At 48.5% G+C, this 230686-nt stretch carries 214 protein-coding genes, 6 pseudogenes, 3 CRISPR repeat arrays and 1 riboswitch (1 of these 224 running past the window's edge); of the genes and pseudogenes, 183 read left to right on the top strand and 37 right to left on the bottom strand.

Translation table 11 applies throughout. From position 1 onward, the window contains the following. From carB to DHAF_RS19985, 12 genes are all read left to right on the top strand, one after another. Positions 1 to 1885, top strand: the 3' portion of a protein-coding gene (gene carB, locus DHAF_RS20035; protein WP_015944958.1) for a carbamoyl-phosphate synthase large subunit. It extends 1313 nt beyond the left edge of the window; 1885 of the gene's 3198 nt are visible here — the last part of the coding sequence; its start codon lies beyond the left edge, outside the window; its stop codon occupies positions 1883 to 1885. A gap of 46 nt (positions 1886 to 1931) precedes the next feature. Further along, entirely contained in the window at positions 1932 to 2759 is an 828-nt protein-coding gene (locus tag DHAF_RS20030; protein ID WP_193345572.1) for a dihydroorotate dehydrogenase electron transfer subunit, read from the top strand. Next, positions 2749 to 3693, top strand: a complete 945-nt coding sequence (locus DHAF_RS20025) for a dihydroorotate dehydrogenase (protein ID WP_015944956.1) — start codon at positions 2749 to 2751, stop codon at positions 3691 to 3693. The genes DHAF_RS20030 and DHAF_RS20025 overlap by 11 nt, the downstream gene beginning before the upstream one ends. Positions 3694 to 3853: 160 nt before the next feature. Further along, positions 3854 to 4582: an orotidine-5'-phosphate decarboxylase gene (pyrF, locus tag DHAF_RS20020; protein ID WP_015944955.1), complete on the top strand. Its 729-nt coding sequence runs from the start codon at positions 3854 to 3856 to the stop codon at positions 4580 to 4582. A 43-nt stretch (positions 4583 to 4625) separates the two neighbouring features. Next, positions 4626 to 5231: an orotate phosphoribosyltransferase gene (pyrE, locus tag DHAF_RS20015; protein WP_015944954.1), complete on the top strand. Its 606-nt coding sequence runs from the start codon at positions 4626 to 4628 to the stop codon at positions 5229 to 5231. 438 nt (positions 5232 to 5669) lie between these two features. Further along, entirely contained in the window at positions 5670 to 6713 is a 1044-nt protein-coding gene (locus DHAF_RS20010; protein WP_015944953.1) for a hypothetical protein, read from the top strand. 277 nt (positions 6714 to 6990) lie between these two features. Continuing rightward, the gene (locus DHAF_RS20005; protein WP_015944952.1) at positions 6991 to 7449 is read left to right on the top strand and encodes a hypothetical protein; all 459 of its coding nucleotides are present in this window, start codon (positions 6991 to 6993) and stop codon (positions 7447 to 7449) included. A gap of 297 nt (positions 7450 to 7746) precedes the next feature. Further along, a complete protein-coding gene (locus tag DHAF_RS20000; protein ID WP_015944951.1) occupies positions 7747 to 9780 on the top strand; it encodes an STM2767 family DEAD/DEAH box helicase in 2034 nt (677 codons plus the stop codon). Continuing rightward, a complete protein-coding gene (locus DHAF_RS24790) occupies positions 9764 to 10441 on the top strand; it encodes an STM2766 family helicase-associated protein (protein ID WP_015944950.1) in 678 nt (225 codons plus the stop codon). The genes DHAF_RS20000 and DHAF_RS24790 overlap by 17 nt, the downstream gene beginning before the upstream one ends. A 123-nt stretch (positions 10442 to 10564) precedes the next feature. Then, positions 10565 to 11392 carry a TrmH family RNA methyltransferase gene (locus DHAF_RS19990; RefSeq protein ID WP_015944949.1) on the top strand — a complete coding sequence of 276 codons (828 nt, stop codon included), beginning with the start codon at positions 10565 to 10567 and terminating at the stop codon, positions 11390 to 11392. Between the two features lie 689 nt (positions 11393 to 12081). Next, positions 12082 to 12249, top strand: a complete 168-nt coding sequence (locus DHAF_RS26190; protein ID WP_015944948.1) for a hypothetical protein — start codon at positions 12082 to 12084, stop codon at positions 12247 to 12249. 248 nt (positions 12250 to 12497) lie between these two features. Continuing rightward, on the top strand, positions 12498 to 12869 hold the full coding sequence (locus DHAF_RS19985) for a hypothetical protein (RefSeq protein ID WP_041272131.1): 372 nt from the start codon (positions 12498 to 12500) through the stop codon (positions 12867 to 12869). 190 nt (positions 12870 to 13059) lie between these two features. On the opposite strand, the gene DHAF_RS26470 is transcribed toward DHAF_RS19985, so the two are convergent. The 3 genes from DHAF_RS26470 to DHAF_RS26185 form a co-directional block, all read right to left on the bottom strand. After that, positions 13060 to 13530, bottom strand: a complete 471-nt coding sequence (locus DHAF_RS26470; RefSeq protein WP_242659904.1) for a hypothetical protein — start codon at positions 13528 to 13530, stop codon at positions 13060 to 13062. 101 nt (positions 13531 to 13631) lie between these two features. Continuing rightward, positions 13632 to 13862 (bottom strand): Fic family protein, encoded by a 231-nt coding sequence (locus tag DHAF_RS26465; protein WP_242660010.1) that lies wholly within the window; start codon positions 13860 to 13862, stop codon positions 13632 to 13634. Between the two features lie 184 nt (positions 13863 to 14046). Then, entirely contained in the window at positions 14047 to 14217 is a 171-nt protein-coding gene (locus DHAF_RS26185) for a hypothetical protein (RefSeq protein ID WP_005811419.1), read from the bottom strand. Between the two features lie 161 nt (positions 14218 to 14378). On the opposite strand from DHAF_RS26185, the gene DHAF_RS19970 reads away from it, so the two are divergent. Then, complete coding sequence (locus tag DHAF_RS19970) at positions 14379 to 14924, top strand: dihydrofolate reductase family protein (protein WP_015944943.1); 546 nt, start codon at positions 14379 to 14381, stop codon at positions 14922 to 14924. A gap of 199 nt (positions 14925 to 15123) precedes the next feature. Continuing rightward, complete coding sequence (locus DHAF_RS19965; RefSeq protein ID WP_015944942.1) at positions 15124 to 16080, top strand: 3-hydroxyacyl-CoA dehydrogenase family protein; 957 nt, start codon at positions 15124 to 15126, stop codon at positions 16078 to 16080. A gap of 812 nt (positions 16081 to 16892) precedes the next feature. On the opposite strand, the gene DHAF_RS25935 is transcribed toward DHAF_RS19965, so the two are convergent. Beyond that, positions 16893 to 17252 carry a PBECR3 domain-containing polyvalent protein gene (locus DHAF_RS25935; RefSeq protein ID WP_158304538.1) on the bottom strand — a complete coding sequence of 120 codons (360 nt, stop codon included), beginning with the start codon at positions 17250 to 17252 and terminating at the stop codon, positions 16893 to 16895. A gap of 176 nt (positions 17253 to 17428) precedes the next feature. Continuing rightward, positions 17429 to 18673: an IS4-like element ISDha4 family transposase gene (locus DHAF_RS19955; protein ID WP_015944941.1), complete on the bottom strand. Its 1245-nt coding sequence runs from the start codon at positions 18671 to 18673 to the stop codon at positions 17429 to 17431. A 484-nt stretch (positions 18674 to 19157) separates the two neighbouring features. Here DHAF_RS19955 and DHAF_RS26620 point away from each other — a divergent pair, with 484 nt between their 5' ends. From DHAF_RS26620 to DHAF_RS19905, 10 genes are all read left to right on the top strand, one after another. After that, complete coding sequence (locus DHAF_RS26620) at positions 19158 to 19412, top strand: GNAT family N-acetyltransferase (protein ID WP_041272005.1); 255 nt, start codon at positions 19158 to 19160, stop codon at positions 19410 to 19412. A 34-nt stretch (positions 19413 to 19446) separates the two neighbouring features. After that, positions 19447 to 19644, top strand: coding sequence for a GNAT family N-acetyltransferase (locus DHAF_RS26615; protein WP_049769583.1), 198 nt, complete (start codon positions 19447 to 19449; stop codon positions 19642 to 19644). A 401-nt stretch (positions 19645 to 20045) separates the two neighbouring features. Further along, positions 20046 to 21395, top strand: a complete 1350-nt coding sequence (locus DHAF_RS19940; protein ID WP_015944939.1) for a B12-binding domain-containing radical SAM protein — start codon at positions 20046 to 20048, stop codon at positions 21393 to 21395. 230 nt (positions 21396 to 21625) lie between these two features. Continuing rightward, positions 21626 to 21943 (top strand): hypothetical protein, encoded by a 318-nt coding sequence (locus DHAF_RS19935; protein ID WP_015944938.1) that lies wholly within the window; start codon positions 21626 to 21628, stop codon positions 21941 to 21943. Positions 21944 to 22277: 334 nt separating this feature from the next. Further along, a complete protein-coding gene (locus DHAF_RS19930) occupies positions 22278 to 22736 on the top strand; it encodes a GNAT family N-acetyltransferase (protein ID WP_015944937.1) in 459 nt (152 codons plus the stop codon). A 96-nt stretch (positions 22737 to 22832) separates the two neighbouring features. Then, entirely contained in the window at positions 22833 to 23042 is a 210-nt protein-coding gene (locus tag DHAF_RS19925; RefSeq protein ID WP_015944936.1) for a DUF6366 family protein, read from the top strand. Positions 23043 to 23199: 157 nt separating this feature from the next. Next, on the top strand, positions 23200 to 23817 hold the full coding sequence (gene yqeK / locus DHAF_RS19920; protein ID WP_015944935.1) for a bis(5'-nucleosyl)-tetraphosphatase (symmetrical) YqeK: 618 nt from the start codon (positions 23200 to 23202) through the stop codon (positions 23815 to 23817). 203 nt (positions 23818 to 24020) lie between these two features. Continuing rightward, complete coding sequence (locus DHAF_RS19915; RefSeq protein WP_015944934.1) at positions 24021 to 24617, top strand: VanZ family protein; 597 nt, start codon at positions 24021 to 24023, stop codon at positions 24615 to 24617. A gap of 108 nt (positions 24618 to 24725) precedes the next feature. Further along, positions 24726 to 24890 (top strand): hypothetical protein, encoded by a 165-nt coding sequence (locus tag DHAF_RS26180; protein ID WP_015944933.1) that lies wholly within the window; start codon positions 24726 to 24728, stop codon positions 24888 to 24890. A 42-nt stretch (positions 24891 to 24932) separates the two neighbouring features. Next, positions 24933 to 25421 carry a GNAT family N-acetyltransferase gene (locus DHAF_RS19905; RefSeq protein WP_015944932.1) on the top strand — a complete coding sequence of 163 codons (489 nt, stop codon included), beginning with the start codon at positions 24933 to 24935 and terminating at the stop codon, positions 25419 to 25421. A gap of 249 nt (positions 25422 to 25670) precedes the next feature. On the opposite strand, the pseudogene DHAF_RS26825 reads toward DHAF_RS19905, so the two are convergent. Then, positions 25671 to 25810 (bottom strand): annotated as a pseudogene (locus DHAF_RS26825) (transposase); the annotation flags it as partial. A gap of 38 nt (positions 25811 to 25848) precedes the next feature. Between DHAF_RS26825 and DHAF_RS19900 the strand changes: the two are divergent. The 3 genes from DHAF_RS19900 to DHAF_RS19890 all read left to right on the top strand — a co-directional run bounded on the left by DHAF_RS19900 (position 25849) and on the right by DHAF_RS19890 (position 28571). Then, positions 25849 to 26142, top strand: coding sequence for a hypothetical protein (locus DHAF_RS19900; protein ID WP_015944931.1), 294 nt, complete (start codon positions 25849 to 25851; stop codon positions 26140 to 26142). A gap of 416 nt (positions 26143 to 26558) precedes the next feature. Beyond that, entirely contained in the window at positions 26559 to 27677 is a 1119-nt protein-coding gene (locus tag DHAF_RS19895; protein ID WP_015944930.1) for a C45 family autoproteolytic acyltransferase/hydrolase, read from the top strand. An 18-nt stretch (positions 27678 to 27695) separates the two neighbouring features. Continuing rightward, positions 27696 to 28571 (top strand): AraC family transcriptional regulator, encoded by an 876-nt coding sequence (locus tag DHAF_RS19890; protein WP_015944929.1) that lies wholly within the window; start codon positions 27696 to 27698, stop codon positions 28569 to 28571. Between the two features lie 658 nt (positions 28572 to 29229). Here DHAF_RS19890 and DHAF_RS19885 read toward each other — a convergent pair. The 4 genes from DHAF_RS19885 to DHAF_RS19870 all read right to left on the bottom strand — a co-directional run bounded on the left by DHAF_RS19885 (position 29230) and on the right by DHAF_RS19870 (position 34829). Continuing rightward, a complete protein-coding gene (locus DHAF_RS19885) occupies positions 29230 to 30471 on the bottom strand; it encodes an MFS transporter (RefSeq protein WP_015944928.1) in 1242 nt (413 codons plus the stop codon). Positions 30472 to 30526: 55 nt separating this feature from the next. Further along, positions 30527 to 31462, bottom strand: coding sequence for an acetamidase/formamidase family protein (locus tag DHAF_RS19880; protein WP_015944927.1), 936 nt, complete (start codon positions 31460 to 31462; stop codon positions 30527 to 30529). A gap of 320 nt (positions 31463 to 31782) precedes the next feature. Continuing rightward, positions 31783 to 33786, bottom strand: coding sequence for an ABC transporter substrate-binding protein (locus DHAF_RS19875; RefSeq protein ID WP_242659903.1), 2004 nt, complete (start codon positions 33784 to 33786; stop codon positions 31783 to 31785). Next, the gene (locus tag DHAF_RS19870) at positions 33783 to 34829 is read right to left on the bottom strand and encodes a response regulator transcription factor (RefSeq protein ID WP_015944925.1); all 1047 of its coding nucleotides are present in this window, start codon (positions 34827 to 34829) and stop codon (positions 33783 to 33785) included. The genes DHAF_RS19875 and DHAF_RS19870 overlap by 4 nt, the downstream gene beginning before the upstream one ends. Positions 34830 to 35426: 597 nt before the next feature. Here DHAF_RS19870 and DHAF_RS19865 point away from each other — a divergent pair. The 17 genes from DHAF_RS19865 to DHAF_RS19785 all read left to right on the top strand — a co-directional run bounded on the left by DHAF_RS19865 (position 35427) and on the right by DHAF_RS19785 (position 61207). Beyond that, positions 35427 to 36383, top strand: a complete 957-nt coding sequence (locus tag DHAF_RS19865; RefSeq protein WP_015944924.1) for a helix-turn-helix domain-containing protein — start codon at positions 35427 to 35429, stop codon at positions 36381 to 36383. A gap of 202 nt (positions 36384 to 36585) precedes the next feature. After that, the gene (locus DHAF_RS19860) at positions 36586 to 37539 is read left to right on the top strand and encodes an ABC transporter permease (protein ID WP_015944923.1); all 954 of its coding nucleotides are present in this window, start codon (positions 36586 to 36588) and stop codon (positions 37537 to 37539) included. Next, a complete protein-coding gene (locus tag DHAF_RS19855) occupies positions 37536 to 38354 on the top strand; it encodes an ABC transporter permease (RefSeq protein WP_015944922.1) in 819 nt (272 codons plus the stop codon). Before DHAF_RS19860 ends, DHAF_RS19855 begins: the two co-directional genes overlap by 4 nt. Then, entirely contained in the window at positions 38344 to 39114 is a 771-nt protein-coding gene (locus DHAF_RS19850) for an ATP-binding cassette domain-containing protein (protein WP_015944921.1), read from the top strand. Before DHAF_RS19855 ends, DHAF_RS19850 begins: the two co-directional genes overlap by 11 nt. A gap of 5 nt (positions 39115 to 39119) precedes the next feature. Further along, the gene (locus DHAF_RS19845) at positions 39120 to 39944 is read left to right on the top strand and encodes an ABC transporter ATP-binding protein (protein ID WP_015944920.1); all 825 of its coding nucleotides are present in this window, start codon (positions 39120 to 39122) and stop codon (positions 39942 to 39944) included. Between the two features lie 3 nt (positions 39945 to 39947). Then, positions 39948 to 41597 (top strand): nickel ABC transporter substrate-binding protein, encoded by a 1650-nt coding sequence (locus DHAF_RS19840; RefSeq protein WP_015944919.1) that lies wholly within the window; start codon positions 39948 to 39950, stop codon positions 41595 to 41597. Next, a complete protein-coding gene (locus DHAF_RS19835) occupies positions 41594 to 41812 on the top strand; it encodes a hypothetical protein (protein WP_015944918.1) in 219 nt (72 codons plus the stop codon). The genes DHAF_RS19840 and DHAF_RS19835 overlap by 4 nt, the downstream gene beginning before the upstream one ends. Next, the gene (locus tag DHAF_RS19830; protein ID WP_015944917.1) at positions 41775 to 43565 is read left to right on the top strand and encodes an ABC transporter ATP-binding protein; all 1791 of its coding nucleotides are present in this window, start codon (positions 41775 to 41777) and stop codon (positions 43563 to 43565) included. Before DHAF_RS19835 ends, DHAF_RS19830 begins: the two co-directional genes overlap by 38 nt. After that, the gene (locus DHAF_RS19825; protein ID WP_015944916.1) at positions 43559 to 45283 is read left to right on the top strand and encodes an ABC transporter ATP-binding protein; all 1725 of its coding nucleotides are present in this window, start codon (positions 43559 to 43561) and stop codon (positions 45281 to 45283) included. The genes DHAF_RS19830 and DHAF_RS19825 overlap by 7 nt, the downstream gene beginning before the upstream one ends. Positions 45284 to 45410: 127 nt before the next feature. Continuing rightward, on the top strand, positions 45411 to 46151 hold the full coding sequence (locus DHAF_RS19820) for a thioesterase II family protein (RefSeq protein ID WP_015944915.1): 741 nt from the start codon (positions 45411 to 45413) through the stop codon (positions 46149 to 46151). Beyond that, positions 46148 to 46846 carry a 4'-phosphopantetheinyl transferase family protein gene (locus tag DHAF_RS19815; protein ID WP_015944914.1) on the top strand — a complete coding sequence of 233 codons (699 nt, stop codon included), beginning with the start codon at positions 46148 to 46150 and terminating at the stop codon, positions 46844 to 46846. The genes DHAF_RS19820 and DHAF_RS19815 overlap by 4 nt, the downstream gene beginning before the upstream one ends. 82 nt (positions 46847 to 46928) lie before the next feature. Further along, positions 46929 to 48548, top strand: a complete 1620-nt coding sequence (locus DHAF_RS19810; protein WP_015944913.1) for a (2,3-dihydroxybenzoyl)adenylate synthase — start codon at positions 46929 to 46931, stop codon at positions 48546 to 48548. Next, entirely contained in the window at positions 48538 to 52119 is a 3582-nt protein-coding gene (locus DHAF_RS19805; RefSeq protein ID WP_015944912.1) for a non-ribosomal peptide synthetase, read from the top strand. Before DHAF_RS19810 ends, DHAF_RS19805 begins: the two co-directional genes overlap by 11 nt. 35 nt (positions 52120 to 52154) lie before the next feature. After that, positions 52155 to 57824 (top strand): non-ribosomal peptide synthetase, encoded by a 5670-nt coding sequence (locus DHAF_RS19800; protein ID WP_015944911.1) that lies wholly within the window; start codon positions 52155 to 52157, stop codon positions 57822 to 57824. Between the two features lie 18 nt (positions 57825 to 57842). Beyond that, entirely contained in the window at positions 57843 to 58925 is a 1083-nt protein-coding gene (locus DHAF_RS19795) for an NAD-dependent epimerase/dehydratase family protein (protein WP_015944910.1), read from the top strand. Then, positions 58906 to 59682 (top strand): alpha/beta hydrolase, encoded by a 777-nt coding sequence (locus DHAF_RS19790; RefSeq protein ID WP_041272129.1) that lies wholly within the window; start codon positions 58906 to 58908, stop codon positions 59680 to 59682. The genes DHAF_RS19795 and DHAF_RS19790 overlap by 20 nt, the downstream gene beginning before the upstream one ends. Before the next feature lie 196 nt (positions 59683 to 59878). After that, the gene (locus DHAF_RS19785; protein WP_041272128.1) at positions 59879 to 61207 is read left to right on the top strand and encodes a salicylate synthase; all 1329 of its coding nucleotides are present in this window, start codon (positions 59879 to 59881) and stop codon (positions 61205 to 61207) included. On the opposite strand, the gene DHAF_RS19780 is transcribed toward DHAF_RS19785, so the two are convergent. After that, positions 61204 to 62001, bottom strand: coding sequence for a MerR family transcriptional regulator (locus DHAF_RS19780; RefSeq protein ID WP_015944907.1), 798 nt, complete (start codon positions 61999 to 62001; stop codon positions 61204 to 61206). The two genes, DHAF_RS19785 and DHAF_RS19780, sit on opposite strands and share 4 nt — an antisense overlap. 147 nt (positions 62002 to 62148) lie before the next feature. On the opposite strand from DHAF_RS19780, the gene DHAF_RS19775 reads away from it, so the two are divergent. The 7 genes from DHAF_RS19775 (at position 62149) to DHAF_RS25405 (ending at position 72128) form a co-directional block, all read left to right on the top strand. Further along, the gene (locus DHAF_RS19775; RefSeq protein WP_242659902.1) at positions 62149 to 63837 is read left to right on the top strand and encodes an FAD-binding protein; all 1689 of its coding nucleotides are present in this window, start codon (positions 62149 to 62151) and stop codon (positions 63835 to 63837) included. A 216-nt stretch (positions 63838 to 64053) separates the two neighbouring features. Beyond that, positions 64054 to 64668 (top strand): TetR/AcrR family transcriptional regulator, encoded by a 615-nt coding sequence (locus tag DHAF_RS19770; protein ID WP_015944905.1) that lies wholly within the window; start codon positions 64054 to 64056, stop codon positions 64666 to 64668. Then, on the top strand, positions 64665 to 64835 hold the full coding sequence (locus DHAF_RS19765) for a hypothetical protein (RefSeq protein ID WP_015944904.1): 171 nt from the start codon (positions 64665 to 64667) through the stop codon (positions 64833 to 64835). Before DHAF_RS19770 ends, DHAF_RS19765 begins: the two co-directional genes overlap by 4 nt. A 141-nt stretch (positions 64836 to 64976) precedes the next feature. Further along, positions 64977 to 65219 (top strand): zinc ribbon domain-containing protein, encoded by a 243-nt coding sequence (locus DHAF_RS19760; protein WP_015944903.1) that lies wholly within the window; start codon positions 64977 to 64979, stop codon positions 65217 to 65219. A 922-nt stretch (positions 65220 to 66141) separates the two neighbouring features. After that, positions 66142 to 69270 (top strand): HsdR family type I site-specific deoxyribonuclease, encoded by a 3129-nt coding sequence (locus tag DHAF_RS19745; protein WP_015944901.1) that lies wholly within the window; start codon positions 66142 to 66144, stop codon positions 69268 to 69270. Next, on the top strand, positions 69263 to 70840 hold the full coding sequence (locus tag DHAF_RS19740; RefSeq protein WP_015944900.1) for a type I restriction-modification system subunit M: 1578 nt from the start codon (positions 69263 to 69265) through the stop codon (positions 70838 to 70840). The genes DHAF_RS19745 and DHAF_RS19740 overlap by 8 nt, the downstream gene beginning before the upstream one ends. Before the next feature lie 46 nt (positions 70841 to 70886). Next, complete coding sequence (locus DHAF_RS25405) at positions 70887 to 72128, top strand: restriction endonuclease subunit S (RefSeq protein ID WP_015944899.1); 1242 nt, start codon at positions 70887 to 70889, stop codon at positions 72126 to 72128. 22 nt (positions 72129 to 72150) lie between these two features. Here DHAF_RS25405 and DHAF_RS19730 read toward each other — a convergent pair whose 3' ends face one another. The 3 genes and pseudogenes from DHAF_RS19730 to DHAF_RS26605 all read right to left on the bottom strand — a co-directional run. Then, positions 72151 to 73083, bottom strand: a complete 933-nt coding sequence (locus tag DHAF_RS19730) for a site-specific integrase (RefSeq protein WP_015944898.1) — start codon at positions 73081 to 73083, stop codon at positions 72151 to 72153. A gap of 75 nt (positions 73084 to 73158) precedes the next feature. Beyond that, the gene (locus DHAF_RS26700; RefSeq protein WP_338009700.1) at positions 73159 to 74058 is read right to left on the bottom strand and encodes a restriction endonuclease subunit S; all 900 of its coding nucleotides are present in this window, start codon (positions 74056 to 74058) and stop codon (positions 73159 to 73161) included. Between the two features lie 174 nt (positions 74059 to 74232). After that, a pseudogene (locus DHAF_RS26605) lies at positions 74233 to 74382 on the bottom strand (hypothetical protein); the annotation flags it as partial. 121 nt (positions 74383 to 74503) lie between these two features. Between DHAF_RS26605 and DHAF_RS25810 the strand changes: the two are divergent. The 23 genes and pseudogenes from DHAF_RS25810 to cas2 form a co-directional block, all read left to right on the top strand. Beyond that, positions 74504 to 74798 (top strand): annotated as a pseudogene (locus DHAF_RS25810) (DDE-type integrase/transposase/recombinase); the annotation flags it as partial. Positions 74799 to 75042: 244 nt separating this feature from the next. Next, complete coding sequence (locus DHAF_RS19720; RefSeq protein ID WP_015944896.1) at positions 75043 to 75702, top strand: response regulator transcription factor; 660 nt, start codon at positions 75043 to 75045, stop codon at positions 75700 to 75702. A gap of 138 nt (positions 75703 to 75840) precedes the next feature. After that, a pseudogene (locus DHAF_RS19715) lies at positions 75841 to 76754 on the top strand (ABC transporter ATP-binding protein). Beyond that, positions 76747 to 77580, top strand: coding sequence for an ABC transporter permease (locus DHAF_RS19710; RefSeq protein ID WP_015944894.1), 834 nt, complete (start codon positions 76747 to 76749; stop codon positions 77578 to 77580). Before DHAF_RS19715 ends, DHAF_RS19710 begins: the two are co-directional and overlap by 8 nt. 15 nt (positions 77581 to 77595) lie before the next feature. Beyond that, positions 77596 to 78492, top strand: coding sequence for a sensor histidine kinase (locus tag DHAF_RS19705; RefSeq protein ID WP_015944893.1), 897 nt, complete (start codon positions 77596 to 77598; stop codon positions 78490 to 78492). Further along, positions 78493 to 78741, top strand: coding sequence for a hypothetical protein (locus DHAF_RS19700; protein WP_041272000.1), 249 nt, complete (start codon positions 78493 to 78495; stop codon positions 78739 to 78741). After that, positions 78725 to 79225 (top strand): sensor histidine kinase, encoded by a 501-nt coding sequence (locus DHAF_RS19695; protein WP_015944892.1) that lies wholly within the window; start codon positions 78725 to 78727, stop codon positions 79223 to 79225. The genes DHAF_RS19700 and DHAF_RS19695 overlap by 17 nt, the downstream gene beginning before the upstream one ends. 156 nt (positions 79226 to 79381) lie before the next feature. Continuing rightward, positions 79382 to 79555: a hypothetical protein gene (locus DHAF_RS25925; protein WP_158304534.1), complete on the top strand. Its 174-nt coding sequence runs from the start codon at positions 79382 to 79384 to the stop codon at positions 79553 to 79555. 604 nt (positions 79556 to 80159) lie between these two features. Beyond that, a complete protein-coding gene (locus tag DHAF_RS26175) occupies positions 80160 to 80327 on the top strand; it encodes a hypothetical protein (RefSeq protein WP_015944891.1) in 168 nt (55 codons plus the stop codon). After that, positions 80320 to 80460, top strand: coding sequence for a hypothetical protein (locus tag DHAF_RS25920; RefSeq protein ID WP_158304533.1), 141 nt, complete (start codon positions 80320 to 80322; stop codon positions 80458 to 80460). The genes DHAF_RS26175 and DHAF_RS25920 overlap by 8 nt, the downstream gene beginning before the upstream one ends. 112 nt (positions 80461 to 80572) lie before the next feature. Beyond that, positions 80573 to 81118 (top strand): GNAT family N-acetyltransferase, encoded by a 546-nt coding sequence (locus tag DHAF_RS19690; RefSeq protein ID WP_015944890.1) that lies wholly within the window; start codon positions 80573 to 80575, stop codon positions 81116 to 81118. Positions 81119 to 81401: 283 nt separating this feature from the next. Beyond that, on the top strand, positions 81402 to 82142 hold the full coding sequence (cas6, locus tag DHAF_RS19685; RefSeq protein WP_015944889.1) for a CRISPR-associated endoribonuclease Cas6: 741 nt from the start codon (positions 81402 to 81404) through the stop codon (positions 82140 to 82142). Between the two features lie 407 nt (positions 82143 to 82549). Continuing rightward, positions 82550 to 86502: a CRISPR direct-repeat array (repeat unit 30 nt; unit sequence GTTGTTAGCTTACCTATGAGGAATTGAAAC). A 492-nt stretch (positions 86503 to 86994) separates the two neighbouring features. Continuing rightward, positions 86995 to 87294 carry a nucleotidyltransferase family protein gene (locus DHAF_RS19680; protein ID WP_015944888.1) on the top strand — a complete coding sequence of 100 codons (300 nt, stop codon included), beginning with the start codon at positions 86995 to 86997 and terminating at the stop codon, positions 87292 to 87294. Continuing rightward, positions 87284 to 87628, top strand: coding sequence for a HepT-like ribonuclease domain-containing protein (locus tag DHAF_RS19675; RefSeq protein ID WP_011460590.1), 345 nt, complete (start codon positions 87284 to 87286; stop codon positions 87626 to 87628). Before DHAF_RS19680 ends, DHAF_RS19675 begins: the two co-directional genes overlap by 11 nt. Positions 87629 to 87785: 157 nt before the next feature. Next, positions 87786 to 89843 (top strand): hypothetical protein, encoded by a 2058-nt coding sequence (locus tag DHAF_RS19670; protein ID WP_015944887.1) that lies wholly within the window; start codon positions 87786 to 87788, stop codon positions 89841 to 89843. Further along, positions 89836 to 90786, top strand: coding sequence for a CRISPR-associated protein (locus tag DHAF_RS19665; RefSeq protein WP_015944886.1), 951 nt, complete (start codon positions 89836 to 89838; stop codon positions 90784 to 90786). The genes DHAF_RS19670 and DHAF_RS19665 overlap by 8 nt, the downstream gene beginning before the upstream one ends. Positions 90787 to 90829: 43 nt before the next feature. Beyond that, complete coding sequence (gene cas5, locus DHAF_RS19660) at positions 90830 to 91525, top strand: CRISPR-associated protein Cas5 (protein WP_015944885.1); 696 nt, start codon at positions 90830 to 90832, stop codon at positions 91523 to 91525. A gap of 185 nt (positions 91526 to 91710) precedes the next feature. Next, a CRISPR array of direct repeats spans positions 91711 to 92864; the repeat unit is 30 nt; unit sequence GTTGTTAGCTTACCTATGAGGGATTGAAAC. A gap of 184 nt (positions 92865 to 93048) precedes the next feature. Continuing rightward, positions 93049 to 93279, top strand: coding sequence for a hypothetical protein (locus tag DHAF_RS19650; RefSeq protein WP_015944884.1), 231 nt, complete (start codon positions 93049 to 93051; stop codon positions 93277 to 93279). Positions 93280 to 93291: 12 nt separating this feature from the next. After that, positions 93292 to 94472 (top strand): IS3-like element ISDha7 family transposase gene (locus tag DHAF_RS19640; protein WP_085930657.1). Its coding sequence is split into 2 segments (ribosomal slippage): positions 93292 to 93544 and positions 93544 to 94472, totalling 1182 coding nucleotides; the frame shifts between segments, so codons are not numbered across the junction. An 839-nt stretch (positions 94473 to 95311) separates the two neighbouring features. Then, complete coding sequence (locus DHAF_RS19635; RefSeq protein ID WP_015944883.1) at positions 95312 to 97729, top strand: CRISPR-associated helicase/endonuclease Cas3; 2418 nt, start codon at positions 95312 to 95314, stop codon at positions 97727 to 97729. A 22-nt stretch (positions 97730 to 97751) separates the two neighbouring features. After that, the gene (gene cas4, locus DHAF_RS19630) at positions 97752 to 98261 is read left to right on the top strand and encodes a CRISPR-associated protein Cas4 (protein WP_005817556.1); all 510 of its coding nucleotides are present in this window, start codon (positions 97752 to 97754) and stop codon (positions 98259 to 98261) included. A gap of 68 nt (positions 98262 to 98329) precedes the next feature. Continuing rightward, positions 98330 to 99325: a type I-B CRISPR-associated endonuclease Cas1b gene (gene cas1b / locus DHAF_RS19625; RefSeq protein WP_005817555.1), complete on the top strand. Its 996-nt coding sequence runs from the start codon at positions 98330 to 98332 to the stop codon at positions 99323 to 99325. A gap of 100 nt (positions 99326 to 99425) precedes the next feature. Beyond that, positions 99426 to 99689, top strand: coding sequence for a CRISPR-associated endonuclease Cas2 (cas2, locus tag DHAF_RS19620; protein ID WP_005817554.1), 264 nt, complete (start codon positions 99426 to 99428; stop codon positions 99687 to 99689). A gap of 143 nt (positions 99690 to 99832) precedes the next feature. Further along, positions 99833 to 100325: direct repeats of the CRISPR family, unit length 30 nt; unit sequence GTTGTTAGCTTACCTATAAGGGATTGAAAC. A gap of 519 nt (positions 100326 to 100844) precedes the next feature. Here the strand turns inward: cas2 and DHAF_RS19615 are convergent. Next, positions 100845 to 101687 carry a DUF3102 domain-containing protein gene (locus DHAF_RS19615; RefSeq protein ID WP_015944882.1) on the bottom strand — a complete coding sequence of 281 codons (843 nt, stop codon included), beginning with the start codon at positions 101685 to 101687 and terminating at the stop codon, positions 100845 to 100847. A gap of 437 nt (positions 101688 to 102124) precedes the next feature. Between DHAF_RS19615 and DHAF_RS19610 the strand changes: the two genes are divergently transcribed. From DHAF_RS19610 to DHAF_RS19595, 4 genes are all read left to right on the top strand, one after another. Continuing rightward, positions 102125 to 102349, top strand: a complete 225-nt coding sequence (locus DHAF_RS19610) for a DUF1659 domain-containing protein (protein ID WP_005811933.1) — start codon at positions 102125 to 102127, stop codon at positions 102347 to 102349. 50 nt (positions 102350 to 102399) lie between these two features. Continuing rightward, positions 102400 to 102639: a DUF2922 domain-containing protein gene (locus DHAF_RS19605; RefSeq protein ID WP_015944881.1), complete on the top strand. Its 240-nt coding sequence runs from the start codon at positions 102400 to 102402 to the stop codon at positions 102637 to 102639. A gap of 372 nt (positions 102640 to 103011) precedes the next feature. After that, on the top strand, positions 103012 to 103647 hold the full coding sequence (locus DHAF_RS19600) for a cytochrome c3 family protein (protein WP_015944880.1): 636 nt from the start codon (positions 103012 to 103014) through the stop codon (positions 103645 to 103647). A gap of 5 nt (positions 103648 to 103652) precedes the next feature. Further along, positions 103653 to 104363 carry a formate dehydrogenase subunit gamma gene (locus DHAF_RS19595; RefSeq protein ID WP_005811924.1) on the top strand — a complete coding sequence of 237 codons (711 nt, stop codon included), beginning with the start codon at positions 103653 to 103655 and terminating at the stop codon, positions 104361 to 104363. A 316-nt stretch (positions 104364 to 104679) separates the two neighbouring features. Here DHAF_RS19595 and DHAF_RS19590 read toward each other — a convergent pair whose 3' ends face one another. Continuing rightward, the gene (locus DHAF_RS19590; protein ID WP_011460578.1) at positions 104680 to 105150 is read right to left on the bottom strand and encodes a MerR family transcriptional regulator; all 471 of its coding nucleotides are present in this window, start codon (positions 105148 to 105150) and stop codon (positions 104680 to 104682) included. Positions 105151 to 105278: 128 nt separating this feature from the next. Here DHAF_RS19590 and DHAF_RS19585 point away from each other — a divergent pair, with 128 nt between their 5' ends. The 3 genes from DHAF_RS19585 (at position 105279) to DHAF_RS19575 (ending at position 107677) form a co-directional block, all read left to right on the top strand. Then, a complete protein-coding gene (locus tag DHAF_RS19585; RefSeq protein ID WP_015944878.1) occupies positions 105279 to 105695 on the top strand; it encodes a cupin domain-containing protein in 417 nt (138 codons plus the stop codon). Next, positions 105688 to 106857 (top strand): iron-containing alcohol dehydrogenase, encoded by a 1170-nt coding sequence (locus tag DHAF_RS19580; RefSeq protein WP_015944877.1) that lies wholly within the window; start codon positions 105688 to 105690, stop codon positions 106855 to 106857. Before DHAF_RS19585 ends, DHAF_RS19580 begins: the two co-directional genes overlap by 8 nt. A gap of 97 nt (positions 106858 to 106954) precedes the next feature. Then, positions 106955 to 107677: a RibD family protein gene (locus DHAF_RS19575; protein WP_011460575.1), complete on the top strand. Its 723-nt coding sequence runs from the start codon at positions 106955 to 106957 to the stop codon at positions 107675 to 107677. Between the two features lie 151 nt (positions 107678 to 107828). Here DHAF_RS19575 and DHAF_RS19570 read toward each other — a convergent pair whose 3' ends face one another. Further along, a complete protein-coding gene (locus DHAF_RS19570) occupies positions 107829 to 109316 on the bottom strand; it encodes a tetratricopeptide repeat protein (protein WP_011460574.1) in 1488 nt (495 codons plus the stop codon). Between the two features lie 135 nt (positions 109317 to 109451). Between DHAF_RS19570 and DHAF_RS19565 the strand changes: the two genes are divergently transcribed. Further along, positions 109452 to 110039, top strand: coding sequence for an RQC domain-containing protein (locus DHAF_RS19565; RefSeq protein WP_005811916.1), 588 nt, complete (start codon positions 109452 to 109454; stop codon positions 110037 to 110039). A 116-nt stretch (positions 110040 to 110155) separates the two neighbouring features. Here DHAF_RS19565 and DHAF_RS19560 read toward each other — a convergent pair whose 3' ends face one another. Both DHAF_RS19560 and DHAF_RS19555 read right to left on the bottom strand, forming a co-directional pair. Continuing rightward, a complete protein-coding gene (locus DHAF_RS19560; protein WP_015944876.1) occupies positions 110156 to 110470 on the bottom strand; it encodes a helix-turn-helix domain-containing protein in 315 nt (104 codons plus the stop codon). 90 nt (positions 110471 to 110560) lie between these two features. Then, the gene (locus DHAF_RS19555) at positions 110561 to 112519 is read right to left on the bottom strand and encodes an Rqc2 family fibronectin-binding protein (RefSeq protein ID WP_015944875.1); all 1959 of its coding nucleotides are present in this window, start codon (positions 112517 to 112519) and stop codon (positions 110561 to 110563) included. 194 nt (positions 112520 to 112713) lie between these two features. Between DHAF_RS19555 and DHAF_RS19550 the strand changes: the two genes are divergently transcribed. Beyond that, positions 112714 to 115455 carry a calcium-transporting P-type ATPase, PMR1-type gene (locus tag DHAF_RS19550; RefSeq protein WP_015944874.1) on the top strand — a complete coding sequence of 914 codons (2742 nt, stop codon included), beginning with the start codon at positions 112714 to 112716 and terminating at the stop codon, positions 115453 to 115455. A 247-nt stretch (positions 115456 to 115702) separates the two neighbouring features. On the opposite strand, the gene DHAF_RS19545 is transcribed toward DHAF_RS19550, so the two are convergent. Then, positions 115703 to 115948 (bottom strand): helix-turn-helix domain-containing protein, encoded by a 246-nt coding sequence (locus DHAF_RS19545; protein ID WP_005811908.1) that lies wholly within the window; start codon positions 115946 to 115948, stop codon positions 115703 to 115705. Between the two features lie 322 nt (positions 115949 to 116270). Between DHAF_RS19545 and DHAF_RS19540 the strand changes: the two genes are divergently transcribed. The 7 genes from DHAF_RS19540 to dapF all read left to right on the top strand — a co-directional run bounded on the left by DHAF_RS19540 (position 116271) and on the right by dapF (position 121847). Next, entirely contained in the window at positions 116271 to 116843 is a 573-nt protein-coding gene (locus tag DHAF_RS19540; RefSeq protein ID WP_005811907.1) for a Uma2 family endonuclease, read from the top strand. 364 nt (positions 116844 to 117207) lie between these two features. Continuing rightward, entirely contained in the window at positions 117208 to 118362 is a 1155-nt protein-coding gene (locus DHAF_RS19535; protein WP_011460569.1) for a double-cubane-cluster-containing anaerobic reductase, read from the top strand. Then, positions 118359 to 119153 (top strand): acyl-CoA dehydratase activase, encoded by a 795-nt coding sequence (locus tag DHAF_RS19530; RefSeq protein ID WP_011460568.1) that lies wholly within the window; start codon positions 118359 to 118361, stop codon positions 119151 to 119153. The genes DHAF_RS19535 and DHAF_RS19530 overlap by 4 nt, the downstream gene beginning before the upstream one ends. A 6-nt stretch (positions 119154 to 119159) precedes the next feature. Next, positions 119160 to 120290, top strand: a complete 1131-nt coding sequence (locus DHAF_RS19525; RefSeq protein WP_005811901.1) for an aminotransferase class V-fold PLP-dependent enzyme — start codon at positions 119160 to 119162, stop codon at positions 120288 to 120290. Between the two features lie 2 nt (positions 120291 to 120292). Then, entirely contained in the window at positions 120293 to 120553 is a 261-nt protein-coding gene (locus tag DHAF_RS19520) for a putative Se/S carrier protein (RefSeq protein WP_005811899.1), read from the top strand. Positions 120554 to 120754: 201 nt separating this feature from the next. Further along, complete coding sequence (locus tag DHAF_RS19515) at positions 120755 to 120952, top strand: hypothetical protein (protein ID WP_005811896.1); 198 nt, start codon at positions 120755 to 120757, stop codon at positions 120950 to 120952. A 43-nt stretch (positions 120953 to 120995) separates the two neighbouring features. Further along, positions 120996 to 121847 (top strand): diaminopimelate epimerase, encoded by an 852-nt coding sequence (gene dapF, locus DHAF_RS19510; RefSeq protein ID WP_015944873.1) that lies wholly within the window; start codon positions 120996 to 120998, stop codon positions 121845 to 121847. A 195-nt stretch (positions 121848 to 122042) separates the two neighbouring features. Here the strand turns inward: dapF and DHAF_RS19505 are convergent, their stop codons facing one another. Continuing rightward, positions 122043 to 122621, bottom strand: a complete 579-nt coding sequence (locus DHAF_RS19505; protein WP_005811894.1) for a 4Fe-4S dicluster domain-containing protein — start codon at positions 122619 to 122621, stop codon at positions 122043 to 122045. Positions 122622 to 122638: 17 nt separating this feature from the next. Further along, positions 122639 to 125218, bottom strand: coding sequence for a molybdopterin-dependent oxidoreductase (locus tag DHAF_RS19500; protein WP_011460566.1), 2580 nt, complete (start codon positions 125216 to 125218; stop codon positions 122639 to 122641). Positions 125219 to 125827: 609 nt separating this feature from the next. Between DHAF_RS19500 and DHAF_RS26170 the strand changes: the two genes are divergently transcribed. Both DHAF_RS26170 and DHAF_RS26165 read left to right on the top strand, forming a co-directional pair. Beyond that, positions 125828 to 126472: a helicase domain-containing protein gene (locus DHAF_RS26170; protein ID WP_011460564.1), complete on the top strand. Its 645-nt coding sequence runs from the start codon at positions 125828 to 125830 to the stop codon at positions 126470 to 126472. Next, on the top strand, positions 126469 to 127353 hold the full coding sequence (locus tag DHAF_RS26165) for a 3'-5' exonuclease (RefSeq protein WP_011460563.1): 885 nt from the start codon (positions 126469 to 126471) through the stop codon (positions 127351 to 127353). Before DHAF_RS26170 ends, DHAF_RS26165 begins: the two co-directional genes overlap by 4 nt. Before the next feature lie 15 nt (positions 127354 to 127368). On the opposite strand, the gene DHAF_RS19490 is transcribed toward DHAF_RS26165, so the two are convergent. Next, positions 127369 to 128046: a Crp/Fnr family transcriptional regulator gene (locus tag DHAF_RS19490; protein ID WP_005811882.1), complete on the bottom strand. Its 678-nt coding sequence runs from the start codon at positions 128044 to 128046 to the stop codon at positions 127369 to 127371. Positions 128047 to 128197: 151 nt separating this feature from the next. On the opposite strand from DHAF_RS19490, the gene DHAF_RS19485 reads away from it, so the two are divergent. From DHAF_RS19485 to DHAF_RS19370, 25 genes are all read left to right on the top strand, one after another. Beyond that, a complete protein-coding gene (locus tag DHAF_RS19485; RefSeq protein ID WP_015944872.1) occupies positions 128198 to 129232 on the top strand; it encodes an ABC transporter substrate-binding protein in 1035 nt (344 codons plus the stop codon). A gap of 11 nt (positions 129233 to 129243) precedes the next feature. Next, positions 129244 to 130011, top strand: coding sequence for an ABC transporter permease (locus tag DHAF_RS19480; protein WP_015944871.1), 768 nt, complete (start codon positions 129244 to 129246; stop codon positions 130009 to 130011). Next, positions 129995 to 130681: an ABC transporter ATP-binding protein gene (locus DHAF_RS19475; RefSeq protein WP_015944870.1), complete on the top strand. Its 687-nt coding sequence runs from the start codon at positions 129995 to 129997 to the stop codon at positions 130679 to 130681. Before DHAF_RS19480 ends, DHAF_RS19475 begins: the two co-directional genes overlap by 17 nt. 21 nt (positions 130682 to 130702) lie before the next feature. Next, positions 130703 to 131044, top strand: a complete 342-nt coding sequence (locus DHAF_RS19470) for a cupin domain-containing protein (protein ID WP_011460559.1) — start codon at positions 130703 to 130705, stop codon at positions 131042 to 131044. 2 nt (positions 131045 to 131046) lie between these two features. Next, on the top strand, positions 131047 to 131388 hold the full coding sequence (locus DHAF_RS19465; protein ID WP_015944869.1) for a cupin domain-containing protein: 342 nt from the start codon (positions 131047 to 131049) through the stop codon (positions 131386 to 131388). A gap of 34 nt (positions 131389 to 131422) precedes the next feature. Next, positions 131423 to 135454 carry an acyl-CoA dehydratase activase gene (locus DHAF_RS19460; RefSeq protein WP_011460558.1) on the top strand — a complete coding sequence of 1344 codons (4032 nt, stop codon included), beginning with the start codon at positions 131423 to 131425 and terminating at the stop codon, positions 135452 to 135454. Positions 135455 to 135875: 421 nt separating this feature from the next. Next, positions 135876 to 136757 carry a YicC/YloC family endoribonuclease gene (locus DHAF_RS19455; RefSeq protein ID WP_005811868.1) on the top strand — a complete coding sequence of 294 codons (882 nt, stop codon included), beginning with the start codon at positions 135876 to 135878 and terminating at the stop codon, positions 136755 to 136757. Positions 136758 to 136772: 15 nt separating this feature from the next. Next, positions 136773 to 137048, top strand: coding sequence for an extracellular matrix/biofilm regulator RemA (remA, locus tag DHAF_RS19450; RefSeq protein ID WP_005811866.1), 276 nt, complete (start codon positions 136773 to 136775; stop codon positions 137046 to 137048). 13 nt (positions 137049 to 137061) lie between these two features. Further along, positions 137062 to 137664, top strand: a complete 603-nt coding sequence (gmk, locus tag DHAF_RS19445) for a guanylate kinase (RefSeq protein WP_015944867.1) — start codon at positions 137062 to 137064, stop codon at positions 137662 to 137664. 2 nt (positions 137665 to 137666) lie between these two features. After that, on the top strand, positions 137667 to 137873 hold the full coding sequence (rpoZ, locus tag DHAF_RS19440; RefSeq protein WP_005811864.1) for a DNA-directed RNA polymerase subunit omega: 207 nt from the start codon (positions 137667 to 137669) through the stop codon (positions 137871 to 137873). Further along, a complete protein-coding gene (gene coaBC / locus DHAF_RS19435; RefSeq protein WP_011460556.1) occupies positions 137873 to 139075 on the top strand; it encodes a bifunctional phosphopantothenoylcysteine decarboxylase/phosphopantothenate--cysteine ligase CoaBC in 1203 nt (400 codons plus the stop codon). The genes rpoZ and coaBC overlap by 1 nt, the downstream gene beginning before the upstream one ends. 5 nt (positions 139076 to 139080) lie before the next feature. After that, positions 139081 to 140271, top strand: coding sequence for a methionine adenosyltransferase (metK, locus tag DHAF_RS19430; protein ID WP_015944866.1), 1191 nt, complete (start codon positions 139081 to 139083; stop codon positions 140269 to 140271). A gap of 167 nt (positions 140272 to 140438) precedes the next feature. Further along, positions 140439 to 140620, top strand: a riboswitch (cobalamin riboswitch). A gap of 107 nt (positions 140621 to 140727) precedes the next feature. Beyond that, on the top strand, positions 140728 to 141501 hold the full coding sequence (locus DHAF_RS19425; protein ID WP_011460554.1) for an AIR synthase related protein: 774 nt from the start codon (positions 140728 to 140730) through the stop codon (positions 141499 to 141501). Between the two features lie 86 nt (positions 141502 to 141587). Further along, a complete protein-coding gene (locus DHAF_RS19420) occupies positions 141588 to 142100 on the top strand; it encodes an ECF transporter S component (protein ID WP_011460553.1) in 513 nt (170 codons plus the stop codon). A gap of 12 nt (positions 142101 to 142112) precedes the next feature. Next, positions 142113 to 143894: an ABC transporter ATP-binding protein gene (locus DHAF_RS19415; RefSeq protein WP_011460552.1), complete on the top strand. Its 1782-nt coding sequence runs from the start codon at positions 142113 to 142115 to the stop codon at positions 143892 to 143894. Then, entirely contained in the window at positions 143885 to 144697 is an 813-nt protein-coding gene (locus tag DHAF_RS19410) for an energy-coupling factor transporter transmembrane component T family protein (RefSeq protein ID WP_011460551.1), read from the top strand. Before DHAF_RS19415 ends, DHAF_RS19410 begins: the two co-directional genes overlap by 10 nt. A 228-nt stretch (positions 144698 to 144925) precedes the next feature. Continuing rightward, complete coding sequence (locus DHAF_RS19405; protein WP_015944865.1) at positions 144926 to 145573, top strand: cobalamin B12-binding domain-containing protein; 648 nt, start codon at positions 144926 to 144928, stop codon at positions 145571 to 145573. Continuing rightward, positions 145566 to 146711 (top strand): uroporphyrinogen decarboxylase family protein, encoded by a 1146-nt coding sequence (locus DHAF_RS19400; RefSeq protein ID WP_015944864.1) that lies wholly within the window; start codon positions 145566 to 145568, stop codon positions 146709 to 146711. The genes DHAF_RS19405 and DHAF_RS19400 overlap by 8 nt, the downstream gene beginning before the upstream one ends. A gap of 13 nt (positions 146712 to 146724) precedes the next feature. After that, entirely contained in the window at positions 146725 to 146868 is a 144-nt protein-coding gene (locus DHAF_RS26160) for a hypothetical protein (protein ID WP_015944863.1), read from the top strand. Positions 146869 to 146942: 74 nt separating this feature from the next. Continuing rightward, complete coding sequence (locus DHAF_RS19395) at positions 146943 to 147749, top strand: methyltetrahydrofolate cobalamin methyltransferase (protein WP_005811853.1); 807 nt, start codon at positions 146943 to 146945, stop codon at positions 147747 to 147749. Positions 147750 to 147762: 13 nt separating this feature from the next. Beyond that, on the top strand, positions 147763 to 148461 hold the full coding sequence (locus DHAF_RS19390; RefSeq protein ID WP_015944862.1) for a DUF1638 domain-containing protein: 699 nt from the start codon (positions 147763 to 147765) through the stop codon (positions 148459 to 148461). A gap of 125 nt (positions 148462 to 148586) precedes the next feature. After that, entirely contained in the window at positions 148587 to 149237 is a 651-nt protein-coding gene (locus tag DHAF_RS19385) for a cobalamin B12-binding domain-containing protein (protein ID WP_005811851.1), read from the top strand. Beyond that, positions 149213 to 149932, top strand: coding sequence for a GntR family transcriptional regulator (locus DHAF_RS19380; protein ID WP_015944861.1), 720 nt, complete (start codon positions 149213 to 149215; stop codon positions 149930 to 149932). Before DHAF_RS19385 ends, DHAF_RS19380 begins: the two co-directional genes overlap by 25 nt. A gap of 81 nt (positions 149933 to 150013) precedes the next feature. Further along, on the top strand, positions 150014 to 151864 hold the full coding sequence (locus tag DHAF_RS19375) for an ASKHA domain-containing protein (protein ID WP_015944860.1): 1851 nt from the start codon (positions 150014 to 150016) through the stop codon (positions 151862 to 151864). A 14-nt stretch (positions 151865 to 151878) separates the two neighbouring features. Then, a complete protein-coding gene (locus DHAF_RS19370; protein WP_015944859.1) occupies positions 151879 to 152589 on the top strand; it encodes a vitamin B12 dependent-methionine synthase activation domain-containing protein in 711 nt (236 codons plus the stop codon). Positions 152590 to 152686: 97 nt separating this feature from the next. Here DHAF_RS19370 and DHAF_RS19365 read toward each other — a convergent pair whose 3' ends face one another. Both DHAF_RS19365 and DHAF_RS19360 read right to left on the bottom strand, forming a co-directional pair. Next, positions 152687 to 152995 carry a type II toxin-antitoxin system RelE/ParE family toxin gene (locus DHAF_RS19365; protein WP_015944857.1) on the bottom strand — a complete coding sequence of 103 codons (309 nt, stop codon included), beginning with the start codon at positions 152993 to 152995 and terminating at the stop codon, positions 152687 to 152689. Beyond that, a complete protein-coding gene (locus DHAF_RS19360) occupies positions 152982 to 153251 on the bottom strand; it encodes a type II toxin-antitoxin system Phd/YefM family antitoxin (protein ID WP_015944856.1) in 270 nt (89 codons plus the stop codon). The genes DHAF_RS19365 and DHAF_RS19360 overlap by 14 nt, the downstream gene beginning before the upstream one ends. A 300-nt stretch (positions 153252 to 153551) precedes the next feature. On the opposite strand from DHAF_RS19360, the gene DHAF_RS19355 reads away from it, so the two are divergent. Together DHAF_RS19355 and DHAF_RS19350 are read left to right on the top strand one after the other, a co-directional pair. Further along, a complete protein-coding gene (locus DHAF_RS19355) occupies positions 153552 to 153812 on the top strand; it encodes a type II toxin-antitoxin system RelE family toxin (protein ID WP_015944855.1) in 261 nt (86 codons plus the stop codon). A gap of 14 nt (positions 153813 to 153826) precedes the next feature. Further along, entirely contained in the window at positions 153827 to 154039 is a 213-nt protein-coding gene (locus DHAF_RS19350) for a hypothetical protein (protein WP_015944854.1), read from the top strand. A 138-nt stretch (positions 154040 to 154177) separates the two neighbouring features. Here DHAF_RS19350 and DHAF_RS19345 read toward each other — a convergent pair whose 3' ends face one another. Genes DHAF_RS19345 through DHAF_RS19335 form a run of 3 tightly spaced genes read right to left on the bottom strand, consistent with a single transcriptional unit; the run spans position 154178 to position 156578 of the window. Continuing rightward, a complete protein-coding gene (locus DHAF_RS19345; protein WP_015944853.1) occupies positions 154178 to 154912 on the bottom strand; it encodes an ABC transporter permease in 735 nt (244 codons plus the stop codon). 2 nt (positions 154913 to 154914) lie between these two features. Beyond that, complete coding sequence (locus DHAF_RS19340) at positions 154915 to 155667, bottom strand: ABC transporter permease (RefSeq protein WP_015944852.1); 753 nt, start codon at positions 155665 to 155667, stop codon at positions 154915 to 154917. Then, positions 155664 to 156578, bottom strand: coding sequence for an ABC transporter ATP-binding protein (locus tag DHAF_RS19335; protein ID WP_015944851.1), 915 nt, complete (start codon positions 156576 to 156578; stop codon positions 155664 to 155666). The genes DHAF_RS19340 and DHAF_RS19335 overlap by 4 nt, the downstream gene beginning before the upstream one ends. A 146-nt stretch (positions 156579 to 156724) precedes the next feature. Here DHAF_RS19335 and DHAF_RS19330 point away from each other — a divergent pair, with 146 nt between their 5' ends. Further along, the gene (locus DHAF_RS19330) at positions 156725 to 157444 is read left to right on the top strand and encodes a response regulator transcription factor (RefSeq protein ID WP_015944850.1); all 720 of its coding nucleotides are present in this window, start codon (positions 156725 to 156727) and stop codon (positions 157442 to 157444) included. Continuing rightward, on the top strand, positions 157441 to 158805 hold the full coding sequence (locus DHAF_RS19325; RefSeq protein ID WP_015944849.1) for a sensor histidine kinase: 1365 nt from the start codon (positions 157441 to 157443) through the stop codon (positions 158803 to 158805). The genes DHAF_RS19330 and DHAF_RS19325 overlap by 4 nt, the downstream gene beginning before the upstream one ends. A 109-nt stretch (positions 158806 to 158914) precedes the next feature. On the opposite strand, the gene DHAF_RS19320 is transcribed toward DHAF_RS19325, so the two are convergent. Next, complete coding sequence (locus DHAF_RS19320) at positions 158915 to 160522, bottom strand: gamma-glutamyltransferase family protein (RefSeq protein ID WP_015944848.1); 1608 nt, start codon at positions 160520 to 160522, stop codon at positions 158915 to 158917. Positions 160523 to 160806: 284 nt separating this feature from the next. Between DHAF_RS19320 and DHAF_RS19315 the strand changes: the two genes are divergently transcribed. From DHAF_RS19315 to DHAF_RS19280, 8 genes are all read left to right on the top strand, one after another. Further along, entirely contained in the window at positions 160807 to 161307 is a 501-nt protein-coding gene (locus DHAF_RS19315; RefSeq protein WP_015944847.1) for a rhodanese-like domain-containing protein, read from the top strand. 199 nt (positions 161308 to 161506) lie between these two features. After that, the gene (locus tag DHAF_RS19310; RefSeq protein WP_041271997.1) at positions 161507 to 162226 is read left to right on the top strand and encodes a TVP38/TMEM64 family protein; all 720 of its coding nucleotides are present in this window, start codon (positions 161507 to 161509) and stop codon (positions 162224 to 162226) included. Beyond that, the gene (locus DHAF_RS19305) at positions 162216 to 162878 is read left to right on the top strand and encodes a TVP38/TMEM64 family protein (RefSeq protein WP_015944845.1); all 663 of its coding nucleotides are present in this window, start codon (positions 162216 to 162218) and stop codon (positions 162876 to 162878) included. The genes DHAF_RS19310 and DHAF_RS19305 overlap by 11 nt, the downstream gene beginning before the upstream one ends. Then, on the top strand, positions 162875 to 163624 hold the full coding sequence (locus DHAF_RS19300) for a heterodisulfide reductase-related iron-sulfur binding cluster (RefSeq protein ID WP_015944844.1): 750 nt from the start codon (positions 162875 to 162877) through the stop codon (positions 163622 to 163624). Before DHAF_RS19305 ends, DHAF_RS19300 begins: the two co-directional genes overlap by 4 nt. A gap of 14 nt (positions 163625 to 163638) precedes the next feature. Continuing rightward, on the top strand, positions 163639 to 163971 hold the full coding sequence (locus DHAF_RS19295; protein WP_005811834.1) for an arsenosugar biosynthesis-associated peroxidase-like protein: 333 nt from the start codon (positions 163639 to 163641) through the stop codon (positions 163969 to 163971). 3 nt (positions 163972 to 163974) lie between these two features. Further along, positions 163975 to 164958, top strand: a complete 984-nt coding sequence (gene arsS / locus DHAF_RS19290) for an arsenosugar biosynthesis radical SAM (seleno)protein ArsS (RefSeq protein WP_015944843.1) — start codon at positions 163975 to 163977, stop codon at positions 164956 to 164958. Beyond that, the gene (locus DHAF_RS19285; RefSeq protein WP_011460533.1) at positions 164955 to 165638 is read left to right on the top strand and encodes a TIGR04283 family arsenosugar biosynthesis glycosyltransferase; all 684 of its coding nucleotides are present in this window, start codon (positions 164955 to 164957) and stop codon (positions 165636 to 165638) included. The genes arsS and DHAF_RS19285 overlap by 4 nt, the downstream gene beginning before the upstream one ends. Then, a complete protein-coding gene (locus tag DHAF_RS19280; RefSeq protein ID WP_011460532.1) occupies positions 165631 to 166296 on the top strand; it encodes a TIGR04282 family arsenosugar biosynthesis glycosyltransferase in 666 nt (221 codons plus the stop codon). The genes DHAF_RS19285 and DHAF_RS19280 overlap by 8 nt, the downstream gene beginning before the upstream one ends. A 288-nt stretch (positions 166297 to 166584) precedes the next feature. On the opposite strand, the gene DHAF_RS19270 is transcribed toward DHAF_RS19280, so the two are convergent. The 3 genes from DHAF_RS19270 to DHAF_RS19260 form a co-directional block, all read right to left on the bottom strand. Next, a complete protein-coding gene (locus tag DHAF_RS19270) occupies positions 166585 to 166896 on the bottom strand; it encodes a nucleotidyltransferase domain-containing protein (protein ID WP_005811823.1) in 312 nt (103 codons plus the stop codon). Further along, a complete protein-coding gene (locus DHAF_RS19265) occupies positions 166872 to 167264 on the bottom strand; it encodes a HEPN domain-containing protein (protein WP_011460531.1) in 393 nt (130 codons plus the stop codon). The genes DHAF_RS19270 and DHAF_RS19265 overlap by 25 nt, the downstream gene beginning before the upstream one ends. A gap of 181 nt (positions 167265 to 167445) precedes the next feature. Next, complete coding sequence (locus tag DHAF_RS19260; protein WP_015944842.1) at positions 167446 to 168690, bottom strand: solute carrier family 23 protein; 1245 nt, start codon at positions 168688 to 168690, stop codon at positions 167446 to 167448. Between the two features lie 374 nt (positions 168691 to 169064). On the opposite strand from DHAF_RS19260, the gene DHAF_RS19255 reads away from it, so the two are divergent. From DHAF_RS19255 to DHAF_RS25375, 18 genes and pseudogenes are all read left to right on the top strand, one after another. Next, positions 169065 to 169385: a heavy metal-binding domain-containing protein gene (locus DHAF_RS19255; protein WP_005811819.1), complete on the top strand. Its 321-nt coding sequence runs from the start codon at positions 169065 to 169067 to the stop codon at positions 169383 to 169385. 224 nt (positions 169386 to 169609) lie between these two features. Further along, the gene (gene priA, locus DHAF_RS19250; protein ID WP_015944841.1) at positions 169610 to 171937 is read left to right on the top strand and encodes a primosomal protein N'; all 2328 of its coding nucleotides are present in this window, start codon (positions 169610 to 169612) and stop codon (positions 171935 to 171937) included. 166 nt (positions 171938 to 172103) lie between these two features. Further along, positions 172104 to 172556 carry a peptide deformylase gene (def, locus tag DHAF_RS19245; RefSeq protein WP_005811815.1) on the top strand — a complete coding sequence of 151 codons (453 nt, stop codon included), beginning with the start codon at positions 172104 to 172106 and terminating at the stop codon, positions 172554 to 172556. Positions 172557 to 172975: 419 nt separating this feature from the next. Next, positions 172976 to 173119, top strand: a pseudogene (locus tag DHAF_RS26695) (ribosome maturation factor RimM); the annotation flags it as partial. Between the two features lie 19 nt (positions 173120 to 173138). Further along, positions 173139 to 174101 (top strand): methionyl-tRNA formyltransferase, encoded by a 963-nt coding sequence (gene fmt, locus DHAF_RS19240; protein ID WP_005811814.1) that lies wholly within the window; start codon positions 173139 to 173141, stop codon positions 174099 to 174101. Between the two features lie 36 nt (positions 174102 to 174137). Then, positions 174138 to 175499 (top strand): 16S rRNA (cytosine(967)-C(5))-methyltransferase RsmB, encoded by a 1362-nt coding sequence (gene rsmB, locus DHAF_RS19235; protein WP_005811812.1) that lies wholly within the window; start codon positions 174138 to 174140, stop codon positions 175497 to 175499. 14 nt (positions 175500 to 175513) lie between these two features. Further along, positions 175514 to 176587: a dual-specificity RNA methyltransferase RlmN gene (gene rlmN / locus DHAF_RS19230; RefSeq protein WP_015944840.1), complete on the top strand. Its 1074-nt coding sequence runs from the start codon at positions 175514 to 175516 to the stop codon at positions 176585 to 176587. After that, positions 176584 to 177387 (top strand): FhaA domain-containing protein, encoded by an 804-nt coding sequence (locus DHAF_RS19225; RefSeq protein ID WP_005811808.1) that lies wholly within the window; start codon positions 176584 to 176586, stop codon positions 177385 to 177387. The genes rlmN and DHAF_RS19225 overlap by 4 nt, the downstream gene beginning before the upstream one ends. 48 nt (positions 177388 to 177435) lie before the next feature. Next, positions 177436 to 177885 (top strand): FHA domain-containing protein, encoded by a 450-nt coding sequence (locus DHAF_RS19220; RefSeq protein ID WP_005811806.1) that lies wholly within the window; start codon positions 177436 to 177438, stop codon positions 177883 to 177885. Then, positions 177866 to 178585 (top strand): Stp1/IreP family PP2C-type Ser/Thr phosphatase, encoded by a 720-nt coding sequence (locus DHAF_RS19215; RefSeq protein ID WP_005811803.1) that lies wholly within the window; start codon positions 177866 to 177868, stop codon positions 178583 to 178585. The genes DHAF_RS19220 and DHAF_RS19215 overlap by 20 nt, the downstream gene beginning before the upstream one ends. A gap of 4 nt (positions 178586 to 178589) precedes the next feature. Continuing rightward, the gene (locus DHAF_RS19210) at positions 178590 to 179876 is read left to right on the top strand and encodes an FtsW/RodA/SpoVE family cell cycle protein (protein WP_015944839.1); all 1287 of its coding nucleotides are present in this window, start codon (positions 178590 to 178592) and stop codon (positions 179874 to 179876) included. Next, the gene (locus DHAF_RS19205; RefSeq protein ID WP_005811799.1) at positions 179873 to 181291 is read left to right on the top strand and encodes a peptidoglycan D,D-transpeptidase FtsI family protein; all 1419 of its coding nucleotides are present in this window, start codon (positions 179873 to 179875) and stop codon (positions 181289 to 181291) included. The genes DHAF_RS19210 and DHAF_RS19205 overlap by 4 nt, the downstream gene beginning before the upstream one ends. Next, a complete protein-coding gene (pknB, locus tag DHAF_RS19200) occupies positions 181288 to 183027 on the top strand; it encodes a Stk1 family PASTA domain-containing Ser/Thr kinase (protein ID WP_015944838.1) in 1740 nt (579 codons plus the stop codon). The genes DHAF_RS19205 and pknB overlap by 4 nt, the downstream gene beginning before the upstream one ends. 36 nt (positions 183028 to 183063) lie before the next feature. Continuing rightward, on the top strand, positions 183064 to 183954 hold the full coding sequence (rsgA, locus tag DHAF_RS19195) for a ribosome small subunit-dependent GTPase A (protein WP_015944837.1): 891 nt from the start codon (positions 183064 to 183066) through the stop codon (positions 183952 to 183954). A gap of 1 nt (position 183955) precedes the next feature. Continuing rightward, a complete protein-coding gene (gene rpe / locus DHAF_RS19190) occupies positions 183956 to 184630 on the top strand; it encodes a ribulose-phosphate 3-epimerase (RefSeq protein ID WP_005811794.1) in 675 nt (224 codons plus the stop codon). Further along, on the top strand, positions 184627 to 185322 hold the full coding sequence (locus DHAF_RS19185; RefSeq protein ID WP_015944836.1) for a thiamine diphosphokinase: 696 nt from the start codon (positions 184627 to 184629) through the stop codon (positions 185320 to 185322). Before rpe ends, DHAF_RS19185 begins: the two co-directional genes overlap by 4 nt. Before the next feature lie 43 nt (positions 185323 to 185365). Beyond that, positions 185366 to 186250, top strand: a complete 885-nt coding sequence (hslO, locus tag DHAF_RS19180) for an Hsp33 family molecular chaperone HslO (RefSeq protein WP_015944835.1) — start codon at positions 185366 to 185368, stop codon at positions 186248 to 186250. Between the two features lie 557 nt (positions 186251 to 186807). Further along, entirely contained in the window at positions 186808 to 187032 is a 225-nt protein-coding gene (locus DHAF_RS25375) for a hypothetical protein (protein ID WP_080518289.1), read from the top strand. Between the two features lie 42 nt (positions 187033 to 187074). On the opposite strand, the gene rpmB is transcribed toward DHAF_RS25375, so the two are convergent. Further along, the gene (gene rpmB, locus DHAF_RS25370; protein ID WP_005813371.1) at positions 187075 to 187266 is read right to left on the bottom strand and encodes a 50S ribosomal protein L28; all 192 of its coding nucleotides are present in this window, start codon (positions 187264 to 187266) and stop codon (positions 187075 to 187077) included. A 279-nt stretch (positions 187267 to 187545) separates the two neighbouring features. On the opposite strand from rpmB, the gene DHAF_RS19170 reads away from it, so the two are divergent. From DHAF_RS19170 to tnpA, 7 genes and pseudogenes are all read left to right on the top strand, one after another. Next, positions 187546 to 187902 (top strand): Asp23/Gls24 family envelope stress response protein, encoded by a 357-nt coding sequence (locus tag DHAF_RS19170; protein ID WP_015944834.1) that lies wholly within the window; start codon positions 187546 to 187548, stop codon positions 187900 to 187902. Positions 187903 to 188044: 142 nt separating this feature from the next. Beyond that, positions 188045 to 189727, top strand: coding sequence for a DAK2 domain-containing protein (locus DHAF_RS19165; protein ID WP_015944833.1), 1683 nt, complete (start codon positions 188045 to 188047; stop codon positions 189725 to 189727). A gap of 82 nt (positions 189728 to 189809) precedes the next feature. Beyond that, a complete protein-coding gene (sdaAB, locus tag DHAF_RS19160; protein ID WP_015944832.1) occupies positions 189810 to 190481 on the top strand; it encodes an L-serine ammonia-lyase, iron-sulfur-dependent subunit beta in 672 nt (223 codons plus the stop codon). 40 nt (positions 190482 to 190521) lie between these two features. Further along, complete coding sequence (sdaAA, locus tag DHAF_RS19155; protein ID WP_015944831.1) at positions 190522 to 191385, top strand: L-serine ammonia-lyase, iron-sulfur-dependent, subunit alpha; 864 nt, start codon at positions 190522 to 190524, stop codon at positions 191383 to 191385. After that, positions 191382 to 193799 carry an ATP-dependent DNA helicase RecG gene (gene recG / locus DHAF_RS19150; RefSeq protein WP_015944830.1) on the top strand — a complete coding sequence of 806 codons (2418 nt, stop codon included), beginning with the start codon at positions 191382 to 191384 and terminating at the stop codon, positions 193797 to 193799. The genes sdaAA and recG overlap by 4 nt, the downstream gene beginning before the upstream one ends. A gap of 139 nt (positions 193800 to 193938) precedes the next feature. Next, positions 193939 to 194061, top strand: a complete 123-nt coding sequence (locus tag DHAF_RS19145) for a small, acid-soluble spore protein, alpha/beta type (RefSeq protein WP_005813383.1) — start codon at positions 193939 to 193941, stop codon at positions 194059 to 194061. A gap of 181 nt (positions 194062 to 194242) precedes the next feature. Beyond that, positions 194243 to 194707, top strand: a pseudogene (gene tnpA / locus DHAF_RS19140) (IS200/IS605 family transposase); the annotation flags it as partial. A 138-nt stretch (positions 194708 to 194845) separates the two neighbouring features. On the opposite strand, the gene gpr reads toward tnpA, so the two are convergent. Next, a complete protein-coding gene (gene gpr / locus DHAF_RS19135; protein ID WP_015944828.1) occupies positions 194846 to 195832 on the bottom strand; it encodes a GPR endopeptidase in 987 nt (328 codons plus the stop codon). 294 nt (positions 195833 to 196126) lie between these two features. On the opposite strand from gpr, the gene rsmD reads away from it, so the two are divergent. Next, positions 196127 to 196669 (top strand): 16S rRNA (guanine(966)-N(2))-methyltransferase RsmD, encoded by a 543-nt coding sequence (gene rsmD, locus DHAF_RS19130; RefSeq protein WP_015944827.1) that lies wholly within the window; start codon positions 196127 to 196129, stop codon positions 196667 to 196669. 20 nt (positions 196670 to 196689) lie between these two features. After that, positions 196690 to 197199: an ATPase gene (locus DHAF_RS19125; RefSeq protein ID WP_420794922.1), complete on the top strand. Its 510-nt coding sequence runs from the start codon at positions 196690 to 196692 to the stop codon at positions 197197 to 197199. A 207-nt stretch (positions 197200 to 197406) separates the two neighbouring features. On the opposite strand, the gene DHAF_RS19120 is transcribed toward DHAF_RS19125, so the two are convergent. Further along, positions 197407 to 198561 (bottom strand): nucleoside recognition domain-containing protein, encoded by a 1155-nt coding sequence (locus DHAF_RS19120; RefSeq protein WP_015944825.1) that lies wholly within the window; start codon positions 198559 to 198561, stop codon positions 197407 to 197409. An 81-nt stretch (positions 198562 to 198642) separates the two neighbouring features. Here DHAF_RS19120 and DHAF_RS19115 point away from each other — a divergent pair, with 81 nt between their 5' ends. The 18 genes from DHAF_RS19115 (at position 198643) to DHAF_RS19035 (ending at position 218078) form a co-directional block, all read left to right on the top strand. Beyond that, positions 198643 to 199401: a patatin family protein gene (locus DHAF_RS19115; protein WP_041271995.1), complete on the top strand. Its 759-nt coding sequence runs from the start codon at positions 198643 to 198645 to the stop codon at positions 199399 to 199401. Between the two features lie 211 nt (positions 199402 to 199612). After that, positions 199613 to 200812, top strand: coding sequence for an acetate kinase (locus tag DHAF_RS19110; protein WP_015944823.1), 1200 nt, complete (start codon positions 199613 to 199615; stop codon positions 200810 to 200812). A gap of 65 nt (positions 200813 to 200877) precedes the next feature. Further along, positions 200878 to 201387, top strand: a complete 510-nt coding sequence (locus DHAF_RS19105) for a YceD family protein (protein ID WP_015944822.1) — start codon at positions 200878 to 200880, stop codon at positions 201385 to 201387. 30 nt (positions 201388 to 201417) lie between these two features. Beyond that, positions 201418 to 201597 carry a 50S ribosomal protein L32 gene (rpmF, locus tag DHAF_RS25365; protein WP_015944821.1) on the top strand — a complete coding sequence of 60 codons (180 nt, stop codon included), beginning with the start codon at positions 201418 to 201420 and terminating at the stop codon, positions 201595 to 201597. 339 nt (positions 201598 to 201936) lie between these two features. Further along, positions 201937 to 203376, top strand: coding sequence for a hypothetical protein (locus DHAF_RS19100; RefSeq protein ID WP_015944820.1), 1440 nt, complete (start codon positions 201937 to 201939; stop codon positions 203374 to 203376). A 291-nt stretch (positions 203377 to 203667) separates the two neighbouring features. Further along, positions 203668 to 204237: a transcription factor FapR gene (fapR, locus tag DHAF_RS19095; RefSeq protein ID WP_015944819.1), complete on the top strand. Its 570-nt coding sequence runs from the start codon at positions 203668 to 203670 to the stop codon at positions 204235 to 204237. 18 nt (positions 204238 to 204255) lie between these two features. Then, complete coding sequence (gene plsX, locus DHAF_RS19090) at positions 204256 to 205260, top strand: phosphate acyltransferase PlsX (protein ID WP_015944818.1); 1005 nt, start codon at positions 204256 to 204258, stop codon at positions 205258 to 205260. Between the two features lie 40 nt (positions 205261 to 205300). Then, positions 205301 to 206296 carry a beta-ketoacyl-ACP synthase III gene (locus tag DHAF_RS19085; RefSeq protein ID WP_015944817.1) on the top strand — a complete coding sequence of 332 codons (996 nt, stop codon included), beginning with the start codon at positions 205301 to 205303 and terminating at the stop codon, positions 206294 to 206296. A 3-nt stretch (positions 206297 to 206299) separates the two neighbouring features. Then, positions 206300 to 207247, top strand: a complete 948-nt coding sequence (gene fabK / locus DHAF_RS19080) for an enoyl-[acyl-carrier-protein] reductase FabK (RefSeq protein WP_015944816.1) — start codon at positions 206300 to 206302, stop codon at positions 207245 to 207247. A gap of 18 nt (positions 207248 to 207265) precedes the next feature. Beyond that, the gene (fabD, locus tag DHAF_RS19075; RefSeq protein ID WP_015944815.1) at positions 207266 to 208207 is read left to right on the top strand and encodes an ACP S-malonyltransferase; all 942 of its coding nucleotides are present in this window, start codon (positions 207266 to 207268) and stop codon (positions 208205 to 208207) included. Positions 208208 to 208212: 5 nt separating this feature from the next. Beyond that, positions 208213 to 208956 (top strand): 3-oxoacyl-[acyl-carrier-protein] reductase, encoded by a 744-nt coding sequence (gene fabG, locus DHAF_RS19070; protein ID WP_015944814.1) that lies wholly within the window; start codon positions 208213 to 208215, stop codon positions 208954 to 208956. Positions 208957 to 208994: 38 nt separating this feature from the next. Beyond that, a complete protein-coding gene (gene acpP, locus DHAF_RS19065; protein ID WP_005813415.1) occupies positions 208995 to 209222 on the top strand; it encodes an acyl carrier protein in 228 nt (75 codons plus the stop codon). 242 nt (positions 209223 to 209464) lie between these two features. Continuing rightward, on the top strand, positions 209465 to 210409 hold the full coding sequence (locus DHAF_RS19060; protein WP_005813418.1) for an NAD(P)H-dependent flavin oxidoreductase: 945 nt from the start codon (positions 209465 to 209467) through the stop codon (positions 210407 to 210409). A gap of 48 nt (positions 210410 to 210457) precedes the next feature. After that, positions 210458 to 211696 (top strand): beta-ketoacyl-ACP synthase II, encoded by a 1239-nt coding sequence (fabF, locus tag DHAF_RS19055; RefSeq protein WP_015944813.1) that lies wholly within the window; start codon positions 210458 to 210460, stop codon positions 211694 to 211696. A 20-nt stretch (positions 211697 to 211716) separates the two neighbouring features. Then, positions 211717 to 212505, top strand: a complete 789-nt coding sequence (rnc, locus tag DHAF_RS19050; RefSeq protein ID WP_015944812.1) for a ribonuclease III — start codon at positions 211717 to 211719, stop codon at positions 212503 to 212505. After that, a complete protein-coding gene (smc, locus tag DHAF_RS19045; RefSeq protein ID WP_015944811.1) occupies positions 212498 to 216094 on the top strand; it encodes a chromosome segregation protein SMC in 3597 nt (1198 codons plus the stop codon). The genes rnc and smc overlap by 8 nt, the downstream gene beginning before the upstream one ends. A 476-nt stretch (positions 216095 to 216570) precedes the next feature. Then, a complete protein-coding gene (locus DHAF_RS19040; protein WP_015944810.1) occupies positions 216571 to 217125 on the top strand; it encodes an RNA polymerase sigma factor in 555 nt (184 codons plus the stop codon). A gap of 83 nt (positions 217126 to 217208) precedes the next feature. Beyond that, positions 217209 to 218078: a DUF4367 domain-containing protein gene (locus DHAF_RS19035; protein WP_015944809.1), complete on the top strand. Its 870-nt coding sequence runs from the start codon at positions 217209 to 217211 to the stop codon at positions 218076 to 218078. 77 nt (positions 218079 to 218155) lie between these two features. Here the strand turns inward: DHAF_RS19035 and DHAF_RS19030 are convergent, their stop codons facing one another. After that, positions 218156 to 218593, bottom strand: a complete 438-nt coding sequence (locus DHAF_RS19030) for a hypothetical protein (RefSeq protein WP_015944808.1) — start codon at positions 218591 to 218593, stop codon at positions 218156 to 218158. 719 nt (positions 218594 to 219312) lie between these two features. On the opposite strand from DHAF_RS19030, the gene DHAF_RS25360 reads away from it, so the two are divergent. The 8 genes from DHAF_RS25360 (at position 219313) to DHAF_RS18995 (ending at position 227886) form a co-directional block, all read left to right on the top strand. Beyond that, the gene (locus tag DHAF_RS25360) at positions 219313 to 220137 is read left to right on the top strand and encodes a M23 family metallopeptidase (protein ID WP_015944807.1); all 825 of its coding nucleotides are present in this window, start codon (positions 219313 to 219315) and stop codon (positions 220135 to 220137) included. Positions 220138 to 220156: 19 nt separating this feature from the next. Then, entirely contained in the window at positions 220157 to 221185 is a 1029-nt protein-coding gene (locus DHAF_RS19025; RefSeq protein ID WP_015944806.1) for a TolB-like translocation protein, read from the top strand. 387 nt (positions 221186 to 221572) lie between these two features. Further along, a complete protein-coding gene (locus DHAF_RS26820; RefSeq protein WP_015944805.1) occupies positions 221573 to 222091 on the top strand; it encodes a VanZ family protein in 519 nt (172 codons plus the stop codon). A gap of 700 nt (positions 222092 to 222791) precedes the next feature. Next, entirely contained in the window at positions 222792 to 223829 is a 1038-nt protein-coding gene (locus DHAF_RS19015; RefSeq protein ID WP_015944804.1) for a hypothetical protein, read from the top strand. Between the two features lie 197 nt (positions 223830 to 224026). After that, the gene (locus DHAF_RS19010) at positions 224027 to 225163 is read left to right on the top strand and encodes an FtsX-like permease family protein (protein WP_015944803.1); all 1137 of its coding nucleotides are present in this window, start codon (positions 224027 to 224029) and stop codon (positions 225161 to 225163) included. A gap of 19 nt (positions 225164 to 225182) precedes the next feature. Continuing rightward, the gene (locus tag DHAF_RS19005) at positions 225183 to 226448 is read left to right on the top strand and encodes an ABC transporter permease (RefSeq protein ID WP_015944802.1); all 1266 of its coding nucleotides are present in this window, start codon (positions 225183 to 225185) and stop codon (positions 226446 to 226448) included. Next, a complete protein-coding gene (locus DHAF_RS19000) occupies positions 226445 to 227110 on the top strand; it encodes an ABC transporter ATP-binding protein (RefSeq protein ID WP_015944801.1) in 666 nt (221 codons plus the stop codon). Before DHAF_RS19005 ends, DHAF_RS19000 begins: the two co-directional genes overlap by 4 nt. 125 nt (positions 227111 to 227235) lie before the next feature. Beyond that, positions 227236 to 227886 (top strand): hypothetical protein, encoded by a 651-nt coding sequence (locus DHAF_RS18995; RefSeq protein WP_015944800.1) that lies wholly within the window; start codon positions 227236 to 227238, stop codon positions 227884 to 227886. A gap of 19 nt (positions 227887 to 227905) precedes the next feature. Here DHAF_RS18995 and DHAF_RS18990 read toward each other — a convergent pair whose 3' ends face one another. After that, entirely contained in the window at positions 227906 to 228592 is a 687-nt protein-coding gene (locus DHAF_RS18990) for a vitamin B12 dependent-methionine synthase activation domain-containing protein (RefSeq protein ID WP_015944799.1), read from the bottom strand. Between the two features lie 638 nt (positions 228593 to 229230). On the opposite strand from DHAF_RS18990, the gene DHAF_RS18980 reads away from it, so the two are divergent. Further along, the gene (locus tag DHAF_RS18980) at positions 229231 to 230478 is read left to right on the top strand and encodes an IS110-like element ISDha12 family transposase (RefSeq protein WP_005808714.1); all 1248 of its coding nucleotides are present in this window, start codon (positions 229231 to 229233) and stop codon (positions 230476 to 230478) included. Positions 230479 to 230686 lie beyond the last annotated feature (208 nt).

The raw sequence follows: 230686 nt of genomic DNA, 5'->3' as shown, positions 1-230686 counted from the left end.
GTTTATTCTCGCCGAGGGGTTGCGAAGAGGGTTGAGCCTTGAACAGATTCAGAAGGCCAGCAGCTGGAACCCTTATTTCCTTACAGCCATTGAACGGATTGTCAGGATGAGTGAAACCCTGCAATTCTCTCCCTGGAATGGGGAGCTTTTGTTAAAAGCCAAAAGAATGGGCTTTGCAGATCGGGAGCTGGCCCGCCTCTGGCAGACCACGGAAAAAGAAATATATGCTTACCGGCAGGAAAAAGGTTTGCAGCCGGTTTTCAAGATGGTGGATACTTGTGCCGGCGAGTTTGAGGCCTTGACCCCTTATTTCTACTCCAGCTATGACCAGGAGGATGAAGGAATACCCACCCAGAGGCGCAAGGTGGTAGTCCTGGGCTCCGGTCCTATCCGGATTGGCCAAGGGATTGAATTCGACTATTGCTCCGTTCACTCCGTTCTGGCTTTGAAAAAAGCCGGTGTGGAAACCATCATTATCAATAATAATCCGGAGACCGTCTCCACGGATTTTGACACCGCAGACCGTCTCTATTTTGAGCCTTTAACCTTGGAGGATGTCTCAGCTGTCCTGGAGCGGGAGCAGCCGGAGGGTGTGATTGTCCAGTTCGGCGGTCAAACGGCCATCGGTCTGGCCAAGCCCTTAGCTGAAAGAGGATATAACATCCTGGGCACCGGCATTGAGGATATCGACCGGGCTGAGGAACGGGGGCAATTTGATGAAGTGCTCCATACCATCGGCGCCAAGCGGCCTAAGGGAGGCCAGGCCTCTTCCCTGGCGGAAGCGGTTGAAGTGGCAGCCCGCATCGGCTATCCTCTGATGATCCGTCCTTCCTTTGTCTTGGGAGGCCGGGCCATGGAGATTGTTTACTCAGCCTCAGAACTGGAAAACGTGGTGAACCGGGCCATGGCCGATTTCCCGGGCCAGGAGCTATGGATGGATCAGTACCTGGTGGGCAAGGAGGTGGAGGTGGATGCCATCTCCGACGGCAAGAATGTCAGCCTGCCCGGAATTATGGAGCATCTGGAGCGGGCCGGAGTTCACTCTGGAGACTCCATCGCCGTCTACCCTCCCCAGACTTTGTCCGAACCTTTAATCCAGCGGATTACCCTGCTGACTACGGAAATCGCCCGGGCTTTAAATGTGATTGGCCTGCTTAACATTCAATACGTCATCTTTCAGGATGAAGTGTATGTGATTGAGGTTAACCCCCGCTCCAGCCGTACGGTTCCCTTTATCAGCAAAGTGACCGGACTGTCTATCGTGGATTATGCCACCGAGGTCATTCTCGGGAAGACTTTGACGGAATTGGAACTGCCCTTAGGCTTGTGGCCTCTCCCGGAACGGGTGGCTGTAAAGGTCCCTGTGTTTTCCTTTTCCAAACTCCATCGGGTGGAACCCTCCCTGGGTCCGGAGATGAAGTCCACCGGAGAAGTGATGGGAGTGGACCGGACTTATGAAAAAGCTCTCTACAAAGCCCTCCTGGCGGGAGGATTCAATATGTCCGCCCACGGCAGCCTCTTGGTGACCTTAGCGGATCGGGATAAGGCAGAGGGGATACCCTTGGTCAAGAAATTTGCCGACCTGGGCTTCCGCATCTTAGCCACGGAAGGAACGGCTAAAACCCTCCGGGAAGAAGGAATTCAGGTTGCGCCGGTGGCCAAGCTCCATCAGGGGTCCACGGAAATTACCGATGCTATCCGGCAGGGTGTGATTCAATGTGTCCTCAACACTACCACTCACAACAAAAAGCAGGAAAGCGACGGCTTCGCCATTCGCCGCACAGCGGTAGAGCAAGGGATTCCCTGCTTCACCAGCCTGGACACCGCTTCCGCCTGGGTTCATGTGCTGATGTCGTTTTTGCCCAGCCTGATGTCTCTTAAGTAAGAAAGAGAAGATTAGATCGGATAAATAAAACGCCGGAAAGGACGGGATGGAAATGCTGGATAAGGCTGAAGTCGTTTCTCACCAAATCATGGGTGATCCCCGCTATAAAATCATGAAGTTGGTTCTCCGGACCGAGATTGCCCGGGAAGGGCAGCCGGGGCAATTCGTTCATGTGCAGGTCTCCACGGGAATAGATCCTCTTTTGCGCCGCCCCATCAGCATTGCGGATATTGACCGGGAAGGCGGGGAACTCACCCTGCTTTATCGGATTAAAGGCAAAGGCACGGAAGTGTTAGCCAAGGTCAAGGCGGGGGAAAGCTTAAGTCTGATGGGCCCCCTGGGCCATGGCTTTACCCTGCCTGAGCAGGGAGAACTTATCCTCGTTGCGGGGGGAATCGGTGCTTTTCCCCTCCTTCCTTTAGCCAAGGCGGCCCGTGCGAAAGATATTCCTGTACGTTTGTATTGGGGCGGGGAAGATGAAGACTTCTTTGCTGCTGCCGGGCTGGGGCTTTGGCAGGATGCCGGTATCCCGGTTTTCCTGAGTTCCATGGACGGAAGTATCGGGGCCAAAGGCAATGTTTTGGACCTTATTCGCGAAAATTCCCCTGATTCAATGGCTGCCCAAGGGCCGGGATGTTCAGTGGCGGTCTGTGGCCCTCAGGTGATGATGAAGGCTGTCAGCGAGCACTTTCTGCAAACCGGGGCCTCTGTGGAGGTTTCTCTGGAAGAACGGATGGGCTGCGCGGTGGGAGCCTGCTTAGGTTGCGTGTGCACCTTAAAGGATGAAAACAGCGGTAGGATTTACAGGGGAAAAGTATGTCAGGACGGACCGGTCTTCCAAGGGAAGGAGGTGCTCTGGGATTATGAACAGTGAAAAGAGCGGAGATAACGCCATGAAGAAGGTTAATCTGGAAGTGAATCTAGGACCATTAACTTTGAGAAATCCTGTGCTCACCTGCTCAGGCACTTATGGCTTCGGAGAAGAGTATGCTCCCTATTGCCCGGTTGAGAAATTGGGCGGAATTACTCTCAAAGGGCTTACCCCGGAGCCACGCCTAGGGAATCCTTTGCCGCGTCTGGCCGAGACTCCGGCAGGAATGCTCAATTCGGTTGGTCTGGAAAACCCCGGTCTTGAGGAGTTTCTTCATTCCTATCTCCCCAGGGTGCGGGAGCTGCCGACTACGGTCATTGCCAATATCTCCGGATTTTCCTTACAGGATTATGAGACTATGGCCAGTGCTCTTCAATCCGGCTCGGGAATTCATGCCCTGGAAGTCAATATCTCCTGCCCTAATGTCAAGCATGGGGGAATGCATTTCGGCACCCATCCGGACAGTGCGGAAGAAGTAATTGCCTTGGTCAGGGGAAAGACGGACCTCCCCGTGATTGCCAAGCTGTCCCCCAATGTCACGGATATTGTGGCGATGGCCAAAGCAGTGGAGCGGGGAGGCGCAGATATCATATCCATGATCAATACTTTGCTGGGGATGAGCATCGATATTGAAAAACGTCAACCCCTTTTAGCCAATAAGATGGGTGGTCTGTCAGGACCGGCCATTCGTCCGGTGGCGGTACGGATGGTGTGGCAGGTGGCCCAGGCTGTAAAAGTCCCCATCATCGGTATGGGGGGAATTCTCACTTGGCAGGATGCCGTGGAATTCATGCTGGCCGGAGCCAAAGCAGTCAGCATCGGCACCGGGAATTTTGTCAACCCTCTCGCTCCCCTGGAGGTCATAGAGGGGATCGAGGAGTATTGCCGCCGTCAGGGCTTTGCCTCTGTGGAGGAGATAGTGGGACTGGCTTTGTAGGTTGTGGGTCCGGATATAACCTTTGCCTGCTGTAGTGCAGTTGGTGCTGGCGGAGGATGAAAGCGGCTGTCAGCGGTGTGGCGGACGAGCATTTTCGGAGAATATCGCCTTTTGGGAGTAGCGAAAAGGGTAGACTTGGCGGAAAGAAAGGAAGATGGCGATGGAGCTGGAAAGAACAGTGTCGGAGAACAATAAAAAGGTCATGGTGGCTATGGATGTGAATAGCCGGGAGAAGGCTTTAGCCCTGGCTGACCAACTTCAGGGGAGCGGCTGCTGGCTTAAAGTGGGGATGGAGCTCTATAATGCTGCAGGTGCCGGCATTATCCGAGAACTGAAGGACAAAGGGTTCCCCATCTTCCTGGACCTGAAGCTTCATGATATCCCCAATACGGTGGAAAGTGCGGTACGGGTTCTGGCCGGATATGGCGCCGATGTGCTCACTATTCACTGCAGCGGCGGTCATGATATGATGGCCCGGGCGGTCCAGGCTACCCATGAAGTGAAAAAGCAAAAGAATGCTGAGGAGCGGATGAAGATTATCGGCATCACGGTACTGACCAGCCTTGATGAAGAGAGGCTGCAGCAGGATCTGGGAGTGGGCAGAACCCTGCCGGAGCAGGTGGTTGCCCTGGCCGAACTGGGTCAAAAGGCAGGTATTGACGGGGTGGTGGCCTCGGCTCAAGAAAGCGCCATCCTCCGCCGGCATGTAGGACCGGATTTTGTGGTCATTACGCCGGGGATTCGCCCCAAAGGCAGTGAAACCCATGATCAAGCCCGTACACTTACTCCCAAAGAAGCCCTGGAAGCGGGGAGCTCTTATCTGGTGGTAGGCAGACCCATTACCCAGGCGGCCAATCCAAGGCAGGCTTTGGAGCAGCTTTGGGATTAAGAACGAGCATAAAGTGCATCGATTGGAAAGGAGTCTGGAATTTATGACAGTATCTAATAAATCCTTATCCCCTGAAGAGGTTTTAAACATATTCAAAGAAAGTGAAGCTTTATTGGAAGGGCATTTCCGGCTGACCTCAGGGAGACATAGCCGCCAATATATGCAATGCGCCAAAGTTTTGCAATATCCCCATCATGCAGCCCGCTTGGGAGAAGCTTTAGCGGAATCCTTCCGGGGCCAGGGGATTGACCTGGTGATCGGGCCGGCCATGGGGGGAATCTTAGTCGCTCATGAAGTCGGCAAGGCTTTAGGAACCAAAGCCATTTTCACCGAGCGGGAGAATGGAGAAATGAAGCTGCGACGGGGCTTTGAACTCCAACCTGGCCAAAAGGTCCTGGTGGTGGAAGATGTGATCACTACCGGGGGTTCGGTCCGGGAGGTTATAGAGGTGGTCAAAGCCTATGGGGCGGAACCTGTGGGAGTAGGGGTGCTGGTGAACCGGAGCGGCGGGAAAGCTGATTTTGGTGTGCCTCTGGCTTCGTTGTTGGAGATAGAGATTGAATCATTTGACCCTGAAAGCTGCCCTCTTTGTGCTGAAGGGATTCCGGCTGTTAAGCCGGGAAGCCGGGCTGTGCCGACGGGGGAGTAAGGGCTTTTCTTATGCCGCAGTAGTTCTTGTGTGGAGTATGCTTGATGCTGAGCGATTGGAATTGGCTGAGGTATGTAGATAGAGAATAGATGCTCCCGTTAGGGTGACAGGTTTTTTATGGCCTGTCTGCCTTAACGGGAGCATGTTTTTTAGTACGTCCGATGGAAGGAGTTCTTAAAATGCTATCTTTCAGGAAAGAGGAGTGAAGGCTCCGGTGTCTAATAGTTATATAAAGGGATTTGGAGAGATACATTTGAAGTTGTTTATAGAGGCAGTATTATTGCAATATCATGCGGTAATTCTTTTGGGGTGGCAGAAAAGGCGTATTGATGTTGCGGTAAAATGACGTTATACGACATATCGTGTAAGGGTCGCGCCGTCCTTGGCGCGATGAAAATGGAGTTTTAAAGTTATATATAAAAGGAAGAGGATGAGCTATTGGAACTGTATAAGCTGTATTTTAAACGAGTCCCAATGAAGGGATTTTACCTAGCTTGTGAAATAGCTAAAAGGGCGTTCAAATATACGATTTTGGAAAATCTGTTCCCTGATGACGATAGTGAAAACCATGAGGTTATTTTTACGGAAGAACAAATTCATGAGATGGAGCTACTTCTTGGATGTTATAGTAACTTCCCAAATCGGCAAACCTTATCTGGAATAGATATATTTAATATGGATATTCGAAAGATCGAGGGTTTTTGCTTCTATGACGGAAATCTAAGTTTACATAATTTTGGGGGAGCTAATAGGATGCCAGGATATATCCATTCTGAAAGCCTAGAAATTGCTCACTTTTATAATGTTCAAACAAAAATGCTCTTTGAAGAAGAACATGAACAGTGCCGAGAAGTTATTGGGATTTTGAAAGAGCGTCTTAGCTTTGCTACGGATGCAGAGTTGGCCAAGTTTTTACGGCATGAATATATGATTCCAATGCAGCGTGAATATAGAAAATGCACAAGTTACCTTTCTAACATTAAAATGAAACATACTCTTCAACGGCTCATAGGGGAAGGCTATAATCTTAATATGAGTGACAGCAACTACTGGCTTCTGAGTGAGGTTTTTAAGAAAGAACGGAAAAAAATTCGCGAAGAATTGGATTTACTCTATGAGGGCTTGCTCATTACACGGAATTTACCGAAACAATGGAAAAGTGAGTTTGAATTGTACAAATTGGTAAAGAAACATTTTGAAGATGCCCGATTCCAATATTCACCGGACTGGCTTTCTCCCCAGCGTTATGATATCTTCATACCCTCTCTAAACATTGCGATTGAGTATCAGGGCATCCAGCACTTCCAGTCAGTTGACTTTTTCGGAGGTGAAGAAGGGTATCAACACAGATTAGCTCTCGATGAAAAGAAAAAACTCAAATCAAAGAGCAATGGAATCAAGATCATTGAATGGCTTTTTACGGAATCTATAAGCAAAATGGTGCTCGATGGAAAGATAAAACAGGTTCTAGATACTTATTGAAGATTTTGATGATATATGCAAATATATAATCAAAATCATTATATGTGTTGCAGTATTCTTTTGCGATTTATTTGTTTACTTGTAATTTATAGGCAGCACCGTCCTTGGCGCTGTTTGAGTCACGGGGCACGATACGTCCTATAAGGGCATGTTCTCAAAATCTGAGAAGATATGAATGTAGTAACCAGACTTCAAGAACACGCAGAACGTTATATGATAGATGGTGCAAAAGCCGGTTTTCTATGGTCGGAGTTGTTTGTGAAAGAGAGGTTAATCGATGTTTTTCATCTCTGCTGATCCAAAAGGCAAAGTATATCATGATCTAATTGACCTAGCGTTTGAATGCTGTGATGAGTTTATATTAGTTTTAAGACAAGATATGTATGTATCACAAAATGCAAAAAATGTTTTAGAAAGATTGTCACCCTCACTTATAGAAGTTAAGGAACAATATGAATGGCCAGGGACATTATTAGGTGGTGGAAGGCCTGCATTGGTTTATTACTTTAGGACCGATAAACAGGCAAAGCGAATTATAAAAAAGGCTTCGAATTCGTTACATTCTTGGGTACAGCCAGCTTTACCAGAAGATTTGTCTTTTAGGAAAGGAGAAGTTCTTTGGTTAGTAAATACTTCTCATGAAGCATCAAGCTCTTTGATAATAAATAATAAAGATGATGTTGATAAGTTTCTTAATATTAGGAACTTAGAATCTATAGAATATCATAAAAAATAACGGGTACTGGACAGATGATTAGATTCAAGGGCTGCCTTCCTTGGTAGCTCTGAGTCATGGGGCACCATCCATCACATAACAGAGGAGTCCCGCAACTGGAGGATGATAGTATGGTTGGGACGCTGCGGGACTCCTCAGGACGTTAAATGAAATTGGTTGCAAAGAATTTGCTGTCATGGCGCGGAGTGACTTAAAGATGTACTTTTAAGATATAACAATTACATGTATAATTTGGTAGAATAAGTTTAACAATAACTTTTGATGATATGATTTATAAATTTAAGGGTAGGTAAAAAAATGAGTAAAAATTACTTTTATTCACAGGTAGAAATAAATGAAGAGAATGCTTTATTAATTGAAGCACTTAGAACATTCGCCAATGATAACTCCATTCAAACGTATGCTATTCTAGAACCACTCGGCGAGGAAAAGTATAATTATGATTATAAGAATGTAGTTAATGTTCTTATTCCCGGCTATAAAATACTTATTGTCAATGTTGGTAAAAGTAACGACGAAAAATTCGAATACTTTTGCGAAGATTTTATTGAAGATTTAAGTCACCTTTCTGACAAGTTTACATATAAGGACAAAATTGGTAGGCCGAGGGATTGGAAGCGTAACCAAATAGAGTTAATAAACTATGAAAACTTCGATGCCGAGGATTTCATAGAAAAGATTAATATTTATAAACTATCAAATCCAGTTCAAAAGAGAATTTCTGAATTATTAATTTCTTTATTAATTGGAAGTATTAACCCAATTGTAAATATCGGAATAGATGAACCTGAAAATATTTTGGATAAAGTTAAACAAAAGATAGTTTTATTTGATAGTGATCAAACACGTTTCATCTTTGAAAAAGTTAATGAACGAAGGATTGTTATTCAAGGATTAGCTGGTACGGGTAAAACAGAGTTGTTATTGCATAAACTAAAAGAATTATATGTTAGGGAAAGCAAGTCAAAAATTTCATTTACTTGTCATAGTAAAACTTTATCTAGCAACCTAAGAATGCGAGTACCTCAATTCTTCACATTTATGAGGGTAGAGGAACAAATTCAATGGAATGAGAGATTATGGGTTCACGGAAGTTGGGGATCTCAAAACTATCCCCATTCTGGGCTTTATGCGCTTATCTGTAATAGATATGGTATACCATTTCAACGTTATTCTAGAGGAAAGACATTTGCCGGAATTTGCGCAGATGCAGTAAAATTCTTGAAGCAAAGAAAAGTAAATGGAGATCTCGAACCGTATTTTGATTACATACTAATTGATGAAAGCCAAGACTTTACTGAAGAGTTTTTTGAATTGTGCGAAATGGTAACAAAAAAGGCTGTTTATATAGCTGGGGATATATTTCAAAATATATTTGATAATGATTATTCAAAGGTGGATCCTGATTTTCTTCTGAACAAATGCTATAGAACTGATCCTAGAACATTGATGTTCTCACATGCAATAGGGTTAGCTCTATTTGAAAGGCCAGTAGTTAATTGGTTAAGTGATAGAGAGTGGGAGGCATGTGGATATCAGATAAGAAAGAACAATGATAATTATAGATTAACTCGAGAAAAAATAAGACGATTTGAGGATATAGAAGATATGCAAGAAATAAAGCCTGTTGAACTATATTGTGTAGAATATGACAATATCTTAAATAAAATTATAAGTTTAATAGGTGAGATTAAAGCAAAACATTCTACAGTTAAGCCTGATGATATTGCAATTGTTTTTGTCGATGATAGTAATAGCATTTACAGAATGATTGATGTTTTGGGCGTATTAATTAGAAATGAATTTAACTGGGAGATAAATAGAGGTTATGACAATAAAGGACAGATTGAGGATACCTTATTTATAAGTAATAGAAATAATATTAAAGGATTAGAATTCCCTTTCTTAATATGTGTTGTAACTAATGAGATTGAAAAAAATATTAAGTCTAGAAATACTCTTTATATGACTTTAACCAGGTCATTTATCTCATCTTATTTAGTTATGTCTACTTATAATTCTGATTTGTTCGAAATTTGGAATCCACAATTAGAAGGGATTATTAAAGATAATAGTTTATCTATAGTTAGACCTGAACCTGAAGATATAATGTCTAAGGAACAATTACAAATTAATGATCCAACATATAAAACTTATCAAGAAATTGTGGAAGAACTGTTCTTAGAGTTTAAAATCCCTATTAAAAAGAGAGAGAAAATGCTAAAGATTTTAGATGCATATGCAACAGATGATTCTGAAATTTTAGAAGAAGGATTAATAAGAATGATTATAGAGAAGAACTTGGAGCTTATAAATGGAAAAGATAATTGAATTCAATATAAATCAAAAGATTTTCGATTTAATTCGTCGAAGAATTAAAACCAAAAGTCAATTAATTGAACTCTTAATTGAAGTGAGTTCATTAATTATTGTAAATATACCTTTAAGAGATAATGGTTTTGGCAAAATATCTATTAATTTGGACAATATGAAAAGATGTTTTTTTAGCATTCAAAATTCAGATTCTTATATTTGTAAGCATTTCACATTTAATTTTCCATTTAGAATATCTGAGGAAAATGGTATTTATCAACTTGAAACATTTAATGGTGGAATAATGATAAAGAGTTCACATATAGCAATTTTAAGATCTATTTGTTCTAACGGTGCATTTGATGAACGAGAATGTAGGCATGGACTTTTATTAGATTTTTCTCAGTTAATAGAATTGACACTGATAGATTTAAATTTAGATATTAAATCTTATGAGAGAGATCTAAATCAGATTTTAATGGAGCTGTTTACATTTGAGCCAAGTTATATCCGTTATGATTATGATGAGAAAAATGAAGACGGGAAAATTCATCCTCTTAATCACTTAGATATATTTTATTCACAAAGTACTTCATTTAAGTTAGGTTGTGAAAGGTTAGAATTAAAAGAATTCATGGATATATTGAATACAGGTACTGAATGTTCATATATAAAATAGGTAGCTTAAGCTGTTTAATAATAAATTTAGAAGGTTAGAAAATATTTAAAGATGATTAAAGAGTCGCCGTTTATGGCGACTTCTGAGTATGGGGGCGCCCAACCTCGAACATAAGGAGATAAGATGTCAAATATCATTGAGATAAGCGATTTTTCATTGCCCAATTTGGATGTCTTTGCTCGCCTGACGGAAACGCAGCTGCGCAACCGCTTGGAGCCGGAGATGGGCATCTTTATTGCGGAGAGTACCAAGGTAATTGGACTTGCCCTCGACGCGGGATGCGAGCCTATTTCACTTTTGATGGAGCGCAAATATATTGCAGGGCAGGCGCGCGGTATAATCACCCGCTGCGGAGATATCCCCGTCTATACTGCCGATAGAAACCTGCTGGCAGGGCTGACTGGCTTTCAGTTGACCCGCGGTGTGCTGTGTGCCATGCGGCGCCCTCATTTACCCAGCGTTGAGGAGGTATGTGCCGATGCAAGTCGGGTGGCTGTGCTTGAAGGGATTGCGGATTCCACCAACATGGGAGCCATTTTTCGCTCGGCTGCGGCTCTAGGCATCGATGCCGTGCTGCTTACCCCTTCATGCTGTGACCCATTGTGCCGGCGTGGGGTGAGGGTGAGCATGGGTACCATCTTTCAAGTGCCATGGGCTCGTATTGGCAGCGAGCTCTCCCAGTGGCCGCAGCAGGGCATGAAGATTCTGCGCAAGTTGGGCTTTAAGACAGTTGCCATGGCTTTAAATGATAAGGCTGTCAGCATAGACGATTCCCAGCTCATGGCAGAAGAAAAACTTGCTATCGTATTGGGTTCAGAAGGTAATGGACTGGCGCCCGGCACGATTGCTGACTGCGATTACACCGCGTGCATCCCTATGTCCCATAACGTGGACTCTTTGAACGTTGCTGCAGCCAGCGCCGTGGCTTTTTGGCAGCTCAGGGTGCGGTAGGGCAATTAAGAGTCAGGATGCCTTCAAAAGAAGAGCTGCAACTGTGCAAAGGAGAAGGGCTGTCCGAAATAGGTACGCGCGTACTTATTTCGGACAGCCCTTTTTGAGGATGAGGGGTGTGGCCTCAAAAAGAAATAGGACCCCAAGAAAAAGAGGTCTAAAGATTGCATTTTCCCTTAAAAAAGCTATAATTAGGACTAGGTGGAAATTAAAAAGTCGCCGTGACCTAAGAGTGTTAGAGCACCCTCAGGCACGAGCAGGTGGTACCAGCACCTACACGTAACAGTCTAGCTGTCCACGACGACATTCTTATTATACAATGGGGCTCCTTTCTGCACAAGCGAAGCACCTGTGCCGGAAGATGGAGTGGGTATAATGAGATATTGGCTGTCGGCAGAAGAGACTGTGCGGCTTCACGCAACAGGGGATACAGCCTATTCCTGACCCAGGGAGCGGAAGGGGAGTGTTCGCAGACTGATGATGCGGAGCTCTTGTCTGTTCACAGCCGGTTTGTTTCCGGTTGATTGGGGCTGGGTGTTAGGATTTCAGCAGATAACGAAGCATAGCGCATGTGTAGGGTGAAAAAACCTCGCATGCGCTTTTTAATTTCCCCTATCAAAGCAGACGGCAGGACCGGGCATGATCCCGGCTGCCCTGCCGCTGCTTGACGTAGGGGGTAATAGAGGAACATGACGGATTATAAAAGGATGTATTTTCAATTGGCGGCTAAAGTCGCCGATGCCATGGATATCCTGCTTAAAGCACAACAGGAGGGCGAGAAGGAATTCATGGATGGAGAGAGTCTTTCGGAGGGGAAAGTCATGGTCATTCCAGAAGAGCGCGGTGAGTGTGACTAAGGAGGTTTGTCCCCAAATGCGACAACGTTGTCGCATTTGGGGACATGTTTATTGAGCTTGCTTTGTGGGTGTAGGGCTGCCACGAGTGCACCAGTTTTTTTAGGAGCCTTTTTTAAAAAAGGAGTGAGGACTTCGGTGTCAAATAGTCTACGTATGGGTGAACGGGGGAATTAGCTTTAGGGTCGTCTTTTTTGCAGCTATAAATTCACAGTTGTAACAAAGAAAAGGGGGGAGCCACAGTGAAAGGCATGATACAGTCTTTTCGAGAAATGACTATCATTGGCAGAGTAGGGGTATTGGTGGGGATAGTTGCTTCTGTAAGCGGGATTGCTTTAAGTGTGATACTTTGTTTATTTAATCCATATGTTGGCGGTACCGCTAAGGAAACAATACCAGTAGCCCTTTTTGGCCTTGGACTACCGGCGCTTATGGTAGGTGTTGCCTCACTGTATGGGATGTTTTGGTTGAGCTGTGTTGCGTTTATTTATTCCCTGCCCCTTAGTTTGTACTTAGCAGGAACCCCTGGTCTATTCAGGTTTTTTCTGCCGGTTTCAATAGGCTATTTGATATTGGCTATTACGTTAAGGGTTGATCAGAAACTAAGGAACGTAAGGCATTGAAAGCAGCAGGTTGGAGCGAAACTCTTTTGTATCCGCTCCAGTTCAGCTATTATAAAATTAAAATCCAATTCAGGGATTTTTTTGATGAAGCCATCTGCGTTGATTAATTGGCTTAGGTCTGATTTCATTAAAGGAATCAGCTTATAGCCTTGTACCCAGGAAGGTTTGGTTAAAAACATTGGCGATGACATTATTCTTCTTCAACAATATAACGGTGATCTTTATTGCTCTTGTCAAATAACAACTTCCCATTCTTAATGGCAAGAGGCTTTACAGTGGCCTTTTCTAACTGTTTAGGAGTTAAGGATAATTTCTTATAGCCCTGTTCTTTGGTAACGGCACTCAATGTTTCCTCCTCCTTAGGTTCAAAATGATTTCCTTCATTGTTCATCATATCACCTTCTAAACAACCGTCCAATAAGTAGTATGCCCATGATTTGCCACTTAGAAGATTTAAAATAGGTGCGTCCATGAGCGGATTAGGAATTGGTGTGATTTTTACACGTTTGTAGGATTTTGTGGCTAACTCGCCACTGACTAAACTAATAGGAAGGTGAAATTGTGGATATGAAAGATGAACAGGATAAGCATGAGAAACATAAAAGAGAAGAATATGAGAAACATCCCATGATAAATTTTGTGGATTCAGTAAACCGTTCATAGTTTGGCGACTTAAGGGGATTAACTCAGGGTGGTTGCCTTAGGATACTGTGGGAATGGCGAAAACGTTAAAAAAACAGAGACCCCAATAAATGAGATCTGCTACTTAGGAAATCGCTCTTTTAGCCAATGTGACAGTTCGAGGATATAGGTATCTAAGGCCTTGCCGGTTAATTGGGAACATGATATTTGAATAGCCTTAGCATAGGCTTCATCGTCGTCAACATTATCTGAGTATCCATTGATTTTAAGTAAGATTGAGGCAGCATAAAAGCCAACTCGTTTATTACCATCCACAAAGCAATGATTTTTTGTTAGGAAATACCAGAGCATTGCCGCCTTTTCATAGACTGTAGGATATTTTTCATGATCAAAATGGGGATATTGTTGGTCAAGGATACTCCTGATTTTTGACAAAAATCTTTATATAACTCAAGGCTCCCGCCAAAGGATTTGATGGCTTCTTCGTGAATTGCAAGGATATCCTCTATATAGAGGAGTTCTATATCATGCATATTTACTCGGCTAATTTCTTAAGGAGCTTGGAATGATCTGAAGTAACTTCCTTAAGTGCTTTAGCAACTTGTCGCTTATGCTCATTAGAAGAGTTTGGTTGTGCGCTGTCTTTAGGTTCTTTTGGAATAGCCATATCAACATCCCCCTCAGCCTTAGCCTTATCTTTATCCATAGTGTACCACCCTTCGTGATTTAGAACAATTGTTAGTACTATTATTATTCAAATTGAAGAGATATAGTCTTAAGACTATAAAGGGGCGAGGGAATACTTCAGCTAACACGTCCATTGCCGCAACTTAGAAAATATGAATGTAAGGTGGAGGTGATCATTGGATGAGACGGGTGCGATACCAGGTCGCGTGTAGCATGGATGGCTATATCGCGGCACCGAACGATGGTTTTGATTGGATTACCCCAGAGCCCTCGTTCGATTTTGAGGCGCTGTATGCGCAATTTGACACGTTGCTGATGGGGCGACGCACGTATGAGATCGTACGCGCAACGGGCGAGAGCTTTCGCGGAAAGCAAGTGATCGTGGCCTCACGGTCGCTTCGGCCAGTGGACCATCCTGATGTTGAGATCGTGAGCGAGGGACTTGAAGCACGAGTCCGAGAGCTTCGTGGGCAACCTGGTCGAGATATCTGGCTCTACGGCGGAGGGAATCTCTTCTCCCAACTTCTCGCCTGGAATCTGGTTGATACATTCGAACCGGCAATTATACCGATTCTTCTGGGAGGTGGGGTGCAGTTGCTCCCTCCACACGGGATACGTCGGTGTTTGGAGCTCGTTCGGCACCGTGCCTATCCCAGTGGGATGCTTCTCCTCGAATATAAGGTGCAACAGGCTGGGGAAGGTACGAATGAATTTTCCAGAGGATAGTCATAGTGTCAAACATAGTCACGGTTTTTCGAGGTTTATTTGAATGTAGTCGAGTAAGTTTATACTTCATGGCTGATTTTCAAAAAGTGGTTGCGACTATCCACTAGTCTTATATATCGTAAATATGCGGAGGTTCAGGGATCCGCGTCCATGGCGGCCTCTGGATCTGGAAGATTATGTTCCAAGGGGAGTGTTTGAAATGAATGTAGAAGGTATTGGAAGAATCTGTAACTTGGGAACGGGTACAGTTGGTCCTGGTATAACCCTAACATTCGCTCTAGCTGGATATGAAGTTAATATGTATGGCCGCTCGAATGATAGTATAAAGCGTGGTATGAATGCAATTACGGATATGCTTAAAAAATTTCGGGAACATGGTTTAGTTAAAGACTCAGATATTCCGGAAATCATTGGACGAATAAAAGGCGTTACAACATTAGAAGAAGCAGCTGATGGTGTTGACTTCGTTATCGAATCAATTGTCGAAAACCTTTCAGCTAAGCAGGAAATATTTGCTAAAATGGAGAGGTTATGTTTAGTTAATACTATCTTTGCTTCAAGTACCTCGGGTCTAACCACATCGGCAATTGCCGAAAGCCTGGAATATAAAGAACGTTTTATCGTTGCCCATTTTTGGAATCCACCGCATCTCATACCATTAGTAGAAATTGTTCCTGGACAATACACTTCCCAGAACACCACTAATATTACGTCAAAATTATTACTTAAGATTGGCAAAAAACCAGTAATCTTAAAGAAGGAAGCTTTAGGTTTTATCGGTAATCGTCTACAGTTTGCTATGCTTCGAGAGGCACTTTCTCTAATAGATTCAGGGGTTGCCACGAAAGAAGCAATCGATACAACGATTAAGTATGCTCTAGGTCGTCGCTTATCTACAACTGGTCCACTTGAGAGCGCCGATTTAAGTGGCTTAGATATTATTTATGACATTTCATCTTATCTATTCAAAGATCTTTGCAACGATACAAGTGTTTCACATACATTGACAGCACCCATTGATGAAGGTAGGCTTGGTACAAAAACAGGCTCAGGATTTTACGAATGGACGCCAAATTCATTGTCTAAAATTAGCAAGGTTCGGGAAGATAACCTAATTGAATGGTTAAAGAAAGATAGGAACGGCTATCTAGAATAGAAGGTGACGAACTTCACCTAACAGCGTATTTCCAAAATCTGAGACAATATGAATGTAGTAACCAGACTTCGGGAATACGCAGAACGTTATCCGAAACCTACACAAAAGGCTGCGCATCCATACGTGGATTACGGAGTGTGGCTTCTGGTGCACACTTGTAGAATTAGACGAATTAACGGAAAAGTATTTATTATAGGAGGGTTTAAGTCCCTACAAGTACCCTTACTATATTTTCAACCAGCTGCCGGGTGTAGAGTTCGGCCAGTATCCAATTTCCGTCCAACAGATAATTCATAAACTCCTATTTATGGTTTAAGGCATAACTCAACGCCTGACCCAATTTCGATTTGGGCAGGACTTTATCCGCAAGCGATGTAGATTTTCTCAGCGCCTGAGAGATTACCGAACATGATGGAGAGCCCGCAAGGTGTTTTCGATCAGGGTGGGATATGCGGTATTCCGGATCTCCAGAGTGACAGACCCAGAATGGACAACAATACTTGGTGAGGGGTCTTCGTTCGTAGGGCCGAAGTCGACGGCGGGGGTGGGAAGCGTGAGTGGAACAAAGAGTTGGTTTTGGATTAGTTTTTGTAGAAATGAGAAAAGACCCCCTTTGCGGAGGTCCTACTTAGTGAAGGTTATTTGGTGGGGTGGCGTATCCCACATCTCTTTCCAAACCACAAGGGCGTGACAGATGCCTGTTCTGTCCTCAAATAACCTTCATTTATATGCTTATGTTTAATTATCTATATTATACACATTATCGTTGTTCATGGTCAATAATTTGTTGTTATCTAATAGTTAAATAATTGCTATTGTACCTTTTTTGCTGTTCCAGATTTAATATAAATTTCTAATTTAGATTGAGTAATTGGGAAGATCGATTTAACCCAAAGGTTGCCATGTTGACGCACTCTTACGGCAACCAAAATAATTTCATCTACCATTTTAATAAATTCAATACTTTCTCCATTCGGATGCAAAGCTACATAATCTGGAGAGGCTACTATTTCAGGAGCCATTTCAATATGCTGTTTATATTCATCATAAGAAGCAAACTTGTGTTTGTGTTTTTCAGTATACTTTATTTTATCTTGACCTATTATTATCTTGGTATTTTCTTGTATATTTAAATTTAATAATTCAATTATTTTTTTATTGAGGTTACCTATATGATCAGTAGCGTTGCATTAAGTTAATAAGTTTATTGTCAACCCAAAAGTTCACCCTGCATTACCTTCAACTATTTACCTCAATTGGTGTATACAACCATATAGAGTTCTCTTTGAAAGTCCAAAAAAGCAATGAACTAACAGATAGTCCTTTTCCACATTTCTACACATATATCTTACAAAATTACGGGATCATAGATTAAGTCATTTAACCATTCTGTGTCTTCCTCGGCCATGATGTAATGGTCTGTCATTTGGTAGATCGTATCATGCTTAATCCTTTTTGAACCTTTTCTTCTTCGCCGTCGGAGTTTTCCTAAAAATTCATCATAGCTCTCATAGAGACAGGCGATTAGCATTCTTTGCAAGGTTAGTAAGTCTCTCTGGTGCTCCACTTCAAGTTTGAGCAATATTAAAGTGCAATAGGTCATCAGATCTAAGCGAATTTGATTAATCACAGCGGCTTCGCTTGTGCCGTAAAAGTGCTTAATCTGAGCATGTTGCTTAAGCCATTTAAAAAACAATTCAATTTGCCAGCGATACCGGTAGACCTCTCCTAGTTCCTCGGCACTTAGGTCAAAGTCATTGGTCAAGATGGTAAAGGGTTCATTGACGTTATCATCGATGGTCACTTCGCGAAGGGTATGCTTCATTTTGCGAGTACCCGTCCCTAAAATGATATCAACGTCTTCTTCAATACTCCCTTCTTCTTCGACAGGGCGTTCAACACCTGTAAACTCGATGACCGCATTGTTTTTGAGGCGAGTAACAAAGCGTATCTCTTTTTCGCAGTACTCATCAAACAGCAAGTAGTCAATGTAACCCCGATCGAAAATAGTTAAAGCATCCTTGTCCACAACAATGAGCTCATCCAACTTCTTTCGATCAGCTGTCTTTGCCGGAGTAATAATGACTTCGTCTGGAATAGCCATTTCGTCAAAGCTTAAGCGCAAGTGCATTTTAACACCGGCCTTAGTCTTCCGAAATACGGCCCAAGGAAAACGGGAAAGGCATAGACTGATAACAGATGCATCAATCATGTATAACTTTCCAAGACGCTGTTGAATCTTGCCATCCCCTTTCTTTTGAGCAACTTTGTTTAAAACACCTTTAAACAGCATTTCTGAAACTTTGATGGGTAAGGTTCTTAACCGACGGGAAATCTGGCTATGACTAATGCTTTCTAAGCCTATTGCCTCACTGAAATCGTTGCTTTGAACGTTTGAACTGATCTTTCGTAAAGCCTTGTATTCTTGAAGTTGAGCGTGGCTGATAAGGAGAGTGAGCTGATTTGTTTTAAGTTTATAATTCCTTTGATCGAGGTTGGGAACTTCTTGATCAATTTTTCTCCAAAGATCCTTAGAAAAAAACGGCTGAAACACTTGCGTAAATGTGGATTGTGTAGTATCCTTGTCCTGCATTTTGATCTCCTTATATTTGAGATTTGGGCAAGGACTACCCTATCTCTTATTATAAGGATTTTTTTATTGATCTTACAGGAATAATCAGGAGCATGGGGTGATTTTGAGGTTATTTCGCTGTTTTTTAGGAAATATAGAATTTGACTTTTTTGCGGATGCTTTTATGCAACGCTACTGCTATATGATATGAGTTTTTATTTATATTTTCAAGATTGAATTTTTCCACAAGATTTACCTACCTCTTTTTATTCTCTACTACAATTAGACAGAAAGGAGGGAAATCCTGTATGTTCAGAGAATTATTTGCATAAGTTTTCATAGAAGCATGGAAAATTTCGGCTAACAGTGAATTCACGTAACTTTGCATAGGTGCATGGGGAAAGACGCTACGCAAATTCACGGAACATTATATTACATTTCTGCAGGGCCGCCCGCCATCCATGGCGGAATTTATTGCTGATTATTTTTGCAGGAGCTGATCATTTTGACTATATTTCTTCCAATACAATCCGCACGTCTAACTTTAAGGGGGTTTAAAGAAGAAGATTTAAATGAAATGCATTATTACCTTTCTGATTCAGAAGTTCTTCATTTCATGATGCAAGATGCCACTACAGAAGAAGGCTCAAATGCATATATAAATAGGTTCCTTCAATTTCAGAAAGATAATCCTCGCATCTTTGTGCGATTTGCTATAATTGAAAAACTTAGCAATTGTTTAATCGAGAGTGTGGTTTGAACATGCCTAATATTCAACACAAAGAGGGGAGCTTGTGTACAGGCTTAATAAAGAATATTGGGGAAAAGGATATGCTACTGAAGTAGCAAGTGAGGTTGTGAGCCTGGGATTTGAAAAGTTAGGCTTACATAGAATTGAAGCAATGTGTGATTTAAGAAATGCCTCATCTATAAAAGTCTTGGAAAAGATAGGTATGATAAAGAAGGTTGCTATAGGGAACATAGATGGATAAAAGGGTGGTGGAGAAACTCGGTAGTATACTCTATTTTAGATAGTGAATATTATAATCGAAAATGAGCGGTATTAAAGGGTTCTTTGAGGACATTAAATGGATTTTGGAGTCATCGATCCAAAAAGTGAAATGTACGCCTTATTGGGTTTAGATCTCCTAATGAGCGTTGGCGTAGTAATAAACCTAAAGGATTTAACATTAACATTTGACGCATAGAAGAACAATCTTTAAGGGAGCCGCTATCCATGGCGGCTTTCTGGCTAGGGGGCACCGTTTCCTGTAACAGCGTATTCTCAAAATCTAAGATAATGTACAGGTAGAAACCAGACTTCGGACACGCAGGGCGTCATGCGAAAGCCCAGTGAATGATTACCTTTGTAGACAGGAAGATTGGAGATATTATGCCGACATTGCTAATGATTACTCCTGAAAACTCAGAAATTAATAAATTCAAAGCCCATCAATTGAATAACTTTACCCAATTAACCATGCCATATCTTGCCGGGTTCGTTCCAGAAGAATATAGCATAAGGTTATTGGATGAATATACAGAACCAATCCTCTTCGAAAAGGTTGACTTGGTTGCGATTACTGTAAATACGCCAAATGCTCCTCACGTTTATAGTGTTTCTAAAAGGTTTCGCGAGCTGGGGGCTTGGGTAGCTTTAGGTGGACCGCATGTGACTTTAAATCCGGAGGAAGCAGCTTGCCATGGCGATACTATTTTCGTAGGGGAGGCTGAAGAAACCTGGCCTGAATTCTTAAAAGACTTTCTTTCCGGGAACATGCAAAAAGTTTACACAAGTCTACAGGTTCCCAGCCTTGATGGTCTGCCGATACCTCGTAGGGATTTGATTGTTGGCCATAGATTTACAAGCGGTGCTGTTTTTGCTTCACGGGGGTGCCCACATCATTGTAGTTATTGTAGTCTTAAGAAAATCTATCATAATAAGCTTAGAACCCGCCCGGTTGATGAGGTAATAAAGGATATAGGCAGTATGCCCAATAAGTATTTCGTCTTTTGGGATGACAATTTCTTTGCCGATCCGGTCTACACGAAAGCCTTATTGAAAGAGTTGGCAAGGTTAAACAAGAGATGGGCTGCACAGGTAACGGCGTATAGTTGCGAGGATGAAGAACTGCTTAGCCTGGCAAAATCCGCAGGGTGTTTGTACTTGTTTCTGGGTCTGGAATCATTTTCTGAACAGGGGCTTAGAGATGCGAATAAGAACTTTAATAAAATAGAAGAGTATGGGAAGGTTGTAAATAAACTTCATCGACATGGAATCAGTATCCAGGCTGGTATTGTTTTTGGATTTGACTCTGACACATTAGACGTGTTTGAAACAACCCTAAAAGCGTGCAATAAGATCGGGGTTGATGGGGTAACGGCAAGCATTTTAACTCCTTTCCCAGGAACCAGTATCTATGAGCAGTACAAAAAAGAAGGCCGATTACTTGACGTTGATTGGGATCATTACAACGGTAAAACAAGGGTTGCGTATGTACCCAAACGAATGAACTGTAAGGAATTGTTAAATGGCTATAACGAATTTAGAGGAAAGTTCCACTCGTGGAGGAGCATAGTAAAGCGAATAAGCAAATCACGGGTTAATATCTTTTATAGTCTAGCCATGAACTACGGTTATAAACGGGCATATCGTAATTTTACCAGATTAGGTATTGGAGAGAGAAGTGATGAAAGCCTGGGCCAGCGCATGGAACAGCATTTACGAAACTGGCCAAGATGAAGGTAAGCATGACGCTTCGTGAATACCTGGAACGTTCTAGGACATATCGTGCAAAGGCAGCGCCGCCCATGGTGCGGGAAGCAACTTGGCGTATTTTTGCATTAAGGGATATGGGAACTTGGAACTAAGCTATAGGCTCAAATTAAGACTCGTGGGAAGGAGTCATAAGTGATGGTTCATCCCATAGTCATTATATAGAGTAATGAGGGTATTGCTTTGGAGGTGAAGATTTGAAAAAAGGTATAATTTTAACAGCTTCGGTTTTGGCATTGAGTTTGGCTTTGGTTGGTTGCAGTAATGTGGAAGTAAGTGTAGAGAAAAAGGAAGTAAGTGTAGAAGAAAAGGACCAAAATACTTTATCCGTAGAAAGCGTACAGTTGGAACGAAAAGTTATTATTAGAAATTCTATAGCCGATCCTTTGCCCGCAGAGGCTCAAAAAGCTCTGTCTCTGCCGGGTAAAGGTGGTCCACAACAACTGCCGAATGTTGATTTAAGCACTCCAATCATAATTACTAAGATGCCTTATCCTGAAATAAACAAACCCTAATAAATTTACCTTATCCCAGCGTTAGTCCGAGTTTGTCAACACCACCTTACTTCTCATTATTTTTTATGCCGCAGAAATCTTTATCTCGGCTCAAGGCAGCACCGTCCATGGCGCAGTCCTGGTCTGGGGACACGATAGGTCGTAGAAAAGCGTATTACCGACACTGAGAAGAGATGGAAGCAGTAGGGCGCGTCGGGAATACAGAGAACGCTCTAGGACATATCGTGCAAAAGCCGCGCCATCCTTGGGGCTGATGAAAAGAATTTGTGGTATTCTTTCGCATTTGTTTGAGAAGGTGAAAGAAAGTATTGCTTATACCATGAGGAGATAACAAATGAGGATTATTTCAATACGGCAAGAACCTGATTATAAAGAAGTTGCGGCAAGATATATTCATAGTAAATGGGGAAATGAAACCAACTACCCGTTGTATCAAGATAGTATTTTTGGTTGTGTAAGTATCGGGGAGTCTGTACCATATTGGTATCTGCTGGAAGATGACGAGCACATCATAGGGTGTATAGGTCTGATAGACCATGATTTTATTAGTAGACCTGACTTATCACCATGGCTGTGTTCTCTTTATATTGAAGAGCCCTACCGCGGAAAAGGATTAGGAGCTCTGCTGATTGAGCAGGTTAAGAAAGATGCTGAACAAGAGGGCTTTAAGAAAATTTATCTTTGCACTGAATTAAATGGGTTTTACGAGAAATATGATTTCCATTATATTGGCGAAGGCTTTTATCCTAATGGAGATTCTTCTAAAGTATATGAAGCCAACCTTGATGAATGAGTACAATTTATTTTTTGTGATTTAATACACACAATGATAAGATCGGGAAAGGGAGTACATACTCACTGCTGACTAAACTAGCAGGAAGGTGAAATTTTGGATATAAAAGATGAACAGGATAAACATGAGAAACGCAAAAGAGAAGAATATGAAAAAAAGCCAATGATAAATTTTGCAGACTCAGTAAACCGTGCACAGTTTGGTGACTTAAGGGGACTAACACAAGGTGGGTGCCTTAATCAGATTTTTACTACAGTCATAATTATTGTGGTTTTATTTTTTCTTTTTCAATTTATAAACAAGTAAAAATGTATTTAGAGTAAAATTGAATTACCGGTATGTTTATTTCGAGGTATTCATAGCATGTGAGCAAATCAGACAAAGGGCTCAAGGGGCCGCCGTCCATGGCGGCTCTCCGCGGGATGTTAGACGAAAGCCCTGGTAATCAATAGGAGGTTTTTCAGTGCATAAGTCTTTATCAAATGCTTTTGAGGGATTTTCATTTTCAGGAGATATTACTACTGATGTATTGGGCCTTCTTCATCATCATGGACGACAAGACGTCGCTAAACATGTTTTGGCAGTGGCTAAGACAGCTCAACGTCTAGCCCCAATATATGATGTGGATTCGGAAGCAGCATATAGCGCAGGATTACTTCATGATATTAGTTTGATTTTTTCAACGTCACAAATGCTGCAAACTGCTCTTGATTTAGGTTTAGAACCAGTTACTGCAGAGAAAAGGGTGCCATATTTGCTTCATGGCAAATTGTCTGCAGCAATGGCGGAAATTGTTTTCGGAGTGAAGAATGATAGTCTCGTTCATGCGGTTAGCTGTCATACAACCCTTTGTGCTAGGGCAACGACACTTGATAAAGTAGTGTTCCTTGCAGATAAAATGTCTTGGGATCAAGAGTATTCCCCTTTTAAGCCTGAACTTGAGACTGCATTGGAAAAGTCTCTTGACGAGGCGGTTGGTGTTTTCTTAACTTGGACATGGAAGCAGAAGGAGAAACTTAATTCTATACATCCATGGCTTATTGATGCTTGGAAGGATTACAAAGTAGGAGATTATGCATGATATAAGACGTACCTTCGTCCAACAGCGTGTTCTCAAAAGCTGAGACAATATGCAGGTAGTAACTAGACTTAGGGAACACGCGCAATGCTATATGACAGACACGTTTTAAGAGAAGGGCTGGAATGAAAAAAAGTTAGGTGTTCGGCTTTGTATCATGGTTGTTATTTTTTTGTGTTTAATTTCTCTAGTGAAGGATGTCAGATATGTTTGAGGTAATTGTGTTTGGAGTTCTATTTGGAGGAGTTCCGTGGGTTGTGCTTCGTGGCATTTTTTTGTTATGGAGCAAGAACTATAAAAATATATCCATCAGAAGAGAGTTACTTGTGATGGCCTTTGTTATCTACTACCTTGCAGTAATCAGGGTGACGATATTTTCGCTTCATCCGAGTTCAAGTTACGGACAAGGTGGAACTCCCTCTGTGAACATCATCCCATTTACAGAAATGTTCAGAGGATTTCATCCGAACCATTTTACGTTTGGGTATATGATAAGGCATCTGGAGTCGAATCTTATTGGAAATATCCTGTTGCTGCTCCCCTTAGGTTTCTTCTTACCAACGCTTTGGAGTAGGTTTAGGTCATTTAAAAGAACCGTGTTAATCGGTATTCTTAGCTCATTGTCAATAGAAACTGTACAATACATATTGGCTTATCTTGGATTAAGCAGCGGGAGGGCATCAGACATCGATGATGTGATACTTAATTCTATAGGAGTAATAATTGGATACATGGTATTCCAAGTAATTTACTATGGAATAAGGTGTTTCCGTAGATACAGTACATTTACTAAAGTGGATTAAGTATTTCTTGTGGACCCATATTCCATCAGACAACAGAGCGTTCCCGCAAGTGGAGGATGATGCAAGTGGTTGGACGCGGCAAGAACTCTTGAAAAGGGGGAAATTGATATGATGCAAAATATGGGAGGTTTTATAGGGGGCCTTGGGTATTTAAGTATTAGTTTAGGATTTATCAAATCAATATTAGAAGTTCTACTCTATATATCAGCGATTATTGCATTATTTAAAGCAATACAAGCTTTAAATATATATATCAATAAAAATTCCAGATAATATAATGGCCCATCATTGGGCGCGGATGGACGGGAGGATAAAATGAGCAAATATTTAATTCGAGAAATACAGCCGCATGAGTTAGGAATACTTGAAGATATGCTTTATGAGGCTATTTTTCAACCCGATGAAAATAACCTTTTGCCAAGGGAAGTAATCAAACAACCTAAAATCGGTGTTTATATAGACAATTGGGGAAAACCCGATGATTTGTGTCTTGTTGCAGATGTTGACAGAAAAATTATCGGCGCGGTTTGGACAAGAATTTTAGCAGGAAATATTAAAGGCTATGGGAATATAGATGACCAAACACCGGAATTTGCCATTTCTTTATTTAAGGAATATAGAGGCAAAGGCATTGGAACGGTTTTGATGAAAATGATGATAGAAAAGCTAAAGGAACATGGGTACAAGTGGGCTTCTTTGAGTGTAGCGAAGGATAACTATGCTCTAAAAATGTACAAAAATGTAGGCTTTGAGATTTTTGCCGAGCAAGAAGATGATTATTTAATGTTATTGGATTTGAATTAGACACCATATCTTCTAATTTAGCAGTAATCAGCGGGTACAGATGCAAATATAGGCAGCGCCGTCAGTGGCACTATCTGTGTCACGGGATACGATAAGTTGTAGAAGGCGTATTATCGAACGTTATCCGAAACCGTATACAAGAGCCAGGAGTCCAGGCACGGATTGCGGAGTGTGATTGCTCGTGCGCAGGTAGAGGATATTGAGTAAGAATGGATGGGTGAAGTGTTCTTTTTAATCAGCTGTATAATTGTATACGATGGAATAGATTCTTCCCAAAGGGTGGGTTGCCATTCAGTAACTAAGGGCATAATTTTATCCGTGACATTGCTCACCATGTCGGCAGAAACCCCGCTGCCGTAAATATCACGAATGTGATCTTCAATATCCTTGCCCGATAGAGATAGACTTGAAAGAGAGAGTGATCTCAATGAAAATAGTAATCCAATTTTGCGTAGATGCAGATATAATTGATTGTCCGGTGGATATCTCTGACAGCTTAATAGAATATAGAAATAAATTTATAGATTGGCTATATGATAAACAAAACAACCATTCATATTGGATTTATAAAAATGGAGAAAAGTATGGCTGCAGTTATCGTTCGGAAGCATTTGTCGAATGGCTAAACAAATTTGTTTTGTCTAATTCATTAGTCAAAGCAAAGGTGTTAGAAAGCAATGTTAAGAATTGGGATAATAGTCTTTTATCTACTGGCTTTTAAAGATCACATAAGAAGTTTATTGTTGCGCAAACGTTAAGCTTAATTACTAATTTAGTTCTAGAGGGACGATTTAAGGGACTCCCATCAGTGACTGTCTCTGAATCTGTGGGTATGGTTCATCACATAGAGGAGTGTTTGTGACACTATGTCAATATGAATGGGATTGGGACGCGTCAGCAATATGCGGGATGTTAGGCGAAATGCTCATTAGAATCGCCTGTTCTCTAAAGCATATCTTAGGAAATCCATAGCGATGCAAGCGGGGCACGTGGAAAATCCTGAAGATTTATAAAAAATGCAGAGGGCAAACATGTTTGGCAGCTCCTCTGCATTTTTCAAAACAGCAGAAAATATCATGCGGGTTTCCCCTTGTTTCGGTAAACTCAAGTAAACGAACATAAGGGGGATTCAAGACAATGCTGACAATACAAACCCATACCGCAGAGTTTACCGGAACGAACTATGAAATCGGCTATCAGTTAGGAAAACTGACTGCCGCAATCCCGCCGTTAAGAGCGGCCCATACTGCCGGAATGGAGAACTTTGGCCCAAAGCAGGCAGAGGAAGCAGCCAAGCTTTTCGACCGCTGGTGTCCCGGACTTACTGACGAGCTTCGGGGATTTGCCGACGCCTTGGCGGTTAAGCCCGAGGGGGTCTTTTTTTACGGAATGACCTATCTGCTGCCCCGGTGCAGCCATATTGCGCTGTTGCCCGGTTTAACCGCTGAGAGAAAACCTCTGTTAGCCCGCAACTATGAGTTCAGCCATGAAGCGGAGGATTTCTGTCTAACCAAAACCAGTGTGACAGGGAAATACACCCACATGGGCACCAGCGTGCTGCACTTTGGGCGGGATGACGGTTTTAATGAGCACGGTCTTGCGATCACCATCAGTTCCTGTGGCTTTCCGGTGGGGGCGTTGCCCACCATGCGGGCACCGAAGCTTAAGGGGCTTCAGTTTTGGGCGGTGATCCGCGCTCTGCTGGAGAACTGCAAGGATGTAAGCGAATCGCTGGAGTATCTGGAGGGTATGCCCATCGCCTACAACCTCAACATGATTCTGATGGATAAGGCAGGCAATGCCGCACTGTTTGAAACACTGGATGGCCTCAGTGCGGTCAAACGGATTGGCCCCGATCCTGCAGAGCAAATGCTCTATGTGACAAACCACCCGGTATTGCCGGAGCTTAAATCCATGGAGCCACAGGTGATGGCTCATTCGGCAAGGCGATACGACTATATCCAAGAACAACTTGCAGGCCGGGATAGGATAACGAAAGAACAACTTAAGAAAATGCTGCTGGCAAAGTATCCGGATGGTCTCTGCTGCCATTATTTTGAGGAGTTTTTCGGCACCACCAAGAGCATGGTGATTTCGCCCGCAGACGGTAGGATTGACCTCTGCTGGGGCGGACGGGCGGAAAATGGCTGGCATATCTATGATATCACTCAACACTTGGAAAACCAGACGAAGGCGATACAAATTAACATGGAAAAAGCCCTGCCGGAAACTTACGCTTGGCAGCCGTTGTGCTAAAAGGGAAGGAGGATTGCTGTGGACTACCGGAAGGCACTGGAGCATGCAGTGATGTACATTGAAAACCACTTGGGCAGCGACATCAAGGTAGAAGATGTGGCAAAGGCTGCCGGATACTCCTATTATCATCTGAATCGGCAGTTCACAGCCATCCTGGGTGAGAGCATCGGCAGCTATATTAAAAAGCGCCGTTTGGCGGATGCCGCCAAGAAGATTCTCTATACCAACCGGAAGATTATCGATATAGCGATGGAAAACGGCTTTGAGTCTCCGGAAGCTTTTAGCCGTGCCTTCAAAGCAATCTATAAAGTCAGTCCCCAGACCTATCGTCAAAACCGTTTGGACACTTTCATTGCTGGTAAGGAGCGTTTGGATAGTGGATTGTTGGATCATCTGGCTCGCAATGTGACGGTGCATCCGAAAATTGTCGAGCTTCCGGAGATCAAAGTCGCCGGGCTTCGGGGAGAAACCACACTGCGCGACAACCGGCTGCGGGAGCTCTGGGATCGTGCCAATTCTCTATATATCCAAATTCCCAACCGAATCCCCAACGGGCGGGCTTTCGGTATCTGCGAGGCATGTGCGGAAAACACTCTGTACACCATGAATGATGACATCCTTTTCACTGAGGTAGCAGGAATAGAAGTGTCGTCCTTTGCGGGACTGACCGAACCCTTTGTACAAAAGATAATTCCCGGCGGACGCTATGCGGTGTTTACTCACCGCGGCACCCTGGGAATGCTGCCCCAGACCTTTGACTACATCTGGGGCACATGGTTTCTCACGACCAAGGAAGAAATGGACTGGCGGGAGGACTTCGAGCTGTACGATGAGCGCTTCTTAGGGTATGATCATCCGGATTCTGAGGTGGACTTGTATATCCCCATCAGATGATGAGTAGTGTTCTAAATAGAAGCCAAGCGCTTTTGGCGTTTAGTCTGTTGTATTGCCTTTTGCGGAAGGGTTGTATACTAAAACCAAAGAGGAGCCATGCGCGAACATGACTCCTTATAATAGCCGTTTAAAGAGCGGACGGCTTAAAAGTTAAGACAGATAGACCGCATTCATTTTGTACGGGCGGTCTATTTCTGTTTATCGGAGGTAAGTAGTAAGGTGATTCATGTTCCAAAAGAGATCATTGCCCAACTGACGATGGGCTGTCGTTCGGCTCCACGTGCACCCATACCAGCAGATAGAAAAGGGGCCCCTCTCCGGTGCGGTCAATATACAGGAGCCGCCCGCCTGTGCAGCTGGCAAGACATACCCATGGGTTTGCGCGTAATTCCAGCAGGGGAGAGATGTCCTGGGGGTACAGCGAGAGGAGGTCGCCAACGTTCAGGTTGGGGGTCTTCGAATTCTTCCACTTTATTAGGACCGTTCTATGTCTCCCTTATGACCTGCCGAGTGTAGGGTACCTCGCCATCCTGATTTGAGCGGCCGGGAGACGGTGACGCACTGAACAGGATGCTTAAACTCCGGCAATCCGGTTGGCGCCGTAGCGCCACCGGATTGTTTTGATGAGTTCTCCGACCTTGTAAAGGTTTGCTCTGAATTAGTGTTCCAGCTTAAATCTTGGCAGGATCAGACTGATGACCGTACCGGCAGCCGCGCCGGCGGCCAGGACCATGAAGCATGCTGTCCAGCCCATACTCTCGGCCAGGGCGGCCGCGATAATCGGGGCCAGGATGCCGCCGCCGCCGATACCTACGAGAATATTGGCGCCGAACATCCGTCCCGCCGCATCTTCATTCTGCAGCAGGTCCATAGGCAGCGCGCCGGAGGTCGCGTTGGTGACGGGAACTCCCCACCCTACGAATAGGGCCATCAGACAAGCCACTCCAAAAGAGATCTGGGCAAGGAAGGGGAAAATCGCCGTGGCCACAGCCGCGACCAGGAACCCGGGAACGGCAGTTGTAAAGGCTCTGGCTTTTAAAGGTTTCCAGCCCTTCTGGACCAGCCGGTCGGAGATGGCGCCGCCGATGGGCGTCGAGGCAACGCCGATCAGTCCTGCCAGTAAAACGACGGTAGAGGCTTGGGCTGCGGTAAAGCCAACGTCTTTAAGGTAGTTCGCGACGATGGAATTGAAGCCGATCAGCTGCCAGCAATTGAAGAACAGGATCAGGATACACAGCCAGCAGGCCGCTGTGGCGAATGGATTGATTTTCTTCTGGGGTCCGCTGGAAACGCTGTGGGCAGCATCTTCAGGATAGAGACCCTTCGGAGGTTCTTTCATCAGCAGGGCCCAGATAATCGTGGATACGCACAGGATGATGCCCCAGATGCGGAAGGCGCCCTGCCAGGTGCCGGCAGCTGCCATTAGGACGGTGGCGACCCAACCGCCGCAGCCGATGCCCAGAGTCAGTCCGCCGCCGATAACGCCGGAGGCCAAGCCGCGCTGCTTGGCGGGAAACCAGGCGACGGAGCTGTTCACGCCAACAAGCCACAGGATGCCCCAGCCTTGAAGGAAACGCAGTAAGAGAATAAGGTTGTAGTTGCCCGCCATCGGTATCCCAATAGTCCCGATGGTCATTAAAACGAGTCCGAGAAGGCCCGCACCGCGGTAGCCAACCTTGGACGTCAGGTTGGCCTCCACATAACTTCCGACGGCGTAGCCGGCCATGAGGAGAGCTGCGCCTAAGCTTGCCTGGACAGGGGTGATATTAAAGGTGCTGGCGAGATCTGTCGAGGCCATGCCCCACATGGTAAGCCCCGCATACGCCATGGCACAGATGATAAAATTGATGGCTAGGATGACCCAACGATAACTGGGGTTCAGTTGCTTCTCGGGCGCCATAGTCACCCATCCCTTCTCATTCCGATGATTCTTATCTGCAGGCCAGATCAGCCTGTCAGCTGTTGCGTTTCAGGTATTTCTTTTCAATGGACGCGCAGAGGGAGTATGTGGTATCGACCATGTTTGCGACATACAGTCCGCCCACCATGGTCAGGAGCTCGTAAGCATCCAGAACTTTAAAGCCGTAATCGCTGACCATCCAGTCGATGAGATCGGCATAAGCAATGCGCGCGGCATCTTCCATCGGTTTTGCGCTGCCCACCGACATGATTTTTTCCGGTGATTCTATGCGGGGCCAGTTGGTCACTTTGTTTTTAATGACGTCAAATTTCAGGGTGGCTTTGGCGCTGATCTCAAGGGCTACTCCGCAGAGCTCTCCCTGGCCCTGGGCCGCGTGGCAGTCGCCGATATAGAACAGCGCGCCGGGGTTGTGCACGGGCAGGTAGATGGTATGACCCGGGCAAATATCAGGACAGTCCATATTGCCGCCGAATTGTCCGGGGGTCAAAGCCTGGATGGCTTCGGTATCCGGGGCTGTGGCCAGTGTCCCGCAGAAAGGATTGGCCGGAATGGTAACGCCGATCTTGTCGTTTGTCCAGGTCTGGCCCTTGTCCTTTGACTTCCAGATGTAAACTTCTTCTACGAGGGGCTTTTGCAGCATTTTGGTGATAGAGTTGGACTGAAGACCGCCGAAGTATTCCATGACGCAGCTCACAGCCCAGTCACGAGTGAATTCGATGCTTTCAAAGTGTACCGCCAAAGTGTCTCCAGGTTCCGCTCCGTTGATATAAACCGGCCCGGATTGCGGATTGAGGAACTTCGCGTTTCTTACGGCAGCCTTCGGGGAGACGTCCTCGCTGGTTATACGGCTTTCAAAGGCGTCGTCGGTGTAAAGGCTGACGGTATCACCGGGGTTGACTTTGATTGCGGGTTCCAAATACGGACTGAAAACGTAATTGTAGAAAGACGGTTTGACCTCATAATGTGCCATGGTTATGCACCTCCAAATAATTTTTATATTAATTCCCGATCCGCCGGCGTGGCAGGAATTAATAGTTTTCATGCTGGAGCACCATAGATTGTGTTAGCTTCATGATAGCGATTTGGAGGGCAAAACCGAATGAAAAATCGGCCGGATGAGGCCTGAATAATTCCCACTATTCTGTTAATTTCGCGGGGATGAGGAAATGTATGGCAGGAAAATGTGTCCTTTTTCCGGTATGATATTAAGGCAATAGGATCGTAGGGCCAGTCCTGAAAGACAGGGCCCTCGGCAGATACCTCAGCAGATACTTGGGCAGAAAGGGCTTTTCAGGAGGGATGCCAGCGGAATTTGTTCAGGAGCATATTGTACTGGGTGCTGGGTGCGTTGGCGCCCATGGCCTTGATGCCGCCCTTTACGCCCATGGTCTGCTCGATCATGGATTCTATGTAATCCGAATGGATGGGGTTGGTACAAAACAGCTCCTCTGCCCGGTGCTGGTTGTTGATCCGGAAACAGGACAGGCTTCTGCTGGTATGATGATCCTCTCCGCGCACGGTCACCCGGCCGCCAGGGCCGTCAACATAAACGGCTCCCGATTCCAGGGCGGTAATGACCTCTTCCGTATCGGTCGTTCCCGCCAGCTCAACGGCGCGTTTATAGACATACATCGCCGTATAGACGGTCTCTGTGTCCATGCTCATATAGGGAACTTCCCGGTGATCGTAAGCCGCTCTGAACTTTTTGACAAACCTTTGAGCCGCCGGCGTATTCAGCTCCTCGATAAAGGAAGCCATGACGTACATATTTTCCAGCACAGGGGGCGCAAACCTGACGTTCTGGTAAGCTTCGGCGGCGACCATGGTTGAGGCGTTGGGGATATGGTTGAGACCGCGCTGATGCCATTGGAGATAAAAGGCGTCGTGGTTGGGAAAGACGCAGATGGAAAACAATATATCCGCCTCGAGCTGAAGGATCCGGTCTATGAGCGGGTTGAAATCCGTAATCCGGTCGTCGAGGTATTCGACGCCCACGATCTCCCCGCCCAGTTGGTGCACAAGGTACTTTACCCATTCCGCGGAGAGGATGCCATAATTGTAGTCGGCAGCCACCACGTAGCATTTCCGCCCGTATTTTTGCAGGAGATAGGCCAGCATCTGGGTCATCTGTTGTTCAGGCATCGCCGAAAGGCAGAAAGTATAATGACTGGAGACTCCTCCTTCCGTTTGCTGGGTATCGAGATATAGGGTTTTCGTCTGATCGGCGTAATGCTGCATGATCTCCCGGGAAGGGGATAGGGTCGAGCCCATCAGGACGTCCACCCGCTCCTCTTCCGTCAGCTCCTTGACGGCTTCCCGGGTCAGCTCGGAAAGGGACCGGTCGTCGCGGAACAGCAGCTCCACCTTTTTTTCGTTTATTCCGCCCATCCGGTTTATTTCATCGGCGGCAAGCTTGTAAGCCGCAACTTTGCCCCGTTCCAGTTCCGAGCATATGCCGGTAAAATCTCCGATGATGCCGACCTTAATAACGTCCCGCTCGGATTCCCTGTTATCCCTGGGTGTTTTTAAGAGACTTCCGGGAAAGCTGACGCAGACTTCACACCCCTTTCCGGGCCAGCCGATGATCGAGGCATCGCCGCCGAAGCGCTGGGCGATTTTCTTGACCGTTGCCAAGCCGATGCCGCTCCCTTCGTAGGCGTCCTCATCCTGCAGGCGCTGGAAGGCCTCGAAGATCCGTCCCGCATAGGCCATATCAAATCCTATGCCGTTATCCCGGAAATGAAATTCCAGCGTGTCTTCCAGGATCTTGGCAGTGACATTGATTCTGGCGTTCGCCTTTTCGCGGGTGAACTTGATGCTGTTGGAAAGTATGTTGGTCATCATAAGCTTAATCAGAAACAGGTCTCCCATAATTTCGGGAAGATCCCCCACCGTCAGCTCGACTTTGCGCCCGGGGACGGAACGCATGATCTCATCGAAGCACTGGCGCACAAGAAGCGCTGCGCTGATTTGCTGTTGTTCAATGATCTTAAAACCCGCCTTGGAATATTCCATAAGCCGCTGGACCATCATCGTCATGCTGTCGCAGGTCCTGCGGATGGAACGGATGTCCTCCACAGACTGGGGCAGAAGATTCGCCTTATTGTCTTCCTCGATGAATTCCGCATAAAGGCTGATCTCCCGCGCCGGGGTTTTCAATTCGTGGGATATGGTATAGATGAAGGAATTCAGGTCTTCATAAGCCTGCATAAGAGCCGTTTTGTCGGGATCTGTTGAAACACCCTGATTCTCCCGCCTTCGGTTCTCCATTTTCCCATCCCCGTCGGTACTCATTGTTTTCTCATCTCCCTGTAAATACTGGGTGATTCAGCGGTCAGCTTTTTAAAAACCTTGCTGAAATAATCCACGTCATCGTATCCGAGCTGAGCGGCTACTTCGTAAACTTTCAGCGTCGGATTGCGCAGGAGCATTTTCGCCCGTTCCATCCTGGCAAAGGTAACGTAATCGACAAAGCTCCTCCCTGTTTCTTTCTTGAAGAGTGCGCCAAGGTATTTGGGGTTGACATATAGGTTGTCGGCGATGCCATGCAGACTGACTTTGCTATCCAGCTTTTCAAGCACGAGCTGACAGGTCCTGCCTACCAGCTCGTTTGTGGACTGTACGCAAAAAGGCTCGATGGCGTCCATAACAGTCGAAACACATGCATTGAAAGCGTCAGAAATCTTTCCGGGCGTTGTCTTTTTGGCGTCAAGGCAGCAGAGCTCGTCAAAAGGAAGATAATAGTGCAAAAAGGGGCGTTTCTGCAAAATGTACTTGTTTAACTGTGCCAGGGTATCGTTGGCCTGCACGATGCGTTCTCCGGTGATTGCCCCATGGGCCTGTAACCCCGCCCCAATATGTTTGGCGTAGGCCAGCGCGTTCATCCGGTCGCCGGCAAGCATAAGCCGGGCCAGTGTCTCTATTCTCTGGGTTTGGGCGTTCACCGCCGCGTTGATCGTCGTCAGATAGTTATAGGCCCGGTCAAAGGTTTCCTGAATTTTCTCATCATCGACAGGTTTCAGGACATAATCAAAAGCGCCGTTCAGGATACCTGCTTTGGCGTAGTTGAACTCCGCGAATTCACTCAATAAAATGACGCATTTGCACAGATTTTCGGCGTTGACATGTTTCAGAAGCTCGATCCCGTCGATAAAGGGCATCCGGATATCCGTCAATACCATATCCACGTCATGGCTGCGCAGAATTTCCAGCGCTTCCAGGCCGTTCTGCGCTTCGTACCTGATTGCGAATTTCTCCTTGTGGTCCTGGAAGTAAGGCATACGCTTGACTTTTCTTCTGAAGACCTCTTTGTCATCAGCGACTAATACTGTATACATAGGATTGCTCCCTGCTTAAATGATTTTTGGCAGGCGGAAGCATTCCGCCTACTATAGTCAAGCTTATCACCCGGGAACAGTGAAATCAATTTGAATTCTAAATCGGTGGTTTTGTGAAGCGTGCTCTTGCTTGGGTCGCATAGCTTTACGCCCAACGCGACCTTCGGGCGTGATCTCCTGAAACCAACCTGCGCCGCTAAGTTTTCCTCTGTAGCGTTGCGGCTTGGGCGAAACCATTCACCGGATGGTTTCGTCACCGGAAGGTTTCTTGATCAGAGGCTCACGACTCCATAGCTCCGGGGCTGGTCAACTCGCTTTCTTAACAGCATCTGCGGCGTTATGCAGGATCAGAGCATTAAACATTGCCGCTTTTCCAGTTGACTCATCTGAATGAGTAGAACTCAGAAGTTGTAAAGCGAAACCCAGCCTACGCCTATTCCAGGGGTTAGGGATGTAGATTGTTGGAATAAGTCGAAATTTATGGATGAAAAATTGAGCTCTCAGATAGGAATCTGCTCAATCCGTACTGAAATAATTAGATAGAATCTTTAGGACTTTATCTAATTATTGAGAAGGGTGATTGGGTGAGAGGTTGCTATGAGTAATATTGAACAGGCTTATCGCGGCTATGGCTTTGCCGGCCGCGGGCAAAAGAACGGCTGCACGGTGTATCAACTCAAGGGCGAAGGGGGTTCCGGTGAAATGGTTTGCTATGACATAGCCCCCGGCATCCAAATGTCCTTTAATCATCTGATGATGGATTCGACGTTTCAAGCCATCACTCCCATTAAGAAATTTCTGCAAATTGATTATTGTATCGAAGGCTGTTATGAAGTTGAGTATCAAAATGGGACGGTCAGCTTTTTGGGTGAAGGGGACTTATGTGTAACGGATTTAAGCAGGCAGGTATTTGTCAGTTCCCGCCTTCCCCTCAGGAAATACCGTGGGGTTACGCTGTTTTTGGAGGTGGAAAAGGCCCAGCATACTTTAGGTGCTAGGTTTCCTCAAGCTGAAATTAACCTTGCCGGGATGGTTGATGAGCTTTGTGCCAAAGAACAGTCCCTGCTTGTAAAATCCAGAGGGGATGTTGACCGCATATTCAGTAAGCTGAGTGATGTGGATGAACGGATTCAAGCTCCCTATTACTGGCTAAAGACTATCGAGCTGCTTTTGTTTCTGAGCGTGCTGGATGAGGGGCAGAGGCAACCCCTGAAAATATTTTCCGGGGAGGTAGCCAGGGGTACGAAAGCGGTTTATCACTATATTCTGCAAAATCCCTTGGCCAAAGTGACCATTTCCGAACTGGCCTCTCAGTTCGATATCACAGAATCCAGCCTGAAAAGATGCTTCCGATCGATTTCCGGCAGTTCCATAGGCACCTTTATGAAGGCAAAGCGGATGGAGGCGGCAGCGGAATTGCTGACGGCGGGGGAGAAACTCAGCATCGGCGAAATTGCCGAAGCAGCCGGATACGAGAATCAAAGCAAGTTTTCCGCCGCTTTTAAATCTGTATATGGTGTGACTCCTTTGCTATACCAGAACAGGCACCTATGAGCCAGAACAAGCATCTATGAGCTGATTGGAGTTTAAATGACCTTATATGGCATAGATTGGGAAGTTCTCCTGTGATACAATAATCCAAAATACGGTACTTATTTTGAGAGTGAGCCCCCTTGTTGCGGCTCTTTCATTTAGGCCCTTAGTTAGCTGTGGCTAACCAAAAGGTAGCTAATTGGAATGTGGAGAGGGAGAATGTGTGTTAAAAGGAACAAGTAGTGGCATAAGTGTTTGGCAAGAGCTGTTGCGTTTGGTGGTCGTCATCTTTGGTGTGATCACGTTGAGTTTTTGCCTCCAGCTTTTCACTGGGACAGATCCGGCGGAAATGATCGTGCGCAAGCAGAATGTTTTTGCCACGGAGGAACAGATCCAGGCAGTCCGGGAGGAGCTGAAGCTGGACGCCCCCTTTCATGTAAGGTATCTGGATTATCTGGGGGGTGTAGTACAGGGGGATCTGGGGACCGCCATCATGAACAGGCGGCCGGTAGCGGAAAATATCAGAGAGGTGCTGCCGGTTACCACCATACTTATTGTGCTGGCCATGCTCTGGGTGGTCCTGTTCAGCATCATGATCGCGGCGGCTTCCGTTCTCAGGAAAGACAAAGCCTTTGACAATGTGACGCGGATCGTTTGCATCATTGGGATTTGTGTACCTAGTTTCTGGCTGGGCCTGATTTTGCTCACGGTCTTTGCCGTCAGGATGCCGGTTTTTCAGGTGATTGCAGATGGGAGCTTAAAATCTTTCATTTTACCGTCCGTGGCCATGGCCTTTCCGATCACCTGCATTTCCATCCGGGTCTTGCGGGCTTCGGTACTCAATGAGTTGAACAGCGATTATGTTACTTATGCCAGGGCCCGGGGCTTTACCAATGGACAAATTATCTATGGCGAGGTTCTGAAAAATGCCCTGCCCCCGGCCATTACTCTGTTCGCTCAATATTGTGCCGCACTTTTCGGCACATCGGCCCTGGTGGAAAGTGTTTTTTCCATCCGGGGGCTGGGCATCTATCTGATGGAGTCCTGCGAAAGCATGGATGTCTACGGAATTTCAGGTTCTATTTTGGTATGTGCGGTGCTCTTTGTGTTGTTTAACATGGCGGCGGATCTTTTGTCCAGCGCGGTTTGCCCTGCTTACGGGAGGAAAAGGATATGAAAAGAAAAAAGCAGATCCTGGCTGGGCTTATTCTGATCGGTTTCTTTGTTCTGATGGCCTCGGCAGCCCCCTGGCTGGCGCCTAATGATCCGAACGCCACCAATCTGGCCTTAAAGAATGGGCCGCCTACGGCAGAATTTCCTTTAGGCTGCGACCAGCTGGGCAGATGCGAGCTTTCCCGGTTGCTTTATGGAGCCAGATATTCCCTCGGTTTATCCGTGCCCGTACTGATGATATTGGCGTCCTTTTCCCTGTTTGCTGGCAGCTATGCCAGCTATCGGGGGGGCGTCTGGGATGGAGCCGTCCGGATCCTCTGCGATATTTTTATGGCCTTTCCTTTAATCGTCATTGCCATGGCCTTGGTATCCACCATAGATAATTCGGTGGTCAGCATCATTGTGGCCATCGGCATTTCCATGACGGCCTGGTTTCTGCGTATGGTTCGCTCCTACGCCAAAACGGAATGCGGCAAAGAGTATATCGAATCGGCCCGGATTTCCGGGGCCTCTGAGTTGCGCATTGTGATACGGCACTTAATCCCCAATGTGTTTCCTCAATTCGTTGTGTATTTCACAACCGGGATTGCGGCAGCCATTATGTCGGTTTCCGGCTTCGCTTTTTTGGGTGTGGGCCTGATTGCGGGAACGCCGGAATGGGGGGCCATGCTCAATGAGGCGCGCAACAGTATGTATACGAACCCCGGCTTGATTGTCTATCCCGGGATTTGCCTGATTGTCTGCTGCGCCGGCTTTAACCTTCTGGGTGAAGGCCTCAGGGATACCATCGGAAAGGAGGGCGAACACCATGTCGCTTGAGGTAAGAAATTTACAGATTTCACTTGCCGGGGGCCAAAGGGTGGCCCAGGATATTTCCTTTCGCATCAAAAAAGGTGAAATGCTTGCCGTTGTCGGCAGCTCGGGGGCGGGAAAGACAACCCTGTGCAAGGCCGTCATGGGTTTGTTGGGAGCGGGCTACAAAACGGAAGGGGTCATTGATTACGGCGGCGAGAATCTCCTGACGTTGCCCGGAAAGCGTCTGGCCCAGATTTACGGCAAGGATATCTGCTATATCATGCAAAACCCCATGACAGCCTTCAACCCCTCCTTGCGGATGGGCAGACAGCTGGAGAAGACCTTTCTTCAGCATCATCCCCAAGGGTCCAGGGCGGAGGTTTTTCCCAGGGCAGCCCCGATCCTGCGCCGCCTGGGCATAGAGGACACAAAACGGGTCTGGAAAAGCTATCCCTTTGCTCTTTCCGGGGGGATGCTGCAAAGGATGATGATCGTGGCGGCTTTGATGAATGATCCCCGCCTGCTGATTGCGGACGAAGTGACCACGGCCATTGATGCCTGCAACCGGATGGAGCTGATGAAGGAGCTGCGCCTGCTTTGCCATGAAGGGATGTCGGTTTTGTTTGTGACTCACGACTTGCGCTCTGCGGCCTGTTCGGATCGCATATTGATTATGAATCAGGGGAGAACCATCGAGTCCGGCCCCACGGAGCAGATCTTCAATAATCCTCAAGAGGATTATACAAAACATCTGCTGTTGGCCTGCCAGCTGGAGAGGAGGTAATGAGGATGATCGAACTGCGGGATTTAAGTTGCACATTTTCCGGGGGCATCCTGTCGAGAGAGAAATTAACGGCTGTATCACCCCTCAGTGTCAGCTTCAGAAAAGGAGGGCGGTACGCCATTGTGGGGGAATCCGGTTCCGGCAAGACGACCCTGGCCAGGATGATGGCCGGCTTACAGAAACCGGATGGCGGCAATGTGTATGTTGACGGAAGGCCGGTGTTTGGCCGGCACAGAGCGGGCAAAAGCCACTTCAAGCAGGTGCAGTTGATTCAGCAGAATTCCGCTGCGGCCTTAAACCCCAAAATGACCATCGGCAAAGCCATTGAGGAGCCCTTGCTTTGTTTTTTCCGACTGAGCAGGCAGGAACGCCGCAAGCGGTGCGAAAAATTGCTGGATCTCTGCAACCTCCCGGCTGATTACTATAGCCGCCTGCCGTCGGAATTATCGGGTGGGGAACAAAAAAGGGTAGCCATTGCCAGAGCTTTGGCGGCGGAACCCGCTTGCCTGATTTTTGATGAAGCGACCAATGGCTTTGATTTGCCCTTAAGGAAGAAGATCATGGAAGAAATCCTTGATTTACAGGAAAAGCTCAGGTTTACCTTGATTTTTATTACCCATGATATGGAACTTGCCCTGGCGGCAGCGGATGAAGTTCTGGTGATGCGGGATTCGGTTCTGGTTGAGCAAGTGCCCTTCGGGGGGGATTATGCCGTGTTTCAGAATCAATACACGAAGGTGTTGCTGGCGGCCAGTGGCATGGCTGAGCCAATAAATCAATATGAAAGATATCCGGAGAAAAATATGAAATTATTAGAGAGGAATGCTTAAAAAATGAAGATGAAAAGATGGTTGGCGGTTGTATTGTCTGGGGTTCTGGTGTTTTCACTGGCTGCTTGTTCTCAGAGCGTTAACAATCAAGGAGGCGCACAGACTTCCGGCTCAGGGGAGCAGACCGTTCATTTGAATCTGCCTGAAAGCTGGGGCTTTGAGTCGTTTTATCCCGTCATTACGCCGGCTAATTCATCAAGCGGCTATGGGATCACCTACTATTTGACCAGTTTCTACGATACCCTGGTCACTTACGATGAAAAGGGTGAGTTAGCCGGGCTGCTGGCGGAGGAATGGTCTGTGAGCACCGACGGCAAGGTCTATACCTTTAAAATCAGGGAAGGGGTGAAATTCTCCGACGGAACCCCGCTGACCGCAGAGGATGTGGCTCAATCCCTGCTGGCAGTTCCGGTCAATCTGGGCCAATATAACGGCAGCTACGGCAAGCTTTCCACCATCATCGCCGATGCGGTGGCCAAGGATGATCATACGGTGGAATTATACCTGACTCAGCCCTATTACAGCACCTTGCGGGATTTGTGCCTTGCCAACCCCTTTGCCATCGTGTCCGGTGAGCAGCTCAACGAGGATCTGACGGCAAAAACAAGCTTCAATACCATAAGTTATGGAACGGGGCCTTATATGTACGGGGGTGACGGAGACGGCAAAAGTTATACCTTTGTGAGAAATCCCCATTACTGGGGAGAGCAGCCGGATGTGGACAGTTTCACCATCAAGGTGATCGCTGATAATGACGCCAAGGTGCTTGCCCTTAAAAATGGCGAACTGGACTTTATGTCGGGTATTGCCAAAATATCCTCGGAAAGTTATCAGGAAATGAAAAACACCAAGGGCTTTGGCGCGGCGGTGGATAAGGCCCCCATGCAGACCTATTATCTGGGCTATAATCTGAAGAATCCCCTGTTTGCGGAAAAAGTGGTCAGGGAAGCCATGGCAGCCGCTATTGACAAAGGGAATATAGTGGACGGGATTTTCGGCGGAATTCATGAGCAGGCGGATACCTTTTTTGCCAAATCCCTGCCCTATTGCGATATGGAGCAAACCACCTATGAGTTTGACCTGGCAAAAGCCAACCGTTTGCTGGATGATGCCGGCTATGTGGATAGGGACGGGGACGGTATCCGCGAGATCAACGGAACCAGACTGGCCGCTGATTTTGTCTATCAGACCGAATCCGTAGCCAACAATGATATGGTGGTTTATATCTGCGATCAGCTGAAAAAGATTGGCATTGAATTGACCCCGAAATCGGCGCCCATGATGGAGTGGTATGCCATGATTACCGGAGGGCAGTACGGAGTGACTGTTTTCAAAACCCAGGGAGGCTATTATGATCCGGCCAATATTATCAGCGCTATGAATCCAAGCCAGTCCATGGACCCCATCATCATGCAGGCCGGTGAGTTTTTGCCGGATGGCGTGGGTCTGATCAATGAAGTGAATTCAACAACGGATGAGGCCAGAATCCAGGAGATTTATACCATCATTTTAAACACCATCGCGGATAATTGCCTCATGACTCCTCTTTATTACACCCATCAAGTCGCCTTGTATAATGATAAAGTTGCCGGCTACAATTTCCCGGCCGATGCCGGCTTCACCTCCATTCAGAATATAAAGGCAGCCAAGTGAAAGGCAGCCAAGTGAAAGGCAGCCAAGTGAAAGGCAGCCAAGTGAAAGGCAGCCAAGTGAAAGGCAGCCAAGTGAAAGGCAGCCAAGTGAAAGGCAGCCGGGTGAAAGACAGTCAAGTGAAGGACAGTCAGGTGAAAGACAGCAAGACAGAAAGAACTATAAGGACGGGGGAGTGTTATGAATCAGCAATCAAGCGGGATAAAACGGCTTCTTGAATTTACCGGCCAAAGCCGGGGCCTGCTCACCCTATCCCGTATCTTATCCGGGATCAGCGCGCTGTTTATCCTGGGACCGTTTCTGTGTGTTTACTTTGCCGCTAAAGATTTGGTGAATGTCTTTGCGGGGGGCTCCCTGGACCCAGAGAGCCTTGTCCGGTGGGGAGTTCTGGCCCTTATCCTGGAGTTAATCGGGCTGGCCCTCTATTTTGCGGCCCTGCTTTGTTCCCATGTGGTGGCTTTCCGCACGGAAAAGAATTTAAAGATGGCCGTCCTCACCCATCTGGCCAAAATGCCCCTGGGCTATTTTGATCGGAATCCCAGCGGCAAGCTGCGTAAAATCATTGATGATAACAGCTTTCAGACCCAAACCTTTATTGCCCACCAGCTCCCGGATTTAGTGGGAGCTCAGGTGACGATGGCCGCCAGTCTCGTCCTCATGCTGCTCTTTGACTGGCGGGTGGGTCTGCCGCTGCTGCTGCTGTTTGGGGTGGGCTTTTTTCTGCAAGGTTCCCTGAACGGCAAAGAGAGCATGAAGTTTATGCAAAGCTATCAGGACGCTCTGGAGACCATGAATCATGAGGCTGTAGAGTATATAAGAGGGATCTCGGTGGTCAAGGTGTTCGGGCAGACGGTGCATTCCTTCAGCAAATTCAATGCCGCTATCCAATCCTATCGGGATGACGCCCTGGCCTTTACCATGTCCTGTAAAAAAGGGATGGTGGCCTTTAACTCCATCGTCAATTCCAGCTTTCTGGTGCTGGTGCCGGCGGCCTTGCTCATCGGGCTGGTTTCTCCCGATTTGCCGGGCTTTATGCAGAGCTTTCTGTTTTACCTGATCTTTTCGCCGGCCTGTGCCGTCATGCTCAACAAAATCATGTATATGACCAGCTACAAAATGCAGGCCGAGGAATCCATGCGCAGAATTGATGGGATTCTGAGCGCCGAGCCCCAAAGGGAAGCGGCCCGGCCCCAGACGGCCGGCGGCCATGAGATCTCCTTCGCAGACGTCACCTTCAGGTATGAGGGGACGGACCATCCGGCGGTGTCCCACCTCAGCTTTATCGCCAAGCCGGGGACCACTACGGCCCTGGTGGGGCATTCCGGTTCCGGGAAAAGCACCACGGCCAGCCTGATTCCCCGTTTTTACGATGTTCAGGAGGGTGTGATTAAGATCGGCGGGGTGGACATCAGAGAGATGGCCTCTGAGGATTTGATGAGAAAGGTGGCTTTTGTCTTTCAAAACCCCAGGCTGTTCAAGGATACCCTGCTGGCCAATATTCGCGCCGCCCGGCCGGAGGCCACCAGGGAAGAAGCTTTGCAGGCGGCCCATCTGGCCCAATGCGATGATATTTTAGCCAAGCTGCCCCAAGGGATCGATACGGTGGTGGGCAGTAGGGGGGTTTATCTTTCCGGCGGTGAGACCCAGCGGATTGCCATCGCCAGGGCGATTCTGAAGGACGCTCCCATCGTCCTGCTGGATGAGGCCACCGCCTATGCCGATCCGGAGAGTGAGCAGCAGATTCAGCAGGCCTTTAAGGGGCTTACCAAGGGCAAAACCGTGGTCATGATTGCCCACCGCCTGTCCACGGTGCGGGATGCCGGGCAGATTGTGGTGATGAAGCAGGGCGGGATTGTGGAAAAGGGGACCCATGACGGGCTGGTGGCTCAGGGAGGGGAATATGCCCGGATGTGGGATAACTATCAAAAATCCACCCAATGGCATATTGGAGGGGAGGTAAGGTCATGCTGAAGGGCATGTTTGCCCTGAGCGATCAGGGAGCAAAGGATTTAAACAAAGGGATCGCCGCCACTACCCTAAGCAATATAGTCCTGATTCTTCCGGTCAGCCTGCTGATCCTGGTGGTCATGGAGCTGCTCAATGGGATGGGGGGAGAAACCGCCGGACTGCAAAGGACCGTTTCCTTGATGCCCTTGTATGGGGTGCTCACAGTGGTGCTGTTCGTGATGGTCTTTGCCACCCAATGGCTGCAGTACAACAAGACCTATACGGTGGCCTATCAGGAAAGCGCCAACCGGAGAATTGTGCTGGCGGAAAAGCTCCGCAAGCTGCCCTTATCTTTCTTTGGGCAGAAGAATCTGGCCGATTTGACGGCGACCATTATGGGGGATTGCACAGCCCTGGAGCGGGTCTTCGCCAACGCGATTCCCCAGCTGTTGGGAACAGTCTTCATGTTTATTCTGACGGTCCTTGGCTTAGTTATCCTGGATTGGCGGTTGGGCCTGTGCATTGCCCTGCCTGTGCCGGTGGCCGCCCTGGTGGTCATCGCCGCCCGTAAAGCTCAGCAGAAAGCGGAAAGGGCCAATCTGGATGCCAAGCGCACTGCTTATGACGGGGTCCAGGAGTACCTGGAGACGATTGGGGAGCTCAAAGCCTGCTCCCGGGAAAAGGAGTATCTGGAGGGGCTGGAACAAAAGCTGGATCAGGTGGTGCGCTGCTCCTTCCGCAATGAGCTGGCCCCTGGCGCGGCCACCACAGCAGCCCAGTTTATTCTGCGGTTCGGCTTGGTCGCTGTGCTGCTGGTGGGGGGCTACCTGGTTGCCAAGGGTTCCCTTTCCATTCCCATGTTCATTCTCTTCCTGTTGTTTGCCGGCCGGATTTATGATCCTTTCACCAGTTGCTTTATGATGTTGGCGGAAGTCTTTTCGTCACTGGTCAGTGTGGGGAGAATGAAGCAGATCGATGCCACACCGGAGCAAACCGGGGACCCCGTTTGCAACAACCAGGGATATGATCTAGAGTTCGACCAGGTGGTATTCTCTTATAACGATGAGCCCGTATTGAGAGGGATTTCCTTTGTGGCCAAACAGGGAGAGATCACAGCCCTGGTGGGCCCTTCGGGCAGCGGGAAATCCACCGTTTCCAGACTGGCCGCACGTTTCTGGGATGCGGATTCAGGCAGGATTACCCTGGGCGGAGTCGATATAACCAAGGTTGAGCCGGAAACTCTGTTCAGGAATTTCGCCATTGTGTTTCAGGATGTGATGCTGTTTGATGATACGGTCATGGAGAACATCAGGCTGGGCCGCCGGGAGGCTACGGATGAGGAAGTCAGGGCAGCCGCCCGGGCTGCTCAGTGTGAAGAATTCATCGAGGGCCTGCCGGAAGGCTACCGGACAAACATCGGCGAAAACGGCAGTGCCTTGTCGGGCGGGGAGCGGCAGCGTATTTCCATTGCCCGGGCGTTGTTGAAGGATGCGCCGGTTGTCTTGCTGGATGAGGCGACGGCTTCCATGGACGCTGAAAGTGAAACCCTGGTCCAGGAGGCCTTGTCGGTCTTGTTGGAAAATAAAACCGTGATGGTCATTGCTCATCGGATGAGAACCGTCGCCAATGCCGATAAGATTGTGGTTCTGGACAACGGCCATATCCGTGAACAGGGTACTCCGGCCCAATTGATAAATCAAGGCGGACTTTATGCCCATTTGGTATCTCTTCAGCAAATTTAGGCCTTTGCCGGGGCAGGGCCAATTTTTTTAAAGAAAAAGTTAGCTTATACTAACTTTTGGGGGTGGCTGGGAGGTGGCGAAAAGAAGGTATGATGAATAACTCACGAGGGGGTGACGAAGAGCAAGCATGATGAGCAATCCCTATTTTGTAAGGACGTTCAAGGGAACAGCCCAAAACAGACTTTTTTTGTTTCCCTATGCAGGGGGCGGAGCCTCGGCTTTCAATCCATGGCAAAAGCATTTTACAGACACAGAGATTCTCCCGGCCCACTATCCGGGCCGGGAGACCAGAATCAAGGAAAGGCCGCTGGAAAGCCTGACCCTTCTGGTTGAGGAATTGTGGGCCGGGATGGAGCCGCTGCTTAGGGATGGGACTCCCTATTACTTATTTGGACACAGTCCCGGTACGAAAGTGGCTTATGAACTGGCCCTGCTGATCCAGCAAAGCAATGTTCCCTGCCAGTCCAAGGGAATGATTATCGCCGCCGGAAAAGCCCCCTGCCTGAAGGAAACCCATCCCATTCATCAGTTGGATGATGCTCATTTTATCCGGGAAATCGGCAGGTTTTCAGCCACACCTGCTGCTATCCTGGCCTCCCCGGAATTGATGAGCCTTTTCTTGCCGGCACTCAGGGCGGATTTCCGCTTGGACGAAACCTATCACCGCCGGGAGATAGAAAAGGTTAAGTGCCCTATCCTGACTCTCATGGGGGATCAGGATCCGGAGCTTACCCTTGATGAACTGCTGATGTGGAGAAATTATACCCAGGGTGACTTTGCTGTTCAGACCGTCGCCGGAGCACATATGTTTATTCTCAGCAATAAAGAGGCTGTGATCAAGATACTTCAGGACTATATGGGCCCATGAACACAGATGGCGAGAGGCTTAAGCTATATCACATCACCAGCAATGAGAAAGTGGCCATTCCTGAGGTAAAAGACTTGTTAAACAAGGGGATACCCCAGATCTTTCTCGTTAATACAAACAGGGGGGAGTGCAGAATAGAAAGTTTCCGGTATTTAACCAGGGAAGAGGAGGGGCTGCTTGGCTCCTACAGGCAAGAGTCTGATCAAAACAATTACCGGGTAACCCATAGTATCGTCAACTATATCTATGCCAATGTATTGCATTGCGGGATTGAGGAGCTTCTTTTCGGACGGGGAAAGTACCAAAAGCCCTTTATAAGCAATGATTTGAATTATCACTATAACATAGCCCACTCGAAAAACTTTGCCCTGGTGGGGATCCATGGCCGGGAGCTGGGGGTGGATATCGAGTCTATTGACGAAGGGCTGGACTATAAAGCCATTGCCCGGGACCTGTTCGCCCAGGAAGATCGGGAATACATACAGAGGGAGCCCGGGAATTTTTTCAGGCTTTGGGTGGCCAAGGAAGCTTATCTGAAACTCAGGGGAACAGGGTTTTACAGTGATCTGAAAGAGCTTGCCGTCAAAGGGGAAGAAGAGGGGAAGATCATCCTGCTGGACAAAACCAGCGGGTCCTGTCACCCGGTCTTTATGACGGAGCACCTGTCCTGCAGCATAGGATTCAGTTGTCTATAAAGGAAAGTACCTGTAGAGGAAAGTGTCTGCAAGGGAAAGTGCCTGGAAAAGAAATTGTCTATAAAAGAAAGTGAGGGAGTTCATGACTGGAAATCTGAAGGAGAGTCTGGAAAGCTTCTATGCTGCCAAGGTGTGGGAAGATATCACCCTGGGCAAAGCGCTGTCGGCTTGGAGTGAAACATATGGGGACAACATCGCCTTAACCGAAGCGGACAGACAAGTAACCTATCGGGAGCTGGAAACGGCAGCCAGGAGAATGGCGGCCGGTTGGCAAAGGCGGGGATTTGGCAGGGGGGATAAGATCGTCCTGCAGCTTCCCAACTCCATTGAGTTTGTCGTCAGCGCTTTTGCCCTGTTCAAATTAGGAGTTATTCCCGTCATGGCTCTGCCTGCCCAAAGAAAAACAGAAATCAAAGGGATTATCGAAAAATCCGGGGCCAAGGGCTATGTGATCAAGGAAAAATACTTGGGGTTTGACTATAAAAGCCTGGCCAGGGAAATCCGCCGGGAAATCGAAACCGATCTGGCGGTGATCGTCATCGGCAGAAGCGACGAATTTATAGCTTATGAGGATTTAGGGGAAGGCCCGGAATTAAGAGATGAACCGGAGATAGGCTCCGGGGAGGTGGGTTTGTTTTTATTATCGGGAGGAACAACGGGAATCCCCAAGCTGATCCCCCGAAGGCATGCCGATTATTTATATGTGGCGCAAAAGACTGCGGAGCGCTGCCGCCTGGATCAGGAGTCCGTCTATTTGGCGGCCCTGCCTGTGGCCCACAATTTCCCCCTGGGTTGTCCGGGTTTGCTGGGTACCTTGAGTGTGGGCGGCAGAGTCGTGATTTGTGCGGTGGCCAGCCCGGATGAAATCATCCCCCTGATTGAAGAGGAAGGGGTGACCATAACGGGCCTGGTGCCGGCCCTGGCCCATATGTGTATTGAGTTTTTGGAGCTGGATGGGGAGTGCGATATATCCTCCCTTAAAGTCATCCAGGTGGGGGGAGCGGTCCTGGATTCCTATTTAGCCGCCAGGATCGAAAAGGCTTTTGCTTGCACCTTGCAGCAAATATTCGGAATCGCCGAAGGCTTGATTTGTTGTACGGATTTGGCAGACAGGGAGGAGATCAGGTATCACACCCAAGGGAAACCCATCTCGGCATACGATGAAATACTGATTGTGGATGAAAAAGGCCAGGAGGTCCCGGAGGGAGAGTATGGTGAGCTGACGGTCAGGGGCCCCTATACCATCTATGGCTACTATAATCTTGAAGAAGTCAACCAAAGCTGCCTGTCGGATCAGGGCTATTTTAAAACCGGAGACAAAGCGCGCTGGCAGGATGGCAATCTCCAGGTGGCAGGAAGGCTGAAAGAGATGATCAACCGGGCCGGAGAGAAAATCACCCCGTCGGAGCTGGAAGAGCTGCTGCTGAGACATGAAGACATAGAGGATGTTCAGGTGGTGGGGGTTGAGGATCAAGAGCTGGGGGAGAGGATTTGCGTATTTATAATGGCTCAGAATAAGGGGTTGACCTTGAATGCTCTGCGCAATTATTTAGTGGGGCAGCAGGTGGCTTCATACAAACTGCCGGATCAGCTGGTTTATTTGGAGGCCTGGCCCCTCACCAATGTAGGGAAAATCGACAGAAACCAATTAAGAGTCTTGGGAACACAGAGAGGTAATCAGGAGGTTTTTCATGGAAGATAAGAATCCGAGAACAGCAGCCATGGAGTTTGTGGGCCAAAAGGTCCGGGACCTGTTAGCTGCGGAGCAGATCGCCGCCGACAGCAACCTCATTGAAGAGGGGCTCAGCTCCCTCATGATCATGCAGATTGCCGGCGGCCTCCGCAAATACAAGCTCAGGATTTCCTTTGCCGCTTTAATTGAAAAGCCTACCCTGAGGGACTGGGCTGAACTCATCAACAAGGCAAAGCTCAAGGAAGCCGGGCAGGTCCCGGAAGGGGCGGTGGAACGGGTAGTGGAAGAGGCGGTGGAAGAGGCAGCGGGGGAGGCAGCGGCAGCGGAACGGGCAGTGGAACGGACAGCGGGGGAGCCCGGGGGCCAATTCCCCCTTACGGATGTGCAATATGCCTACTGGGTGGGCAGAAATGATGACCAGCCTTTAGGCGGGGTAGGATGCCATGCTTATCTGGAATTTCATGGACAGTCTATCGATCCCCTCAGGCTGAAGCTGGCCTGGAATGCGCTGCAGAGACATCATCCCATGCTGAGGGCGAAATTCTTCCCCAATGGCCGGCAGGCCATTATGCCTTCCCCCTACAGTGAGGAGATTGAGGTGTTTGAGCTGGGAGGATTGGCCCCAGATGAGCTGCAAGAGGAGCTTTTATCCCTAAGGTCCGCCCGGTCTCACCGCAAACTCAAGGTGGAAGAAGGTGAGGTGGCCGGCCTTGCTCTGGCTCTTCTTCCGGACGGTACCGGCCGGCTTTTCCTCGATGTTGACCTGCTGGTCGCCGATGTTTTAAGCCTCAGCCTGATCATCCGGGATCTGGCGGAAGCTTATCTGGGGAAGAGGCTTGGTGAACCGCCGGAATATACCTTTCAGGATTATATCCGCGGCAGAGAAGGGGAAGCGGAAAACCAGGAGCGGGAGGAAGATAAACGGTTTTGGGAAGGGAAGCTGCAGGCCATGGACTGGGAAGGGCTGCGGATGCCCCTGCAAACCAAGCCTGAGTTGATCAGCAAAACCAGGTTCAGCAGAAGGCAGGCCATCGTAGGCCGGGAGGATTGGCAGAGAATCAGGCAAACCGCGGCCCGCTACCAATCCACCCCCTCCATGATCCTGCTGACGGCTTATGCTCTCGTCCTGGAAAGATGGTGCAGCCAGGGGAGTTTTTTCATCAATATTCCCTTATTCAACCGGGATCTGGAGGACGGGAGGATCAGCGCCATGGTCGCGGATTTTACCAATCTCCTGCTGGTTGAATTTATGAAGAAACCCCAGGAAACCTTTCTCATGACCATGGAACGGGTAAAAAGCACATTTTTGGAGAATGTCTCCCACAGCGGTTATTCCGGTGTGCGTGTGCAAAGAGATCACTTTGGCAAGATGGGGGGGACGGGTTTTGTGGCACCGGTTGTGTTCGCCTGCAACATCGACTACCCCCTGGAGACCCCCCTATCGCGCCGGGCCTTTGGCGGGGTGGGCTATATGGTGTCCCAGACACCTCAGGTGTGGCTTGATTTTCAAACTTATGTCCGTGATGAAGAGCTGATGCTCTGCTGGGATGCCGTGGACGAATTATTCCCCGAGGGTTTAGTGGATGATATGTTCGGCGCCCTGCAGGACCTGATCCAGGGGCTGGCTCAACATGATGACTGGAATCAGGGGTTCGATGTTCTGCCGCCCAGACAAAAAGCACAACGGGCCGGGGAACTGGCAGATCTCCTTCCCTTAAGCCCTCCCCCTAAGACACTGCTGAGCGGCTTTCTGAGTCATGTCCGCCAAAACCCTGACAGCATCGCCCTCATTGACGGCCGGACCCAGGGGTCAATCACTTACGGGGAATTATACCGCAGAGCATTGGCCGTGGCTGGATTATTGGTTCGGAAAGGAGTCCAACCCGGCGACTATATGGGCATTTTATTGCCAAGAGGATGCGGGCAGATCTATGCCATATTGGGTATTCTCATGGCCGGCGGGGTTTATGTGCCCATCGGCATCAGCCAGCCGGAGGGGCGCCGGCAGAAACTATACAGGCAGATAGGGTTAAAAGGGATTATAACCCATGGGGAAACCATCCCCAGCGGGCATCCGGATCATGAGGGTATCCTGGTGGTGGAGCTGGAAGAGGGGATGGGCAAGGGAGGTCTGGAGGAGGGGATGGGCAAAGGAGGCCCGGGAGTGGGGACGGACAAAGGAGGTCTGGAAAAGCCGGTCATGGCTTCCCCACAGGACAGCGCGTATGTCATTATGACCTCCGGAAGTACCGGGAGCCCCAAAGGAGTGGAGATCAGCCATGAGGGAGCGGTGAATACCATTGAGGATATCAATGGCAAATTCGGGATATCAGCCAGGGATTCGGTCCTGATGGTTTCCGCCATTGATTTTGATCTTTCGGTGTACGATCTCTTTGGCATGCTCTCGGAGGGGGGCAGGGTCATTGTCCTGGACGAAGAGAACTATAAAGATCCTGATGTCTGGCTGAGGCTTATGCAACACTATTCCCTATTGGTTTGGAATTCGGTTCCGGTCCTTTTTGATATGTTGGTGACCATGGCGGAGCGGCGGGAGGCGCCCCTTGACTTAAGGCTGGTCATGCTTTCCGGCGATTGGATAGGGCTTGATCTGCCCCGGCGATTCTATGAGCTGAACAGAAACGCCACGGTGGTGGCCCTGGGAGGGGCGACGGAAGCCTCCATATGGTCCAATTATCAGGTTGTGCCGGAGAGGCTTCCCTCAGACTGGATCACTATTCCTTATGGTCAACCCTTAAAAAACCAAATCTACAAGGTCATGGACAAGTGGGCAAGGGTCTGCCCCAATTATGTGGCCGGAGAGCTCTGGATAGGGGGAGCCGGTGTGGCCAAAGGCTATAAGGGTGACGAGGAACTGACCGGGCAGAAATTTAAAACGGACACCATCCGCTGGTACAAAACCGGTGATTCAGGAAGAATGTGGGAAGACGGCACCATTGAATTATTGGGCAGGCTGGACAATCAAATCAAAATCAAGGGTTACCGCATTGAGACCGGAGAAGTGGAAAGTGCCTTGATGAAGCTGCCCGGTGTGGCGAATGCCGTAGTATGCCTGAGCGAAGAAAATGAGGATAAGGTGCTGGCGGCCTATCTGGTGGCCAAGGAAAAGGTCAAGGCAGAGGAAAAAAGGTATGCGGAGGTGGAGGGGGTAAAAGAGGCTCTGGCGGCCTGCCTTCCCCACTATATGATCCCGGCGGTCTATGTTTGGGCCGGGGAGCTGCCGTTAACGGTCAATGGAAAACCTGATAAGCGGCAAATCAGTGAGCTGTTAAAGAACCGTTGGCAGAAGACGTCTTTCTCGCCGCCGGAGGGGGCGCTGGAAGGGCAGATAGCCAAAGTGTGGCAGGAGGTGCTGCATAAAAAAGAGCTATCCCGCCATGATAATTTCTTTAAATTAGGCGGGGATAGTCTGAAAGCGGTGGAGATCGTCACCAAAGCCGGGGCTGTGTTAAAGCTTCCCCTGACCCTATCCATCCAAACCCTGTTCCGATGCCCCACCCTGAGGGAATTTGCCCTGGAAATAGCTAAGCTGGGCAGCGGCTATGAAGAGGAAATCATCTGAAGAAGTTCATGCTAGGTTAGAGGAGGTTGCCGTCAATGACGATTGAAAAAAGAATGAAGGAATTCCGTAACCAAGGGATTGTTTTATGGCCTGAAGGGACTGCCTTGAAATTCAAAGCACCGAAGGGTGTGGTTACGGAAGAGATAAGAAGCTTTTTAAAAGAAAACAAACAGAGGATTATCCAGTACCTGGAGGGGAATCAGCAGGCTGCTTGGGCAAGGAACAGGGCGGGCAGGTTCAATAAGTTTCCCTTGACCGATATCCAGAATTCTTATGTGGTGGGCCGCAATAAGCACTATGAATTAGGCGGGGTGGCCTGCCACGGCTATTTGGAAATCGAGTTTGAGGAAATCCTGGATATAGAGAGATTGGAGACAGCCTGGAATAAGGTCATCCAAAAGCATGATATGCTGCGGGCCATCGTCTACGATGTGGGCTACCAAATCGTCCAGGAAACGGTGCCTCTGGTAAGGATTCCGGCCATTGATCTGCGGGGCGGGGGGAATGACAAGGGCCGGGAAGCCTTGCGGAAAAGTCTGGCCCATAAGCAATACCCCTTGGGCCAGTGGCCTATGTGTGATGTGGCGGTCAGCATTGATGAAGAAAAATCGGTGGTCCATTTTTCAGTGGATATGCTGATCGCTGATTTTTCCAGTATGAACATTATCCTCAATGATCTGGAGCATTTTTACAGAAATCCTGAGGAGCCCATCAGCTACCCCACCCTTTACCGGGATAGTGTCATGTATCAAAATGACCGGAAGATGCTGAACCCCCAGGAGCGGCAGGCTGCCGAAGCCTATTGGGAGCAAAAGCTTCCTTCTCTGGGTGAAGCCCCGGAGCTTCCGGTCATCAAGAAAACCGGACTGACGGAGCATACTTTTTCCCAAAAAAAGCTGTTCCTGGAGAGGGAAAGGTGGCAGGGGTTTTGTGAGCGGGCCAAAGATGCTCAGATTACGCCCTCGGTGCTGGTCATGGCGGCCCTGGCGGAAGTGACCGCCTTATGGTCCTCAAGTCACAAGTTCAGCATCAACACAACCATCTTCAATCGTCCTCCTCTTGCCGAAGATATCCATCAGGTTGTGGGGGATTTTACCGACGTCATTGTTTCCTCTATCGATCTGGATTTCAGTATCCCCTTTAGCCAAAGAGCCCAGGCTATCCAAAAGGATCTTTGGACGGATTTGGAACACAGCGCTCTATCCGGGGTGGAAGTGCTCAGAAAAATGACCAAAGAGCGCAAAAAGAACATCATTATCCCGGTGGTTTTCACAAGTACGGCAGGGATCGCCGGCAAGGAGGACGCCACGGTCCGCAGAAGCATCCGCTACAAGATCAGCCAAACCCCCCAAGTGTATCTTGACTGCCAGGTAGCGGATGAAAATGGGGGGGCGAAAATAAATTGGGATGTCCGGGATGGGGTTTTTGAAGAGCCGGTGATCAGCGACATGTTTGAGAGTTTTTCCCGCTTAATCAGCTCCCTTTGTGAGCCTGAACAGCAGGTTTTGGCAGACTATTTTCCGGTGGAATTGCCCCTGGGAACCAGGGAGGTAAGAAACATCACCAACTCCACGGCCAGGGAGTATCCTCCCCGGATGATGGAGGAGGGGTTCCTTCATGCCCTGAGGCACTATCCCAACAAGACGGCTCTGATTACAGACCGGGAAGAGTTTACCTATGCATCTTTTTCCCGCTATGTGAAGACCGTGGTGGATCTGTTGAAGGAACAGGATGTGCGGCCCGGGGACAGAGTGGGTATCAGCATCGATAAAAATCAATGGCAGATTGCGGCGGTCATGGCCGTCCTGTTGGTGAAAGGGACCTATGTGCCGATTGATGTTCACCAACCCTCTGCCCGCCAGGAAAAGATCATTAAGGGAGCCGGCATTAAAGTGCTGTTAATCCAGGATGAGGACTACTCTTCCCAGAAGGGCCATCCCGCCCGGGAAGGCTGCTCTGCCCAGGGAGGCTGCCCACCCTGGGAGGGCTGCACCACGATCAATCTGCAGGGGGTATCCCTGGGAAATGAGCCTTTGGATGTCTTTACGTCCGATCCTGATGACTCCGGCTCTGGTGGCCCCGGCTCTGCTGCTCCCGGCTCTGTTGCCCTCGGCTCCGCCTCCTCTGGCCCCGATTATGACCGGCCGGCTTATATTATTTTTACTTCCGGGACTACCGGGGAGCCCAAGGGGGTGGTTATTTCCCACCGGGCGGCCATGAATACCATCATGGATGTCAATCACCGCTATGGGATAGACGAATCCGATGTGTTTCTTTGCTTAGCCAATCTCTCCTTTGATCTGTCGGTCTATGATATTTTCGGCTGCTTTGCGGCGGGGGGCACCCTGGTTATGCCTGCTTCGTCACAGATCAGGGACCCCAAGTATTTGTATGATCTGATCCTGCTGAACCGGATCAGTGTGTGGAACTCGGTTCCGGCACAAATGCAGATGGTGGTCAATTATCTGGAATCTGTGGAGAGCATGAAGAAGAAAACCTCCTTGAGCAAGGTGTTTTTATCCGGGGATTGGATACCGGTCAACCTGCCTGAGCGCATTGGCGCCATGTTTCCCCAGGCCAGGGTGGTCAGCATGGGCGGGGCCACGGAGGCCTCCATTTGGTCGATTTATTATGACATTGCCAAAGGTGAAGTCTTTGGGAAAAGTGTTCCCTATGGGAAACCCATGGCCAATCAAAGGTTCTATGTGCTCAACGGTGAGGGGCGGCCCTGCCCGGATTATGTGGAGGGGAACCTCTATATAGCCGGTGACGGCTTATCCCTGGGGTATTTGAACGATGAGAAGCTGAACGGGGAAAAGTATGGCAGGCTGCCGGCGACGGGGGAAAGAATTTACCGGACCGGGGACAGGGGGTACTACAGGCGGGATGGCAATATCATGTTCAGAGGCAGGGAGGCCGGTGATGAGCAGATCAAAATTCACGGCCACCGCATCGAGCTGGCTGAAATACGTACGGCCTTAACCGACTATCCCCTGATCGATTCAGCTCTGGCTTTGGCCGTAGGGACACCCCCCGATGAATTGAAGATCAGTGCGGTGATGACGCCCAAACGCAGGTCGGAACAGCAGGATATCGAGCCAGATGATCAGGAACTGGCTATGCTGGCCGCGGCGGGCCGGTTTTATGAGACAGGCATGGACGGGGAATTGCTGGAAAAATGGACGACCAAATCGGAAGAAGTGGTGATCAGCGATATCTATCATACCTTCAAAGGCTTCGGGATCTTTGCGGAAGTGGATAAGCGCCATTCCTTTGGGGAAATCATGCAAACCATGAACATTCCCGAAAAGCTCCATAAGCTGACCAGATTATGGCTGCAGGTGCTGGTGAAAGAAGGGGTGCTCCGGGAAGAAGAGCAAACCTTTGCTTTGGTGGAACATAACCTTCACCTCGATTCCGGGGCCCTCTGGGATGAGTTCTACCGGATTGAAGAGGAGTTCAACTACAGCCGGGAATTTGTGGATTATCTGAAAAAATCCAGCGATGTGCTGCCGGAAATGATTCAGGGACAGGAAAACCCTCTCAACGTGCTCTTCCCCAAGGGGGATGTGGCACCGGCCATGGCGGCCTACCATGATAACAAAATCAATCAGATCCAGAACGGGATTGCGGTTAAGGAGGTCCTCTATCTGTGCCGGCAAGCCAACCAAAAGGAACCGGGCCGGCCCTTCCGGATTTTAGAGGTGGGGGCGGGAGTGGGCGGAACATCCCTGGATCTGATTCCCCAGCTGGAGGGCCGGCAGGTGGAATATCATTTTACCGACCTGTCCGCCTTTTTTCTCAATCATGCCCAGGAGAATTTCCGTTCCTATGAATGGGTGAACTATGGGCTGTTTGACATCAATCAGGATTTTGCCCTCCAGGGCTATGAGGCCTTTTCCTTTGATTTGATTCTCTGCGCCAATGTTCTGCACAACGCCAGGGATATTCATGAGGTGATGGATAACCTGAAGCACCTGCTGGTGGACCGGGGAACCATGATCATTCTGGAGGAGACCCGCGTCAGCTACATGCTGCTGACCTCCATGGAATTTAAGGACGGACTGACCGGATTCCAGGACGAGCGGGGGGAGGAGCAAACCTTTTTCACCAGGGCCCAGTGGGAAAAGATCTTCAGCCGCCACGGCGGGGAGATTGTTTTTGAATTTCCCGGTCAGGACAGCAAGCTGGATATCTCCGGCCAAACCATTTATATCACCAGGTATGCCGGGGAGTATGAGCCCTTGGACAAAGGGCGGGTGCAGGAGCATTTAGCCAATACGGTTGCTCCCTACATGATTCCAAGCACCCTGCTGGTGCTGCCGGCCCTGCCCCTGACGGACAATAAGAAAGTGGATATGGGCAGGGTAAGGGCCTATCTGGAGCAAAACCACCAAGCTTCCGGGACGGAGCCGGGAGAAAAAGCCCTGCCGGAAACGGAGCTGGAGAAGCGGATTGCCGTCATCTGGTGCCGGGAATTAAAAATAGCTTCCTTTGGCAGGGAGGACAATTTCTATGAGGTAGGGGGAGATTCACTTTTGATCGCCCAGGTGGTGGGCAAGATGGTGGAAGAGATCGAAGAGGCGGAAGGCTGGGAATGGAGCGCCTTGCTGACGGAAATGATGCAAACGCCCACAGTCAAAGAGGTCGCCGCCAAAATAGAGAGATTCTTCAGCCATAGGGACACCTTTATTGATCCCTCCCTGATCCAAATCAAAGACAGCCGGCTGCCCCGGGAGCAGTCCGTGGCCAAGGTGCTGTTCCATGCGGGAACAGGGACCCTCTCCGCCTATACGGATCTCATCGCCTATATTGAAAAGGACAGCAAAGAGGATGAAAGTGTCCTGGGATTTTCCTTTGGCAATGAGGTTGACTATATTTCCATGGAGACCCAGGATACCTTCAAGCTGCTGGGCAAAAAATACGGCAAAATTCTCAGCAGCTTAGGGTTTGCCAATTATATTCTGATTGGGCATTGCGTAGGCGGGGTGATTGCCCTGGAGGCGGCGGAGCATCTGCGGGAGTCCGGGCATCGGGTTTCCGATGTCACCTTGATCAGCGCCACCATTCAAATGCAGAAAGAGATGACCCACTACCGGGAGCTGCCCGACCAGGTGTATGCCCGAGCTTTGGAAACCAGCCTGGACAATGAGCTGCTGCTGGAGCGCACCTTTGCCCGGCTGATTAACGCCAATGAGTATGAAGCGGGATATACCACCCAAGAGGCGGATCTGGAAAGGTGCATTGAATTCCTGGTCAAGGAACGCCAGGGTGAAGTAAGCGCCGAAGCCTTGTGCTCTTTGGACGGTCCGTATCAGGAGATTGGCGATAACTTTAAGGAGCTGTCCAGAAAGCCGATTTCGGAAAGACTGAACGATCTCTACGCCACCATTGAGCGGTCTGAGTCCAATTTAATGGAGCATGAACGGAGGATGCTCAATACCTTGTTTAATATTTTTTCCCAGAATTTCGGCTGCGTGGCCAGTCATGAGCCCAGACCCTATGGGGGGCAGGTGCGGTTGTTCTCTTGTGAACAGCAGGAAGGGAGCTTCTTCCGGGAGTTTTTTGGGGAGAACCTGGAGACCTGGCTGCCCTATCTCCAAGGGGAATACACCTATGAGGTGATCGCCGGCCAGCATTTTGATTGTATTGTTGAACCTAATCTGCAAAAGAACATCGGCAGGATCCTGAATTTCAGATACTAAAAGAGAAGAGGCGATTCTATGCACCGTATAGGGGTTTTAGGTGGTACGGGTGAAATCGGCAGCAGAATAGTGAACCTGCTGAAGGGTGAATACAGCCTGATGGCTTCCTATCATAGCCAATCCAGACCATCTGCCGCCGGTTGTGAGTATGTAAAGCTTGACATTGCCGATGCTGAGCAGCTGCAGCACTTCTGCCGGCAATGCCATGTCCTGATCAATTGCGCAGGGGCGTCTTTCCTCAATGGTGAGAAGGTGGCCCGGATGGCTGCCCACTGGCAGATCCCTTATATTGATCCTTCGGGGGAGGCCTTTCTGGAAGAGCGGCTGGAGGACAGAAAGGATAAGGCTGTCTTTGTGCTGTCCGCCGGCTATTTCCCGGGGATGAGCGGGCTGCTGATGCGGCATGTCTGCGAGTCCTTTGACACTCCGGAGACCATCAGCGGCTTAAGCGTAAGCGAAGAAATACCCAGCATGTCGGCTATCGAAGATTTTATTCTCACCAATTTATCCGGTTTTGGGACGGCACTCAGCTATTATGATCATGGCGCTGTGGTCAGGGATGAAGGGGAAAGGCTGGAAAGGATCAGGGGCAGGGAATTCCGCTTTCAAAATTACCTGACCGTTGAAACGGCAAGGGTTGCGCAACACTATGGGCTGAAGGAAGCCCATTGGTACCATTCATCCTTTGGCGACCAGGTTATCCGCAAATTGCAGGAGGCGGTCATCCAGTATAAGTTGGAAAGAGCTGGATACAAAAGCATTGTCCGGGAAGTGATTGAGATATTCCGGCAAACCATGGCAGGCCGTGAATCCTTCAGTTATACAAGGATTGAGGGGCAAGGGCTGCTGGGGAAGGAGCGGACGCTGATGACGGCGGAGGTATCCAGTGATTGCAGCAGCGAGATCAGCGCCATCATAGCCGCTTATGCAGCGAAGGCGGTTTTGGCGAAGCCTTTACCCCCTGGCATCCATTACGCCATGGACATTATCAATATGGAGGAAATACTCAAGGATCTTGCTGAGCTGAAGGCAGAGATCCGGATCAGTAAGGTAGTTTTGGAACAGGAGGTTGATGATGAGTATGAAGAAGGGGAATTGTAAGCTGCATAGGATGGGGGAACCCCATGGCCCCAAGGTGCTTTTGATCCATGGGGCGGGATTTTATTGGCAAACCTGCTTTGCCAGGATCATAAGGGACCTGAAAGACCGGTATTGCCTCCTGATTCCGGAACTGGAAGGGCATACCGCCCACCCCAGGGAATACATGGTCTCGGTGGAGGAAACGGCCGGCAAGCTTGGCGAAGCTTTAGAGGAACTTAGGGTTGATAAGGTTCAGGCCATCTACGGGGTTTCCCTGGGTGCCAGTGTAGCCGTAGAAATGGCCATCAGGGGTGAGATCAAGGTCATGAACCTGCTCCTGGATGGGGGTCAATATGAAGGGATGGGGGAAATGACGGAACAATACGCCAATATCATGGCCGATGCCTTTTTAAACCTGCTGGCCGGGGAGCACCTCCCATCCCCGGTCAAAGAAAATATGGGCTTTGCCGCCAACAATGATGTTGAGGTTCTCCAACCCCTCATTTATGAGCATATAACCCGGGAAGCGCTGCTCCATGCGCTTTTAGCCGCTTACCGCTATGATCTGAAAGCGAAAAACGCCAGGGTGGATGCCCGTGTCTCTGTTCTGATCGGAGGCAATGAGATCTATGGGGCCCAGTTCACCCCCTTGTTGGCAGAAATCAGCAGACATCCCCTTGATATCTATGAATTTCCCAACCGAGGGCATGCGGAAGTGTTGAGCAAGGAGCCGGAGAAAATATCCCGGTTGATCAGGGAGATTTTGAATTATTGTTGATGTGGAGTATCGGCAGGAGATGATAGGCGTCTGGATTGCCTGGCTGCCATACTAATACTTGAAAAAGCCCAAAGGCGAAGCCCATGTGTCGAGCCCGCCCGACACATGGGCTTTGTTAAAGCAGGTATTAGCCATGCCGTTTCAATTTGAAAAGAGGGTGGATTTTTGTCAGTGGATGGAAAGGGAGGAGCATCTTATGAAAAAATACTATGAGAAAAACATCTCAATGGAAAGCAGCAAGGCAATTTATGAGATTGCCGGCCGTCTGTGCGGTGGTGAAAAGGAAAATGTCTATTTATATGAAAACAAGGATTGTGTTTCCGTAGGAGTAGGGATATATTGCGAGATCATCGTTACTCCGGAGGAGATGGTTATGGAAAAGGAGAGTGTCAGACAGAGCATCAAGGTATCCGAGCTCTGCCGGGATCTTGATAAGCTGTTTAAATCTGTGGCTGTTGATTCCTGGCGAGCCTATGGAATTGCCAACTTCGGGTTGGCCAGATACCTATATGATCTGAACAGGGGAGGGGAAACAGAGGAACTCTTTCATTTCATCATACCTGATAAAGAATACAGAGTCCATAAGGATACAATTCTGTTGCGTGCTTTTCATAAGGAAGATATAGAAAGGATGGAGAAAACTATAGCAAATGTATTGCCAAACAGTGCAAAGGAAAAAAATGCTGTGCTTTATGATGGGCAAGAGATCTTGTTATTTGATGAAGAGTATTATAAAGAGATCGTTGAACTTGCGGTTAAAGAGATCAGGGATAAAAAATATCAGAAAGTCATCTTATCCAGAAAGATTCCGGTACACCATCGATTGGATATGCTGCAGACCTACCTGCAGGGAAGACAGGGAAACACTCCGGCCAGGTCCTACTATTACAGGTTTCCCAATTTAGAGGTGGCAGGCTTCAGTCCGGAAACCATTGCTGAAGTGGATGATTCCGGTACCGTTTATACATTTCCCCTGGCCGGAACCAGAGCTTTGCTTAACGATTCAAAAGCAAATAACTCTTTAAAAGAGGAATTGTTGCAGGATGCTAAGGAAATCACTGAACATGCCATTTCGGTAAAGTTGGCTGATGCAGAGCTGGAACAGGTGTGTGAACCGGATTCGGTAGCGGTAATAGAGTTTATGTCGGTTATTGAACGGGGAACTGTACAGCATTTGGGTTCCAGATTAAGAGGAAAGCTTAGGGCAGAGTACAATTCATGGCATGCATTCTGCAGCCTGTTTCCGGCGGTCACTGCTTCCGGAATTCCTAAAAAGGAAGCAATCGAAGCCATTGGCAGGATTGAAAAGGATGCACGCAATTTATACAGTGGCGCTGTGTTAACCTATGATGACAATGGCACCTTAGATGCGGCGTTGGTATTGAGAAGTATATTTCAGAATTCAGAAGAAACATGGGTTAGAGTAGGAGCCGGAATTGTGGAAATGTCACATCCGCAAAGAGAGTTGACAGAAACTCAGGAAAAGGTCAGCAGTGTTGCCAGACGATTAGTTAAAGAAGGTTAATCGACGCGCACCCAGACCAGCAGGTAGAAAAGGGGCCCCTTTTCCGTGCGGTCAATATACAGGAGCCGCCCGCCCGTGCAGCTGGCAAAGACATATCCGTGGGCTTCCGCGTGTTCCAGCAGAGGGGAGATATCCTGGGGGCACAGTGAGAAGAGGTCCCGGGTGGTGATACAGGTGCGGATGAAGCGGCCTCCAGGCTGGTAATAGGCGCGGCCGTCCAGGGGAAGCCGGAACTTTTCCACATAATGAATAAGAGCGCCTAAACCAATCTGAATGTCGTAAAGATCCGGTCCTTTTCTGCTGTTCAGTTCCTCCAGGGGGATGGTGGCGGATACATAGGTGAAGGGAAAATGTTTTACCCACTGCTCCACCCCGCAGTCCGGGAGAAAGCCCTTTTTCCGGTTGATCGCCGCCACCGCCCAGGTGGGCGGCCCTGCGAATTCCTCCACCTTGTTGAGAATCCGTAGGCCGCAGCTGGCGTAGATCCGGGTCTCCTGCATTCGTGAAAGCTCCAGCCGGAGCATCTCTATTTCCTGCTCCAACTCCCCTTCCCGATCTGCCAAAAGCTTGTTGTACTCGCCGATGCTGCCGGAGGAATCCCGTATGGATTCAAGCTGCATACCATAGGTGCGCATTTCTCTGGTCAGCAGCGCCGCAAGGGCATCGTTTACAGTGTAGTCGTAATAGCCGTTTTCCCTCACCTTCGGATTCAGCAGCCCGATCTCCCGGTAATGCCGGATGGTTTCCGGCGTTACACCAATGCAATCCGCCAATTTTCGAACGGTGACTTTCATGAATAATTTCACCTCCGGGTATTGACTCTGTGGTTGCCCCATAGTATACCATAGATTTCACAAAGTCGTATAGTCTATACGGCCAGAATTAGGAGGTAGAAGATGAAAAAGAAAAAGGTTATCTCAATTCTCTCGGTTTTCCTGTGCTTGACACTGGGGCTGGCAGGCTGCACCGCCGCCCCCGCCGGTGGGGGAAACCCAGCCCCGGCGGAGGCAGGGATGGTTCCCGGTGACTACCTTGGCGTGGGCAACGGCCGCAACGGCCCCATCGTGGTTAAGGTCACACTCGGGGCGGACAGCATCGACGCCGTTAAGGTTGTGAGTGAACGAGAGACACACAACACCGGTTCCGTACCCATTCAACAGTATCCTGATTTGATCGTGCAGAATCAGACCTTGGACCTGGATATCGTAAGCGGGGCGACAATCAGCAGTGCCGCATTCCTGAACGCCGTCAGGAATGCTGTTACCCAGGCGGGCGGCGATCCTGCCCGGTTCACCGGCAAGGTGAGCGCAGATGTGCCCCATGAAGACACCACTGCCGATGTGGTGGTGGTTGGTGCCGGCGGTGCCGGTATGACCGCCGCGATCAGCGCGGCCAATGCAGGAAAGAAAGTTATCCTGCTGGAGAAGCTTGGCTTTGTGGGCGGTACCTCTAATTACTCCATCGAGAGCTTTGGTGCCATAGGGGATAAGACCCATATCGCGCTGGGCAGCGATGTGACCGCAGACGAACAAGCGGCAATATTAACAAAACAAAACCCCAACGGAACGGCGGAGGCCTTCAGCGTACTGACCCATAACAATGGTGCGGCAGCGGACTGGCTGCGCACTATCGGGGCACAACTGACGGTGGCGGGTGGTCAGATCAGCTCCACTTCGTCCCGGGAGGTAGGCGAATTTGGCAACACGATTGTGTCGGCACTTAAGGCAGAGTGCGCAAAGGCCGGCGTGGACGTGCGGGTCAACAGCAAAGCGGCTGAGCTGGTCATGAAGGATGGCATGGTGGACGGCGTTAAAGTGTCCACGAAGCAGGGGGACTACACTATTTCCGCGAAGGCGGTGGTCATCGCTTCCGGTGGCTTTGGGGCCAACAACAAAATGGTCGCCGAATATGCCCCCACTCTGAAGGATTATAAGAGTTCCTGCTCCCCCGGAGGTACGGGGGACGGTCATCTGATGGCTCAGGCTGCGGGCGCGGACTTGAAGAACATGGATTACATCCGCGTCAACTTTACCTATACTACGGCGGAGAACGGCTACTTCTATTATATGGGCAGCCTGTTCAACACCGGCGCGATTTTCGTGAACAAGGATGGTCAGCGTTTTGTAAACGATCAGGGCGGCTATGGAGTAGGCCCTCAGGTCGTTGCCCAGGGCGGCAGCGGCTGGGCGATCTTCGATGATTCCCTTGTCGCAGGGGTTAAGGATGTGCGCGAGTATGAGAAATTGGGCCTCTTCGTGAGCGCAAACACGATTGAAGAACTTGCGGATAAAATCGGTGTGAACAAGGAGAACCTCGTTAAGACGATCACTAATTACAAGGGTTATGTGGCTAACGGCAAGGATGAGGAGTTTGGCCGCGCCATGCTGAACATGACCTTTGACGAGGCGCCGTACTATGCTGCGCCGATGACCTGCCGCGTGCAGGGGACTTTCGGCGGAATCAACACGGATGTGAAGGCCCAGGTGCTTAATACGGAGGGAACCGCTATTCCCGGACTGTTCGCCGCCGGTGAATGCGCTAACGATGGAACCTGGGGCGCCAACCCAGCCGCCGTCAACCTGGTGTTTGGACGTATTGCGGGCCAAAACGCTGCTGCCTACGTCAAATAATACCGCAAATAACACCGGAATCACCTGATTCCATTTGGCAATGCCAAAAAGTGCAGGGCAAGTCCGTTTATTATCCGGGCTTGCCCCGTGGCTTTGGTATGATAGCGTGCCACCGTCTATTCGGTGCTTTCGCTTTTTTTTATGCCTAATTATTGACAGGTAAAAACTCCAGGAGTATAATGACTTTAAAATCAATGACTTTGGAGTCAATGAAATATGAAAAAAAGCAATCGTCAATTGCAGAAAGTGCAGACTAAAGAAACCCTTTTGAACAAAGCATACCAGCTGTTCTCCAGCCAGGGCATCATGAATACCCGCATGTCCGACATTGCCCAGGCGGCAGGAGTCTCTCACGGTACGGTATTCGCCCATTTTCAGACCCAGGAAATGCTGATCACGGAAGTGATCGAAACCTATGGAGAGAAAATTGCCCGGCGTACCCATGAGGCGGCAGGCACCTGCGAGCATATGGAAGAACTTCTGGCGGCACATCTGGCCGGAATCGGGGAATTTGAACCCTTTTATGCCAGGCTGGTGATCGAGAACCGGCTGTTGCCGCCTGAGGCAAGGGATGTTTGGGTTTCCATTCAATCCGCTATTTCCTTTCACTTCAGCCAGGTGGCCCAGCGGGAAATAGGGTCGGGTCAGAGTATCGACCTTCCCCTCTATTTCCTCTTCAATACTTGGGTAGGGTTGGTCCATTATTATCTGGTCAACGGAGATTTGTTTGCCCCGGAAGGCAATGTGGTGGGCCGTTACGGTGATACCCTGGTGGATCATTATATGAAGATGATCCGCAGGGATGGGGGTAAAGGAGGGGAGAAGGAATGATGGCCAAAACGCCCCAGGTCCTTAAAGGGCGATCTTGCTACGGACATCTCGGCGGAACGTTAGGGGGACGGCTGTTTGAGCGGCTGGTGGAACTGGGCTGGTTCGAGCAGGAAAAGTCTACGGTTTACTTACTGACGGAGCGGGGTAAACAAGGGTTGCGGAATTAGGGGTGGACATTTATGAGAGGAGAGGTAACAGTTCTGAAAGGAGAAGGTAACAGTTTCTCTAAAATCCGTTGATGATCTTTTAGATAGTTGAATTTCTGAATTGAGAATTTAAATTAAGAATTTGCGAAAGAAGGATTGACCATGAAAACCTGTATTGCCTGCGGTATGCCCATGACGAAAGCCGCCGATTATGCTTTGGGGGACGAGAGCAAGGATTATTGTCTCTATTGCGCAAGGCCTGACGGCTCGATGCAGTCTTATCCGGAGAAAGTGGAGGGGATGACGGATTTTCTCATTCGCACTCAAGGTCTGGACCAAGAAGCAGCCCGGCAGACGGCCATCCGCACTTTGAGCAAGCTCCCGGCGTGGCAGGATCGGGAATAACGTCCAGCCGGACCTGACAGCACTGAACCAACAGGGCTCAGCTTTGATTTTGAGCCATAGGCTTAAAGGCACCGGAGTGACTCTATGAAAAAAGGTCTGTCCGAAATTGGTACGCGCGTACCTATTTCGGACAGACCTTTTTTCCTCAATGAAGAGCTCCTTTAGGCACAAAACACGGCCCTATCCTCAAAAATTGGGGATGCTGCCCCAGATCTTTGACAATATCTGGGCGCCTGGTTTCTCACCAGCAAGGAAGAGCTGGACTGGCAGGAGGACTTTGAGCTGTATGACGGGCGTTTTTTGGGCTATGATCATCCCGAGTCGGAGATAATCTGTATATCCGATCAGATAATCTGCAGAATCCGGACAACGCCCCTTTATAACACCCATCAGGATGCCGGTTTCACCTCTGTTCAAAATTTAAAGGCAGCGAATTAAAGTGGATGGCAGAGCAGAAAGGATCAAAAGGAAAAGAGAGCTGAGAGCGGTGGAAAGGTGCTGTCCAATAAGTAACTTACTGAAGAATACTCTAAACCGATCCAGAACCCGCAATACCCCGCAGATTCAGGCAAAATCTGTGGGGTATTGCTTTGCTTGTATTCAAAAATTAGTAAATATATTTTATTATTCGTTTGTACGCTGTATAATTATAGGCATCATTTTGTGTTTCTTTTTGAAAGGTTGATAACATGGATTTGATAACAACAAAAGAAGCAGCGGAAATATGGGGAATAACGATTCGCCGTGTACAAGCCCTATGTGACAATAGGCGTATTCCAAGTGCATTCAAATTAGGTGATATCTGGGTGATGCCCAAGGATACGCCTAAGCCTCTTGACGGCAGGACGAAAGCCGCCAGGGCAATGTCGCAGAAAAATAAAAGATAATGGCGGTTTCGAGATCGATCGGGAGGGAATAGAGCATGACGCCTGAAAATCAGATTGAGAGCACATTTATTGACATTTTAACCATGAGAGAGAACCAATGGACCTATCGCGGCGATATTAAAACAGAATCCGAACTTTGGGAAAACCTGCGAGGGCATATCAATCGGATTAATCTTGCCCGGCTGGATGGCGTGCTCCTTACAGACAGCGAATTTAAGCAAGTGAGAGATGAATTTAATCGTCTCACCCAAACTCCATTTAAAGCTTCCCAATGGTTGCGGGGTGAAAACGGCATAGCGCAGATTTCCATAGAGCGAGATGAGCTTGCTAAAGGAAACGTTGCCCTTACGCTCTTTAGCAATAAGGATATCGCCGGAGGGATATCCAGCTATGAGGTAGTAAACCAAGTCGTTCCTGTTGTAGAGGGCAGAACGACCCGGGGAGATGTTACTTTGCTCATCAACGGTTTGCCTGTCATACATATAGAACTTAAAAGCGAGCTTGCCAAAGATGGCTATTGGCAAGCCTTCCAACAAATTGAAAGATACGCTCAGTCGGGTTTTTTTGACGGAATTTACTCCACTGTGCAGATTTTTGTGGTCAGCAACAAAGTTTCTACAAGGTATTTTGCGCGACCGAGAGCAAACAACGATTTTGAATCTGCCAAAAAGTTTTTGTTCAACTGGCGTGAACCGGACAATGCCCCCATAGAGGATTTATACGACTTCACCAAAAAAGCTCTAAGCATCCCCATGGCCCATGAGTTAATAAGCCGTTTCTCAATCCTAGTTGACGATAAAAAAGGTCAAAAATTTATGATGGTACTGCGCCCCTATCAGATACACGCCATAAAGAAGATCATGAAGCAAGCGTACAGTCATGAAGGAGGCTTCCTATGGCACGCCACCGGCTCAGGCAAAACGATAACCAGTTTTGTCGCAACCAAGCTATTGGCTCAATCAGCTATTTCCGTTGCCCGCACCGTAATGATTGTTGATCGCAAAGACTTAGACAGCCAAACTAAAAATGAATTCAGTAAATTTGCTTCTGAGTACAATACAGGCCTTGCTTCAGGCAAGGGTGCAGATAATACGCTTATAGTAGGCATAGATAATAAGCGCGAGCTGGTGGAAAATTTCCTCAGCCGGAAAAATAACAACACGATCATCATCACGACCATACAAAAATTAAGCCGTGCAATTCGTGAAAGCAAGAAGTCGGAAGTGAATAAATTTCAGAAATTGAAGGGCGAACATATTGTATTCATTGTAGACGAGTGTCACAGGGCTGTTTCCGACCAGGAAATGAGGGAGATAAAGAAAATATTCCCGAAATCCTCGTGGATTGGTCTTACCGGAACCCCTATTTTCGAGACGAATAAAAAGCAGGAAAATGGAACCTATGCCCGAACAACCTTTGATCAATACGGGGAACTCCTTCATGCCTATACCACTAAAAACGCCATGGAAGATAAATCGGTATTGGATTTTCAGGTGGAATACCATTCACTTTTGAGTGAAGAGGAAGAAGAGCGGATATATCTGAGAAAAATTAGAGCAAAGTATCCAAACGACGATCCGGAAGCCAAGCTAAAAGCCATGCTTGATGATATTGAAAAAGAGGAGTTATTGGAATCTGCGGATTACGAAAACGACGCTTATGTAGAAACCATGCTGAAAAAGATATTTAAACATCAGTCAATCCTTGAAAAATTCAGGGTGAGGGACGGCATACCCACGATGAGCGCCATTCTTACCACCCATTCCATAGCCCAGGCAAAACGGATATACCGTAAATTAGTGGATCTTAAAAAAGCCGGAAGCCTCATAACGGGCAAACCGATAGACGAAAGAAGAAGATTAAATGACCCTGACTTTCCGCGTGTGGCAATTACCTACTCTGTTACAGAGAACCAGGATAAGATGATTGCAGCGAATAAAGAGTTAAGCGAAATCATGAAACAATACAACAGCTTGTTTGGTACGAACTATACGGATATAGATTTGTACAACCAAAACATAAATAACCGTTTAGCCCGCAAAGATGCCCAATATCAAAAGGACGGGCAATGGCTGGATTTGGTTATTGTAGTGGATAGGCTTTTAACGGGTTTTGATGCGCCTACTATTCAAACCCTATATGTCGACAGAGAACTGCGCTATCAGAAGCTGCTGCAAGCCTTTTCCCGCACGAATCGAACATGCTCCGGCAAGAGTATTGGCATGATTGTCACCTTCCGAAAGCCAAATACGATGGTCGAAAATGTCCGTGATGCCATCAAGCTGTTTTCAAACGAGGAAAGAGATTGGGAGAAATTGGTGCCGAAGCAGTATAGGGAGGTTAAGCAAAACCTCAAAGCTGCTTACAAAAAATTCAGGGAAGCCAACAGGGAACTGATTGAAAATCCAACAGACATCAAAAAACAGCTTCAGGCCATAAAGGCTTTTCAAATGATGAAGAATTTAGGAGAGTCGATAAAAAGCTATGAGGAATACGAGACAGATTTCGCAAACCTGTCCGATATCGTCCAAACCGTTGCCGATGAAATGGGTCATATCGAAAACCTAAAGGGCGAGGTTCGGGAAGCGTTGACAGAGGCCAGCATCCATGACGATCCGTTGCCGGAACTCCTTGAAATAGAGTTTTCATCGGATCAGCGTGCAACCCTCGAAGAGAAGATTGACAGTTATTATATTAGCCAGCTTCTCAAGGATATAAAAGACGAGAAAAGCAAACAAAAGTTTAACGAAATTATCAAGAACAAGGCCCCCATTGTCAAAGCGGTTTACGAGGAGGCTTTAGAATCGCTTGCGGACGATCAGAAAATTGTCAATAGCGTGGACAGCCATTTTAGATACGCTATCGGGGAGATAATAAGGGAAACCTCTTCAGTATTGAAGGTACCTGAGGAGGACTTAAAGATAAGCTTTAACGAATATCGGCGGGATAAACCGGAGGTTCCCTATATCAACATGATTATTGACAATTCCACCATAACCCGCGAGGAGTTTGAGCAAATCTTTTACAAAAAGTTTAGAGAACGCCGCCGAACGATAGAGAACTATTGGAAAAAGGAAATGAACAGCAAACTATTGCCTTTAAAGGATGAACTCGCAAATTTTGACAATGAACTAAAAAAATGGAGGGACCCCAACAATGAGTGAACTCAACAATCAGCTTTGGGCAAGCGCGGATATACTGCGTGGGAAAATGGATGCAAGTGAATATAAAAACTACCTACTGGGGTTGGTTTTTTACAAATACTTATCAGACCAAGAACTGCGCGCCGTATATGAAGAGGAACAAGGCAAGGTGGCGGAGTATCCAAGCCGGGACGAGCAGTTTTCGGGGCTTCTGGATTGGTATAATGATGATGCAGCAGGCATCAGGGAGATCATTTCTAAAAAATTAGGATATTTTATTGAGCCGGACTCTCTTTTTTATACTTTTAGAAAGAAAGCCGGCGAATATGAGCTGCACATTTCAGACATCCAAAACGCCTTTATTGAACTCGGAAGGCAAGGTGAGCATTTTGCAGGATTGTTTGACGATGTAGACCTCGCTTCAACCAAGCTGGGGGCAAATGCGCAACAGCGTAATGTAACTATAACAGAGGTCATAAAGGCGCTTGACGAAATTGACCTTTTCGGGCATGACGGGGATGTGATCGGGGATGCTTACGAGTATTTGATCGGCCAATTTGCGGCAGGAGCCGGCAAAAAAGCGGGAGAGTTTTATACTCCGCAAGCTGTCAGCAAAATCATTTCGGAAATTGTGGCTATCGGACAAGAGGAAACCGCTCCCTTCCATATCTACGACCCTACCATGGGTTCAGGATCACTCATGCTCAATATCCGCCGATTTGTGAAAAATCCAGGGCAGGTGCATTACCATGGACAGGAGCTGAATACAACAACCTACAACCTCGCTCGAATGAACCTGATCTTGCATAATGTGGAACAGTCACAAATGCGTCTCAGAAATGGCGATACCCTTGATGAGGACTGGCCGACCGATGAACCGTATCTTTTTAACGCGGTCGTTATGAATCCTCCTTACTCGGCGAATTGGAGTGCGGACGGAAAATTTTTGAGCGATCCCCGTTTTGAACAATATGGAAAGCTTGCACCAAAGTCTAAGGCTGACTTTTCGTTTTTATTGCATGGATTTTATCACCTAAATGAAAAAGGGACGATGGGTATCGTTCTACCCCATGGAGTGCTATTCAGAGGAGCTTCTGAAGGTGTTATCAGAAAAACTTTGCTTGATATGGGTGCCATTGAGGCAGTGATTGGTCTGCCTGCCAATATCTTTTATGGTACAAGCATACCAACTGTTGTGCTGATCCTGAAAAAGAACCGTGCCAAGCGGGATGTTCTGTTCATAGATGCGTCAAAAGCCTTTGAAAAGCAAAAAAACCAAAACTGTATACGCAGCCAAGATATTAGAAAAATTGTTGATACTTATAAAAAGCGGAGCAGTAGCCCCCAATATGCCCATTTGGCAGATTATGATGAGATTGTCCGCAACGACTATAATCTTAATATCCCCCGCTATGTGGATACCTTCGAGGAAGAAGCGCCGATCGATATTGTGGCACTTAGCAAAGAAATTACCGACCTGAATCTGCAGATCAAGCAGAGAGAGGCGGAGTTTTTAGGCATGCTTAGCCAGCTTGCCATAACAGATGAAACAAAGGAGCTTATAGAGGCGACAAAGGGTATCTTTATGTAGTGCGTGAAGCGTCTTTGAGAACATCATGAAATTGGGGGATATACATATGAAGGATAAAAATACGAAGGTTCCTGAAATAAGGTTTCGGGGGTTTACTGACGCTTGGGAACAGCGAGAGTTGGGGGAGGACATCAAATTCGTTGGAGGCGCAACTCCCTTTAAGGAAAATCCAGAATACTGGAATGGTGATATTGTTTGGCTTTCTTCTCAAGAAATCAAAGAGCGTTTTGTTACATCTGGAACCTATAAAATTACAAAAAAGGCCGTGAAAGATAACGCTACAAAGGTCATTAAAGCTGGAACACCTTTAATTGTAACAAGAAGTGGTATTTTAGCGAAACGATTTCCTATAAGCATTCCTACTGTTGATGTTGCAATCAATCAAGATATTAAAGCACTTCTTTACGATGATGAAAGAATTGCAACAGATTTTTTAATTGCGGGCCTTCAAAAGAATGAAGGATTCATACTGAAACATATAGTGAAAACAGGGACGACTGTCCAATCAATTAACCTCCCTGATTTTCAAAAGTTTTTGATGGCCTATCCCATGCTCCCCGAACAAACCGCCATCGGCAACTTTTTCCGCACCCTCGACGATACTATCACCCTTCATAAGCGTAAGCTGGATAAGCTGAAAGAGTTGAAGAAAGCTTACCTGCAAAGGATGTTCCCTCAAGCTGGGAACGATGTGCCAAAAGTGCGTTTTGCTGGGTTTACTGAGCCGTGGGCAAGCCGAAAATTAGGTGAGGTTGCTGAGATTGTACGCGGAGCAAGTCCAAGACCAATACAAGATCCCAAGTGGTTTGATGAGAAATCAAATGTTGGATGGTTGAGAATTTCGGATGTATCAGTGCAAGACGGTAGGGTGCATTATCTAGAGCAACATATCTCAAAAGCTGGACAAAAAAAGACACGTGTTCTTACTCAACCACATCTGTTACTAAGCATTGCTGCAAGCGTTGGAAAGCCTGTAATTAATTACGTAAACACAGGGGTTCATGACGGTTTCTTGATTTTTCAAAATCCTAATTTTGAAATAGAATTTATGTTTCAATGGCTGAAGATGTTTGAAGAACAATGGCTGAAATATGGGCAACCAGGGAGTCAAATAAATCTGAACTCTGACATTGTAAAAAATCAAGACATTTCAATACCAACTAAAGAGGAACAAAAACATATTGGAAATCTATTCTTAAATCTTGACAATCAAGTATTTGTCCGGCAGCAAAAACTAGATCAACTTAATCAACTTAAAAGATCATATCTTCAAAGGATGTTCCTATAAAAAGTGCGCTGATTGCCTTTTTTTATTGTGTTATCATGGATAGGTGACTCATAATCTTATCATTGTCTTGGCTCTCCAGTTCCTTAATAATATGGAGATATGTTTCCTGCGTTGTGCTAATACTTGAATGTCCCAACCTCTTAGCGATGCTGGCAATAGAAACACCCGCAAAAATCAAAAGAGAGGCATGGGTATGACGAAGGCAATGAGCTGAAATTATAGGAACCCCCGCCTTTTTACATAGAACCTTTAAACGGTTATTAACTGTCGAGTTGAACACTCGGCCTTGCACAAAAATAGGTTCATCATCCGCCAGATCTTTGCTAAGGCGCTCTATTTGCGTATTTAATTGAATGTCTATTTGAATAGTGCGTTTAGAAGAGAGATTCTTGGTTTCGCCGAATCCTCCTTCGGCATTTTTGTAATTCCAGGTTTTAGAGATTTTTACTTTCTGACATTCAAAATCAAAATCTTTAGGCGTTAGGGCCAGGGCTTCGGAAAAGCGCAGCCCTGTTTTAGCTACAAGCAGTATAAACCAATCCCAGTTTGGCTTATCTGTCAAGTTTAGGCTTTTTAATAAGGATTGAAGTTCAAATTGGCTTAAAAATTTATTCTTTTTATCTGAGACAGGCTTGCCTTTTATGATAACTTTTCGAGTAGGGTCTATTGTCAGCAACCCTTCATCCATAGCATCCAAAATTGCACTTTTAAGATGATGATGGAAATCCATCGTCGTTTGTCTTTCGTGAGTTTTTGCATAATCGTTGAGTAGTGTTTGGTATTTTCGTTTATCAAGCTCACAAATTTTCAAATTTGGCGAAAGCTCTGTAAGTCTCTGTAATGTCATTAAATATTTTTGATAGGTAACAGGGCGGACAGCGCCTCGCTTATAGATTTCTATCCATTCTGAGAAGTATTCATGAAAATATTGCAGTGTTCTTTCTTTTGTAAGCATAAAAACCTCCTGAATAAATTGATGATACAGATTATCATCTCTCTATTATAAAGGAGGTTAGCGCGGTGCTACATGTCATATAAACATCTTTTGCAGATAAAACGACTTTAATTGTTTCAGCTTGCCTAATTTATTGTATAGAGTAAAGATTTGTTCATCCAGATTTCGTAAAAAATCGCCAATTTGAGACTGCTCGCTTAATACAGCCGGATAGCGAATAAGTGTCTTAGACAGGTTCTTGCGGCTCAACGATAACACTTTTACCCCTTGCATAAGGGGAAGCAATTGATAGCGAAATGAATGAGAATTCAAATAATAGCCTAAATAGTAAGGTGACATTTTAATTTTGGGTCGGTATGCCATTGTGTGCAATCCAGAAACAACCTGGAAATTACTAATATTAGTGATTTCGACCGCTTTACCGACAGTCTCATCTTCTGCCGTATCAGCAAATATGACATCTCCTTCTTGGAGCAATTTATTCTTATAATCAATAATTCTTCCGTTGGCGATACAAGGAATCGGATCCCTTGCAATGTCAATATAGACTCCGAATCTCACAAGTATATCACCATAATGGATATTTTTAATGCTGCCTTTTTCATAGCTTAATTCAGCTCTTGACAGAGTGTTACTGGCCACGGCTGGGGCAAGAATATTTTCAAATGAACGCACTTCCCACGGTTCATTGAATCCGGCAAAGCGCACCCTTGGCACATCTTCTCCGGGTTGAGGAAACAGCTTTTGCAGATAGCCGTTCTTCAACTCTTTCAGCTTATCCAGCTTACGCTTATGAAGGGTGATAGTATCGTCGAGGGTGCGGAAAAAGTTGCCGATGGCGGTTTGTTCGGGAAAACTCGGAGTCTTTATTTGAAATAAAGATAAATTATTAAAAGTTATCCCAAATACTTTTAAGCCCGTCCCGACATGGCTTCCGAATTTTTTAAATCTTTCTGTGTGTAGTAAGTAATACAAATACAAAGAGGTGGCACTCTGAGGGCGGATTGCAATGGTGTGCAATCCTGCAATAATCTTTGTTTTTGGTTCATGGAGAATGATGCTTGGCTCTGCAATCCCGGTGTAATCTTCAGAAACATCTGCCAAAACTAAATCACCCTGATTAAGTGGTATATAATCCCCTTCTTTTATAGAGGGCAAATCTTCATCCTGTACTATCAAATCAGCTATTTGCTTATGAATATCTCCATAATGGATATACCTATATCCTGTTCTTTCTTTAGTTTCAACATCTCGAGATAAAGGATAAGATTTTAGTTTTTTAACAATCTCCCCCAACTCTCGCTGTTCCCAAGCGTAATCTCATCGAAATTCTTTCCGCTGCCAATTGAAGACACGGCATCCGTTCTAGGATTGCCCCATACCGGTTTGTCGACTACAGGAGAGTTAGGGTAAAATAACATTCAAGGTCGAGCACCTGAATAAAGTCTGGTTTACGGATATCACCGAATTTAAAACACTAAGAGCAGCAAACTGTATCCGGCTGCCATCAAGGACTTATTCCATAAAGAAATTGTAGATTGGGCTTTGGTCGAACACATGAGGACGGGCTCTGCTTAGAGCCTTAACGTTGTCAAGCGTCATAGACCCGTCCAAGGGTTGATTCATCACTCGGATCAAGGGCGGCAGTACTGCCCGTCTATGTCGAAGAATTGAAGCACTGGGAAATGATACGAACTATCAGCGGAAAGGGAAACCTGGTATTGAGAAAACAAAGCATTTGGCTGACTCTATTGGTGCTACGGTCAATGTTTTCAAGCTACATGTGTTGACATCGGCTATTTACATAATGATTTTTTTGCGCCATTACTTTCGGATACTTCTGCCTAGCCCCCATCAAGCCGTTCTGTAAAGAATAACAAATCGGCTGCGGTTTTCCTGCAGCCGATTTGTTATTCTCGCTCGGCCCCACTATACTGAGGATGGGAGTGGTTGGAAGTGATGCGTATTTTAATCATTGAAGATGATCTGCATATCGGCAACATGTTGGAAGAAGTGCTGGTAAAAAAAGGGTACGCCGTGGCGCGGGCCTATTCCGGGACCGAAGCCCTGCTGGCTCTTCCGGTGGAGAAGCCGGATTTAATCCTGCTGGATTTGATGCTGCCGGGATTATCAGGGGAAGACATTATGCCCAAGCTCAAAGGGATTCCGGTGATTGTGGTCAGCGCCAAGACCGATATAGATGATAAAGTCGGGCTGTTGCTGGAGGGCGCAGTCGACTATATCACCAAGCCTTTTCATATGAAGGAATTGCTGGCCCGAGTCGTTGTCGGACTCCGCAAAGGGCCTGAGCCGGACAAATCCGTCCTGGCTTTCGCCGATATCCGGCTGTACACAGCCTTGCATACGGTTTGGGTTGCAGAAAAGGAAGTCAGGCTGACCCGGACGGAATATGCCATCTTAAAGCTCCTGATGCAAAATCCTGCCCAGGTTATCACCAAATCCCTGCTCCTTGACCGGATCAGCGAAGACACGCCGGATTGTACGGAAAGCTCCCTGAAAATGCATATCAGCCACCTGCGCAGGAAGCTGCGGGAAGCCTCCGGTCAGGATTACATTGAAGCGGTATGGGGGATCGGTTTTAAACTGAAAACAGATTAAAATCCTTACTGAATCTTTACTTTTTTCTTTACTGTTTTCCCGGCCTTTGTCCGCTAAAATGTGAGCAGCAGACATGAAATTCATGAGGAATTCAAGGCAGAGTTCCTGGAAAGTTCATGCGGAAAAGGAGGCTTCAAGATGGATTATGTTCTGACAACCCATGCCTTAAGCAAGCACTACGGACAGTTTAAGGCCCTGAACGGACTTTCCCTCCACGTTCCCCAAGGAGCGATCTACGGCTTCGTCGGCAAAAACGGTGCCGGCAAAACCACTTTGATCCGGCTGGTTTGCGGACTGCAAAGGCCCACCTCCGGCGATTATTCCCTGTACGGAGTATCAAGCCGGACAAGAGAGATTGTGAAATCCCGTCGCCGGATGGGAGCGGTGGTGGAGACGCCGTCGATTTATCTGGAGATGACAGCCCGGGAAAACCTCAAGGAGCAGTACCGTGTTCTGGGCTTACCCTCCTTTGAGGGAATCCCGGAGCTTCTGGAGCTGGTAGGACTGGCGGAAGCAGGCCAAAAGAAAGCCAAAAACTTCTCCCTGGGTATGAAGCAGCGTTTGGGTATCGCCGTGGCCCTCTGCGGTGATCCGGATTTTCTGGTGCTGGACGAGCCGGTCAATGGGCTTGATCCCCAGGGCATTATTGAAATGCGGGAACTCATTTTAAAGCTTAATCGGGAGCAGCGGATCACCGTCCTTATTTCCAGTCATATCCTTGATGAACTGGCCAGGCTGGCCACCCATTACGGCTTTATTGACGGTGGGCGCATGGTGAAAGAGATCAGCGCCGGGGAGTTGGAAGAGGCTTGCCGCAAATGCCTGCGTGTAGAGGTTTCTTCCACAGAAACGCTAGCTCGGGTCCTGGACGGCCTGCAGCTGGACTATAAGATCCTTTCCGAACGCAGGGCCGATGTCTTCGCTAAAGTCAATATCTCACAGCTCACCCTGGCCCTGGCCCGGGAGGGCTGTGAGGTGATTTCCGTGCAGGAAAGGGACGAAGGCCTGGAAGCTATTATCTGAGCATCGTGGGAGGTGGCAGCCATGGGTAATCTTTTAACGGCGGGATTTTGCCGCCTTGGGAAGAATAAGGTCTTTTGGCTGGGGATGCTGGCCATGCTGGCTATTTCCACCGGGATGATGCTGAATGCCTCCAGGCAGGCCGGCGCTATGATGGCAGAGGGCTATCTGCGGACCCTTGATGATTATTATTTCAAATTGGCTCCTGTCATCGGTCTGTGCTGCGCCATCTTTGCCAGCCTGTTCATAGGAACGGAGCACAGCGAGGGTACTTTGCGCAATAAGATCGTTGTCGGCCGCACCCGCCCAGCGATCTATTTAGCCAATTATGTGATCTGCTTCGCTGCGGGGGTGTGCTTTGTGGCCCTGTGGCTGCTGGGCGGGCTTGTGGGCATTCCTGTCCTGGGGGTGTGGGAGATGGGCACCAATGGGGTGCTGCTTTACGTTGTAACCGCCCTTTGCTTCACGGGGGCCTGGACAGGCATGTTCACCCTGCTCGCCATGCTTTCTTCAAACAAGGCGACCACAGCTGTCCTGGCTATTTTGCTGGCCCTTGGCTTGTTGGTGGCAGCCGCCCTGCTTTATAACAGCCTTTGCGTGCCGGAGCTGAATAGCGGCATGGTGATCACAAAAAATGGCATGGAGATGGCAGAGCCGACACCCAACCCGAATTATGTGAGCGGCATGAAACGGACACTATATCAGCTGGTCCTCGACTGCCTGCCGAGCGGTCAGGGAATTCTCATGGCCAACCAGGAACTGGGCCGCCCTCTCCTCTCTTTGGCAGCCTCTGGGGTGATCGCCTTGGCTACAACGGCTGCTGGTGTGTTCGCCTTTGGCAAAAAAGATTTGAAGTAAGGGCAGGCGAAAAAGATGCTTCCTTGGATTCTGTGCGCCGGTTTGTCCCTGGCCGTGGCTGTGCTTTGTGTCAAGATACGGCTTCTCCATCAAAGCATGGATGAAATCCGCGTGGAGTTCAAGGAGCGTCTTACTCTTGATACGAACACGCTCATCTCCATATCCTCCACCGATCCCCGGGCCAGGCGTTTAGCTGCTGACATCAATACCCAGCTGCGCTTGCTGCGCCGGCAGCGCCGGCACTATCTGAACGGCGACCGGGAGCTGAAGGAAGCGGTGACCAACATCTCCCATGATTTGCGGACTCCTCTCACCGCCATCTGCGGATATTTGGAGCTGTTGGAGGAGGAGGAAAAAAGCGCCGCCGCGGCGCGTTATCTGGCCTTTATCGCCAACAGGACGGAGACCTTGAAGCAGCTTACCGAAGAATTGTTCCGCTATTCGCTTATCCTTGCTGCCCGGGATACCATGCAGATGGAACTACTCAGTGTCAAGGGGGTCCTGGAGGAAAGCCTTGCCGCCGTGTATCCGGCTTTGCTGGAACGCCGGATCACTCCCGTCGTTCACCTGCCGGAACAGCCCGTTAAGCGGCGGCTGGATAAGGGGGCTCTGTCCAGGATATTCGGCAATATTTTGAATAATGCCCTGAAATACAGCGACGGCGATTTGGAGGTGCGGCTCCGGGACAATGGGGAGGTCCTGTTTACCAATACAGCGGCTGCTTTAGACGAGGTCCAGGTGGGTAAACTCTTCAACCGCTTTTTTACCGTTGAAGCGGCAAGGCATTCCACAGGCTTGGGGCTGGCTATTGCCAAGACCCTGGTCGAACAGATGAACGGCGAGATCACCGCCCACTACCGGGAGCAAAAGCTAAGCATCTGTATTCGATTTCCCTTGGCTGAACCGGACTGAATGGAGGGGAAAGCCCATCAGCCCGCTGCGCCGCAAAGTCTATGCAATACCTGGCTGGATTTGGTCCGGGAAAATGCCCCCTTGCGGGCTCATATGCCTGAAGGAGAATTCAGGATAACCTGGTTAATCGGCAGTACCCTGGGACAGATTTCCGGTGTGGTAGACCGCTGGTTATTCCTCCGGGTGCAAAAAATGCTGGAGACGGGAGAACTAATCAGGGTGTCGGGCCCATATGTTCCTGATGGCTAAGCTGGATGATGGACAAATCCGCTTCAATCAGGAGCGCTTTGATCTTGCCGCCCTTGGCCGTCAGATTATCCATGAGGCTTCCCTGCAAACCGGCGGCAAGCGTCTGGACTTTGAGCTGTCCTGTGTCGAGGAGGTCGCTTGCTTTTGCGGCGACCGGTTCTATCTGCAGCAGGCTGTCGAAAATATTGTGGCAAATGCCATCCGCCACAGCAATGACAACGGGAAGATCGGCATATCCATCACTGTGGAGAAGGGCATGTATCATTTTGCCGTATCCGACACGGGCTCGGGCATCGAGCCCCAGGATCTTCCCCATATTTTTGAACCCTATTATACCAAAAAACAGGCCGGCTTTCATACCACCGGGCTGGGGCTGGGGCTGGCCATTTCCCGGGAGATTGTCCGCCGGCTTGGGGGAACTATTACAGTGGCCAGCCGCCCCGGAGAGGGAGCAGTTTTCACCCTGCTGCTGCCGCCAAGTTAACAAGAACGGGAGGGGCTTGTGATTGAACCGGCCTCCGAGGAACCCTTAAGCCTATTGCGGAGGGTGGAAAAGATCTGTCCTTGTCACAGTAAATAAAAACGGACAAACCGAACCAATGTATATTTCTGCTTTTCCACATCCTTGTGGGATGATGTGGTGGCGTCCAATTCAAGAACTTTTTACGAATACGTACTGGCCTATGCAGAAAAAGGAGCGGGGGAAATTGATCATATTGATTACTTCACAGGAGAGTACAACGGCTTGGAAAACTTATCGGCAGAGGAATTAACTGAGGAAACCCAGGGTTCGGTTCTGCTTTGGAGCAAGTAAATCAGGGATTGTCTGCGGCTTCCGGCTCCGGCTAACAAGGGTGTTCCCATAACTTAGCCAAGGTGAACCAATGTGCGTACTCCCTTGCATTTTCCTTCAAACAAGCTATAATTAGGAATAGGTGGAAATTAAAAAGTCGCCGTGACCTGAAAGTGTTAGCGCACTCTCAGGCACGAGCAGGTGAGAGAGCACCTACACGTAACAGTCCGGCTGTCCACGACGACATTCTTATTATACAATGCCGCCCCTTTCTGCACAAGCAAACTGCCTGTGCCTAGGGTGGAGTGAGTGTAATGAGGTGCCGGCAGGGAACAGAGCAGACTGTGCGGCTTCACGCAACAGGGGATACAGCCTATTCCTGACCCAGGCAGCTGAAAGGGCTTGTTCGCATACGGTTATGCGGACCGCTTTTCTGTTCACAGCCGGTTTGTTTCCGGTTGAGTGGGGTTAGGTGTTAGGATTCAGCAGATAACGAAGCATGGCACATGTGTAGGGTAAAAAAACCTCGCATATGTGCTTTTTAATTTCCCCTATCAAAGCAGACGGCAGGACCGGGTCAGGGCCCGGAGCCTTGCCGCTGCTTGAAATAGGGGGTATAGACGAAATGACGGACTATAAAAAGATGTATTTTCAACTGGCGGCTAAGGTTGCCGATGCCATGGATATCCTTTTAAAGGCACAGCGGGAGGGTGAGAAGGAATTCATGGATGGGGAGCCGTTTCCTGAGGGGAAAGTCATGGTCATTCAAGATGAAGGCTGTGAGTGTGAATAAGGAAGTCTTGGCTCTGATTAGTAAAATGCCGGAAACCGGGTTTGTCCCCAAATGCGACAACGTTGTCGTGTTTGGGGACATGGTTTCTCTCCAAAAGGAAGAAATGTACTGGTGGGAGGACTTTGAGCTGTAGGATGAAGGGTTTTTGGGGGGATGGCTATCCGGATTCAGAAGTGGATTTGTATATTCCTATAAGATGATGAATAGGGAGCGATTGATATAAGGGGTAAGTGGAGGAGCAGGCAATGATTTATTTTGAGACACCAAGGTTAATTTTCCGTGACTGGAAGGAACAGGATCTAAGGGAATTCAGAATGATGAATAAGGATTCAAGGGTGATGAGATATTTCCCCGAAACCCTTACAGAGCAGGAAACCGATTCACTCTATGAGATGATTCGCGATGAACTCAGTTTGGGATATGGAGCCTATGCTGTGGAAACCAAAGACAATCATGAGTTTATCGGGTTTATAGGCTTTCATAGAGCAACATTTGCGGCGGCATTCACTCCTTGTGTGGAAATAGCATGGCGGCTTAACTATGCGGCATGGGGAAAGGGCTATGCTACTGAAGGGGCAAAAGCGTGCTTGGACTATGGATTCAATACCTTGGGATTGGATGAAGTCTATAGCTTCACGGCGAAAGCTAATCTTCCGTCGGAAAATGTGATGAAGAAGCTTGGTATGAAAAAGGTTATGGAATTTAAGCACCCCCATGTTGCAGAGAATAGTCCTCTAGCTGAGCATGTTCTCTATAGGTGTCAATTGAAAAGCCGGGAGGAAGACGGCTGAAAAGAATCAAGGTCCTGTCCTGTCTGATTCGGGATAGTTGGATAGTTGAGAAGAAAGGCTTAAAGGATTGCTGTCTTTGATTTTAGTGTTCCATATGCTAACATTATCAGGAAGGGTAGGGGACGGGCGGATGTTAGAAGGGAATGGGTTAGGTTTAATTATGTGAATTTGTCGTCGGTATGGAGTAAGGTAAGGATGCTCCGGGTCTTTAGCCTGCCTATGAGGAATTGAAACGAGGTTGTTAATTCAGGCCATACCGAGGAAGGATGGGGAGCGGCAGAAAATGAATTTAGAGATTTATTTTAAACCTTTGCGGGAACCGGTTGTATTGCCTATTCACTATAATTATTTGGTTCAGGCAGCGTTGTACAATTCCATTGATCAGGAGCTGGCGGCTTTTTTGCATGAGAAGGGCTATAGCGACGGAAACCGCGCCTTTAAGCTGTTTTGTTTTTCTTTAATCCAGGGTGTGTATCAAATGGATAGGGTGAATAAAAGGATTGCTTTTGAAGGAGAGCTGAAGTTGACGGTATCCTCTCCGCTGCAGGATTTTTGCCAGTCCCTGGTCAATGTGCTGCTTACAAAAGGGGTTATGCGCTTAGGGGCCCAGGAGCTGGAGATCGATAGAATAAGTGCCGGTCAGTATAAGGTGAGAGAAAATAAGGTTATGGTGAGAACCCTTTCCCCGGTGGTGCTGTACAGTACGCTGCTCAGGCCGGATGGCAGGAAATATACGGTCTACTTTCAACCGGGAGAAACGGATTATAGCCGTTTATTCAATGAAAATCTGCGCAAGAAATACCGGGCCCTCTATGGATCAGAAGGACCGGAAGGGGAAGTGGAAATCCGACCGCTGGGAATACAAAGGATGAGGATCGTCAATTATAAAAACACAGTAATTAAAGGGTATGCCGGTAAGCTGCTTTTATCGGGGCCGAAAGAGCTGCTTCAGTTGGCCGTCGATGGAGGAATAGGAAGTAAGAACAGCCAGGGGTTCGGGTGTGTGGAGATTATCAATGGATAGTAAACATCGCCGTTGGGTCTGTCCGAAATAGGTACGCGCGTACCTATTTCGGACAGACCTTTTCCTGGCAAAGTGATACTGGAGTTTGGTATTAAAGAGTTTACTTTTTCAACAATCCCAGAATTTCGATTTTGATCTAATCCCTTCCTGTGCTAATATTAGCATGAGAGATAGGGCTGATTTCGTTTTAGATAAACTAGCCGGTTTATTCCTCCTACCACTAGATTAGGGGGAGGATAAAAGGCTAAGTTTTAATCGTAGCTCTTGTCGTCGATGTGCAGTAAGGTAAAAATGCCCGGGGATCGACGACAAAGAATATGGCTAAATAAGCGGGCTAAGAAGAGAAGTGCTGATTTGGTTAATTTTGGTCAATGGCTGTAATGGCTTATTTAATGCTGGTGAAATGGGTTGTTAGCTTACCTATGAGGAATTGAAACGCCTGTTCAGATGAGCATGTGAAGAAGGTATTTGAAGTTGTTAGCTTACCTATGAGGAATTGAAACGGCTTTTACATCGTAAGTGATAATGGAGTGAGTGTAGTTGTTAGCTTACCTATGAGGAATTGAAACTCTCACTTCCTTTCCATCATTCCTGATCACGGGGTAGACGTTGTTAGCTTACCTATGAGGAATTGAAACATCACTCATTTCGTGGGCATAGATCCTTCCGCGCCTCGTTGTTAGCTTACCTATGAGGAATTGAAACTTCCGCCAGTTCAAACGCTCCGTCAAAGGCGCTGGCCAGGTTGTTAGCTTACCTATGAGGAATTGAAACTCTCGCTCTGGCATAAATAAATCTTCATGCGGTTCCGTTGTTAGCTTACCTATGAGGAATTGAAACCCTGTGATTATGGCGCTGCGACATCGCGTGAACGTCTTGTTGTTAGCTTACCTATGAGGAATTGAAACCTTCTTATGGCCAATCATGAGGATTCTAAATTCCCCGTTGTTAGCTTACCTATGAGGAATTGAAACTCAATATGCTATTTGCCTATTCAGTGTGGGGGCAGTTGTTAGCTTACCTATGAGGAATTGAAACTTTTTGATATCGGTGGAACTTTGTATTTTATCTCAGTTGTTAGCTTACCTATGAGGAATTGAAACTCCAATGGCCGACCATCCCCGTAGAGTTTAGCTAAGTTGTTAGCTTACCTATGAGGAATTGAAACCGCTTTATTTTTACCTTTCTGAGCGCCCTGATTGTGTTGTTAGCTTACCTATGAGGAATTGAAACGCCATTGTGTGTACCTCCTAACGCCTAAGATACTTGTTGTTAGCTTACCTATGAGGAATTGAAACACATGAGCATAGATGAACTGGCGCAGCTAACAGGCAGTTGTTAGCTTACCTATGAGGAATTGAAACCGGAGTATCGGCGCCCATCTTTCTCGACAACCGGGAGTTGTTAGCTTACCTATGAGGAATTGAAACTTCACCAACCTAACCAGGACCACGGCAAATACATGTTGTTAGCTTACCTATGAGGAATTGAAACGAGGATTAATCCTCACAAATCGGGGACGTATTTTGCAAGTTGTTAGCTTACCTATGAGGAATTGAAACTCCGATATTTCGCTATGTTTCGGCCTATTTCCATGGTTGTTAGCTTACCTATGAGGAATTGAAACATCGTGAGGTAAAATCCAAAACCCTAAGACCCGAGTTGTTAGCTTACCTATGAGGAATTGAAACTTCGAGACCTTGTCCATAAGCTTTCCAAATTTTTTGGTTGTTAGCTTACCTATGAGGAATTGAAACACAAGTACATGATACACGATAAAGCAAGCCTTTCAATGTTGTTAGCTTACCTATGAGGAATTGAAACAGAAGCAGGAAGAAAAGGAGGATTAGGATGGCGAGTTGTTAGCTTACCTATGAGGAATTGAAACTATATCCTCGTACTCCTGGTAGATAACACATAAGGAGGTTGTTAGCTTACCTATGAGGAATTGAAACGCAAGTCCCACCCCATCCCCTATGATAGTGACGGAGTTGTTAGCTTACCTATGAGGAATTGAAACACACAATCCTCAAAGCCCTCATAACTCAAAAGACTGCATGTTGTTAGCTTACCTATGAGGAATTGAAACATCTCACGTTCTGTCATACTGAGCCTTCCTCACTTTCGTTGTTAGCTTACCTATGAGGAATTGAAACATCGCAAAGCCTATCGATGTAATCCTTTGACCTGTGTTGTTAGCTTACCTATGAGGAATTGAAACTTTCTATTCTATCGTAAGCCTTTTCGTTGTACCTAGTTGTTAGCTTACCTATGAGGAATTGAAACACGATTTCCTCAAAACCTCCCGCATGAGTAAGATCAGTTGTTAGCTTACCTATGAGGAATTGAAACTTCAGAAAAGAGACACTGAGGGTGATTGACGTTGCGTTGTTAGCTTACCTATGAGGAATTGAAACTGGCGATAATCCTTCTACAAACTCATAGAGTTCGTTTCCCGTTGTTAGCTTACCTATGAGGAATTGAAACTACCGCAGCCTTGCCCTGGCCCTGTGGTCCATAAGGTTGTTAGCTTACCTATGAGGAATTGAAACTCACCATGACCGGCCTGCCTGTGGGGATGTGGATTAGCTGTTGTTAGCTTACCTATGAGGAATTGAAACCCAGTGACCTTTGTTGTCGTTGTGGCCCTCACGCTCCGTTGTTAGCTTACCTATGAGGAATTGAAACTATAATCTAGGCAAGGTAAAAAAATCCCTGCCTTTGTTGTTAGCTTACCTATGAGGAATTGAAACCTATATTGCAATACCGTCCAACTACCCAATACACTACTGTTGTTAGCTTACCTATGAGGAATTGAAACAATCGTGCCTCGCGGTTAACGTTCTTGCTTTATTACCGGTTGTTAGCTTACCTATGAGGAATTGAAACACGCAATATCCGTGATAATATGATATTGCTCATAGGAAGTTGTTAGCTTACCTATGAGGAATTGAAACATATTGCGGACGGCAAAGACTCAGAGGCATATGTTGACGTTGTTAGCTTACCTATGAGGAATTGAAACTTCTATCTGGTTGGACTCCTGTCTACGGTGGTAAGATTGTTGTTAGCTTACCTATGAGGAATTGAAACATAAGCCTGTTGAGGACAATACATCAGGCCTATTAAGTTGTTAGCTTACCTATGAGGAATTGAAACCTGCTCTTCAAGTGTGAGGGATCGTTTTTCATCACGTTGTTAGCTTACCTATGAGGAATTGAAACAAGAACAAACTATAAGCATCACTAAAACCTATCACAGTTGTTAGCTTACCTATGAGGAATTGAAACAAGCTCCTTCGTGTCAACCGGCGTGTTTTTCTCGACTTCGTTGTTAGCTTACCTATGAGGAATTGAAACCCAAAATCAATCTTACGTCGCTGCCATGTCTGGCCTGTTGTTAGCTTACCTATGAGGAATTGAAACTGAGGTCATCGCTGAAAATGTGAGATTCCTTAGTCCCGTTGTTAGCTTACCTATGAGGAATTGAAACAAGAAAAGAATGGCAAACAGGCCCCCAAGAAGGTGGGTAGTTGTTAGCTTACCTATGAGGAATTGAAACTCCCGCCCGGTAATGTTCTGGCTGAAATGGCCGCCATCGTTGTTAGCTTACCTATGAGGAATTGAAACAAATCTGCCCGGGCGCAAAGCCATTATGTGCCACCGGTTGTTAGCTTACCTATGAGGAATTGAAACAATGAATCAGCAGCTCTTCGTATTCAGGACATCCTAGTTGTTAGCTTACCTATGAGGAATTGAAACATCTCCCACCTGTCCAATACTGCTTTTTCAACACGTTGTTAGCTTACCTATGAGGAATTGAAACCCATAGAATCCGCTATAGTGATGCCTACGAGGTGTACGGGTTGTTAGCTTACCTATGAGGAATTGAAACCAGGTAATACTAAATGGCTAACACCGACTGCAATAGGGTTGTTAGCTTACCTATGAGGAATTGAAACAGCTGCTCACCAAAGAGATCGTCTTTGAGGAAGCAGTTGTTAGCTTACCTATGAGGAATTGAAACAGGAGAAGGATATCGCCTTCTTCTTCTCTCTCGAAGAGGTTGTTAGCTTACCTATGAGGAATTGAAACGCTCGTCCTGTCGAGGCTGTGCCAAAGGTGCCTTCGGTTGTTAGCTTACCTATGAGGAATTGAAACATGATCTTGCGACACATGTAGAACAAGTGGGGGAACAGTTGTTAGCTTACCTATGAGGAATTGAAACTCATCGAGGTCATCAGGGTACATAACAAAAGCTAAGTTGTTAGCTTACCTATGAGGAATTGAAACCATTTACGGGTTCCCCGATAAATTATAACACCTCTCCAGTTGTTAGCTTACCTATGAGGGATTGAAACGCTCAACAGTGATCTTGCGCTCAGAAAACCCAAATTATCGTTATTAGCTTACCTATAAGTGACCTTTTCTCGATAAAACGGACACTCCAGAGTTAGGGATTCTCTCAGAATCGCAAGATTGCTTCTTTTTTCATCTCAGGTAAATACTCCAAGCTGCTCTCTCAGGGGCCAGCCCCTGAAACCCCGCCCCCGCCGGGTGGCAGAAGAACGGTCTTTAAACTGTTCTGAGGTATAAGGGTCTTGGCCATGTTAGCCAATCAAGGGCAAGGACTTCGTCTCGGCTGACGCCGCCCCTTGACAAGCATCTACCGAGTTGATAATCAGCATCACAGATAAATTTTTCCCGGCAATGGTGTCAGGTGTGACACCATTGCCGGGAAATTCTATATTAAGGGATTAAATATGGAGAATAAAAGCAGGCTATGATATACTGTTTCCATACAATGGATATTAAGGTCGATAGTGATAGTTTCATAACGGAGGATGATCACGATGTCAATGGACGTAGCGGAGATAAAAGATAAGCTTTTCCCTATATTTGAGGCTGCCCCTATTTACCAGGCGATACTCTTCGGTTCTTTCGCTCAAAATAAGGCTACCGACAGCAGTGATGTGGATATTGTAATTGATAGCCGGGGAGAATTGTTAAATATCAAATTTTATGGGGTACTGGAGGACATTACTCAGACGCTAGGGCGCAAAGTAGATCTCTTTGAAATTTCCGAAATAAGGCCTGGTTCACCCATCGACCACGAGATTAGGCAGCAGGGAGTTTTGCTCTATGACCGATAAAGATAGAATCATTCTTCATAAGATTATAAATTATGCCCAGGAGATAATCGGGTATGTCGATAATATGGACTATAAACAGTTTGTGGGTGATCGTAAAACAATAGCTGCTTGTGCCTTTTGCATCGGACAAATCGGGGAGCTGGCAAAAGACATCAGCGCCGAGACACAAGAATTAAATCCTGAGATTGCTTGGAAAAGTATTCGAGGTATGCGCAATAAAATTGTTCATGATTATGAAAATGTCAACTTGGGGGTTTTATGGGGTACTATCGGGGAAAGCCTTCCCGAGCTAGTGCAACAGATAAATCAGCTCTTGGGTGAAAAGAGAACTTAATTTTTTAGCGAAAATAAACAGAAGTATATGCAGGAATTGGTATTATTTAGTCGAATGAAAACAAGGATAGGTAAAAACCTGTCCTTGTTTTCTGTATTTCTCAGTAGATGGTTCAAATATTAGAACGGTTGAAGAAAAACTGTAAGAAGGTGATCCAATGCTAGCCGAAGCCATCATCCGCATCGGCCGTCCGATCAAAGACAGCGACATGCCCTGCCGGGACAAAATCCGGCTGTTGACCGATGTAAGCAGTGAAAACTGCAAAAATTTTTTCCGCCATGTCTTCCTGCTTGAGATCACGGAGAAGGACATCGGCTTTCAGCCGATGGAGGTAGGGGACAGGGAGACCAAGGAAAAGAAAGAAACCTTCCAAGTCAATCCCGTAAGAAATGTGGCCTTTCCCATTTTCTATCCCAATGGGGGCAACCCCCTCCATGCCCAAGGCATTTATCCGCTCCCGTGTTATCTGGTGTACGACCCTCATATTAAAGCCATGAAGGATGAAGAGGCCTTTAAAAAAGAGTTTCTTCTTCCCCGCCTGGGCAAAACTCTAGGCTATCGGGATAGAACAGAGGCAGAGAGAGCTGCTTTAGCCGACCGGATTGCTGAATTATTAGCTGCTCGGGGGGCCGAACTGATCACTGAGGACAAGCAGCTGGGAGTCATGATGATCTTCGACCAAGAGCTGCCGATGTTTCATAAATATCAGGAAAAGAGAGAGAATGAGCTGTCCATGTGGATCGCTGAAAGCCCGCTGACTCCAGGAGCTCACCTCCATTTAGACGGGGAAGAGGTCCTGAAAAGAATTGGCCGGGCCAAGTTTTACGAGGCTGCTGAGTTGGGCAAAGAGAAGAATGCCCTATCCACCTTCACCAATCGCAAAACGGATGAGGTGGTCTCCATCTACAACAAATCCTGGCTTTGGCTGTCCCCTACCTGGGAATCCCCACGCTCCATCTACTGGAATGACGATGAATGGACTAAAGGTATTAAAGTGGATGAGGAAAGCTACGCCGCCTATTTATACGGAGTACAATTCCTCAAGGAAATTCAGGTGCCCATTTCCAGTGCTGTTCTTAAGGAGATGTTTGCGCCTATTACCAGTGTGGAAGCGAAGAAGATGATGAGCGTGGAAAGCTTTGAATCCATTTACGGTATTCCCATGGTTCTGCCTCTGACAGACGGCGACTCCCGGCAGCTTTTTGTCAAGTATCAAAAGCTGCTGAAAAAGCGCGACGAGAAACAAAGTGACGGCGATCTGCAGCTAAAAGTGCTGGCGGGCATCGACAGGATCGTTCCGGAAATGGGAGATGAGCATCGCTTGACCATCCTCTATTATTCTGGTGATTTGTCCCGTGGCAATATGCACATCCGGGCTATGATCGAGGATGTGATCCCCAGTGTAGCCGGCCAGGTGGAAAAAATACTGTATCGGTTAAGCGCGCGAGAAACAGGCAAAATTCAGGAGGCCTTCGGAGTGAGGGAACAACCTGTCTATCGCACCCAGAATCTTCCGGCCCTGCTGGCCAATGTGTATGGTCCAGGCTATGTGTGGGAGAGTCTGCGGAGTGTTTTTCACAAGGAGCCCCTCAGATGGGAGCGGCTGCACATGGCTACTGCCCGAAAGCTCAATGAATTGGCCAATAAGGAAGACCGGGGGCAAATGCTCCAGGAGCTGGTGTTCCATTATAGCTTTCTGTATTTTTTAAAGGAATATGAAGAGAAGATTTTGCACAAGCAAGGGGGAGTGAGAACTTTGGCGGATTGGGATGAATTTAAAGCGTTGTATGCCCAGGGGAAGCTGGAGCTGAGTCATCTGGCCAAGGCAGAGCAATTGGGCTTTGCTGCCGGTTTATTGCTGAAGCAGTTTTCCAACTCGTATTACCAAAAGACGGGTAAGGATTTTCTCAAACAGCGGGTGATGAAATTCGGCAGCAAATTGACGCCGGCAATGATCTGGAAGAATGGCTTGCTGCGCTGCGAAGAGCTGGCCCAGCAATGGTCCATGAAGCTGGGGAGCAATTTCCGGCCTATGCTGGCTCAAACTCTGCTGGAGTTTTTGGAAAAGGAGCAGGAGTTGATTCCGGAAAAGGATACATTTATGACCGCTTTTTGGTCGGGCTATTTGCTCTATAAATCGGATAAGAACAACGATGGTGGAACTGAAAGTGATCCTGAAGTTAAGGAAGAGGATGGAGGCAGGGATAATGAATAGCGGCGAGATTTTGTTTGTCAAATCGGTGAAGGATGGGATACCCAACCGGGATCCTTTGAATGACAGTGACGCCAGGCGGTTGTTTCCCGAAGAGGACGGGCGTATCTCTTTAAGCGATGTGAGCATTAAAAGAGATGTGCGGGATTTTGTGATTGCTCTGGAGCAGGACGGCGGTAAGGACCAGAAAAACCACATCTTTGTTCAGGAAAAGGTGAATGACAAAGGGAAGCTGCTTGGCCGGGGCAGTTTGGCGGAAGGAATTGCCAAAAGCGTGGGCAAAGAGAAAAAGGCCAAGGAAGACATGAAGAGTGTCCTGATTGAACATTGCTTTGATGTGCGCACCTTCGGCATCGTCTACTCGGTGAAGCCTAAGTTCAACCTTACCGGACCGGTTCAATTCGGGTGGGCCCACTCCCTTCATCCTGTGGATACCCAATATGTGCAAGGAACGGTGGTCATGCCCAGTATGGATTCCACCGCTGACGGAGAGGGAAAGACTCAGGGAACTATCTGGACCAGCTATACGGTGCCCTTTGCCGTGTTTGCCATGCCGGCGGTGATCAACGCCAAGGCGGCAGAGCACTCGGGAATGACTGCTGAGGATCAGGAACTGTTGCTCCGGGCACTGTGGCAGGGCACCCAGCACCGCCAGGCCCGGGGAAGAGGACAGCAGCAGCCCCTGATATTGATCCATATTGAATATAGCGATCCCTTTTACCGGATCGGTTATCTGGAAGATCTGATCACCATGTCTCCCGATACCACGGCCTGGAAAGCTGCTGGAAAGCTGCCTTCATCTCTCCAGGATGTTTCCTTCGATTTGACCCGGCTTTTAGCAGCTGTCGCAGAGAAGCAGGACAAGATAGCCCAATGCCGGATTTGGGCTCATCCAGGAGTGACCATCAGCGGGGATATCGCCCCTTGGCTGCAGCCTTTATGGTAAGCTGCGCTTATGAAGAACAACACTATACTAAAAGGAGAAGGTTATGAAAGGATTGGCATTTGATGTCCTGGGCACTGTAGGTCATTTCCGCCGCCCCGACACCACGGCAACCCAGCTGACCTATCCCTTTATTACACCTACAGCGGCCAAAGGGCTGGTGGGGGCGATTCTGGGGATTGAGGATTTTGTGACCACCGACCGGGTGGGTATTGAGCTGCTGCGTCCGGTGCGAACCGTAGCTCAGCAGATGTCCATGCTGGGGAAAGATCCGGGAAGCACCTTTAACCGTCCCACCACTATTGAATTGTTAGTCAATCCCGGCTATCGCATTTATTACACTGGGGAAGAGTATACAGAGCAGTTGCTGGATTTTCTCACTGGGGAAAGGGCGGTGTATACTACTTATTTAGGTACTGCTTATGCCCTGACTAAGCCGATACTCTATAAGGTCTACCCGGAAGTATCCTATCCTGTGGCGGAGGGAAAGGAAATTGAGATGAGGACAGTTGTGCCTACGGCTCTTATCCGGGAGATCGTTCTCAAGGCGGATCGCTACTATTGCCGGGCAGGTGGGTATTTGTATGAGTATAAAGGGCAGCGGACCTTTGAGAAATCAGTGGATTTCCTTTATGAGAAAGACGGGAAGCCTATTGCGTTTATCCCTAAAAGCGATGGCCCGGATTCGCCTTTGGATCTCAGAGTGGCGCAGTTCGGAGAGGACTTGGTATGTCTTGTTTAATGGCCTTGGCTTAATGGGCGGAGATTATTTTGCTATATGAAATTGTCGTCGGTATGCAGTAAGGTAAAAATGCCTGGAGACCGACGACAAGGACTATGGCTTAACAAGCAGCTTGTGGGGTAAACGCGGATTCTCCGGGCTGAACTTGTTAAGCCATAAATGCTGATTGTATGCGGGTAAAATGGGTTGTTAGCTTACCTATGAGGGATTGAAACGATTCCTCGGTGGCTTGAGTTGGATTTTCTTTTTTGTTGTTAGCTTACCTATGAGGGATTGAAACAACATGGCGCTGTATAGAAATCAGTCGTTTCCAGCGTTGTTAGCTTACCTATGAGGGATTGAAACCTGCTTCCGCCGAAAACCAAAAAATCAAAACGCATAGTTGTTAGCTTACCTATGAGGGATTGAAACAAGAAGTCAATAAAAAAGCAGCCCCGGTTCCCGCCGGTTGTTAGCTTACCTATGAGGGATTGAAACCCGTAGATAAAGCCATCATATACGGCAATCGAGCAAGGTTGTTAGCTTACCTATGAGGGATTGAAACATCTAATCAAGTTCATCAACTCCTGAGATAAAAATGTTGTTAGCTTACCTATGAGGGATTGAAACCTTCCAACAGGGGCTAAAAAGGTCCCGGAGATCTCTGGGTTGTTAGCTTACCTATGAGGGATTGAAACCGCGCAAACAGTATCAGGATGCTCTCAACGATTTAAGTTGTTAGCTTACCTATGAGGGATTGAAACCGTTGTCATCGCATCCATCCTGGCCCCGATATTGAGGGTTGTTAGCTTACCTATGAGGGATTGAAACCTCATAACTCTGTCGGTATTCTTCGCGGGACCAGTTGTTAGCTTACCTATGAGGGATTGAAACGGACTCATAGTAAGATATCCATTCATCCTCGTTGTGTTGTTAGCTTACCTATGAGGGATTGAAACTAATGTTTGCCTTATTTCCGTCTTGGCCGGCAAGCCCGTTGTTAGCTTACCTATGAGGGATTGAAACGGGGTTTGCAAATAGAGGTTTTTGTAGTAGTCCTCAAGTTGTTAGCTTACCTATGAGGGATTGAAACACACTAGGATTATTAAAGTTTATACTATGATTATAGTTGTTAGCTTACCTATGAGGGATTGAAACCGGTCATTTCCGCTTTGATCTTCGAAACTGCTTCAGAGTTGTTAGCTTACCTATGAGGGATTGAAACCATTGAAGCGAATATCCAACCAGTGGATTCGGTCGAAAAGGTGTTAGCTTACCTATGAGGGATTGAAACGACTGTACCTGACGGTATAACAACAGTAATGGTTAGGTTGTTAGCTTACCTATAAGGAATTGAAATATGAACTTGGTAGGGCTTTGTTTGATGTTCGTTATCTTGAAAAAAGTCTCAAGACCCTTGATAATTCCCTTAAGGCCTGTGAACAGAGTTTAAAGAATATATGTAATACATTTCGCTGGCTGCAGCTCCTGGCATTGTATTACATATATCCTTGTGGTAACCTAAAAATTAGGAGGGATAAGGCGTGGATGATAAATTAGATTTGATTTTAGACAGATTAACGGCAATGGATAGAGGCTTAAAAGCTGAGATAAGTTCTTTAAAATCTGAGATAGGTTCTTTAAAACCCGAAATAGGTTCCTTAAAATCTGAAACTCAGGCGATTAGTAAAAAGGTGGATATGACATGGAGAGCCATTCAGGAATTAATGACCCATACCCGGTTTGTCGGACACAGGAGAGTTAGGGTAAAATAAGACCTGTGGAGGATGATAAACGTGTCAAAAAACGGGAAACGGTATAATCAAGAATTCAAACATGACATTATACGCTTAATCACTGAAGAAAACCGTTCAGTTTCAAGTGTGGTTCAAGATTTTGGGGTCAATGAGCAAACTGTGCGCAACTGGCTTAAGCAAACCAAAGAGAGGCAAGATCCTATCAAGACCAAGATAGCCGAGCTTGAAGCTGAGCTTAAAGCAAGGGATAAAAAGATTGCCGATCAGGAGTTAACGATAGATATCTTAAAAAAGGCTACCGCCATCTTCGCCCAAAGCAACCGGAAATAATCTATCAGATGATTAAAAAAGCCAGCAGCTCCAGCTGCCCGGTTGAGAAGATGTGCGAAACCTTAGAGGTATCTCGGAGCGGTTATTATGATTGGGATAGGCGTGAACCCAGCAAGCGTCAAAAAGAGAACGAAACGATTCTTAAGGTGATGAAGGAAAGCCATACCAAGGCTCAGGCAATGATTGGTCTGGATAAACTTTGGAGCGATGTCAAAGAGGCAGGGTTTCAATGCGGTAGAAACCGGGTTTACCGATTACAAAAGCAACATGGACTATACAGTGTTCGAAAGAAGCCCTATCGCGTCTGTCTCACCGACTCGAATCATGATTTGCCCAAAGCCCCGAATCTCTTAAACCAAAAATTTAAGGTTGAGCACCCGAATAAAGTCTGGGTCACGGATATCACAGAATTTAAAACAGCTAAAGGAAGCAAGCTGTATCTGGCTGCCATCAAGGACTTATTTCATAAAGAAATTGTGGGTTGGGCTTTGGCTGAACACATGAGGACTGAGCTCTGTTTGGAAGCCTTAAGGAACGCTGTCAAGCGTCATAGACCGCTCAAAGGGTTGATTCATCATTCGGATCAAGGGCGGCAATACTGCAGCACCGTCTATGTCGAAGAATTAAAGCACTGGGGAATGATACGAAGTATGAGCAGAAAGGGCAACCCCTTTGATAATGCCTGCGCAGAGTCTTTTTTCAGCACCATTAAATCAGAAAGGCTCCATCACAAAACATACAAAGACATCGAGGAAGCAAGGCGGGATATCTTTTGGTACATCGAATGTTTTTATAATCGACAACGGAGGCATCAAGCGTTAGGGAATCTGACACCGGCAGCTTTTTTAAAGAAGCACTGTGAGACCCAAAAGGCTGCTTAGGGTCAACTTGGTAGGCGCCTGTCAAGGGGCGGTGTCAGCCGAGACGAAGTCCTTGCCCTTGATAGGCCAACTAGCTAAGACCCTTATGTCTCAGAACAGTTTAAAGACTGTTCTGCTGCCACCCGGCGAGGGCGGGGTTTCAGGGGCTGGCCCCTGAGAGAGCAGCTTGGAGCATTTACTTAAGATGAAAAAAGAAGCAATCCTGCGATTCTGGGAGAATCCCTAACTCTAGAATGTCCGTTTTATCGAGAAAAGGTCATAAGGATGATAAAACTGAGTTGAACGAACTTCGTAAGAGAATAGAAATTTTAGAATCAAAATTAGCAATGTAATACATACCCAGATGGCAGCTCCGCGGTCGGCTTTGCCCGGGGATGGAGGCGAAACATCGGTATAAATCTGACAATATAAAATAAACTGACCAAAACTATAAATAGTCATATTCTCCTTCAAGATGTGGTATAACAAAATCAAAGAGGAGCCAATGGTATCATCTCCTTCCGGAGGAAAAGCCGACCGCTCTGCAAGCCTTTTCTGTTACAGAATAAAGTATTACATACGAGCACTCGTTTGCGGGTGCTTTTTCCTATTTGGAGAGAAGTCCTAACCCGGCAAGGCTTGGTTCTACATTAAATAGTGCCGATAGCTTTTGGGATTCGCCTCAAAAGAATATCCTCAAAAGAAGATATTAAAAGATAAAAATATTAAAGGATTTTACAATTTATGGTCGAAATACCTAAGAATAGAGAGGGTTTTTTATATAATCCCTGTGATACCATACGGCGGTGAAAGATCCGGGAGCAGGACGATAGACCTGCTCAGTTCAAGGAGGCTTGAAGATGTCCCGTTTGATTCCCTTTGCTCAATGTATTGCCCGGCCCGATGAGCAGGGCGGAACACATCTGTTGAAGGACCATTTGCTCGGGGTTAAGGAGGCAGTGGAACAACGGCTGAAAAGCGAATGCTGCCCCTACTGCCATGACCGTATATTCATCCGCTTGGCTGGCTTGGCCGGGGTTTGCCATGATATGGCCAAGGCCCATAGAAGGTGGCAGAGTTACATCCGGGGGCAGAACAAGGGGGGGCCGAACCATGCTCCTGAAGGCGCCTTTCTTTTTTCGTATTTGGGTTTTCACCTGCTGCAACAGGAAAGTAAGTGGCCCTCATATGCCGTTTTCTGGCTGTGGCTGACCCGGGATATAGCCGATCACCATGGGGCGTTGAAGCATCTCGACGAGAAGCATCGGATAGGAGCAGGGACTTGGGAAGAGATGGATTTGCCCGGTATCACCAGGTTCATAGAACAAATCTATCCTGAGCTTCGCCAGGTCCCCATAACGGCTGAAGCTTTGGACCAATGGATCGACCGGCTTTATGATGTGCTCCAAGAGGCATCGGATGGTTTGGATTTGGGATATTCCCCCGATTACGGCAAGGCAATGGCTCAATTGACTTTTTGGCGGGAATTGACCACAGCCCTGATTGCCGGGGATCGGTTTCACGTTGCCCCTATGGAAAGGGTCGGATTTAGTCAAGAGGATCACATCCGGCATGACCGGGCGCTGGATGAATTCTGCCGGAATAATGGGGAGCAGGTCATGGCAGACATCCGCGGCCAGGCGCAAAGGCAGATTCTTAATCAGCTGGCAAGGGATCCCCGGCGCAGAATCTATACCCTGGAGATGCCCACCGGCTACGGCAAGACCATCACGGCTCTGAAAATCGCCGCCTGGCTGGGAAGAGAACAAGGCTATGAAAAAATCATTTATGTAGCGCCTTACCTGTCCATCCTGGAGCAGACCAGCGGTGTGATGGAAAAGGCTATGGGTGCCTCTGTCCTGGAGCATCACTCCTTGGCTGTGCTGGAAGAAAAGCAGAAGGATGAAGACCGGGAAGAGGAAGGACAGTTTCATTCCGGTCAACTGATGATGGAGGCCTGGGCCAATCCCGTCATTTGCACCAGCTTTCAGCAGTGGTCCAAAGCCCTGTTCCCGGGCAAGGCTCAGGATACTCTGCGGCGGGCTTATCTCCACAACAGTGTGGTGATTATTGATGAACCCCAGATCTTTGCTCCTGAAAGCTGGAATGTTTTTTTGTGCGGTTTGGAGTCTGTCGCCCAATTATATAATCTGCGCATTTTCTTTTTGTCCGCCACCATGCCTCCTTTTGATTACGGTTTGTCGGAACAGCCGGGTTGCCTGGCTGTAAACCCTGTACAGCAAATTGAACGTTATCAGGTGGAGCAGAAAAGAGAGATGGATGAACAGGGAGTGGCCGGCTACCTGCTGAAGGGAAGCGAGCTCTTGGCAGCGGATGAAAGGGGCTTATCTCAGGCAGCCATTCTCAACACCATTGCCGATGCCTATCTGGTCTATAAACAATTGGCCGCCAGGGTAGAGCCGTCTCAACTGAAGCTGTTGCACGGCATGATGATTCCTCTCCATAAACGGGTGGAAATCGAGAAAATCAGGCACTTTCAGGCGGAGAATAAGCGGGAAGGCCAGTATGTGGTCTCCACACAGATTATCGAAGCGGGGGTTGATCTCAGCTTTGATCATATCATGCGGGCCTTGCCGATCCTTCCTTCCCTTATTCAGGCAGCAGGACGGGTCAACCGCAATGGTTCCGGGAGGCGGGGGATTTTGACTCTGATGACCTTTTTAAGGGGAGGAGAGAAAAATACCCGCGGCTTCATTTACCCCTCTGAACTGCAGAAGCTTACCGATGAACTCTTGCAGAAGCAGGATGTATGGCTGGAGTCGGAGCTGTTGGAGCTGATCAAGGAGTATTATAGGAGGATGTTCGCCCGCAACTCTTATGAGGCGGGCAAGCAGGCGATTATTGATGCTTATGAAGGGAATTGGCCCTTGCTGGGACAACAGTTCAAACCCTTTGGGGAGGATTACTTTAAATTGCCGGTGTTTGTTCCCTGGCAGACCGAAGAAGAGGATCAAGCCTATTTTCCTCAGCGGTTTGTAGAGCTGCAGGAGCGGTTGGGACTTTATGAGGCGGAAGATATTTACGCTTGCTACGAAGACAGGGATTATTATTCCCGCCTGTCCTTCAAGGGCAGAAAAGAATTTATGATCCTGCTGAATCATTATGTGGTCAATGTTCCGGCTAAGCTGGCTTTTTCCTTGGTGGGCAAAGAACTCTATCTAAAGAACAGGATACCCTGCTTGTGGAGCGGGAATGATTATGATCCGGTGGCAGGCCTGGCCAAACGGGCTGTGGAAGGGTTTGACGCCATAATTTAAGCAGTGGGGAGGGAGAGGGTTTATGGAGCATCCGGAGTTTAATCTTACCGGGACCCATATCTGGTATTATTATTGCTGCCCCAGGGAGGTCTGGCTGATGCTCCGCCAGGTCAATCCCGACGAGGACGACCCTAATCTGGATTTGGGACGGTTCATCCATGAGATGAGTTATGCCAGGGATAAAAACAAGGAGATCTCCTTGGGCAATATCCGACTGGATATCGTGCGTCAGGACAAAGAGGGCTTGGTCATTGGAGAAGTCAAGAAAAGCTCCAAATACGCCAAAAGCGCCCGGATGCAATTGGGATTTTATCTTTTGGAGCTGAAAGAGCGGGGCATCGAAGCCAAAGGGGAACTGTTTTTTCCCAAAGAGCGCAAGAAAGAAGAGGTGGCTCTCACAGAAGACATGGAGAAGGAACTGCTGGAAACCATGGAAAAGATCAGAGGGATCGCCCTTCTGGAAAGGCCTCCCCAGCCCCAAAAGATTCATTTCTGCAGAAATTGTGCCTATAAGGAATTTTGCTGGGCTTAGTGCGTGTGCATAGTGCTGCCAAGGGTTGAGTTAACAGCACTTGGTTTTGCGAAAATGGAGGTGGATTTGTGAAAAAAACCTTATATATCTTCTCCAATGGTCAGCTCCGGCGGAAGGATGATACGATTTTCTTCGTCAATGAGGAGGGGGATCAAAAATATATCCCTGTGGAAGATACCTCCGAGTTGATGGTCTTTGGGGAGGTGGATATTAATAAACGATTCCTGGAGTTCTGCACGCAAAAGGAGATTATCATTCATTACTTTAATAACTATGGTTATTACAGCGGTACCTTTTATCCCCGGGAACACTATAACTCAGGGTATATGATATTGAAGCAGGCTGAAGCTTACCTGAATGAGGAAAGAAGGCTGTTGCTGGCGCGGCAATTTGTGAACGGTGCTTTTTTAAATATCAGGCAGGTTCTTAAATACTATGCCAATCGGGGCAAGGAAGTGGGGCCCCGGTTAACGGAGATAGAAAAGCTGAGTGAAGGTATAGGAGCTGCCGGCACGATTCCTGAGCTGATGGCTTTTGAAGGGAATATCAGGGAACATTATTATAAGGCCTTTGACGCGATTCATGGCCACCCGGAATTTGTGTTCGAGGGGCGCTCAAAGCGGCCTCCTAAAAATGCAATGAATACCTTGATCAGTTTTGGCAATTCCATTGTATACTCCACAGTGTTGAGTGAAATTTATAAAACTCATCTGGATCCGCGCATCGGCTATCTTCATACCACTAATTTTCGCCGGTTTAGTTTGAATTTGGATGTGGCGGAAATCTTTAAACCGATTTTGGTGGATCGGGTGATTTTTACTCTGATCGGGAAAAAGATGATCAAAAAGAGCGATTTTAAAAAGGAGTCCGGGGGCTTAATGCTGAAGGAGAACGGACGGAGGGTTTTCGTTGAGGAGCTGGAAAACCGTTTGAAAACCACCATCAACCACCGGGATATAGGCACTCCGGTGTCTTATCGGCGCTTGCTTCGTCTTGAGCTGTACAAGCTGGAAAAGCATCTCATGGGTGAGAAAGACTACGAGCCTTTTGTCAGCCAGTGGTGAAGAGTTGAGAGCACACTATCGAATAGACGGTATGCAGCGACTTTTGAAAGGGATAGGCATAAATTTAGGGGAGAGAAAATTCGGAAGATGAGGTATACTTATGTTTGTGATCTTAGTCTATGATATGGGGGAAAAGCGGGTAGCCAAAGCACTGAAGCGGTGCAGAAAGTACCTGAACTGGGTGCAGAATTCTGTCTTTGAGGGAGAGATTTCGGAAAGCAATCTGGCAAAGCTGAAGATGGAGCTGGACAGGATTATAGTGCCTGAAGAAGATTCGGTTATTATTTATACACTGAGGACGACCCGCTATTCTGAGCGGGAGATCATGGGTTTGCGAAAGGGAGGTCAGAATTTAATCATATGAAATTGTCGTCGATGTGCAGTAAGGTAAAAATCCCTGGAGATCGACGACAAGGGATGTCGCTTAGTAAGCGGCCTGCAGAGAATAGTGAAATTTTTGAGACGGCTCCAGGGAGCTGTAGATGTTGATTTTATGCGGGTAAAATGGTTGTTAGCTTACCTATAAGGGATTGAAACCCTGCTGGAAGCCATACGCACCGGCTCCAACCCCACAGTTGTTAGCTTACCTATAAGGGATTGAAACGCAAATGCGTTTTTGGGCAATCCCAAAAGCACACCGAGTTGTTAGCTTACCTATAAGGGATTGAAACCATATGAGCGCCGCCAGTTCGGCCAGCCTGGTGTTTGTTGTTAGCTTACCTATAAGGGATTGAAACGCTTTCAGAAGCTTCGGGTGAAAATTGAGCGGTTTGTTGTTAGCTTACCTATAAGGGATTGAAACTAAACATGACTCAAAAACTCCGTGACCTCAAGGATGGTTGTTAGCTTACCTATAAGGGATTGAAACATATCATCCACACTCATGTAGAGAAAATTGGGCAAAAGTTGTTAGCTTACCTATAAGGGATTGAAACTTATGTCCTGCGGTCTCTTCCATTTGCCGTATTAAATTGTTAGCTTACCTATGAGGGATTGAAGCCAATCAGATTAAGGAGAAGCAGGAACGGCTTAGAGAGATTAGAGCTTCTGAGAAGAGTCTAAAAATATATGTACATCATGTCGGCGGTAGTTGTTGCCCAAGAGAGATCACAATGCTAAAGGCTCAATAAAATATGTAATACAGGAAAGAGTAATTATGCGGAGGAAAGAGTCTGTCCGAAATAGGTACGCGCGTACCTATTTCGGACAGACTCTTATTTGATGAAAAAGTAAAAAATTGTAACAGATAAAATGACGTGGCAGGAGGTCTAAATCTAGTCATCCCCTACCGCTCACCCCGGTGCAGAGGCAATGACACGAAAAGGTTTTGAGAAGAAATCCGTCTATGAAGTATCAAGATGGAGCGGGAGGGCTGGACGATGAGTCGCGGCTTGTAAATTCCATTACCTTCATTTTGTACCACCAAAATAGCTCAGAGCGCTGGACAAGGGACAGGGAAGATCATCCCTATTTGGCAGTTGTGAAACCAACGTGAAAAAAGGGCTCACTGGGCTGAACCTCAGCCCTGCATTCTCCCCCGCATGGCTTTGAGCAAAAAGTCATTCAGCTTGCTCATATATCCGGCATGGACCTGAGCATCAAGATTGGCCAGCAGATCCAGCTCATAGGACAGTTCCTTGAAGGCTCTTTCCAGAGCTTCATATTTGAAGGCGACCTGGCTGGTGAACAGCTTAGTTTGGGCGGCGGCCAGGTCGTTGCGCACCCTTTGATAGCTCTTATAATTCATGTTTTCTTTGAGCTTTTTATTCTGAAGTGTGGCTTTCTCTACGTTCTCCTGCAAGGCCTGCTGAGTCTTGCGCAGCTCCACCGCTTCCTGCTTCAGGCTGTCCCGCTCCTTGGCCAGCTCGGTGTTTGCCTCCTTGACTCCGTCCAGAGCTTGCCGGAGGGCCGTATTTTCCTGCTCGGCCCGTTCTTTTTCCTGTTGGATTTGTTTTTGTTTGTCCACGGCCTTCTTCAGCTCCCGGGTGCTCATGTTCTCGATATCCAGATCGAGGAGGAGCTGAGTCCGTTCTTCTTCCGGGACGCCCAGAAGGATCAGGGCCTGAGTATAGCTTAACTTGGACAGCACCTGATCCTGTGCGTCGGAGTCAAGCAGGGAGGAGTGAGGGAGACCGTAAGCATCATAGAGGCGCATCAGCTTGGCGGCTCTGTTAGGGGAAAAGTCCACCGATTCCTCCAGCCACTGCAGCCACTCCCCATGAGGGAGCAAAGCCTTGGCCTCATGCAGACGACGGCCGATCTCAATAAAATTATGCAGCACTAATTTTTCCGTCTGGTCCTTGATGCTGTTGATTTCCACGGCAATGATCAGGGAGGTGCGTTCCGGGACAGTAGGATTCATGGCTACACCGCTCCTTTCTTTTCCTTCTTTCACATCATATGATTAGAGAGGGACCCCAATGACTGGCAGAAAAAGCAGGACCTGTCCGAAATAGGTACGCGCGTACCTATTTCGGACAGGTCCTTTGGCATTAAAGAACCGGTAGATAAGTTTGGGGGCGCAGCTTAGCCTTGCACTATCAGAAAGTATAAGCTTGCGCACTATACTTTCTAAGCATAAGGGCAACCAGCGACTTCGCCTCCTTCGTAAGTATGCGTTTAAGGCACGGCGAAGCCGGGTTTTCTTTATCGCGCCTATCTTTGCCACAAGGCTAAGCCCGTCAGTCTCCCGCCCCTCAGAAAAAATTTGCCGCTCCGGGTAACCTCGGCTAAAGCAGGCCCATACATTGTAGAGGCGGTCTAAACCCTGCCAATCCCCCGGAAAGGAGGCGGTATAGCATGGCGGTAACATCCACCCCTTTGAGCTCAGCCCTGGTCATCGTATACCAAGCCGGGCTCACCCCCTTGGGAGCCCCGGTAACCAGGCAGAAGAGCCTGAACGGTTTGCGGTTCGACGCTGATGAACAGGCGATTTATAATGCGGCCCACGCCTTGTTCAGTTTATCCCAGTACTCGGTGCTGGATGTCCTGAACCGGAAAACCTTCGAGCTCCTTGAGGAGTAAGAAAAGCTTAAAGAGTACGGGAAAAATCCAGGTGGGGAGGAGGTGAGACCATGGCGATCACAACCACTAAGGTGGTGAGATTAACCTTTACCACTACGGGAGGAAAGACGTTTTCCATAACCATCCCTAATCCCAAAGATGATTTGCAGCAGGCCGAAGCGGTGGCTGTTATGAATTCCCTGATTGAAAGTGATCTGTTTTTAACTGCCGGCGGTTCTCTGCTGGGGATCAGGGATATCAAGGTCGTTGATACCCAAACCAATGACCTTTATGACCCGCCTCAGGTGTAAGGGATCCTGCTTAGCGGAGCAGTCCCTATCTGCGGGGCAGTTCTCATCCATGGTCCTATCTGTCGGACTGCCGGTAAAATCTGTTGCCGGCAGTCTTGACCTGTCCTTGGCCACGGGTCTGAGATGCCTTCCCCAGGAATTTAAACCATGACCAGAGGCCGTCCTTAGGGGCGGCTTTTCGTGCACGGCAGGCAGTCCCGCCGCCTCGTTTAGCGGGGCAAAGAGTCGAAGAAGATGGCTTGGCGCCCTAAACAGCTTAAATAGCTGTCCGTGCATATTCATCGGGAATTCAAGGTAAACTAACGATGCTGTGGGCATAGACAGCCAAGGGGCTGCCCATGGAATCAGAATCCGGAAGACGAGGTAGGGACGATGAACAAGAAAAAGCGCTGGGCGTTTAAGGGAATTATTTTTACATTTTTCTTTAGTTTTTGGTTGTTTGCCAATGGGGCGGAGGTCCTTGCTCAACTCAACTGCAATCAATGCCATGCCGATGTAGCCAATGAGTTTAAAAGCTCTGTTCACAGCTCCCTGAGCTGTACAAGCTGTCACAGTGATGTGACGACCTACCCTCACCCGGAAAGCGCGAAGGTAGATAAGAAGAAAAGCGTTGCCATGTGCACCACCTGCCATACCGGGCGGGTAGAGGATAGTTATCAGCATAGTTTTCATGGCAAAGCCGTATTCCTGGGCAGCCAGCGCTCCGCCAGCTGTGTGGACTGCCACAGTGCCCATGAAGTATTAAGCCATAATAACCCTAATTCTCAAGTGGCTAAGGAGAATGTTCCCCAGACCTGTGCAAAATGCCATGATAATCCTTCTCCGGGTTTTGCCCAAGGGACGGAGCATTTCGAGCTGTCGGCCATGGGTCCGGGAAAACCCATGTATTATACGGCCAAGTTCTTTGTTTGGCTGACCATGATTGCCATGACCTTATTGGTGATTCATATTGAATTGCAGTTGTACCGTGAGTTGCGAACCATACTGCAAAAGCGCAGGAGGAGTTGATCGGAATGGGTAAGGAGCAGGTTTATCAGCGTTTTGATATCCATCAGCGTATTCAGCATATGGGCATGTTTATCAGTTTTTTTGTCCTGACCATAACAGGGCTGCCGATAAAATTTGAACAAAGCAGACTATCCCAGGGCGTTGTCTCTTTGTTTGGCGGTTTTGATAATCTCTTTTACGTGCACCTGCTGGGAGGGGTGCTCATGATCTTCGCCAGTGTTTACCATCTGATTTATCTGGTAGTGGTCCCCCTGGGAGGCAAAAAGAAATCCTGGGCCATTGTCCCCACCTTCAAAGATTTTAAGGATCTGATCCAGAATCTTGGTTATTTCTTCGGCTTCAAAAAGGAACCGGCGCGATTTGACCGTTATTCTTATAAGGAAAAATTCGACTATTGGGCAGTGTTCTGGGGAATGGTTATCATGGCCGGTTCGGGCCTGATGATGTGGTATCCTCAGTTCTTCACCCTGTTCTTACCCCGCTGGGTGATCGATTCATCCCGCTATGCTCATACAGATGAAGCTATTCTAGCGATCAGCGCGATTTTTATCTGGCATTTCTACAATGTCCATTTCAACAACAGATACTTTCCTATGAGCAAAGCCTGGTATGTGGGAACATTGACCCGTGAGGAAATGGAAGAAGACCATCCCATTGAGCTGGAAAGAATCGAGAGGGAGCCCAATGTACTTAGCAAGGATAAAACTAAGGAGTGAACCTGATGTCCGAATCCAGATTTAAAAACAGCATCACCTTAATTGTTATCGAGATGATTGTCTATGCTGCGGCCCTGGTCGTGCTTCTTAACTGGGGGTTTCATTCCGCTGTTTAGGGAAGCCGGCTGGGAAGAATGAGGGCTGGGAAGAGAAAAAAGTTAAGTTGAATGAGCAAAGTTAAGTTAAATGAGCAAGTTCCTCATGATGTCTCCCCACTATCCAGGAAGGTGGGCATCATCAAGGGCTTGCTCTTTCTTCTCTTTCTTAGGATTAAAGATGAGCAGGCTTTAGCATGAAAGGCCATAAAATGCAGGTCCTAAAGGTGCTTATGACCGCTGTTGTTCAGGCAGCCGGAACGCTGATAGGCCAGGATATCCTCCGGGATTTCCTCCGGCGGCAAATTTTTCGGCACCTCCTCGGTTCCGGCGGCCAGGGCCGTGTCATAATACCAGCATTTGAAGCGGAGGGTGTTCAGCGTTTTTTGCAGCTCCTCCATTTGCTTGGTTACGACCTCAAGACGCTCATAAAATAGATTTCTTCTTTTTTGCAGAGAGCTGTTGCCCTCCTGGCACCAATCCAGAAACAGCTTGATTTCCTTAATCGATAATCCGGAAGTTTTTAAACACTCAATGATGCCAAGGGTTTCGATCTCCGTATCGGTGAATTTCCGGGTCCCGCCCTCGCTGCGGTCCAAATTTGGGAATAAGCCTTCACGGTCATAATAACGCAGGGTGGAGATGGCGATACCGGCAATGTTCGCCACTTCCCCGATGGAATACTGCTGCATGATCGAACCTCCCGAATTTTTTTTAAAATCTTACTTGATCTAAACCTGACTTTAGGTTCTATCATAGACAGTATAGAATCTGTTGATTTCTGTCAAGCTTCATGGAACAGGAAAGAAGGAGAATTCGTATGCCAAACAAGGAAGTTTTCCCAAAGGGCAGTCAGGCTGTCGCCAATTTCACCGGCGCAGCCTTTGTCAACATGCTCGTGCCTGATGGAAGCGGCACTTATAACTGCCAGGTGTATGACGTAATATTTGAGCCCGGCTGCCGGAATGACTGGCACAGCCATCCCGGTGGGCAGATCCTGCTTTGCACCGACGGCATCGGCTATTATCAGGAAAAAGATCAGCCGGCCCGGCGGCTGCAACGGGGCGATGTGGTGGAAATTCCGCCCCAGGTGGAGCATTGGCATGGGGCCGCACCCGACAGCTCATTCACCCATATCGGCATCAGCCCCAATACCCGGAAGGGCGGAGCAACCTGGCTTTTGCCCGTGACGGATGAAGAATATCAACAAGCAACAGGAGGAAATAATCATGTTTAATATGTATGTACCTACCCGTTTTGTCTTTGGCAGCGGCCGCCTGAGGGAGCTGCATCAGCAAAAAATGCCCGGTAAAAAAGCGCTGATTACTATCTCCAACGGCAAGTCTGTCCGGGAAAACGGCGCCCTGGACCGCACACAGGAGCAGCTTCGTCTTGCCGGGGTGGCAATGGTTGTGTTCGACAAAATAGGGGCCAACCCCACCAAGACCGCCGTAATGGAGGGGGCAAAATCTGCCCGTGACCACGGCTGTGATTTTATCGTGGCTTTAGGTGGCGGCAGTGTCATGGATGCGGCCAAAGCCATAGCCATGATGGCCACCAACGACGGCGACCTGTGGGATTATGTGGGGGGCAAAACAGGCAAGGGGCAGGCCCTCCGCCATGAGCCCCTGCCCCTGGTCTGCATTACGACCACGGCCGGAACCGGCAGCGAGGCGGACCAATGGGGCGTTGTGACTAACGAGGAAACCAATGAAAAGATCGGTGTCGGCGGCTATGATGCCAGTTTCCCGGTAGTGTCGATCATTGACCCTGAGCTCATGGTGTCCGTGCCTCCCAAGTTTACCGCCTACCAAGGATTTGATGCCCTGTTCCACGCCACCGAGGGCTATATTTCCAAATTTGCCAGCCCTATGAGCGATATGTATGCCCTGACGGCGATTGAGAATGTGGGGAACTATCTGGTCCGTGCCTGCCGGGATGGCAGGGATATGGAAGCCCGGGAAGGGATGGCCTTTGCCAACACCCTCTCCGGTGTGGTGATGACTGTCAGTGTGACAACGGCGGAACACTCCTTGGAGCACGCCATGTCCGCCTATCACCCTGAGCTTCCTCACGGTGCGGGACTGATTATGATTTCCCGGGCCTTTTACGAATTCTTTATCGAAAAGCACGCTTGTGATCAGCGCTTTGTCCGTATGGCCCAGGCTTTGGGCATGAAGGATGCTGCCAGGCCGGAAGACTTTATCACCATGCTGGTTAAGCTTCAGGAAAACTGCGGTGTGGCCGACCTGAAAATGAGCGATTACGGTATGACTCCCGATGAGTTCGACAAGCTGGCAGCCAATGCCCGTGAGACCATGGGCGGTCTGTTCGCAGCGAATCCCTATGCAATGACTCATGAGGACTGCGTGGAAGTTTACAGAAAATCATATCGCTGACAGGGCCGGCGGTTGAAACCATATCATGATCATTGCTAGGAGTACCGGCCTTTAGACAACGTCATTTTTATGAAAAGGGAGGGAGAAAAGCAAGCTGATGAGCAGACCTTATATTTTCTGCCATATGATGACTTCTCTTGACGGTAAAATTATGGGGTCATATATGGATACCCCCGAAGGAGAGGCCGCCGGTAAAGCGTTTTACAACATTGCTTTCGGCAGCAATCCCCACTACCAGCATCAAGGCTGGCTGTCCGGCCGTATGACCACAGATGATAACTTTACCTTCTACAAACCACCTGTTCTGGATGAGGAAGCTCCTCCGGTCCCCGAGGGAGACTTTGTGGCTTTGCCCAATGCTCCCATGTATTATGTATCGGTGGATCCTTCCGGCAAGCTGGGCTGGGAAAACAGCCAGCTTACCTATGAGGATACGACTGCTCATGTTCTTGAAGTGTTGACCGAAAAGGCCGGTAATGCCTATAAAGCCTTTCTGCTCAAGCTGGGCATCTCCTATATCATCGCCGGCAAAGACGCTTTGGATTATGCCCTGGCCATGGCGAAGCTCAAAAGCCTCTTTGGTATCCAGAGCTTGATGCTGGGCGGTGGGGGCGTTTTGAACTGGTCGTTTATTCAGGCCGGCATGTGCGACGAGCTGAGTGTTCTGATTGCCGCCGCCGCCGATGGTTCCTCGGAAACTCCTACCTTATTCGAAGCACGAAGCGGCCTGGCTGCTGAGAGCCCTGTCGGTTTCACCTTAAAAAGTGCCGAAGTCAAAGAAGGGGGAAGTGTGTGGCTGCGCTACACTGTGAACAAGTAAAATGAATGGAAAAAGCCTGCAGGCTCCATGTTTTGGATTCTGCAGGCTTTTGTGATGTGCCACGCATGGTGATTAATTAGGTGATGAAAGTCGGCATACTCGCAGTTTTTGAGTTGGCATGTCAACTGTTATTGCAGGTGGCTCTTTTGCTTTATGTGATACTTTTTAATTTTTCGGTCAGCCAAGTCAACGCGTTAGGGGTGTTTTTCCACACTGTACAGGCATCTGCCGCGTAAATAACGGCTTCCTCTATACTCCCAGGGGAATAGTAGGCAGGCAGAGGCCAGGGCAGATGCTTTGAGCCTAACAGGTATGGAGGCACATGAGGATTAGAGAGAAGAGCTTCTTTTAGTGATGCCTCAGCTTTGCGATGCTTTAACCTACGGAAGGACAAGAGGGCTTTGCTGTATAACATAAAGCAAGATGACTCAGGATATGTTGACAGGAGTTTTTCCGCTTCCCCGTCCAGCCCCTCAGCGAGCAGGCAGTTGATCAGGATATAGCGAATTCCCTGATTATCGTTAGGGTTTAAACGAAGCAGTTCTTTATAGCTCTCAATGGCTTCCTGCCGGAGTCCGTTTTTCCAGAGACATTCAGACAATCCGGCTAAAGCTCTCATATAAGGTCGGGCCTTAAGATATCCCCAGAAATGGCCTGACTCTTCTTGAAAAAAAGAATCTCCCAAGGCCATGCGGCCAGCTTCTACTCCCTTTGTGTATAATTCCTGGCGCTCCTTAAGTAATTCGCATTTTTCAGCCAGCAGAGTATAAGCATCGGCGCAATAGGGTGAGATGCGCAGTGCCTTGCGAGCCAGGGCAAGGCATTTTTGTCTGTTCGGCTCTTCCCAGGCATCATAAATTAATTCTTGGGCGTGACTGAGTTTTTCCTCAGAGAAGGGGGGATAATCGGGAGTTGCTTTTTTGCTTTTCCGAGTTCGCTTTTCCAGCTGCTTGTCTTTTGGAACCTGATTTAGCGGGATAGGAGAGGGGGCTTTGGGATCATCGGCGGGGAAGAAGTTAACAAAATCAGAATAAACAGGAGTAATTCTTGGATGACTTTGGTAAGTCAAACCTGCCTTCCAGTTGGAGAATTTATTGTCCCGGTGAGAAGAATTGATGAGATATTGATATACTCTGAAGCGTAGTTTGTTGAGGCCTTCCAGGCTGTAATCAACTGTTTCTCTCATAAAGAAACACAAGTCGTTTTCAATATCCCTGATGACTCTGACTCCTGAAGCAAATCCGCTGGGAGGGTGCAAGGGCCTGACATTCAAGGCCTCTAAACCCGATAAAAGCTCCTCGCTGGCAATCATTTGGGGGATAAAGAGAGAGTCCGGCATACCCCAGATGAACTTTTCCTCTCCCTTAGGTTCACTCCAGGCGTAGTGCAGGAAATCGGCAAGAGGAATCAGTCTTTTCGTAGTGGCAATTTGGAAGGTGAAAGTACCGCTGAAGTGATCCCGTAAAACATAATAGACCAGGTGCTCCTTTCGTGATTTATGGCAGCTTTTAATATTCACCCCCAAGGGTTTTTTCTGGTATGTTACATAACCGTCTTTGTCAAAATATAAATGCTGGGAAACGGAAACCAGCAGTTGATGCAGTTGGTTGGAATATTCGGTGATGATGGAATAGCTCAAAGCATCAGCTCCTTATGTTGATAGCCTTTTGATTTTATTATAGCAATGTTTTAACTCAGAATGTTAAACTATTAACACAGTACTTCAAGTTCTTCCGTTTTTTGCGATACTTTTAGAGGTGAGGTGGGTGCAGCGATGAGCAGTAAAAAACCAAGAGTAAGATATGAGCTGAACAGCGGTGATGTAAGCTATTTAACTGATGAAGAAATCAGATCAATACTCCGTGCAGCTGATGAACTCGTTGCTATAGGAGGCAGAAGCATGTTGGCCAAAATTCTCAAAGGCTCCAAAGATAAAAAGGTACGGGAGCATGGACTGGACCAATGTCCTGCCTACGGATACTATCAGGAGCTAACCTTGTCGGAAATAACAAACCGTATTGATTGGCTGATCAAGAAAGATTACCTGAAAATCGAATACAGGGATAGGCTTCCCGTACTTGTCTTCTCCGAAAAAGGCTGGGAAATAGAACGGGAAACCTATGCCGAGGAATTGCTGCAACAACTTATCCAGCTGCTGGAAGGAAAAGATTATAGTTTTGTTCAGGACTTGAAGGATAGAAACAGAGGAATGATCCTGCTGTTGCTTGAAAAAATCAGACGAACGGGCAATGCACGATTTATACCGCTCCTTAAAGCCTGGAAGGAGATTGAATACAAAAAGGTGCAGACTGAAATTCAAAAGGTCATTGATTACTTGCTGAAAGAAGGAACACTACGCTAAAGGATGTGGTGATTGCAGCCGAGAATGAGATATCAAGCGGTGTATAGACGATGGAAATGATGAGAAATGAAAGCCTGCAGGCTCCATACTTTTGGATTCTGCAGGCTTTCGCGTTCTTAGTCATTATTGTTGAAATGTTTCATGGTGCTTATCACAATTTGACGCTGTTCCTGGGTAAGCGTCCCCCATAACAGCAGGAGCTCTTTCTGGTCTAACGTGAGCACCACGGCCTCGCCTTCATCAGCAAAGAACTGTGCCATTGTAATGCCAAACGCCCGGCATATTGCCTCTATTGTGGGGTATGTCGGAGCGTTATTTCTTTTGAATAAATGAGAGATTGTGGATTGTGGTAGGTTGGCTTCTTTGGCCAGCTTATATTCCGACCAGCCCTTTGTATCCATCAATTGCTTGATGCGTTCTTGTATGTCCATACATTTACCACCCTTCATGCGGCAAGCAAAGCAAAATGACGCCGGAACTCTGCTCCGGCGTTATCTTTTATAGTAGGCCATGAATGGCCGTCAAGGCATTTCCTCCCCCTCACTGGCCAGCAGACGTTCCACAATCTCCTCTTGGGGAGTCAGATAGAGGGTCCAGTTCTTCTCATAGATGACCATGCCGGGCTTGGCGGCATTAGGCTTTTTAATATTCTTCACATGAGTATAATCCACCGGAACCAAAGTGGAGCCCTTGGCCTGACTGAAATGGATAGCCAGGGCAGCCGCCTCTTCCAAAGTGGCGTCATCGGGGAACTCTTCACCCTCTTCCAGGGGAATCAGCACATGGGAGCCGGGGATATTCTTGGTGTGGAGCCAGAGGTCCTGGGGACGGCCTTTTTTGAGGGTCAGCCAATCATTCTGACGATTGTTTTTGCCCACCAGAATGGGGCGGTTTTGACTGGAAAAGTAGATTTTGGGTTGGGGAGAATCGGCTTTAGAGCCCTGTTTAGAACCTTGTTTAGCCCCCTGCTTAGCTCCTTTGGCATCCTTGGCACCCTTGCCGCCCTGTCCCTGCTTGCTGTTTTTATGAGGTTTGCCCTTCTGTTTGTTTTGCCCCGGATTTTTTCCTTCCCCTGCCAAAGGCTTGCCATGGTGCTTGCCATGGTGTTTGCCGGACAAATAGTTTTCCTCAATCAGTTCCTTATGAACCTCATCCAGCTCAGAGGGTACAGTGGCTTGCTCCAGGCTTAAAAGAACGGAATTAAGATAAGCGATTTCCTCCTCCACAGCGTCTTTAAGGGGCGTTGTTTTTTGAATAGTGGCTTTGGCCTTATTGTAAAGCCGGTAATAGCGTTGGGAATTTTCAATCCCCGTCAGCTGAGGGTCCAGGGGAATATTTACTTGGGGCAAAGATTCTTCATTATAATCCTCCGCCGCAATCTCCTTCATCCCCAGTTCAAGCCGGTAGATGTTGGCTGTAAGCAGTTCTCCCCAGCGCTGGTAGTTCAATCCTTTGGCGGCCGTGGCCAGGGTATCCTCATAGATGCCTTTTTTCTTGTGCAGATGCTGGAGCTGCTCCTGAATAATTTTGCGCAGGGAACCCCGTTTGGCCTCCAGGGTGTTGCTGGAGGCTTTGCTCTGATAAAAACTCGCCACGGCTTCAGCCAGAGTGGGGAAGCTCTGGGCAGGAAGGCCCTGGTACTGTTGGAAGGGCAGAAGGGTAAAGGCAGTAGGAAGAGGGTTGGGGCGGGTGAGTTTAACAGCTCCCTGATAATAGAGGGTGGGCTCCAAAGGAGGAGTATGAGCTGGATTGGCTAAAAGGGTGTAGGCCTGGAAAATCCGGGAGAGGTCAATATCTCCGCACTGATCAAGGGTGATCGTCTGCGCCAATCCGGACCGGGTCATGATTTCCCGGGCCAGTTCCGGGCTGATTCCCGCGTAGTGCCTGACCAGCAAGTCCACAACTTTTTCGCTGAGTCCATCCCGGAAGAGGATGGTGCGCCATTCTTCCTCACTTGCCAGAGGATCGGCTTTTCCTTGGGAAGGAGGGGCGAGATAGAGGCGTCCGGGCAGCACCTCACGATGACGGCTTAAAGCATGGGAGTAGCGCTTCAGTCCATCCAGGATCAAGCCGCTTTGAGGATCCACTAAAATAAGATTGCTGTGCTTGCCCATGATTTCCAGATAAAGATGAAGGGTAGCCAAATCCCCATACTCGTTATAGTTTTGCACGGTGAGAAGTACGATCCGTTCCAATCCTAACTGCTCCAGGGCCAGGATCTTGCCCCCCTCGATGTGTTTGCGCAGGATCATGCAGAACATGGGAGGGGAAGCGGGGTTTTTCTTGCTTGTTTGGGAAAGATGCAGCCGTGCCGCTGTGGCTGAGATATTGAGCAGGAGCCGGTAAGACTGGCCCTGGCTGCGCAGCTGGAGATGGATTTCTTCTTTCTCCGGCTGGGTGATTTTATCAATGCGGGCCCCCGCCAGTTGGGGGGCTAATTCCTGAACCAAATGATGCAGGGTAATGCCGTCTAAGGCCATATATAATCTCCTCTCTGAGTTGGAAGGTTTCACTCAAGCCGCTAAGGGAGCCATGCCCGGCGCCCCCTAAGCTTCTGGGCAACAAAATGCGGATTGTCCATAGTATAACACAAATCTTGGGTATTTTTCCTGCTCCTCCTGAATAAGCATGTACAAAAAGGTTGGACAACAGTCCAAAGGAGGACGATCGAGAAATGAGGCAGCAAGCATGGCATGTTTTGCCCTGGCTGGATGTGGTTAAGGCTTTGGAGGTGCATCCTGGCAAAGGGTTAAACCTGAAGGAGGTTAACCGGCGGCTGGGCGAAGTGGGGAGAAACATTCTGGAGACCAAAAAAGGGGTTCATCCGGTCTTTCTCTTTCTCGGACAATTCAAGGATTTTATGGTCTTGGTTCTTTTGGCTGCGACCATCGTTTCCGCACTCTTAGGGGAAATCGCCGATGCCGTAACGATTATGGCCATCCTGGTTCTGAATGCAGTCCTGGGCTTTATCCAGGAATTCCGGGCGGAGCGCTCTATTGAATCCTTAAAATCCTTAACGGCCCCGGAAGCCCGGGTCTTGCGGGATGGCCTGGAAAGCAGGATTCCCGCAGCGGACCTTGTTCCGGGAGATATCGTTCTCCTGGAGGCCGGGGATCGGATTCCTGCCGACATCCGCTGGATTCAGGCCGTGAATGTGGAAGTGGAGGAATCCGCTTTGACCGGTGAATCCCACCCGGTGGCCAAGCGGTTGGCTCCTTTGACCGATGAGCTGACCCCCATGGCTGATCGGGTGAATATGGGGTATATGGGTACCTCCTTAGTCGGCGGCCGCGGGGCCGGGGTCGTGGTGGCCACGGGAATGGAGACGGAAATGGGCGTTATTGCCGGCATGATCCAGAGTGTGGAGGAGGAAGAGACCCCTCTGCAAAAGCGCCTGGCCCAACTGGGCAAATATTTGGTCATTATCAGTATTATCGTCTGCGGTATTGTAGTCCTGACCGGGGTTCTGCGGGGGGAAGGCTTCTATAAGATGTTCCTGGCCGGGGTCTCCCTGGCTGTGGCGGCCATTCCGGAAGGGTTGCCGGCTATCGTTACCGTAGCCCTGGCCATCGGGGTGCAAAGAATGGTGAAGCGCAAAGCCATCATCCGCAAGCTCCCTGCTGTGGAGACCCTGGGTTGTGCCACAGTCATCTGTTCCGATAAAACCGGGACCCTCACTCAAAATGAAATGACCGTACGGCAAATCTATACGGATCGCACAATGGTTGCCGTAACCGGACAGGGCTATGATCCTAAAGGGGACTTCCATGGGGCGGATCCCACCAAGGAAAAAGGCCCCTTACAGTCAGCTTTGAAAATTGCTTCCCTGTGCAATAATTCCTCCCTGACCCGCAAGGGGGTGCAGGTGGCGGGAATGTTCCGGGCCGCGGGCAAGGATTCTCCCTGGGGAATCGAGGGAGACCCTACGGAGGGCGCTCTGCTGGTTGCCGCCGCCAAGGCGGGAATCTGGCGGGAAACCCTGGAGCGCAAGGAAGAGCGGGTTGGGGAAATTCCCTTTGACTCGGATCGCAAGCGCATGAGCGTGATCTATAAAGGCAAACGGGAAAAGAAGGCCTATGTCAAGGGAGCTCCTGATGAGATCCTTAGGCGCTGCCGCCATGAGCTGACTTCCGAAGGCATTGTGGAATTGAACGAGCTGAGAAGAAGGGCTATTCTGAGGGCCAATGATGAGATGGCTAAAAAAGCTTTAAGGGTTCTGGCCTTAGCCGAGAAACCCTTGCAGGAAAACGAGCGGATTGACGAACGGGTAGAGGAAGATTTGACTTTCGTAGGGCTTATGGGGATGATTGACCCGCCCCGGGCCAGCGCGGCCAAAGCGATCAAAGTGTGCCGAAGAGCCGGCATCAAGCCGGTGATGATCACAGGGGATCACCGTCTCACAGCAGAGGCTGTGGCCCGGGAACTGGGAATTCTCAAAGGCAATGGCGACGGCATACTGACCGGCTCCGATCTGGACCGGATGTCCGATGAAGCGCTGGAAAAGGAAGTCATGAATATCTCCGTCTACGCCCGGGTCACCCCCAAGGATAAGCTCAGGATCGTCCGCGCCCTCAAGAAGAACGATCAAGTGGTGGCCATGACGGGGGACGGAGTCAATGATGCCCCCGCCGTCAAAGAGGCGGATATCGGGATCTCCATGGGCAAGACGGGGACCGACGTCACCAAAGAAGCCTCGGCCATGGTCCTGGCCGACGATAATTTCGCCACTATTGTGGCCGCCGTGGAAGAGGGCCGGGCCATCTACGATAATATCCGCAAGTTTATCCGTTACCTGCTCTCCTGCAATATCGGTGAAGTTCTGGTCATGTTCCTGGCCGCTTTGGTAGGGTTGCCCTTGCCCTTGCTGGCTATCCAGATTCTCTGGGTTAACCTGGTGACCGATGGTTTGCCGGCCATGGCTTTGGGTGTGGACGGCATGGATAAAGATATTATGAACCGCAAGCCGCGGGAACCCGGGGAGAGTATCTTTGCCCGGGGGTTGGCACGGAAGATCATGGTCCGCGGTCTGATCATTGGCTTAGGCTCCCTGCTGGTATTTGTGACTGCCATGTTCTTGGGAGTGAATATGCTGGCGGCCCGGACCATGGCCTTTACCACCTTGGTATTCTCCCAGCTCTTCCATGTCTTTGACTGCAAATCGGAAACCCGGGGCATTTTTGAGGTGGGAATCTTCTCTAATCCTTATCTGGTAGCGGCAGTGATCGGCTCCACCCTGATGCAGCTCAGTGTCATTTACCTCCCGCCTCTCCAGGCCATTTTTAAAACCACACCTTTAATGGGCTGGCAATGGGCATTGATCTTAGCGGTAGCCGGCGGTCCTTCCATTTTGATTGGCTTATACCGTTTAGTCCGCAATACCTGGCGGGGCAAAGAAATCATGGTGGGTGGAAAATAGGCAATAGTTTTTTGAGAAGTTCATCCCTTTAAGCATCTGACAAAAAAACTAACATGATAACAGAACAAACGGTGCTCAAAAACATTGGCTTGACCAGTTTTGAGCACCGTTTATTATTTTTTTTCAACAACTTCAGTACATACTTTTTTCAGATAGAACATGTCGGTAAGCTGTCGGCCATACTTCAATAATAGGGATGATCATGGTTTTTTTATAAAAAGAGATGGTAATTGAACTGTTCTTCTGGTTAGTCCTTATCAAATTCCAGGAACTTGTGAGGCGGAACGTGGAATAAATCCGCTATGGCAAACAGCGTTTTCAAAGAAATCGGCTGTACGCAGGATGGGGTTTCCACCTGTGATAAATATTTCGACGTAATTCCGATCCGTTCCGCAAGCTGATCCTGGGTCATTTCATTCAGTTTTCGATAATACGCGATTCTTAAGCCGATTTGGATAAAGCGTTTATCATTAATATCCCATGATTTGGACATATCATCACCTCTTGGTATAAGTTTACAGACTTGAAGAAAAGAGGCGAACTGCTTATAATATAGAGAGTCATAGCCGTTTCTGAGGGCAATCCGAAAAGCAATACGGCACAAATGATCCGAATGGCAACCGCAAAAGAACTGGATGTGCGCGTCATTGAGCTTGCCGAAAATACCATTTAACTGACTGATAGGGTAGGTTAAGCGCGCTTGGATTCATGACTGAAAAAAAGCGGCAAGTGCTCCTGCACGGTTCTGTTTAAATTAAATAAAATAAAGTATATAATAATGATCAAGAACAAGTTTTCAGGGGGGGGCTGGTTTTATGTCCATACCAAAGGCGAATAAAAAGCATACGTATGCCGACTATCTTACCTGGCCCGGAGAGGAACGCTGGGAGATTATTGACGGCACTCCTCTTCTGCAGTCCGCACCCACTTGGCAGCATCAGGCGATTTCCGGGGAACTGTTCAGGCAGTTCAGTAATTATTTGGCAGATAAACCCTGCCATATCTTTGGCGCACCATTCGATCTGCGGCTGCCCCTGGCTGCAGAAGCAGATGAAGACGCAACCTATGTCTTTCAGCCCGACCTGACCGTAATCTGCGATAAAACCGGACTCAAAGGGACGGGCTATTTCGGGGTGCCGGAGCTTGTGATTGAAGTATCGTCCATCTCCACCGGGAAATTTGACAAAGTTTCAAAATTTAACGCATACGAAAAGGCCGGCGTCCGCGAATATTGGATTGTGGAGCCTGAACAGAAAGTGGTCAGTGTTTTCAAGCTGCAGGACGGCAGATACGGCAGGCCCGAGACCTATACGGAAGAGGATACTATCGGTGTCGGTATTTTCCCGGACTTGGCGATAGAGCTTAAACGTGTGTTTGCCGATCTCTAAACCAATGGCGGGATGACTTGCTTAGTCGATGGCTGGAACCGCCGGAGGATCCGGATTTTGTTTTCGGAAGCAAAGAAGAAGAAAATGGTCCGCAAGCCCTGTAATTATAAGGGTTTGCGGACTTAATATTTTGCGGGGGGTGTAGTGTAAAAGAGCGGTGAAGCAAATGAGAAAATGAGCGTTGATAGGCTCATAGGTACTGTGTTAGTTTCATGATCTATTGATATTTCCTATAGATGCCCATCCTCCTATAGTATTTTGGAGCACTATGTCAATAAGTATTGCATGGGCCAAGACCCGTCTTTATGATTAGGGAGGATAGACGATTTAATATTCAAAAAAATAAACGAAAGGCGGTCTAAATATGAGTGAAATTCAGCTGCCTAGCCAATTTGAAAGTTTTGCTGAGGCGCGGAAACAAGGGTTCATTGCAGTTAAAAACCTGAAAGAGCAGGGAAAGAAAGTGGCGGGAGTGTTCTGTACCTACGCCCCGGTGGAATTGGTCCTCGCTGCGGGAGCCGTGCCTGTGGGGCTTTGTGCTTTTAGTGACGAGACCATTCCCGAAGCTGAGAAAGTCCTGCCCCGGAACCTCTGTCCCCTGGTCAAATCCAGCTACGGCTTTGCCATCACCGACAAATGTCCTTATATGTTTTTTTCTGATCTGATGATCGGTGAGACCACCTGCGACGGCAAGAAAAAGATGTATGAGCTTTTAGGAGAATTCAAAAACCTCCATGTCATGCAGCTTCCCCAGACCCAACAGGATGAAGCTTCCCAAGAACTGTGGTATCAAGAAGTTCTGCGTCTGAAGGACAGAATCGAGCAGGATTTCGGAGTAACCATCACCGAGGAAGGTATCAAAAATGCCATCAAGGTAAAAAATGAGGAACGTAAGCTCCTCAAAGAATTTTACGAGCTCAGCAAATCCTGTCCTCCCCCCATCACCGGGGCGGAACAGCTTAAAGTCCTCTATGGCTCTCAGTTCAAGTTCGACCCCGAGGCCAAGAACCGGGAAATCAGGGAAACCATCGACAAAGTCAAAGCCGATCAGGCTAAGGGCGTGGAAAATGTCTCCCCCGCCGCGAAACGCATCCTGATCACAGGCTGTCCTTTGGCCGGGGTCACCGAGAAGGTGGTCAGAGCCATCGAAGAGTCCGGCGGCGTGGTCGTGGCTTATGAAAACTGTATCGGGGTTAAACCCGTGGAGCGCCTGGTTGACGAAACCATCGATCCCTACAAGGCCCTTGCCGACCGGTATCTGCAGATCGGCTGCTCCGTCATGACCCCCAACCCCAACCGCCTGGATCTGCTGAGCCGGCTGGTCCGGGAATTCAAGGTGGACGGCGTTGTGGAAATGACCCTCCAGGCCTGCCACACCTACAATCTGGAAACCACCCAGATCCGCAAGCACATGCAAAAAGAAGATATGCCCTTTATCAGCGTGGAGACCGACTATTCCACTTCGGATGCCGCCCAGCTTAAAACCCGCCTGGCTGCGTTCATTGAGATGCTCTCGTGAAAAAGATCTTTGTCGGCATCGATTCAGGCTCTACTCAGTGTAAAGCCGTGGTGATGAGTGAAGAGGGGCTCCTTGATACTCTGGCTGTAAAAACCGGCTGGAACCCCAAAACCTCTGCCGAGGAAAGCCTGGCCGTCTTAAAGGAAAGAAATGATCTGGACAGCCGGGAAATCCTGGTTGCAGCCACAGGCTACGGCCGGGAAGCCATCGATTTTGCCGAGTATACCATGACGGAAATCACCTGCCATGCTTACGGCGGCATCTACCTGATGCCGGATATTCAGGGCATCATCGACATCGGCGGCCAGGACAGCAAGGTCATTCAGATTCAGGCCGGGAAGCCGGTCAACTTTCTGATGAACGATAAATGCGCCGCCGGAACAGGCCGTTTTTTAAAAATGGCCTGTGATACCCTGGAGATCCCCCTGGACCAGATCGATGAATTCACCGATCCCCACCAGGCGGTCTCCATCAACAGCATGTGTACGGTTTTTGCGGAATCGGAGATTATCGGGCTCTTAGCCATGCAGAAGGACCGGGCCCAAATCATGGCCGGGGTTCTGCAATCCATTGCCCGCAAAATACAGCAGCAGGCGGGCAAGCTGGAGTTCACGGCAGATAAGCCCATCCTGATGACCGGCGGTTTATCCCAATCCGGGCTGCTCATAGACACCATAGCCCAGCATATCGGCTATGAGGTTAAATCCTGCTCCCAGGCTTTGTACGCCGGAGCCATCGGGGCCTGCCTCTGTGCCGCTCAAAAATCCAACCATTCCATAAGGGGGGTGTAACCGGCTGTGATCTATTTTGACAATAGCGCCACAACCCTCATCAAGCCGCCGGAAGTCGGTGAAGCGGTAGCTTACGCTATCAACCATTTCGGCAATGCCAGCCGTTCCTTTTACGATGCCGCCATGACGGCCAGCCGGGAAATTTACAGGACCAGAGCGGCCATCGCCGCTTTGGTCGGCTCCGCTGAGCCCCTGAATATAGCATTTACCTCCTCTTCCACCGAGAGTCTCAATCTGGTCATCGGCGGCCTGGTGAAGCAGGAGGACGCCGTCATTACCACCGTGACGGAGCACAATTCGGTCCTGAGGCCCCTCTATCTCAAAGGATGCCGGCTGGATTTCATCGACTGCGATGAGAATGGAGTTTTACAGTGGGATGCTTTTGAAGAGCTGATCAGGCCGGAAACCCGCTTTCTCATCTGCACCCATGGGTCCAATGTTACCGGCAATATTACGGAAGTTAAACGCCTCTATGACCTGTGCCGGGCTCATGATCTGACCATGATTCTCGATGTTTCCCAGACCATGGGGCTGATTCCCGTCAGCGGGGATATGGCCGACGTGCTCTGCTTTACGGGCCATAAGGGCCTGTTCGGCCCCCAGGGCACGGGGGGGATCATTGTCAACCGCCGGCTGCCCTTTGAGATTGTCAAGACAGGGGGCGCAGGGGTACACAGCTTTGCCATGTTCCAGCAAAATGAGATGCCCGACGTTTTTGAAGCCGGCACTCTGAACAGCCATAGCCTTTACGGCCTGCAAAAAGGGGTGGAGTTTATTCTCCATACAGGCATCGAGGCCATTCACAGCAGAGAAAACCGCTTGACCCAGTTGTTTGTGGAGGGCATCAAAGAGATCGAAGGCCTCAGGCTTTACGGGGATTTTTCCGGCGGTAACAGGCTGCCGGTGGTTTCCTTGAATATAGAGGGACTCCCGGCCTCCGACCTGGCCGGGCTGCTTTGGGAAAAATACGGGATCGCCACCCGGGCCGGCAGCCATTGTGCCCCCCTTCTTCATCAGCGATTCAAAACCGTGGAAACGGGGATGGTCAGATTTTCTTTTTCCTATTTCAATACTGAAGAAGAAATTGCCACCGGGAGCAGGGCCCTGAAAACTATTGCGGAAGAGTATGGTCGATAAGCATGGAATATATTATTACCTTTAAAAACACCAATTGGGCCATCAAGTCTGAACAATATCTGCTGGGGGAAAAACTCCAGGTGAAAGTCATGCCCCTGCCCGCCCAAATCAGCGCCGGCTGCGGGATCTGTCTGCGGATACCCGCCGCGGAGATTGAGACCGCTCTGGATATTCTCACGGCCAGGCAGGTTGAGGGTGTGGGGCTTTATACAAGAGTTGAGCAGAATAAAGGCTATACCTACAGCGAGATCATCGGGAGATAATCTGCTGTATAATCATTAAGGGAAAACGACCTTATCCCCGCTTTTGTGGTAAGATAAGGTCGTTCCTTATTGTCCATACCTGGGGAAACCAAGCATTTTAAAAAGGATTTTTGCCTGTAATGCAGAATACCTAGAAGAATCATGGATGTAACTATTTCATTGATTTCAGGATAAACTATTCAAGGCAAGAGGAGGACGATCATGTTTGAATTTTTGATAGGATTTGTTTTGGCAGATAATATTGATACCCTATCCTATATTGTGGTTGGGTTATTAGCGATCTTCACGGTTTCCTTAATCATAAAAAAGGTCTTCAAATTAGCCCTCATTTTTGTATTGATCACGATTATGGCCTATTACCTGGTGCCGGATCTGTTCGCCTCGATCGCTCTTCCCTAGGAAAAAACACCCAGGATCATTGGGTAAGGAGTTGAAGTTAGCTATGGAAATCGTCAAAATGCACGGCCTGGGCAATGATTTTGTCTTTATCGATCACTTTCAGGGCGCCCCGGCAGAGCTCCCCGATTATCCGGAGTTGGCCCGTAAGCTTTGCCACCGCCAGTTCGGAGTGGGGGGAGACGGGCTGATTATGGTTCTGCCCTCGGATAAAGCGGACGCCAGGATGCGCATCCTGAATTCGGATGGCTCAGAGCCGGAGATGTGCGGCAATGGCATTCGTTGTTTTGCCCGCTATATCTATGATCAGGGCTATGTTTCCCAAAACCCCCTCCAGGTGGAGACCTTGGCCGGGATTCTTACCCTGCAGCTCAGCATCACCGGAGATCAAGTCACCGGGGTGCGGGTGGATATGGGGGAGCCGATCCTCAAGTCGGAACAGGTTCCAGTACTTATTCAGGGCGATCCTGTAGTGGGAGCCAGGCTTGATGTGGATGGGCAGGAATTCGAATTTACGGCAGTGTCCATGGGCAACCCTCACTGCGTGCTCTTTGTGGAAGATTACGAAACCCTTGATTTTGAGCGGATCGGCCCGGCCATTGAAAAACATCCACTCTTTCCCCGCAAAACCAATGTGGAGTTTATCATCGTCAACAGCCCCCGGGAACTGACCATGAAGGTATGGGAGCGGGGAGCGGGTCCCACCCTGGCCTGCGGAACAGGGGCCTGCGCTTCTGTAGTGGCCGCCGTCCTTAACGGCAGGACGGAGCGTAAGGTCACCGTTCATTTGCCGGGAGGCGATCTCCTGATTGAATGGGGAGAGGATAACCGGGTGTACATGACCGGACCGGCGGCCTATGTATTTAAAGGGGTTTTGCTGGAGGATGCCCTCAGCTAAGAGCGGAGAAGCCAGTACTCTGCAACACTTAATCCTGCCATTTCCGGCGGTTGAATTCCCGCCGGACTACGTTGCCGTCAATCGTAATATGACCGGTGGTTTTGTATTGAATTAAAGCACAAGATGGACTGCTTCATGGGGATGAGGCAGTCCATCTTGGCATATTGCCGGGGATACTACTTATGGTAGGGATAGTTAAATCTCCTTTTCCCGGTAATCCTTTTCCAGGGCAATGGTTTTAGCCTTAACAAGCAGGGAAGGCTGTGTGATGGAGGAATCAGGCAGGATGGCTAAATCGCGGACACTTCCGCTGCCGTATTGAGCTTTTAATTCCTCCAGCTCTCCCCAATGAATAGCCCGCAGAGGACAGGCGTCCACGCAGACAGGATTTGCACCTTCCTCGACCAAATCTTTACACATATCGCATTTGCTGATCTGCCCCAAAGCTTCGATAAACTGGGGGACACCGTAGGGGCAGTTCCAGACACAGAACCGGCAGCCAATGCATTTGTTTTTATCATGATCGACAATGCCGTTTTCCAGCTTGTGCAAAGCAGTGGTGGGGCAGCCTTCCGCACATTTCGGTTTTTCACAGTGATTGCAGGTTTCAGAATAGTGATAAATGCCGGGTTGGGGAAAGACGCCCGTCTCATAAGCCCGCACTTTGCGGAAGAAAGTGCCTACATTCAAATTGTTTTTATCTTTACAGGCGATTTGGCAAGTCCGGCAGCCGACACAGGCGGTCATATCAAAATAAAAGCCCTTTTGACCCATGCGTCACCCACTCCTCTCTAAAAGAAAATTCGTTGGGGTTTTTCTATATCCGGGATAAGGGGGGCGCCGGCATACTTTTCCATGTTGACGGCACAGGTGTTCCAGCCGGAAACCCCTTGACCGGTGGGAACAGAGCCGCAAAGAATATTGTCTGCTCCGGCCGTATCAATACCGGTCTTCTCATCAATATCCACCCAGGCGCCGTGGGGCAGCCCGATGACCCCGGGCATGAAGCGTTCGGTCAGGCAAGCCCTGCGCAGGGTCTTGCCATGTCTGCTGGTCAGCAGTACGGTATCCCCATCCATAATGCCTTTGGATTCGGCATCCTTGGTATTAATAAAGACCGGGTTGGGCCAGGTTTCTCTGAGCCATTGGACATTGTCAAAAACCGTGTGGGAACGCCTTAGATAATGAGGATTGAGGACCTGATAAGGATAATCCCCTTTAACCTTGTTGCCCCAATCCTTAAAGGTGGATTCATAGCCATCAGGGGCGGGGATATGAGTGGGAATCGGTTTGATCTTGCTGAAGCCGGTGCCATTGATAACCTCAGCCAGGCTGCGGCAATAAATCTCAAATTTACCGCTTTCCGATGGCAAAGGATTATTTTCAGGATCGGTGACAAAATCCGCACAGGCGATATACCCATAGTTATCCCCGGGATAGCGCTCCACCTGATAAATACCCTTTTCCTGAAGCTCCGGCAAAGTGATGCGGCCCTGCTGAGGTGTTCCCTGGACCCCCCATTGGGCAATATCCGCCGCAGTAATAGTGACGAGAGGCTCGAAGTCCTTGCCGTCGGGTGTAACCACCTTAGAACCGGCGATTTTATTAAAGAATTGCTGCTTCTCATCAAAAGGATAAAGCTCCTCCGGCTTAAAGCCTAAGCGTTTGGCCAATTCCGTGACAATCCATTGATCACTCTTGGCTTCATAGAGGGACTCTGTGACCTGGGAATACATAATGGCCATTTCCCGATTGCCGGTGAGGAATCCCCCTACCCGCTCCCATTCAGTATTGATAGGCAAAACAATATCGGAATACTTGGCAGTGGTTGTTAAAAATTGAGCATGGGTGACCACAAAATCCACTTTGCGATGGGCTTCAATCCCTAAATTCATGCCGTCCGTTGTCTGCAGCAGCGCCCGGCCGGCATGATAGATGACGTGGATATCCACATCACGCTCTACTCCGGGGTCCTGACCGCCGGGTCCCATATACACATATTTACCGTCCACAATACTTCGCCAGATATGAGCGTCATTAAAGACATCATCCAGAGGATTCTTCACGCCGGGAAGCCCGTCTTTGCCGGGACTGACCAGAGCATCTCCGCCGTTGCCCGCACCGGCATGGCAGCTTACCCCGGTACAGTGGCCAGGCTTGCCGATATGGCCGGTCATGGCGCCGATGGTCATAATCATTTGGGGAAGACCGTCCACATTTTGATTGCGGGCACTGGCCCACCCGGCCAGAAAGGCTACTTTTTTGGTCTTTGTGAATTGCCGGGCCAAGCTGCGGATAGTATTAGGCTCGACACCGCAAATCTCCGCCGCCCATTCAGGGGTTTTGGGGACGCCATCATAAGTGCCCAGCACATAATCTTTAAAATTCTCTTTAGGATCGGCTCCTTCAGGCATACTGTCCCCATCAAAACCGATGGTACATCGTTTTAAGAAATCCCAATCAATTAAAGGATTAGTGCTCGGATCATCTTCCGTAATCAAGGTATAAGCCACACTGGTCAACAGGGCAACATCGGTTTGCGGGCGGGTAGGGATCCAATCGGCTTCCAGCAAAGCGTAGGTATCATTATAGAAAGGATCAATACCGATAAATTTAGCTCCTGCCTGCTTCATTTGCAGGAAATGATAAGACGGGCTTCCCGCAGAACTCCAGGCAGGGTTGGAACCCAGGAGAATAATCGTCTCACAGCCCCGCAGATCAATACGGTCATTAATGGTTTCTTCACCGGCATTGAAAGAATAACCAATCTTTCCCGGAGTGAATTTCCAGGCGCCGTAAGAAGTGGTGCCCCAGCGGGTAATATGTCCGCCGTACAGGTTCAACAACCGGCCTACTTCAGTTCCACAGGCGAAAAGGGAGCGGTTGCCATAAGTTTCTTTAGCCTTTTTGAGTTCGGCAGCCACTAAATCCAGGGCCTCATCCCAGGAAATGCGTACCCACTCATCCCGTCCCCGCAGTGATTTATCCCCGCCGCCGGGTTCCCAATGTTTGCGCTTCATAGGATATTTCAAACGATCCGCCCCAAAGACCTGGTTTCTTTGGGCGCGTCCCCTCAGGCAAGCTCTCTGCTGGAAATAATCCGGGCTGTCCGGATGTGTATCATCGGTTTTCTGGCGCACAACCACACCGTCCACCACATAGGCCTTGTTAAGACAGCGTCCGCCGCAGTTATGCCAGCAGGCGGCTGTAATCCATTTCCCTTCCTGAGCAGTCATTTTATCAGCGCTGGCCGTTGTTAAGGAATTTCCGCAACCGGCAAGTGATAAGCTGGCTGCAGCGGCAGCACTTGCTTGGATAAACCTTCGGCGGCTCATTGCAGAATGGGTAATGCTGTCGAAAAGACTTGCCATTTCCTAATAACCTCCTTGATTCTAAATCGTCATTTAAGCAGTTTAACCGGGTTTGCACGCTGCCCTCCTTTCCATGTATTTTTATGGGATTGTAATAACTATCACTAAACAGATGCTAGCATAAAAATATTAATAAATTAGAGTTGAACTGAGCCAAATATTAATGAAATGTTAATGTGAAATTATTTTTTAATTATTTTTTTGAATTTTTAAATAGCATAAATCCGGCAACCTTTTAGCTGAGTGCCGTTTTGAATTTTCCCTAACAAAAGATGGACTGCTTCCATTGCGGTGTGGCAGTCCATCTGATATCCATATCCTATTCATAGGGGGAGAGTTGCCCTTGATTCTTGCCATAACCCCGGAAAGATGGCAAAAATATAGCTCTCCCAATACAGAATACTGGCAAAGCTATATAATACAATGTGCTAAAATATGTAAACAATGTTTATTTCTGCATTATTTTCTGGGGGCAATACTTAATCTAAATGATATCACAGCGAAAAACTATAAGTCTAGCATTTGGAAAAATTCCTTCTAAACTGAGACTATGAACTTAATTTCCAAACTAAGTTCCACCCCTTTACTTGGGAACCATAAAGGAGATCAATGATGTTTAACCAAAAGGAAAGCGATGAAAGAAACTATTTAAAAGAAGTACAGAAAAAACTCAAAACAGCCCTGGAACAAATGCAGGCCAAAATAGACAATTACGCCAGAGAGATCTTAGAGACGAAGCGGTATATCTATGAAAATCACCTCGACCTTGCCGAAAAAGCGGCGAATAGAATCGCTGTTCATGACAGCGTTGCCTTCGGCGAAAAAGCCATCAAGGAAAGAGAGAAGCTCCAAAAACTAATCCAATCTCCCTATTTTGGGAGAATTGATTTTGCCGAGACAAAAGCGAAGAAGGAAGAGGCCTTGTATATTGGCGTCCATGGGTTTGCCGATCCGGTGACAGCCCATACTATCATTTTCGACTGGCGGGCGCCTGTTTCCAGTATGTTCTATGATTTTGAAAGGGGTCCGGCTTTTTATATGGCTCCCCTTGGCAAAATCGAGGGAATGCTGACCCTAAAGCGGCAATACAGAATCAGACAAAGGCAAATGGAGTATATGATTGAAAGCTCCCTGAATATTGGGGACGAAATTTTGCAAAAGGAATTGAGCCGGAATTCCGATGACAAAATGAAAAACATTGTCGCCACCATCCAAAGAGAGCAAAACACAAGCGGCATACCCCTAACAAGATGAACCCCGCAGTTTCCCGCCAAATCAGAGACAGCGTCCAAAAAATGTTCCGATTTACCGATACCCTTTCCCTGTATCAGGATTTTTACCACAGGATCGGTGAGGATGATTTGCTGCGCTTTATCCGTAAAAATACCTTTGAATTCGGCGATGTCTATCCCTTTATCTATGTCAAAATGTACTTTGAAGGAGCAGAGCAGGATTACCAAAGCATACAGCATGTGTTGGTTGACGAAATGCAGGATTATACACCTATCCAATATGCCGTGTTAGCAAAATTATTTTCCTGCAACATGACCATTTTAGGGGACAGCCATCAAAGCGTGAATCCTTACAGCTCATCCTCCCTGACCAAGATTCAGCCCTACTTTGCCGATTGCCAAGGTATGGAGTTGTGCAGGAGCTATCGTTCAACCATTGAAATCAGCGGGTTCACCCAAAAGATTTTAGAAAACAAAAAGCTGATTCCGATTGAGCGGCATGGTGACACACCAACCATAACCGTATGTCGGACCCCAAAGGAACAGCTTGCTGAAATACAGCATTTGATCGAGGAATTCAGGCAATCTGAATATGCCACATTGGGTGTTATCTGCAAATCCCAGCAACAGGCCAGGCTGCTGTTTGCACAGCTCCATGGCGTTTATGACACTATGGTTTTATTGGATTTTGGCAGCAGCGAGTTTCAGGAGGGTATCGTCGTTACGTCTGTGCATATGGCCAAGGGGCTTGAATTTGATCAGGTGATCGTCCCCGAGGTTTCCGATGATCTTTTTAAAACCCAATTGGACCGAAGCCTTCTCTATATTGCCTGCACAAGAGCCATGCATAAATTGGATCTAACCTGTTGCGGCGAGAAGACGAAGTTTCTGCACAGTTGTTAAACCCGGCTTACCCTCTCAGGAAATGAGATCATTTCTTAAAAGAATGATCTCATTTTTGTAAAAGTCGATCATCCCTTCATCCCGCATCAGGCAAAGCTCCCGGGAGAGGGCGCTGCGGTCCACCCCCAGAAAATTAGCCAACTCCTGGCGGTTGAAAGGGATATTCACCGTATTTCCGGAGCGGCCCACAGACTGCAAATAAATGAAGATCCTGTCCCTGATCTTTTTCTGGGATAAAATCTCCACTTTTCTGCTCAGAAAGATATTATTATCCACCACTTCTTTAAGCAGATTTAAAGCCACTTGAGAGGCATAAGGGCAAGTCAGGGCCTTTTCCATAAACAGATGGGAAAGACAGACAAACAGGATGCTGCTTTTCTGGACAGCCGTTATTTGCAATACGCCGTTGTCCATAGGATCAGCCTGGCAGGCCAAAGCTTCACCGAAAATATCTCCCGGATCAAATTGCTGAACATAATGCTCTGTGCCGGTCACACTGACCATGGACATATTGACCCGGCCGGCAAGAACAATGCCGGCACTTTTCAGGGGATCTTGCAGGCTATAGATGATCTCACCTTTGGCATAGTCCTGAATACGTCCGTTCAGACAGGAAAGAACATTAGTATATTTATCCGGTTGGATATTTTTAAAGAGAGGCATTGATTGCAATACGGAATCAATTTTTTTCATAGGACCTCCTCCGGGTTGCTATAGCAACCGATTTGCCGGCAAAAATCTGCTAAAACTATAGTGAGGTTAGCTTTTGCTAACCGCATTTTACCACTTTGGGTTAGCTTGAGCTAACCTGGTGTTAGTATATACCAAAAAAGGAGGATTTTCAATGAAAAAGACCTTATCGAGGACTATACCAATACTGATCATGTTTTTCCTGATGCTGACCTTAGCGGCTTGCGGCACTGCCCAGCCGGCCCAGTCGGCAGGACCCAAAAACCAGGAAACTCAAGGAACTCAGGAAACGGCCTCGGAACCCATGACCATTAAAGTCGGTGTGCCCACCGCACCTCCGGCCCTGCCTGTTCTGCATATGATGGAGACCAAGGCCCTGGGTGAGAATGTGAACATCGAATTGTCCATCTGGGATGAACCGGAAACCTTAATCGCCATGGTTCAGGACGGCGAACATGCCCTGTTTGCTTTTCCCCTGACGGTGGTCTCCAAACTCTATAACAAAGGGTTGGACGTGCGCTTAATGAATGTCAACACCTGGGGAGTCACCTACTTTTTGACCTCCGACCCCGACATAAAAGAGTGGCAGGATCTGAAAGGGAAGACAGTGTATGTGCCCTTGCAGTCCTCGCCGCCGGATGCTTTAACCCAGTATTTCCTCCATGAAGCCGGTCTGGAAGCAGGCAAAGACCTGGAGATCATCTATGCCTCAACTCCGGAAATCGCCACACTCCTTGCTTCAGGCAAGGCTGCCTATGCAACCCTCATCGAACCACAGGTGACAAGAGCTTTGCTGGCTAACCCCCAATTGCGGATTGCCTTTAGTTTCGAAGAGGAATGGCAGAGGGTGAACGCTACGGACACCAAAATACCTAATGCCGGTTTCGGAACAACCCAGAAATTCATCGACGCTTATCCGGAATTAACAGCTCAATTCCAGGAAGCCTATGCCCAATCCACCCAATGGGCTAATGAGAACCCTGAGCAAATGGGTGAACTGGCCGAAAAGTATTTGGGGTTGAAAAAAGAGCTGGTGGCCAAAGCCTTGCCCAGTATGGGTCTGACCTTCCAAAGCGCCCAGGATTCCAAAACAGAACTGAAGATGTTCTATGAGCTGCTCTGGAATTTTGAACCCTCCATGATTGGGGGAAAGGTTGCCGACGACGGCCTGTATTATGGTGGTAAGTAAGGGAGCGCACGGTGAAAAATAGAGGATTGCTGACCAAGGACTCCGGTTACAAACTCCTGTCTTTCCTCATGGTCATCAGCTTGTGGAAAGTGCTGACGTTGCACTTTTCACCCCTGATCGTGCCCACTATGGGCAGTGTGTTGGCTGAGATCTATAGAATACTGACAAGTCCTGATCTTTACGCCATGATTCCCTTGACCGCCGGAAGGCTCCTGGCCGGCTTATCCTTGGGAGTGAGCCTGGGATTGGTGCTGGGGATTTTAATGGGGAACTTTTCACAGGTTAAAGGGGTGCTGTCCCCCCTGGTCGGGATCATGCAGACGGTGCCCCCCGTCTCCTGGGTGGTTTTGGCCCTGGTCTGGTTTGGGTTCAACGGCAAGCCTGCCGTCTTTATCGTCATCCTTTCCACCCTGCCGGTGATCACCATCAACGTCTGCGCAGGATTTCGGCGCATCGATAAAAACCTCCTGGAAATGGCCTCTCTCTACCGTTTTTCTAAGGTGAAAAGATTAAGGCATGTGATCCTTCCCTCCATACTTCCTTATTTTAAATCCGCTTTCCAGATTGCCTTAGGGAGCGGCTGGAAGATCGCGGTCATGGCCGAAGTGCTGACCACCAGCGACGGGATTGGCGGGATGATCAAACTGGGACGGCTCAATGTGGAACCGGAGAGCATCATCGCCTGGTCCATCCTCGTTGTGCTCTTATTTTATCTTTCCGATTTCCTCATCGGTAAGTTTCTCTTTAGGAAGGAAAAAAATTATGCTGCAACTCCATGAGATCAGTAAATCCTTCGGCACTCTCCCGGTCCTTAACAAGGTAAGTTTCACTGTGGAAGATGGTGAAATCGTTGCTTTAATCGGACCATCAGGCTGCGGAAAATCCACCCTGCTCAATATTATCGCCGGAATCCAAAAACCCGATGAGGGAGCTCTTTCCGGAGGGTCGGACGCCATGGCCTATGTCTTCCAGGATGACCGGCTCCTGCCTTGGCGGACCGTCTGGGACAACATCCGGCTGGTCAGGGACAAGGAGAATCGGTCCGTGATTCAGGAATTGATTGATACGGTGGGTTTAAGCGGGTTTGAGACCTATTATCCCGCCCAGCTCTCCGGAGGTATGAAAAAACGCTGTGGAATCGCCCGCTCTTTTTATTATGAAAGCCATCTGCTCCTGATGGACGAACCCTTTCAGGGGCTTGATTATTGCTTGCGCAGGGAAATGCTCCATCTGCTCTTAAAAGTTTGGCAAAAGCATAAACAAGGAGTGCTGTTTATTACCCATGAGATTGATGATGCCCTAACCATTGCCAGCCGGATCATCGTCTTATCCCCCAGGCCCAGTGAAATCAGCAAAGAATTTATGCTGCCGGGACAAGAAGGAAGGGATCCGGGTTCACCTGAGCTGACGGACATCCGGCGGGAGATTATTGCGGCAATCACCAATTAAGCAAATTAAGGAGGGAGAAAAATGGCAAGGCTGAAGAATTTGCCCCAGGAGCGGCCCCTACCCCTGGCTTCGTTGATCGAAGCCCGTGAAAACCAAGTGCTCAGCATGGCTCTTGCTCAGAGCGACCGTGTTCAAATCAGTTTATTTAGTTTCGCAGACGGGGAATCCGTCAGTGAAGAGGAGTATTTCGGCGATACCCTGTATCTTATCCTCCAGGGTGAAGCCGTCATCACCTTTGACGATCAAAAAATTGATTTAGTCCCTGAGGATGTGTTGATGGTTCCGGCTCACAAAATCCATGCCATAGCGGGCAAAGGCCGGTTTAAAATGCTGCAGATAACATTGATCGATGAGGAGAGATAAACATGACTGAAAAACTTATTAAAAATATTGAGCACTCCGCCCCTTTTAAGCTTCTGGACTTGGTTGCATACGAACCAGGCAAAGTAGCCAGTTTGACCCTTGCTCAAAAACCCGGCGTGGGCCTGACCATTCTGGCCTTTGCCGAAGGGGAGGGCGTGAGCACTCATGCGGCCCCCGGGGATGCCATGGCCTATATTATGGATGGAGAAGCGGAAATCACCATCGACGAGACCCGCTACCGGCTTAAAGCAGGGGAAGGGATTGTTATGCCGGCCGGAATTCCCCATGCCGTACAGTCCATAACCTCCTTTAAGATGCTGCTGACAGTGGTTAAGAATTCCTAACCCATAAGGCCACGAAATTGAGGAGAGATAGAAGATGTATAGTGTAGGGATAGACATAGGGAATGTTTCGGTAAAAGTTGTCCTGCTTTCCGAAACCCAAACCATACTGTATAGGAGATATGAACTCCATGGGGGAAAAGCCCTTGTGGCGGCAGCCGGGATTCTTAAAGAAATGACTGAAATCTATCCTGAAGAACATCTGTATGGGGCACTGACCGGAGTCTACGGCAAGGTTCTGGGGGATGAGTTTGGTCAGGTAAGTGATATTCCTGCCCTTGAATTGGGCCTGAAAGTTCTCTGCCCCCAGGCGAAATCCGCGATGGAAATGGGCTCCCAAAATGCCCGGTATTTAACCAGGCTTTCCGGCCATACCTTGCCCTTGTATGGAGTTAATGAGAGCTGCGCCGGGGGCACAGGGTCTTTTTTCGAGGATCAGATGCGCCGCCTAGGCCTTGAGCTTGAAGATTATTCCCCCATCATCGAAAAGGCCCAAGGAGTTCCCAGACTATCGGGCCGCTGCTCTGTCTTCGCCAAAACAGATATGATCCACCGGCAACAGGAAGGGGTGCCTGTTGCCGACATTCTTTTAGGGTTATGCTATGCTGCCGTCAAAAACTTTAAAGCCACCATCGTCAAAGGGATGCCCATCGAAAAGCCCTTGGCTTTGTGCGGTGGAATCCTTAAGAACAAAGGAGTCATTCAAGGAGTAAAGGATGTTTTCGGCTTAACCGATGAGGAGTTAATCGCCGACGAAGATCTGATTTTTGTCCAGGCTGTGGGAGCAGCCCGGTATGCCTTGGCCAACCAACTCCTGGTGCCCGCCTCTAAGCTGATCCATGCCTTCCACAGGACAGAGGCTCAGGTCAAACTGGGAACCTCTCTGCCCCGGCTTAGCCCTCTTGCTCTCAGGGAGGGGACGAGGACCGAGGATCCCCAATGTCAGGAAATTGCGGAAGGGACCCATTGCGTCCTCGGTATCGATGTGGGCTCCACAAGCACGAACCTGGTGGTCGCCGATGGGGAGGGCCGTCTCCTTGATTTTCAATACCTGAGAACCCAGGGGGATCCCCAAAGGGTGGTCCGGGAAGGCCTGGCCTCTCTTGGCCAACGATTGGGAAGCAGACTGATCATAGATGCCGTAGGAGTAACCGGTTCGGGACGTCATTTAATCGGGGAAATGATCGGGGCCGATACGATTAAGGATGAAATCACCGCTCAGGCCAAAGCCGCTCTGAAAGTCAACCCTCATGCGGATACCGTCTTTGAGATCGGGGGGCAGGACTCCAAATATATTTCCCTGGAGAGGGGAGAAGTCAGCGACTTTCAGATGAATAAGATCTGTGCGGCGGGAACCGGGTCCTTCATCGAGGAACAGGCCTTGCGCCTGGGCATCCCCATTGAAGAGTATGGGGGGATCGCCTTAAAAGCTCAGTCCCCTCTGGATCTGGGGGAACGCTGCACCGTATTTATCGAAAGCAATATCGGGGCGGCCCTGGCCAACGGTGAGGAGAAACCGGATATTTTGGCAGGGTTATGCCACTCCGTCATCCGCAACTATCTCCATAAGGTGGTAGGGAACAAGCCCGTGGGCCAAGAGATCGTTCTCCAGGGAGGAGTTTGCTATAACCCGTCGGTAGTGGCCGCTTTCCAGGGGATCTTTGGGGATAGGGTTCAGGTGTCTCCCTGTTTCTCGGTAAGCGGAGCCTATGGAGTAGCTCTGCTGGCCGGTGAAAGTATGGGCTTAAGCCCCAGCCGCTTCCAAGGGTTTGACTTGTCCCCGCAGAATAAGGTCAAGTCCGCGCAAGACAAGGCCGAAAGGTTGGAAATCAGTCTCAGCAGCCATCATAACGACTTTAGCCATCATAACGACTTTAGCCATCATAACTACTTCGCTGAGGCCAAAAAGATGCTGCTGGGGGATTATACCGGAAGGATTGATCCGAAGAAGAAAACCATCGGGGTTCCCTATGTTTTGGTGGTCCATAAATTCTTCCCCATGATCAAAGGTTTCTTTGAGTCCCTGGGCTTCAATGTCCTTTTGTCTGATGAAAGTAATGAAAAGACCATTGCTCTGGCCCAAAACTATGCCCAGGCGGAAACCTGCTATCCTGTCAAACTAATCTACGGTCATATGGCGGAACTGGCGGAAAAAGGGGTGGATTATATTTTCCTGCCCAGCATCCTGACCATGAAACATGAAACCTCCAGGGTACATCACAATTATAGCTGTGTCTATATGCAAAAGGCTCCGGAATTTGTCTTTAAAACCTTGAAACTGGCAGACAAGGGGATTCAGCTCCTCAACCCTGTCTTCAACCTTGATTACGGCAAGCCGGCCATGGCAGGAGCCATGATTGAGATCGGCACTTCTTTGGGAAAAATGAAGCCCTTTTGTGTCAAAGCCCTGGCGGAAGGAGCCATGGGGGTGCGCAGGTACACCGCTCAGGTGGAAAAGGCCGGCCGGGAACTGCTGGACTCTCTGCCGGATCAGGAAAAAGTCATCGTCATCATGACCAGGAACTATGGCATCAGCGATCCGGTGCTCAATATGGGCATACCCCAGGAGTTCATCAAAAGAGGGTATAAGGTCATCACTTTGGGACATCTTCCCGGTCATGACCTGGATCTGTCCCATGAGTATGAGAACCTCTATTGGCCTTTTGGCCAGCACATTATCGGTGGCGCCAAAATTATCAGGAACCATCCCAATCTTTATGCAGTCTACCTTAATAACCATGGCTGCGGCCCGGATACGATGATTTCCCATCTTTTCCGGCAGGAGATGGGAGATAAGCCTTACCTGAATATTGAAGTAGATGAACACTATTCCAAGGTGGGAGTCATAACCCGCATTGAAGCCTTTATCAACACCCTTGAGCATCGGCCTGCCCCCGGGGAAGTGAAACGGGATTTCCTCAAGGATCTGCCCAGGCGGGAAGTTTCCTTGAGAAAAACTCCTGAGCAGGGTGTGCCGGTCTATTTTCCCCATCTGTATCCTTATGCCGATTTGCTGGGGGATACGCTGAAGAGGAATGGCTATGAGGGGCATGAGCTCCCGCCAACCACGGTCTCCAGCCTTAATCTGGGCAAAAGCAAAACCCTGGCCAAGGAATATTTATCCTTTACGGCTCTGCTGGGGGATGTGCTGCACAAAGCTCAGGATCAGGAAAAGATGCAAGTGATTCTCCCCGCCACAGAAGGGGGAGAGATCGACGGACTCTACAGCCGGGTGATTTACGATATCCTGGCCAGAGAGAATATGGACCACGTCGCGATTATTTCCCCCACCCTGGAAACCTTGCCTTTTCAATCGTCTTTATGCCCCCAGCTTTTTATCAGCATCCTGGCCGGGGATTTAATTCTGGCCGCCCCCGCGGCAGCCAGAGAAGATCTTCGCCAAAGACTGAAGAGCCTTGCTTCCCTATCCGTGGAGGATTTGCTGGAGGCCGCCCATGAGGTTGCTCGGGATCTCCGGGATCTTCAGGAGCTTCAGGATGTTCAGGATATTCAGGCTCTCTGGGATGTTCGGGCTCTAAAGCCGGAAGCTGGGAAGATAGCCGTCCTGGGGGAACCCTATGTGCTCTACAATGCCTATTTAAATGGTGAACTATTTAAAGAAGTTGAGAAAAAGGGCAAAAAGATTGCCACGATGCCCCTGAGTGAATACTTGTGTTTTCTGTGGCACACCCGCTGTGAGAACAAAAAGGAGCGGGGAGTGGTGGCCGGATATATCTCACAAATGGAGCGGCTCTCCGCTGCTTTAGGGGAAAATACCCCTTTTGCCCCCAGCTTTGCTGATCTCTTAGCCAGTGCGGATGACCTTATTCCTGATTTCGCCGGAGCCAATGGCCGCTATCGCCGGGGCAAAACCATGGACTGGCAAAGGCAGGGGATTCCCTGTATCGAAGTGGCTTCCCTCTATGAAAATGCCCAGACCGTGCTGCACTTGCTGGCGGGTGAGGAGGATGGCCTGGTTTTAAGACTGGGCTTTGATGAATCAGGTGTTGCCACCATGAAAGACAGACTCCATTCTTTTCTGTATTATATGGAGAGAAAGAAAGATTGAAACCTGTGCCAAATTCCCAAGCGCTTGGGAATTTGGCACGAACTTTTTATAGGTAGATTGGCAAAGGGTGAGGTGCTCCTTGGCGGGGGAAAAAGTCACAGAATCACCTGCGTTATAGTTCATAGTATGATATACTATCTTAAAATGGTAAAGCTAGGGCTGTATAATGACTGTGACAAAGTCTGTTGTTATACGGTCTTTATTTCTTTACTCTCCTTTATTTCTTTACCTGTTGCTTGCTTATATTTATAGAAGGAAACTTGCTTCAGACAGAATTTCAACTTCATCTGCGTACCTTCACAGCATACAAATAATGTATCCATAACAAGCCATTATCCAAGTCAAAATCAACTTAAATTGTTTTTTTGAACATTAATCGCTATAATAAATTAAAAACTTAAAAAAGAAAGTTGGTCAGAGCATGGCAAACAGTATGACAGGGTTTGGCAGGGGGGAAGCCTCCGGTTACGGTTACCAATTCACCATCGAGCTGAAAGCGGTCAATCATCGCTTTTTCGAGACGTCGGTACGGATGCCCCGCCATCTGAATAGTTTAGAAGATAGAATACGCAAAATCCTGCAAAGCAAAATCAACCGCGGACGTATTGATGTCTATGTTAATGTGAAGGAAACCGAAGAAAAAAAGAGATTGGTGAAGGTTGACAAAGATTTAGCCCTGTCGTATGATAAGACACTGAAGGAACTCGCTTTAGCCCTCAATACAACCTATGAGACGGATATTTACCGTTTAGCTGCCTTGCCCGAGGTTTTTGACCTAGAGGATACGGATATTGATCTGGAACTGATTTGGGAACCCTTGAGCCGTGCCGTAGCCGAGGCTTTGAATGGCTTCACAGCCATGCGGCAGGTGGAAGGGGAAGGCTTAGCGGCAGATCTTTTGCACCGTTTACATACCATCATGCTGGCTAAAGATGAAATAGCAGGTTATACCGACAGCATCGTTATAGATTATCAAACCCGCTTACAGGAGAGGATAGAGGTCCTTCTGGGAGATAAGGCCATTCTCGATGAAGCTCGCCTGGCCAATGAAGTGGCTTTTTTTGCAGACAGAGCATCCATTACCGAAGAATTGGTTCGTCTGCAGAGCCATATTGACCAAGGCCGGGAAGCTCTGCAAAGCTCTGAACCCGTCGGGCGCAAGCTGGATTTTCTGGTTCAGGAAATGAACCGGGAGATCAATACCATTGGCTCGAAGGCTAATAATTTAAGCATTACTCAGCATGTCGTTCAGATGAAAAGCGAATTAGAGAAAATTCGGGAACAAGTTCAAAATCTGGAATAATTGGAGGGTTAAGTTTTGGACATTAAATTGATTAACATTGGGTTTGGCAATATCGTATCCGCCAATCGCATTATCTCCATTGTCAGCCCGGAATCAGCTCCCATCAAGCGGATTATCCAGGAAGCACGGGACGCAGGAATGCTGATCGATGCCACCTATGGCCGCAGAACCCGGGCCGTGATTATCTGTGACAGCCATCACGTCATTCTGTCGGCAGTTCAACCAGAAACCGTTGCCCATCGCCTCTCCGCGAAAGAAGCCAGCAACACTGCCGAAGACCCAGCTGATTAAGGGGAGGACAAGAGTGGAACAAAATCATGGCTTATTGATTGTTCTATCCGGTCCTTCCGGGGCGGGAAAAGGAACCCTTTGCCAGGAACTGCTGAGACAGCTGCCTCAGGTAAAGTATTCCGTGTCGGCCACGACACGCCAGCCCCGTCCTGGTGAAGTGGATGGATTGCATTATTATTTCCGTAGCCGGGAAGAATTTCAAACCATGATCGAACAGGATCAACTTTTGGAATGGGCAGAGTTTTGCGGTAACTATTACGGAACTCCCCAGTTCGCTGTGGAGCAGGCCATTCAAGCCGGGAATGATGTCATTCTGGAGATTGAAATTCAGGGAGCTTTACAAGTCAAGCAGCGTTTCCCCCAGGGAGTGTTTATTTTTGTCGTGCCGCCCTCCATGGATGAACTTTCCCAGCGCATCCATAAACGGGGCACCGAATCCGAGGAAGTGATTCAAAAACGGCTGCAGACTGCCGCTCGGGAACTGGAATATGTGAGCGAGTATGATTATGTGGTCGTCAATGATGAAATTCCTCTGGCAGTAGACAAATTAAAGAGCATTCTGCTGGCTGAGAAATGCCGTGTGAAAAGAAAACCTTATGTATTTCAGGGGGTGTAATCATGAAACAGCCTTCCCTCGATATTTTGTTGAGCAAAGTGGACAGTAAATATACCTTGGTGCTGGCGGCGGCGAAACGGGCCCGTACCCTCATGGAGGATCCGGAGTTTGAAGTGAATTACCGCGGTTCCAAACCGGTAAGCCTTGCTTTTGATGAAATCGCCAAAGGGAAATATCATTTTGAATTAACCCGTGAAGGAATTAAATAATGTTGCGGGGTAAGAAACTCCTCATAGGCGTCACGGGTGGTATTGCGGCTTATAAAGCTGCGGATGTGGTGAGCCGCCTCCGCAAGCAGGGCGCCATCGTCTATGTGGCGATGACTAAGGGGGCCACTGAATTTATTGCCCCCTTAACCCTGAGGACTCTTTCGGCTAACCCGGTCTATGTGGACATGTTCGAGGAGCCTAAGGTGTGGAATGTTGAGCATATCGCCCTGGCGGAAGCCGTCGATGCCGTATTGGTTGCCCCGGCTACGGCTAATCTATTGGCCAAAATGACCGTGGGCCTTGCCGACGATTTTCTCTCCACTGTCCTGCTGGCCACGCAGGCCCCTATCTTTGTGGCTCCGGCCATGAATCATCATATGTATCATCATCCAGCCACCCAGGAGAACCTGAAGCGGCTCCGGGAACGTTCCGTACGCATTCTGGGACCGGCTGCCGGCTTTCAGGCCTGCGGCACCGATGGCGACGGTCGTATGAGTGAGCCTCAGGAACTTGTGGAGGCTTTGCAGAGTTTTTTTGCCGCCTCAGGAGTGTTGGCGGGCAAGAAAGCCTTGGTCACTGCCGGGGGAACCCAGGAACCCCTTGACCCGGTCCGCTATCTCGGCAACCGTTCTTCAGGCAGGATGGGCTTTGCCGTGGCTGAAGCCTTAAGGGAGGCCGGTGCGGAAACAATCCTTGTCTCTGCGCCCAATGAACTGCCCACCCCGCCGGGAGTAAGGCGAATCAATATTATGACAGCTCAGGAAATGCATGCTGCGGTCATGGGCGAATTTGCCCGGATGGATATTGTGGTCAAAGCCGCAGCAGTTGCCGATTACCGGCCCGCGGTCAGTGCTGAGCAGAAAATCAAAAAAGCTGGGACAAATCTTGCTCTGGAACTTGTGCCCAATCCCGATATCCTGGCGGAATGCGGCAGGAAGAAAGAAAACCAGTTTCTGGTGGGGTTCGCCGCTGAGACGGAAAACCTTTATGAGCATGCTCAAGCCAAGATGCAGCGCAAAAATGTCGATATGCTGGTGGCCAATGACGTAACCCAGCCCGGAGCGGGATTTGGCAGCCCTACGAATATCGTGAGCCTGCTTTTCCCGGATGGGAAGAAAATCGATCTGCCCCAAATGAACAAATTAGACGTAGCTCGGCGGCTGGTTCAGGAGATTGCTGAGCGCCTTAGTGAAAAGGAGTGACTTCATTGGCAAAAAAACTGTTTACCTCCGAATCGGTCACAGAAGGACATCCCGATAAAATCTGCGACCAGATTTCCGATGCCATCTTAGATGCTATCTTCGCTAAAGATCCCAATGCCCGGGTCGCTTGTGAGACCTCGGTGACCACCGGCCTGGTGTTAGTCAGCGGTGAAATTACGACTAATTGTTATGTGGATATTCCCAGCACAGTAAGACAAACCATCCGTGAAATCGGCTATACCCGGGCCAAATATGGCTTTGATGCCGATACCTGTGCCGTGCTCACCTCCATCGGGGAGCAATCCGCCGACATTGCTTTGGGAGTGGATAGAGCTCTGGAAGCTAAAAACGGGGAGATGAGCGAGGAAGAAATCGAAGCCATTGGCGCCGGCGACCAAGGGATGATGTTCGGCTACGCCACCAACGAAACGGAAAGCTATATGCCCCTGGCCATTGATCTGGCCCACCGTCTGGCCCGCCGCCTCAGTGAAGTCCGCAAGTCGGATATCCTGGATTACCTCCGTCCCGACGGCAAGACTCAGGTGACGGTAGAGTATGAGGATAATCGCCCTGTCCGTATCGATACCATCGTGATCTCCACTCAGCATCATCCGGAAGCAACTCAGGAGCGGATTCGCCGGGATCTCCTGGAGCATGTGGTATTTCCCGTGGTCCCATCGGAATTGCTGGATGAGAGCACCCGTTATTTTATTAACCCCACAGGCCGTTTTGTCATCGGCGGTCCCCAAGGGGATGCCGGCTTAACCGGTCGCAAGATTATCGTCGATACTTATGGCGGGATGGCCCGCCATGGCGGAGGAGCCTTCTCCGGTAAGGACCCCACAAAGGTGGACCGTTCCGCCGCCTATGCCGCCCGTTATGTAGCTAAAAACGTGGTGGCTGCCGGTTTAGCTGAGCGCTGTGAAATCCAGCTGGCTTATGCCATCGGGGTAGCCCAGCCCGTATCCGTCCTGGTGGAAACCTTCGGAACCGCCAAAATTGACGAGGAAAAAATCGGCGAACTGGTCAAAAATAATTTTGACCTCCGTCCGGCAGGGATCATTAAGACTCTGAATCTGCGCCGTCCCATCTACCGCCAAACGGCTGCTTACGGACACTTTGGCCGCACTGATCTGGACCTGCCATGGGAAAAGACCGATAAAGCCGCTGCCCTGCGGGAGCAAGCAGGCCTATAAATTATAAATTTCAAAAGCAGATGGATCAGGCCGGAGGATTGTTTCAATAGGAACAATCCTCCGGCCTGATTGGTTTAGAAGATAGAACACCCCCTTACTTTGGCAATAGGACGAATTTTTGACTTGACATTATTCTGGTTTTGGCTAAACTGAATTTAGTAGGTCTTAACAATTTAAGGATTTCAGGTGCCCTTCGCCAAGAAGGGAGAATAGGGAACCGGGTGCAATTCCCGGACGGACCCGCCACTGTAAAGAGGAGTCTCAGCGCTGAATGCCACTGGGTAACTGGGAAGGCAGCAAGGAGACAATGACTCGAAGTCAGGAGACCTGCCTGGATCCGGGGACACATGAAGTTTGGTAAAGTTCATGGTCATTTTGCTTTGTCTGCAAGGAGAAGCGAGGTGGCTATGGACTTTTTATTTTTATAAAAATTATTGGAGAGGAGAGTTGAGGGCCTTGGGATATCAGGGAAGAGATGTTGAGGTGGTTGCCCTGAATGATGCTCAATATCTTGTCGCAGCCTGCGATTCATGCGGTGCTATTGGTGAGAAAGAGCTGGATGCAGTCAAAGTTCCCTGGAGGGTAACCGGCAGGATGACGGCCCGGGTCGCTTTGTTGGAAGTGCTGGCGGTGGGAGCGGTTCCCCAGATGCTCAGCATTGCCATTGCCAATGAGCCCCTGCCCGCAGGGGAAGAAATAATGAAGGGGGTGAGAGAAGAGCTGAAGGCTATGAACCTGCTCTCCCTGCCTGCGGCCGTCAGCACGGAAAAGAATATGCCCACAGAACAAACCGGCTTAGGCATCACGGTCATAGGGCTTTGCGATCAGGATAAACTTCGCATTGGCAGAGCCAGGCCGGGCAACAGCCTGTTTTGTCTGGGGCTCCCCAAAGTGGGAACTGAGGCGGCTGACCCGGAAGATCCGGATATTCTGCAGGGGATACATCTTATTCAATTGCTTAATATTCCTGGGGTGTATGACATTATTCCCGTAGGCTCCCAAGGGATACGGGGTGAAGCCGAAGCCCTTGCCCAAGCTGTCGGTGCCCGATTTGGAGAAGATTCCCAATGCAGACTTGATATCAATAAATCGGCAGGGCCTTCAACTTGTCTCATTTTTACGGCCGCTGAGGATATTGAATTAGGGGATTTCGGCAAGCTACCCATCCATAAAATCGGCAGGCTGGAGGAGGATGGAGGTGGAGGTCTCCTAACAGAAAATGAAGATTAGAATCCAAGAGAAAGGTTAGCGGAAAGATTCAGGTTATCAAGTTAAATGAAAAGAAAAAATGAAATGAAATGAAGGAGAGAATAACAATGATTGAACCTGCAAAGAAAACAACGATTCCCAAATCAGCTCAGAATATCCGACGGATTGCCATCATGGCAGTCTTTCTTGCCTTGAGTGCGGTAGGTGCCTTGATTAAAATTCCCAGCCCGCTGGGGACAGTGGCCCTGGATTCTGCTCCGGGTTTTTTCAGCGCTTTGGCTTTTGGCAGCATAGAAGGCTGTATTGTTATTGCCATAGGTCATCTGCTCACCTCGGCGGTGGTCGGTTTTCCCCTGGGAATTCCTATGCATTTGGTGATCGCCATAGAAATGGCTGTCTTTGCCTTGATTTATCGCCTGGTCAATAAGAAAATCGGTTTGATTCCTGCCGTGATTATTACCTCCCTCCTCAATGGTGTGGTGGCGGCCTTTTCCGTATTCCCCATCGGTGGTATGGGTGCAGTCTTAGGGTTAATGCCCTTTCTGTTATTAGGGTCGGTCTTAAATGTTGCCGTATCGGCCTTAGCCTATAAAGCGCTTAAAGGAAGCCGGTTGATCTAGAGGAGTGCTGGGGTGGAGACAGTGATTGAATTAAGAGATGTTTCTTATCGTTATCCAAGAGCTGAAGAGGAGAGTTTAAAACAAGTCAGCCTGGCAGTGGCCAAAGGAAAATTCATCGCTTTGATGGGTCCCACGGGAGCAGGTAAAACAACCTTAAGCTTGTGTCTGAATGGTTTGATTCCCCAGTTTCTGCAAGGAGAGCTGCAGGGAGAGGTCAGGATTGGGGGGGAAGAGACACGTGAGGTCCGGGTGCAGGACCTGGCTAAGCAAGTAGGGCTTGTACTTCAGGATGCAGAAAGTCAGATCGTCGGGCGAACAGTGGGGGAGGATGTGGCTTTTGGCCCTCGTAATTTCGGTGTACCCCTGCAGGAAATTCACCGAAGGGTTGCCCAGGCCTTGGCCAAAGTCCGGCTGAATGGCTATGATCAGCGCTCTACAGCGGAGCTGTCCGGCGGGGAAAAACAACGGCTGGTGATCGCCGGAGTGCTGGCCCTGGAACCGGAACTATTGGTCATGGATGAACCGGCTTCTGAACTGGATCCGGAAGGACGGTTCCAGGTCTATCGCACCTTGGATGATCTCTGTCGTGAAAAAGAGCGGACGATTCTTGTCGTCGAGCACTCCAGTGAAGAAATTCTGCATAGAGCCCACGAAGTTATCGTACTTAAGCACGGGAAAGTTGCCTGGCAAGGGATACCGGAACAGCTTTTCCGCAATATCCCTCTTTTGCAGGAATTCGGGATCAAGCCCTTGCCAGTCAGCTTATTAGGCTGGAGTTTTTGGCAAAGAGGATGGATTGAAGGCCAGGACATTCCTTTGGATGTTGCCGAGGCGGAATCCCTGATCCGCAATTTAATAGGGCGGCCCAGCCTACAAAACAGAGTGGTCCCGCCGAGTGAGCCGCCGGCAAGAGGCAAAGTCCATCAAGAAAAGGAAGCAGAGAAGAGCTCACTGAATTCAGCCTTGATTCAAATTACGCAGCTTGTGCACCGATTTGAATCGGGACAAATAGGCGTACAGGGGATTGATCTGACCATTGAAAAGGGAGAATTTGTGGCTTTGGCAGGCTCCAATGGAGCCGGAAAAACCACTTTAGCCAAACACATCAATGGCTTGCTTAAGCCCACCGAGGGGGAAGTTATCGTCAAGGGCCTGAATACTAAAGATGTTGACACGGCCCAGTTAGCCAAAACTGTCGGCTATGTGTTCCAGAACCCTGATCACCAGATCTTTTCCGTCTCGGTAGAGAAGGAGCTGGAGTTTGGCCTGAAGAACGCCGGCTTTACCAGGACGGAGATTGCAGAGAGGATCACCCAGGCCTTGGCCTTAACCGGGCTGGAAAACTATCGTCAGGTTCATCCCTACACTCTAAGTAAAGGGGAAAGGCAGTTCATCGCCGTGGCTTCCGTTTTAGCCCTTACCCCGGAAATTCTCGTCATTGATGAACCGACGACAGGTCTCGATTGGGTGGGGGTGGAGAAAATTATGAAGCTGCTTCAGCAGCTCCATAGAAAGGGGACCACCATTCTGATGATCAGCCATGATATGGACAGTGTTGCCGACTATGCCGAACGGGTGATCATTTTGCGGGAGGGTCAGGTGATGATCGATGCCCCTCCCTGGGAGGCTTTTGCTGATGAATCCATGCTCCGGCAGGCGGCAGTCCTTCCTCCCCAATTATGCGTCTTAAATCAAAGACTGCAGGATTTGGGCTATTCTGCCCAATCGGCTGAGGAATTCAGGCAGGCATTGTTCCAGCTCATTGAGGAGGGGGAAAGGAAACCTTGTTTATAGACTACTTGCCAGGGGACTCTCTGCTGCACCGTCTCCATATCCGTACCAAAATATGTGGTTTTCTAGTGGCTGTTATCTGGGGTTTTTTGTTTCAAAATCCTCTCTACAATTTAAGTTGTTTACTCGGCATCCTAATATTAGCACTGCAAAGCAAAATCCCTGTGCAGAAAGTCTGGCAGATGATCCGGCCTTTAATGCCCATCTGTCTCTTTCTGCTTCTTTTTACCGGCATAACTTACCCTCAGGAAAGATTTCAGAGCGAAATAAGTCAGGTTATTCTTTTCTCCGCAGCCAATGAGGGGCGGCTTGCCTTGTCCGTGGGAGGCTTTTTAACGGGGATTAATTACATCTGCCGCCTGCTTATTATGGTATTGGGGTCCTCTCTGCTAACCTTAACGACCCCCCTGGATGAGTTCATGGAGTTTTTGAATCGGCTTAGGGTGCCGGCGGAAATAACCTTTATGATCACGACAGCCTTGCGCTTTATCCCCACACTGGATAAAAAAAGATTGCTTATTATCGAAGCGCAAAGGGCCCGGGGTGTCAGGATCAATGATCAAAGCAGTATAGGGCGGCTCAAAACCTATCTTGCGATTATGGTCCCTTTATTTGTAAATGCTATTTTGATTGCCGAGGACTTAGCAAAAGGTATGCTGAACCGCGGTTACGGATATAGCTCCTCGATAACCCCAAGCCATGAACACCCTTCGACGGCAATGGATTACTGGATTCTAGGGGCTCTTTTGCTATGCTTAGGCGGCGGGCTGTATTTGCGGGTCGGGTTAAACTTAGGGGTGTTATGAATCCTCATGAGTATAAACAGCTTGCTAAGGATAGTGAGTGCCAGGGTAAGCGCCAGCCCTAAGTAAAAATAAGCGCAAAAATAGTAGAAATTGATTGAATATTTGATATTGACAAATAGTTCTGGCGTGTTAATATAAAAACATAGAACATCTTTTATTTTGCCCCAAGCTGTATATACAGGTATATGTAACTTTCCGGTTATTAAAAACATTAAGGGAGTGAAAAGGATGCTGGATTTAAATGCATTGACACAGGCCATTGGGGATCTGGACGAAGGACAAGTAGTAAGCTTACTGGAGGAATTTGTTGCCTCCAAGCCCAGTATGGCGGAGGCCAACCAAGTGGTTGCAGCTTGTCAAAAAGGGATGAGCATCGTCGGAGACTTTTATGAAAAAAAGGAGTACTATGTTGGTGACCTTATTTTCGCCGGTGAACTTTTAAGCGAGGCATTTGATCTTTTGAAACCTGTGATTGGCGGAGACAGCAACAGCAAGGTGGGCAGCATCGTTGTCGGCACGGTCCAGGGGGATATGCACCATACTGGCAAAAACATCTTTGCCAGTATGGTGGAGGCGGCAGGTTTTGTCGTCCATGATCTGGGCATCGATGTGGAGCCTGGGGTTTTTGTGGACAAGGTAAAAGAGGTGAAAGCAGAAATACTGGGGATGAGCGGAGTTCTTACCCTGGCCATTGATTCCATGAAAGCAACCGTTGACGCTTTGGCAGCGGCGGGCCTGCGGGATCAGGTGAAGGTCATCATCGGCGGCAACCCTGTCACCGAGGAGGCCTGCAAACAGATCGGAGCCGATATGTTTACAACCAATGCCGCCGAGGGCGTAAAAATTTGTCAGAGGTGGGTGGAACAACATGTCTGATAAGATGGCTGAAAGAACACAGTTATTCACGGATCTGATTGACGGGAAAATCCCCAAGCGGGTGCCCATTATGTCAATGTTTACCCATGAATTTGCTATTCAATATGCCGGCATGGATTTAAAAAAGGTCCAATGGGATACGACGGATTTAGAGGCCTGCTTCGAGAAAGTGTGCGAGGATTTTTATTCCGACCTCTTGCCTGTCTCAGCCTTCAGAATGCCGTCCTTTTATAAGATATTGGGTTCGCGAAACTTTGTCATGGGGTCCAATGGTTTTCTGCAGCATCCGGAGGTGGAAGGGCTCAAAGTAGAAGAGTATGACGATTTTATTGCTTCCCCCTATAATTGTATCGTTGAAAAAGTGCTGCCCAATTTATATTCCGAACTTAACGCCGACCCGGTCACCCGCTCTATCGTCATGGCTAAGGCCTTCAAAGCTTATACAGACGAAAACAACAACTTGTTCAGGATCTATGGGAATCTAATCGGCAAATACGGTTACGGTACCGTATCCTTCTTTGCTGCCTTCTGCGAAGCACCCTTTGATATTTTGACCGACCAGTTAAGAGGGTTCAAAAATATTTCCATGGATGTCAGACGGATTCCTGATAAGGTGGAAGCCGCTGTCGATGCGGTCACTCCTTTGATGATCAAAATGGGAACCCAGCCTTTCCCCAACAAATACAATGCCACCTTTATTCCCTTGCATATGGCTCCCTATCTCAGAGGGAAGGATTTCGACAGATTCTACTGGCCCAGCTTTAAAAAACTGGTGGAAGGTCTGGCGGAAAAAGGCATGAGGTCCTATCTGTTTGTGGAGGAGGACTGGATGCGTTATATCGACTATCTGGCCGAGCTGCCGGCCGGCACCGTAATGACCTTTGAGTACGGGGATCCCAAGCTTGTTAAGGAAAAATTGGGCAAGAAGCATATTATCGGCGGCTTCTATCCCCTTACCCTCCTGAAGACAGGGACCAAACAGGAATGCATCGACAAGGCAAAAGAGCTTAATGACATTCTGGCCCCAGGCGGCGGCTATTACTTTAGCTTTGACAAGGCGATCATCACCGCTGACAGCGTGAATATTGATAATACCAGAGCAGTTCTGGATTATGTAGCCAATAACGCCAATTATTAAGGAGGGGAACTTCATGAACACCGATTACTATAAAACATGGGAAGAATACCTGGCCGCTCATCCGGAGATCGATGAGCAGGAAGCCCAGGTCATGGCACCGAAAATGCAGAGCTACGAGGATATGATGTTCAGCTTCATTATGTTCCTCTGCGCTTAAAGTAGTTCTATAAAAAACAAAAACAAAGGGGCTGTGGCTAAACAGCCCCTTTTGTAACAAAAGGAGACTAAGCTATGATCATTATCGGAGAAAAGATTAACGGAACCATCCCCAGCGTAAAACAGGCGATTGCTGAGCGGAATGAAGAGTTCATCCGCAACCTGGCCCTTAAACAAACGGAAGCGGGAGCCCATTTTCTCGATGTCTGCGCCAGCACAGCACCGGAATACGAAGTGGAAACCTTGATCTGGCTGATGAATATCGTTCAGGATACGGTGGATACTCCTCTGTGCATTGACAGCCCTAATGCCGCCGTAATCAAAGAAGTCTTCAAGCATGCCCGGCGTCCCGGGCTGATTAACTCCGTTTCCGAGGAAGGGGATAAATGCGAGATTATTTTCCCTTTGCTTGAAGGCACGGAGTGGCAGGTGATAGCCCTGACCTGCGATAATAAAGGCATCCCTTCCGACACTGAGACGCGGGTGGAGATTACGAAGAGGATTGTGGAAAAGGCTCAAAAGCATGGCATCACTCCGGACCGCATCCATCTTGATCCCCTGGTGCTGGCGTTATCGGCGGATAATAAATCCTTATTGAACTTTACCGAAACCCTGAAGTTGGTTAAAGAGTTATACCCCACAATTAAAGTAACTTCCGGGTTAAGCAATATTTCTTTTGGCATGCCTCTCAGAAAAGTTGTCAATCAAGGCTTTTTAACCATCGCTCTTTATGCGGGAATGGATTCCGCCATTCTCGATCCCACCAACCGGGATATGATGGCTACCCTGATGGCTACTGAGGCTCTGCTGGGCCGGGACCGTCTCTGCAGAAACTTCGCCAATGCTTTCCGCAAGAATAAAATCGGCCCCATCAAAGAGTAAATGGGGAGGATGTATGGTTAAGGAAAGTGCAGGAGGCACGGTGCTGATTGCCTGCAAGATGCTTCAGCATGAACTGAATAAGGCCATAGCCGAGAATGGCTGCCCCTATCCGATCATCTGGATTGATTCCGAATACCATACAGACCCTAATGGACTAAGAGCCAAGCTCCAGGAGGAAATTGACCGGCTTGAAGAGGTAAAAACCATTCTCTTGGCTTATGGCTGCTGCGGCAATGGCACCGTGGGCTTGAAGGCGACCACCGGGGATCTGATCATTCCCCGGACGGAGGATTGTATTTCCATGCTGATGAGCCGGCAGGGCCAGACCTATTTGCGGCCCAAAGCCACCTTTTTTATGACCAAGGGCTGGCTGGAAGGCACCCACAGCATGGCCAGAGAAATAGAGCATGCCGTAAAACGCTACGGGCCGGAACGGGCGAAAAAAATCTTTGAGCAGATGTTCAGGCACTATAAGCATTTAATGCTCATCGATACCAAGTCCTATAGTATTGAGGAATGTTTGGCTGAAGTAGAATTGCTGGCCCAAAGCCTTAATTTAGAACTGACCTTTGCTGAGGGCGATGTTTGGTTTTTAAGGAAACTGCTTTCAGGGAGCTTTGCCCAGGACTTCAGCATCACACCCCGAGGAGAAACAGTAAGTCAACAGGATTTTGCCTGCTGCGACCAGGACCTTCCCCGCCAGCCCTATTGACCTGCAGGTATTGAGGGAAGACCCATTCCCTTTAAAAATTGACAAACCCCAGAGTGGGAAATAAGATGATTATGAGAAATACTTCTATATAAAGTGACCTGAGTATACCTGTTAGGGAGGGCGTAATGAAGGATTTTGGCACGACTGAAGAACTCTTGATCAATTATGTGGAACAACTCGAAGAAACTAAAGTCTTTGAGCTTGCCAATCATGCTTTAGACCAAGGGATGAATCCTTTAGACCTGGTCAACTTAATCATCGAAGGGATGAGCCGGGTGGGCAAACGCTACGAAGCAAAGGAGTATTATATCGCCGACCTGATCATGGCAGGCATCATTTTTCGGGGAGTTTTGGAGCTGAAGCCTATGACATCGTATTTCAGCAGCCATCACAAAAAGAAAAGCGGGAAGGTGCTCCTGGGCACTGTCAAAGACGATATCCATGATATTGGCAAAGAGATTTTCCGGGCCTTGCTGGAAACCCATGGCTTTGAAGTCCTGGATCTTGGTGTGGATGTATCCGGGGAAACCTTTGTCAAAAAGACCAGGGAGTTTAAGCCTGATATCATTGGACTGAGCGGAGTGTTAACCAGCACTATCGATCAAATGAAACAGGTCATCGACATTTTAGCCGCTGCAGGACTGAAGGACCAAGTCAGGATTATCGCCGGGGCAAATTATCTTAACGCCGATGGCTGCAGCTATATAGGTGCTGATGCTTTCGCCACCGATGCCTCAAAAGGGATTGAAATATGTTTGGAATGGATGAAAAGATGATTAATCCCGTCTATCTTCAGATTGTGGAAGAGCTCAAACGGAAAATAAATAGCGGGTCCTTGAAGCCGGGGGATGCCGTTGCTTCAGAAAGCGCTCTCAGCAGGGAATATGGGGCCAGCAGGATGACGGTCAGAAAAGGTCTGGCTATTCTGGCCAAGGATGGCTATATTTATTCCATTCCGGGCAAAGGCAGCTTCGTACAGAAACCGGAATTGAACAAATACACCATTTACTATGATGAGATGAAGAACTCCATCAACACGGTAGACCGCTCCCGCCTGCTGGAAGTCAATATCATCATGCCTGATGAAAAACTGGCCGGGGAATTGCAGATCACCAGGAACAAAAATGTGATTGTGATTCGCAGGTTGTTTTTTACCGAAGGCAAACCCATCGCCTATGATCTAAAATATCTGCCCTACTCCAAAGGGATGCCCATTGTGGAAGAAGAGCTGGAACAAGCCACTTTTCCCGAGATGGTTTCGGGCAGTGTGTCCTCTTTTTCTCTAAAAAAGGAACTGACCATTTATGCTCAGCCCCCTGATGAAGAGATCAGGCGCCATTTAAAGATTCATGACGACCTGGCACTGCTGGTTATCGAACAGCGCATCCATAATGAAGAGAATAAGCCGATTGGCTTTTGCGTGACTTATTTCCGGGGAGACTATATAAAATTAAAGGGCAGAAGTGAGTAGACTTGCTGATTTAATGAGCTGCATCAATCTACGATGCAGTTTTGCTTTACACAAGCCCACCATGGGGAGGAGGTCGTTTTCTTGAAAGAAGTCAGGATAGTGTTCCAACCTGGAGAGATCAGCGTGCCGGTAATTGCCGGCACCACCATTATGGAAGCCATGAACCGGTCGGGACTGGGAGAGGATTTCCCCTGCGGAGGCAGGGGGAAGTGCGGGAAATGCCGGGTAAAAGTTAGGGAGGGACTGGAGGACTTTACGGCGATTGATGAAGATCATCTGACAGCTCAGGAGTTGGCGGAAGGCATTCGTTTAGCCTGTGCCACCAAAATAAACAGAGACATGATGGTCGAGATGCAAAGTCCCAAAAAGCTGCAGCATCATATTCTGATTGATTCTGCGGAGAGAGCCTTTCATATTCAGCCCCATCTGCTCAAAGTATTTGCAGAAATTGCCCAACCTTCCCTCAGCGAGCATAAATCAGACTGGCAGCGCTTGCAGGAAAGCCTGGCCGGGCTTGGCAGCAGTGTCCATGATTTGCAGGCCCCTCTCTCCGTGCTCCGCCGGCTGCCGGACACCCTAAGGGAGTCCGCCAACCGGGTGACAACTGTAGTGTACGGTTCTCAGGTCTTGGGAATAGAGCAGGGGGATACCACCGGGACCCTCTTGGGCATGGCCTTTGATATCGGAACGACGACCATTGTCGGCTATCTGCTGGATTTAAATTCGGGCAGAGAGCTTGAAGTGGTATCGACCCTTAATCCCCAGGCCCAATATGGGGGAGATGTCATCTCCCGGATAACCTTCGCCGGCAAAGAGGAAAAGGGGCTGGACACCCTGCATCAAGCCGTAACAGGGGCTATGAACAGGCTGATCGGCGAAGCGGTTGACAAGGCGGGGGTGAGCAGAAATCAGCTTTACGGAATTTCCGTGGCAGCCAATACCACCATGCATCACCTTTTCCTGGGGATAACCCCCCGGACCATTGGCATGTCCCCCTATGTTTCCGCCGTTAACCAGGGGCTTGTGGTGGCTCCTGAGGAGCTGGGTCTGGAAATCAATCAGGCCGGCCGGGTTTTCGTCCTGCCCAATATCGCCGGCTTTGTAGGTGCGGACACTACGGCTGTTCTGCTGGCCGCCGATCTGGAGAAAAGGGATCAGGTTACCCTGATTTTGGATATTGGCACCAATGGAGAGATTGTCTTAGGTTCCCAAGACCGGATGGTGGCCTGTTCCGCAGCGGCCGGTCCGGCTTTTGAAGGAGCCCAGATCACCAGCGGCATGCGAGGCGCCGAGGGAGCGATTGATCATATTTCCTTTGACCACGGTTTGAGCTATACGGTCATCGGCAACGGGCGCCCCATAGGAATCTGCGGTTCCGCTCTTCTTGACGGGGTAGCCGGCTTTGTGGAGCTGGGGATGATCAATAAACGGGGCAAGTTTTTAGAGCCTGAAAAACTAACTCATCCCAGCGCCCTTAAACTAAAGGACAGACTTATTAAATATGAAGAGACTTGGGCTTTTCAATTGGTTGAAGCCGGTCAAACCCGTCATGGCCGACCGATTCTGATCACTCAGAACGATATTCGCGAGCTTCAGCTGGCCAAAGGGGCTATTGCAGCCGGTGTGAAGATTTTGCAGGAGGCCATGGGCATCGAGTGTGATGATATTAAGGAAGTGCTGCTGGCCGGAGCTTTTGGCAATTATCTCAATCCCCACAGTGCCTGTGTGATCGGCTTAATTCCCCGGGAGCTGGAGAGCCGGATCAAGACCATCGGCAATGCGGCAGGAAATGGGGCAAAAATTGCCTTGCTTTCCGCCCAGGAGTTTTCGCGGGCCAAGGATCTGGCCGGAGAGGTTTCCTTTGTTGAACTGGGCAGCTATCCGGGATTCAACACTATTTTTGCACAAAACACCTATTTTAAGTTGGATTGAGGAGTGGGAACACTATGGCAGAAGCAGGAACCTTGGCGGTTTTGGTGCCGGAGATAACCATAGAAGAGCTGTTTACGGCTCAGGGAGCGGATCTGAGCCGCCGCTCACCGAGACAGGACATGGTGGATTTAAACATCAAGCTATTGGCGGAAGCCAGGGAATTGGCAAAGGTCAGCATCATTTGGCAGGAAGTCAAAGTGCTGGGTTCGCAGCAGCAGGAGCTCTATCTTGAGGGTGGGCTTACCTTAAGGGGCAGCTTATTGCCCAAGGTGTTAGGCCCGGCAGAGAGTGCGGTTTTGTTTGCGATGACCATCGGGGAAGGGATCGATGAACGAGTCAAGGAATACACCCATCAAGGCAAAACCCTGGAAGCCTTCATCCTTGATGCGGCCGGATCGGCGATTTTGGCCAAAGCGGCCTATCATGCTATCTCCGAACTCGCAGGACTCTATAAAGAAAAGCAGCTGGATACCACGTTTTCTTTAGGTCCCGGGCATTCTTACTGGAAAGGGCTCGAAGATGTAAGAACGATCATTGACTACCTGAAAGGGGAGCAGATCGGCATCAGCCTGACCGACTCCAACCTTATGCTGCCCAAAAAATCCATTGCCATGGTCATGGGAGTGGGCAGCAACTTACCGGACTTCAAAGGTAAAACCCATTGTGACTTTTGCCATCTTAAGGGCAGCTGCACGATGCGGGAGCTTGGCGTCAATAATTGCTGAGGGCAGCAAGGAACCCTGACCACTCATCAATCGAGGGGCCAGGGTTCTCTGATCTTTGTTGAATTTTAAAGGAAGCTTTCCCATGGGAAAGTTACGACTATTCATTGAATAAGCCGGGACAATCGCGCATTCCATGAAGAACTCTGTATACGATAACCTCATTATCAATGACTTTGTAAAAAACTATATAGTTGCTGACAATGAGCATCCTGTATTCCTGCTTAGCTAATGCACTGTCAGGTACGATTTTCCCCGCATACGGAAATTCTGCCAATAAGTCGATTTTCTCAATAATCTTCTCCGATATTCCCAGGGCTGATTCTGGATTGTCTGCCCCAATATATATGAATATCTCGCCAATGTCATCACGGGCCACTTGCAATAGAGTGACTTTATACTTGATCATTGTGAAGACTCCTTATATATTCCCTCACTTCATCTGAGGTATAGCTCGGTGCGCCATTAAGACGCTGTTTTTCAGCTTCTAATAGCTTAGTCCTCAGATCTAACATAGCTTCCCTGTGCTCGTAAGCAGCTATGCTCATAATAACCAACTCACCCTCCCCATTTTTGGTCAGATAAACAGGTTCGGCCTTCTCCTTGCATATTTTAGTAATTTCCCCGAGTTCCGTTCTCAGTGAAGATGTGGGTTTTATTATCATAAAATCACTCCTGTGCAAAATTAAGTCTATATTTTGATCTTATTTTATACTGAATTTTGATCCTTAGCAATGGAAGCAAAGAGATGAGCAGAGAGCCCAGGGGTCTCGATGTAAGCAATTAACATGAGAACCCCGACTACTTATAATGGGCGGGCCTTGAAAAATACGAAGCTTGAATTCTGGGTACTTGGAATTTATAATGAAGGTGGATTCGCACAATTTGTATTGCGATCGAATTGTAGGGGAATTAGCTCCTTCCACATGCACCACTTAGATATCTCCGGTAAGGGAGTGAAGAGCGTGGAAATTGTATATTCCAGAGTCGCCTTCAAAGCAATCAATAGTCTTGATAAATCTACAAAACTGAGAGTTAAAGCTGGAATAGAAGGACTACTTGAAGTACCACCAAAGGGTGATATTAAGCAAATGCAGGGATTAAATCCCCCTACATTTCGTTTGCGAATAGGAAGATACCGGATATTATATGAATATATTAGTCTTAATAATAAAGAAGTCCTGATGATCAAAGATATTGGCTCACGAGGGGACATATATAAATAAGGAGAGGTGATAGTATGTCCGCAGTTTCAAAGCAAATTATTGATATGATCGATATGTTGCCTGAGTCGGAACAGAAGCTGGCATTTGAAATGATTAAAAGGATGGTTCTTGCCTGGGACAGCGATTTTACAAAGCTAACCCCTTCGGAGAGAGCGAGGTTAACAGAAGCCGAAAAAGAAATAGCCAACAATGAAACCGTTAGCCATTCAGACATCGACTGGAATTAACCGACTTACTGATTGGGGAATCAGGGTTCTTTGCTTAAAAATTCGGCCGTTTTGGATGGACTCATCTAGATGAATCCATCGCAAAACGGCCGAATTTTCATTTAGCTATAGCAGCAGGCCCCTTTCCGCAAACCCGGCTCAGCCGGTGTGAACATCACGCCGCTTCATCCAGAGCACGGCCCACAGTACGCAAGCAAGGACATAGAGGGCACAGCTCAGGAGAAAGTGCCCCAGATCGCACTGCATAGGTCCCCCAGGCTGATTGGCGCGCATGCCCAGGCTTAAAAGGGAATAAGGGAAGAAGACCCCATACCCTTTGGCAAGCATGCCCAGCCCGGCAATACCTCCCATCAGAGCCAGCCCCACCGGCACGGCAAAGCTGCGGATCATCAGGGATAAACAGAGCTGTACGGCGCAGATGGCGATAGCTGCCGCAGCGCCGGTCAGCAGCCATTCCGGAAATTGTCCGGGAACCGGGGAAGACAGCCCCGCCAGCTTTCCGGACAAAAGGTACAATGCCCCTGTCCATACCTGGGTGAAGATGACCATAGCCGAGGCGATGCACAGCTTGGCGAGAAAGAAACAGCTCACCGGTATGGGCATGGTCATAACCGAATTCCAGTTGTGGTTCAGATGCTCCAGCCGGTAGAGATAGGAGCAGTAGACACCAATAATGGCGGGAAGAAAGAAATAGCAGGAAAACAAGGTGTGCTGGGTCCAGAGGCTGTACCATCCATCCTGCAAAATACCGATATTCAGCAAATAGTTAAAGGTTCCGATCAAAGCGGGCAGAATAGGCAGCAGGATAAAGGCCAGCCAGACGGGACTGTGGCGCAGCTTCATTCCTTCGGCTCTGAGAGCGCGGCCAAACATAATCAGACCTCCTTTCTCCTGAAGAGGGCACGCCCGCCGCTATAGAACAGCAGGAAGGCGGCTGTGATGATCAGGAATCCCGGCCAGTCGATATCCGTCCAATAAAAATCAGTGACTCGTGTTTCCCGGTCCCAATTCATCCCCACCTGCATCAACACCCCGTAATAGCCCCAGGGAATCAGCCTGGCAAATTGCGGGGGGAGATACATGATGAAAAGCCCGGCGAAGCCTCCCAGCAATCCCAGGGAAAGAGGGATCATCTGATTGGTGGACAACAGGGAGACAATGTGCTGGATCAGCAAAAGGGTGAGGGTAACCCAGGAGGTAAACAGAAGGTAGTATCCCAGCTGGGGAAGGGGAGGAGATTCCGTAAAACCTTTGGCATAGCCGGCTAAAAGCATAGCCATGACCTGTAAAATAACGATAGCAAGAATATAGAAGGCGCCGCAGAGAAATTTGGCATCAAACAATTTCCCCGCCGGCATGACCGTATTTAAAAGCCTGAAGGTCTGCCCTTTATGCTCCACATCGCTGAGCCGGGAGGCCACAACGGCTGTGACCACCGGCAGGATAATGGCATTGAGCACAGGAAACTGGTACAGACAGAGCAGCCAGCCCTGCTGCAGCTTCCCGGCATCCATATGCTTTAACCCCCAGAAGAACCAGAGCAGCTGAAAGCCCAGCAAGGCGGCCACAATCAGCCAAATCTTGCGGTGCCGGGTTTTTCTGAATTCGACGGACAGGGCTTTTCTCATAAACTCACCGCCGATCCCGTCAGTTCTAGGAAGATATCTTCCAGGCTTTTTTCGCGCTGCTCAATCCGCACGACCCCTACCTTCTGTTCAAACAGGTTCAGAGTTAAACGGGACAATTCCCCATCCGCAAAGGCTGGGAGGAGCAGGTAATCCTGCTGGCACTGAACAGCAATACCTTGTTCTCTCAGAACAGCGGCGGCCCGGTGGTTATCCAAAGTGCGGATGGCTATGCTGGGGCTGCTTTTTTGGTGCAGGGCCCCTAGGCTGCTTTGAAAAACAAGCCGGCCCTTGCTGATGATGCCCAGATTGGTCGCCATTTGCTCAATCTCACTGAGCAAATGGCTGGAGACCAGAACCGTGATCCCGTACTCCTTGGGCAGGGAACGGATCAGCTCCCGCATTTCCTGAATCCCGGCGGGATCAAGCCCATTGGTAGGTTCATCCAGAATTAAAAGCCGGGGATTGCCCAAAAGGGCGCAGGCCAGCCCCAAACGCTGCTTCATGCCCAAAGAATATTGATTTGTCTTTTTGTTTTTTTGGTTTTCCAGCCGGACAATCTCCAGAACTCGGCCGATGTCTTTTTCCGGAGTACCTTTAAGGGTGGCAATAATCCGGAGATTTTCGTAGCCGCTTAAATGGCCATAATAGCTGGGGGACTCGATTAAAGAGCCCACATCCTTGAGAATGGACATGCGGCTGCGGTGATTCATGGTTTTGCCGAATACCGTAATGCTGCCGGCAGTGGGCTTAACCAGCCCCAGAATCATTTTGAGTGTTGTCGATTTGCCGGCGCCATTGGGACCAAGAAAACCGTAGACGGCTCCCTCGGCAACCGACAGATCCAAATCACTGACTCCCGGCGTCTTGCCATAGTGCTTACACAGACCCTGTGTTTTGATAATATCAGCCATACAAGTACCACCTTTAATCTGAAAGTAAGCTCAGCATAGCAGAGCAGGCTTACAGGAACCTTTGGGCCACCTTACATTTACCTTAAATCTTTGCCGGCTCATAGGTATTCTCCCAGCGATACCTTATAATAAAGGCGGTGATAAACATGAACACAATTTTTGACTGCAAACTTTTGTTAGTGGATGATGAGCCGGATCTGCGCGGGATGCTGGTGGAGATTCTCCACAAAGAAGGCTTTCAGCGCGTCCGGACAGCAGCCAGCTGCCAACAAGCAAAAGAGCTGTTCCAAACAGAACAGCCCCAGGTTGTGATTTTGGATGTCTCCTTGCCCGACGGAGACGGCTTTTCATTAATGTCCGAGTTCAGAAGTATTTCCGCAGTGCCGGTGCTGTTTCTGTCGGCACGGGATGAGGACGAGAACCGTTTGCTTGGCTTGGGACTTGGTGCCGACGATTATATTACCAAGCCTTTTCTGCCCCGGGAACTGCTGCTTCGGCTCAAGGCCGTGCTGACTCGAACCTATTTTCCCCCCACCCTGCGGCAGAGCAAGAAACCCCTCTTCCGTCTGGGGGAAGCGGTGGTGGATCTGAACAGCGCCTTGGTAACCCGTCCCCAGGGTCAGGTGACCCTGACCGCCAAAGAATATATCTTATTGGCAAAACTGTATGAAAACAGGGGCAGCATCGTCACCGGAGACAGTCTGTGCCGGGCGGTCTGGGGGGATGATCTGTACGGATATGAGAATACGCTGATGGTGCACATCCGCCGCCTGCGGGAAAAGATAGAACCGGAACCCTCTTCTCCCCGCTATCTCCTCACGGTGCGGGGGTTAGGATACAAGCTGACCGGGGTGGTGGAAAAATGAAAAGCATGCTGAGGATTTTGGGACGTTATGTGGGCAGCGCCGCCGGCATTGCACTGATTCTGCTGATCCTGAATGCCGCTTTGTTTTTGCTGTGGGTGACCGGAGCTAAACAAGAAAACGGAAACTCTTACCGGGTTTCCGTCATTGCCGACGGCCTGGCCAAGGAGGGGGAAGAGTATACCCTTGCCGACAGTGCACGGCAGGCCATGAGTGTCCGTTATGAATGGGCCATGCTCCTGAGTGATTCAGGAGAAATCCTGTGGAGTCTGAATTTGCCCCGGGAGCTTTCCCGAACCTATACTATCCCGGAAGTGGCCAGCTTTACCAAATGGTATTTGCAGGATTATCCCGTCTATGTCTGGCGTCATCAGGACGGGCTTCTGGTGGTGGGCTGTCCCAAAGGAAGCGTCTGGAAAACGGGCATGGAGATGCCCCAAAGCATTATGGATAAAACCATCCTTTGGATACCTATCGTGCTGGCGGCCAATGGGCTGGCTGCCGTGCTGCTGGCCCTGCTGCTTGGCCTGCGCCTGTTCCGCTCCATGCACACCCTGGTGAAGGGGATTGAACAAATGGCGGCAAAGCAGCCGGTGCAGCTGGGGACCAACGGAGTTTTAGGGGAGCTGGCCGCCGCTCTGAATCAAACCTCCCGGGAGCTGCAAAGGCAGGAGATCGCCCTGCAAAAAAGGGAGCAGGCACGAACCTCATGGATCGCCGGCATATCCCACGACATCCGCACTCCTCTTTCCATGGTCATGGGCTATGCCAGCCAGCTGGAGGACAATCAGGAGCTTCCCCGGCCGGCCAGGGAGCAGGCGGGAATCGTGCGCCAGCAAAGCCAACGGATCAAGACCCTGGTCAACGATCTGAATCTGGCCTCCAAGCTGGAATACGATATGCAGCCCTTGCACCAGGAGGAGGTTCTCCTGGCGCCCTTGCTGCGTCAGATTGCCGCTGATTTTTTAAACGGAGGGCTTGCCCGGCCCTACTCACTTGAATTAGATGTGGGCGAATCAGCCCGGCAGGCTAAGGTCCTGGGGGATCAGGAGCTGCTCAGGCGTGCCGTTTATAATCTGATCCAAAACAGCATCCGCCATAATCCTCAGGGCTGTGCTATCCGCATAACCCTTGAGCGGGTAAATTCCTGCTGGGTTATGGCAGTGGCAGATAACGGCAAGGGCTTTGACCAAGAGCTTCTGGACCGGCTCAAGGAGGAGAACTCTTTGACCGGGATGCCGAGCCATGGCCTGGGCCTGACCCTGGTCCGGCAGATCGCAAGGGTTCATGAGGGGACCACGGAGTTTGAAAATCTGCCGGAAGGAGGATGCCGGGTAGTGATCAATCTGCCGCCGTCCTCCTAGGGGGGATAAAATTTGGCCGTTTTGAGATCGACTCATCTGGATGAGTCAATCCAAAACGGCCAAATTCATTTAGTCCAGGCTTACGGAAGCCAGATCCCATGATTAGTTATTACCAAGCGGCAACGACGCCATCAGTTCGCGGTTCGGTGGCACCGACCAGGACATCCTTGTCATTGCGCCAGATGATTTGCCCTCGTCCAAAGAGTCCGGTATTCGCACTCCACTCGATCTCATGCCCCATACGGCTGAGGCCGTCCCCGATATGGGAAGGCAGGGAACGCTCTACCTGAACATGGCGGTCCTGGACCCAGAGAAAACGGGGAGCGTCCAAGGCAGCTTGGGGATTGAGATGAAAGTCGATGGCATTCATCAGCACCTGAACATGCCCCTGGGGCTGCATGAATCCGCCCATGACCCCAAAAGGACCTACCGTGTTGCCGTCTTTAGTAAGGAAGCCGGGAATAATGGTATGGTAGGGGCGCTTTTTAGGTTCTAAAAAGTTAGCGTGGTGGGGATCAAGGGAAAAATTATTGCCCCGGTTATGGAGGCTGATACCCGTGCCGGGAACCACCAAGCCTGAGCCGAAATCCATATAATTGCTCTGAATCATGGACACCATGTTTCCTTCATCATCGGCAGCAGCGAGGTAGACAGTTCCCCCTTTGGGTGGAGTGCCCGGTTCGGGGAGGAGGGCGGTTTGGCCAATAAGTTTGCGGCGTTCCAGAGCATATCCTTCGGAGAGCAGATCGCTGATCTTGACTTCCATGCTCCGGGGATCGGCAATATATTTGCGTCCGTCCACATAAGCCAGCTTAATGGCCTCGATCTGCTTATGATAGGTTTCGATGGAGTCCTTTGCCGAGAATTGGAAGCCCTTAAGGATGTTAAGAGCCATCAGGGCGACTAAGCCGTGGCCGTTAGGGGGGATTTCCCAGACATCATAGCCCCGGTAATGGAGATGGATGGGGTCCACCCAGAGGGGCTGATAGTCTTCCAGATCCCTTTTGCGCAGATAGCCGCCGTATTTTTGAGAGAAGGCATCGATCCGATCGGCTAAGTCTCCTTTATAAAAAGCTTGGGCCTTGCTTGCCGCGATTTGGGCTAAAGAGCGGGCATGATCAGGGGAACGCCAGATTTCGCCGATGAAAGGAGCGCGCCCTTGGGGAGCAAAGGTCTTAAACCAGGATTCATATTCCTCCCCCTTGAGCTCCTGGGCGTATTTCGTGTAGGCTATCTGCCAGTTCTGGCCCAGCACGGGAGAGACGGGATAGCCCTGTTCAGCATAATCGATGGCGGGTTTAAGGACTTCAGTCAGGGGCAGCCGGCCGAAGCGTTCCGATAAGGCTGCCCAGGCTGCAGGCGCACCCGGCACCGTCACGGGAATCCAGCCGTATTGGGGCATTTCTTGGTGTCCGGCTTTGATGAGGTCATGGCCGGAAAGGGAAGCAGGGGCTGTTCCGCTGGCATTCAGGCCATGAAGCCGGCCTTTAGTCCAGACGAGAGCAAAAGCATCGCCGCCCATGCCGTTGGATGTGGGTTCAACCACAGTTAAACAAGCGGCAGTAGCAATAGCCGCATCAATGGCATTTCCGCCTTTTTTGAGGATGTCCAAACCTGCTTGAGCGGCCAGGCCTTGGGAAGTCGCCACCATGCCCCGGCTGGCAAAGCTCAGGGAACGCTTGGAAGGATAAGGATGATATAAGGGATCGTAAAGCATAATAACCTCCAAATGTATAGTGATCGTTAATTATGAATGGCTTAAGTATATCATTAATTGTTTGAAAATCCTGGCTTTTTAATATCTCTGTGCTTCTTTAATATTTCTGTGAAATGGATTTACCCACGTTTGGTTGCTCTTCAGGTGGCTCTGCAGGGCTATGGATTCATATAAAAAAACTATAGTGCTTGGGTATCTGATTGTAATTTTCAATTGGACACCCCATTATTTGCCTGATTATAATGAAGATTGTAGCAGAGATAAGAAGGAGGAGAGGGTTAACTATGAGAAAATTACTGTCCCTGACAATGTGCCTGCTTTTATCAGTATCCGTGCTGGCAGGCTGTACTCAGGCAACACCTGCCAGCGGAGGTTCCGCAGCGCCGGCTGCCGATCGTGCAGAGGCCGACATCAGCTGGCAGTACAAGACCGCGGACGAGACCAAGGCTATGCTGGATGCTCAGGAGAGCGTCATCATTCTTGATAGCCGCCCGGATGACATGTATACTAAAGGTCATATTCCCGGTGCCTACCACGTGCCCAGCTATCCTATGGATACTCCGGAGCTTGAACAGGTATTGAAAGATGCGGTGCCCAATCTCCAGGGTGATGACCCCATCGTGATCGTATGCAAGAGCGGCAACAAAGGGGCAAAACGGGCCATATCTTTCCTGCAGGATCAGGGGGTTGCCCCCGAGCGCCTGTTCATCCTGGAAGGTGGCGGTGATGGTTGGAAAATTCCCGAATACACTACCACTGCCAACGACTCTACCATTCCTAATTAGGCCGCCTCTAGGGTGACCACATCATTCAGCGACCAGTACATGGACGATCCTCAGTATATAAAGACCGGACGGGCAGTGAAGATGTGCTCTTTGCAGATGCCCAAGGTAAGGATCGATACGGCTAAAGAAGGGCTGCCAGGGGGTTATTGCTTTCCCTGGCAGCCCTTAGCACATTGTGCCCGGTGGGTAGAAACGAGGTATGTCAATGAACGAACAAAGATGGTCGAAAAAATATCGGAAGTGGACTGTTTGGGCAGTCACTATTCTGGCGGTGATCATTTGCCTGATTGTACCTCCCCTTAGGAGCGGACTTGGGTCAGTCTTCACCCTGCTCTCCTCAATGGACGTCAGCCAGGTAGTGGAGTACATCCGCTCCTTCGGTCCCTGGGCCGTCGTTGTTTCCTTCTGCCTGATGCTCCTCCAGTCTGTGGCTGCCCCTCTTCCGGCCTTTCTGATTACCTTCGCCAACGCTATGATCTTCGGCTGGTGGCAGGGGGCCATCCTCTCCTGGTCCAGCGCCATGGCCGGAGCGGCCATCTGCTTTTGGCTTGCCCGCCTTCTGGGGCGGGACACCGTAGAGAAGCTGGCCTCTAAGACGGCACTGAGCAGCGTGGATGTATTTTTCAGGCAGTACGGAAAGCATACTATTCTTATCTGCCGCTTGCTCCCTTTCGTCTCTTTCGATTTGGTGAGCTATGCTGCGGGGCTGACAGGCATGAGCTTTGGGGGCTTTTTCCTGGCTACGGGCATCGGGCAGCTCCCGGCCACCCTTGTGTACTCCTATGTGGGGGGTATGCTCACCGGAGGGGCCAGGCTCTTCGTCACCGCCCTGCTGATCCTCTTCGCCCTTACAGTTTTGATTTACCTATTCAGGAAGATTTATCAGGAGCGGAAAAGGGAAGCCACGGATGAACAATAGAAAGCCTTGGCTCTTTTTGGGGTTAGCTGTACTGGTGTTAATCGGCAACCTTATCTTCGGTTGGTCGGATGATCTTGCCAACCAGGAGACTCTGCCCCTTATGCGCCGCGCTCTGGAGGATAACTTTGCCCTGGCCCTGCTGCTCTACGGGGTCCTTACCGTGGCCGGCTGTGTGCTGCTGGCTTTGCCGGGGGTGACCTTTGCTATTGTAGCCGGGGTGCTTTTCGGTCCTGTATGGGGAACCTTGGCCTGCTGGTTGGCCGTGACCCTGGGCGCCTGCCTGTCTTTTCTGGCCGGGCGCTACTTTCTCAAGGATACGCTGAAGCCCCAATTAGAGAAGAACAGCTATCTCAACCGCCTGCTCTTTGCGGGAGCGGGACAGAGAGATGTATTTTTGTTGGCGATCACCCGGCTGGTACCGCTTTTCCCCTATAATCTGCAAAATTTTGCTTACGGCATCACTGACATCAGATTCCTGCCCTATGCCTTGTACTCGGCCCTTTTTATGCTACCGGGCACTGCGGCCTATACCGTAGGGGCGGCAGGAGTGGCCAGCCCGGAGAGACGGGGTCCTTATCTCATAGTTGCAGGGGTCTTGCTGGCCGTTGTGTTGACATTATCCTTCATATTGAAGAAGGGGGTGAAGGAGTGAAGACGAGACAGCTCATCACTCTGTTGGAAAAAAGTCATTATCCTTTCCGCAATTACCCTAAAGTGTCCTGTGCGACCCTGCTCTTTCCAGGGTGCAGTTTCCCTTCCCAGTTCCCCAAGACCATGGACGCACTGGCGGAGTTGTGCCGGGAACATGGGGTGGGCGTAGCCTATGACTGCTGCGGCAAACCGGTGGCGGAGCTGAAGGGGGAGAGGCACACGGTGCGGATCGGGGAAAAGATGACTGAGCGGCTGGAGCGGCTGGGCGTGGGGGAGGTAGTCTGTCTGTGCCCCAACTGCCTGGAGTATCTCGGTGAAACACTGGCTTTCCCGGTGATCAGCATCTACGCCCTGCTTTCCCGCTGGGGTTACACCAGCCAGAGCCCACCCCCGTCCGGAGTAGTCTTTCGCCCCTGTCCGGATCGGGAGGCGGGGCGGCTTCTGGAAGAGATCGGTGAATTGGTATCTTTGGCGGGTCTGCGTACCATGGAGAGGGTTCCCTGCTGCGGATTGCGGGGGGACATCGCCGCCCATGGCCCGGCGGCGGCAGACAAGCTGTGTGCCCTGGTAAAGGAGGAAGGGGCAGGGGAGACCATTTATACCTACTGTGCTTCCTGCTCCGGGCAGTTCCAGCGTCAGGGCTGCGGCCAGGTGCGCCATCTTCTCTCCTCCCTGCTGGGAGTAGAGGAGGAGCCGGATGCCGCCCACGCCCTTTTCAACCGGGCGAGAAGAAAATTTGCAAAATAAAGGAGAAATGCACTATGGCGACTTACTATGAAGCAAAGGATCTGGAGAAATTCGCTACTATGGGAGAGTGTGCTTCCGAACTATGGGAGAAGTTCATGGGCTATTATGGCGCAGTCTTCGCCGAGGGGAATCTGACCGCCCGGGAAAAATCCCTGATCGCTCTGGCAGTGGCCACAGCTGTCCAGTGCCCTTACTGCATTGACTCCTATACTCAGGACTGCCTGTCCAAGGGGGTCACAGAGGAGCAGATGACCGAGGCTATCCATGTTGCCTGCGCTATCCGGGGCGGAGCCAGCCTGGTCCACGGGGTGCAGATGAAAAATATCGTGAAGAAGCTGGAGCTCTAAGCTATGGGTGATGCAAGACTGGAAAGGCTGGACGGCATCCCGGCTTTTGAGACAAAATTCGGGGATCAAGCCTTGATGGATACCGCCGAGCGGCTTTCGGTGCTGCAAATCAACGTGGGAAAGCGGTGTAATCTGGCCTGCAAGCATTGCCATGTGGAAGCCGGACCCAACCGGACTGAGGAGATGAGCCGGGAGGTGATGGAAGCCTGCTTGCGCCTTTTGGAGGAAAATCCCTTCGCCACGGTGGACATCACCGGCGGAGCCCCCGAACTCAACCCCCACTTCCGTTGGTTGGTGGGGGAGTGCGCCAAGGGGTGTGCTCATGTTATCGTGCGCACCAACCTGGTCATCCTGTTGGAAGAAGGGTATACCGATCTGCCGGAATTCTACCGGGATCACCGCGTCAACGTGGTTTGCTCCCTACCCCATTACACAGCCAAGAACACCGACCGTATGCGGGGAGAGCAGGTCTTCCGGCGGTCCATCGAAGCTATGAAGCGGCTGAACGAAGTGGGCTATGGACAAGAGCCGGAATTAGTTCTTGACTTGGTCTATAACCCGGGCGGGGCTTTTCTGCCCCCCTCCCAGACTGCTATGGAGGCTGAGTACAAGGAACATCTGCTGCGGGAGTACGGAGTGAGCTTCAGCCATCTGTTCACGATTACCAACAACCCCATCGGCCGTTTCGGGGCCTTTCTGGAGCGCTCCGGCAATCTGGAGGACTATATGTACAGGCTCTATGGAGCCTTTAATGCAAGCACTCTGGAAAGCATGATGTGCCGCTTCCAGGTGTCGGTGGGCTGGGACGGCAGGCTCTATAACTGCGACTTCAACCAGGCGGCGGATCTGCCTATGGCAGACGGCGCCACGATCTTCGACTGGACGGGCAAGCCCATGGCGAAGCAGAGAATCCGCTTTGGCAAACACTGCTATGCCTGTACGGCAGGACAAGGCTCCAGCTGCGGCGGGGCTACGGAGGGCGTATGATCTCCGTCATTATCCCGGTTTACAACGAGGAACAGACCCTGGCTACTTTTTTACCCTCCCTGGACAGCCTGGCGGGAGAGCATGAGGTGCTGTTTTCCGACGGGGGCAGCACTGACGGTACTTTGGAACTGCTGACAGGTCACCGGGTGATAACGGGGGCCAAAGGGCGGGCTGCTCAATGCAACCGGGCTGGGGCTGAGGCCCGGGGGGATGTGCTCTTCTTTCTTCACTGTGACAGCATCGTCCCTGCCGACGCCCTCTTCCACATCCGGGCTGCTGTGGACAGGGGAGCGAGGTGGGGCTGTCTCACCCTCCGCTTTGACAATACTGGTCTTCTCTATCGGCTGGGCGGGCACATGTCTAACCTGCGGGTGCGCTGGGGGCACATCGCCTTCGGAGATCAGGGGATTTTCGTGACCCGGGCCCTTTTTGAGCAAGTAGGAGGCTTTCCGGAGCTGCCGATTATGGAGGATTATGAATTTTCCCTGGGGCTGAAGCGCATGAAGGTATTTCCGGTGCAGGTGAAGAGCCGGATCATTACTTCATCCCGGCGCTTTCAGGCGGGTGGGATCTTCCGGGTGACCTGGTCTATGCAGCGGCTGCGGGCTATGTACCGCCGGGGGGTGGACATTGAGACCATCAGCCGGGAATATCGTGATGTGAGGAGAGGCAATGAGTAAAGGCGCGCTGATTTTGTTGACGAGGATTGCTGTGCCGGGCAGGGTGAAAACCAGGCTGATGCCTTTGTTGAGCGGAGCGGAATGCGCCGCCCTGCAGAAGGCCATGACTCTGGACACAGCCTATGCCCTTGCCACTTTGGAACGGGAACTCTTTATCTTTTACTCGGATGAGGGGCCGGTGGAGCTGCTGGATGAACTGCCGGAGAAGGCACGCCTGTACCCCCAGAAGGGGAGGGGTTTGGGGGCGCGGATGTATAATGCCCTGGATACGGTCCTGACTCTTGGCTACAAAGATTGCCTGCTGCTGGGTTCCGACCTGCCTCTCCTTGACCCTGGGGAGGTGGCAAAAGCAGGCCGCATCCTGGAGGAAAAGGACATTGTGTTTTGTCCCTCAACCGATGGCGGGTACTGGCTGGTAGGGATGCACACCCCTTTCCGCCCCGTTTTCCAGGGACAGCGGTACAGCACCGGCAGTGTGCTGGCCGACGCTCTGGCCTGCTGTGCTGCCCACGGCTTACGTCCAGGATTGGGGCCGGTCCGGCGGGACTTGGATACGCCGGAGGATCTGGCCTGGCTCCTGGCGGTGAAGGCCGCTAATCCGCAATTGAGAGGGCGGGTTATGGATTGGCTGCAAACATGGCAGGGCAGCCGAGGATAGCGAGCTTTTATGGTATGCTCTACAATGCGGATTTACCGCCTGCTTCATGAGGGCAGGGCGGCAGTAAAAGAAGGAAGAAAGCGTCCGCTTGAAGATACAATGCGGGATATCAAGCAGGAAATAAGCGATGGAAAATTATAAATGCCAAAGCCTTAGAGGACTGTAATGTCAGTCTCTCTAAGGCTTTGGCATTTAAGGGTGGTCTCAGGCGATAAAATAAAGCGTCTACAGAGCTCACTCTTTATTAAAGCTTCATTAAACCCAAAACAGAGTAAGGCAACGCGAAAATTATGACTGATAAATAATTTGCCCCGTCTTGAAAACATGTTGCACAAGGCCACTTTTGTCGTCCGTGGTATCCAATAAGTGCGGTTCAATGTCGTAGCTGATACCACGACGCAAACGCCACAGCAAAGACGATGCTTTCAGCCAATCACCGGAAAATCCGTTAAAGATGACAGCAACGTCAATATCACTTTCGTCATGTGCTTCACCTTTCGCATAAGATCCAAATAAGACAATAGCGGCAGGGCTGAATTCTTTTGTTACAGCGTCAGCATATTGTGTGACGGTATTTATAACTGTTCCTTTATCCAACATAAAAGCCCCTCCGTTCTCTTGATAAGGGTTTGACCTACCTCGCTATCAAGCGTTTGCGCTATACGCTCTTTATATTCCGGGTAACGCGCTTCAATGTTCAGCGGGTTTAATTCCTCAATAAAATCCTGTTGTTCGTCGCTCATTATGTCTATGAGTTTTGCCCTAATGGATAGTTTTGTCAAGTCGTGAGTTTTTGGCGGTAGTTCCCCATCGGCGCAGTCGCGGGCAATAATTGCTTTGAGTGCCTTTTCTATTGTTTGATGGCACATAAAGCCGACGTATAGATACCGCTTTGTTTCTAACATTGCCTTTGCAGTTTCAAAATCATAATCGGCTATGCTAAACCAGTACTCAACTTTGTTATCCATAAGCCTAGCCCCCCTTCTGGACACAAGTTTACAAATTTATTCCAACATAGGCTTTTATAAAAGTCAAGAGCCTATTTTTGGGGTTTAATGTTTTATCTTGCCCTATCGTGAGGAACGATCAAAAAAGCCTTAGAGGACTGTAATGTCAGTCTCTCTAAGGCTTTGGCGTTTAACGGTTAGCTTAGGATACTTCTTTGCCACTTCCGGCTACTTCATCCTTCTCTTCCCGGAGAACCAGGTTGAGGATAATCCCTGCCAAGGTGGCATAAGCGACACCATGGCTTTGGACGCCGATTCCTACGGCAAAGATGACAGAGGCGATAATCAGGTTTTTGTTCTTGGAGAAATCTACTCGCGCTTCAATCAAAGTGCGCAGACCGGTGACCCCAATCATACCGAAGAGATAGAGGGATACTCCACCCATAACCGCTGTGGGGATGGACATAATCAGAGCTTGCAGGGGATTGACGAAACTGAGGATAATGGCGATAAAAGCTGCTACCCAGATATTGAAGGTGCTGTAAACCCGAGTAACTGCCAGTACGCCGATGTTTTCACCGTAAGTGGTCACCGGAGGGCCTCCTAAGAAACTGGCGATTCCGGTGGCGAGACCATTGCCCAGCAAGACCCGGTTAAATCCTGGCTTCTCGATGGGGTCGGAATGGGTGATATTTCCCAGAACAATCATATGGCCTAAATCTTCAATAATGGTGACAAAGGCCAAAGGTGCGAACATCAGGATAGCAGCTTTATTAAAGACTGGTGCCTGCCAAGTGTCGGCGTTGATAGGGGAGACGATAATCTTGTCCCAAGAATCCACAGAAACAGAAGCCGTTACTGCGGTGAAATCCACCAGACCGGCGAAGGCGGCGACAATATAACCGATGACAATCCCGGCAAGAATGGGAATGATTTTTAAGAAGCCCTTGGCATAGATACTGAGGAAAGCGGTAACAGCCAAGGTGAAGATAGCGATATACCATTGCTCGGAAGCCATTCCGGCAGCGGTAGGTGTGAGGCTTAAGCCGATAATGGCCACGACAGGACCGGCTACGACCGGAGGAACAATTTTATGAATCCAGGAACTTCCGAAGTAACTCATGAGAGCGAAAAGAAGGACATAAATAATGCCGATGACCAGTGCGCCGCCCATAGCCGCGGCTAAATTGTTTTGATCCTTAACAAAATAAGTCAAGGAGGCAATGTAAGCAAAGGATGAGCCGAGATAAGCCGGGATTTGACTTTTAGTTAAGAGAAGAAAAACGATGGTGCCAATCCCTGAGGAGAGAAGAGCGACGGCGGGACTTAATCCGGTGAGAAAAGGAACCAGTACCGTGGCTCCGAACATAGCGAAAACATGCTGTAATCCCAGGGGTATCGTTTGGGCAAGAGAGAGTCTTTCATGAATCTGAACTTCTCTAATCATGGGTTGTCCTCCTTTTTTAGTAAAACAAAAAACCTCTTCCTTGCCCGCAAGCAAGAAAGAGGTGTCCATGCACATAGTTCATGGTACGCCATTTCCTTCTTAGTCTCACGGGACTAATTTAAAGGTCACGGGATAATTACCTTGCTTAGAGCATAGCATAAATAAAATTAGTTTGGCAAGAGTTTTCTTGAGGATGATGCTCTGGGAAGGAAGATTGAGTTATTATTTTTCCTGTTTTGTAAATTTGTAGTCATTAAAGGTGTAAAGTATCGAAACATCGAGAATATTAGATAATGACTAAGCAGGACTCTGTTGCTTCGCGGAGAATTAACTTTTAGTAACTAAGCTGATGTTTAAAGCGGGAGGTATAGTCTATGATTGTAACAACAACCCCTAATATCGACGGCCGTAAGATTCAGAACTACTATGGAATCGTTACAGGAGAAGCCATCATGGGTGCCAATGTGGTGCGGGATATCTTTGCCGGCATCACAGATATCATTGGCGGCCGCTCAGGGGCCTATGAAGAAAAACTTCAGGATGCCCGTCAAATAGCCCTTAAAGAAATGGAGCAAAATGCAGCCCGCATGGGAGCCAACGCCGTGGTCGGTGTGGATATCGACTATGAAGTGGTAGGGCAAAGCGGCAGCATGCTTATGGTGAGCGCCTCAGGAACAGCTGTTACCGTGGTGTGAGCGGCAAAGCTATAGATGAAAGGTTCGGGGATGTTGGAAAAGCCGGCATCCCTTTTTGGATCATGTTCATTAGGCAAGAATTTGGGTATTTGCCTTGCTTTGTGATAAAGTAAAAGTAGATTTAGATTCAAACGGAGTTTTAACTCCATCTGAAGCTAAGTCGCCCTTATCCTCTGTGAGGACAGAATTAAGCTTTAAGAGAGAAATTAAAGGAGGCGATGAAAGTGCATTATGCAGAAGTTCTTGTTGATGTGGCCAATCGTCGCCTTGATCAGGTGTTTCACTACCAAATTCCTGAAGGGCTATCCTTAAAAAGAGGGATGCGCGTCCTTGTCCCTTTGCAATATCGTCAAGTTCAAGGCGTGGTGGTCCGGATCACGGAGCAGCTGCCCCAGGAGATAGCGCACTCGGCTCTAAAACCCATTTTGGGGATTGTTGACACTATGTATGTCGTTCCTGAAGATCTTGTGGATTTAGCTCTGTGGCTGGCGGAGACGACCATTTGCTCCATCGCCCAGAGTCTTCATACCGTTTGGCCCCTGCTCAAGGGTAAGGTGGAAGAGTATGTCATTCCTATGGCTTCCCAGGAGGATGAGGATGTTAAGGCCTTAAAAATCCTGGATTCAGAGACCTATCAGGCTTTGGCGGTTATCTTTCGGTCGCGGAATAAGACATTGCCCCTGAGCACCTATCTTAAGCGTTCAGGGCTGTCCAAGACTCAGGTAGAGCACTTAGCCAAACAAGGCTGGCTCAAACTGGAATCCCGCTTTACCTCCGGTGTTCCCCGCAAGGTCCAGGCTGCGCTTACTCCCGAAGAGAGGGTTGGCGATGACCTGGGAGATAGGGAATCGATGACCGGTATGATGCATGAAGCCGATATTGAACTTAATGTTCACCAGGGACCGGATTACCTGCGGACACTCACTCCTGAACAAGGGAAAGTATGTGAAAAAGTTACTCAGGCCCTGGATAAACAAAGTTATGAAACCCTGCTCTTGCATGGGGTTACCGGCAGCGGCAAGACGGAAGTCTACCAAAGACTGATTGGGGAAGTGCTGGTTAAAGGTGGTTCAGCCATTTTATTGGTTCCTGAGATTTCGCTGACGTCTCAGATCGCCCGCTATTTTCAAGACCAATTCGGCGAGCAGTTGATTGTACTTCACTCGGGATTGCAAGTGGGGGAAAAGGCCAAGGCCTGGCAGGATATTCTCCAGGGGAAAATCAGGATTGTCGTCGGGGCCCGTTCGGCGGTTTTTGCCCCGCTGCCTGATTTACGCTTGATCATCTTGGATGAAGAGCATGAGAGCGCCTATCACCAAGAGGAAAATCCCAAATACCATGCCCGCAATGTAGCCCGTAAACGGATGGAACAGCTCCGGGGAGTAGTGCTTTTGGGAAGCGCTACCCCTTCGCTGGAAGCCTATGCCGCGGCTCAGACCGGCAAGGTTCCTTTGCTTACCATGGAAGAACGGGTCAACCGCCGCCCGCTGCCCCCTGTGGAAGTGGTGGATATGCGGGAGGAATTGATTAAAGGGAATCGCAGTATGTTTTCCCTCTCCCTGCAAGACAAGCTGAAAAGGACCCTGGAGCGGGGAGAACAGTCCATGCTGTTCTTAAACCGCCGCGGCTACTCCACCTTTGTGGTCTGCCGGGAATGCGGTTATGTGATTCGCTGTCATGACTGTGATATTGCTCTGACTTACCATACTCAAGGCCACACCATGCGTTGCCATTATTGCAATCATGAAGAGGTTCCTCCCCGCACCTGTCCGGAATGCGGCAGCCGCTATATTCGCTTTTTTGGGCAAGGGACTCAGCGGGTGGAAGATGAAATCAAAGGACTTTACCCGGCGGCACGAATCCTCCGCCTGGATTTTGATACCACCCGCTCTAAAGATGCCTATGAGGACATCCTGGGCAAATTCCGCCGCCAGGAGGCAGATATCCTCGTGGGCACCCAGATGATGGCCAAGGGACTGGATTTTCCTAATGTCACTTTAGTAGGAGTTGTGGCAGCCGATCAGATGCTGAATATGCCGGATTTCCGCGCCAGGGAGAGAACCTTCCAGCTTCTGACCCAAGTGGCCGGCCGGGCCGGCCGCAGTCAAAAACCCGGGCAGGTTGTGATTCAGACTTATACACCGGAAGACAGGGCGATTATTCAAGCCTCTCAGCACAATTTTAAGGGCTTCTTTTGGGAAGAGATTGGCTATCGGAAAGCCAGAAATTATCCTCCCTTCACCCATGTCATCCGGGTGACCCTTATTCATGAAAAGGAAGAGAAAGTGATCAAAGGAGCCCATAGCCTGGTCAATTCTTTAAGGCAGGGAATAGTATCCGATCAAAATGGGCATACTTCTTTAGATATTCTCGGCCCTGCTCCGGCTGTGATTCCCCGCCTCAAAAATCATTTCCGCTGGCAGGTCTCGGTTAAAGGAAAACTTATGGATACACTACGTGAATTCTTGCATCAAGGTGTCCGGCGTTTTGCACGTGATCCCATTAGTTCGGGAATTCAACTCAATATCGAAGTAGATCCCTTAAGCATGTAAGACATTACCGAGTATTGAACTAACCCGCCCCAAGTCCAGGGTGGATTCGGCAGGCCTTCAGTGGGTGTTGGATCTCCTTCTGAATGGGGTCTCGTTCAATATTGGAGATATGTAGTATAATAAATAATAAAATAAGAAGAAATGAGTAGGAAGGGGAAACCGTGACATGGCGATTTATCAGATTGTAGAAATTGGTTCCGAAGTACTGCGGGAGAAAGCTGTTCCCGTCAAAGAGATAACACCTAATATTGCAAAGCTTTTAGATAATATGTTGGATACACTCTATGATGCCAATGGAGTAGGCTTGGCCGCTCCCCAGGTGGGAGTCTCCAAACGCGTCGTCGTTATCGACGTAGGAGAAGGCCCCTTGGAGCTAATCAACCCTGTCATCATCGCCAAAGAGGGCGAAGATCTGGATGATGAAGGATGCTTAAGCATCCCCGGCATAACCGGTCAGGTAGCCCGGGCAGCCAAAGTCAAAGTAGAAGCCCTCAACCGCCAGGGGGAGCTCCAGGTCATCGAAGGAGAAGGACTGCTTTCCCGCTGCCTCCAGCATGAAATCGACCACCTGGAAGGGATCTTGTTCGTTGATAAAGCGAAGAAGACTTCTCGGAGGTAGCACCTGTTGGCTGTATTGGTAGAAGGGGAACCGATGCTTGGGTCGTGTGTAGCTTTACGCACAACGGTCTCTCCATAGCTCCGGGGCTGGTTCACTCGCTTCCTTAACAGCTACGCCAAACCCCGCTGTTTTCTGCATGTGAACCGTGGCTGCGCTATGTTAAGAAAGCGACCTTCACCCGACCACCCCTCCGCTAAATCCGTTCCCTTTTGTGCGCAAAGCTACACTTGAAGGTCCTCTTTTCAGATCTTCTCTTGAGTATAAGCAGCACTTAAGGGTCCTGAGTGAAGTAATCCCTATCCTACAACGCCCCGCTTGCTTGAACCCAAGAAACAGCCCAAGGATTTTGATTTACACGAGGGAAGCGAATTTAAGCGAGCGGAAACAAAACTTCGCGAAAAGCATGCAGCGGAGTCAGGTTGGAAACAGGACGTTTCCAACCGCCCATTGAGCAGGAGCGATTTGGGCGGGGACCCGATGGAGCGGAGGGCTTGAGCGTTAGTTTTGTCCGCGCAGCTTATGGAGCGAACGACGTAAAGCAAAATCCTGGAGATATAACCTTCAATATAAGGAGTAATCACTATGCGACTCGTTTTCATGGGAACGCCGGACTTCGCCGTTCCAACTCTCCAAGCCCTGGCGGCTCACGGTCACGATGTGGCGGGAGTGTTTACCCAGCCGGACCGCCCTTCCGGCCGGGGCAAGAACCTGAAGCCCAGTCCGGTTAAGACAGCCGCTCAGGAGCTGGGGCTGCCCGTTTATCAGCCCCCCAAAGTCAAAAGCCCCGAGAGCCTGGAAATCTTAAAGGAACTGGCCCCGGAGGTCATCATCGTGGTGGCCTATGGACAACTATTATCCAAAGAAATCTTAGGATTGCCCCCTTACGGCTGCATCAATGTCCATGCTTCCCTTTTGCCGGATTGGCGCGGCGCCGCTCCCATTCATTGGTCCATCCTGAAGGGAGATCAAAGGACCGGCGTGACCACCATGCAGATGGATGAAGGGCTGGATACGGGAGATATGCTTCTGAAAACCGAACTCCCGATTGGGGAGGATACCACCACCGGGGAGCTTCATGATGCTCTGGCCCAAGCTGGCGCTCAGCTTTTAATCGCTACTTTGGAGCAGCTTCACAAGGGGAAATTGCCCAGGACACCCCAAAAGGGGCCGGTGCGTTATGCCTCTTTGCTGACCCGGGAGCATGAGAAGATCGACTGGGCACGCAGCGCCCAAGACATTCATAATCAGATCCGCGGCCTGAATCCCTGGCCCGGTTCCTATATTCTGTTCAGAGAAGAAACGGTCAAAGTGTGGAAATCAAGCATCTCTGCGCAAGCAAGAGGAGATGGAGCAGAACCGGGCCTGCCTGCCCTTAAAGATTTTAAGCCAGGTGAAATCATCGCTTGGGATCAGCAGGGCTTGTTGGTTCAGACCGGAGAAGGGTTGATCCGGATTGTTGAGGTACAGCCTGCAGGTAAGAAGCCCATGCCGGCCCGGGACTTTTTCTTAGGTCGTCGTGGACAGGCGGGAGAGAGCTTTGGGTGAAAACTGGACAGGGAAGGACAAAAGGATGAGTAAAGCATGGATAAAATAACCTCAAGAGCCTTGGCTGTGCAGATTCTCCGGCGCATCGAGGAAGAAAAAGCCTATGCCAATCTGGTAATGCAAAAAGCTCTGCACGATTTAAGCGATCCCCGGGAGCGCCAATTGGCCACCCTTCTGGTCAATGGGACGTTAAAACACCGTCTGACTCTGGATTATGCTTTAAGGCGCCATCTGCGCAAACCTTTATCCCAACTGCCCCATGAGGTGCGTTGGATTCTCAGAATCAGCGCCTTGCAGATTCTCTACCTTTCCAGGATTCCCGCAGCTGTGGCCATCAACGAAGGGGTGGAGTTGACCAAAAAGCAGCAGGGAAAATACACTTCCTTAGTGAACAGTGTCTTAAGGAGAGTTTTGGAAACCGGTTGGGACATGCTTTGGCCCAGCAAAGAGAAGGAACCCGTCCGCTTTCTTTCCCTGCGCTATTCTCACCCGGAGTGGATGGTGAAGCGCTGGTTGAAACGCTATGGCATGGCGGATACGGAAGCTTTATGCCAAGCCAATAACGAGCCCGCTCCTGTGTGGATCCGTACCAATACCCTGAAGATTTCCCGGGCAGACTTGCAGGCAAGGCTGGAGGGGGAAGGAGTAAAGGTGACGATTGGGGAACGGGTTCCGGAGAGTTTGGTGATCGAAGACTTCGGATCTCTGGATAAACTGCCCAGTTTTCAGGAAGGACACTTCACCGTTCAGGATGAAAGCTCCCAATTGATTGCTCATGTCTTAAATCCTCAAGCCGGGCAAAAGGTGTTGGACGCCTGCGGCGCCCCGGGAGGGAAAACCACTCACCTGGCGCAAAGGATGGAGAATCAGGGAGAAATCCTTGCTTTTGATATCCACCCCCATAAGGTGAAGCTTATCGAAGATCTGGCCGCCCGTTTAGGGATTACCATCATCCGCGCCCAGGCCGGAGATGCCCGGGAGCTGGCGGGAGTAAAGGATGCTTCCTGTCATAAAGTGTTGGTTGATGCCCCCTGTTCGGGGTTGGGGGTCCTGCGTCGCCGGGCGGATATGCGCTGGCATAAGGAAGAGGATGAAATAAAAACTTTACCGGCCTTGCAATTGGCCATCCTGGAGCGGGCGGCTCAATGCGTTGCGGCCGGCGGCGAGCTGGTTTATTCGACCTGTACGATTGAACCTGAGGAGAATTTCGAAGTGGTGAAGGCTTTTCGTGCCAATCATCCGGAATTCATCACCGTTGATTTCAGCGGGGAACTTCCTTATTCTTTGGCATCAGAACAAGACAGGAAACAAGCCGCCAAGGGATTTCTGCAGATTTTGCCCCATAAACAGGGTATGGATGGCTTTTTCCTGGCGAAATTTCGCCGGGTGGAAGTTTAGGTGGAAAGATTTGGGTGAATACTATGAAGAGAATGGATTGCCGGGATCTGAATCAAAGTGAGTTAACCCAGCATTGTGCTGAGCTGGGACTGCCGAAATTCCGGGGCCGCCAAGTATTCCAGTGGGTCCAGCAGAAAGCTGTTCAAAACTGGGAAGAGCTCAGGAACATCGGAGCAGGGGATCGGCAAAAGCTGCAGGAGGGCCTCTTCTTGCAGCCTCTAAGAAAAGTCAGGGAACAGATTGCTCAGGATGGCACCCGTAAATTTCTCTTCCGTTGTGCTGACGGTGAAACCCTGGAATGTGTGCTGATGGATTATGATCGCCGCAAGAACAGGGATCGTCATACGGTTTGTGTGTCCACTCAGATCGGTTGTGCCGTGGGCTGTGCCTTCTGTGCCACCGGCCTGGGGGGATGGCGGAGAAATTTAAGCCCCGGGGAGATCCTGGGTCAGGTTCTGGACATCACGTACCTCATGCGCCAGGAAGATCCGGATTTTCAGGTCACGAATATTGTCTTTATGGGCATGGGTGAGCCTTTATTGAATTATGAGGCGGTTCTCAAAGCCATCGAACTGCTCAATGATCCAGAAGGTCAGGGGATTGGGATGAGGAGAATGACCATCTCCACCAGCGGAGTAGCCCCGAAAATCCGGCAATTGGCTAAGGATAATCCTCAGGTAGGCTTGGCTGTTTCTTTACATAGTGCCCATAATACGACCCGGGATCAGCTTATTCCTATGAATCGCAAGTATCCCTTAGAGGAACTTATGGAAGCCTGCGGAGACTATACTACGCTGACGAACCGCCGTATTACCTTTGAGATCGCTTTGATTTCCGGTCAGGCAACCCTGGAAGCTGCTCAAGCAGTAGGGCATCTTTTAAAGGGACAATTAGCCCATGTGAATCTCATTCCGGTCAACCCTGTAGCGGGAACAGGAATGGCCCGGCCCACGGCCAAGGAGGTTCAGCAATTTGCCCAGAGTTTAGAGAGTATGGGCATCCCTGTTTCTGTTCGTGAAGAGAAAGGAACAGATATCGACGCAGCCTGCGGTCAATTAAGACGGCAATTGGAGTGTGAGCAGAAATGAACCTATTGGCCCGTTTTGAAGAAGTAGCGGAAAGTCTATTTACGGGTATGTTTAAAAAGAATAACAATTCTCGGCTGCAACCTGTGGAATTGGCTAAAGAACTGGTTCGCATCATGCAGAAAAACAAGCAGGTGAGCATTTCCCAGGTTTATGTGCCCAATGTTTACCGGGTTTTTCTCCACTCCAGTGATTGGAGTCCTTTTGCTAATTTTGGGGATGCCTTTTTAATTGAGCTTTCCAAATATCTGCATGCCGAGGGCAAGAAAAGCGGCTTTACTTTCTTGAGCAAACCTTCCATCGAACTTCACTCCGATGACACGGTCAAGCCTCATGAAATGTTCATCGAAGTGGATTTTGATGATTCCATCGAGGTCCTTTGGGACGACGATGACGAGTACGAAGAAGAGGCCCAGGAAGCGGTTGAATCTGTGGACTGGCGGGATCAGACCAATATCTTTCAAGGGGAACTTCCTTACAATCTCCGAAATTCCTATGAACAGAGCAGGAAAATTCGTTATGCTCTCGAAATAATTCAAGGACCGGATTCTGGAAAAACTTTCCCTTTGGAGGAAGAGACGATTCATATCGGGCGCCATGGTCAGTGTGAAATTGTCCTGCAGGATCCCGAGGTATCCCGGCGGCATCTCAAGCTCAGCAGCGACGGGGAAGACTGGGTGATTGACGACTTAGGCAGCACCAACGGAACCTGGCTCAATGGACAGAGGATTGCCAAGCAGAAAATAGGCTTGGGGGACCGGGTGGAAATAGGGCAGACGATCTTTATCCTGCGTCACCATTGAACGGGATGCTGGAGGGGTTAAGAAGGTCAGTAAAGTGCGGAGGTTTCTATGCAAGGAATTTTAGTACTGGGAAGGATACTTTTCATTGGACTAATTTATCTTTTTCTTTTTCGGATACTCACAGCCTTATTGGCTGATTTGCAGGTTAAGGGGCTGATCCGCAAGGGGGAAAAGGAATTTGGGCGCTTTGAAGTGCTCTCCGGAGGAGAGCTGTTGCCTAAAGGCCGGGTCTTTCGCATTGACCAAAAAGGCCTGAAAATAGGCCGCGGGAAAAATAACGATGTGGTTTTAGCCGATCACTTCGCTTCCATGGATCATGTCCTGGTACGGCATCATAAAGGGGTAACGACCCTGGAGGACTTAGGAAGCACCAATGGAACCTGGGTTAACGGAGAGCGGATCTCCTCCCCGGTTCAACTGGTTGCCGGAGATTATGTGAAAATTGGAAGTATTACTTTCCAATATTCGAGGTGGCAAAATGAGAGTTCTAAGCTTTAGTGAAACAGGCTGCGTACGCAAAAATAATGAGGATGCCTTCCTTGCTCTGCCGGAGTACGGTGTGTATGCAGTAGCCGACGGTATGGGCGGGCATCTGGCAGGGGAAGTAGCGGCACGGACAGCCCTGGACGAATTGATCAAGGGTGCTCCCCATCTGGGGGCCCAAGAGAATGAGGACCTGGAGAACCAGGTCAGGGAGATTTTGGTGCGGGCCAACCGGGAAGTGTATATGAGCTCGACCCGCAACCCTGCCACGGAAGGAATGGGTACGACCTTGACCGTTCTGGTCTTCAGAGAGACTAAGGTTGTCCTCGCCCATGTGGGGGATAGCAGAGCCTATGTATGGCGCAATGAGCAACTGATTCAGCTGACTCGTGATCATTCTTTAGTCGGTGAGCTGGTGCGTCTGGGACAGATCTCTTCGGAAGAGGCGGATAGCCATCCCAAGCGTCATATGTTGGTAAGAGCTGTGGGAGCCGGATGGGATGTGGAGGTGGACTCTCAGTTCCTGGAGTTGCAGACGGGGGATATCTTTTTCCTCTGTACGGATGGGGTATCCAATGTGATCAGCGATCGGGAGTTAGAGGAGGAGTTCTTGCAGAAAGGTTCATGGGAAGAGCACCTGGAGCGCCTTCATCAACTGATCATAGAACGAGGTGCACCCGATAATTTTACAGCTTTATGCTGTATTACGGAGTGACAAAATGAAAAGGGTCTGGATATTACGTCTATTAATCTTAAGTATTCTCTGGGTCGGACTGGGCGTCTTAGCCTTAGACGGCAAAGCCAACGAGCAAATCCTTTGGCAGGCGGGGGTTTTTTCGCTGCTGCTCTTAATCGGCGCAGCCCTGGAAAAACTTGTGGCCTATCAGGGGGATCCCTTTCTGTTGCCCACAGTGCAGATGATTCTGGTGATTGGACTGGTCTTTATCACCCGCATCCGCCCGGCTTCGGCCTTAAAGCAATTCTGGTGGGCTTGTCTGGGGCTGTTTATCTTTTATTGTGTCCTTTATGCTCTGCGGGATTATCGGGCCTTGGGCCGCTTCCGTTATCTTTCCGGTTTAGGTGCCGTGGTTCTGTTGCTGATCACCCTGCTTTTTGGGGTGACCCAAGGAGGAGCAACCAGTTGGCTGCATATCGGTGGTATGGGCTTTGAATCCGAGGAATTGGTTAAGGTGGCTATGCTCATCTTCTTAGCTTCTTACCTGAGTGAGCATGAAGAGGTTCTGCGTGTAGGGACGGTACAGATCGGCCGGCTTTCCTTGCCGGACTGGCGCACCCTGGGACCCTTTCTGGTCATGGGAGGATTTTCGCTGCTCCTGTTGGCTGCTCAGAAGAGCTTAGGTACAGCCCTGGTGTTCTATTCTCTGTATGTTTTGGTGCTCTATGTGGTGACGGAGCGGGTGCTTTATCTCGGTGTTGCCCTGCCTGTCTTCTTAAGTACGGGAACCTTAGGCTATTTTCTTTTCAGCCATGTTCAAGTCCGTGTTGCCACCTGGCTCAACCCCTGGGGGGATCCCAGCGGTGGCGGCTATCAAATTGCTCAATCCCTCTTTGCCATTGGCGGGGGCAAGATCCTGGGAACAGGTCTGGGCAATGGCATCGGCGCCTCTCAGGTACCTGCCGCCAGCACGGATTTTATCTTTTCCATCATTGCCGAAGAGCTTGGTTTTGCCGGGGCTATGGCCCTGCTGATGCTCTTTTTGGTGGTGGTTTTGCGGGCCTTCCACATCAGTATTCAAGCGGCAGACCGCTTTGGTCAGATTTTAGCAGCAGGTATCGGAATCCTGGTAGGGACGGAAGCCATCATCATCCTGGCCGGAGTCACCAAGCTCCTGCCCTTAACGGGAATCCCTCTGCCCTGGGTTAGTTATGGCGGAAGCTCCTTGCTTATTCACTTTTTACTGTTGGGAATTCTAGCTAATATTTCTCATGCGGAAGCTGCAGGTCCTTTGCATATCAAGAATAAAGGAAGGGAGTATGCCGCATGAAAAAAGGTTTAAGAAATGTAGCCATAGGCTTCTCCTTAAGCATCATTGGCCTGAGCTTTGGTCTTGTCTATTGGCAGGTGGCCCGTTCTGCGGAATTGATGGACAATCCCGCCAATCGCCGGCTTATTCTCATGGAGCAGCGGGTGGTTAGAGGAGGAATTTTCGACAGAAATGGCGAAGTATTGGCACAAACCGAAGTAAAAGAAGACGAGAAAACTCGAATTTACCCTAAAGGTGAAGCTTTAGAGCCCCTGATCGGGTATGCAACCCTGCTGCGCGGTTCTTCCGGGCTGGAGGCTCATCTTGGCGATTGGCTTTTGGGGATCAAAGATGCCACGGCTGAACAGACCCTGGAGCAGGTGTTCCAACTTCCCCGCCAGGGCAATGATGTGGTGCTTACCCTGGATTATGGTCTGCAGAAGGTGGCCTATGAAGGCTTAAAAGGAAAGATCGGTTCGGCGGTAGCCATCGACCCCCGCAATGGGGAAGTGCTGGCCTTAGTCAGTCAGCCCAGCTTTGATGGCAATACTGTGGATGAAGATTGGGAGAACATCAGCAAGAAGCCGGGGAGCCCTTTTCTGAATCATGCTTTTGCTCTCTATACCCCGGGCTCTACATTAAAGGTGATGACCTCGGCGGCCCTCCTGCGGGCCGGGTTGGATACAAGTGATCTCTATCATTGCACAGGTACGGCGATCATTAATGGACAAGTGATCCGTGAACAAAATGACAAGGCCCATGGCTGGGTGAATTATAATCTGGCTTTGGCTGAGTCCTGCAATACTTATTTTGCAACCTACGGTGTGCAAGCGGGCGATAAGGTTTTTCTGGAAGCAGCTAAATCTTTCGGATTTGGCCAGGAGATACCTTTTGAATTGCCGGTGAAGCGCAGTACCCTGACCAACGAAGAGGCAGTGCCCAGCCGCATGGATGATAACCTGCTGGCAGCCAGTGCTTTTGGGCAGGGGGAAGTTTTGGTTTCACCTTTCCATATGGCCTTGATCACAGCAGGAATTGCCAATCAAGGTGTGATTATGAAGCCCCACATTGTGGATCAGGTGATGGATGAGAATCAGAATGTACTTTACAGAAAAAAACCTGAACCGTGGTTAACCCCTCTGTCCTCCCAGGAAGCGGAAAGGATTAAGAGCGCCATGGTCACGGCAGTTAATGAGGGGACAGCGGCTCCCGGTGGCATTGCCGGGTTCCAGGTAGCCGCCAAAACAGGTTCGGCTGAACCGGGAGGAAATGTCAGGACCCATGCTTGGTATATTGCTTTTGCTCCGGCGGATAATCCTCAAATCGCTGTAGCAGTCCTGGTCGAGAATGGGGGTACCGGGGGAGGGGCTTCGGCGCCCATTGCCCGCGCCATCATTGAGACCGCATTAAGGCAGAAAGCAGGTGATAACTCGTGAGCAAGATATTGAGTAATCGCTATGAAATAATTGAAAAGATCGGGTCCGGCGGTATGGCCATTGTCTACAAAGCCAAGGATCTTTTATTGAACCGGATCGTCGCCATTAAAATTCTCCACGAGCAGTTTACCGCAGACGAGGAATTCGTCCGCCGTTTCCGCAGGGAGGCCCAGTCGGCAGCCAGTCTGTCCCACGCCAATATCGTCTCCATCTACGATGTGGGCAAGGACGGTGAGACGGAGTACATTGTCATGGAGCATATCGAGGGACAGAACCTGAAGGATATCATCCGCAATTATGCCCCCTTATCCACGGAACAGACCCTGGAGCTGGGCATCCAGATTGCGGAGGCCATCCGCCATGCCCATGAGCATCATATTATTCACCGGGATATTAAACCTCATAATATTCTGGTTACCGAAGACGGGCGGATCAAGGTCACTGATTTCGGCATCGCCCGGGCTGTTTCAGCAGCCACCATGACCCATACGGGAGATATCGTGGGTTCGGTTCATTACCTCTCTCCGGAACAGGCCCGGGGAATCCAGACCAACGAACAATCCGATCTCTATTCTTTAGGGATTATTCTCTATGAACTCTTGACAGGGAAGGTGCCCTACGACGGCGAGACCCCGATCTCCATTGCTCTTAAGCATTTGCAGGAATTAGCCGTCCCTCCCAGCAAGCTGAACGCCAGGGTCAGTCCTGCTTTGGAGAATCTGGTGATGAGATCCATTGCCAAATCTCCGGATCAGCGCTATGCTACGGCCAAAGATCTCTTGCAGGATCTGCGCAAAGTTCAGGCCGGCTTGCCTGTGGACAAGACGGTGGATGAGGACCAGGACTTAGAAAGCACCCGGGTCCACAGCTCGCTAAGGGCCGGAGTGAACTCAGCTTTAGCTTCCGAGGAAAAGGAAGCAGGCCGGAAAAAGGCTAAGGTCCCACTATTTCGTAAACGCTGGCCTTGGGTGGCTTTGCTGGCCTTGGTACTGATCATGGGGGGAGGCTGGGTTGCTTTATCCCAATGGTTTAATGTAGGAACCACGACGGTTCCTCCCTTGGTGGGAAAAACAATTCAGGAAGCCGGTTATTTTGCTGAACAAAAAGGTTTATCCTTAGACCCGAACACTCAGGAAGAATACAATAATGACATGGAGAAGGGGAAGATTACCCGAACCGACCCTGAAGAGGGTGCCGTTGTGAAAAAAGAACGGGGCATCAAGGTCTGGGTGAGCTTAGGTCCCGAACAAGCAAGAATTCCTAACCTTAAGACCGGAGATATCACTCAGGAAGCGGCCATTAATTTTTTAGAGAGCCAGGGTTTCAAAAGAGATAACATTGTTGCCCAGGAGGATCAAAACTCTTCTCTGCCCAAAGGCATTGTGGTGGAGCAGGATCCCGCCCCGGGTTCAGACTGGCCCAAAAATGGGAAGATCACCTTAACGGTCAGCGCCGGGAAAGTCGATGAACCGAAGCCCATGCCCAATGTCATTTCCAGATCACCGGCTGATGCTAAAGCAATTCTGGAGCAGCAGTATGAGTTAAAAGTGATCGTGGACAGTGAAAATTCCACCGAATATCCGTCGGATGTGGTGATGGCAACCGATCCTAAACCAGGTGATATGGTTAAAAAAGGAGATACGGTCAGGATCATCATTTCCCGGGGGCCGGGGCCTATAGCCTTTAATCCGGTTATTTTAGGCCATGTGGCCAAGCTGGATAAAATTGCGCAATGAAAGGCAGGACTCTTTGAGAAAGGGTAAAAGGAACGCATGATTTCTGGAATATTACTCAAGGGATACAGTGGATTTTATTATGTATTCGCGGAAGGCCGGGTATGGGAATGTTCCCTGCGCGGTCGCTTTCGCATTCGCAATCAGGGATTTCTGCCGGGAGACCGGGTAAAGATTTTACCGGGAACAGGGGATAAAGGGACGATTGAAGAAGTGGAGACCCGCCATAACTCCTTGGTCAGGCCGACCATAGCCAATGTGGATCAGGCCTTTCTGGTCTTTGCCTGTGTATCCCCTGCACCGGATCTGAACCTGCTTGATCGGCTTATCGTTCAAGTGACAGCTGCTCAGATTAAGCCCATTCTCGTTTTAAATAAAATCGACTTGGGCAGCAGGGGCGAAAGCACCGCCGAGAACACCTTTCCGGCCGATGGGCTGGATTTTTACCGGCAGCTGGGCTGCGAATTAGTTAAGGTATCGACAAAGACAGGGGAAGGGCTGGCTGAATTGCAGGAGCATATCAACGGGAAGGTAAGCGTTCTGGCCGGTCCCTCCGGTGTCGGCAAGTCCAGCCTTGTCAATGCCTTATCCCCCGGTCTGGAGTTAAAGACAGGGGATGTCAGCCGCAAGCTGAAGCGAGGCCGCCATACCACCCGCCATGTGGAGCTGATGGTTTGCGGGGAAGGGCTGCTGGCGGATACCCCGGGGTTCTCCTCCCTCTATCTTCCCGCCATGAAGAGGGAAGAGCTGACAGATTATTTCTGGGAATTTCAGGACGTAGGAGAATGCCGCTTTGCCGACTGCCAGCATCATAAAGAGCCGGATTGCGCGGTAAAAGCTGCGGTGGCATCAGGGAGAATTCAGCCATCCCGTTATGAGCACTATTGTCAGTTTTTAGAGGAAGTTATTGCAGCCGAGAGGAGATATTAGAATGATAAAAATTGCGCCCTCCATTTTATCGGCAGACTTTGCCCATTTGGGAGATCAGGTTGCCTTAGTGGAAAAAGCAGGGGCTGAAGTCTTACATATTGATGTGATGGATGGGCATTTTGTACCCAACATTACCATTGGCCCCCTGGTGGTTAAAGCGCTGCGGCCTTATTCCCAGATGCGCTTTGATGTCCATTTAATGATTGAACATCCGGAACGCTTTATTGAGGAATTCGCGAAAGCCGGGGCGGATCATATTACAGTGCATCTGGAAGCCACGCCCCATATCCATCGTGCCATCCAGCAGATTAAGGGGTTAGGTCTTACCGCAGGAGTTTCCATTAATCCGGCCACCCCTTTGGACGGAATCAAGTACATCCTCGATGAATTGGATATGGTTTTGATTATGAGCGTTAATCCGGGCTTTGGGGGGCAGAAATTTATCCCCGCGGTTCTTCCTAAGATTGAAGTTCTTCACCGGCATCTCGATCAGATGCAATCCTCTTGTGAGATTGAGGTGGACGGAGGAATCAATCTGGACACGGCTCCTGCCGTAGTCAAAGCCGGTGCCAATATCCTGGTGGCCGGAGCGGCGGTATTTGCCTGCGCTGACCCGGCCCGGGCAGTCCAAGAGCTCCGGGAAGCGGCCCAAGGCTATAAGGGTGATCCAAAGTGAGGATTGCCGTAGTAGCCAATGGCGAATGGGATCAGGAATGGGGTAAAAGAGAGCTGGCCGCTTATGACCGGCTGATCGCAGTGGACGGTGGGGGCAATCATATCGTCCGGGCAGGATTCGTTCCGGACGCTTTGCTCGGCGATCTGGACTCCGCGGAGCCTGAGACCCTGGAAATCTGCCGCCAGAAGGGAACCGTTATAGTTTGCTATCCCGCCGAAAAGGATGAGACCGACCTGGAGCTGGCCCTGGAATATGCTGTCAAGCTTATGGAGCAGGAAGAGGGGACGGTGAAAGCGGAGAAGGCAGGAGTCCAAGGCTGGGAGAGCCAGGATGTTTTCTTATTAGGAGCAATGGGCGGGCGCATCGATCACTTATTGGGGAACCTTTTTCTTTTGCAGGGCTTCTTAAAAAGGGGTGTTCGGATTCGCATGAAAGGGCCTGATCAGGAGCTTTGGCTCTTGGAGGGGCTGGGGAAGTTAACAGGGAAAAAAGGGCAAAAACTATCGGTAATACCCATAACGGCAAAAGCTGTTGTACGCACTGAGGGTCTCTATTATCCTCTTTATGATGAGATTTTGTATCGGGATTCTCCCCGAGGGATAAGCAATGTTTTTTTGGGGGAAGATGCAATAGTAGACGTTTCGGAAGGAACGGCCCTGATTGTGGTTTTGAGCCCTGACAATAGAAGATAATTTGTACATAACCCAATTGAATTGAATGAGGTTGAATAAGAAGATGAACAATAAATATGCTGATGAACTATGGCTGGGTACCCTGAGCAATGGTGAGATTCGCTGGGTTGCCCTAGGCATGACCAATACCGTGGAAGAGGCGGCCAACCGTCATCACACCACACCTGTGGCCACCGCAGCCTTAGGACGGCTTATGGGGGCATCCCTGCTTCTGGCCAGCTCTATGAAAGCAGAGGAGGCCATTACCTTACGGCTGCTTGGAGACGGTCCCTTGGGAGGAGTGGTTGCCGTAGGTAACGCTCAGGGAGAGGTGCGGGGTTATGTCCATGAGCCCCAAGTGGAGCTTCCTTTAAATCCTCAGGGAAAGCTGGATGTATCCGGTGCCGTAGGAGCCGGAGAGTTTGTCGTAAGCCGCAGCCTGAGCAATGGCGAAAGCTATACCGGAATGGTTCCCATGGTCAGTGGGGAAATCGCCGACGATTTGGTCCATTATCTGCTGAATTCCGAACAGGTACGTTCCGCTGCCCTGCTAGGTGTAATGGTGGGTAAAGATTCTCACGTGGCCGGAGCGGCCGGGATGCTGTTCCAATTACTGCCTGATGCCTCTGAAGAGAGTATTCAGGCACTGGAAGCCCAGTTGGCCCGGATTCAAGGCATCAGCCAAATCGCCGCAGATAGTTCCACCATGGCAGAATTGGTTGCGCAGCTCATAGGAGATCTGGATTATCGTGTTCTGGAAAAAAGACCGGTGCAGTACAAATGCACCTGCTCCAAAGAGCGGGTCAGCGAGACCTTGATCAGTATCGGCAAAGAGGGCTTTGAAGATCTGATCAAGGATCAACAGGCTGAATTGGTGTGCCATTTCTGCAATGAGCGTTACCATTTTAACGAAGAGGAACTGCGTGAGCTTTACGAGCAGTCGAAATGAATCAAAGGGACAGGTCCCGTTTTTCATATATGCGATGGCGGTGGGTGGGGGAAACGTGCTGTCCGGGTCGTGTAGCTTCACGCCCAACGCGTACTCCATAGCTCCGGGGCTGGTTCACTCGCTTTCTTAACAGCTGCGCCAAACCTCTGGGTAATACCTGATGTGAACCGTGGCTCCGCTACGTTAAGAAAGCCTCGTTCACCTGACCGCCCCTCGCTAAATCCGTCCGCTTTTGTGCGTAAAGCTACACTTATGGGTCTTTTGGATCTTTTTGGCCCTGTTTTGGGCTTAGTGCAAGCCGTACTTGGGTTCTTTGGGTCGCTCTAAGGAGCTTTTCCGGGATTTACTCCCAGGCGAATGGGCAAATGGCCGACCATGCCGCTTAAGCGGCGTCGGTAGAGACGGAAAAAGCTACCCGTCGTGTTATTTACGCTACAAAGCCCCGCATGCACGAACGTACAGACCAGAAAAGCACCCCAAGGATTTTGCTTTACGCTAGGGAGCGAATTTAAGCGAGCGGAAACAAAACTTCGCGAAAAGCCCGCAGCGGAGAAAGGTTGGAAACAGGACGTTTCCAACCGCCCATTGAGCAGGAGCGATTTGGGCGGGCACCTTTCGGAGCGAAGGGCTTGAGCGTTAGTTTTGTCCGCGCAGCTTATGGAGCGACCGGTGTAAAGCAAAATCCTGGAGACCCAGCTTTCGGCTCTTTTCCAGGAGCAAGCCAAAAGAAAAAAGCCCGGGTTTCCCCAGGCTCTAAAAAACTAAAACTGGCACCGTCATAACGATACCAGCCAAGTTACACTCTATGTGATGGAATTAAGACATTATACTGCACGTTGAACTTTACCGGAACGTAAGCATCTGGTGCAAACACTGATCCGGGTCGGAGTGCCGTTGACGATGGCGTGAACCCTTTGCAGGTTAGGTTTCCAAGTCCGCTTTGTCCGGATATGGGAGTGGCTGACCTGAATACCTGAAGCAACCCCTTTTCCGCAAATAGCACATACATTAGCCATGCTCTTACCTCCTTTACACCGGAAATGATACCTATGTATTCTATCAAATGTTTACTGGGTTGGCAAGGTTTTTCCGGGCCTTTTCCGTGAAAGATGGGTAAATCTTTTTTGCCGGCTTTATTTTCTCCAGTAAAATCCATAATTTGTACAAGTTGCATACAATTAAACCTCACACATAAGATTAATTGTAGATTAGGATAATTTTCTTTGAACATTTCATGAATACTTGGTAAAATAGTGACGATATGGACACATGCCGATAAAGGGAGGTCCTTGTATATGGGTAAAGAGATTAATAATAATTTGGGGAAAATCGATATCTCCGAAGAGGTTATTGCGACGATAGCAGGTGCTGCCGCAGTTGAATGTTATGGTCTTGTCGGGATGGCTTCCCGAAAATCCTCGGATAAGTTCTCCGAACTCTTGGGCCGCGAAAATTTAGCCCGTGGGGTTGTTGTATCCATCGATGATAATCAGGTGGTTATTGATCTGTATATTATTGTCGGTTATGGAGTTAAGATTTCTGAAGTAGCAGCCAATGTCATAGAACGGGTTCGCTATACCACTGAAAATCTAACCGGTCTCAAGGTAGCGCAGGTCAATGTCAATGTCCAGGGTGTCCGTGTCTTGGATTGAACGAAGCCAACTTTTCAGTGGGGGACCACTGAAGGTTAGTCGAGTCCATACTGGACTTAACCGCCCTTGGGCACCCGCCGGCTATACTTAGGGCGGGTTAGTTCAGTGATAGATCGAGGTTCTGAAGAGTAGGGGGATTATTTTGAATGGAGATACAGGCAATATGATTACAGGACAACAGTGGAAACAAATGATGCGCTCCGGTGCGAGAGCCTTGGAACGCAAGAAGCATGATGTGGATGCATTGAATGTTTTCCCCGTACCTGATGGCGATACCGGAACGAATATGAATTTTACAATTCAATCGGCTGTAAGGGATGCCGATAAAACTTCGGGAGCGACCGTGGCTGAAGTCGCCGCCGCCGTCTCTATGGGTTCTCTGATGGGAGCCCGTGGGAACTCCGGGGTTATTTTATCGCAGCTTTTACGGGGGATTGCCAAGGGTCTGGAAGGGCATAAGGAAGCCGGCGGCCAGCAAATCGCCCAGGCCTTGCAGATGGGCGTGGACACTGCCTATAAAGCCGTCATGAGGCCTGTGGAGGGAACTATTCTCACGGTGGCCCGGGAAGTGGCCAAAGGGGCACAAAGCAGTGCCAAGCAGGGCTCGGATCCTGTGAAGGTTCTGAAAGATGCCTATGGACGCGGACAGCTTACCCTGGAAAAAACACCGGATATGCTTCCCACCTTGAAGCAGGCCGGGGTGGTCGACGCCGGAGGACAAGGATTCCTCATTATACTGAGCGGTTGGATTGCAGCTCTGGAAGGCCAGGAGATTGAAGAAGAAAACGTTCTCCCTGTGTCGCAAGTTGAACCGCAAACAGTGCGGGGAATTACTGCGGTGGAGGATCTGGAATTTCCTTATTGTACGGAATTCTTAGTTAAAGGCCAGAACCTTCAGGTTGAAAAAATCCGTGAAGATTTAGCGGATCGCGGAGACTCACTCTTGGTTGTGGGCACAGAAGAAGTGGTAAAAATTCATGTTCATGTGAAGAATCCGGGAAAAATTCTGGATTATGCTATCCAATGGGGAACCCTTCATGAGGTAGCGATTCATAATATGTTAGCTCAAAATGAAGCCATGGCCCATGCTCAAAAGATGGAAGACATTCCGGAGGAAAACCGGTCAAAAGCCGGTCAAGAGCAAGAACCGGGTTCGGGGGAAGAGAAAGAGCACGGTATCGTGGCTGTAGCCATGGGTGAAGGTATAGCCGAGGTCTTTAAAAGTTTAGGCGTGGATGAAGTCATTTTTGGCGGCCAGACTATGAACCCCAGCACAGAGAACTTAGTGGAAGCCGTTCGCAAGGTTGCTGCTAAAAATGTTTATATCTTGCCCAACAATGGCAATATCGTCATGGCGGCCCGCCAGGTTAAAGATATCGTGACGGATCGCAATGTATTTATTATTCCTACTAAATCTATCCCTCAGGGTATTTCTGCCCTGGTCAATTACAATCCTTATGGCGATGCCGAGGAGAATGCCAGAACGATGGAAGAAGGGCTGTCCCTGATCAAATCGGGAGAAGTTACTTATGCCGTCCGGGATTCTCAGTTTGGTGATTTAGAGATCAAAGAAGGGGACATTCTGGGTTTAATTGAGGATGTTATCCAAGTCACGGGCAGAGAACGCCTTCAGGTTGCTCAGGAGACCTTGGGCAAAATGAACTGGAAAGAACATGATTTGCTCACCGTTTTCTACGGAGAAGATGTTTCCGAAGAACAAGCGCAAGAGCTCAGAGCATGGATTGAAGCAGAAGCCCCCCATATCGAACTGGAGCTTTATCCCGGCAATCAACCCCTGTATTATTATATTTTCGGGGTAGAATAATAGGCAATGAACGATACCCTCCGGAGCCATCCGGAGGGGTTTTTACAATCAATAGATGAGACCATGAGTAGGAGAGAATGTTATGGGACGGAGTACCGTTTTTGATTTAATCGGCCCGGTTATGGTCGGCCCTTCCAGTTCACACACCGCAGGGGCCGTACGGCTGGGGGCTATGGCCCGAAAGATATGCGGCGGGCAGATCGTTGAGGCTGTGTTAACCCTTCATGGCTCCTTTGCCGAGACGGGCAAAGGCCACGGGACGAATCTTGCTTTAGCGGCAGGATTATTAGGAATGCATACCGATGACGAGAGGATTCCTCAAGCCCTGGCGATGGCCGAAGAGCAGGGAATCGCCATAAAATTTAGAAGCGGGGACTTGGGGGATGTCCATCCCAATACCGTCAAGATCAAGTTGAAAGCCAAGGAAGGGCAAGAGGTGGAAGTAGTGGGTTCTTCCATCGGCGGGGGCCGCATCATCATTGGCGGCATTGATCAATTTAAGGTAGAGATCATGGGAGATTACCATACTTTAGTGGTTCTGCAGAATGATCTGCCCGGTGTGGTGGCCCAAGTCAGCTCTCTGATCGCCGCCACCCAGATCAATATCGCTCAGATGAGGGTTTCCAGGGAGAAAAAAGGAGCCCATGCGCTGATGATTATCGAGACGGATCAAGCCATCGATCCGGCCGCCTTAGCTTTGATCAAAAAGCTCCCGGCAGTGAATCAGGCTATGGCCATAGAACCCTTGGATTGAAAACTAATAATTACCGAAAGGTGTATAAGGAGGGAAGTTCATGCGTTCCACCATGGATTATCTGGCCCTGGCTGAAGAAAAAGGAAAAAGGTTTGGCGAAATCGTCTTGAAGGAGCAGGCTGAAGAAGCAGAGAAAAGCCAGGATGAGTTAAGAACAAGAATGGCCGCCAATCTTCAGGTGATGAGGGAAGCTGTTCAAAGCGGGCTGAGGGGAGAAAGGAAATCCTTATCAGGGTTGGTGGGCGGAGAAGCCCTCAAAGTAGAAACTTTGCGCCGTTCCGGGAAGAGCTTGATCGGGGAGCGGGTCAGCGGAGCGATTGCCAGAGCTTTGGCCGTGGTAGAAGTCAACGCCAGTATGGGTAAAATCGTGGCAGCTCCTACGGCTGGGTCCTGTGGGGTCCTGCCGGCGGTATTGCTGACTGCTGAGGAGGCCCTTGGCTCTTCTGAGGAAGACATGATGACCGCCCTCTTTTGTGCTGCGGGAATCGGCATGATCATAGCCGATCGGGCCAATGTCTCGGGAGCGGAGGGAGGGTGCCAGGCTGAGATCGGCTCTGCTGCGGGAATGGCCGCGGCAGCAGCGGCGGAATTGGCAGGTGGGAGTCCCCAAGCTTGTATCCATGCTGCAGCCATAGCGATGAAATCCTTCTTGGGGTTGGTTTGTGACCCTGTAGCCGGTCTTGTGGAAGTTCCCTGTGTCAAACGCAATGCCACCGCAGCCACTGTGGCTCTTGCGGCGGCGGAGATGGCTTTATCCGGGATAGAAAGTGCGATTCCTTTAGACGAAGTCATTGATGCCATGAACGAAATCGGCAAAAGTATGCCCTGCTCGCTTCGGGAAACGGCTCAGGGAGGATTAGCCATTACCCCAACCGGGCAGAGAATTCAGGCGGAATTCTTATGATCGGCAACCAAGGAAAAATAGTATTGAATCATCTCCAACGAGCTATTGCTGCGGAAGAAAAGCAAGGCTGCTGCAACACAGGCGTCATCGGCGGGTTTCATCTCTTTTTAAAAGGAATTCTCAGCCGCCTGGAGCAATTGGAGAAGAATGAAGACTTTAAGGTACTGAAGGATATTACCGGCCATTACAAAGACTGGAGCCCTCTACAGCGCCGCCAGGCTCTGGCCCATCTCCGTCGTTTTATCGAAGAGCATCAGGAGCTGGAAGCACATCAGGAAGCGGGGAGCCAAGGTCAGGCTTCTGTCCAGCCAGAAAACCGGTCCTTGCCGGAAAAAGAACCTCCTCAGCCATCGGATACCCTTCCTGTCTCCGAAAAATCCGACCCCGACAAAAAAGAAAGAACCGCCAAGCCTTCCCCGTCCCGCTCCCTGCAGTTCCTTAAAGGGGTGGGACCGGAACGGGCGAAGCTTCTGGCTCAGATCGGTTTACATACAGTCAAGGATCTCTTCTTCTATTTTCCCCGTCGTTATGAAGACAGAAGTCTGCAATCCATTGGCGAACTTAAAGATGGAGAATTAGCCTCTGTGGCCGGAAAAGTAGTGGCCGGGCAAATAGCCAGAGGGAAGCTGAAGGTGGTTAAGCTCAGCATCGAGCAGGATGGCCGCTTAGTCTACGCAGTCTGGTTTAACCAAACCTATATCCTCAAGCAATACCCTGTAGGAACCTCCGTCATTGTGACGGGAAAGGTCAGGTGGCAGCAGCGGGTGCCGGAAATCCAGGCCACCGATATTCAAAAGGCAGGAGCAGCACAGCCGGCAGCCATCCTGCCGGTCTACTCGGAAACAGCCCGTCTTTCCTCCAAAGTGATACGAACCATTGTGCAGGGAGTTTTGGGTCAGGCTCCCGAGCTGTTTCCCGAGTTTCTGCCTCCTGAGGAAGGAAAGGGATGGGTTCCTCGTGCCCAGGCTTATCAAGAGATTCATTTTCCCCGGACCTTCCACAGTTTGGGTCAAGCCCGTGAACGCTTGGTCTTTGAAGAAGTGCTCTTTCTGCAATTGTCTGTTGCCCGTTTAAGATCCGGAGTACAAAGGGAAAACAGCCCTCAGCTTAAGAGCGGGGAGAGCCTGGTTCAGCGGTTTTTAGCGAGCCTGCCTTTTGAACTGACTCAGGCCCAAAAGCGGGTGATTCAGGAAATCTTCCGGGATATGGCCAATACTCAAGGTATGGCCCGTCTGGTCCAGGGGGATGTGGGCTCAGGCAAGACCGCAGTGGCTATGGCCGCTTTGCTGATGGCTGTGGGCTCAGGCTATCAGGGGGCCATGATGGCTCCCACCGAGATCTTGGCTTTGCAGCATTACCAATCCTTGGCGGCCGCTTTTAAGCCCCTGGGGCTGCATGTCGTTTGCCTTTTGGGCAGCCAGACCAAAAGCGAAAGGGATAAGATTCTTACCGAGATCGCTTACGGAAAAGCCCATGTCATCGTCGGAACCCATGCTTTAATCCAAGAAAGTGTGCAGTTTCACTCCCTGGGATTAGCCATCACTGATGAGCAGCATCGTTTTGGGGTCAAACAAAGAACCTCTCTCCAGACCAAAGGGGAAAACCCCCATGTCCTGGTTCTTACCGCCACTCCTATCCCCCGGACACTGGCTCTGACTCTTTATGGCGATCTCCAGCTTTCCGCTTTGGATGAAATGCCTCAGGGCCGCAAGCCCATCATGACGCGAAAGCTGACGGAACGGGGCCGGCCCAGCCTGGAAAAATTCATGGAAGAGCAGATGGAAAAAGGCCGGCAAATCTATGTGGTCTGCCCGCTGGTGGAAGAATCGGAAAATGTGGATCTGATCTCAGCCACGGAGCGTTTTCAATCCCTGCTGGAGCGGTTTCCTAACCGTCGGGTAAGCCTTCTCCACGGCCGCATGAAAGGGGTTCAAAAAGAAGAGATCATGACCGCCTTCCAGAAAGGGGAAGTGGATATCCTGGTCTCTACCACGGTGGTGGAGGTAGGAGTCAATGTCCCCAATGCCACCGTGATGGTTATCGAGGGAGCGGAACGTTTTGGCCTGGCCCAGTTGCACCAGCTCAGGGGCAGAGTAGGCAGGGGTAGTGAGCAGTCCTATTGTTTCCTCTTGTCCGATGCCAAAAACAGCCGCCGCCTGGAAGTCCTTTGTGAGACTCAGGATGGTTTTAAGATTGCTGAGGAAGACTTAAAGATCCGAGGAGCCGGGGAATTGCTGGGGACCAGACAGCATGGGGTGATGGAATTGCGTCTGGCCGACTTATCCCGGGATGGCCGTCTCGTGGAGCAAGCCTATCAATTGGCTCAAAAAGTTCTCACCCATCCTGACCGTTATCCCGGAGTATGGCAAGAATGTGATCAGTTTTTTTCTTTAGAAAACATTGGCCTTCATTAAATTCCAACTTCACCAGCTATTGTCGGGAATGTTTATGACCGTCTTAGACGATAATAAAAGTGAAGTGGAGTAAAAGAATGAAAGGCAGCGATGCAGGTCTGCCGTAAAAAATTAGGGAAAGAAAGAGGAGGGCTTACGCATGGCAGATACCAAACAAACGAACCAACCTGTACTCAGTGCTGCTTTAGAGCAATTCAAGTATGAAGTGGCTCAGGAAATCGGCATCGCAAATCGTAAGCACAAGAAGTTCCCGAATACCTAATCTGTGGATTCAGCCAAAAGAGAGCGAGGTCATCGCTCTCTTCTTGTTGTATAAAAGAAAACCACCTGCTATGCAGGTGGTTCCAAGAAGCTTTAGCTATGAGTAGAAAAAGCTACCCCCCTTTGATAGAATAGTGCAGGTTTCGCCAACCGCACTAGACAAAGAGGAGGTAGATATCCCAATGGATACAGAAAGTTTAGCACATACTCGATGGAACTGTAAATATCATATTGTATTTGCCCCAAAGTATCGAAGACAAATCATCTATGGAAAAATCAAAAAGGATATAGGAAAGATAATAAGAACGTTGTGCGATTATAAGAAAGTAGAAATCATTGAAGCCAATGCGTGTGCAGATCACATCCATATGCTAGTGTCGATCCCTCCAAAATTAAGTGTATCGGCATTTATGGGATATCTGAAGGGGAAGAGCTCACTGATGATCTTCGATCGACATGCCAATTTAAAGTATAAGTATGGTAACCGGCATTTCTGGTGCAGAGGCTACTACGTTGATACAGTAGGGAGGAATAAAAAAGCGATAGAACAGTATATCCGAAAGCAGTTGCAGGAAGACATTGCAGCCGATCAACTAAGTATCAAGGAATTTATAGATCCATTTACAGGAGAGACGGTAGAGAAGAAAAAAAATAGCCCCCCAACCCCTTTAGGGGTAGCACGGGACAGAGTGCGGTTGGCGGAACTTTCAGTGAGCCTTAAGGCTCAGCCTGTACCCTGCCCTTATAGGGCTAGAGCAAACCACCCGCTGAGCGGGTGGTCATGATTATTGCATATACATCTGATACTCTTCCACACTGATCCCGGGATGGAGACTCATGCCCAGGGCTCCGGCGATAATGCGGGCGGTGGTCTCAATCAGGGAATCAATTTCTTTAGGTGTGACCATGAGATTGTTGTGATAAGGATATAAAGCCTTATTAAGAATCTGCTCAAAGACTTTGGGACTGAATTCCTTGTATAGGCGGTAAAGGGAGGGACTGCTCTTTAATTCATCCAAAAGGGATTCCAGGCAATTATTGGCGATAATGGCGGCATTCATGACCGTAGGAAGACCGATGGCAATGACCCGGCAGCCTAAAGTCTCTTCGTTGATTCCCGTGCGGTGGTTTCCTACACCGGCTCCCGGTGAAATTCCTGTATCGGAGATTTGAATGCTGGTCCCGATCCGTTCCAGGGAACCGGCTGCTAAAGCGTCGATGGCGATCACCAGATCGGGCTTGACATGTTCCACGATGCCGCGAATGATTTCCGCCGTTTCGATGCCGGTGATGCCGAGAACTCCGGGAGCTATCGCGCTGACTTTGCGCAGTTTGCCTTGGAGCTCCGCGGGTGTATAATTAAATAAGTGACGCGTGACAAGGCTTTTGTCAATGACCTGAGGCCCCAAAGCATCGGGGGTGGCATTCCAATTGCCTAACCCAACCAAAAGGATGCTGGCGTCTTCAGGCAAGTTCATCAGCTTGGAAAGCTTGTCAGAAAGAGTTTTGGTAATCTCCTGGTGGATTAAGTAATTGTTATCATGAACTTCCGGGACATCGATGGTGATATAAGTACCTTGGGGCCGTCCCATTTCCTGAACCCCTTGTTCATTCAAAATTTTAATCGTGGTTACTGTGGCATGTTCAAAGTCTTCTTCTTCCATGCTGACGCCAGGGACCTCGGTGTCTGCATCTCCCCTCAATAATTCATGGGCTTCAACGGCCAGATCGATAGTTACATTAAAATTGCGGAATAGATCTGCTTTTTTCAAAATATAACCCTCCTTATGCTAACTGCCAAAAAAATCTTCTCCATTTTGATAGTGAAAAAAAATCACTGGCCCTCGCGACCAGTGACCAGAGAGGAGAAAACGAAAGGAAGAACTGGATGGGGGAAGGTCTCGGAGATTGAAAATCTCGACGACCAGTTTTAGTATTTACAGCAAAAATGCTTTTATTCAATATTTTTTAGGGAAGAATTTAGAAGATTGTGTTATACTTATGCTGAAATTAATTATATAAAGTGATAGTTTCTGGATAACCCCACTCAAAGGTCGTGAAATGATATGCGGATTATTGCCGGAGATTACCGCGGGCAGCGTCTGAAAGCTGTTCCCGGGATGAACACCCGGCCCACAGCGGACAAGATTAAAGGTGCCATTTTCAATGTGCTGCAGGAAAAAACCCCGGGTGCCCGGGTTTTGGATTTGTTTGCCGGTACGGGAAATTTAGCTCTGGAAGCTTTGTCACGGGGGGCGAAAGAAGCGGTACTTATTGAAAAAAGCCGGACGGCGCAGCAGATTATTCGTGAGAATATTGACCATATGGGAATAGAACAGGCCCGACTCATAGGGATGGATGCCTTTGCTTATCTTGAACAGCATAGAGAAGAGCGCTTTGATTTGATTTTTATTGACCCGCCCTACCATCAGGGTTTGGTGGAGAAATCCTTGAAGCTGCTGGCGGCTCCTTGCCGGCTTACTGACTCAGGCGTGATTATCGCCGAAACGGCCAAGGATGAAAACCTGGAGAGTTACGATCCCTTTGAAATTAAAAAAACCGGGGAATATGGAGATACAAAGATCTGGTATTTGCAAAGAACGGAATGAACAGATTGGAGAGGATAGCCTTGGAAAATGATGTTATGGCTTTGCTTGATGAATTAGAAGAAATCGTGGATCGGGGAACCAAGATTCCGATGACCGGAAAAGTATTAGTGGATGATCATGTGGTTTTTGATTTGCTTGACCGGATAAGAGCAGCTCTCCCTGAGGAGCTTCAGAATGCCAAATGGGTCTTGTCGGAAAGACAAAAGATTATGGACGAGGCCCATACGGAAGCGGAACGGTTGCTGGAGCGTGGAAAAACTTATATAGAGAAAATGGCCGAAGAGAGCGAAATTGTCAAACAAGCTCAAGGCTATGCAGAGGATATTGCCCGTCAGGCCCAGGCTTATGCTAAAGAGGTTAAACTGGGTGCTATCCAGTATACCGATGAAATGCTCCTTCAAGTAGAGCAGAATGTGGCCGAGACCTTGCAGGCTGTCCGTCGCAACCGGGAGGAACTGCGGAGTCTGGCTAAACGGGATCAGAGGGAAAAGCCCGGCGATAAAGGAAACCCGGCGCAGGGAGAGTCTTGATTCCCGCTGGTTCCGGTGGAACTATCTCACTTGTTTCTGAAGCCTGATTAACTTATTTTTCATCTCAACTGCTTAGACCCGAAAGATGGCCCCAGATTTTGCTTCAGGAGTGAATGCCCAAAGCAAAATCATGGAGAGCCTTTCGGGCCTTTTTCAGAATAGAGTATGTGCATTTTGTTACAAGTATGGTATGATGGAAATAAGAACCTATTTCGATGAATAAAAGACTCGGACTCCCAGACTGAGCAGCAGGAAACACAGCATTATCCCGCAGAAGATCCAGGAGCTCATCTGCCAGGTCTCCATGAACCCAAAGGGACCGGGGGCGAGGTGCAGGTCAAAGACAGGAATCTTAATCAGGGTTAAGAAGAGCTGGCTTAAAAGGAAAGCAAAGATGGAGTGCAGGATCCTGCCGATGACAAAGGGCAGGAAGCGTAAATTCGCAGAGCCGGTAAAACTGGCGACCTGAGCAAAGGCGGATAGCCCTCCCCATCCCAAAACCCCGGCAAGCAGCCCGATCGTAAGATTAAGGCTGGAAAAAGAGTCGATGATCGAACGGCAGCCTAAGGTTGCTTCCAAGGTGCCGTTCACCAACGCCGAGACTTCCTGGCCGCTGACCAAGCCGCCGGACAGCCCGTGAATCAGAGTGCCGATGCCACCGGTGATGTGATAGGTTTCCAGCATATTCACCAGCACAGAGAAAAAGACAATAAAGCCTCCCACCACCAGGATGGTGTTAACGCTTTGCCGTACAGCATCCCCGAACATTTGGCCAAAAGGCCGCGGGTCCTGACCCTGAGCTTTTCTCAGCGCTTGAACAGCCCGGCCGAGGGAGGTGGGAGCAGGGGAGGAGGATGTTCCCCGACCCCCATAAAAGCGAAAAAGTATCCCCACTAAGATGTTGCCTAAGTAAACGGAGCCTACCAGGACGATGCCTAATTCCGGCTTGAGGAGCATGCTGGAGGCCACGGCTCCAAACATGAAGCCGGGGCTGGGATTGCAGGTAAAGGTCAGGAGCCGCTCCCCTTCTATTTGAGAGAGAGCATTTTCCTGGCAAAGCCGTGTGGTAAGGATCGCGCCAATGGGAATTCCTGAGGTAAGGCTCATGGCTACCACAAAGGAAGCCTGGCCGGGTAAACGGAATACCGGACGCATTAAAGGTTCCATCAGCACACCTAGGAAATGAACAAAGCCGGAGGCAAGAAGAAGCTCAGAAAGAATAAAGAACGGCAGCAGGGCAGGAACCACATAATTCCACCACAAAGACAGACCGTCGGCTGCCGAACGTACCACCTCCTGGGGATAATAGAACATTCCTATGGCCAAAAGAAAAAAGGGGATAACACGAAGAATAGAAGCCATATCTCACCCGCCCTTCCACATAAATATATATGGAGAAAGGGGGCTCCTTAGAAGGATTTTTGATCACAGGGGGTTGTGATGATGGAGAGAGGCTTGGTTTTGGGAGCAGGGGGAGCACGGGGGCTGGCCCACCTGGGTTTCTTGCAGGTGTTGGAAGAGGAATCCATCAAGGTGGATTGTATCGTGGGGTGCAGTATTGGTGCCGTATTTGGTGCCCTTTGGGCAGCGGGGATGGATCTCTACCGCTTGGAGCGGCTTATTACCTACCAGGGATTTAGCAAGAGGCTTTGGGATCTTGCCGTCTCCCGGGATGGCCTGGTCAAAGGGGAAAAAGTCCTTGAGGCCATGCGCCTTTTGACGAGGGATCTGACCTTCGCCGAATTGAAGATTCCCTTAGCCGTTGTCGCCACCGATCTGGAAACAGGGGAAAGAGTTGTATTCCGGGAAGGCAGTGTGGCTCATGCCGTGCGGGCCAGCATCTCCATTCCCGGCATCTTCAAACCATACCGCTATCAAGGCCGGCTTTTTGTGGATGGAGCTGTCAAAAACCGTCTGCCCATCCAAGTGGCTAAGGATATTGGAGCGGAGAAAGTATTGGCAGTGGATGTGAAAAAGGGGCTTTCCACAAAGCTTAATACGGCCATGGATGTCATGCTGCAGGCTCTGGAGATCCTGGAAGAAGAGGTTTTTTGCACCCAGAAAGAAAAGGCTGATGTATTGATTCAGCCTGAAGTCGGTCATATAGGAGTCCTGCAATTTGATTTGGCGGAGGAGGCCATCGCCTTAGGAAGAACTGCAGCAAAGTCACAAATTTCTGAAATTGTTCGTAATTTCTATTGACTCTTGAAATGCAAACAAATTATGTTAAACTTATTAAGGTGTTTTATCGTGTGAGACAGAAAGAGAGATTCACACGAAATTTTGTGTTATTTTTTAAAAGTATCAAAGAAAAAGTCGCTTTTGGGGCAAAATGAAGCAGAAGAACCTTTGCTTAAAAGAGACAAAGACAGAAAGAAAATGGGTGGAAAAGAAAAATAGGGGGTAATCAATAGTGAAGATTCTTGTGATTAACTGTGGAAGTTCCTCGCTGAAATATCAATTATTGGATATGGACACACAAACACCGATAGCCAAGGGTCTAGTGGAGCGGATCGGACTTCCGGGCGCCGTGCTGACACACCGCCCGGCTGATGGTGAAAAAGAAATTATTACGGCGGAAATTCCTAATCATACGGTAGCTATCCAATTGGTTCTGGATGCCCTAGTGAATCCTGAATATGGCGTAGTGAAAAGCCTTGAGGAAATCGGGTCGGTGGGTCACCGTGTGGTTCATGGCGGCGAGAAATTTGCCAGTTCCGTATTGATCACGGATGAAGTCATGCAAGCCATCGAAGAATGCATCGAATTAGCGCCTCTTCACAACCCCCCCAATATTGCCGGAATTGAGGCTTGTCAAAAATTAATGCCGGGAGTGCCTCAAGTAGCTGTTTTCGATACTGCCTTTCACCAAACCATGCCCCCCCATGCCTACCTTTATGGATTGCCCTATGAATTTTATGAGAAATACAAAATCCGTAAATATGGTTTTCATGGGACTTCGCATAAATATGTGAGTCAACGGGCCGCTAAGCTGCTCAATCGTCCTGCTGAAGGATTGAAGCTGATCAGTTGTCATTTAGGCAATGGCTCCTCGATTACGGCGATTAAAGATGGCAAATCCATTGAAACCTCCATGGGCTTTACCCCTTTGGAAGGATTAATGATGGGAACCCGCTCCGGGGATTTGGATCCGGCCATTGTCTCCTTCATTCAACAAAAAGAAAACCTGTCTTCCGATGAAGTCAATGATTTTCTCAATAAAAAATGCGGAGTGCTGGGGCTTTCCGGAGTGAGCAGTGACTTCAGGGATATCGAACAAGCCCGTGATCAAGGAAACTATCGCGCCGCTTTGGCTCTGGATGTCTTTTCTCATGATGTGAAAAAATATATCGGCTCCTATGCAGCCGTCTTAAACGGTGCCGATGCCATTATCTTTACGGCCGGTTTAGGGGAAAACTCTGCGGAGATGCGGGAAGCGGTTGTTGATGGCCTGCAATACCTCGGTGCCAAACTGGATCTGGAAAAGAATAAGGTCCGCGGTAAGGAAGCTGATATTTCAGCTCCTGAGGCAACCTGCCGGGTCCTCGTCATTCCTACCAATGAAGAGTTGATGATTGCCCTGGATACTTTGGATATTATTCAGAAGGGTTAAGGAGTTTTCCTTGACAAAGAAAATCCAGCAAACTATAATAATGGTTGTGTATTGGAGTGGTCATTGTGCATATTAATGTCGCTCAAATTCGCCGTGATGAAAATGGAACTGCTCATTTTGATTTAAAGGAAGATTTTTCGGCCTTTGAGTCTGAACTTGAGGGGGTAGATTTTGTCGCTCCTGTACACGTTCAACTTCAGGTGAACAACACGGGAAAATCCTTGATTGTTAATGGGTCGATTGAGACTGAGCTTAAAGCTCAGTGCGGTCTCTGTCTCGAACCTTTTCACTATCAGATCCATCAGGATTATGAGGATGAATGGGTCTTTGCTCCTCAAGCTACAGAAGAGCAATTGGAGACGGCGCTGGTGTTCCATAAGGATGAGATCGATCTCACCGAGCGTATTCTTGAGCAAATCGTGTTGGCTTTGCCAATGAGGTTTATCTGTTCTTCTGAGTGCAAAGGGTTGTGTCCTGTTTGCGGTGTGAATCTTAATGAAAAATCTTGTGAGTGTAGCCAAGACAAGATTGATCCACGTTTTGCAGCCTTGGCCAACTGGCCTCGTGAAGATTGATTATTCGAAAGTTTAAAGGGGGTGTAATCAATGGGTGTTGCTCAACATCGCCAATCCAAATCCAGAGTACGTAAACGCCGGGCTATGTGGAAGTTAACTGCACCAAACCACATCGAATGCCCCCAATGCCATAAACCAAAACTGTCTCATCATGTTTGCCCAAGCTGCGGTTATTATAAAGCCAAAGAAGTTATTTCCATGGGTGAATAAGGTCAAGAGAAAGAAGCCGGAAGGGCTTCTTTTTTTATTTCAAAGTACCCCTAAATTAGCCCTTTTATCCCCAATGCTGAAATCATAAAATTCTTGCAATTACTGCATTTCACTGGTAAACTTGATCTTAGCAAGCATGGATAGCTCCCCAAAAATCATTATCTTAACGGACGTGTCGGATCGACTCCGACCACTCGCACCAATACAATTATAGCAACGGTTTGAACGGTTTATTCTTCGTTTGAGCCGTTTTTTATTGAGATGTGATGATTCTTTTGACGACGAGCCCCATGGAAGAGATTTCCGATTTATTGGAGTATCGGGAGGTTAGGCGGCTTAATGAAAATTATAAGTGACAAAATTCGAACAAGGCGGGATTTTGCTTTTTATGTTTTTAAGAAAGCATCTTTTCAATCACTTTTGCGTTTTGCAGATATAATTTTAGAAATAGTTGGTTTTATAATGCTAATAATAGGACTGCCAGTAGCTATTATCAGCACGCAGCTCGTTTGTAGTGTTTTAGGTGCGGTAATCTTTTTTATTGGTCTAATATTGAACATAATTAAATATGGAAAATATTCTAAGTATGAACTCAAAAGAACGAATGCATTTGATATAACAAAAATCATACAGTGTGAATCTGAATTTTCATCTGATAAAGGAACTGTGGAATTCACTCGAGAAGAATTAATCCTTAGCGAAAATAGCGAAGGCAAGAAAGATATAGATTGGATATTTATGTCACATGAATTAAATAAATATCTTTGCGATACGTCTTATACATTGAAATTAGAAGATCAAAAAGATGATTCTGTAAAAAAAGAGCAAATCACTAGGCTCATTAAAGGACATTGGGATACTCTGTCTCGTTATCTTATACATAAGGCGACAGAAGCATTTAAAAATGGTAAAGCTTTTTATAATGAAGATAAATTATGTATGGCTGATGGCTTCAGCCTGAATAGCGATGCTCACGTACTGAAGATAAATTGTTCAAAAGGAGGCTACTACGATTCCTATCTAACAAACAATATATATGAGCACCGTTTACGTGATAAGAATGGTGATAAGAAAAGTATAGCATATGCATCAGAAGCGTTCAGCCAAATGCGACCTTATTCAAAAAAAGGTGATAAATATAATAAGGCGGACATTAGTGAAAGTGATACTTTGAGAGCTTATAGAAACACTCTGTTAAATAATGAGTTTGGCGTATCAACAATTGCTATTACGAGAGATAATTATATTTTTCAATTAATCCAATCTGACAGAGCTCAGTCAAGTGGGCAGCTTATCGTCCCTTCTGGAAGTGGCTCGTGCGATTATGATGATATTTGTGGAGATGACTTTAGAAAGACCATAACCTATGCAATGCAGCGAGAATTGTGGGAAGAAACCGGCTTCAAATGTCCAAGAAAACAGAAGCGCCAAAGAATTGAGAAATTCGGCGAAACACATGTCATTGGCTTCTTCAGATGGCTCAAAAGAAATGGGAAGCCGGAGATGCTGGGCATTTCTTACATAGATGTCAATTACAACGATATAAAACCCAATGCGGCTGAGGTAAAAAAAGAAGCGGTTTTGGTAGACAGAATTCGTACTATTGACGATTTAAAGGAGTATCTGAAAAGAATAAAAGCCCAAACACATCCAATCGGATATAATGATTATGATGGCGTATCTGTGCCACTTTTGGCCTTGGTTATAGCGCTTGAGGAATTATTAAAGGATACTGAGATGGCATTGAAAGTTGCAAATGTTCTACGTTTGCAAGTATGATATCTTAACTATCAGTAAGAGAGATTGAGCGGGGGCAGAACGTATAATCCATCATTGGTTTCTGTCTAAGATTGTATGCTCCCTTAGAAAAGAGGTGCAGGCACAGAGGGCGATGTTCTCCAAATTGGATTTTAAGGCATAGTCGTTTGACTGTGCTTTTTTGCATTTTCTGTCGTTTTCTCCTAAATTTTAAAGGATCCTGATTCACAGAGGGCTTACTCCTTGTCATCAGAATCATCCTGATCTATAATATTAGTACCAGGTCGTAAAATAAGCAAAGTTGGTGGTATTATGACAAGACATCATAAACATGAACGCCATCAAGCGTTACGAGAGGAAATTGACAAGAATCCATTTTCGACAGATGAAGAGCTGGCCAGGCATTTTGGGGTAAGCGTCTCCACCATTCGCTTGGATCGGACGGAGCTCAGTATTCCTGAGCTGCGGGAACGGACCAAGGCTGTGGCTCATGAAGCTTATGACACCTTGAAGTCGTTAGGTGAAGCTGAGCTGGTTGGGGAGCTCCGGGGCCTCCATATTGGGGAATCAGGCTCCACCCTGCTCAAGATCGAAGAATCCATGGTTTTAAGCAAAGCACGGGTCACCCGGGGACATCATCTGTTCGCTCAGGCCAATTCTCTGGCCATTGCCCTGGTGGATGCGGAGATCGTGCTCACAGGGAGCGTGGATATGAAGTTCCTGCGTCCGGTCCGTTATGGAGAAACAGTCTTGGCTGAAGGAAAAGTCCTGCGCCGCAAAGGGAATAAATACTGGGTGGAGATTACAGCCCATGTCAACCAGGATCTTGTTTTGACCGGGACCTGGGTAGTGTTTGCCGTGGAAAAGCCCTTGGAAGTGTAAGAAGGGGGAGTTAATGTGATGAGAATCGCTGTAGACGCCATGGGAGGGGATCATGCCCCGGCCGAGATCGTCAAAGGAGCATTGCGCAGTATTGAACAGTTTGATATAGAGGTCATTTTGGTCGGGCAGCCGGAGCGTATCAAAGAATTTCTGCCTCAGGGTGAAGTGCCGGCCAGGGTGCGCATCAAAGAAGCCACTGAGGTGGTGGAGATGGATGAGCATCCGGCTCAGGCCGTGCGCAGGAAAAAGGATTCCTCCATCGTGGTGGCCACCCGTTTGGTGAAAGAAGGAGAAGCGGACGCCCTGGTCAGCGCGGGAAGCACTGGGGCCCAAATGGCTGCCTCCTTGCTTGGTTTAGGCCGGATCAAGGGGATTGACCGCCCGGCCATCGTGACCGTGCTGCCCACCTTAGAAGGAGGAAAGCTCCTCCTTGATGTGGGGGCCAATCCCGATGCCAAACCGGAACATCTCCTCCAGTATGCCATGATGGGAAGCATTTATGCCGAGAGCATCCTGGGTATCCAAAACCCCAAAGTGGGGCTTTTAAATATCGGGACAGAAGAAACTAAAGGAAATGAACTGACTCAGGCCACCTATCCCCTTCTCCAAAAGGCTCCCTTGAACTTTATCGGCAATGTGGAAGGCCGGGCCATACCTTATGGTCAGGCGGCGGATGTGGTGGTCTGTGAAGGGTTTGTAGGCAATGTGGTGCTCAAGACCACCGAAGGGCTGGCAGGAGCTTTATTCCAGCTGATTAAGGAGAAGATAACCGCCACACCCCTGCGCAAACTGGGGGCTCTGGCGATTAAACCCGGCTTGAAAGAAATCGCCAAAATGATGGATTATGCGGAATACGGGGGAGCCCCCCTGCTGGGTGTGAATGGCATCAGCATCATTTCCCATGGCAGTTCCAACGAGAAAGCCATATTTAATGCCATCCGCGTCGCTAAAGAATGTGTGGAGAGCGGTTTCATTGAGGAGATTAAAAAAGAGCTGCCGCGATTTACCGCTGCACAGGAGTAGACTGTGATCGATTACTGTACTTAAGAAAGAAGGAAGCAGCATGGTTAGTGTTGGAATCGTGGGCACAGGTTCCTATGTACCCGATAAGGTTTTGACGAATTTTGATCTGGAGCAGATGGTGGACACCAATGATCAATGGATAGTGAGCAGGACGGGGATTAAGGAACGGCACATCGCAGCTCCTGAGACTCCGGTATCCGAGCTTTGCTACCAGGCGGCTTTGCGGGCCTTAGAAGATGCCAAACTCGCTCCGGAAGAGCTGGATTTAGTGATTGTCGCCACCATAACCCCTGATTTTGTTTTTCCGGCCACAGCTTGCCTGGTGGCGGAACGCCTGGGAGCCAAAAAGGCGGCCGGTTTTGACCTGCAGGCCGCCTGCACGGGATTTTTATACGGAGTAGCCACTGCGGCTCAATTCATCGCTACCGGTATCTATAAAAATGCCCTGGTGATTGGCGGGGAAACCTTAAGCAAGATCTTAAACTGGGAAGACCGGGGGACCTGCATCCTGTTTGGAGACGGCGCCGGTGCGGCAGTTCTGCAGCCGGTGGAAGAGGGGTACGGATTCCTGGGCTATGACCTGGGTATGGATGGTGCGGGGGGCAGCCTTTTGACCATGCCGGGAGGGGGCTCCATGCACCCTGCTTCCGCAGAAACCGTGGCCAAGAAAATGCACACCATCCAGATGGCCGGCAGTGAAGTGTTCAAATTCGCCGTCCGCATTATGGGGGAGACCGCCTTAAAAGCGCTGGACAAGGCAGGTTTAGGGATCGGAGATGTGGATTGCCTTATTCCCCATCAGGCCAACACCCGCATTGTGGATGCGGCAGTCAAACGGCTGGGGATTGATGCCGGGAAAGTCGTGGTCAATCTGGACCGCTATGGGAATATGTCGGCGGCTTCCATCCCGGTGGCCCTGGATGAAGCAGCACGGAGCGGACGTTTAAACTATGGAGACATTATGGTGATGGTGGGCTTTGGCGGAGGCTTAACCTGGGGAGCCGCTGTTGTGAAGTGGTCCAAGAGAGGGGTTTAGTGAATGATTAAAACGAAACTTTGTGATCTCATCGGCATTGAGTATCCTATTTTTCAAGGAGGTATGGCTTGGACTGCTACCGGTGAACTGGCGGCCGCGGTGTCGGAAGCAGGAGGCTTAGGCATTATCGGCGCCGGCCAGGCTCCGGCGGATTGGCTGCGCCAGGAAATTCATAAGATTAAAAAGGTAACTAATAAACCTTATGGTGTCAATGTCATGCTCATGTCTCCCTTTGTCGAGGATGTGATGCAAGTGATTGTGGAGGAAAGGGTTCCCGTCATTACTACAGGGGCGGGCAATCCGGGAAAATACATCCCCATGCTCAAAGAGGTGGGGACGAAGATCATTCCGGTAGTGGCTTCGGTGGCTTTGGCCAGACGTTTGGAAAAAGCCGGGGTGGACGCTCTGATCGCTGAAGGGATGGAATCCGGCGGCCATATCGGTGAAATCAGCACCTTGCCTTTGGTGCCCCAGGTGGTGGATGCGGTAAGTATTCCTGTGATTGCCGCCGGGGGGATTTATGATGGACGGGGAATGGTGGCAGCCCTGGCTTTAGGGGCAGAGGGTGTACAAATGGGAACCCGCTTCATGTGTGCTGAAGAGTGCACCATTTCCTCTAAGGTTAAAGAAATGATCCTCAAGGCCAAGGATCGGGACACCGTGGTGACGGGACGCTCCACAGGCCATCCTGTCCGCTGCCTGGGCAATAAACTGACCAGGGAGTTCGAGCAGCTGGAGAAAGAGGGAACCGATCCGGAAGTCCTGGAAAAAATGGGTGCAGGCAAACTGCGTCTGGCCATGGTGGAAGGAGATACCCAAAATGGCTCCGTGATGTCCGGGCAAATCGCCGGAGCGGTCCAGAAGATCGAACCGGCGGCGGTTATCATTCAGGACGTGATGCAAGGGGCTGAGCGGGAGCTGGCCCGGCTCAGTCAGCGCTTCGGCAGATAGGGGAAAGGAGCAACGGATTTGGCCAAAATAGCATGCATTTTCCCCGGTCAGGGCTCCCAATACGTAGGCATGGGTAAAGAACTTTTTGCCACCGGCTGGGGCCAGGAAGTGCTGACGACTGGACAGCGTGTTCTTGGGGAAGAATTGATAAGGATCCTCCTGGAAGGACCGGAGGAGGAATTGAAAAAAACCACCTATACTCAGCCCGCCATTTTGTTGACCAGTATGGCGGCTTGGCGGGGACTGCAGGAGGCCGGGATTCGCCCCGATTACTTGGCCGGCCATAGTCTGGGTGAGTATTCGGCCTATACCGCGGCCGGGAGTATTTCCCTTGAGGAAGCCTTAAGGGTGGTGCGTCGCCGGGGAGAACTGATGCAGGCGGCTGTTCCCGAGGGCCAGGGTGCCATGGCTGCCATTCTCGGCTTGGAGAATGCCAAGGTGGAGGAAGCCTGCCGCCAAGCACGGGAAGAAGGCGGTTGGATCGTTGGCCCGGCCAATTATAATTCTCCGGGGCAGGTTGTGATCTCCGGCGAGACCGATGGCGTGCAGAAAGCCTGCCACTATGCTAAAGAGCTGGGGGCGAAGCGAGCCCTGCCCTTGGCAGTCAGCGGCCCCTTTCACTCTCCCTTGATGGCGGAAGCCGGCAAGGAGCTGCGTCAGGTGCTGGCAGCCGTGGCTTGGCAGGACCCCAATGTTCCTGTGATTGCCAACATTGATGCCCAAGAAGTCAGGGAAGGCAGCATGATTGTGGAGAGTCTGGTGCGGCAAGTCAGCGGGGCCGTGCTTTGGGAGCAATCCATCCGCCTCTTGGGCGAGCAAGGGGTTGACACCTTTATTGAGCTGGGTCCGGGGAAGGTTTTAACAGGATTGGTTAAGAAAATTCTTCCCGGTGCGACCCTGATTAATGTAGAAGATTCTTCTTCTTTAGGAAAAGCTACTTGCATATTTAAAGGAGAGTAGATAAAATGTTGCTGAATAATAGCGTAGCCATTGTCACCGGAGGAAGTCGCGGCATTGGACGTGCCATTGCCTTGGAACTGGCCCGTGCCGGGGCTAAAGTGGTGGTGAACTATGCCGGACATGGGGAAAAGGCGGAAGAGACTCTGAGCCTCATTCAGGAAGCGGGCGGAGAGGCTTTGGCAGTTCAGGCTGATGTCAGCCAGGTTGAAGATGTGGAACGGCTGATTCAGACCACCCTTAAAACCTATGGCAAGATCGATATTCTGGTCAATAATGCCGGAATTACCCGCGACACCCTGCTGCTGCGTATGAAGGAAACGGATTGGGATGCGGTACTGGATACCAATCTCAAAGGGGTTTTCTTATGCACGAAGGCGGTCAGCAAGTCCATGATGAAGCAACGCTCCGGAGTGATTATCAATATCTCCTCTGTGGTCGGTATTACCGGCAATGCAGGACAAGCAAATTACTCAGCGGCCAAAGCGGGAATCATTGGCTTTACCAAATCCATTGCCAAGGAGCTGGGCTCCCGTGGCATCCGGGTCAATGCAGTGGCTCCGGGGTATATTTCTACAGATATGACGGAATCCTTAGGAGAAGAGGTCCGGGAGCAGGTCATGACCCAGATTCCTCTGGGCAGAATGGGTCAGCCTGAGGATATAGCCAGGACGGTCGTCTTTTTGGCTTCACCGGCCGCTTCCTACATCACTGGGCAAACTTTAGCCGTAGACGGCGGCATGGCTATGTAATAGTTTCAGCGAACCTTGAGAGGAGGTGAACAGGCAGCATGAGCGTTTTTGACAAAGTGAAATCAATCGTAGTGGATCAACTTGGGGTAGAAGAAGATGAAATTACATTAGAAACCACCTTCGCAGATCTGAATGCGGATTCCCTGGATATCGTTGAACTTATTATGGCTCTTGAAGAAGAATTTGATCTCGATATTCCGGATGAGGATGCAGAGAAAATTCGTAATGTCGGTGATGCAGTAAATTACATCAAGGAAAACCAATAAGACTCAAGGTCCCCTAAGTACATAGAGAGTCCCGTAGAATACTGCGGGACTTTCTTTAAAGCTCTCTTCCTGCCAATTCCCAAGGGTGAGTCAGAAGCTGATTTTAGTATCAGGTCCTAATTTTCTGTCCCGGGGACAGCCTTGCCCTTGGCATTGAGAAGGTTAATATACGGAATGAAATGAAGCGACTATGTGGAAAATATCGGTATCATAATGCTTTGGATTTGAATGGAGGAACTTAAGTGAAAATTCCAGAACTCCGCATCGCCCATCATATAGCTAAGATGCCTGTAATTCAAGGAGGAATGGCGGTTAGAATATCCATGGCTCCTTTAGCAGCGGCCGTTGCTGAGGAAGGTGGAATCGGCTTGATTGCCGGAAGTGGTTTGAGCGTTGAAGAATTAAAGCAGGAAATCAGAGAAGCCAGGAAGCGCACCAAGGGGATTATCGGGGTGAACATCATGTTTGCGGTGCGTGAGTTTGCTCAGCTTGTCAAAGCAGCCTTTGATGAAAAGATTGACCTGCTGGTTTCCGGGGCAGGTTTTTCCAGAGATATGTTCACCTGGGGCCAGGAAGCGGGAATCCCTGTGGTGCCCATCGTGTCTTCCGCCAAGCTGGCCCGCTTATCCGAAAAGCTCGGTGCGGCGGCGGTGATTGTGGAAGGACATGAAGCGGGCGGACATTTAGGGACCGAACGCCCCATGCGGGAGATTCTGCCTGAGGTTAAGGAAGCTGTAAAGATCCCCGTTATTGGCGCGGGGGGAGTCATGGATGGCCAAGATGTGGCGGAGGTTCTGCGCTTAGGGGCTGACGGAGTACAGATGGGCACCCGTTTCGCCCTCAGTACCGAGAGCAGCGCCGCTCCGGAATGGAAGCAGCATCTCCTTGATGCTCAGGCAGAGGATATGGTCATTGTCCATAGCCCCGTGGGTCTGCCGGGGCGGGGCATCCGCAATCCCTTTACCGAGGCCTTGGCGGCAGGGAAGAATGTCCGGCGGATCGGCTGCGACCAATGCCTCAAGCATTGTGAGCGGAATTTTTGCATCATGGAGCGCCTGATCAAGGCTCAGCAAGGGGATATGAAAGAAGGCCTTGTCTTCTCAGGAGCTCATTATTCCCGCATCAAAAAAGTTTTATCGGTCCATGAGATCTTTGAAGATATTCGTGAACAAATACTCCGGGCCTAGACAAGGATTGAGCTACTTTACTGACAGTGGGATTAAAGGAGGATAAAGATGGAAAAGCAACGAGCGGTTATTACAGGAATGGGTGTGGTATCCCCGGTTGGGAGTAACCTGGAAACATTCTGGAACAGCTTAATTACCGGACAATCAGGGATAGATTTTGTCACTCGTTTTGATGTGGGGGATATGCCCACGAAAGTAGCGGGGGAGATTAAGGATTTTGAGCCTACGGATTGGCTGGATCGTAAAGAAAGCCGCCATATGGATCGCTTTACCCAGTTGGCTATGGCTGCGGCTAAAATGGCCGTCCAGGATTCCGGGTTAAATCTGGACCAGGTCAATAAGGAAAGGGCCAGCTGTATTGTGGGAACCGGAGTGGGCGGGGTCACCACCCTGGAACAGCAGAAAGAAGTCCTCATGAATAAAGGGCCGGGAAGAATCAGCCCCTTCTTTATTCCTATGCTGATCTCCAATATGGCTGCCGGTCATATTTCCCTTGAATTCGGCCTTCAGGGCTCCAGCTTAAGTGTGGCCACCGCCTGCGCCTCGGCTACCAATGCCATCGGTGAGGCCATGCGCCTGATCGAGCACGGCTATGCCGATGTAGTGCTTTGCGGCGGCACGGAAGCCCCTATTGTACCTTTGGCCTTTGCGGGTTTTTGCGCCATGAAAGCCATGTCCACGGAGAAGGAAAATCCCCGGGAAGCCTGCCGTCCTTTCGACGCCAGAAGGTCGGGGTTTGTCATGGGTGAAGGAGCGGGAATCCTCGTTCTGGAATCCCTGGAGCATGCCCAAAAGCGGCAGGCCAGGATTTACGCTGAGCTTTCCGGATATGGCAGCACCTGTGACGCCTATCATATCACCTCTCCGGCGCCGGGAGGAGCAGGAGCCATCCAATCCATGCAGGCGGCCTTGACAGGAGCTGAGGTGCGGCCGGAAGAAGTGGATTATATCAACGCCCATGGCACAGGAACCAATGCCAACGACTCGGCGGAGACGGCGGCGATTAAAGCCCTCTTCGGGGAAGCGGCGCAAAAAGTGGCCATCAGCTCCACCAAGTCCATGACCGGGCATCTCTTAGGAGCGGCAGGAGCTATCGAAGCCATCGCCTGCGCTTTAACCATTAAGAATAGCATGATTCCACCCACCATAAACTATGGAGAGCCTGACCCGGAATGCGATTTGGATTATGTTCCCAATGCCGCCCGGCCAAAAGAAGTTCAAGTTGCTTTATCAAATACCTTTGGTTTTGGAGGACATAATGCTACAATTGTATTAAAACGTTATTAGGTGAGTAAGGAGTATGAGCGGTGGAAAAAAAACATCAGGGTACAGCAAAAACAACTAAGCATAATCTGCAGGGGAATAAACGTCATAAGTATCATGCCGATACTTTGCAGCGGATTCCTACAGGAATAGGTTTAGCGAAACGGTTGGAGTTGGATGATCCCCCCAATCGCTTGTTCACGACTGCTTTAACCCACCCCTCGTATTTGTTTGAGAATCCCCAATCCGGTCTGGAGAACAACCAAAGGCTGGAGTTTCTGGGTGACGCCATTCTGGATTTTGTGGTAGCGGAGTATCTTTACCTGAGTTATCCGGAGCGGCCTGAAGGTGAATTGACGAAGATGCGGGCGGCGGTGGTCAACGAGAGCACCTTAGCCCGCACTGCCAAGAAGATTCGGCTGGGGGAAGAATTGCTTCTGGGTAAAGGTGAACAGGTCTCAGGGGGCAGGGAAAGGCCTTCCATCTTAGCCGATGCCTGGGAGGCTATCGTGGGGGCTGTCTATTTGCAGTATGGCTTCCAAGAGGCGAGGAGAGTGGTTCTGACCTTGCTGAAGGAAGAAATTGCCGAAGTAGCCCAAGGCAACTACGGCGATTATAAGACCATGCTCCAGGAAAAAGCCCAGCGGGAAGAGACGGAAGTCACTTATCGTATCCTGGCCGAGGAAGGCCCGGATCATAATAAGCGCTTTACAGCCGGGGTATTCCTCCAGGGAAATCTGCGGGGCAAGGGCATCGGACGGACCAAAAAGGAAGCAGAACAACGGGCAGCCCAACAAGTGTTAGATGAGTTTGGGGGGGAGAACAATGGCTAAAGCCGATACTCTCCCTGTTTTCTTGAAATCCATTACAATCCAAGGGTTTAAGTCCTTTGCGGACAAAGTGAAGCTGGAATTAGGGCAGGGCTTGAGTGTGGTAGTGGGGCCCAATGGGAGCGGCAAAAGCAATGTGGCCGATGCCATCCGCTGGGTTCTGGGGGAACAGAGCGCCAAAAACCTCAGGGGCAGCAAGATGGAGGATGTCATTTTCTCCGGCAGCAGTGTGCGGCGCCCGGTGGGGATGGCCGAGGTTTCCTTATTTTTTGATAACTCCACGGGGATTTTTCCCCTGGAGTATCAGGAAGTGATCATCACCCGCAGAGTCTATCGGGACGGAGAGGGACAATATTTTATCAACCGCTCCTCCTGCCGCCTTAAGGATATCCATGAACTTTTTATGGATACCGGTGCGGGCAAAGAAGGGTTTTCCATTATTGGTCAAGGCCGGGTCGAGGAGATTCTCAATCTGCGCTCCGAAGAACGGCGCACCTTGATCGAAGAAGCTTCAGGAATAACCAAATACCGCATGCGCAAACGGGAAGCACTTAAGCGTTTGGATGAAACGGAACATAATTTAGAGCGGATCAGGGATATCCTGGCCGAGATCGAAGGGCAATTAGGACCTTTGGAAGAGCAAGCCACCATAGCCAGGGAAGCTGTGGAGCTGACCACAGAACAAAAAGCCCTGGAGATCGAGATGGTGGCCTTTGATTTAAAAGAGGTGCGCCATAAGCTGACTTCCTCCGTTCAGGAAACGGAAGAACTTCAGTCGGCCATCGCCGCGGCAGTAGCGGATCTAAGCCAGAAGGAAAGCGGCATCCTCAGCAACAAAGTGAAGCTCAATCTTCTGGATGAGCAGATCCAGAAGCAGCAGGAAACCACCTACCAATTGGATCAAGCAGTCAACCAAATCGTTCAGGAGTTGCGGCTCCGCCAGGAGCGGGAAGGCTACCTCGGCGAGCAGATTAATCGTGTCACCACGGAGCTCTCCAATCATGAGGAGAAGGTTCGCCAGAGTACAGAACAGCTCAGAGCCTTAGAGGACAGAAAAGCCCTCTTACATAAGACTCTGGACCAGGCTAATCAGGCTTTGGCGGCGGATGAACAACGCTTGGTCGAGGCTAAAGCCAGGAATGGCTTAGAGGAAATTGAAATCCTCAGGGGCAGTCTCTCCCATCTGCAGAGCAAGCTGGCCGAGTCCAGCGCAGAATTAAACCGCCTTACCCATCAGTTGGCTACCCTGAATTCAACCCATGAGCAATTGATTAAAGAAAAAAAGGATAAAGAAGGAGCCCTGCTCTCTCATGAGCAGCAGGAGGCCCAGGTTCAGGAGCAGCTTAAAACCCAGGAAGGGCTGCAGACGGATATCCGGCTCCAGGCAGAGAAGGCCCAGCAGGAAAATGCTCAGTTCCGTGAGCAGAGCAAAGCAGGGCAGAGGGAGCTCCAGGAACTGAATCGGGACCTGGAGAAAAAATCAGCCCGCTATCATGCCCTGAAGAACCTGGAAGACTCCCTGGAAGGCTATCAACGGGGTGTCCGGGAGCTGATGCTGGCCAAGAAAAAAAACCAGCCTTCCTGCGGAGATCTCTGCGGCACCCTGGCGGATCTTCTTCAGGTTGAAGAGCGTTATGAGGTGGCCATCGAGGTCGCCCTGGGGGCAGGTATTCAGAATATCGTTACCGCAACGGAACGGGGTGCCAAGGAAGCCGTTCATTATCTGAAAAGCCACAATCTGGGTCGGGCCACTTTTTTACCCCTGGATGTGATTCAAGGGGGCAAAGCCGCTGTGGCCAAAGAGGCGGCCAAGGACCCCGGCTTCATCGGCGTGGCGGTGGATCTTATCACCTTCGCCGAAAAATACCGCAAGGCCTTTGAATCCCAACTGGGCAGAACCCTCATCGTCACGGATATGGAGGCGGCCACCCGGGTGGCCAGAGCCTCGGGCTATCGCGCCCGCATCGTGACCCTGGAGGGGGATCAGGTTCACCCGGGGGGCTCCCTGACCGGGGGCAGCCTGCAAAGAAAAGGCTCCAACATCTTGGGACGTTCCCGGGAAATCCAGGAACTCCGGCAGGAGTGCGACGAAAGACGCACCCAGCAAAAGGAACTGGAGCTCAAAGCAGGGGCTCTCAGCATCCAAATCCAAAAAGGTGAGGAAAACCTTAAGCATCTGATGGCTGAAGAGCAGGAGCTTAAATCCGCTCTGGCCGTGTTAAGAACTCAGGAGCTTAATCTCCGGGCCCAGGCCCAAAGGATTCGTGATGAAATAACCGCCGTAACCATCCGTGTGGCCGGGATAGAGCAGGAACGGGATGAGCTGCAAAGCCATAAGGCCCTGGAGGCAGAAGAGCAAAGCAAGCTTACAGACAGCATCCAAGAGGCTCAGGAAGCCTTGGCCCGGCAGGAAGAAAAGAATCGCCAGGCCAGCCGGGAGATGGAACAGCTTCAAGAAAGACTGACCCAAACCAAGGTGCAGGCGGCTAAGTGGGAGCAGGAGCTCAAGCAGGCTGTGGAGCGCCTGGTCCAGGATCAGGCCCTGCTGGGGGAGAACAAGCATCTCCTGGAGCGCAAGCGCAAGGATTTGCAGGATTTAGAAGAGAGCAAAGCCCGTCTGGCCTTCGAACAGGGAGACTGGGAGAGCCGCCGCAGGGAAGCAGGAGAGCAGCAGCAGCAAGCCCAGGAAGTCCTCATCGCTTTGCGCAAAGAGCGGGAGGTTCTGTCCAAGGAGCTGATGGATCAGGAAGGCCTCGCCCAAAAGAAAAGGCAGGAGCAGCAGACCCTGGAACAAAAGCTGCACAACCTGGAGCTGAAGACGGCCCGCTGGGATGCCGAATGGGAAACCGGCTCCAAACGGTTACTGGAAGAATTCGACCTGACTTGGGAAGAGGCTCAAGCCTACCAAAGTGAAAGAAACCGTGCCGAGCTGGCGGCCAGAGTCCAGGAGATTAAACTGCGGATGGAGCTGCTGGGCCCTGTGAACCAGGCGGCCATTGAAGAATATCCGAAGCTTCAGGAGCGCTTTGATTTTCTATCGGTGCAAAAGCAGGATCTGGAGGAGGCCAATGAATCCCTCCAGCAACTCATCGCCGAACTGGATAAAACCATGTCGGAACGTTTCGAAGAAGGATTTATAGCGGTCAACGAAGCCTTTAAAGTGGTCTTCAAGGAACTGTTCAACGGAGGCTATGCGGAACTTCGCTTAGTAGACCCGGCCAATCTTCTGGATACGGGGGTAGAGATCATCGCCCAGCCCCCGGGAAAAAAGCCCCAGCTGCTGTCTCTCCTTTCCGGAGGAGAGCGTGCTCTGACAGCCATCGGACTGCTCTTCGCCCTGCTTAAGGTGAAGCCCAGCCCCTTCTGTGTCCTTGATGAAATCGAGGCTTCCCTGGATGATGCCAATGTCAGCCGCTTTGCCCAATACATTCACCGCTTGGCAAACTCCACCCAGTTCCTGGTCATCTCGCACCGCAAAGGAACCATGGAAGCAGCCGATGTCCTCTATGGCATCACCATGGAGGAGTCGGGTGTATCTAAGCTGCTCTCTGTTCAGTTGGAAGGCCAGGACAAGGATACTAGGATGGCTTGAGAGGATTGCGGAAGTTGGGATGGGTTTTGATAGGTCTAAGGATTATCTTTAGTTGGAGATGTTAGAGAATAAAGTTAAGTTGAAGAGGATGCTTCTCTTTAAAGAGGGCATCTTTTGGCTTTTTAAAGATAATAAAATATATGTAAATGTAACCTGAGTCGCATTATTATCGGTATTGCCGCTAGAGCATGAGATAATGAGGCTGAAGTAATCGGCCTTACTGCATAAGTATGAGTTTATTGTCATGATTCAGCAATCTGTTAAAATGAGTTGAAAAAGTATTCTGTTTGTTTCAATTAAGCCGATCTCTCACCTATTATTGACATTTTTTCACAAGAAGAAATTGATAAAAATTAGGAGAAATATTATAAAATAGAGATATTAAAATTAAAATGAGGAAATATGAACCTGGAAAAGAACTTACAGCTAATTCAAATGATTAGAGAGCACACAAGTACACGGAGGAGGGGTAGATTTTGTGGCCATGGAACCGCTTAAAGGATGAGACTTTCTACGAGGATTTATGTTATAAATACTATGAGCGGATTTATCTATACTGCTTAAGGAGAGTTAAAGGGCAGGAGGAACTCTTGGATCTGGTAGAGGAGTGCACCCAAAATACATTTTTGGAAGCAAGGAAGCAGCTTGCAAAATTAGTAAACCATCCGAATGTGGAAGGATGGTTATACACTACGGCACGGAATCTGGTCAACCTTTCATTTAGAAGTATGTACACCAAGAATAAGTATGAAATCAGCATGGATGATCATATCTTGGAAGCTTGGGCGCAGGTGGACAACGAATTGGAAGAACTCTTCAATGGCACTGCCGATCTGGACAAACTTTGCGAAGAGATTTTAGAGGGACTTCAAGCCGATGAGTATGAGCTTTATCGTGATTACTTTAAAAATAATATGTCCGTTTCAGAACTTGCCGGGAAACATGAGATTTCCGCCACAGCAATGACGACCCGGATTTATCGGCTAAAAAAGAAAATTAAAAAAAGTGTTCGTATTTATTTTGAAAAGTGAACTAAAATTTTGTAGTCACTGTGATTTAATACGGCCTTTGTAATGTATATAAATGGAAGGTTGAAAAAGAAAGGGAGAAAATCATGGCGAAAGAACGGGATTCCCTTGATGTAATTAATGATAAAGAAATTATCAGGATGATACTCTCCGAAAAGGAAAGTGACGTTCTTGTAAAAGAAAAGCTATATCGTATTTTGTATGAGGCATCGGCGGTGGATGAGGTCAGTATGGACACGGATTTGATCGACGAATGTATAAAGGCCATTAACTTGATTGAAGGAAAAGAAGAATATCTTTCCGAAGAGAAAATGAAAACCATGCGCCAGAATGTCGATCAAGCTTATAAGGAATGGCAGAGCAGCCAGCATAAAACCTTAGTGGGAAAAAGAATAGCTCAGGTTGCCGCAGCCTTTATTTTGATTTTTTTCACATCCTCTACAGTGGCCAGTGCTTTGGGCTATAATCTTTTCCAATCTGTGGTTGATTGGGGGAAAGATACGTTTAACTTATCGACCCAAAGTCAGCCGGTAGAAGAAGGTAATTCCAATGTCGCCGAAAGGAAAACCTATAGTGATATTCAGGAGGTTATTAAGGATATCCCGGTAAAGCCGCTCTTGCCTCAATGGGTTCCGGAGGGATTTGTCTTTAAGTATGGTGAGACTTTTAAGTTACAGAATCACAGCAAGGCGTTATTATACTTTCAGGAAGATTCAAGCAAGGTTATTGTTTTTGACCTTAGTATCTACGCCGAAGGGGAGCAAGCAGTTGCGGACACTAACTTTGAGAAAGACGAAAATCTGGTAGAAGTTTATGAAAAAGATAATATAAAACACTACATTCTTCGCAACCTCGGTCAAACTCAGGCGATTTGGAGCCACAATAATACCGTCTATAATATTAGTGGCGATATCACAGCGGATGATCTAATTAAAATTATTGACTCGATGAATTAAAATGACTTTAGAAAATACAATTCAGAAAAGCAGGAGTTTTGATGCGCTCCTGCTTTTCTCATGGTTCCTTACTCCTATCAGTTGGCAGTCACTGGTTGGGAGGTAACGATCTTTGTTTCCTCCCCTCCTGCATTGGAGACGTAAAACTCAACATAACTCCGATATTGTGTTCCGGGCGTTCCGCTATAATAACAAGCATAAACATAAGTGCCGGTATTATAAAGGTAATCGTTTTTTACTATTGTGTATGTGGACTGCCAGTAGCCGTTTTTTAATGTTTGAATTTCTATAGTTTTAACCCCAAGCTGATCAACAATTCTAGTAGCACCCAATATGTTTTCCAGATAGAGTTTTCCATTTCCCTGGGGTTGTATGGTGGCGCTTGTTGAGCGGATGTATAAACTTGCCTGAGGCGTTAGATCATTACCCGCATCTGCGTAGGAAGTAAAGGGTGAAGCCATAGTACAAAGTACTATGGTTAAAAACACAACGATTAATTTCTTCATCAATAACATGGTTTAACCTCCATATAATTTTTTTATAAGCATAGGTTATTTCCGAAAAGAGAATCTCTTACTCAGGTTTGGGGCTGCCTGTCTAGTTTGTTGGCAAGGTATCACGCTCCCTCTGAAATTTAAGTCCGTTAACTACGCTTAGGTGAGATTGAAGTTTTGTGCAGGATTCTGGACTGTAGCTTTTTGCATTACTTTTCTACTATATACATTACATTAGTGACATAAAATCACATTGTTTATTTAAAAAGATTTAAAATCATTAATCATCTAAAAATTGCAAAATGTGGAACATGATGAACTAATAGTTATAGTGGACCCTTTCCACAGCATCTCCGTACCATTATTTTGATTTTTCCTGGTATTATCGTTGGATGCTATTCTTCTGCATTGAATGAAACAATATTGTGCTATAGACAATCTATAAGAACATAGAAGATAAGATTGTAATCAGAATATTGTTCGAAATTTTAATGCTAAAAAGATGTGATTTTGATCATCTAATGTAATGTATAAGGCAAGGAGGGATATTTCTTAACATCATTCAGGAGATTTTCATGGTGAGGTGAGGTATGTCAAAGGCTAGAAGCAATGATGGAGGTGATATCATAGGAGGCCAAAAAAGCGAAAGTATAACGAATGGCATTTAAACTGAGATGCATGAGGACTGTGCGTGGACTATCTCTATTCTTTAAGATAAGAATTTGAAAGGAATGAAACTTATGAGAAAGAAAATATTTAAGTATTCAGCTTTACTATTAATATGTTTTGTTTTTGTATTATCTTGTGCAACCTTTAGTTTTGCTGGATACGATTTGGGTTTGCCTTCTCCTGTATCTTCCCCCGTTAATGCGGGATACCTTTATGGAGAAAAGCTAAATTCAAGCAGCACATACGGTCATATGGGTATGGATTTTGCTGCACCAATTGGAACATCGATATACTCTACTTATGTTGGGAAGGTTATTACTAAAGGCGATCTTGGGGGGGCGTCGTATGGAAAATACATTGTTATAGAGTCGACTCATCCATATTATACCAATACTAAATTCTATCACTATTATTGCCATATGAGCGAGTTATCCTCATCTATACAAGTAAATACAACTTATCCAGCGGGAACATACTTGGGTTTATCTGGGCAAACTGGGAATGCTAGTGGACCCCATTTACATTATGAAATAAGAATGGGAGCAAATAACTGGTATGCCCAAAGGAATCCGGAAGGATTCCTTGGAAGAAGTAGTAAAGACAATTATGCAGCTCTTCGCGGAAAAGTCTTAACTTCATCGGGTTCCTACGCGCGGGCTATAAGAATATCTGGGGCCACGAAAGGTACAGATGTTAACTATGGGGCTTCATACTCATATTATGTTATGGAAAATGGTAGTGCATTTCCGGATGAAAGTGCATACGGTTTAAACTACTATATCACAAGAATCAATCCTGGAAGTATTACCTTAAATTACAATAATGGCGCGCGGACAAGTACCGTTAGCGCAAGTAGTAATACAGATACATTAGTACCAAGTGTTAGTTTGCCTTAAATCAAAGGAGGGAAAGCAAATGAAGACGAAAAAAATTATAATATTCATGACACTGATAATTGGATTATTGTCCATAGGTTATGTTTGTTTAGCAGAAGGCTCAGTTTTTTTTGCAAAGGATTCCATTATTGAAAACAATCCTGGTGGTATCAATAAGTATACAGCGGAGATATCCGATACTATTAAACTACAGGATATTACAGTTTCAGCTTCGGAAGAAATTGCTGACGATGGGAGTTTAATTTTTAATGTAAAGAATACATCGGACAACAGCATATTAGGGTCCTTTTGGTATAAGCCTTGGCTTGAAAACAGACCGATATATTTAAAACTAAGCAATGGCGATATCATTTTAGGCAAGGAAAAAATCTATAGCTATAAAGAGAAGAAAGTTGTGCCCCTAACTGAGGGAACCGGTCTCGAAACCGTATTTGATTATGATGTTTCCGGTGATAATCTGGCTATCGTTGGAAAGAGAAGCTCAAATAATGCAGGAATAGAAGTAGTCATAAAGAACTTGACTACTGGAAAAGCAAAATCCATCGATACATTTAAGTATTCCGGGTTTAATTACCCCGAAGTTATCTATTTAGGATGGAGCGATGGGAAGTTATTTTATGATTACTTCGAAAACACGCCTAAGATAAAAGAATATAGCTTACAGAATGACAAATCGGAAGTTTACTTTGAGGGGGCTGGTGAAGCTCAAGTATCGCCGGATGGAAGCAAAATTGTGTTTACACAGATCAACTTAAAGGACAGGCATGATTCTAAAATAGTTTTATCTGATTTAAAGAATAATCAAATAATTGCAACCCTTGACGGCTCAAGAAAATTATTTTGGGACAATGATTATCTGATTATAAAGAATGTAGATCAAGCAAAATTAGTCGTTTATGACATCAAAAATAAAGGGATTAAGGCTGGAGAATACCCTATCGAGGAGCAGCCCTATGAAGTTAATGTTACAGGCGATGGAATCAAAGTGAAATCTTACAGTTTTAAAAATGAAACCATTATAGATACTGAAAAAGAGTTTAATAAATAAGATTAATATCATTTTATCATTCAAAAATTGGGAGGTTATTCAAACTGAGTTTTTCTGGTTATTTTCTAGAAAACTTAAGCTTTACTCGGGAGCTTCTTTAGGAACCTCCCCCCGGGTCTGAACCCTCATAATTTCACACAGAATAGATTTAATGGAGACCTAAATAAGAGATATTATGCAGGTGATTTTCATATATATGTTGATTAAACTATGCTAAGGTGAAATAAAAGCGGGGTGATTTTCACCCTGCTTTTAGGTTGAGCGCAGAATAACGGGATTTAATTTTTGTGTGCTTGCTCTTGTTGTATTGTACGACAAACAAATTTTTTGCGAGGGCGGGTGGTCATACGGTTTTGTGCCTTTCACAGAAAAGGAAGGATCATAGATATGAAAAAAAATATAAAAATTATATTGCTAATATATGTTATTATAATTATAAGAATTACACTTTTTCCCATTAACCCTGTTATACGTATACAGTTATCCTTTATCGACTATAATTTGATACCATTTCAATTTTTAAAGGGTGGTTTTGATAAAATTCAATATTTTTTGTCACCAGAACATACTTATAGCATAAATATCATTGCGTCGACGCTTATTGACATGTATAAAAATTTTGCATGTAATATTTTATTATTTTGTCCTCTGGGTTTTTTATTACCAATGCTCTACGAGATAAATAATCGCTTAAAAAGAATAATAGTCATTAGCTTTGCTTCATCTGTCTCGATTGAAGTCCTGCAGTTGATTATTATAATTACGACAATAACACCTGGAAGGGCTTTTGATATTGATGATATTATTGCTAATACAATCGGCGGGATAATTGGATTTTACTTCTTCGTGATTTGTAACAAGTTTTATAAAAAGAAGCTTTTAAATAGGGAAACGCTGCATCCCTAGGCAGTTACAACCCTTCCTTCGGTCGGCCAGCCGAAACTTAAACCACTTTCTGCTCGAGGAAAGGCCTCCATCCAGTCAACCTTTCCTCTATGAATTAACATATCCCGGAGTTACAAGGACTTTAACCTTAAAGAATTTTATAGTAGAGAGTAAGCTAACCTAAATCTACACGTATATCACAATTAAAATAAAATAGCTATGGCTGAAGAGCACTCCTCATTATGATAAAGAAAGCAAGGAGTGCTCTTCAACTTCCAACATACACTCATGTTATTAGTTTATGACGAATAATGTTGGTATCAGCAGATTCCTATCTAGTTCTAAAAAGCGGTGACGTGAAGATAGTTAATAGGTTTTACCAAATGGTTAATCATCACAACTGAGTGTCCAACAATACAAGCCCAAACGCTCGGCACCTTCAACTCGCTTGTTCGTTTTGTAACGGGATGCTGTGTTTATACTTAGATGTTAAAGAAGTAACCTGTTCTTAATAAAACAGACACTTCAGAGTTAGGGCTTCTCCCAAATCCTTAGGATTATTAATTATTTTTGTTCAAAAGACCGCCCTCGCCGGTGGCAAGAGTCCGTTAGTCACGGCCACTGCATTAAGAGGGTCTTGGCAGTCAGGGGCCTCCAACGTTACATTGCCTAAGGCCTGATGTTTTCCACGTTGATACAAATTAAGAGGGGGAACGGGCAAATGGATAGTGCGGATGCCAATAAAAACAAGGTGAGGGAACTATTCTTTTTTATCCTATGCGGGTTAGTCTTGATTTGCAGTATTTCATTTAGTGTCTACGTTGCAAACTTAGATGAAATTAACAATAGGATTTTAGTAATGATATATGGGTTGATTATCAAACCTATAATAGGTGTGAGTGCTGCCTTATTGATTGCGGGTCTGCTAGCAAAAATAGGGGTACTTAACACAGACGTATTATCTGCAAAAGCAAAAAAGATACTGTTCTTTATTGGCTTGGTCTTGGTTACAATAACAGCTTTTTACATGCTACTGATGGGTTTGCTCTGTATGGGGTACCAATATGCGGGAACAGATAACTGGGTAAGCGCTGTAAACCGCAGTCAGTTATATCAAACACTTTACCAGCCATTTCGTTCCGTTTATTATAAAGCTGTTTATTTTTTCTATAATAATGTCGGTACCCTAGGCGCGCTCTTCCTATTTTTTGCCAAAAACAGATTGGAGAACGGGATTAGGGAGAGGCCAAATAAGACCAACATAAAAAAAGGAAACGTTGGGCAATTGCTTTTCTATAGTGTTTTCGGACTGGCTTTTATCTGCGGTGTCATCTTTCGAATATATATTGAAAAGACGGCGGAAAGCACATCTCATCATATTTTGACTGGAATCATCTATCTTGTTTGGGTTAAGCCTCTGGTTCTAGTGAGCGCTGCCTTATTGATTGCAGGTTTACTAACGAAAATTGGGCTCCTTAACGTAGACCACTTATCGGCAAAATCAAAAAAGATAATTTTCATTATGGGTCTTATCTTTGTTTCAGTAACAGTTTTTTACATGCTGCTGATGGGTTTGTTTTACACGGGACTCCAATATGCGGAAACAGATAATTGGGTAAAAGCTGTAATTAACAGTCAAGTATTTATCATGCTGACCAAGCCGTTTTTTTCTCTTTACGATGAAAAAATGTTCTTAATTCGCAATACTGTCTGCACTATAGGCGCTCTCTTCTTGTTTGTAACAATAAACAAATCTTAGATTTGTAAAAGGGGAGGTTGTTAAATAACTAAAATTATGTCCCATGGACTAGCACCTTGGTCACGGCAATATGACTATATAATTTAAAGCTCTTTTATCGTGACAAGGCATGTGGAGAGTATAATCCTGTTGCTCGCCAATACCCCTGAGGGGCGATATCCTGTCCTTATTCTTAAGTAAGAAGTTGTGAGGTTAATTTGTATAAAATAATAACTTTATTAAAACGGCAGTTCATAGCCCACACCGTTTCCATCATATTTTTATTGATAGGCTTTATCGTATCCATATTGCTTATATCCATTGGAACCAGTGCTGTACTTGGGTTAAAACAAGCCGCCATAATGAAAGAAAACGCCACGCCGCAAAATGCTTTGGCCATGACATATGCTTTTAGTAAAAAGTCCAGTTTTGACGATCATTTAGAAATAATTAAAAATATCTCCGTGAATTCCGGCGTTATGGTAGCGAACCACTCCCTTTATTTTAACGAAGATCAATCCAAACACCCCTTAACCGCTATCTTTTTTCAAGAAGAATCCAAATGGACTTATCCGTATTACGATGGAAGATATTTAAAAACAAGTGAAATAAATCAAGGAGCCAGCGTAATTTTAATCGGTAAAAACCTGTTAGGGCTTACCCATAAGAAAGATGGAATAAAGTACCTGGATATTGAGGGCGAAGAGTATGAAGTGATTGGCTTAATCGGTGTAAAAAATCAATATACGACATGGGATTCCAGAATATTGATGCCCCTTACGTCAGTCCCTGAGAGTACCAGGAGCGAAATTGAAAGCAGCGGCTGCACTATGATCTTGTATAATGATGAAAAACTGCCCATGGATGATTTTAATACCTTGAAGGATAAAATCCTTCAAGTGGATAAAGACGCCATGATCACGGCTGAGGAATTAAACCCAGGCAGCGAAAAGATTATCATTGATTTATTTGCACAGAAGGATAGTTTGGTGATTTTTACTCTCTTGGTTTATGTAATAGCCTTAATAAATCTGGTTAATATCACATCCTATTGGATCAATGACCGAAGATATGAAATTGGGGTAAGAAAAGCTTTTGGACATACGAACCTTCAGGTTGCCATGATGTTATTCTCGGAAATGTTTCTCGTTTTATTGACAGGCTGCATTATCGCCTTGGTTTTACATATGCTTTTAAACCAAATTTTAAGTAACATGCTGGATTATCCGTCAACTGTAACCTACGTTAATTGGTTAACGGCTATCATTTTCACAATGGCCTCGTCTCTTGCAGCAACAATCATTCCCATCGTCAAATCTATGAAAATTCAACCCATTGAAATCATGAGAAAGTAAAACCCAGCAGGAGGATAGCATGCCATCCATTAAGATTGCCTTAAAGTCTTTGGGAAAAAGAAAACTGACAACGATTCTTTTCATCGTGCAGTTTACAATTACTATTTATATGTTGCATACAGCCGTTATGGGTATCAAGACAAACTCTTATCAAGAAAAGTATCTCAACGCAGATATTGATAAAACAATGCATTTAACGCTATTCAACGTAACCTATGCCGAATACTTCAGGTCAAGTTTTCTCACCCTCGCCGAGTATATAAATAACCTGCCGGGAGTTGAAGGTTTTGGAGGGTACGACTTAACCAATACCTTTTTTGCAGAACTTGAGAATGATAACGCTTTTTTGACGAAAAGAAAGGAATTAACCAAAGGCTCCTTTAAGGAGCAATATCCTCATGCCGTCGAGATCATTAAGATGGATCAAGGAGTATATCAGCTAGCAAAATTACAAATAGTCCAGGGCAGGAGTTTTCAGGACAGTGACTTCAATCCGAATCAGAAAACGATTCCGATATTAATTGGCGAAGCTTATTCTCAAATAATAAAACTGGATCAGATGATAACAGACAGCAATACCGGAATTCAATATAAAGTGATTGGTTTTATCGGCAATGACAGCCGTTGGTTCAATGAGCATGATTATATCGGCAATAAGCTGGTCAGCCTGTCCGATAAATTCGTTGCCCCTTTTTCGTCTTCGGAAAATTCAATACTGGAAAAGTCCAACTCGTTATTTTATACCCTCAGCAATACTGAAGAGCAGGAGAATATCAGCATGCTCATTGAAAACAAAGCAAAGGAATTGAACCTCGGAATCGCGTGTAAATCGATCAGAGAAGAACTGCTCCTTTACAAACAAAATAACAGGGAGATTATGTTTAGCCACCTATTCATCTGTATCTTCCTGGGGGTTATGTCGCTCTTTGGGTTGATTACCGTCAGCGTCTCCACCGTTTTAGCCAGAAAGAGAGAATTTGGGATAAGGATGGTGACGGGGGCCAGCAAAGCGTATATTCGCTCTTTAATCATAAAAGAAAACTTTATTATTATTGCCATTTCCGCATTATTGGCAAGTTTAGCTATTTTGACGATGAATTATCTCGCCGTAAAACAAGCAATAAACGACGGAGAAATGATAAATCCAATGCAAGATAGCAGTCTGGAAACCGTCTTATTGTCAATCATCATTATTATGGGGATAACGTTTCTTTCATCGATACTACCCGTTCATAAGGTTAATTCCTTAAAACCGGTGGAAATGATAGGAGGCAATGATCGATGAATATCATTGAACTGAAAGAAATCTATAAGATTTACGGCAAAAGCGATTACCGGACTATCGCGCTCAATAATATAAATCTGGCCATAGAAAAAGGAGATTTTCTGGCGATTATGGGGCCCTCCAGCTCGGGAAAATCCACCTTCTTAAATATTTTAGGCTGTATGGATGTTCCTACAAGCGGAGAGTATTATTTAAACGGAGTTCTAATAAATTCGCAGTCCGACAGGGCGTTAAGCAATATCCGAAATCATACTGTCAGTTTTATTTTTCAGAATTTTGCTCTTCTCAAAGACTACAGCCTTTATGAAAATATTGAATTGCCCCTTCTTCATCGGAAAATACCGTCTAAACAAAAAAAGGAAAAAATCATGCATTATTCCTCAAAACTTGGAATAAACAGTATTCTTCGGAAAAAACCTCAGGAAACATCGGGTGGCCAACAACAACGGGCGGCCATCGCCAGAGCACTGGTGTGCGAATCAGAAGTCATTTTGGCTGATGAGCCAACCGGCGCGTTAGATCAAAAAACGGGAGAAAATCTGCTGTTGCTGTTAAAACAAATTAATCAGGAAGGGAAAACAATTTTGATCGTGACCCACGACAGCAAAACGGCAAACTATGCGAATAAGATAATAACAATTAATGACGGCGAAATTGTTTGACGCTGCTTTATTGAATTTAAAGCCACATCGGCGTTTGCTTATTATTGGAGTGGATGGGCAGAGGCAGCAGTTGGTAGAAGCGCTGTCTAAGTGATTGGCCCTAATAGACTGAAGGTGATTGTTCATTGGAGCAGCTTAAAAAAGATATTAAAAAAGACATTGTTGTTACCGTATGCATTTTAGCAACGATTGGGCTTATCATACTGGGGAGACAATTCTTTGCTTATGTCGAATTCCGAATGAAATTTTGTATTCCCCTCTACAGCGAGACTGATATCCTTCTTCATGATCCGAACTCTAATTCTATGATGCTAACAAATGAGGAAGATATTAAAGAGCTACTTGATTCAATGAAATCAATTAAGTTTGCAGGCATTAGGCCACTTACTCCTACTTTTGCAGACAATAGCCCCTACACAATAAGTGTTAGAGCAAAAAACGGCCACTATTTGCTTAATGTATCTGATGATAGTACGCAATCTTATTTTCGTGGCGAACATGATGCCAAAATAGTTCACTACGAAGAAACCTTGAGAATTGTTAAACGACTTTTTGAAGGGCAAAGTACAGACTATAGAGAGTTTGAAATGAGTTTTTTAGTACGGAAGAGACATTGCCATGATTCGGTGCGTTGGATTTGCTTAGTACCGGCATCACCTATGGCATCTGCTTGCCTGGGACACTTTATACAAAGAAACCATAGAAGCAGCCGATGTTCTCTATGGCATCACCATGGAGGAATCGGGCGTCTCCCAAAAAATATCAAACTCCTTTGAGGGGCTTGAGCTAACAGCATTACTTTAATTGATACTTTTCCGCATACAAATTTTGCTCATAAGGGGCTCTCCGTCCGGGACACTTCTCTCTGGGACAAAGCTGACAATTCTCGTAGCTTCCTTCCTTAGAAAAACGGAAACCGGATACTGTTTTGATAGGGCTCATGAGGAAGCTTTCTTTCAGTTCCACCCCGATTAAGCTTTTGACGTCACCTAAAAGTTGGAATAAAGGTGCTTGTTCTTTGAGCGGCCAATCTTCAAGAGAACCGGGATTCATGTTGACGGCATGGCCTAAATTATATTCTTCTGCAATTTGGGAGAAAAATGCCACCCGGGCGGAATGCATAACTGCTTCCATAATCCCATCGGCACAATAGGATTCAAACATATGATGAAAGGTTTTTGCCCATCTTTCAAGCTCTTCTCCGCAAGTGATAACATAAGGGACGACTTTAAAGGTTTCCGCCAGGTTGACCCGCAATACTCTGCTGGTGAACTTAAACCCATCCACGACGACAAAATCTTCTCCTTTGGATTCTATATAGGCCAATCGGTAGGCAGCCTTGGGCTTGCCGATTGTCAATGCTTGCTCAATCATGTTTTCTACATCCTCGACATAAGGTTTGCCCGGCTTGATATGTAAATGTGTAAAAAGCCAATCCCGATCGATAGTAAAAGGAATAGCCGTCATTACTTTGGTATTCATTTATTACCCTCCTCGTATAATTGATTTAGTTCCTGCCCCACGAGTCCCAAAAACTAATGGAACGTGGGGTATTTAAATGACCATAGACAACTGGAAATTCAGTAGATATGGTCAACAGCAACAAGATGCACACAGGATAACGCATACCCCATGCAGCCGTCGTGCCTGTGGGCAGTGTGGACAAGTCAACCCCAAGGCATACTTCAAATTCGACTTGTCCAAAGCCTGTTGGGAAAGCTCTTTTAAGACAGACCCCAAAGGGCTTTTCCACAGGCTGGCACTGTCCACAGGCTCAGGTGAGGAATACCTGAGATTCCTCAGATCGTTCTTTGACAACAAAAAAGTAGTTAAGTTTGTTGGGATTTCAAGCAAAATGGTACCGTGAGGTTCGTTCTGGCAAAGCCTTTTCCTCCTTGAGGCTCTGACCTCTTTTTAAGTCTGACTGCCAGCCCACAATTTGAACTTTTAACTCGAAGGTTGCACAGCTTAAAGGGAACTCCTCCGATAGTAGCAGATCGGTTGGATCCGAGGTCTTTTTAGGACAAGTGCTGATTCGGCGAGGTTGTTGACCTGTTGTGGTGCCTGGTCCCAACGTTAATCTTACAAATTGTTTGGCTCAGAAAGTGAGGTGATTTTAATTGAGTTTATTTGTCGGTATTGATGTGAGTTCCAGTGATTTTAAAGTGCGAATCTTAGATGAGCGTGGTAATGAACCGGTTAAAAGGCTACGGGCTTTGAATGATCAGCCTGGTTGTGAGCAAGTTGCCCGATATCTCTTTGACGCCTGTGCTCAAGTGAATGTGGACCGGCTGGTTATTGGTTTAGAGGCCACTTCCGTATACAGTTGGCCGTTACAAATGTTCTTAGCGGAAGACCATTCTTTAGCCCCTTTGCAGCCCCAAATTTATTCCTTTAACCCCAAGGTCGTTGCTAATTTCAAGAAGGCTTATGTGGACCTTCCGAAAAACGATTGGATTGATGCCTGGGTCATTGCCGAACGTCTACGCTTCGGTCGGCTCCCAGAGGGCTCTCAGGTCGATTTCCGCTACTTACCGTTACAGCGCCTCACTCGCTTTCGGTGTCATCTGATTGAGATGATTTCCAGAGAGAAGAATTATTTTCTCACGAACTTGTTCTTGAAGTTTAGCACGCTTGCCCAAGGTGCGGTTTTTAGTAACACTTTCGGCGCTACTTCTGAATCCTTGACACTTGAGTTTTTTTCTCCAGAAGAGGTTGCGGCTCGACCGCTTGATGAACTGATTGATTTCCTCATGGAGAAAGGAAAACGTCATTTCGAGGATCCGGAAACCAAAGCCAGAGAGTTGAAGGAAGCTGCCCGCAAGGCCCATCGACTGCGTGGAAGCCTATTGCAACCCATTAACCTTATCCTGGCCACGAGCATTGAAACCATCCACACATTGGAGAAGCAGGTAAAGAAAATCGATAAGGCAATCGAAGCAGAAATCAGGCATTTCCCGAATACGCTCATTACCATTCCCGGTATTGGCCCTGTGCTTTCAGCGGGTATTATTGCTGAGATCGGAGACATCCGTCGTTTTCCGAATGAAGGAGCCTTAGCAAAGTTTATTGGGTTAACCTGGCGTACCCACCAGTCAGGTGATTTTACAGCCGATGACACACCCTTAACCCGAACTGGCAACACCTACTTGCGCAGTTATATCATCCAGGCTGCTAACTTAGTACGCCAAAAGGAACCAGAGTACAAGGTCTTCTACCAACGTAAATTTTCGGAAAGTAAGACTCATCATCATCGCCGTGCTCTCGTGCTTACTGCACGCAAACTCGTCCGTATGGTTGATGCTCTGCTACGCAGCAACCAAATCTATAGGCCACATGGCAATAGGGGGAATGCAAACCAAGCATGAATTGCGCTAACCGATACTCCATTTTTGTAACTTTTTCCCACGATAGTTTGGGAATGAGATGATTTCTTGTTGCCTTTTTTTGCCCACTGATTATTAGCTAACTGAAAATTTGACTCGCTTAGAGTCTTGACATATTACCGAAGGACTTAATTAAAATGGATTACTTTAATTATGGCATAACAGGAATTTTCTCACAATCATAACCACT

Source organism: Desulfitobacterium hafniense DCB-2, assembly GCF_000021925.1.
GTDB classification, from domain to species: domain Bacteria; phylum Bacillota; class Desulfitobacteriia; order Desulfitobacteriales; family Desulfitobacteriaceae; genus Desulfitobacterium; species Desulfitobacterium hafniense.
The sequence above is the reverse complement of the archived record's forward strand: the minus strand, read 5'-3'. Positions and strand labels throughout refer to the sequence as shown.

Bases quoted from the DNA above. Each gene is read 5' to 3' on its own strand.
- DHAF_RS20030 (WP_193345572.1), top strand. From the start codon at position 1,932: ATGGAAATGCTGGATAAGGCTGAAGTCGTTTCTCACCAAATCATGGGT.
- DHAF_RS20025 (WP_015944956.1), top strand. From the start codon at position 2,749: ATGAACAGTGAAAAGAGCGGAGATAACGCCATGAAGAAGGTTAATCTG.
- pyrF (WP_015944955.1), top strand. From the start codon at position 3,854: ATGGAGCTGGAAAGAACAGTGTCGGAGAACAATAAAAAGGTCATGGTG.
- pyrE (WP_015944954.1), top strand. From the start codon at position 4,626: ATGACAGTATCTAATAAATCCTTATCCCCTGAAGAGGTTTTAAACATA.
- DHAF_RS20005 (WP_015944952.1), top strand. From the start codon at position 6,991: ATGTTTTTCATCTCTGCTGATCCAAAAGGCAAAGTATATCATGATCTA.
- DHAF_RS20000 (WP_015944951.1), top strand. From the start codon at position 7,747: ATGAGTAAAAATTACTTTTATTCACAGGTAGAAATAAATGAAGAGAAT.
- DHAF_RS24790 (WP_015944950.1), top strand. From the start codon at position 9,764: ATGGAAAAGATAATTGAATTCAATATAAATCAAAAGATTTTCGATTTA.
- DHAF_RS19990 (WP_015944949.1), top strand. From the start codon at position 10,565: ATGTCAAATATCATTGAGATAAGCGATTTTTCATTGCCCAATTTGGAT.
- DHAF_RS26190 (WP_015944948.1), top strand. From the start codon at position 12,082: ATGACGGATTATAAAAGGATGTATTTTCAATTGGCGGCTAAAGTCGCC.
- DHAF_RS19985 (WP_041272131.1), top strand. From the start codon at position 12,498: ATGATACAGTCTTTTCGAGAAATGACTATCATTGGCAGAGTAGGGGTA.
- DHAF_RS26470 (WP_242659904.1), bottom strand. From the start codon at position 13,530: ATGAACGGTTTACTGAATCCACAAAATTTATCATGGGATGTTTCTCAT.
- DHAF_RS26465 (WP_242660010.1), bottom strand. From the start codon at position 13,862: ATGCTCTGGTATTTCCTAACAAAAAATCATTGCTTTGTGGATGGTAAT.
- DHAF_RS26185 (WP_005811419.1), bottom strand. From the start codon at position 14,217: ATGGATAAAGATAAGGCTAAGGCTGAGGGGGATGTTGATATGGCTATT.
- DHAF_RS19970 (WP_015944943.1), top strand. From the start codon at position 14,379: ATGAGACGGGTGCGATACCAGGTCGCGTGTAGCATGGATGGCTATATC.
- DHAF_RS19965 (WP_015944942.1), top strand. From the start codon at position 15,124: ATGAATGTAGAAGGTATTGGAAGAATCTGTAACTTGGGAACGGGTACA.
- DHAF_RS19955 (WP_015944941.1), bottom strand. From the start codon at position 18,673: ATGCAGGACAAGGATACTACACAATCCACATTTACGCAAGTGTTTCAG.
- DHAF_RS19940 (WP_015944939.1), top strand. From the start codon at position 20,046: ATGCCGACATTGCTAATGATTACTCCTGAAAACTCAGAAATTAATAAA.
- DHAF_RS19930 (WP_015944937.1), top strand. From the start codon at position 22,278: ATGAGGATTATTTCAATACGGCAAGAACCTGATTATAAAGAAGTTGCG.
- DHAF_RS19915 (WP_015944934.1), top strand. From the start codon at position 24,021: ATGTTTGAGGTAATTGTGTTTGGAGTTCTATTTGGAGGAGTTCCGTGG.
- DHAF_RS26180 (WP_015944933.1), top strand. From the start codon at position 24,726: ATGATGCAAAATATGGGAGGTTTTATAGGGGGCCTTGGGTATTTAAGT.
- DHAF_RS19905 (WP_015944932.1), top strand. From the start codon at position 24,933: ATGAGCAAATATTTAATTCGAGAAATACAGCCGCATGAGTTAGGAATA.
- DHAF_RS19900 (WP_015944931.1), top strand. From the start codon at position 25,849: ATGAAAATAGTAATCCAATTTTGCGTAGATGCAGATATAATTGATTGT.
- DHAF_RS19895 (WP_015944930.1), top strand. From the start codon at position 26,559: ATGCTGACAATACAAACCCATACCGCAGAGTTTACCGGAACGAACTAT.
- DHAF_RS19885 (WP_015944928.1), bottom strand. From the start codon at position 30,471: ATGGCGCCCGAGAAGCAACTGAACCCCAGTTATCGTTGGGTCATCCTA.
- DHAF_RS19880 (WP_015944927.1), bottom strand. From the start codon at position 31,462: ATGGCACATTATGAGGTCAAACCGTCTTTCTACAATTACGTTTTCAGT.
- DHAF_RS19875 (WP_242659903.1), bottom strand. From the start codon at position 33,786: ATGAGTACCGACGGGGATGGGAAAATGGAGAACCGAAGGCGGGAGAAT.
- DHAF_RS19870 (WP_015944925.1), bottom strand. From the start codon at position 34,829: ATGTATACAGTATTAGTCGCTGATGACAAAGAGGTCTTCAGAAGAAAA.
- DHAF_RS19865 (WP_015944924.1), top strand. From the start codon at position 35,427: ATGAGTAATATTGAACAGGCTTATCGCGGCTATGGCTTTGCCGGCCGC.
- DHAF_RS19855 (WP_015944922.1), top strand. From the start codon at position 37,536: ATGAAAAGAAAAAAGCAGATCCTGGCTGGGCTTATTCTGATCGGTTTC.
- DHAF_RS19850 (WP_015944921.1), top strand. From the start codon at position 38,344: ATGTCGCTTGAGGTAAGAAATTTACAGATTTCACTTGCCGGGGGCCAA.
- DHAF_RS19845 (WP_015944920.1), top strand. From the start codon at position 39,120: ATGATCGAACTGCGGGATTTAAGTTGCACATTTTCCGGGGGCATCCTG.
- DHAF_RS19840 (WP_015944919.1), top strand. From the start codon at position 39,948: ATGAAGATGAAAAGATGGTTGGCGGTTGTATTGTCTGGGGTTCTGGTG.
- DHAF_RS19830 (WP_015944917.1), top strand. From the start codon at position 41,775: ATGAATCAGCAATCAAGCGGGATAAAACGGCTTCTTGAATTTACCGGC.
- DHAF_RS19825 (WP_015944916.1), top strand. From the start codon at position 43,559: ATGCTGAAGGGCATGTTTGCCCTGAGCGATCAGGGAGCAAAGGATTTA.
- DHAF_RS19820 (WP_015944915.1), top strand. From the start codon at position 45,411: ATGATGAGCAATCCCTATTTTGTAAGGACGTTCAAGGGAACAGCCCAA.
- DHAF_RS19815 (WP_015944914.1), top strand. From the start codon at position 46,148: ATGAACACAGATGGCGAGAGGCTTAAGCTATATCACATCACCAGCAAT.
- DHAF_RS19810 (WP_015944913.1), top strand. From the start codon at position 46,929: ATGACTGGAAATCTGAAGGAGAGTCTGGAAAGCTTCTATGCTGCCAAG.
- DHAF_RS19805 (WP_015944912.1), top strand. From the start codon at position 48,538: ATGGAAGATAAGAATCCGAGAACAGCAGCCATGGAGTTTGTGGGCCAA.
- DHAF_RS19800 (WP_015944911.1), top strand. From the start codon at position 52,155: ATGACGATTGAAAAAAGAATGAAGGAATTCCGTAACCAAGGGATTGTT.
- DHAF_RS19795 (WP_015944910.1), top strand. From the start codon at position 57,843: ATGCACCGTATAGGGGTTTTAGGTGGTACGGGTGAAATCGGCAGCAGA.
- DHAF_RS19790 (WP_041272129.1), top strand. From the start codon at position 58,906: ATGAAGAAGGGGAATTGTAAGCTGCATAGGATGGGGGAACCCCATGGC.
- DHAF_RS19785 (WP_041272128.1), top strand. From the start codon at position 59,879: ATGAAAAAATACTATGAGAAAAACATCTCAATGGAAAGCAGCAAGGCA.
- DHAF_RS19780 (WP_015944907.1), bottom strand. From the start codon at position 62,001: ATGAAAGTCACCGTTCGAAAATTGGCGGATTGCATTGGTGTAACGCCG.
- DHAF_RS19770 (WP_015944905.1), top strand. From the start codon at position 64,054: ATGAAAAAAAGCAATCGTCAATTGCAGAAAGTGCAGACTAAAGAAACC.
- DHAF_RS19765 (WP_015944904.1), top strand. From the start codon at position 64,665: ATGATGGCCAAAACGCCCCAGGTCCTTAAAGGGCGATCTTGCTACGGA.
- DHAF_RS19760 (WP_015944903.1), top strand. From the start codon at position 64,977: ATGAAAACCTGTATTGCCTGCGGTATGCCCATGACGAAAGCCGCCGAT.
- DHAF_RS19745 (WP_015944901.1), top strand. From the start codon at position 66,142: ATGACGCCTGAAAATCAGATTGAGAGCACATTTATTGACATTTTAACC.
- DHAF_RS19740 (WP_015944900.1), top strand. From the start codon at position 69,263: ATGAGTGAACTCAACAATCAGCTTTGGGCAAGCGCGGATATACTGCGT.
- DHAF_RS25405 (WP_015944899.1), top strand. From the start codon at position 70,887: ATGAAGGATAAAAATACGAAGGTTCCTGAAATAAGGTTTCGGGGGTTT.
- DHAF_RS19730 (WP_015944898.1), bottom strand. From the start codon at position 73,083: ATGCTTACAAAAGAAAGAACACTGCAATATTTTCATGAATACTTCTCA.
- DHAF_RS19720 (WP_015944896.1), top strand. From the start codon at position 75,043: ATGCGTATTTTAATCATTGAAGATGATCTGCATATCGGCAACATGTTG.
- DHAF_RS19710 (WP_015944894.1), top strand. From the start codon at position 76,747: ATGGGTAATCTTTTAACGGCGGGATTTTGCCGCCTTGGGAAGAATAAG.
- DHAF_RS19705 (WP_015944893.1), top strand. From the start codon at position 77,596: ATGCTTCCTTGGATTCTGTGCGCCGGTTTGTCCCTGGCCGTGGCTGTG.
- DHAF_RS19700 (WP_041272000.1), top strand. From the start codon at position 78,493: ATGGAGGGGAAAGCCCATCAGCCCGCTGCGCCGCAAAGTCTATGCAAT.
- DHAF_RS19695 (WP_015944892.1), top strand. From the start codon at position 78,725: ATGTTCCTGATGGCTAAGCTGGATGATGGACAAATCCGCTTCAATCAG.
- DHAF_RS26175 (WP_015944891.1), top strand. From the start codon at position 80,160: ATGACGGACTATAAAAAGATGTATTTTCAACTGGCGGCTAAGGTTGCC.
- DHAF_RS19690 (WP_015944890.1), top strand. From the start codon at position 80,573: ATGATTTATTTTGAGACACCAAGGTTAATTTTCCGTGACTGGAAGGAA.
- cas6 (WP_015944889.1), top strand. From the start codon at position 81,402: ATGAATTTAGAGATTTATTTTAAACCTTTGCGGGAACCGGTTGTATTG.
- DHAF_RS19680 (WP_015944888.1), top strand. From the start codon at position 86,995: ATGTCAATGGACGTAGCGGAGATAAAAGATAAGCTTTTCCCTATATTT.
- DHAF_RS19675 (WP_011460590.1), top strand. From the start codon at position 87,284: ATGACCGATAAAGATAGAATCATTCTTCATAAGATTATAAATTATGCC.
- DHAF_RS19670 (WP_015944887.1), top strand. From the start codon at position 87,786: ATGCTAGCCGAAGCCATCATCCGCATCGGCCGTCCGATCAAAGACAGC.
- DHAF_RS19665 (WP_015944886.1), top strand. From the start codon at position 89,836: ATGAATAGCGGCGAGATTTTGTTTGTCAAATCGGTGAAGGATGGGATA.
- cas5 (WP_015944885.1), top strand. From the start codon at position 90,830: ATGAAAGGATTGGCATTTGATGTCCTGGGCACTGTAGGTCATTTCCGC.
- DHAF_RS19635 (WP_015944883.1), top strand. From the start codon at position 95,312: ATGTCCCGTTTGATTCCCTTTGCTCAATGTATTGCCCGGCCCGATGAG.
- cas4 (WP_005817556.1), top strand. From the start codon at position 97,752: ATGGAGCATCCGGAGTTTAATCTTACCGGGACCCATATCTGGTATTAT.
- cas2 (WP_005817554.1), top strand. From the start codon at position 99,426: ATGTTTGTGATCTTAGTCTATGATATGGGGGAAAAGCGGGTAGCCAAA.
- DHAF_RS19615 (WP_015944882.1), bottom strand. From the start codon at position 101,687: ATGAATCCTACTGTCCCGGAACGCACCTCCCTGATCATTGCCGTGGAA.
- DHAF_RS19610 (WP_005811933.1), top strand. From the start codon at position 102,125: ATGGCGGTAACATCCACCCCTTTGAGCTCAGCCCTGGTCATCGTATAC.
- DHAF_RS19605 (WP_015944881.1), top strand. From the start codon at position 102,400: ATGGCGATCACAACCACTAAGGTGGTGAGATTAACCTTTACCACTACG.
- DHAF_RS19600 (WP_015944880.1), top strand. From the start codon at position 103,012: ATGAACAAGAAAAAGCGCTGGGCGTTTAAGGGAATTATTTTTACATTT.
- DHAF_RS19595 (WP_005811924.1), top strand. From the start codon at position 103,653: ATGGGTAAGGAGCAGGTTTATCAGCGTTTTGATATCCATCAGCGTATT.
- DHAF_RS19590 (WP_011460578.1), bottom strand. From the start codon at position 105,150: ATGCAGCAGTATTCCATCGGGGAAGTGGCGAACATTGCCGGTATCGCC.
- DHAF_RS19585 (WP_015944878.1), top strand. From the start codon at position 105,279: ATGCCAAACAAGGAAGTTTTCCCAAAGGGCAGTCAGGCTGTCGCCAAT.
- DHAF_RS19580 (WP_015944877.1), top strand. From the start codon at position 105,688: ATGTTTAATATGTATGTACCTACCCGTTTTGTCTTTGGCAGCGGCCGC.
- DHAF_RS19575 (WP_011460575.1), top strand. From the start codon at position 106,955: ATGAGCAGACCTTATATTTTCTGCCATATGATGACTTCTCTTGACGGT.
- DHAF_RS19565 (WP_005811916.1), top strand. From the start codon at position 109,452: ATGAGCAGTAAAAAACCAAGAGTAAGATATGAGCTGAACAGCGGTGAT.
- DHAF_RS19560 (WP_015944876.1), bottom strand. From the start codon at position 110,470: ATGGACATACAAGAACGCATCAAGCAATTGATGGATACAAAGGGCTGG.
- DHAF_RS19555 (WP_015944875.1), bottom strand. From the start codon at position 112,519: ATGGCCTTAGACGGCATTACCCTGCATCATTTGGTTCAGGAATTAGCC.
- DHAF_RS19550 (WP_015944874.1), top strand. From the start codon at position 112,714: ATGAGGCAGCAAGCATGGCATGTTTTGCCCTGGCTGGATGTGGTTAAG.
- DHAF_RS19545 (WP_005811908.1), bottom strand. From the start codon at position 115,948: ATGTCCAAATCATGGGATATTAATGATAAACGCTTTATCCAAATCGGC.
- DHAF_RS19540 (WP_005811907.1), top strand. From the start codon at position 116,271: ATGTCCATACCAAAGGCGAATAAAAAGCATACGTATGCCGACTATCTT.
- DHAF_RS19535 (WP_011460569.1), top strand. From the start codon at position 117,208: ATGAGTGAAATTCAGCTGCCTAGCCAATTTGAAAGTTTTGCTGAGGCG.
- DHAF_RS19520 (WP_005811899.1), top strand. From the start codon at position 120,293: ATGGAATATATTATTACCTTTAAAAACACCAATTGGGCCATCAAGTCT.
- DHAF_RS19515 (WP_005811896.1), top strand. From the start codon at position 120,755: ATGTTTGAATTTTTGATAGGATTTGTTTTGGCAGATAATATTGATACC.
- dapF (WP_015944873.1), top strand. From the start codon at position 120,996: ATGGAAATCGTCAAAATGCACGGCCTGGGCAATGATTTTGTCTTTATC.
- DHAF_RS19505 (WP_005811894.1), bottom strand. From the start codon at position 122,621: ATGGGTCAAAAGGGCTTTTATTTTGATATGACCGCCTGTGTCGGCTGC.
- DHAF_RS19500 (WP_011460566.1), bottom strand. From the start codon at position 125,218: ATGGCAAGTCTTTTCGACAGCATTACCCATTCTGCAATGAGCCGCCGA.
- DHAF_RS26170 (WP_011460564.1), top strand. From the start codon at position 125,828: ATGATGTTTAACCAAAAGGAAAGCGATGAAAGAAACTATTTAAAAGAA.
- DHAF_RS26165 (WP_011460563.1), top strand. From the start codon at position 126,469: ATGAACCCCGCAGTTTCCCGCCAAATCAGAGACAGCGTCCAAAAAATG.
- DHAF_RS19490 (WP_005811882.1), bottom strand. From the start codon at position 128,046: ATGAAAAAAATTGATTCCGTATTGCAATCAATGCCTCTCTTTAAAAAT.
- DHAF_RS19485 (WP_015944872.1), top strand. From the start codon at position 128,198: ATGAAAAAGACCTTATCGAGGACTATACCAATACTGATCATGTTTTTC.
- DHAF_RS19475 (WP_015944870.1), top strand. From the start codon at position 129,995: ATGCTGCAACTCCATGAGATCAGTAAATCCTTCGGCACTCTCCCGGTC.
- DHAF_RS19470 (WP_011460559.1), top strand. From the start codon at position 130,703: ATGGCAAGGCTGAAGAATTTGCCCCAGGAGCGGCCCCTACCCCTGGCT.
- DHAF_RS19465 (WP_015944869.1), top strand. From the start codon at position 131,047: ATGACTGAAAAACTTATTAAAAATATTGAGCACTCCGCCCCTTTTAAG.
- DHAF_RS19460 (WP_011460558.1), top strand. From the start codon at position 131,423: ATGTATAGTGTAGGGATAGACATAGGGAATGTTTCGGTAAAAGTTGTC.
- DHAF_RS19455 (WP_005811868.1), top strand. From the start codon at position 135,876: ATGGCAAACAGTATGACAGGGTTTGGCAGGGGGGAAGCCTCCGGTTAC.
- rpoZ (WP_005811864.1), top strand. From the start codon at position 137,667: ATGAAACAGCCTTCCCTCGATATTTTGTTGAGCAAAGTGGACAGTAAA.
- coaBC (WP_011460556.1), top strand. From the start codon at position 137,873: ATGTTGCGGGGTAAGAAACTCCTCATAGGCGTCACGGGTGGTATTGCG.
- DHAF_RS19420 (WP_011460553.1), top strand. From the start codon at position 141,588: ATGATTGAACCTGCAAAGAAAACAACGATTCCCAAATCAGCTCAGAAT.
- DHAF_RS19405 (WP_015944865.1), top strand. From the start codon at position 144,926: ATGCTGGATTTAAATGCATTGACACAGGCCATTGGGGATCTGGACGAA.
- DHAF_RS19400 (WP_015944864.1), top strand. From the start codon at position 145,566: ATGTCTGATAAGATGGCTGAAAGAACACAGTTATTCACGGATCTGATT.
- DHAF_RS26160 (WP_015944863.1), top strand. From the start codon at position 146,725: ATGAACACCGATTACTATAAAACATGGGAAGAATACCTGGCCGCTCAT.
- DHAF_RS19395 (WP_005811853.1), top strand. From the start codon at position 146,943: ATGATCATTATCGGAGAAAAGATTAACGGAACCATCCCCAGCGTAAAA.
- DHAF_RS19390 (WP_015944862.1), top strand. From the start codon at position 147,763: ATGGTTAAGGAAAGTGCAGGAGGCACGGTGCTGATTGCCTGCAAGATG.
- DHAF_RS19385 (WP_005811851.1), top strand. From the start codon at position 148,587: ATGAAGGATTTTGGCACGACTGAAGAACTCTTGATCAATTATGTGGAA.
- DHAF_RS19380 (WP_015944861.1), top strand. From the start codon at position 149,213: ATGTTTGGAATGGATGAAAAGATGATTAATCCCGTCTATCTTCAGATT.
- DHAF_RS19370 (WP_015944859.1), top strand. From the start codon at position 151,879: ATGGCAGAAGCAGGAACCTTGGCGGTTTTGGTGCCGGAGATAACCATA.
- DHAF_RS19365 (WP_015944857.1), bottom strand. From the start codon at position 152,995: ATGATCAAGTATAAAGTCACTCTATTGCAAGTGGCCCGTGATGACATT.
- DHAF_RS19360 (WP_015944856.1), bottom strand. From the start codon at position 153,251: ATGATAATAAAACCCACATCTTCACTGAGAACGGAACTCGGGGAAATT.
- DHAF_RS19350 (WP_015944854.1), top strand. From the start codon at position 153,827: ATGTCCGCAGTTTCAAAGCAAATTATTGATATGATCGATATGTTGCCT.
- DHAF_RS19345 (WP_015944853.1), bottom strand. From the start codon at position 154,912: ATGTTTGGCCGCGCTCTCAGAGCCGAAGGAATGAAGCTGCGCCACAGT.
- DHAF_RS19340 (WP_015944852.1), bottom strand. From the start codon at position 155,667: ATGAGAAAAGCCCTGTCCGTCGAATTCAGAAAAACCCGGCACCGCAAG.
- DHAF_RS19335 (WP_015944851.1), bottom strand. From the start codon at position 156,578: ATGGCTGATATTATCAAAACACAGGGTCTGTGTAAGCACTATGGCAAG.
- DHAF_RS19330 (WP_015944850.1), top strand. From the start codon at position 156,725: ATGAACACAATTTTTGACTGCAAACTTTTGTTAGTGGATGATGAGCCG.
- DHAF_RS19325 (WP_015944849.1), top strand. From the start codon at position 157,441: ATGAAAAGCATGCTGAGGATTTTGGGACGTTATGTGGGCAGCGCCGCC.
- DHAF_RS19320 (WP_015944848.1), bottom strand. From the start codon at position 160,522: ATGCTTTACGATCCCTTATATCATCCTTATCCTTCCAAGCGTTCCCTG.
- DHAF_RS19315 (WP_015944847.1), top strand. From the start codon at position 160,807: ATGAGAAAATTACTGTCCCTGACAATGTGCCTGCTTTTATCAGTATCC.
- DHAF_RS19310 (WP_041271997.1), top strand. From the start codon at position 161,507: ATGTCAATGAACGAACAAAGATGGTCGAAAAAATATCGGAAGTGGACT.
- DHAF_RS19305 (WP_015944845.1), top strand. From the start codon at position 162,216: ATGAACAATAGAAAGCCTTGGCTCTTTTTGGGGTTAGCTGTACTGGTG.
- DHAF_RS19295 (WP_005811834.1), top strand. From the start codon at position 163,639: ATGGCGACTTACTATGAAGCAAAGGATCTGGAGAAATTCGCTACTATG.
- arsS (WP_015944843.1), top strand. From the start codon at position 163,975: ATGGGTGATGCAAGACTGGAAAGGCTGGACGGCATCCCGGCTTTTGAG.
- DHAF_RS19285 (WP_011460533.1), top strand. From the start codon at position 164,955: ATGATCTCCGTCATTATCCCGGTTTACAACGAGGAACAGACCCTGGCT.
- DHAF_RS19280 (WP_011460532.1), top strand. From the start codon at position 165,631: ATGAGTAAAGGCGCGCTGATTTTGTTGACGAGGATTGCTGTGCCGGGC.
- DHAF_RS19270 (WP_005811823.1), bottom strand. From the start codon at position 166,896: ATGTTGGATAAAGGAACAGTTATAAATACCGTCACACAATATGCTGAC.
- DHAF_RS19265 (WP_011460531.1), bottom strand. From the start codon at position 167,264: ATGGATAACAAAGTTGAGTACTGGTTTAGCATAGCCGATTATGATTTT.
- DHAF_RS19260 (WP_015944842.1), bottom strand. From the start codon at position 168,690: ATGATTAGAGAAGTTCAGATTCATGAAAGACTCTCTCTTGCCCAAACG.
- DHAF_RS19255 (WP_005811819.1), top strand. From the start codon at position 169,065: ATGATTGTAACAACAACCCCTAATATCGACGGCCGTAAGATTCAGAAC.
- def (WP_005811815.1), top strand. From the start codon at position 172,104: ATGGCGATTTATCAGATTGTAGAAATTGGTTCCGAAGTACTGCGGGAG.
- fmt (WP_005811814.1), top strand. From the start codon at position 173,139: ATGCGACTCGTTTTCATGGGAACGCCGGACTTCGCCGTTCCAACTCTC.
- rsmB (WP_005811812.1), top strand. From the start codon at position 174,138: ATGGATAAAATAACCTCAAGAGCCTTGGCTGTGCAGATTCTCCGGCGC.
- DHAF_RS19225 (WP_005811808.1), top strand. From the start codon at position 176,584: ATGAACCTATTGGCCCGTTTTGAAGAAGTAGCGGAAAGTCTATTTACG.
- DHAF_RS19220 (WP_005811806.1), top strand. From the start codon at position 177,436: ATGCAAGGAATTTTAGTACTGGGAAGGATACTTTTCATTGGACTAATT.
- DHAF_RS19215 (WP_005811803.1), top strand. From the start codon at position 177,866: ATGAGAGTTCTAAGCTTTAGTGAAACAGGCTGCGTACGCAAAAATAAT.
- DHAF_RS19210 (WP_015944839.1), top strand. From the start codon at position 178,590: ATGAAAAGGGTCTGGATATTACGTCTATTAATCTTAAGTATTCTCTGG.
- DHAF_RS19205 (WP_005811799.1), top strand. From the start codon at position 179,873: ATGAAAAAAGGTTTAAGAAATGTAGCCATAGGCTTCTCCTTAAGCATC.
- rsgA (WP_015944837.1), top strand. From the start codon at position 183,064: ATGATTTCTGGAATATTACTCAAGGGATACAGTGGATTTTATTATGTA.
- rpe (WP_005811794.1), top strand. From the start codon at position 183,956: ATGATAAAAATTGCGCCCTCCATTTTATCGGCAGACTTTGCCCATTTG.
- hslO (WP_015944835.1), top strand. From the start codon at position 185,366: ATGAACAATAAATATGCTGATGAACTATGGCTGGGTACCCTGAGCAAT.
- rpmB (WP_005813371.1), bottom strand. From the start codon at position 187,266: ATGGCTAATGTATGTGCTATTTGCGGAAAAGGGGTTGCTTCAGGTATT.
- DHAF_RS19170 (WP_015944834.1), top strand. From the start codon at position 187,546: ATGGGTAAAGAGATTAATAATAATTTGGGGAAAATCGATATCTCCGAA.
- sdaAB (WP_015944832.1), top strand. From the start codon at position 189,810: ATGGGACGGAGTACCGTTTTTGATTTAATCGGCCCGGTTATGGTCGGC.
- sdaAA (WP_015944831.1), top strand. From the start codon at position 190,522: ATGCGTTCCACCATGGATTATCTGGCCCTGGCTGAAGAAAAAGGAAAA.
- recG (WP_015944830.1), top strand. From the start codon at position 191,382: ATGATCGGCAACCAAGGAAAAATAGTATTGAATCATCTCCAACGAGCT.
- DHAF_RS19145 (WP_005813383.1), top strand. From the start codon at position 193,939: ATGGCAGATACCAAACAAACGAACCAACCTGTACTCAGTGCTGCTTTA.
- rsmD (WP_015944827.1), top strand. From the start codon at position 196,127: ATGCGGATTATTGCCGGAGATTACCGCGGGCAGCGTCTGAAAGCTGTT.
- DHAF_RS19120 (WP_015944825.1), bottom strand. From the start codon at position 198,561: ATGGCTTCTATTCTTCGTGTTATCCCCTTTTTTCTTTTGGCCATAGGA.
- DHAF_RS19115 (WP_041271995.1), top strand. From the start codon at position 198,643: ATGGAGAGAGGCTTGGTTTTGGGAGCAGGGGGAGCACGGGGGCTGGCC.
- rpmF (WP_015944821.1), top strand. From the start codon at position 201,418: ATGGGTGTTGCTCAACATCGCCAATCCAAATCCAGAGTACGTAAACGC.
- DHAF_RS19100 (WP_015944820.1), top strand. From the start codon at position 201,937: ATGAAAATTATAAGTGACAAAATTCGAACAAGGCGGGATTTTGCTTTT.
- fapR (WP_015944819.1), top strand. From the start codon at position 203,668: ATGACAAGACATCATAAACATGAACGCCATCAAGCGTTACGAGAGGAA.
- plsX (WP_015944818.1), top strand. From the start codon at position 204,256: ATGAGAATCGCTGTAGACGCCATGGGAGGGGATCATGCCCCGGCCGAG.
- DHAF_RS19085 (WP_015944817.1), top strand. From the start codon at position 205,301: ATGGTTAGTGTTGGAATCGTGGGCACAGGTTCCTATGTACCCGATAAG.
- fabK (WP_015944816.1), top strand. From the start codon at position 206,300: ATGATTAAAACGAAACTTTGTGATCTCATCGGCATTGAGTATCCTATT.
- fabG (WP_015944814.1), top strand. From the start codon at position 208,213: ATGTTGCTGAATAATAGCGTAGCCATTGTCACCGGAGGAAGTCGCGGC.
- acpP (WP_005813415.1), top strand. From the start codon at position 208,995: ATGAGCGTTTTTGACAAAGTGAAATCAATCGTAGTGGATCAACTTGGG.
- fabF (WP_015944813.1), top strand. From the start codon at position 210,458: ATGGAAAAGCAACGAGCGGTTATTACAGGAATGGGTGTGGTATCCCCG.
- smc (WP_015944811.1), top strand. From the start codon at position 212,498: ATGGCTAAAGCCGATACTCTCCCTGTTTTCTTGAAATCCATTACAATC.
- DHAF_RS19035 (WP_015944809.1), top strand. From the start codon at position 217,209: ATGGCGAAAGAACGGGATTCCCTTGATGTAATTAATGATAAAGAAATT.
- DHAF_RS19030 (WP_015944808.1), bottom strand. From the start codon at position 218,593: ATGTTATTGATGAAGAAATTAATCGTTGTGTTTTTAACCATAGTACTT.
- DHAF_RS25360 (WP_015944807.1), top strand. From the start codon at position 219,313: ATGAGAAAGAAAATATTTAAGTATTCAGCTTTACTATTAATATGTTTT.
- DHAF_RS19025 (WP_015944806.1), top strand. From the start codon at position 220,157: ATGAAGACGAAAAAAATTATAATATTCATGACACTGATAATTGGATTA.
- DHAF_RS26820 (WP_015944805.1), top strand. From the start codon at position 221,573: ATGAAAAAAAATATAAAAATTATATTGCTAATATATGTTATTATAATT.
- DHAF_RS19015 (WP_015944804.1), top strand. From the start codon at position 222,792: ATGGATAGTGCGGATGCCAATAAAAACAAGGTGAGGGAACTATTCTTT.
- DHAF_RS19005 (WP_015944802.1), top strand. From the start codon at position 225,183: ATGCCATCCATTAAGATTGCCTTAAAGTCTTTGGGAAAAAGAAAACTG.
- DHAF_RS19000 (WP_015944801.1), top strand. From the start codon at position 226,445: ATGAATATCATTGAACTGAAAGAAATCTATAAGATTTACGGCAAAAGC.
- DHAF_RS18990 (WP_015944799.1), bottom strand. From the start codon at position 228,592: ATGAATACCAAAGTAATGACGGCTATTCCTTTTACTATCGATCGGGAT.